Below are 165,850 nucleotides of genomic sequence, written 5' to 3' on the forward strand. Positions count from 1 at the left end.
GAGCGCTTGCCGGCATCGACTTCAGCCTTGTTGACCCATTCACGCAGGGTGTGCGGCGAGCAGCCGATCTTCGACGCCACCGACGATACCGCCGCCCAGCGCGAGGCGTGATCGCCTTCGTGATCCAAAACCATCCGCACCGCGCGGGCGCGAACCTCAGGTGAAAATTTGTTGGTCGTAGTGCTCATGATGGCTCCATCCTATTTGGGAGTTGGAGCCTCCGGCAAACCCGGCGCGGTTCACTTCGGCGCCGCCGCCACGCCCAAATCATGTGTTCATCATTCCCGCTCAACGCGACCTGCACGTTCTCTCCAGATGCTAATCGCGCCGTCGATCAATGGCGTTTCGCTTTTCCGCTGACCTCAATTTGAGGCAACCGAAAGCGGCTCCAGCGCAATGACAGATGCAAAGCCGACATCAAGAGCGATCGAAATGCGGGCGGCGCGCTTTGCTCGATACCGCGCCACACGCCGCCCTGCGCCGAAGGGGCTCCTCGGCGGGTGGGGTCCGGGATTGCTCACCGGAGCCTCGGACGACGATCCGGGCGGAATGAAAACTTACTCGCAAGCGGGCGGCGGTTCGGCTACGCAATATGCTGGGTGGTGCTGCTCTGCTTCCCGCTTATGGCGGCGATACAGGAGATCAGCGCGCGCAGCGGGCGAGTGACCGGGCAAGGCATCGCCGGCAATTTTCGCGCGCGCCGCTCGCCCCGGCTGCTGCGCGCGATGGTCGGGCTCCTGCTGGCCGCGAACATCATCAACCTTGGCCCTCAAGGGTCAACTCCCTGCAGGTCTTTGTCTCACAGTGATTGGCGCGGAGGGGACGCGCCTTCGCGCATTGGTTGGCGCAAGAATCGGAGCGGATTTCCGAACGCTTGGCGACGGTCGCGATACCGACGCTCGCGGAAGTCCGACGCGCGGCAGCAATCCATTGCCATGTGGGCTACAAGACCACGGGCCGCGCTTGCCTGAGCGGGGCGTTTCCGAGGGCGAAGAAAAAGTGATCAGCTTGACTTGGCGCTCCATCATCTACGATATGAATGACCGCAGCGACGCGAATATCCACCACTGTTTCCACGTAGGTAGGAAGGTCCGTATTGTGATTGCTCGACGTACATTGCTAGCGATCCTTACAAGTGCCTTGGCTCGGCTGCCAGCCCACTCAAAATCTGCTGCAGGAGTCAAGATTGGCGCCATTCGATGGGATGCGTGGTATACACAGAGCCCAAAGGATGGCATTCGCAATTTTGTTCAAAGAACGCTTAGCCCTGAGCAATGGCGCGACCGCGCGCCGTCCTGCACCATAGTAAACGAGCTGAAAGAAATATCATTTGACGAATGCGGGGTGCAGTCCCGCATCGACAGTGAAATTGTCAAAGCCCATGATGCAGGAATTGATTATTGGGCCTATTGCTGGTTCGGCGCTGACCATCCCATGCAGAACGCTTGGCGTTTACATCAAAGCAGTACGGTTAACCACCTTGTTAATTGGTGCTGCATCTTATCGTTTGGTCAATTCGTTCAGTATGAAGATGAAAGCTTACACGAAATGACCCGCCAGCTAAGGTTCCACAATTACCAATCTGTGTTAGGGGGGCGCCCACTTTTATTCATAATGCAAGACAAGACTGGCTTCGACGCAGTGGCAAATGGCATTCGCAATCTTAGGTTATTTTGTAATAATTCCGGATTGAGAGACCCATATGTCGTACTGCTAGTTGCGGCATCACGTCGCGGGATTCTCTCGGAGACTGGCGCCGACGCGATCGGCGCCTATGAGAGAGCGAGCCCGACCCCCGTAGCCGGAGACTACGAAGAACTAGCTAAAATCGCCGAAAGTTATTGGAGCGCGCTCGCCGGTACGGGGCAAGCAATCGTCCCGACAGCTATGACGGGATGGGACACGCGCCCGCGTCAGGAGACGCCCGTTCCTTGGACACCTAATCCCCGGTCTAGCTCCGGCGAAGCACATTATTTCCGGTCGGGAACTCCTGAACAGATCGCCGCGCATGTTCATAATATGTTAGAATGGATTCGGTTGAATTACAGTTCGTGTCCGGCGCAGACAGGATTGATTTATTCGTGGGACGAACATGACGAAGGCGGGTCCGTGCTCAATTCAACCCTCGGCGCCGGGGACAGCATACTAAATGCAATCGGTAAAGTTTTGAAGTGAGTTCTCAATGACGGTTGAATCCCAAGTTCGTTACGCTTCCGAGCGGTCAGTTAAGAACATTTCAATACGGCAGTTGCGACCGGCGTTTCAACGGCAAGCCTCGTCGTTTTCGGCGGCATGGTCGGGTGTGGCCGGAGGCATCGCGCCTCCTGGGTGGTGGGCTCCCGACCTTCTAATCCCTGGCGCCGCTTTGGAGTTGTTCTCAATAGAAGACGCATACTATGTGCCTTCGAGTGGGGCCGTCCTGACAGCCGGAGGCCAACTTTTTGCCTCGACCGCTCAACAGGCCATGTACATAGATCCCAAGCTAGAGAAGCTCGCGAATATTTGGTCGACCCGCTTTACGGCGCCGCGGATTGATGAAGGCGTTGTTACTATGCCGTTCGGAGCACTTCACAATTACGGACATTTCGTTCTTGACGCCATGACCTCCGTCGCGGCCATCGTTGAAGAGGGTGATTTCCGACAAGTTCCATTCGTAACAGCGCCTCTTAAGGGCTGGCATCGTCAGTACTTCGAACTGTTGAATGTCCAACCGCTAGAGCTCTCTGAGCCTATTTATTCGTTTGGCCGCATAACATTTTCTTCTGGAATGAATAATTCCTTACACAAGCCGAATTGTCACTTCCATACGCTTAGAGATGCAGTGTTCGAAAGGGTTCCCGCAACTACATCTGCCGGAGCAGGTCTGATTTACATCAGCAGGAAGGGTCACCACAGACCGCTGATCAATGAAGCCGAGTTGGAAGTAGCCCTTAAGGCGATCGGTTTTTCTATTATCCAGCCAGAAACGCTGCCCATCGCTGAGCAGATTAACATTTTTCGCTCTGCCAAGATCGTTGTCGCTCCTACGGGCGCAGCGATGGCTAATCTACTATTCTCCCGTAAAGAAACGGCTATTGAAATCCTCCCACGGGACATGACATTGAGTGATACGGGCCATAAATGGGTTGCCTTTCTAACGGCAATGGGCGAAGGAGACTGGCGGCCCTATTTCTGTGAAGACGTATCGGGAGTTGAACAGCCGGAAATTAATGGAGTAAAGCGCGCCGGTTTGAAGCCCTTCACATTATCTGTTGCAGATTTAATATCATTTATTGAAAACGTGTTAGACGAGCGAACTCACTCGCCCGTATTATGATAATGTCAAAATGTTCCATTGACCAGATGGCACAAACGTACGGTATTCATCTACATGTAATCCACACTCTACCAAAATTCCTTCGAGTTCCAAACATTGTTCTCCGTCGAACTCTGAGTATTCTTGCATCGTCATTTCGTCGCACAATTCATCATTTTCGGCCAAGGTGATGGATAGTCTTCCATCCCTGTCTTGAACCGTCGTTCTGATAGGCACGATTCTCGCCTCAAATTCCGTCTTCATGTAAGGCCTAAGATTTAAATTCTTGACGAGGGTCACATCTCCAGAGATACGGATCTTTGATCTGGACTTCGCCGCATTTAGATAAATTGCATGAACTTTCAGGACCCTACCAACGTCAAGCTGGATCTCAGCGCCTTTCGAAATGCGGATACCAGAAAACGTAATCAGACTATTCTTGTATTTGACGCATTCAAATTGGGGGAAGCGATCCGCCAAATTAACGACCGAAAAATCCCGATAGCAATACGTAATCGTTCTATTTAGGTTGACAGTGTCGTTTTCGAGCTGAAAGAAGCTACAGATAACTGACGCTAGGCCGTCAACCAGAGATGGGCCAATATGAGCTGGGTCAACAAATAGTGACGAAATCCGTTTCTCATCACCAGCAATTTCAGAAACGATTAGATCACGCACATCGATATAAAGGTATCTATTTGCGTTTATCACAGACATATAAATAGACATCACAGGATGGTCCAAATGGACCTGAACGGGTATGAGCACAAAAATTGGCTGGCAATTATTCATTCTGCATTTATGACCAATCCACTCGATCCATTGCGCCACTTGGCATAAGTCTGTACTGTTATTTTTTTGAACCGTTAGATCGACAACGCACGTGTCAATCAGACAGTAATCCGCGCCGTCAAAAAAACCGTCATCCATATAGTAGGGGCCAATGACTGAGGGGCTGGCTCCAACTAGAGCCGACCGCAGGAAACGCGCTGCCTTACGTTCTTTGATCTTGTTCAAAAATCCTGCGTGAAGGATGCTATTGGATTGGCCAAGCGCAACAAAAGACTTCATTTTGATGCTCCCAAAAAAGGAATGAGTTGTTGCAGAATAGCGTAACCGCCCGGCGAAAAGTGTACCATATCAGGAAGAAAGTTGCTGCAGGGCGAGGCGGGTAAGCAACCCATGGCCTCGTCAACGTTGAGCGGCGTGACGTTCTTCCGCCGCATCGCCATCTGTCGAAGCGATCGATTAAGTGCGAGTCTTTCGGCAATTCGAAATTGCAGCAGCGGGCCGCGCGGAGGGATCTCAATCAGAGTCGTGTGCGCCCTCGGCCAAGCGCCCTGAACCACATCAAGGATTGCGGCGACGCCAGCAACAACAGAGCAGTTTGGATCGGAGGGTCCGAAATTGTTAGTGCCGACCAGCAGCACGACGTTTTCCGGAGACACCGAAGAAAGGTTCATGTTGGCTAATCGCCAAAGCACATTTTGTGTTTTGTCGTTGCCGTCGCCTAAGTTCAATGCGTTGGGGGCATTAACCTGAGGCCACATTTGAACGAGAGAATCGCCGAGGAGCACCGTTTTCGTCGGCTGGGGAACTCCCATCAGTGCTTTCAATTGAAGGTGACGCTTAAGCGAGACTCCGGACTGAGGCGGAATTGGCGTGGTGGTCACGAGAACATCCGTAGGATCGCACGTCTCGGCAGCTGCATGAGTTGCAATGACCGAGAAGCAAATTGCGGCAAAAGTAATTCTCGTTACTTTCATGGATTTCCTTGTCGAGGGAACGAAGATTTGTCTTCATCACACGCTCCCGGGCATCAAGAGTTTATCTGGAAGAATCCGAGCGAAGAACTGACGCACCATCCATACTTCGTACTGTAGCTCATGGGTAAGATGGGGGTCTGGAGGCGTTGTGCCAAAATAATACTGCCTATTTAAATCTCTGTAAAAGTCAAAACCAAAAATAGTAACTGTTTTATTTAGTATCAGCGATATTAATAACATAGAAAGAAGTCCGGTGGTTGCGTACTGATAACCAAGATACTTAAGGCACTTGCGTGCGGCTGCTGGCATCAGGCAGATGTTTGAAGGAGGTTCACCGCAGAATTCTGGAAATACCGTCGATACTGTTCTCCCGGCGTCCAGAGCTAGTCCCGGAACGCTGCTGTTGTACTGAGACATTTTTTTCAAAAGACTGTCTTGGTTAATTGCGCCGTGCATGTATTGCTCAACGAATAGGACGAGCGAAGTATTTGACCCAACGTCATCGCTGTAGCCTTTTATCGCCGGCCAATTAATTCTGACAACCACATCGTGGCTGTCAATTGCTTTACCGAGACCACTGCCCTTGAGCACGGAGCCATTTCCCACGAGAGCGACTGAATTTGCTTCGTCAAATATTTTCAAAGTCTGTCTAAAGGTCGTCCTGTTCTGTTCGCGCCGCAGTTGATAGCTGTCGTCATACCCACCGGCAGGCTCGACATATTCAGAAGCATCGCTGAATGCTGCTCGTGCCGCAGTTTGCAAATCTCGACCCAGGTCAATTCTGGACGTTTCCGAATCGGCTGCGATCCTCAGAGCAAATTGCATCTTCTTGAAGGCTAATGAGTTAGAAAGCAACGGCGACGCGGTCAAATCCATTGCATCAGCAACGCGCCCTTGAAGCAAAGCCAAACGGATTGCGCGCGCTTGAGCATCTTCGGAAAATGGTGCTGCGCTTCGGTGACGCGAATTACAGTCCGACGCGATTTTAAAATTACCTTGCCGAAGGTAGTGCAGCGAAAGAAAACGCCAATAATCTGGACTAGAAACGTTAGCCGCAGCTAGTGACGAGCCTAGGGCATTAAAAGCGTCCACTTTAGTCGCGCGCAGGTGCAACAACTTATCGAAAACATCGACGTTTTCCTCGACAATCTCGCTAATGGTTCCCTTCAACGAATTGGCAGCGTCGCCCGCGTAAGGACTTGTCAATGCACCGACTCCAATTTCTTCAGAATGGTTCGCACCCGTCCCGCATCCTCCGGCGTGTCGACCGCAATTGAATCCGCTGACAGCGGCGCCATTCGCACATCGTAGCCGAGTTCGAGAAAGCGCAAGATTTCAATGTCCTCGATGACCTCAAGCGGCGTCTTCGCTGGCGCGCCAGCGAAGGCGCGCAAGGCGTCTGGGGGAAAGGCATAGATGCAAATTTGCCGCCACGCCCTGACGAATGCAAGGGTCTTGTTGGTGGGGACGGAGCCGCGCGACATATAGAGCAGGCGACCATCCGGACGCATCACGACCTTTGGAATCGTTGGACTGCGGAATTGGTCTTCGGACTCGATCGGCGCGACGCCGTTCAGCACCTCTCCGGGGTGGGCGGCGGCGACATCGAGCATCACGCCGATGTCGCCGGGATTGAACAAGGGTTCGTCGCCCTGGACGTTGATGTAAAGATCGGCCTCGACCGTCCGCGCGACTTCCGCTACCCGGTCGGTGCCGGTCAGGCAGTGCGGAGAGGTCATCAGCACATTTATGCCGAGCGCCTGACAGTGCGACAATACTCTGTCGTCGTCGGTGGCGACGTGGATCAACTCCTTGGGAAAGCCCAACGCGCAGCGCTCGAACGTTCGCTGGATCATGCTCTTGCCGCACAAATCGATCAGAGGTTTGCCGGGGAGGCGGCTAGATTGATAGCGCGCGGGGATGACGATGATGGAACGCAAAACGGGGCCCTTCACAGATCGGGGGAGTACACCGACGTCTGCGGCACATGGTAGCGCGACGGCGTGATCGCGACCAGTGGCCGCGCTTTGGCGGATTGGCCATAGACATCAAAAATGGCGTCCATTTCGTGGCTGCGTGGATCGTCGCCGAAATAACCATCGAAGCCGGCCAGGAGAATACGTCGTGCTCCGGCCGCAGTTGCGATGGCGAGTGCGTAAGCCGCGACGAGCGGCGCGGGCGCGACGGCATAATCAGACTCCGCCTCGAACGCGCCGGGTTCCACGGTCAAGCCGTAATCGAGCATTTTCACATCCGCGAAGCTCCCGCGAACGGAGGCGTCGAGACGCGCGACAGGCACGAAAACCGGAACCGGGCTTTCCCGGTAATGCGCTGCATCCATCAACAGTCGCACCGGATGGCAGGCAGCGCGCGCGGTCAGCAATTCGTCGGGAAGGACCTTGGTCAGGTTGAGACCGATAACGACAGGATTTGCTCGCCTCACAAAGGCAGCGACGCCATCTTTGTGGCGCTCGGCCTCAGGACTGCCTGAGACCAACAGAACATCCCGGCCCTGAGCCCAGTTCGTAATGTTGAAGCCGCCCCGGCTCTCGCCTGTGAAAAGGTTGCGCGAAGCGTCCAGGAAGGACCGCCGGTAACTGTCCCTGCCGTTCGTCCTGAGAAATTCAATTGCGCCAAGAATTTCTTCTTGTCCATAGCGAGGATCGCTCATCATTTCCTGAATATAAGTCGGATGAATGCCGTAGCTCCCCGACAGATAATAATAAGGGTTCGGCCCCCAGCCAAACTCACGTTGCATCGGGACAAAATGCTTGTTCAGGAGGTTGAGCAGCGGCGTGATATTATACTTGCCGATTCCGAGCCGGTTCATCTCGATCAGCATATATTCAGTGCGCACATTGCCGGGTCCGCGTCCCATGCCGAGCACGGTCGCGTCGATCCAGGTCGCGCCACAACGAATGGCTTCAACACTGTTCGCCAGGGCCCGGCCCATGTTGTCGTGCGTGTGGATGCCGATCGGGCCGCTCCAATGCGCCTTCAGACTCGCTATGATGTTGCTTACATCCGACGGATCGAGTCCGCCAAGACTGTCGGCGAAGTACAGGGCCTCGATCGGCAGGTCGCTGGCGACGCGTGACAGTTCAACGATTTCTTCGGGCGTACGCTCTCCAATCTGCATCAGATTGAGACCAATCAGGTAGCCAAGTTCGGCCAAGGCGTGAATCGCAGGCTCAAGCTTCACAATCTCCCGGAAATGTGCGGCAATGCGTACCAGTTGCACGGGCGAATCGGCGCGCTGTCGAAACAGTTTGTGAACGGCGGCGGCGGGCCCTTCGGGGTAATTTGTCAGGTCGGCGGCATTGACCATCACGGCGACGCCGAGGCGTTTCGGAATGTCGAAACTGCGGATGTAATCGTCCGTCGTGAAGGCGCAGGGTCCCATGAATTTGTCGCCGGCGAAGAACCGGAAGCCAAGCTCGACATAATCGACGCCGGTCTCTGCCATCACTGAAATGTAATTTTGCACGAGAGTCCGTTCAAATGCCCATTGGTTGTAGTAACCTCCGTCACGAAACGTGCAGTCGATAATCGTATGAATGGTCATTACCCTCTCCCGCGCAATGGAATTAGATCGCCGACATTTTCGATAACCTGAAAACCCTGCGCTTCGGCAAGTTCGAGCATTTTGGACTTCACGGTCGAAAACGGCGCCATGAACACGAAATCGCAGCCTGTCGCTTTGGCCGCTTCCATATCCGCGACGGCGTCGCCGACAAACAGGAACCCGCCCTCAGCCTCCCACCCGGCTTCAAGACAGGATTGCTTGACGCGCCCGATGTTCTCGATCTTTGAACCCGGTGAGCCGAAGATGGACTCAAAATAGGAGCTCAGGTCGCGTTGCTGAAAAACCGTACGCAACTCGGTCTCGTCACTGCCAGAGACAATGAAGAGCCTCGCCCTTTTGACCAGCGCGGACAAGGCTCCCCTCAGCCCCGGCGTTTCCTCGACCGACAGATATCCGGAAGCGCACATTTTGCCGAAATCGGCCAACAGACGATGCAGATCCGTTCCGATAGGCGGGCGGCCGAAGCATCCAGCCAGCACTTCGGCGAACAACCGGTGGCGGGGCGTGCCAAAGGCCTGCGATTGCCAGAGAGACGCGGCCGCGACCACGTCCGGAGCGAAGCCATGAATTTCGAGTGTCCGGCGAAATGCGTCGATCTTCAAATTATTGGAATCGAGCAATACGCCATCACAGTCGAAGATGATGATGTCGTAGTGCGGCTCGATTTCGCCACTTAGCTCATTCATCAGCTTGAATACCCTGCTCGGCATGGGCAGTGCTTCGAAATGTAGTTACATACAAGTCGCCCAACGCATTGACGCTGAACCGTTCGGAAGCGGCCAGCGCCCCCCGTATGAAAGTTTCGTAAGCGACCGCCGAAGAAAACATCTGCTGGATCGCTTCGACGAAAGCCTTGGCCAAGAGATCGCGATTGCCGAGGCGGTCAATGACAATGCCACCGGCTTCCGACTCCTTCTCCTGCACCATGCGCGGGATTTCCCCGATATCGGTGGCGGCGACCGGCAGTCCCGTCTGAAAACATTCGAGCAGAAACAGCGGGAAAGTCTCCCCCTCGAAGATCGAAGGAAACAAACCCATGTCAAAGCAGGGAAAATAGCGGATCGGACGGTCGATCTGGCCCAGGAAGGTGACGAACGGCGCCTCTTCATATTCCGCTTTGAGTTCGGCGGCGATTGGCCCGTCGCCAATCAGCACGAGATGGGTGGGACGATCCACGCATTTGCCGAGACCCTCCACGATTTCGATGGCGGTCCGCCATCCCTTGCTTTCAATGGCGCGAGAGCAGATGACGAAGACGAACGCGTCCTCCGCAATGGCATGCTGCGCGCGAAACGCTTTTCGGTCCACCCATTCCCCGTCGAAAGGCGCAACGGCGTTGAAGCTGTAAACCAACTTGACCGGATCGCGCAGGGCCTGCGGAAGGAAATTCAGATTTTTCTCCGACAGATACAGCCATTTGCTGACCGTACGGCCGAGGAACGCGAGGAAGTCCTCGCTCATCAAGTCCTGAACGGTTTCGAACCCCCCATGCAGCGACGCGAGGTAGGGAATTTTCAAATCGACATGGCGGCAGTACAGACGGAAGTCGAGGCTCACATTGTGCGAGTTGATCAACTGTATGCCGTGCGCCGAGATGAACCCGTTGAAATCGTCGCAAACGTCATCCCAATAGACGACGGGGATGTCGGCGCGGAGGCGGCGGCGCACGGAATTGCCGCGCTCGTCCGCTGGACGCTCAACGACCAGATAGGTGACATGTAACCCGCGGGCCTTGAGCGCATTGGCGAGATCGATGGGCAGAATTTCGCCTCCGCCGACCGTAAAGCCATTGGCGCCGATACAAACGCGCAGCGGCGACTTCGCCGCTTCGCGAGCACGCTCGAGAAATCCCTGACGCACGTCCTCGGCATCGCGCTCCGGAAGATATTGCGCGAGCATATCAGAATGCGCCGCAACCGCAGCGTCATCAATGGCGTAAAGCGACCGGAGATCATCGACGACCATCATATGTTCCGCAAGATGACGATCGGTAAAGAACGAACTGCGGGAAGCGCTGGACGGATTGACCCGGAAGAATGAGCGAGCGCGTCGTGAATAGGCGATGGCGCCGCCGCGCACGACGAGCGCGTAAAAATACCAATCGCCGGCGAAGCGATATTGCAGGAGACGCTCCTGTTCCTCTTCAGTCAGCGACGGCTTACGGAAAACGAGGCCGGAGGCATTAGGAATGACGTTGCGGATCGCGAAATCATGCGAAAACGCCTTGAACGCGGGGACCACGCAGGAGACGCCCCAGGAGAAATTCTCCATGGCGTCGAAATAGCCGTCGAGATCTTTGCGCGGCGCGCCGTCAGGATCAATGCAGGTTATGCGCCCGAAAGCCGCCATGACGTCGTCGCGCGCGAAGGCGGGCAGAATATTACTGAGGAAACGACGATCGGCGGAATCGTCGGTCTCCGCCACCCAGATCAAATCATATTTTGCAAGGGATAGACCCTTAAGCCATTGGCGGAAAACGCCTCCGGAGTTTTTCTCGTTAACCACGATCTGATGCGGAATCGGTGAACGTCCCAGTATCTTTCGGGCCACCTCGACCGAATCGTCGGAAGAGCAATCGTCGAGAAAAATGATTTCGTCGGGCTGAAGGGTCTGGTCGAGCACAGAACCTAAACGTTCGGGCAGAAACCTGGAGTGATTATAATTTGGGAAGATCACGCTGACGCGAGGGCGCGCGCCAAAACCGACCTCCTCCTGCGGCGCGCGTCGGGCGCGCGCGTTGACCGCCGAAACATAAGCCCGAGCCGTGGCGTTGAGGAAAGCCGCGCCGTAATGGACGTCGGGTTCGAGATAGGCGCTCTCCGCCCATTCATTCCAGGCGTTGATGGCGACGATCGGCGTCCCGTGAATCGGCGTATCGATGGCGCGGTTGACCAACTCCGTCAACCACTTTTCGTATTTCTTCGGAGCGATGCCTTCGAGCGTCAGTCCCCGATTTGGGCGACGACAATCATTGTCCCAACTGGGTACGATGGTTTTGATCAGCGGATAGTCTTCAGGTTCGTCTTCTTCCAGCGAAGCCTTGGCGAAATCATCGTAAGCAATAACGCGGCCCGCGAATTCTGCTGAATAGGCGTCGGGCGTCGGACGACCCGGCAAATGATTCGACAGTTTGTGCGGCGGGAATTCCAGGGCGCCGTCGAGCCCATGGATGCTCGGGTCCGTTTCGCCAAAGGTTTGCGCCATGAATAACAGCGGTTCGACGTCGAGGCGCGCTGTAAGCTTTTCCCGCCAGCGCTTGATGGTGACGGCGCTGTCGGGAACGTTCTTGGGGTTGTAGATCACCAGCAGCGGCCGATTATTCAGTCGAATATAACGATGATCGCGCAGGTGGCGCGCAAAATCGTCGATCAAGGCGTCTTCGTCTTCGGCCCTATAGTTCTGTCCAAGCAAAACTTGCGATTCGGACCCATCCCAGGTCCGTGTCCAGTTTTCGTTAGCCCAGATCAACATGAACGGCATATCTACGTCGGACTGAAGAAGAAGCTCCAACGGACGCTCAAGCACGCGTTTTCGATTGAACCAGTAATAGTAATAGGCAAAGCCGCTCACGCCTCCGGCCTTGGCCATTGCGACCTGTTTACGCAGATCCTCGACATTTTCTAGGTTATAAAAGCCGAGATCGCGCGGGATGCGGGGCTGGTAATGACCGGGAAAGCGCGGCACGCCTTTTGGCAATTGCCTCCATTCGGTGAATCCTTTGCCCCAGAATAAATCGTTCTCTTCGATCGCGTGGAATTGCGGCAGATAAAAAGCGATGAGCATGGGCTTCGGCTTGTCGCTCTCGCCTTCAGAAACGCCTGCCAGTATTGTATCGTCGAACTCTTCAAAAAGCGGCCCCTTCGTGGTGAAGCCGGCATGTTCGTCATAGAGCGCCGAGAATGATCCAGTCGATCGTTTGATAAGATCGTTAGGAGAAACCGGCGGTAGACTCTTTTCATTGATCAGGAGCCGTCCTAACGACGGGAGCGCTCTGAATTCCGGAGTTTCGGCGCCTGTCACCGCTTCGTCGAACTTAATATCGAAGCCATAAAGCCCGGTACCCTTGCCATGCTGGGCAAGGTCCGGTCGCGGTTGATCCGCAAGCGCGCGACCAATCACTTTGCCATCAAGTATAACCTCTACCTGAGCTGTCTGTTCGGGCGCCGAAGGAAACCACGCCCAGCCCACAGCCTCGCGTCGGGTCATGTGATCTACGTGCCCTTCAACGACCGGCAGAAGCGTCGGGGTGTCTGGTTGAGCCTCCTCGCCGGGCGACTCTTCCACTGGTCTGTCGTGACTCAACTGAACTTTATTGGTGTTGGCGATGACGACCGCGCCCTCGGGGCCGACCACTCGAAAAACGGGTGGCGTCTCGTCTTGAAGCGGGCTGGAAAAGCTCAGAACGAAACCATAACGGCCCGTGCCTTTGCCATGCTCCGCGAGATCTGGACGCGGTTGATCGGCAACGGTCTGGCCGATCACCTTGCCGCTTAGAATGGCTTCGACTTCGAGCGCCTGATCCGGCGCAGAAGGACGCCAGACCCAGCCGGAGGCAAGCCAGCATGTCACAACGTCAACGCTTCCTTCGATATCGAGGCTCAGCGTCGAGCGTGTTTCCGTTTCAACCTTTTGCGTCGGAGTTGCGATGACGGGCCCAGTCAGATCAGCAGCAGCCAGACGTACCGTCTCGGTGTTCCACGTCGCAAAGAACTCCGGAGCATCGCCGGAGGACAACGGCGGGTCAAATTTCAGCGTGAACCCGCTGTATCCCGCGCCGCGTCCGCTCTGCCGAATGTCGTCGCGATACTGATTCGCCACGGCCGTCGCCACTACGCGCTCGGCGACACGCGCCTCGACTTTCAGCGGAGCAGAGGCGTTTCGCGGTGACCAAGCCCATCCAGACGCGCCCCACTTTTCGACGCTGTCCACGTATCCTTCGACGTTTTCGGGCTTTCCATTATACAAAATTTTCGTTGTGGTCGAACTCACCGCGCGAATCGTCAATGCGACATCGGTAGGCAGCAATTTTTCGAATCGCAACGAGAATCCGCAATTCGCGCTGGCTGCGTGGAATTGCAGGTCGGGTCGCGGAGCGCGCGCAAGTCCCTCGCAAATTACGACACCGTTGAGAATAACCTCGATGCGGGCGGCTTCTGCTCCGATGTGGGCGCAACGCGCCCATCCCGACACCCCCCAAGGCGTAAGGAAATCAATGGCGCCCTCAATCTGGGGATCAGAGTTATCTTTGCGCGGATCGAATTCGATCGGCCCTGGCGGGACTTCCCATCCGCTGTTTTTTTCGACGACGCGCACAACGCATTGCTTGCTACTAAGTTGATCGACTCCGAAGGAGAGGGAAAATCCAGCTAAGCCGGTTTGACTTGCGCCTCCAATCAAGTCTTCGCGAAATAGTGAGGCGACCCCTTCCGAAACTTTCTGATTGTCAACGAGTAGCGCAATTTCGACAGGAACAGCCTGATCGTCACCAATAATCCAACCTTCAATTACGCCGTTTTCGATCTTTTCAACCCAACCGCGCATTCTCGCCATTCCCTTACCATTGCTTGTTTCGCACCCAATGGAACGCACCAGCAGAGTCAAAAATTATTTTCAACCGCTTCATATGACAACAGTTTGACGTAAACTCACTCAATTTCCAACGAAGTGACCTATTATCGCCTAATCCAAAAGAACGTCGCATTGAACTCACGTGTCGTCAAGCGCCGTATTCGTTCACAGCCGGTCGGTTGTTGTGCTCAATATTTCTCCAAACAACGTTAAAAGGCGTGAAGCGCCGCCCTTCGTCGAAGCCGGTCAGCTCAACTTAACGTCAAGCCTCTCGATTTTTCTCCCAATCTCTGGCTTCGCAAGCTTGGCGCCGCACAGATCCACTCGACCTTTCCGCCAACGCCGCCACCCCCGGCCTGGCCTCCGGCCCCTACAACTTCCGCCGCGTGCTCTCACAGCTGGCGTTTTTGTTGGCCGTGATCGGCGCAGTCGCAATCCAAATGAAGATCGCGATCAGGATCAGACCGTCGTTGCGTAAGCGACGTTATAGTCCTGACTCTGAAGGACGGCAATAAACGTTACATCTGCATACTGCCATGAATCGTTTTCGGCGTGTCTCGGGACCTTGATGTCGGGGACGTCCATCCGGAATGGAGAGCTGGCTCCGGACCCATCCCGCGTCCGCGCCGAGGCGCTGAACCGACCATCTCTGAAGTATGCCGTTGACCTTGTGAGCGCGGCCGGCGACGGATCTGCGTCCGCTGCGCCCTCCTTTCCCCTGAAGACGTGCAGGTCGCCGGCGTGGGGATCGCGATTCAGCGGCAAAATCGACAACGCGATCCGCGCGGCGGAAGCCTATGTCGAAAAACACTGCGATGTTTGTCCATCAAAACTTGTGCTGATCTATTCCTGAGATGAATGCGACAAAGGCGGCGGGGCGCTCATTTCGAGAGACTACCTTTCTGGCGCGCATCATCTCGGGTAAGCGCGATCGGCTGATCTAGGAGCAGATCGTCGGAAGCTCACTTTTTGTCCCGCTTTGGAAATGCCCCGCTCAGCCACGCGCGCCCAGTGGTCTTGTAGCTGGCGTGGCAATGCATGGCGACCGCGCGCCGCATTTCCGCCAGCGTCAATATCGCGGTTGAGGCGAGGCGGTCGTCGAGCTTGGCCGGTTCGCTGGACAGCCAGCGGGCGAGCGCGCGCGTCAGCAGGCCCGGTCCGGTCGTCAGCCAGACCAGATCGCGGTCGCCGCGCAAAATCCCCGCCACCGCTTCCTTCAGCGCCAGTTCGACGACGGGATGGCGCCGCGCCGCCCCCAGGACGTTGTTGCCAATCGAGCCGAGGTCCTCCTGATGCGCGAAAAATTCGGCATTCGGCGGAACATGCGCCGCGAGGCCGCCGCGAACCCGGTCGTCGGCGTCGATGAAGAAACCACCCTCGGCGAAAAGGCGGGCCAGCCGGAACAGATCGGCGCGCTGCGCCGGCTCGCCGGCGCTGCCGAAGGCGCGCGCGACGGACGGATCGCAGCGCTCGCGCAGATAGGCTAGCGCGGAGGCGTCGTCGAATCGTTCGAGCTTGAAGGCGGGATCGAATTTCCGCCAGGAGTCCATCAGGCGCGCCACGTCGGGCGGGGGGGCGCGGTCGTTCCAGAACTGAGTGATGAGCCTTGGAATGCGCGGCGCCGAAGCGAGCGGCTCGTCTCGCGGCTGGTCGAATTTTCCCGAACGCCGCAGCGCGATCATCAGCCCCATGGCCGGCGCGGTGGAATCCGGAAAGCTTCGGACCAAGTCAGCCAGAGGCGCGATCCGCTCCTGCGACGACAGATCCCGCAAAGCCATGAGATCGCCCGCGAGCGCGCGATCCATGACAAACTCCTCGTAGAACTGGCCGACGAGCGAGTGCAGCGGGTTCTTCTTGCGTTTGGCGCCCACGGATTGCGTCTCCGCGTTCGCCTTCAGGTCGGTCCACGCGCCCCCCAGGTCGAAGGTGATCAGCTTGAGCTTGGCGCGTTCGTAAGCCGCTTCTGTGTCGTTGGCGTCGATGTCCATTGCAGCGTCGAGGTCGGCGATCGCCGCCTCCAGCGCCCAGCGCGCCTTGTCGAATTGCGCGCGCAATTTTGCGACATGCCCCCGCTCCGCGATGGTGGCGGAGGGTGGCGGAGCAGCCAGCGACGCTTCGGCGGCGTCGAAATGGCCCAGGTCGATCGCCGCCGCCGTCAGCGAGCGCCAGGACCAGAATTCGAGAGGAAACCGCGAACGTGCGGCGATTAACAGTTCATAGCTTTCGTCCAGCAAGCCTTGCTGGTGCAGGATGTCGGCTTCGCGGGAGTCAATATGCGGATTGAGGCCACAGGATTCGCGCGCCGCTCTCAACATTTGCAGCGCGCCGTCGAAATCGCCTCTCTTGGCCAAAACTTGCGCCGCCGATAGATACGCCCAAACCGATCGAGGATGCGCGGCGCGCAAGTTCACATAGAGCGCAAGCGCCGCGTCGGCGTCACCCTTGTCGGCCAGCACGCCGGCTTTCTTGAGGAGCGCGCCTTCATGCCAGGGATCCATTTGCAGCGCTCTATCCAGCGCCGCTTCGGCGGCCTCCAGTTCACCGCGCGCGATGTCCTCGGCCGCGATTTCGACCTGAGCCTGCGCCTCTTCCGGCCTGATTTCTGCGGCGCGGAGGAAGGCGGCGCGGGCGCCCACGCGATCGTTGATCGCGCGCTTTAACGCCCCATCGGCGAGGTATCCCCGATAGCACGCGGGGTCGCGCTGCAACAAATGCACGATTATGTCTTTCGCGCCCGAGAAATCGCCCAGCAGGCGTTTCGAAGTGGCCAGATGGCACAAAGCGTCGGTCGGATCCGCCGCCGTTTCGGCAGCCTGCTCGAAATAGTCCATCGAGATCCGATGATCGCCTCGCGCCCGAGCCATATGACCGAGCATGGATCGGGCATGGACATAGACGGGCGAACGACAATCAATCGACTCCAAAGTCGCGACGGCCTCCTCCATGCGTCCAAGTTCGCGCAGCGCCGCGCCGTGTTCGAGTCGGTTCCATTCATGCCTTGGATCAATCGCGCAGGCTTTCTCGATCAGTTCCAGCGCCTCATCCAGATCGCCGGCCAGCCTCCGCACCACGGCGAGCCCTCCCAATGCGGAAACATTCGCCGCCTCGCGCGCCAAAATCTTGCGGTAGATTGTCTCCGCATCTTCAAGCCGCCTTGCCATGCGATATTGATGGGCGAGTTCGCAGCCGGCTTGGCTATAATTCGGGTCGAGGGCGGACGCTTGTTCAAGAAGACTTATGGCCAACGGCGTGTCGCGCATCCTGTCGCGGGCGAGCCGGCCTGCGGCAAGCGCCGCATCGCGGCGCTGCGCGAGCGCGATCCGTTCGTCGTTGAAGATCGCCCGATAGGCGGCCAGCGCCTCGGGATAAAGGCCGAGCAAGCAGTTTTCGGCGATGATCTCAAGCTTGAGAGCAAAATCTTCCGGCTTCTCCAGCAAGGCTGCTTCCCAGGCGACGATAGCTTCCTTGTTTCGCCCTCGGGAACGCAAAATCCGTGCTTTGGCGCAAAGAAGAGCATGCGTTTCCGGACATGCGTCCAACCCGACAGACAATGCGGCGATTGCTTCGTCGGTCTGGCCTAAATGATCGAGCGCTGAAGCTAACGCCGTAAAAGCCTCGGCGTTCGGCGTTTTGAGGCGTGAGGCGGCGCAGAATACCTCTGCCGCTTCGCCGTGTCTGTCGCGGCGCGCCAAAAGTCTGCCCAGCGCCATGAGGACATGAAAATGGCTGGGATCGAGTTTGAGAGCTTGGCGGAACTCGGTTTCGGCCGCTTCAAAGCGTCCGCAGTTTTGATGGAGATTGCCGAGTTCAAGCATCGGCCATGGGTGCGAGGGCCAAGCTTCCTTTGCTGCGGCAAACCGGTTAGCCGCTTCTTCGCAATCTTGGCGCAAGCGCGACGACACCGCCCCCAGTCCAACGAGTCCGTAGATGTCCCTAGGGTCAAGCGCGAGAAGCGCTCGATAGGCTTCTTCAGCGGCATCCGCGTCCCGTCGATCCAGAGCCTTGGCTGCCGCAGATCGTAGTTCAGCTATGGACCTCTCGGCCGAAACCGTCGCAGCGTCTTGAAAATCACTCAACGGCAATCCTCACTCTGTTACATACTCCGCGCCAACAAAGGTCATGCCGGCTTCTAACTCTCAATAGAGACAGGGGCAAACGCGCGGCCCCGCGCCTATCCCGGCGCCACGCGGTTAGGTTAATTCAATATTATAGCTGGCCCAGGGAAATCTGCACAATAACTGGCCTTCTAAGTGACCGCGGCGTTGATCGCTGCGCATTGGGAGGCGCCTCAAGGGGAGAAAAACTCTGAGCGAGCTTGGCCCGGAATATGCGCCGCAGTTTGGCGGATGTAGCTTAAGCTTTTGAGTTCAAATGAGAGTTGACCCGGCTACGCGGGAAGTCTCCATCAAGAACTGACCCATGTTTGAACTGGCCCTGTCCGTTTTCAGGGGGGCGGAGTGATCAACATGGATTTATTGAGCGTTATTCGACGCTGGGCTTTGCGGTGAGCGACGGAACAAGCCTCCATTCCAATCAGGCGCGGCGGCAGCTTGGCGAAATATTCGACAAGATCATGCCAGGCGAGGCGTCGACGCAATGCGGTCCGGCCTGAGTTCCGACGCCGTGACCTGGAAGACGGTGTTCACGAGATCGAGCCCCACAGTAACAACAGTCGACATGCAAGCCCTTGGCCGCTGGAAAACTCCACCGTACCCCGCACGACGGCAGGGGAAAGGGGGCGATGCCATCAAATTGGCCGCGCAGCGAAGCCGCTACATGACGCTTGAGACAATGGCGCCGTTGAGCGATGATCCGTTCGTCAGTCTGTCCGTCGCGGCCGCGCTGATCGCTATCCCGATGGAGTGGTTGTCAGGTTCGTCCATCAAAAGCCACTGCAAACCAGCGCCCAAAATGGGACCCGAATTGGGACAGAATCCTTCGCCGAATTTGATAATATAGCAAAAACAATACGTTGGTTGGCTATTATGGCGGAGGGAGCGGGATTCGAACCCGCGATACGGTTCCCCGTATACACACTTTCCAGGCGTGCGCCTTCAACCACTCGGCCACCCCTCCTGACGCCGCGCTGCGGAGTCGGCGCCTTTATAGCCGCATCGCGCGCCAGCGCAAGGGCGCGCCCGCGCATATTCCCGAAAAGTGGTCCTCCTTGTCGGATATGAATATGCGCAAGTCCCAGACCTAAAAACTTCGCGGTCAGGCCGAAGTGGTTTCGCCCAATGCTTCCGAAGGCTTCGGCGCGGCCTTCAACTGAACCTCTTCCGAAGTGGCGCTCACTTCCACCGCCATGCCGCAGTCCCGCGCCACCAGGCCGGTGAAATAAGGCTGGATGCCGTGGGCGTCGACGCCGCCGCTTTCCGAAACGCCTTGCAGCAGGCTCGCGACATGGTTCGCCAGCTTGAGATTCGGGCCCTTCACCGCGACCGAGAGTTTGAGGTCGTCGCCTTCGCCCTCGATCCTGACGTTCATCACCCCGCCGCGCGGGATGCAGGCGCTGGAGATCAGGCAGAGATTGAGCAGCAGCTTGACCTTGTTCTTGGCCACGAAGGCGCGGGGGCCGTCCCAGTTCAGCGTGGTGCGCTCGTCGGCGCCGAACAGGCCGCGCGCCACCTTTTCGGCGTCGCCCGTGTCGATCGAGGCGCCGGCCGAACCCGCCGCGCCAAAGGCCAGACGGCAAAATTGCAGGCGCGCCGACGCCGATTTGGCGCTCTTGCGAATCAGGTCCAGCGCGAATTCGCGCATGCCCTCGTCCTTGTCCTCCTCCAGAACCTCGAGTCCGTTGACGATGGCGCCGACGGGGCTGATCACGTCGTGGCAGACGCGCGAGCACAGCAGGGCGGCCAGGTCGAGCGGTTCAAGAGAAAGCGGCGTGGTCATGAGCTTTTCCATCTTTTGGCATTACGGCGGACTATGGCGGCAAATGGTTAGCGAGCGGTTATAACAGATCGTTAAGGAAACATTCACTTGCCGTTGTGATACTCTTACGTCATCGAGCGGGATGAGGCCTGAACATGCGACCTTTCCAGATTTCCCGGCGGGACGCCCTGCGCCGTTTTGTCGCTGGCGCCGGCTTGACGACGGCTTTGGCGGCTGGTCCGGCGTTTGCGCCCGCCGCCTTGGCTCAGGATCGCTCGGTCTATTCCGACAATGAACTGGTCGCGAGCGGACACCACTTCTTCGGCAGCCTGTCGCGCGGCCTCGCCGAGGCGATCCAGTCCGTGACCAAGCGCTGGGGGCAGCCCAACGCCTATATTCTGGGCCAGGAAGGCGGCGGCGCCTTTATCGGGGGGCTGCGCTACGGCGACGGCGCGATGTACACCCGCAACGCCGGCGACCGCCGCATCTACTGGCAGGGGCCGTCGCTCGGCTTCGACGCCGGCGCGGACGGCGACCGCACCATGATGCTGATCTATAATCTGCCCTCGGCGGATTCCATCTATCAGCGCTTCGGCGGCATTGACGGTTCGGCTTATCTGGTCGGCGGTTTTGGCGTCACGGCGTTGGGGGCCAATGGCGTGACGGTCGTGCCAATTCGCACCGGCGTCGGCGCCCGGCTCGGCATCAACCTCGGCTACCTGAAATTCACCCGCGATTCGACTTGGAATCCTTTCTGATCCTGTTCTAATTGACAGTGAGTCCATTCGGGCTCATGGCGCGTTCAAGCGTGGACCCCGGTTCGCGTGAAAAAGCGCTTCCAGACAAAACCGGAGTTCCGATCCGAGACAATCGGATGCGGACTTCGGATGACAGGACTTTTCCTTGATCGAGCAACTCGTCGCCTTCGCTTTGGGCTTCTCCATCTGCGGCCTGATCGGCCTCGCCTTTCTGCCGCTGGTTTCCGCCCGCGCGCGGCGATTGACCCTGACCAGCATCGAAGAGCGTCTGCCGATGACCTTCGATGAAATCGAGGCCGACCGCGACCTTTTGCGCGCCCGCTTCGCCGTGGAAAAGCGCGATCTCGAAATCGCCGTCGAACGGGAGCGCCAGTTGCGCGCCGCCGCCAGCGCCGAATTGGGCCGCCGCACCGCCGATATCGTTCAGGCCGGGGACAAGCTGCGCGCGGCCGAGGCGGAGATCAAGGCGCGCGACGAGCAGTTGGCGCAAGCGACGGCGCGGGTCGAGTCGTTCAAGGGCGAACTGGTCGAGATGCAGGGCCGGCTGGCGGGCCGCGAGCAGGATTTGCGCGAAAAGGCCAAGGAATACGATGCGCTGGCCGAGGCGCATCGCGCTGTCAACATCGAGATGGAGCGGCTGCGCTCACGCCTTCAGGAGGCGGAGGGGCGCAACCAGGCTTTCGAGGCCCGGCGCGAGCGCCTGATCGCCAAGATCGAAGCGGAACACAAGCGGGTCGAGGAGGTCGAAGCCGAAGCCAAGACTTTGCGCGAGCGCCTCGACCAGGACGGAGGAGTCGCGGTGGCCGATCTGCGCGCGGCCATCCTGGACATCGGCCGTCAGATCGCCGCGCACGATCAGGCGTGACGGGCGCGCGCTTGTTTCGCGCGCGCCAGATTTTTTTAGCGGCAGACGCGCACGCGGCGGCGGCCGACGAATTCGCCGTCCTCGTCATAGATCGGGCGGCGCTCCACCCAGCACTCCGGGGCTTCTTCGTAAACCGGGCCGCGATCGGCGTTGGCGGCGGCCGCGCCCAGCATGGCGCCGCCGAGAATGCCGGCGGCGATGCCCGCGCCGACGGCCGCGCCGTCATTGGCGGAAGCCGGGGCTGAAACGCCGGCGGCCAGCGCGACGGCGGCCAGAGCGGCGAGCGCGGCTCTCTTGATGGACAGTGTCATGTGTTCCTCCGTGGAAACTTGCTTCGATAGCGTCGAAAGACGCCCGTCTTTTTGACGGGCCAAGGCCGAAAACCGGAATGAGCCGAAAACCGGATTGAAGTTTAGTCTAGTCGCCGCCTATGAACCAGAGTTGAATGAACTGAGCGCAAAATACGGCGAAATTTGAGTCGAGACAATGCCTGTGACTTCTATTGGGTCTTCTGGAGACTTGTCCGCCGACCGCCGTTACGAATGGGGGCAGGGCGCGCTTGCCGCGGGCGACGCGGAAGGCGCGCGCGATCTGTTCGCCCAAGCGCTTGAGTGCGCGCCGAACTGGGCCGCGGCTTGGTTCGGGTTGGCGCAGGCGCTGGATCGGCTCGACCGGAGGGTTGAGGCGCGCGAGGCCTATGCGAAGACGCTGAACCTCGATCCCGGCGACGCGCATGGCGCGGCGCTCGGCCTGGCGCGGCTTGGCGGGCCGGCGCCCGCCGCCGCCCCGCGCGCCTATGTCAAAACCCTGTTCGATCAATATGCCGCGCGGTTCGACACGCATCTCGTGACGCAACTGGCCTATCGCGGCCCGGAGATCCTTTGCGGGGCCATCGCGCGCGCCGATGCTGACCGGCGATTCGCCCATGTCCTCGATCTCGGCTGCGGGGCGGGCCTGTTCGCGGCGGCGATTCGTCCCCATGCGGCCAAAATCTCCGGCGTGGACCTTTCGCCAGCCATGATCGAACAGGCCCGCGCCAAAGGTATATATGACCGGCTGGCGGCGGCGGACCTGACCGAATTTCTCGCCGCCGAGCCTTCTGAAAGCGCCGATCTCGCTGTCGCCGCCGATGTCTTCGTTTATATCGGCGATCTCGGCGACCTGTTCGCGCAGGTTGCGCGGACCTTGAGCCTCGGCGGACTGTTCGCCTTCACCGCGCAAAGCGGCCCGTCGCAAGGGTTTGGCGTGGGCGCGGACCTGCGCTTTCGCCACAGCGAAGCTTATCTGCGCGATCTCGCCTGCGCGCATGGGTTTGACGTCGCGGCGTTATTTGCCGTTTCGGCGCGCCGGGATCGCGGCATTGACGTACCCGGCTGGGCCGCGGTCCTGCGCAAAAACAGGGCGTGAACCCGCAAAAAGGCTGACTGGACCCGCGTCATGGCGCGCCCTATTGTCGCAGCGTAGTCCAGCAGCGAGTTTCGCTCATGAAAAAAGTTTACCCCGACGCCGCGACCGCCATGGCCGGTCTGGTCAAGGACGGCATGACGCTGATGGCCGGGGGCTTCGGCCTGTGCGGCATTCCCGAGGCGCTGATCGAGGCGGTGAAGACGTCCGGCGCGAAAAACCTCACCTTCATCTCCAACAATGCCGGCGTGGACGGCATTGGGCTGGGCGTCCTGCTGGAGACGAGGCAGGTCAAGAAGATGATCTCGTCCTATGTCGGCGAAAACAAACTGTTCGCGCAGCAATATCTCGGCGGCGAACTGGAGATCGAATTCAACCCGCAGGGGACTTTGGCCGAGCGCATTCGCGCCGGCGGCGCCGGCATTCCCGCCTTCTACACCAAGACCGGCTATGGCACGCTGGTCGCGGAGGGCAAGGAAACCCGCGTCTTCAACGGCGAGAATTATGTGATGGAGACCGGCCTCCTCGCCGATGTCGCGCTGGTCCATGCGTGGATGGGCGACCATGAGGGCAATCTGGTGTTCCGCAAAACGGCGCGCAATTTCAACCCGATGATGGCGACGGCGGGGAAAATCACCGTGGCGCAGGTCGAGCATCTCGTGCCCGCTGGCCAACTCAACCCCGACCAGATCCACACGCCCGGCATTTTCGTGAAGCGCATCGTCCACGTGCCCAACAGCGCCAAGCACATCGAGCAGCGCACCACAAGGAAACACACCAGCGCGCCCGCCGCGACCGGAGGAGAAATCTAATGGCCTGGACCCGCGACCAGATGGCGGCGCGCGCCGCCAAGGAACTCCGTGACGGATTTTACGTCAATCTCGGCATCGGCATTCCCACGCTCGTCTCGAACTTCATTCCCGCGGGTGTGCATGTGCAGTTGCAGAGCGAGAACGGCATGCTCGGCATGGGGCCGTTCCCCTATGAGGGCGAGGAAGACCCGGACCTGATCAACGCCGGCAAGCAGACCATCACGGAGCTGCCGACGACCAGCTATTTTTCGTCGTCCGATAGCTTCGCGATGATTCGCGGCGGCCATATCGACCTGTCGATCCTCGGCGCCATGCAGGTGGCGGAGACCGGGGATCTCGCCAACTGGATGATTCCGGGCAAGATGGTCAAGGGCATGGGCGGCGCGATGGACCTCGTCGCCGGCGTGAAAAAGGTCGTTGTGGTGATGGAGCATGTCGCCAAGGACGGCCCCAAATTCTTGCACAAATGCAGCCTGCCGCTGACCGGCTCGCATGTGGTCGATCTGCTCATCACCGACCTCGGCGTGTTCTCCATCGACAAGCATGGGTCGGGCGGCGTCAAGCTGATCGAACTGGCCGATGGCGTCACGGTCGAGGAGATCAGAGCGAAGACGGAAGCGGATTATTCGGTCGCACTCTAATTCCAAGCGCGTCAGGCCCGGGCTTGTCCCGGGCATCCACGTCGAGCCGTCGTCTCACTGCCGGCGCGTTCAGGCGCGCTCTCTCCAAAAGCGCGCTTGTCGGGCTGGCGTGGATGGCCGGGACGACGCCCGGCCATGACGGCTGAACCTTCCGGCGCTTTTCCATGCTCACCCGTCTCGCTGTATCAGGCTATCGTTCGTTGCGGTCGCTCACCGTGGAATTGTCGCGGCTGAACGTGGTCTGCGGCGCCAATGGCGTCGGCAAATCCAGTTTTTATCGCGCCATCCGCCTGCTCGCGGAAACCGCGCAGGGCGGCGCCATCCGGGCGTTGGCGCTGGAGGGCGGGCTGCAATCCACGCTCTGGGCGGGGCCGGAAAATTTCTCGCGCGAGGTGAAACGCGGTCTGCATCCTGTGCAGGGCTTGAGCGGGCGCAAGGCCCCGGTCGCCTTGAAACTCGGGTTTGCGTCCGATCTCTGGGGTTATGCTGTCGATCTCGGTCTGCCCTTGAAAAATGAGGTTTCGGCTTTCCTCGCCGACCCCGTCATCAAAGCCGAGTCGATGTGGACCGGGGCCATGCTGACGCCGCGCGGCGTTTTCGCGGAAAGGCGCGGCCCCTGCGTGCGCCTGCGCGACGACAAGGCCGCCTGGCGCCAGGCCCATACCGCTCTCGCCACATTCGACAGCATGCTCACCCATTGCGCCGATCCGATCGCCGCGCCCGACTTGCTGTTGCTGCGCGAGCACATGCGCAACTGGCGATTCTACGATCATTTCCGCACCGATCCGCAAGCGCCGGCGCGACGTCCGCAGGTGGGGACGCGCACGCCCATTCTGGCCTCCGACGGCGCCGATCTCGCCGCCGCCACGCAGACGATCATCGAGATCGGCGACAGCGAAGCCTTTGCGGCGGCGATCGAGGACGCCTTTCCCGGCGCGACGGTCGAAATCGACGCCAATGACGGGCTGTTTTCGCTGAAGATGCGCCAGCACGGCCTTCTCAGGCCCCTGTCAGCAACCGAGCTGTCCGATGGAACCCTGCGCTATCTGCTGCTGGTGGTCGCCTTGCTGACGCCGCGCCCGCCGCAACTGATGGTGCTGAACGAGCCGGAGACCAGCCTGCATCCCGACCTGTTGCGGCCTCTGGCCCGCCTGATCGCGCAAGCTTGCGAACACATGCAGATGATCGTGGTGACGCACGCGGCCGATCTGGCTTGTGAATTGTTGCGCCACGAACCCGGCGGCGCGATATCCCTGACCAAGAATTTCGGCGAAACCATTGTCGAGGATCGCGACTCGCCCGGCTGGCGCTGGCCTGAACGCTGAGAGGATCATCATGCGCCTTCATCCCGGCCTCGGCCTTCTGCTGTCATGCGCCTTGGCGCCGTCCCCGGTCGCGGCGGAGGCCGCATGGCCCAACACCGCCGCCAATCGCTGGCAGGCCGAGGCGCTGATTCAGGGGCTCAACGCCGAAATCCTCGCCGCGCGCAGCGCCACTTCGGTTCTGGAGCGCTGGTGCGGCGCCCATCATCTGGCGGCGGAGGCGAAAATCGTCGCGGAGCCGGTCGCCGACACGCCGCCGAGGCAGCCGACGCCCGAGCAGCGCGCGCGGCTTGGCGTCGGGCCGGACGAAAAGGTCAGATACCGCCATGTGCGGCTGCGCTGCGGCGACCATGTGTTGTCGGAAGCCGATAATTTCTATGTGCCGGCGCGGCTGACGTCGGAGATGAACAAGGCGCTGGAGACGACGGACACGCCGTTCGGCAAGGTGGTGAAGCCGCTGGAGCCCTACCGCCGCACCTTCGCCGCCATGAACCTTTGGTCGGCGGCGGCCGCGCCGAAAGAGGCGGCGACGCTGGCGATCCCGGCAAACCTGTTCGAGCACCGGGCGGTGCTCTACACGCGCGAAAATCTGCCGTTTTCCGAAGTGGACGAGATTTATCGGCGCGACCTGTTCGATTTTCCGCCCGAGCGTTAGAGCATGATCCCAAAAAGTGGACACCGGTTTTTTGGAAAAGATCATGCGCAAACAAAGAGCTTAGAGCGCGATGCGTTTCCGTGGAAACGCATCGCGCTCTAAACCGCCTCGCGCGACAGATTGTCGTATCCCCGCGCGCGATAGATCGCCATCGAGCCGATCCAGACCAGCGCGAACAGGCCGATCACGACAAAGCCGAGCGCGCCGAGATTGTCGTTGAGTTGGCCGATGAAACCCCAGCCCGCGCCTTCAAGCCCGAGTTTTTCCGCGATCAGTCCCAAAGCCTCGACGCCGCCGATGAACAGGGCCACCGCGACCGAGGCGGCGGTCAGGGTGAGATTGTACCAGAGTTTGCGCAGAGGCTTGACGAAGGCCCAGCCATAAGCGCCGACCATCAGGCTGGAATCGGCGGTGTCCACCAGCGTCATGCCGGCCGTGAACAGGGCAGGGAAGAGCATGGTCTCCGTGAAGGTGAGGCCATGCGTCGCCTGCGAGGCCGAGAGGGCGAGCACGCCGATTTCCGTGGCGGTGTCGAAGCCGAGGCCGAACAAAAAACCGAGCGGATACATTTTCCAGCTCGAATCGACCCAGGCGAAGGCCGGGCGGAACAGGCGCGCGAGAAAACCCCGGCCCGACAGCAGCAGATCGAGGCTTTGCTCGCAGACGGGAGCGCCGGCGCGGGCGGCGCGGAAGGCGCGCCAGACGCCTTTCAAAATGACCAGATTGGCCGCCGCGATCAGCAGCAGGAACGTGGCGGAGACCGAGGTTCCGATGGCGCCGCCGACGGTCTTGAAGGACTCGAAGGCCGAGGAGTCCAGCGCGTGCTGGGCGAAGCTCGCGGTCAGCGCCAGCGCCGCCGCCGCGACGATCACCACGGTCGAATGGCCGAGCGAGAAGTGCAGGCCGACGGCGTAGGGTTTCTGGCCCTGCTGCATCAGCTTGCGCACGACATTGTCGATGGCCGCGATGTGGTCGGCGTCCACGGCGTGGCGCAGGCCGAACATCCAGGCGAGCAAGGCGCTGGCGAGCAGGGACGGCCGGTCGGAAAAGGCGGCGAAGGCCAAGGACCACACGACGAGATTGACACCGCTCAGCCCCGCCAGAAGAAGCCCAGCCTCGCCCCGGAAAACCCGCGCGCTCCAGTTCCGCATGTCCGCCCCGTTGTGATGTTCTTATGAATTTATATTACCTGCTCAGCAAAAGCGGCGCCAGCGCGGCGTCACGGATAATCAGCGGGTTTGGCGGGGGCGAGGCGGGGGAGAGGCGCCAATTTACCTCTCGGCGGCGAACAAACGCTTTGCAGCGCGGGCATGGCTTTCGCGCGGCGCGACAAAATAGTCTATCAAAAACGTAGAATATTGCGCTATGAAGGCGATGCGTTCGCACACCACCGCAAACAAGGGGAAACCAATGGCGGTCAGTAGCAAAAATCCCGAAACCCTCGTTCTCCACGCCGGCTGGCGCGCCGATCCGACCACCGGCTCCGTGGCGCCGCCGATCTTCCAGACCACCAGCTACCAGTTCCGCGACACCGAACACGCCGCCAATCTGTTCGCGCTGAAGGAGCTGGGCAATATTTACACCCGCCTCGGCAATCCCACGACCGACATTCTGGAGCAGCGGCTGGCCGCGCTCGAAGGCGGCGCGGCGGCCCTGGTGGTGGCGTCGGGCCAGGCGGCCTCCGCCTTCTCCGTGCAGAACCTCGCCCGCGTCGGCGACAATGTGGTGTCCTCGACCGACCTTTACGGCGGCACCTGGAATCTCTTCGCCAACACGCTGAAGGACCAGGGCATCGAGGTGCGCTTCGTCGATCCGTCCGATCCCGAGAATTTTCGCCGCGCCACCGATTCGCGCACCCGCGCCTATTACGCGGAAACCCTGCCCAATCCCAAGCTGGCCGTGTTCCCCATCGCCGAAGTCGCGGCGATCGGCCGTGAATTTGGCGTTCCCCTGATCATGGACAACACCGCCGCGCCGATCCTGAGCCGGCCGTTCGACCATGGCGCGGCCATTGTGGTTTATTCCACGACAAAGTTCATCGGCGGCCATGGCGCGGCCATCGGCGGCGCCATCATCGACGGCGGCAATTTCGATTGGGAAAAGTTTCCCGAACGCCAGCCGGCGCTGAACACGCCCGACCCGTCCTATCATGGCGCGGTGTGGACGCAGGCCGTCAAGCCGATCGGCCCGGTGGCCTACATCATCAAGGCGCGCACGACTTTGTTGCGCGATCTCGGCGCCGCCGCCTCGCCGTTCAATTCCTTCATCACCTTGCAGGGGTTGGAAACGCTGCCGCTGCGCATGGAGCGCCATTGCCAGAACGCCACCGCCGTCGCCGCCTGGCTGACCAAGCGACCGGAAATCGTCAAGGTGATTCATCCCTCGGTTCAGACCGGCGAGGCCCGCGCCCGCGCCGACAAATATTTGCGCGGCGGCTATGGCGCGCTGGTCGGTTTTGAACTGGCGGGCGGCGCCACGGCTGGGCGCAGGGTCATCGACGCGCTGCAATTGTTCTATCACGTCGCCAATATCGGCGACGCCCGCAGCCTCGCCATCCATCCGGCTTCGACCACCCATTCGCAGCTGGACGAAGCGGCGCTGCTCTCCTCCGGCGCTTCGCCCGGCTATGTCCGGCTGTCGATCGGGCTTGAGCACATCGACGATATTCTGGCCGATCTGGCGCAGGCGCTGAAGGCGGTGGGCTGAGCGCGCGGACACATGAACGGACCGCCCTCGCCCTTCGAGACGCCTGCTGACGCAGGCTCCTCGGGGTGAGGGCTGCTTTTTGATTACATAGAGAAACCCCTCATGGCGCGGCGGCCCCGCAAGGGGCCGTCTCGGACCACGGCCATCGTGAGGGGACTGACGCCGCTACTGCGCGCTGACCTTATCCCCGTCCACAATCGAATCCGGCGGATTGATGATCACCTTGTCCTCCGGCGTCAGTCCGCCCGCGAGTTCCAGCGTGGCGCCGAGGTCGTTGACGATGCTGATCGGGCGCAGATGCGCCTTGCCGTCGGCGTCCACTATAACCACGCTCGGGCCTTCCGAGCGGAACAGCAGCGTGTTGGCCGGGATCGACAGCGGGCCCTTGGGCGGCAGCGGCAGCGCCACCTGCACATAGGCGCCCGGCGTCAGCACGCCATCGGGATTGGGCAGGGCCAGTTCGATCGTTTGCGAGCGCGTCGCGACATTGATCGCCCCGGCGATCCGCGTGACCTCGGCGGCGAAATCGCGGCCCGGCATTTCCGGCTGCGTCACGTTCACTTTGTCGCCGACCTTGATTCCCCCCGCATAGGCCTGCGGCGCGTCGATGAAGACGCGCAGCGGGTCCGGCCGCGCCATGGAAAACAACGAGGAGCCGGTGCTGCCCGCCGTGATGAGATTGCCGAGATCGACGTTGCGCGCGGTGATGACGCCGTCGAACGGCGCCAGCACATGCTTGAAATCCATGGTTTCCTGCAATTGCCGCAGATAGGCTTGCGCCGAATTCTGCAGCGCCACAGAGGTGTCGAAGGCGTTCTGCTTGGTGTCCAGATCCTGCTTGGCGACGGAATTCTGCGCGAACAGGGTTTTCCAGCGCTTTAACGCCACCTCGGCCAGCGCGACATTGGCCTTGGCCTGCTCCAGTTGCGCCTTGGCCTGCGCCACCTGCTGGTCCAGCTCCGGCGTGTCGAGTTCGGCGAGAACCTGCCCCTTCTTCACCTTCGCGCCGATATCGACGGCGAAAGCGCGGACATAGCCGCTGACGCGGGCGAAAATCGCGGTTTCGTTGTCGCCGCGCAGAGTCGCGGGCAGGGTGAGCGCATTGGCGCTCTTGCTCAGGGCCGGGCTGACGGTTTTCACGAAAATCTTCTGGCCCTGCGCCGATTGTTCCTCCAGAGCCGCCCGCGCGGCGCCGCGACCGAGCAGCACGCGCGCCCCGCCCAAGGCGAGGATCACGATGAAGACCAGCGCGAAAGCTTTGGCGGCGCGCACCGCGCCGTTGCGCCTGGGCAGATGCATCTGGCCGTCCGGGCTTTGCAGGCCCATGGATTGATGGTTCTTTTTCGTCACGGCGCGGTCCTGCGGCGGAAGGAATGGGCGCCGGCGAACACCAGCGGCACGAAAAGCAAGGTCGAAAATGTGGCGAAGATCAGGCCGCCGATCACGGCGCGGCCGAGCGGCGCGTTCTGCTCCGCGCCCTCGCCGAGACCCAGCGCCATCGGGATCATGCCGACGATCATGGCGAAAGCGGTCATGAGCACGGGCCGGATGCGGGTCGCGCCGGCTTCGAGCGCCGCCGACAGGGGGCTGAGGCCCTGCGACAGCCGCTGGCGGGCGAAGGAGACCAGCAGGATCGAGTTCGCCGTGGCGACGCCGGTGGTCATGATGGCGCCGGTCAGGGCGGGCACGGAAAGCGGTGTGCCCGTCAGGAACAGCATCCAGCCGATGCCGGCGATCGCGGCGGGCAGGGCGCTGACGATGATCAGCGGATCGAGCAGCGACTGGAAATTGACGACGATCAGCAGATAGACGAGGACCATTGCGACGAGCACGCCTATCCCCAAGCCCAGATAGGAGCTTTTCATGGTCGGGGCCTGGCCGCGCAGGGCGATGTCGTAGCCGCGCGGCAGTTTGCTCCTGGCGTCCGCCACGATTTTTTCCACTTCGGCGCTGACCCCGCCGAGGTCGCGGCCCTCGATGCTGACATAGATGTCGATGGCCGGGCGCAGGTTGTAGCGCGACATCAGCGCCACTTCGGCGCCGGGTCTTATGGTGGCGAGATTGCCCAGGAGTTGCGGCGTCGCGCCGCTTCCCGCCGAAATGGGCGTCGCCAGCAGGTCATCGACAGTGTTCATGCGATATTGCGGCGTCTGCGCTGTCACGTTGTAGGTGATGCCGTTGCGCGGATCGAGCCAGAAGGTCGGCGTGGTCTGGTTGCTGCCCGACAGCGAGATCAGGACGTTTTGCGCGACGCTGTTGGCGTTGAGATTGACCTGCTGGGCGCGGGTGCGGTCCATGTCGAGCCGCAGGCTCGGCGCGTCCAGCCGTTGCAGGATATGCACATCGACCGCGCCGGGGATTTTGCGGATCTCCTGCGCGATCTCCGACGCGCGCGAAAAACTTTGGCGCAGATCGGCGCCGAGAACCTGCACGTCGATCGCCGCCGGCTGGCCGAAATTGAGGATTTGCGAAACGATGTCGGCGGGCTGGAAGAAGAACTCCACGCCGGGGAATTTTTCCGGCAGGCTTTTGCGCAAGGTTCTCACGTAAACGCTCGACGGGCGATGCTCGCCTTTGAGCGCGATCATGATTTCGCCGTCGAGCGTGCCGATGGTGCCGGCATTGCTGTAGGACAGGTTGATGCCGGAATAGGGCAGGCCGATATTGTCGAGAATGGAATCGAGTTCCTCGGCGGGAATTTGCGTGCGGATGAAGCTGTCGACCTCGTCGGCGATCCGCGCCGTCTCCTCGATGCGCGTGCCGGTGGGGGCGCGCATGTGCAGGCGGATGCTCGGCGAGTCCACCGCCGGAAAAAAGTCCTGGCCGAGCGTGAGATAAAGCCCGAGCGACGCCGTCCAGAACAGCACGAAGCCGCCCCCGATCAGGAGGCGGCGGGTGAGCAAAACGCTGAGCAGCACGACGTAGAAGCCGCGAATCTTCTCGAACAGGGCTTCGAATTGCTTTTGAAAGCGGGCGAACACATTGCCGCGGCCAGTTTCAGCGGTGGGGAGGCGCAGCATCAGCAGGGCGAGCGTCGGCACCAGCGTGCGCGACAGCAGGTAGGAGGCGAGCATGGCGAACACCACGGCCTCGGCCAGCGGCACGAACAGGAATTTCGACACGCCCGCCAGGAAGAACATCGGCGTGAACACGATGCAGATGCACAGGGTCGAGACCAGCGCCGGCAAGGCGATTTCGCCCGCGCCTTCATAAATCGAGTCGTAGAGCCCGGTCCCCAGATGCATGTGGCGCTCGATGTTCTCGATGGTGACGGTGGCGTCATCCACGAGAATGCCGACCGCCAGCGCGAGGCCGCCGAGCGTCATGATGTTGATGGTTTCGCCGAGCGCGTCGAGGGCCAGCAGCGAGGACAGGATCGACAGCGGGATCGAGATGGCGATGATGATGGTGGCGCGCCAGTTGCCGAGGAACAGCAGGATCAGCGCGGCGGTGAGGCCGGCGGCGATCAGCGCCTCCTTGACCACGCCGGAAATGGCGGCGCGCACATAGACCGACTGGTCGAACAGGCTGCGGATCGTGATCTCCTGCGGCAGCAGTCTGGTCGCGCGCGCCAGCGTCGTCTTGAGATTGTCCACGATGCGCAAGGTCGAGGCCGAGCCGGTTTTCAGGACCGACTGCAACACGCCGCGCACGCCGTCGAGCCTGACGACATTGGTCTGCGGCGAGAAGCCGTCGCGCACATGGGCGACTTCGCGCAAATAGGTGACGGCGCCGTTGACCGTGCGCACCGGCAGGTTGTTCAAACCCTCGATCGCCGTCGGCGAGCCGTTCAGGCCGATGATGAATTCCGTCGGACCCATTTTCGCCGTGCCGGAGGGCAGGATCAGGTTTTGCGCGCTCACGGCGTTGACGATGTCGACGGGCGCCAAACCCTTGGCGAGCAGGGCGGCGTTGTCGAGATCGACCGAGATGATGCGCTGCTTGCCGCCGAAGGGCCAGGGACTGGCGACGCCGGGGATGGTGATGATCTGCGGGCGCAGGACGTTGGTGGCGTTGTCGAACACCGTCTGCTCCGGCAGGGTCGCGCTCGACAAGGCGAGTTGTGTCACCGGAATGGCCGAAGCCGAATAGGACAGGATCAGCGGCGGCTGCGTGCCGACCGGCAGGGTGCGCACCATCACCTGTTCGCTCGCCAGCGTCTGCGCGATGGCCGCCCCGATATTGGCGCCGGGCTGGAAGAAGATCTTTATGATGGAAATGCCGCTATAGGATTGCGACTCGACATGCTCGATGTCGTTCACGGTCGTCGTCAGGATGCGTTCGGCCGGGCCGGTGATTCGACTGCCCATCTCCTGCGCCGAGAAGCCGGTGTAGTTCCAGATCACGCTGATGACGGGGATGTTGATTTCCGGCAGGATGTCCGTCGCCATCGTCAGCAGCATGTAGGGCGTGGCAAGCAGGATCGTCAGCGCCATGACGATGAAGGTGTAGGGGCGCTGGAGCGCTATTCTGACGATCCACATAGGTGTCGCTGATCCCCGCGCGCCGGCCGGAACCCGGCTAGGCGCTTAATTCTGACTGGCTAGTCGATTTGGCCGAGGCGTTCAACCCCGCAGCATGAAACGCAGCACGGCTTCGGTCAGTTTGCCATAGGGCGGACGCAGCAGGATACGGCTGTCGAGGCGGCTTTGCAGCAAGACCGGTTTTGCATGGGAGAAAGCCCGGAAACCGGCCTCGCCGTGATAGGCGCCCATGCCGGAGGGGCCGACGCCGCCGAACGGCAGGTTTTCGGCGACGAAATGGCTCATGGTCTGGTTGACCGTGACCCCGCCGGCATGGGCGCCGGCGAGCAGGCGCCGCAGGTTCCGGTCTTCCGGGCCGAAATAATAGAGGGCGAGGGGCCGGGGGCGGGCGTTGACGAAATCGAGCGCGGAATCAAACGTCTGGTAGCCGAGCGCCGGCAGGATCGGCCCAAAGATCTCCTCCCGCATCACGCACAGGTCTTCCGAGGGATCGAGGATCAGCGTCGGCGCGAACTTGCGGCTGGACGGCGGCGGATTTTCGTTGGCCGGGTCGATGACGACGATTTCCGCCCCGCTCTGCCTGGCCTCTTCGACCATTCGCGTCAGACGCATGTAATGGGCGTCGCTAATGACTGACGTATAGTCAGCATTATCAAGAAGAGACGGGTAGAGTTTGTTGACCGTTTCGGTGAAAAGCTTGACAAAAATCGGTTTTATTTCGGCGGGCAGCAGCACGTAATCCGGGGCGATGCAGCTCTGGCCGGCGTTCAGCAGCTTGCCGACCGCGATGCATGCGGCGGCTTGGGCGAGATCGGCGCCGGGCGCGATCACGCAGGGCGACTTGCCGCCCAATTCCAGCGTCGCCGGGGTCAGAGTCTCCGCCGTCGCGGCCAGAACCTTGCGGCCGACCTCGGTCGAGCCGGTGAACAGCAGAGCGTCGAACGGCAGCGCGCAGAAGGCGGCGCCGACCTCCGGGCCGCCGAGGACGACCGCGACCTCTTCTTCAAGGAAAAGTCCGCCGAGCATTTCCTTGAGCGTTTCCGCCGTGCGCGGCGTGAGTTCGGAGGGCTTGAGCATCACCCGGTCGCCCGCCGCGAGCGCGGCGACCAGCGGCGTCAGCGCCAAATTTACCGGATAATTCCAGGGGCTGACCACGCCCACCACGCCGAGCGGCTGCGCCATGATGCGGGCGCGGCTCGGCGCGAGTTCGAGGCCGGGCCAGACTGTTCGCGCGCGCATCCAGCGGCGCAGATGGAAGCGGGCGTGGCGCGCGGCGGCGATGACCGGGAAAATGTCGGCCATCAGCGTTTCATGGCGCGACCTGTGGCCGAAATCGGCCGAAACGGCTTGCGCCAGTTCTTCCGCGCTCGCCTTCACGGCGTGGCCGAGCCGTTTCAGCGTCTCGCGCCTTTGCGCGAGGTTGGGCGGGCCGGCGCGAAAAGCCTCTCTTTGACGATGCAGGATCGCCGCGATCGATTGTTCGTTCATCGGCGCGCTCCTCCCCGGAAGCTAAACGAACAGTTTACACCTTTACGAAAATGGCGGCCAGCGCTTGAGCGCGGTTTTAACGCCTCGCGGGCGGATATCGGGTATCTGGCCCAACCCGGCCGTTTAAGGCGACCCGCGAGGCTCCATGTCAGCCAATTCTTCGTCCACCCGCAATCTGTTCGGCCAGAACGACGATTCGTCGGCGCCGGTCCTGCCGGCCTTTCAGGCCGGGACGGCCGACTGGAGCGCGCTGCTGTTCTCCGCCGCGAGCGCCGCGAGCGCGACGACGGCCGCAGGGACCGGCGCCACGACAGGCGTGAAAACCGTCGTCGGGGCGACCTCGACTCCGCCCGCCTGGGTCAACACGCTGGCCAACGCCGCCATCGCCACCGACATGAAGGCGGCCCTCGTCAATGGCGCCGTGACCGAGCCCGGCCTCGCCAAGCTGATGACCGATCTCACGACGAACCTCGGCTCCGGCAAGCTCACCGCCTCCCAGTTCGCCGATCTGAAAACCATCGCCGCCAATCTCAACACCGGCGTCTCGACTTCGGCTTATCTGAAATATGCGTTCAACGCCTTGGTCAATGGCAACGCCGCCAACGCCACCTGGACGGGCGGGAACGCCGCTTCAGTCGCGCTCGGCAATCTCGCCGCCGGCGCCACCGCCACGCAGGTTTCCGAACTCACCGGCAAATGGCTGCTCGGGACCGATCTGCCGAGCAGCAGCGTGGTGATGGGCTCGACCCGGTTCAGCGTCACCGAATCCACCGTCAACAAGCCGCTGTTCGCCACGGGCGGCGCCAGCATGAACGACATCAACCAGGGCTATCTCGGCGACTGCTATTTCCTGTCGAGCGCCGCCGAGGTGGTTTACCAGAACGCCAGCCTCGTTTCCTCCATGTTCACCGACAACGGCAATGGAACCTACGGCGTGCGTTTGTACGAGAACGGCGTCGCGCAATATGTGACCGTGAACAGCGCGCTCGCCAATGGCGGTTCGATCTTCAATCACGCCTCGGACCTGTGGGCGAGCCTGGCGGAAAAGGCTTTCGCGCAATTGCAGGCCGGCGGCGTCTACACCGGCAACAGCGTCAATTACGGCAATTCCTACAGCACGATCGGCAATGGCGGCAATCCGATCTACGGACTCGAAGCCCTGACCGGCGCCAAGGTCTTGCAGGAGTTCGGCGGCTCCAGCTCCGGCTGGGTCGGCTACAATCTCAACGCCAGCTTCTCCGTCACGAGCTATGTCGCCAACCAGTCCGGCTCGACCCTGCTGAACGAACTCATCGCCGACCTCAACGCCCATGACGACGTGATCCTGTGCTCCTACACCAACGCTTACGATTCCTTGGGCAAGCAGACGCTGGTCGCCGGCCACGCCATGTCGATCTATGGTTACGACACCAAGACGGGCCTGCTGGAAGTCCGCAATCCCTGGGGTTCCGCCAGCGGACAATACTGGAACACCACTTTTGAAGTGAGCCTCGCGACCTTGCAGGCGGCGGGCGACTGGATCATGACGGACAGCGCCGGCGGCGCGCTCGCGCCCATGCTGGTGAGCCAGACCGCGACCCAGAGTTTCGTGAAGGGCAAGGCGACCACCTTCTCGGTCGCGGGCGCTTTTGTCGATCCGGTCGGCCTCGCCCTGACCTATTCGGCGACCCAGGCCAATGGAACGGCGCTGCCGAGCTGGCTGTCGCTCAACGCCTCGACCGGCGTGTTTTCCGGCGCGGCGCCGACCACCGCCTCCGCCGTCAGCATCGTGGTGACGGCCAGGGACTCGGCCGGGCTTGCCGCCAGCGAAACCATCTCCGTCGCCATCGCCTCGCCCGCCGCGCCGAGGCTGGCGGCCCAGACCGCCAACCAGACGGTGACAATCGGCAAGGCCGTGAGCCTCGCCCTCTCCGCCAGCACCTTCATCGATCCGCAGGGCGAGGCGCTGACCTACAGCGCGACGCAGGGCAATGGTTCGGCGCTGCCGACATGGCTGTCGTTCAACGCGGCGTCGCGGCTGTTTTCCGGCACGGCGCCCAGCGCCGCCGGAACTTACGCGCTGAAGGTGACGGCGACCGACACGGGCGGCGCCGCCGCGTCCGAGACCTTCAATCTCACCATTTCCTCAAGCGCGGCCAGGGTCGCCGGGATGCTTGGCTCCGGGTCGGGCGGCTTCTTCAACCCGCAGCCGCACGCCGTCGATCCCGCCGCCGTGCTGCACATGCTCGCGCCGGCGGCCTGAGGACAAGCAAAAGCCCCGCTCTCCAGGGAGAACGGGGCTTTTTTCTGTTTCGGCCAGCGGATCAGCCGAACTTGAACAGAATTCCGTAGCCGCCGCGCGGATAGTTCCACGTGATTTCGCCGCTCTCCTCGCACAGAACGCGGCAGGTGCCGCATTCCAGGCAGCCGTCGGCCGCGAGCTCGACCTGGCCGGATTCGGCTTCGGTGTAGCAGCCCGCCGGACAGAGGTGCGTCATCGCCAGCAGGTTCTTCGACGGTTTTTCATGCGGCGCGATTTTGATGTGCGGCTGTCCCGCGTCGACCAGATAGCGGTTCTGGTAGAGTTTCTCTTCGACCTTCTGGAACTGCGCCTCAATGCCCATGTGAGACTCCTCCGATCTGGAATGACGCGCCTGTCGGGTTTGTCCCGTTGGCGCGTCCGTTATGGAAAGTTACGCAAGTTCTGCGCCATCGGCGCAGAACATTATCAGCGCCACGCCCGCGCGAAACGGACGGCGTCGCCGAGCAGCCCGAGGGCGCCGCGCGTCTTGCGGAAGCTCGAAAACGTGTTCTTTTCCTTTTCGATCTTCGGCGTGCCGTCGACGCGGACGAAATTCTCCATCGCCTTGGCGACGAGCTGCGGATAGGTCAGGAACAGGTTGGAGGCCTGCGTGTGCAGCAGGTCCGGCATGTCCTTGTACTTCTTCAGATCCTTGATCACGAAGCTGTCGTCGAGCAGCTTCTTGTACAGCGACAGGTTTTGCGCGGTGCAGGGGTCGCGGCGCGACTTGATCTGGAAGATCGCTTCGCCGGCGAGGCGGCCCGACGTCATGGCGAGGTTGGAGCCCTCGCGATGCACGGCGTTGTTGAGCTGGGCGGCGTCGCCGCAGATCACATAGCCTTCGCCGAACAGTTTGGGGATGGCGTTGTAGCCGCCCTCCGGGATCAGATGCGCGGCATATTCCTTGACTTCCGAGCCGGCGATCAACGGCGCCACCGACGGATGCTTCTTGAACAGGTCGAGCAGTTGCGCCGGCGAGGTCTGGTTCTCGGCGAAATCCGACACCAGGCAGCCCAGGCCGACCGAAATGCTCTCCTTGTTGGTGTAGATGAAGCCCATGCCGGCCATTCCCTTGGAAATGGTTCCGGCGGCCTCGATCACCACGCCTTCGTCGCCCTTGATGTTGAAGCGCTGCTCGATCACTTCGGCCGGCAGGAAGTGCATTTCCTTCACGGCGAGCGCGACCTGGGAAGCCTGCGGGCGCGGGCGCAGTTCGGCGCGCGTGCCGAGCAGGCCGTTGACGCCTTCCGCCAGCACCACGACATCGGCGTGGATCGGGCCGCCGGAGCGGTCGGTGCGCACGCCGATCACCTTGCCATAGCCGTCCCGGATCAGCTCCACCGCCGTGGTCTCGCACAGCAGGATCGCGCCTTTCGCCTGGCTCTCCTTGGCGAACCAGCGGTCGAACTGCGAGCGGATGATGGTGTAGCGGTTGCCCTTCTCTTCGTTGAAGTCGTCGTTGCGGTAGTGCATGCCCGTATGGGCGTTGTCGGACATCAGCCAGAAGCGCTGCTCGATCAGGCGGCGCTCCAGCGGGGCCTCGTTGCGGAATTCGGGGATGATCTTTTCCACCATATCCGCATAGAGAATGCCGCCCTGCACGTTTTTCGAGCCGGGATATTCGCCGCGCTCCAATTGCAGCACTTTCAGCCCGCGCGAGGCCATGGTGAAGGCGGCGGCGTTTCCGGCCATGCCGGCGCCGATCACGATCGCGTCAAATTTTTCCTCGATCATTTTCGTCTCCTTAGCCGGCCAACCGGTCCTTGGAATGGGGCGACAGGCGCTTGCGGAAGGCTTCCGTCAGCGCCGGCAGCAAGCGGATCGCGTCGGTGACGATGCCGAGATGGGCGAAGTCGAAGATTGGCGCGTTCTTGTCGGTGTTGATGGCCACGATCAGGTCGGCGCCCTCGACGCCAACGCGATGCTGGATCGCGCCGGAAATGCCGGCGGCGATGTAGATTTTCGGACGGATGGTCTTGCCGGTCTGGCCGATCTGGCGGTCGGAGCTGATCCAGCCCTTCTGCACCAGCGGGCGCGAGCAGCCATATTCCGCGCCGAGCACCGAGGCGAGGTTCTTCACCAGTTGGAAATTTTCCGGGCTTTGCAGGCCCATGCCGCCGGCCACCACCACATCGGCGAAGGCGAGGTTGGTCTTGTTGGAATCGCGGTCGGGGATGAACGACAGGATTTTCGTGATGATGTCGTCTTCGCGCAGGTCCACCGCGAAGGGCACGATGCGGCCTTCGCGGCCCTCCTGGCGCTCCGGCATGGCCATGGCGCGCGGACGCGCCGTGGCCATTTGCGGGCGAAAGTTCAGCGTGTAGATGGTGCAGAGCAGCGAGCCGCCGAAGGTCGGGCGCGTCGCGGCCAGCGACTTGTCGTCGTCCACGTTCAATTCGGTGCAATCGGCGGTGAGGCCGGTGAGCAGCGTGGTGGCGACGGAGCCGGCGAGATCGCGGCCGAGCGTGGTGGCGCCGAGCAGCAGGATTTCCGGCTTGTGCGCCTCGACGACCGCGGTCAGCGCCTTGGAATAAGGCTCGTTGCGATAATCGGCGAGCACCGGGTTCTCGATGGTGTAGCAGAGGTCGGCGCCATAGGCGAACGACTCCTTGCAGGCGTGCGCGACATCGGCGCCGGGCGCGCCCAGCACCACGCCGGCCAGCTCCACGCCGAGCTTGTCGGCGAGTTTGCGGCCTTCGCCCAACAGTTCGAACGAGACGGGATGGACCACGCCGCGCTCCATTTCGATGAACACCCAGACGTGCTTGTGGTTGCGGAATTTTTCCGGCAACTCCTTCTTCATCGTCGCGCGGCTGCCGCCGGCGGGCGCCGCTTTGGGCGCTGGTTTCGGATCGCTCATGGTCAGCTCCTAAATCTTTGGCGGCTTCAGAAGCCGGAGGCGAGTTTGACGAGGTCGTCCTCGATCTTCGGGGATTTGGCGAAAATGGCGTTGATCAGCGCTTCGGCGGAGTCGCCGGGCGTGGCGCCGACTTCCACCAGAGCGGCCTTTTCCGCGCGGGGCGTGGGGGCGAACACCTTCTTCACCACGGTCGGCGAGCCGCGCAGGCCGCACATGGTGACGTCCTCGATGCCGGCGTCCTTGGCGCTCCAGGTGATGATTTCGGCGCGGGCCGCGCGCAGGGCGTCGTCGATGCGGCCGCGCCGCACCACATTGGAGCCTTCCAGCATGGTGATCATGGCCGGCAGGCTGGTCTTCAGCACCTGCACACCGCCTTCGGAGCGGCGCTCCAGCGTGACCGTGCGGTTCTCACCATCGACCTCGTTGATCCCAGAGACATAGGTGATCTGTTCGAGGTTGAGGCGCTTGGCGACGCCGGGGCCGACCTGAGCGGTGTCGCCGTCGATGGTCTGCTTGCCGCAGAACACGATGTCGGGTTTGCTGAAGGTTTCGCCGATTTTCTTCAGCGCGGCGGACAGGGCGAAGGAGGTGGCGAGCGTGTCGGAGCCGGCGAAGAAGCGGTCGGTCAGCAGCACGGCGCGGTCGGCGCCGATGGTCAGCGCCTTGCGCAGCGAGTCCGAGGCCATGGGCGGGCCCATGGTCAGCACGGTGACTTCGCCGCCGACCTTGTCGCGCCAGCGCAGCGCTTCTTCCAGCGAGAACAGGTCGTAGGGGTTGATGATCGTCGGCACGCCCTGCCGCATGATCGTGTTGGTGACCGGATGGACGCGGATCTGCGCCGAGTCCGGGACCTGTTTGATACAGACGACAAAATGCATATTCGCCTCCGGCGGATCGGCCCGCTTTGTTGGGGACCAAGCTTCGCGCAATCGTTCGGGGGCCGCGTCGCAAGCTCCGTACCAGTCGGGGGAAATTTCTGAATGGGCTGGGAATCCGGGGAAAAGGCGGGGCCGGGCGCAACAGGCGCGCGAGAGAGGCAACCAAGCTGTCACACTTGCGACAGGCTTGTTGGATGAAAGCGTTGCGCGCGTCGGACGTGTCGCCCGCCGTCATGGCCGTTCTCGCCACGGCCATGATGCGCCCCTGGGGGGCTTTGCGATAGGCGCGCCGGCGCGGGCGATGGGCGTGCAGCGCAAGCGCGTCAATGAACTGTGCGACAGCTGGCGTCAGTTCGTCGTCTCGTCGCGCCGCTCGCGCGCGCGGCGCGCCACTTCCTCATCCGGGTCGTTGACCAGCCGGAGCGCCACCTCGCGCGGGGCGCGGTCGGCGACCACGAAGCGCAGCCGCAGGTCGGGATCTTCCACCAGCATGGCCAGGGCTTCCGGCGCGCAGCGTTCGGCGGCGGCGCGGCGCACCAAGGCGTCGTCGTCCTTCAACAGGACATAAAGCCGGTTGACCGGGACGCGCGCGGCGACCGCGCGGCGCACGTTGGGCGCGGGATCGTCGAGCATCATCGGCAGCAGCGCCGGATCGAGCCGGCGCGCCACCGCGAAGCGGACCTGATCGTCGTCGTCGCCCGCCATCGCGACGAGGTCGGCGCCTTCCAGCCGCAGCGCGCAGGCTTGCCGCACGGCGCTGCTCTTGTCGTTGCGCATGTCGCGCACGCGGGGCAGGGGGAGTTTCAGCGCCGCCACGGCGCGGACCTCGGCCTCCGGATCCTTCATCAGCCGGGTGAGTTGAAAGGGATTGGCGTATTTGGCCGCCAAGGCCCGCACCTCGAAATAGAGGTGGTCGAGATAGTCGCCGGCATATTCGGGATTGCTGGAGAAGAAACTGTCGATGCGCCGCGCGCGCTTGTCGCGCACGCAGATGCGCCCGAGCACGCAACGCCCGCCTTCCCGCAATTTCTGATGCAGGCAATCCTGACAAGAAAAGGTGCGGCCGGTCCAATCTTCGGCCGCTTCGTTTTCATCGGACAAAGTCATTCCACGCCTCATTTGCGTGAAAACTCAAGCAAGGCTTGCGCCAAAACGGGGAACGCGCCAATTCCCTCTCCCTGCTCGCGCGGGAAGAGGGAAAACGCACCGTTGCGTACAAATGGCGGACGCCGCGTACGTTCAGAACTTCTTGATGTCGATGTTCTGCTTGCGCAGGGCGTAGCCGATCTGGCGGGGGGTGAGGCCGAGCAGGCGGGCCGCCTTGGCCTGGACCCAGCCGGTCTTCTCCAGCGCCTCGATCAGCCGCTCGCGCTCGCTCTTGCCGGGGTGGACCACCGGGCAATGATCGGGCGAGGGGCAGTCGATCGGCAGGCCGCGCTCCAGCGCGTCCGCCGCATGTTCGGCGCAGGGCGAGAGGGCCGGCTCAAGCGGCGGCTCCGGAACATAGGCCTCCGGCGCCGGAGGACGCGGCGGCGCGGGCGCGTAAGGCTCGGGCGCCGCCTTGTAGGGCTCGGGCGTCGGTCTGGCGGTGATCGGCGGCATGCCCGGTTGCGGCGTCGGCTGGTTGTGCAGCCCGGTCAGCGCGTTATGCCCCTTCCACAGCGTCGCGGAGAGGCAACAGCCCTGGGCGCAGGCGAGATCGGCCTCGACGATTTCCGCTCCGCCCGCCAAGGTCGCGGTTCGCCGCACGCAATTTTCCAGCTCGCGCACATTGCCGGGGAAGGCGCAATGCGACAGCCGCTCCAGCGCGGGCGGCGCAAAGCTCTTGTCCAGGCCGTTTTCGCGGCTGAAGGCGTCCAAGAACCTTTTCGCCAGCAGTTTGATGTCGCCCGGACGCTCGCGCAGCGGCGGGATCAGCAGCGTGACCACATTGATGCGGTAATAAAGGTCGGCGCGGAAATCGCCGCGCGCCACCGCTTCTTCGAGATTGCGGTTGGTGGCGCAGACAATGCGCACATCGACTTTCAGCGTTTTGGCTCCGCCGACGCGCTCGAACTCGCCCTCCTGCAACACGCGTAAAAGTTTGGCCTGGAACGAGGCGGAGATTTCGCCGATCTCGTCCAGGAACAAGGTGCCGCCGTCGGCGAGTTCGAAACGTCCGGCGCGCTGGCTGACGGCGCCGGTGAACGAGCCTTTCTCATGACCGAACAGTTCCGATTCGATCACGCTTTCCGGCAGCGCCGCGCAATTGACCTTGACGAAGGCGCATTTCGCGCGGGGCGAGTTTTCATGCACGGCGCGGGCGAACAATTCCTTGCCGGCGCCGGTTTCGCCGCGCAGCAGCACGGTGGCGTTGGAGCGCGCTGCGATTTCGATCTTTTGCAGCAGGGTTTTTATCCCCGGGCTTTCGCCGATGATGAAATCGAATTTTCCGCGCGGCGCGTTCGCCGGTTTTGACGCCCCGCCGACCTCGACCAGCGCCTTTTCCAGCCGGTGCTGCTCCTTGATCAGACGATCGCGGTCGCGGGCGATCAGCGCGTGCATGCGCATGGCCTGACCGATCAGATTGGCCACCATGGTGAGCAGGCGCACGTCGTCTTCCAGGCGGAAGTCGAGCTTGTTGTTCCATTCGCGATCGACGGTGAGCGTGCCCTTGGCGACGCCGTCCACCTTGATCGGCACGCCGAGAAAACTCACCTTGGTCATCGGCGGCAGCAGATGGCGATAGGCCGTGCCGGTGAAATACTGGTGGGTGGACACGTCCTCGATCACCATCGGCACGCCGGTGGCGACAATGTGGTCGATCACCTTTTGCGGCAGCAGGGTTTTTGCGCCGCCGCCCTTGGCCGAGGCGTCGGACGAGGCGGTGATCTCCGGCTCGCCGTCCTCGTCCAATGCGAGAATGAAGCCGCGCCGCATCTGCATGAACGAGGCGAGGACGGCGATGACGGCGCCCAGCGTGCGATCGAGCGATTGCGCGCCGGTGAGGATTTTGGAGATTTCATAGACGCCGGCGAGAGCGACATCCTTGTAGGCAGGCTCGAAGACAACTTTTTCAGCTGAACCCATGGTTCGGCTCCCGATGACAGGCTGGAACGCGGTCGGTGAACCCCGGTTCACCGACCAGGCTCCAGCTCATTGGTGTTGCACATATTCTGTTCCGAAAACCGCGCACAATTTATCGGGAATATGCGCCAGGCCCATATCACCGTCTTCTGGTTGAAGGTTACGCCGGGCGCATGGACGGAAGGCGTCACATCCACGGCCTTGCAAGGTTTCCCGAAGGTTTCCCAGGGGCGTCTGACATGCGACAAAGATAGCCTCGGGCGCCGACGCTGGAAACGCCAAAAAACAGGCGCCACGCCCCGTCCACGCCTAAAATTGTCGCATAATGAACAAAGGCGCTCAACAGGACTGCCGAAAATCCTGACAATCCGCGACAAAGGTCACCGCCACATCTTTGGGCGGGGCGGAATATGGCGATGACGTGACAAGAATGTCGGCCCCGGCCTCGGCATAGGCGCGGGCATTGTCGCGTTTGACGCCGCCGGCGGCGGCCAGCAGCGGTCGGTTGGGCAGATCGCGCAGCGCCTCCGCCAAGCGCGAAATGTCCGCGAGAGAAAATTTCTCCGCCTGAATCAGATCGAAGCCGGCGCGGGCGGCGGCCAGCGCCTCGTCGAGATTTTTCGCCTCCAGCGCCAGTTTCTTCTCCGGCGCCCGCCGGCGCAGCCTTGTCGCGACCTCTACCAAGGTCACGCCGGGCAGGAAAGCGAGATGTTCGGGAAACACCAGTATGGTTTCCGACAGGCCGAGCCGATGCATCGCCGCGCCGCCGGCCTCCACCGCCGCAATGGCGAATTTCTTGGTCCCAGGCGTGTTCTTGCGCGTGCAGGCGACACAGATGTCGGGCGCCGCCGCGCGCGCCTCTTCGACAATGTCGCGCGCCGCGCTGGCGACGCCGGCCCAGATCTCGATCAGGGTCTGCGCCACCTTCCAGCCGCGCAACAAGGCCGGGGCGGGGCCTTGCGCGGACAGGATCTCCGCGCCCGCCGCGAGCGGGTCGCCGCTTCGGGCGGAAAGCGTCACCCGCGCGCCGGCGATTTCGAGGAGGCGCGCCGAGGCTTCGACCAATGCGGCCACCATCGGCCCCCTCGCGCGAAAATCCATGCGGCCGCTGGCGCCGGCCAGCCCGAGTTGATCGGTGGTGAGGTCGCCATGGGGGACATCGTCCGCCAGCAGGCGTTCAAGATCGGAGTCGAAGAAGGATACCATCACACTCGTCGGGGCTATTTGGGCGCGCGGCGTTTCGCCGCGCCCTTTATAGCCGTGAGCGCGGCTTTGGCGAGGATTTTCGCATGGGGGTCGAGGCCGCGCGCCGCCGTTTTTCCCTTGGCGATCTCCGCCAGAGGCGACCCTTCAGGCAGCGCCAGACCGTCGCGGACAAGGCCGACGAGCACGCCGTCCAGGCGCGCGCGCACCGAAAACTCGCCGATGCGCCCGAGCAGATCGCCGCTGGTCACGGTTGCGCCGATGTCCAGCGCCGTGTGCCAGACGCCGCGCCCCGGCGCGACCGCGAAGGCGGGATCGTCGGGGGCGTCGCCGCTCTCGCAGGGCTGCCTGACGTTGCAATGATTGAGCGCGGCGCAATAGGCCGGGGCGGCCTCGAAGGTGAGATCGCAGTTTTCGCCGACGATGAAATGCCCGCCCAGCCCGACGGACAGGCCGACATAGCGGCGGTAGTCGGGCGTGGCGGAAGTGGGTTTGAGCCGCGCGTCGATCAGCACCTGGATGCGGCGCAACGCCAAGAGATCGCTCAAGTGCAGCGGCGTCACCGCGACGCAGGCGGGTTCGGCGGCGATTTCGGCGAGATGAACGGCGTCCTCGGCGCGGCGCGCGCTGACCCCCTCCAGTTCGCAAGGGTCGTCGTAAAGGGCGTCGTCGAAGGCCATGCCCCGGCGCAGCACCGGAGGACAGGGCTCGTGGCTGAGGATGACGTGGTAGCCGGACTTGCGCAATTTCACGGCCAGCGCCGAGGCGATTTCATTGGTTCCCAGGATCACCGCCACATCGGCGTCATTGGCTGAAACAAAATATGGAAAGGAAGTCGCGTTCATGGCCGCCCCCTCAAAACCCCACCCGCAACGCTTTTGCTTCTTGTCCGGGTTGTCGTTGGCATGCATGGACCGCGCCATGCGCCAAAACCGTGTCCCGCCCGGATAATCGGCCAAATGCGTCGGGTTCGTCTCGCGAAATGTCGCAATTTTTCCGATCCGGCCGCTGGCGTGCGACTATCCTGTTTTCGACACCTTTTGCTGAAATACACATCTCGCCAAAACCAAAACGCGCTAAAGCAATGACAGTGAAGCCGCGACGGAGCGCGCGTGCATGAAGGAACCGGGTTGGGAAAACGCCGAGCTTGCGCGGCGCGCCGCTGAAGCTCAATGCCGTCAAGGTTTTGAAGCCTTTCCGGCCCATGTCGCCGTTCTCGACGAAAACGGCGCGATCATGCTGGTCAATCGCGCCTGGACCGCGTTCGCCGCCGCGAACGGGGCGGGCGTCCGCGGCCTGGCGGTCGGCGCCAATTATCTCGACGTCTGCCGCGTCGCGTCGCGCGACGACCGGACCGCCCGGGAGGCGCTGGAGGGCCTGGAGGCCGTGCTTGCCGGCGCGCGCCCGCGTTTCGAGATGGAATATCCCTGCGATTCCCCGACCGAGCGGCGCTGGTTCCTGATGAACGTCGATGCGCTCGACCCAAAGCTCCCTGTCGGGGCCATTGTGTCGCACCAGGATATTTCCGGGCGAAAACAGGCGGAGCTGGCGCTGGGCGCGAGCGAGCGGCGCTACCGCGCCGTTTTCGACGGCGCGGCCGTGGGCATGGCGGAAATCGCCGGCGACGGCCATTGGCTGCGCGCCAACGCGGCCATGCTGCGCATCGCCGGCCGCTCGGCCGAGGATTTGCTGTCGAAGACGATGCGCGACATCACCCATGAAGACGACATCGACGCCGACGCGGCCTATCTCGAAATCTTGCAGGCCGGCGGCGCTGATTGCCGCACGATGGAGAAGCGGTTGATTCGGCCCGACGGTTCGTTGGTGTGGACGGAAACGGCGCTCTCCCGCCTGAGCGGCGAAGACGGGTCGGCCGTCGGCTTCATCGCCGTGGTCAGCGACATTTCCGAGCGCAAGCGCGCGGAAGAGCGGCAGGCGACCCTGATGCGCGAACTGGCGCATCGCGGCAAGAACCTGCTGGCGGTGGTCCAGTCCGTCGCCCAGCGCAGCCTCGCCGACGACGGGCGCTCGCTGCCCGAGGCGCGCGCGGCGTTCCTGGGGCGGCTCCAGGCGCTGGCCGCCACCTATGGCGCCTTGACCGTCAGCACGAAATTCGGCCCCTCGACCTCCGCGCGCGCGGAAGGGGGGGTGCGCGTCACCTGGGAGATCAGGGAGACGGACGCGGGCGCCCGGCTCGTGTTCGACTGGCGCGAACGGGGCGGGCCTGTCTGCGCTCCGCCTGGCCGCACGGGGTTTGGCGCCACCATCCTGTCGCGGATCGCGGCGGCCGAATTCGACTGTTTGCCCGAATTGACCTATGCCCCCGAGGGGTTCCACTACCGCTTCGAGGCGGCCTGCGACCGCATCGGCATGGTCGCGCCGATTTCGCCGGTCCGGCGCGCGCTCAAGAGCGAGATCATCCGTTCGTTTTTCGATCAATGGGCGCGGTTGCGCGGCCCCCACGGGGAATTGCCGCAACTCGCCCATTTCGACTGGGGCAAGTTCGCCGCGACCGGCGCGCTGACCCTTGCCTCGATCTTGCCCGATGGCGAGCCGCGCTTCGCGGCCATCGGCCGCGTCGCGGCCTGCGAGCCGGAGGACGAGGATCTGGCCCGAGCCTGCCGCCTCTGCGCCGAGAGAGCCGAACCGCGCCACGATTTCTCGCGCGTTCAGCCCGGCGACGGCGATCCGCTCGGCGTCGAGCGGTTGCTGCTACCCTTCAGCGCGATTGGCGGCAAGACGACGCATGTCGTCGGCCTCTGCCTCGATGAGGCGCGCTGGCGGCTTTCGGGCCTCGCCAAAAGTGGCTGAGCCCCCGCCTCCGCGCCCGCAAGGTCAACGCATTCTCCTGGTCGAGGACGAGGCGCTGATCGCGCTTGACGCGGAGGACGCCCTGCTGGCGGCGGGTTTTGTGGTGGTCGGGCCGGCGCACCAGCTTGCAGGCGCGTTGAAATTGGCCGAAAGCGCCGAGTTCGACGCGGCCGTGCTCGACATCAGTCTCGCTGGCGTCATGGTCTGGCCGGTCGCGGATATCTTGCTGGCGCGTAAAATTCCGTTCGTGCTGCTGACCGGGTTCGGCCGGGGCCTCGATCTGCCTCCGGCGTGCCGGCGCGCGCCCCTGCTCGCCAAGCCGGTCAAGCCGGATGAACTGAAGGCGGCGGTGAAAATCCTGCTGGCGCGGTAGGCCTTTTTCGTTGTCAGGCTTTGTTGGTTTCCTGGACGGCGACGAAACCTTCGAAACGCGGCGGTCCCAGATACAGCCCCTGCGTCTTCGGCGCGCCGGCATGGGCGCGGCGGAACGCCTCGGATTTGGTCCAGGCCTCGAACGCTTGTTCGCTTTCCCAGATCGTGTGCGACACGAAGGTGGTCGCCTCGTTGTCGCTGGCGCCGCGCAACAGGTGGAAGACGACGAAGCCCGGCATGGCCGGCAGGTCGCTCTGGCGGTTGCGCCAGATGTCCTCGAAATCGGCCTCGCGGCCGAGCGCGACGCGGAAACGGTTCATGGCGATAAAGGTCATGGGGGTTTCTCCAGGCGCATTCAAACGATTAGCGGCGGGCCAGCGAACGCAGGAAGCCGCTCGCCTCATCGCTCAGATCCTGCTCGATGGCGGGGGCCATTTTCAGCAGCACGGCGGCGACGAACGGCTCGTCGTTGCGGGGCTCGGCCAGAACCTCGCGCAAGACCGGAACATTGTCCTCGATATGGGCGAGAAAGGCGACGCCTTTTTCCAGCGTTTCCTTCCAGCGGGCGCGGGTCCAGAGCGCGAGCGGATGGATGATTTCCTGGGCGAAATTGGAGCCGCGCGCCTTTTCGAGAAAGCGCAGGGCTGTCGCCCAGTTCTCCTTGGCGCGCAGCGGCGGCGGGGTCGGGACGGCGTCGAGCAGCTTTTGCGCGGCTTGGCCGACATGGTCTTCCAGGCTGACCGCCTCCGCGATCGGGCTGGTGAAACTCCAGAACGCGGGGGCGCCGGGAAAATCCTCGCCATATTTCGCGGCGAGGCCGTTTCGCGCCGTGGTGACGGCGGCGCGGTCGCTTTTCAGCGCGGCGGCCATGCAGAAGGCGAAAATGGCGTCGGTGGCGACGGCGCCGACGCCACCGCTCTTCAACTGCTGGGGGGTGAGAGCCGGGGTGACGCCGTCGGCGGGCGGCGTCGCTTCGCCCGCGCGCAGGGCCGAGATGAAGGCGGTGATTTCCAGCCAGGGCTCGAAATGGGCGAGAAAGACATTGGCGTCGGCGAACACCACGCCCATGTTGATCGCCTTCTTGCGCTTCACCAGTTCGGTTGTGTCGAGCATGTCGCTGTCCTCGGTTTGGCTTGAAGCGCGCGCGACCGCATTCGGGGCCTGTGCGGCAGGTCTCGTTCGCAGCCGTGCTTGAGCTGTGGCTGTCAGTCGCTGGTGATCATCACGCCGGGGCCTTCGTCTTCGAGATCGAGGCCGTCTTCTTCAAAAAGTTCGACGCCGGTGACGCAGACGTCGCCATCATCGACGACGATCTCAACGGTTTTGAGGCTCTTGCCCTGGCAGGGGCCGGAGAAACATTCGCCGCTGTCGAGATCGAATTGCGCGCCGTGGTGACGGCAGACCAGGAAATTGCCGGCCTCGTCCATGAAATCCTCGAGTCCGGCGTCGAGGCGCTTGCCCTGATGCGGGCAGGAATTTTCAAAACCGTAGAAATTCCGGCCTTTGCGCGTGATGACGATGAACCAGGGTTCGCCGACTTTGGCGCCATCCTTCTCGACCGCCTTTTGCAGGACGAAGCCCCGCGCGGAATGGTCTTCGATCTCGTGTGTGCTACAGATTGCGAAGAGTTCCATGTTTGCCCCCAGGGTCTAGCCCGTCGGTGTATCCCGCGCAGCAACCGGTTTGGCTGGCGCAAAAACATATAGCGGCCCCTCCCTTCTCCCCTTGCGGGAGAAGGGAGAAACCCCGAGATCGAGGCTCAGAGCATCCCGAGTTCCAGCTTGGCTTCGTCGGACATGTTGACCGGACTCCACGGCGGATCGAACACCAGTTGCATTTTCACGCCCTTGGCGCCCGGCGCCAGCAGCGCGGCTTTTTCAACCCGGCTGAGCAATTCGCCGGCGACCGGGCAACCCGGCGCGGTCAGCGTCATGTCGATCTCGATTCTCTCGGGATTGGCGACGTCGAGCCGGTAGATCAGGCCGAGATCATAGACATTGACGGGGATTTCCGGGTCGAACACGGTGCGTATGCCCGCGATGACATCGGCTTCGAGGTCGCCCGTCCATTCCGGCAGTTCGACCGGGTCGTCTCTGAAAACAGGCGCTTCGTTCATGCAAACAACTCCAGCACGCGGCGCAGGCCTTTTGCAAAAATCTCGACCTCTTCGTGCGTGTTGTAGAGCGCGAAGGAGGCGCGGGCGCTTGCGGTCAGCCCGAGCTTGGTCATCAGCGGCTGCGCGCAATGCGATCCCGCGCGCACCGCTATACCCGCGCGATCGAGAATGGTCGAGACATCCTGCGGATGCGCGCCCTCGACATCGAACGTCACCAGCGCGCCCTTGTTTGGCGCGCGGCCGAAGATGCGGATTTTGCCGATCTTGTCGATTTCCTCGGTGGCGTGGGCGAGCAGGGCGGCTTCATGCGCCGCCACCGCCTCGCGGTCGAGACCCATCATGAAATCGAGCGCGACGCCGAGGCCGATGGCTTCCACGATCGGCGGCGTGCCCGCCTCGAACCGATGCGGCGGCGCGGCATAGGTGATCTTGTCTTGAAAAACATCGGCGATCATTTCGCCGCCGCCCTGGTAGGGCTGCATTTGCGCCAGCAGGTCGTATTTGCCGTAGAGAAAGCCAATGCCGGTCGGGCCATAGAGCTTGTGGCCGGTGCAGACGTAGAAATCGACGCCCAGCGCTTGCACGTCCACGATTTCATGCACGGAGCCCTGACAGCCGTCGATCAGGACTTTCGCGCCGACCCCATGCGCCAGTTTCACGATCTCCGCCACCGGCGTCAGCGTGCCCAGCACATTGGACATGTGGGTGATCGCGACGATTTTGGTGCGTTCGGTGAGCAGAGCGGCGAAGGCTTCAAGATCGAACGAGCCGTCTTGCTTGATCGGCGCCCATTTCAGCACCGCGCCCTTGCGCTCGCGCAAAAAGTGCCAGGGCACGATGTTGGAATGGTGCTCCATTTCCGAGACGATGATTTCATCGCCTTCGCAGATTTCCGCGCCGAGGCCGGAGGCGACGAGGTTGATCGCCTCGGTGCCGCCCTTGGTGAAGACGATTTCGTCTGATTTGGCGGCGTTGACGAAGGCGCGGCAGGATTCTCGCGCCTGTTCGAACGCCATTGTGGCTTCGCCCGAGAGGAAATGCGCGCCGCGATGCACGTTGGAATAGATTTCCGTATAGCCGCGCATCAAGGCGTCGAGCACGATCTGCGGCTTTTGCGCCGAGGCGCCGTTGTCGAGATAGACCAACGGCTTGCCGTGGACGGTGCGCGACAGGATCGGGAACTGTTCGCGCAGCGCGCGGACATCGAAACGCGCGGTGTCTTTCAGGGCGAGATTACTCGACATGGGAGGCCTCGCCGGCATGGGTGGACAGCCAGTTGTGGACGCTGAGAGACACGGATTCGCGTAAAACCTCGTTGTCGATCTTGTCCAGCGCCTCGCCGAAGAAGGCTTCGATCAGCAGGGCGCGGGCCTGCGCTTCGGGAATGCCACGCGCGCGCAGGAAGAACAGCGCGTTGGCGTCGAGTTCGCCGGCGGTGGCGCCGTGGCTGCACTTCACGTCGTCGGCGAAGATTTCCAGTTCCGGCTTGGTGACGATTTCCGCCTTGTGCGACAGCAGCAAAGCGCGGCTGAGTTGGCGGGCGTCGGTTTTCTGCGCGGCTTGCGCGACCTTGACGCAGCCCTGATAGACGCCGCGCGCCGAACCGGCCAGCACCGCGCGAAACACCTGATTTGACGTTGCGTTGGGCGCGGCGTGCTCCATCACCGTGGTATTGTCGGCATGGCGGCTGTCGGCGACCATGGTGGCGCCGTCGAGTTCGGCGTGCGCCCCTTCGCCGGCGAGTTTTATCAGCGCCTCGTGGCGGGCGAAATGCGCGCCTTGCGTGAAGTAGAAGGCGTGATAAGTCGCTTGTTCCGCGATTTCGCCGAGGGTGACGGCGGCCTGACGCGCGCCGGCGGCCAAACTTTCCTGCCGGATATGGGTGAGTCTTGAGCCCTTGGCGAGGCTGAATTCGGTGACGATGGTGGCGAAGCTGGGCGCGCCGTCGTGGGTTTCGTAGATCGTCGCCTCCGCGCCTTCTTCAAGCTCGATCAACAGGCGCAGATGGCGGCCATCCGACGCGGCGCCGGTCCAGAGGAAGCGCAGGTGCAGCGGCAGGTCGAGTTTCTTGCCGGCCGGCACGCGCAGAGCAAGACCCTCTTCCAGCAGCGCCGTGTTGAGGTTGACGATGGGGTGGCCGGCCTGCGGATAGACCTTGCCGATGATGGACGCCAGCGGCGAATTCTTCTCGCCCAGCGCCGTGCGCAGATTGACCGCGCCGACCTTGCCGTAGCTCGAAGCCTTGTCGTCCAGCGCGCCATTGACGAAGGCGGCGAGCGCCGCCCCCGGCAATTCCGGCGCGCTGACCGGGGTCGCGTCCGCCACCCTGTCTTCACGCAGGGCGCGGGCGAGGTCGGAATAGCGCCAGGCTTCGATGCGGCGGCTCGGCAGCCCTTCGCGTCGGAAAAGTTCCTGGGCCTGGCCCTGCAATTCGCCGAGCCAGGGCGCGATGGCGCCGCGCCTTTGCTCCATCGTGGCGAGCAGGGTGTCGGAGAGCGATCCGGTCATGAAAACCCCTCAGAGCATTTTCCAGCGAAGTGGATGCCGGTTCGCGTGAAGAAAATGCGTTAAAACAAAAAGCTAGAGCCCAGATCCGACTCGATCGGATCGGGGTTCTAGGCCGCCTTGGCGATCACGGCGTCATAGCCGTTCTGTTCGAGTTGCACGGCGAGGCTCTTGTCGCCGGACATCACAATCTTGCCGCCGGCGAGAATGTGGATGACATCGGGCACGATATAGTCGAGCAGGCGCTGGTAATGGGTGATGACCAGGAACGAGCGGTCGGGCGAGCGCAGCTTGTTGACGCCCTCGGCGACCAGCTTCAGCGCGTCAATGTCGAGGCCGGAATCCATTTCGTCGAGGATCGCCAGTTTCGGCTTGAGCAGCGCCATTTGCAGCGTCTCGTTGCGCTTCTTCTCGCCGCCGGAAAAGCCGACATTGAGCGGGCGCTTGAGCATGTCCTCGGAAATGTTCAGCTCTTTCGCGGCGGCTCTGACCGCGCGTAAAAATTCGGCGGCGTTCAGTTCCTTTTCGCCGCGAATCTTGGCCTGCGAGTTCATCGCGGTTTTCAAGAAATTCATGGTGGAGACGCCGGGGATTTCCAGCGGGTACTGGAAGGCCAGGAAAATGCCGCGCGCCGCGCGCTCCTCCGGCGCCAGTCCGGTGACGTCCTCGCCGAAGAAGTCGATTTCGCCCTTGGTCACTTCATAGCCGGCGCGGCCCGCCAGCGTGTAGGAGGTGGTGCTTTTTCCGGCGCCGTTCGGCCCCATGATCGCATGCACTTCGCCCGGCGGCACCTTCAGGTTCAAGCCCTTGAGGATTTCCTTGCCGAAGACGTTGACATGTAAATCTTTGATTTCGAGCATTAACCGACGCTCCCTTCGAGGCTGAGTCCGACGAGTTTTTGCGCCTCGACGGCGAATTCCATGGGCAATTGTTGCAAGACTTCGCGGCAGAAACCGTTGACGATCAGCGACACCGCTTCCTCGGTCGGAATGCCGCGCGAAAGACAGTAGAACAGCTGATCATCCGAGATTTTCGAGGTGGTGGCCTCGTGCTCCAGGATCGCTTTGGGGTTTTTCGACTGGATGTAGGGCACCGTATGGGCGCCGCACTGGTCGCCGATCAGCAGCGAGTCGCATTGGGTGAAGTTGCGGGCGCCATCGGCGCGGGCGTTGATGCTGACAAGGCCGCGATAGGTGTTCTGCGCCTTGCCGGCGGAAATGCCCTTGGAAATGATGCGGCTCGACGTGTTCTTGCCGAGATGGATCATTTTGGTGCCGGTGTCGGCCTGCTGGTAATTGTTGGCGATGGCGATGGAATAGAATTCGCCCACCGAATTTTCGCCGCGCAGAATGCAGGACGGATATTTCCAGGTGATGGCCGAGCCGGTTTCGACCTGGGTCCACGACACTTTGGAGTTCTTCCCGCGGCAATCCGCGCGCTTGGTGACGAAATTGTAAATGCCGCCCTTGCCGTTCTCGTCGCCGGGGAACCAGTTTTGCACGGTCGAATATTTGATTTCGGCGTCGTCCAGCACCACCAGTTCGACCACCGCCGCGTGAAGCTGGTTTTCATCGCGTTGCGGGGCGGTACAGCCTTCGAGATAGGAGACGTAGGCGCCGGCGTCGGCGATGATCAGCGTGCGTTCGAATTGGCCGGAATTGGCGGCGTTGATGCGGAAATAGGTGGACAACTCCATCGGGCAGCGCACGCCCGGCGGGATATAGACGAACGAGCCTTCCGAAAACACCGCCGCATTGAGGGTGGCGTAGAAATTGTCGGTGTCCGGCACGACGGAGCCGAGATATTTCTTCACCAGTTCCGGGTGGGCGTGGACCGCTTCGGAGATCGGGCAGAAGATCACGCCGACCTTGGAAAGCTCCTCTTTGAAGGTGGTGACGACGGAGACCGAGTCGAACACGGCGTCCACGGCGACCCGGCGCTGCTCGACGCCGGCCAAAACTTCCTGTTCGTGCAGGGGAATGCCGAGCTTTTCGTAGATGCGCAGCATTTCGGGATCGACGTCTTCCAGCGTGTGCGGGCCGTCGGTCTTGCTCTTGGGCGCCGAATAGTAGAAGGCGTCCTGGAAGTCGATTTTGGGATAATGCAGCTTGGCCCAGGTCGGTTCCTCCATGGTCAACCAGCGCTTATAGGCCGACAGGCGGTAGTCGAGCATCCATTCCGGCTCGTTCTTCTTCGCCGAGATGAAACGAATGACGTCTTCGTTCAGGCCCTTGGGCGCGAATTCGGATTCGATGTCGGAGACGAAACCGTATTTATATTTTTGTTCGGTCAGTTCTTGCAGGGCAGCTGCTTCTTCGCTCATGTCCGAATCCCGACGGCGGTTTTAATTGATCTAGTCGTAGCCTAAAATGCAAGGGTGGCGCCAGCTTGTCTCAAGCCGCGAGTCCCTCGCACAGCGCCGCGATCACGGGCCAGCCGACTTCCCCTTGGGGATCGAGGGTTTTTAGCGTGCTGAGTATTTCTTGGGCAGACTCGACCTCCTCGCGGCGCAAGTGGATGAAGGACAGGGCTTTCAGCGTGTAAAGCGCGAATCGTCCCGCGCCGTCCGGGAAAGGGTTTTGCGGCGTCCACTGGCGCCAATCCTCCGGCCAGCCGGCCTGCGCCGCCGCCTTGCGCAGGCCGGTGCGCGCCATTTCCAGCGCGACGTCGAGATCGCCGTGGTAGGTGTGGATCTTATAGAGGCAGAAATAGCTTGCGAGTTCATCGGGTTCGGCTGCCAGCGCCTGCCGGAAGAAAGTTTCCGCGCGGGCGAAATCGCTGCGATAGGCGACGACGCCCTGTTGCAGCAGCGCGTCGATTTCCGGCTTCACCTTGCCGAAACTGACCTCTTCGCTTCCCGGAAAGTTCAACAGCATGGGCGGTCTCCGCGTGAAATTCATTTTTGGGTAGCAAGTCCGGGGCCGGGGTTCGCGTCGGGTTTCGGACATGGCGCCCTGTCGATGTTGCGACGCGGCGCCCTTTCTCCCTCTCCCCGCACAGCCCGTCGAAGGCGGGCGTCCTTCCGGACGCCCTTCGCGGGGAGAGGGGACGGCGCCGTCAAATCGCCGCTGGTCCTGCTTTTGCATTGCGAAAAACGAAGCGCGGCCTCCGCACTCCGCCGCGCGCCGAAAAAAGCCAAGAGGTCACTTCATGTCGGAAAAAACCAGCGATCGCATCAAGGGCATTGTCGAAGGCGCGGATATCGTCCTGTTCATGAAGGGCGCGCCGGCAGCGCCGCAATGCGGCTTCTCCGCCGCCGTGGTCAAAGTGCTGGACGGTTTCGGCGTGACATACGAGTCCGTCAACGTGCTCGCCGATCCCTTCATCCGCGAGGGCGTGAAGGAATTTTCCAACTGGCCGACCTTTCCGCAGCTTTACGTGAAGGGCGAGTTCGTCGGCGGCTGCGACATCGTGCGCGAAATGGCGGCGAGCGGCGAATTCGCCAAGCTCCTGGCTGACAGCGGCATCGGAGGCGTCAGCGCATGAATGTCCACGTCGCCTCGACGTTCGAGGACGTGCCGCAGCTCTACAAAAGGCATGTCTTCGCCTGCTACACTCAGCGCCCCGCCGGCCATCCGCGCGGCTCCTGCGGCCAACAGGGCGCCCAGCCGCTGTGGGACCGCCTGTCGCGCAAGCTCGAAGCCGAACGCCTCGGGGAGGTCGGTTTTACCGCCGCAGGTTGCCTTGGCTTTTGCAGCGCGGGACCGTTGATGGTCGTCTACCCCGAAGGCGTCTGGTATGCGCCGAAAACCCCGGAGGACATTGACGAGATCGTCGAAACTCACCTAAAGGGCGGTGAACTGGTCGAGCGGCTTGTCGTTGTGTTGAGCCGCTGATCAACCGCGGCGCGCCGTCGCGCGCGCCGCGCGCAGCATGTTCAGGATTGCGGCATTTCCCGCCATGTCCAGAGCCGAGAAACCGTCGGGCGTTTCGGCTGAAAGATCGGCGCCACGCTTCAGCAGGCGCTCCACGATCGCCGTGCGCGACGACGAGGCCGCAAACATCAGCGCGGTCGCGCCGTTCTGATTGACGTGATCGATGTCCACGCCCGCATCGATCAGCAGATCGAGCAGGGCGAGGTTTTCCCCGAAACAGGCGAGCCACAAGGCGTTGTTGCCGTCCGCGTTGAGCGCGGCAATGTCGGCGCCCGCCGCCAGAATCTTCCTGGCCATCTCCACATCGCCTTCTTGCGCGGCGCGCATCAGCGGCGTGGCCTTGTTTCCGTCGCGGGCCGACAGGCTGTCGAATTTTTCGGCGCGCAGCCAGTCTTCCAGCGCTTGATCCGTCATGCGAAGCGCTCCGGGCGAACTTTGTGCGGATAGGCCGGCTCGGTGGCGATGCGCGTATCGACATAGGGCAGGCCGACGGTGAAATGATACAGGCTTTGCAGGTCGCTGCCGGTCAGGCCGAACAAGGCGTGGGTCTCGTCGTCGAAATAGCAGCCGATGCCCGTGCCGCGCAGGCCGATGCGCTCGGCTTCGAGATAAAGGGTCTGGCCGATCAGCCCGGCCTCCCAGTGCAATTGCCGGTAGCGCCAGGGATTTTGCTCGACCAGCGGGCCGAATTCCGCCAGCATCGCCACGCCGAAAGTGGAGTCGCCGCCGATGGCCTGGTTGCAGAACAGCCGCCGCGCCAGGCCCCGCGTGTCGCCCTCCTTCAGCAGGAACAGCGGCAGAGCGTCGGGGGCGTCTAAAACTTTGCTCCAGGCGAAATCGGCGGAAAATTTTTGCCGCAGCAGCTTTTCGCCTTCGGCGCTGCGGGGCAGGGCGTAGAGCCCTTGCGGCAGGCCTTCGACGCGATGGACGAACAGCAACGGGTGAACGCGCGGCGCGAAGGTCCAGAGGTCGAACGGCTGATGGCGCGGCGCCAGCGCGTCGAGCGCCTCGAAAAACGCGTTCGGCGTCATGCGATGCTTGGGATTGAAGGCCTGCGCGCTGCGGCGTTGCAGGATCAGATCGGCGCTGATGTTTTCCGTCCTGCGCGGCGCGGGGGCGGTGAAATTTTCGGCGCCGGCGCCAAGGGTCGCTCGGGTCACGTCTTCGATCACCGGCCAGCGATACATCGGGCGGCGGTCCAGCACATTGGCCGCGCCGGCCCATACGCCAGTTTTCGCCGGGGGCGGCGAGGGCGCGCCATCGTCCGCGAAAATCTCCACCAGCGCGTCGGCGTCCTCGCGTTCGGCGGGGCCGAAATCTTCGGCGCGGTCGAGGCCGAGTCGATGCGCCAAAGCCGCGCTGTCGAGTCCTTCAACCAGCCGCGCGCGAAACCCGAGCGCCTGCGCGGCATAGCCGAGCGCGCCGAGCGCATGGCCGAGGTCGAGTTGGCAATAGCGGAAGGCGCGTTCGCCATATTTCCAGGCCTCGCGCCAGGCGATCGAGGACAGGCCGATCCACAGCCGCGCCGGGCCGTCGGCGGGCGCGTCGGCGCGGCGGTGTTCGAGAATGTGGTCGCGGCTGAGATAGTGATGCAGGCCGTCGGCGAGGCCGGGCAAATTCTCGCTTAAAACGTAGGCTTCGGTCGGGTGCAGGTTGCCGCTGGACGGGTTGCAGCGCAAGGCCCAGCGATCCGGGCCATAACTTTTCCAGGCCGACAGGCCGAAGGCCAGATGCAGCAACGCGCCGAGACCGGCGCGCGAAAAGGGGGCGGAACAGCAGGCTTGCGGCGCGAGATCGAGGTCGATCTTTTCGGCGCCCTCGAATTCTCGAAAGGGGTTGGGTTGCGCGTCCCAGTCGAGGGTGTCCGGGCTGGCGGCGAAGCCGCCAAACCCGTGCTTGGTGCGTTGGTGATAGGCGAAAGCCTTCACCGGGGCAGGTCGCTCGCGCCGGTCAGGAACAGGTCCACGGCGCGGGCGGCCTGACGGCCCTCGCGGATGGCCCAGACCACCAGCGACTGGCCCCGGCGCATGTCGCCGGCGGCGAACACCTTGTCCACGCTGGTGCGGTAGCCGGTGGTGTCGGCCTGAACATTGCCGCGCGGGTCGAGCGCCACGCCGAGTTGCTCCAGCAGGCCTTCCTTGACCGGGCTGACGAAACCCATCGCCAGCAGCACCAGATCGGCGCGCAGTTCGAACGCGCTGCCGGGGATTTCCTGGAATTTGGCGTCGACGCGGACGCATTTGAGCGCGGCCACGCCGTTGTCGCCGACAAATTCCTTGGTCAGCACGCCGAAATCGCGGTCGGCGCCCTCCATGTGGGAGGACGAGGTGCGCAGTTTGAGCGGCCAATAGGGCCAAGAGGTGAGCTTGTCCTCTTTTTCCGGCGGCTTGGGCATGATTTCGATCTGGGTCACCGACAGCGCGCCCTGGCGCACCGAGGTGCCGATGCAATCGGAGCCGGTGTCGCCGCCGCCGATCACCACGACATGCTTGCCGGAGGCCAGGATCGGATCGTTGGACAGCCGTTCGCGCGACACGCGGCGGTTCTGCTGCGGCAGGAATTCCATGGCGAAATGGACGCCGGCGAGGTCGCGACCGGGGATTGGCAGGTCGCGCGGCTTTTCCGAGCCGCCGCTGAGGATCACCGCGTCATGGCCATCCAGGATTTCCTTGGCGGCGACGGTGACGCCGACATGGGCGTCATAATGGAAGATGACGCCTTCGGCTTCCATCTGGGCGACGCGGCGGTCGATCAGGCCCTTTTCCAGCTTGAAATCGGGGATGCCATAGCGCATCAGGCCGCCCGCCTTGGCGGATTTCTCGTAGACATGGACCTCGTGGCCGGCGCGCGCGAGTTGCTGCGCGGCGGCGAGGCCGGCCGGGCCGGAGCCGATGATGGCGACTCGTCTGCCGGTCTTGGTTCCGGCCGGTTCCGGCCGGATAAAGCCGTTTTCCCAGGCGCGATCGACGATGGCGCATTCCACCGTCTTGATGGTGACGGGCGTGTCCTCGAGATTCAGCGTGCAGGCGGCCTCGCAGGGGGCGGGGCAGATGCGGCCGGTGAATTCCGGGAAATTGTTGGTGGAATGCAGGTTGCGCGACGCCTCTTCCCAGTCGCCGCGATAGACCAGATCGTTCCAGTCGGGGATCTGGTTGTTGACGGGGCAGCCGTTGTGACAGAACGGGATGCCGCAGTTCATGCAGCGCGAGGCCTGCTCGCGCGTGCGTTCCTCCGACAGCGGAATCACGAATTCCGAATAGTGGCGGATGCGGTCGGCGGCGGGCTTGTAGCCGCGGTCCTGCCGGTCGATTTCCAGAAAACCGGTAACCTTGCCCATCTTATTCTCCGGCGGCGGCGGTCGGCCGCTGTTCGTTCTGCGCATTCAGTTCGGCGAGCGCGCGGCGGTATTCCACCGGCATGACTTTTCTGAACTTCGGCAGGTTTTCGGCCCAATTGTCCAAAATTTCGCGGGCGCGGGTGGAGCCCGCGTAGCGCAGGTGATTGGTCACCAACTGGCGCAGGCGCTCGGCGTCGAAACGGGTCATGTCGCCCATCACGTCCACGCGGCCGTGTCCGGCGAGATCGCCGCCCTGGTGGTGGAGGCGCTGGTTGAGATCCTCTTCTTCCTGCACCGGCTCCAGATCGACCATCGACATGTTGCAGCGCGAGGCGAAGCTGCCGTCCGCGTCGAACACATAGGCGATGCCGCCGGACATGCCCGCCGCGAAATTGCGGCCGGTCTCGCCGAGAACCACCACCACGCCGCCGGTCATGTATTCGCAGCCGTGGTCGCCCACGCCCTCCACGACGGCGACCGCGCCGGAGTTGCGCACGGCGAAGCGTTCGCCGGCCACGCCGCGGAAATAGACCTCGCCGGAGATCGCGCCATAGAGCACGGTGTTGCCGACGATGATCGAATGCTCCGGGGTGATTTGTTTCGCGTCGCGCGAGGGATAGATCACGATGCGGCCGCCCGACAGGCCCTTGGCGACATAGTCGTTGGCCTCGCCTTCCAGTTCCAGCGTCACGCCATGGGCGAGCCAGGCGCCGAAGCTTTGCCCGGCCGTGCCGACCGCGCGGATGTGAATGGTGTCGTCGGGCAGGCCGGCATGGCCGTAAATGCGCGCGATCTCGCCCGACAGCATGGCGCCGAAGGTGCGATCGACGTTGCGGATGTGGGTTTCGATGCGCACCGGGGCGCCGCGTTCGAGCGCCGGGGCGGCGGATTCGATCAGGGCGCGGTCGGCGGCCTTTTCCAGGCCGTGATCCTGCTCGGTCGAATGATAGATGGTGTCGCCCGCGACGGCGGTCGGCTTGTGGAACAGGCGGGAGAAGTCGAGGCCGTTGGCTTTCCAGTGCTGGATCGCCTTGTCGCGGTCGAGCATCTGCAACTGGCCAACCATTTCATTGAAGCTGCGATAGCCGAGCTTGGCCATGTATTCGCGCACTTCCTCGGCGACGAAGAAGAAATAGTTGATGATATGCTCGGGCAGACCCTTGAAGCGCTTGCGCAGCACCGGGTCCTGCGTGGCCACGCCGACCGGGCAGGTGTTGAGGTGGCACTTGCGCATCATCAGGCAGCCCGCCGCGATCAGCGGCGCGGTGGCGAAGCCGAATTCGTCCGCGCCCAGGAGGGCGCCGATGATCACGTCGCGTCCCGTGCGCAAGCCGCCATCGACCTGAACGGCGATGCGCGAACGCAGACGGTTCAGCACCAGCGTCTGATGGGTTTCGGCCAGACCGATTTCCCAGGGGCTGCCGGTGTGCTTGATCGAGGTCAGCGGCGAAGCGCCGGTGCCGCCCTCGAAGCCGGAAATGGTGACATGATCGGCGCGTCCCTTCGACACGCCGGCCGCGACCGTGCCGACGCCCACTTCCGACACCAGTTTGACGGAAATGGCGGCGCGCGGATTGACGTTCTTCAGATCGTAGATCAGCTGCGCCAGATCTTCGATGGAATAGATGTCATGGTGCGGCGGCGGCGAGATCAGGCCGACGCCCTGGGTGGAATGGCGCACCTTGGCGACGACCGCATCGACCTTGTGGCCGGGCAGTTGCCCGCCTTCGCCGGGCTTGGCGCCCTGCGCCATCTTGATCTGGATCATGTCGGAATTGACGAGATATTCCGTCGTCACGCCGAACCGGCCCGAGGCCACCTGCTTGATGGCCGAGCGCATGGAATCGCCATTGGCCAGCGGCTTGAAGCGGTCGGCTTCCTCGCCGCCCTCGCCGGTGTTGGACTTGCCGCCGATGCGGTTCATGGCGATGGCGAGCGTGGTGTGCGCCTCGCGAGAAATCGAGCCGAACGACATGGCGCCGGTGGCGAAGCGCTTGACGATGTCGCTGGCGGGTTCGACTTCGCTGATGTCGATCGGCTTGCGGCCGTCTTCGGCGGCATCCTTGATGCGGAACAGGCCGCGAATCGTCAGCAGGTTTTCCGCCTGCTCGTTCAAGAGCTTGGCGAAGGCGCGGTACTTGTCCTGGCTGTTGCCGCGCACCGCGTGCTGGAGCAGCGCGATCGTATCCGGGGTCCAGTTATGCGCTTCGCCGCGGGTGCGGTAGGCGTATTCGCCGCCGACATCGAGCGCGCCGCGATAGACCGGGGCGTCGCCGAAGGCGGTGCGATGGCGCTCGACGGTCTCGCGGGCGATCGCCTCCAGCCCGACGCCGTAGATCGGCGTGGCCGTGCCGGTGAAATAATCCTCCACCAGCTTCTTCGACAGGCCGACCGCGTCGAAAATCTGCGCGCCGCAATAGGACTGGTAGGTCGAAATGCCCATCTTGGACATGACCTTGAGCAGGCCCTTGTCCACCGCCTTGATGTAGCGCTTGATCGCCTCGTAGCCGTCGACTTCCGCCGGGAATTCGTCGGCCATGTCGGCCAGCGTCTCGAAGGCGAGGTAAGGGTTGATCGCCTCGGCGCCATAGCCGGCGAGCAGAGCGAAATGATGGACTTCGCGGACTTCGCCGGTTTCGACCACCAGACCCACGGAGGTGCGCAGGCCCTTGCGGATGAGGTGATGATGCACGGCCGCCGTGGCCAGCAGCGCGGGAATCGGGATGCGGTCCGGGCCGACCATGCGGTCGGACAAAACGATGATGTTGTAGCCGCCGGTCACCGCCTGTTCGGCGCGGTCGCACAGGCGGTCGAGCATGGGCTTGAGGCCGTCGGCGCCCAGTTCGGCGTCATAGGTGATGTCGAGCGTCTTGGTGTCGAAGCTGTCCTCGACATGGCCGATCGAGCGGATCTTTTCGAGGTCCGCGTTGGTCAGGATCGGCTGGCGCACTTCCAGCCGCTTCTTCTCGGCCGTGCCCTTGTGGTCGAGAATGTTCGGGCGCGGGCCGATGAAGGAGACCAGGCTCATCACCAGCTCCTCGCGGATCGGGTCGATCGGCGGGTTGGTGACCTGGGCGAAATTCTGCTTGAAATAGGTATAGAGCAGCTTCGACTTTGACGAGAGCGGGGAGATCGGGGTGTCCGCGCCCATCGAGCCGATGGCTTCCTGGCCGGTGACGGCCATGGGCGCCATCAGGAAGCTGATGTCTTCCTGGGTGTAGCCGAAGGCCTGCTGGCGGTCGAGCAGCGGCACGTCGGTGCGCGAGGCGCCGGCTTCCACGGGCTTCAGATCTTCCAGCACGATTTGCGAATGGTTGAGCCATTGCTTGTAGGGATGATGCTTGGCCAGCGCGCTCTTGATCTCGTCGTCGGCGACGATGCGGCCCTGCTCCAGATCGACCAGCAACATGCGGCCGGGTTGCAGCCGCCATTTGGTGACGATCTTTTCTTCCGGAATCGGCAGCACGCCCATTTCCGACGCCATCACCACGAGACCGTCGTCGGTGACGAGATAGCGGGCGGGGCGCAGGCCGTTGCGGTCGAGCGTGGCGCCGATCTGGCGGCCGTCGGTGAAGGCCACCGCCGCGGGGCCGTCCCACGGCTCCATCAGCGCGGCGTGATATTCGTAGAAGGCGCGGCGGTCTTCATCCATCAGCGGGTTGCCGGCCCAGGCCTCCGGGATCAGCATCATCATGGCGTGGGCCAGCGAATAGCCGCCCTGCACCAGGAATTCCAACGCATTGTCGAAACAGGCGGTGTCGGACTGGCCCTCGTAGGAGATCGGCCACAGCTTCGAGATTTCGTCGCCGAACAGCGGCGAGGACACCGAGGCCTGACGCGCCGCCATCCAGTTCACATTGCCGCGCAGCGTGTTGATCTCGCCGTTATGGGCGACCATGCGATAGGGATGCGCCAACTGCCAGGACGGAAACGTGTTGGTCGAGAAACGCTGATGCACCAGCGCGATGGCGGTCTCGACGCGCTCGTCCTGAAGGTCGAGGAAATAGCCGCCGAGCGCGGTGGCGACCAGCAGACCCTTGTAGACGATGGTGCGCGAGGACAGCGACACCGGATACCAGCCTCTCGTCCGCTTGTCGGCGAGGGCGCGCACATCGTTGGAGACGATCTTGCGGATCAGGAACAGCTTGCGCTCGAACAGATCCTGTCCGCGCGCGTTTTCGCCCTTGGCGATGAACACCTGGCGGCAAGCGGGCTCGGTCGGGATGACGGATTCGCCGAGCACGGAGGGATCGACCGGCACGTCGCGCCAGCCCAGCAGTTTCTGGCCCTGGGCGGCGATGGCGCGCTCGAAAATGTCCTGGACGATCTTGCGGCCTTCGGGATCGCGCGGGAAGAACAGGCTGCCGACGGCATATTCGCCGGGTTCGGGCAGCGAGAAGCCGAGACGCTTGGCCTCCTCGACGAAGAAGCGATGGGGGATCTGCATCAACATGCCGCAGCCGTCGCCGGCCTTGGGGTCCGCGCCGACCGCGCCGCGATGGTCGAGATTGAGCAGGATTTGCAGGCCCATGCGCACGAACTCGTGCGACTTTTTGTTATGCATGTTGGCGACGAAGCCCACGCCGCAGGCGTCATGCTCGTTGCGGGGATCGTAAAGGCCCTGCGCCAAGGGGAGGCCATCGGCTTGCAGACCATTCACGGCAGACGTATCCATACCAGCATCCTTCTCGGCGTGAGCGGCGGCGGGGGTTTCCTTCGCGGCGATCTTCCCGTCATGCCGGGCGAAATCGCGCGAAAAATCAGAACCCTGCTGCTTGTTCATGCCCGTTCATCCCGCCCGTTGCCCAGACCAAACCTTTTTGCGTGGCGGGGCCTGTCCGCCTCCGCCCCATCGCGCGCTTCACGAGGTCGCGGCGCGCCGAATGGTCAGTAAGGCTGTCCTATTTGGCGGCGCGCGACATTGCCAGAATTGCATCCCCCGCACAAGCCGTCTTTATGCACGGTTCGCAAGATTTCAATGCGATGCGGCTTCCGCAAGGTCGCTGTGCGATCCGCGACACCAATATCGCGTGGAATTCCTTGAGGAGGAAGCAAAATTCCACGCGAAAGGCCGACGATATCAAAAATGGATCGTTGGGGTATCTCGTATGATTTCACGCCACGAACCGGACGCGCTTTCCACGCAAGGCTCGCGGCAGGATAAAGCTCTAAGCTGCCTGCCGGCATGAAACGATTTTGAGCCGTTGCGGCTCGCGCCTGCGAAAGGGAAAAGATGTCGCGCTTTGCGTATTCGCGGTTGGGATTGGCGGCGCTGGCCATCTTTCTGGCCGGGGCGCCGGCCGGCGCCGGCTCCTTAATGGATATGGATATCGATACCGGCCCTTATTTCAAGTTCTTCTTCAGCGCGCCGGACAAACCGCGGCCCGTGGTGGCGTTGCGCCCGCACCGCGTTGGCGCGATCCTGCGCCGCGAGGGGGCGCGCATGATCGGCAGGCCGCTCGTGCGCGGTTTTGAAATCGTGGCCTTCGGACGATTTCCCTCGGGCGAGGAGCGCAAGTTCACGCTGGACGCGGAAACCGGCGGAATCCTGACCGTGACGCTTTCGCGCCCGGCTCCGGAACGGCCGCGTCCGCGCGTCAATGGCGACGAACCGCCGGATATTCCGCTCGGGCGTCCGGTCCATCCGGCCGGCCCCCTGGATGCCGATCACCTCGGAACGCCGCCGCCTCCGTCGCCGCCGGAGGAGGTGCTTCCCCCGCCGCCGCCGAAACAGGTCGAGGAGCCGCCTCCGCCCCCGCCGATGATCGAGGAGGGGGAGATTGTCGAAGCGCCGCCGGAGCGCAGGCCGGATCCCAATGCCGCGCTCAGCCCGATCAAGCCGCTGAAGGGCGCGCCAAAGATCGAGAAGCTGCCACAGTGATGCGGAAAAGACTCGCTGATTCCGCCGTCATGGCCGGGCGTCGTCCCGGCCATCCACGCCGTTCAGCTTGCTTGCGCATTCGGCGCTTCGGCGACGGATCGGCGTGGATGCCCGCGACAAGCGCGGGCATGACGGATTGAACCGGGTCGCGAAAAGACGGGCGCCGCATTGCGCCCGTCAGGTTGTTCTTCCTATCGAGAATTACGCGGCGTTCTCCACCGCGCGCGGGCCAGCCTCCTTGGAGCGTGGCGCGCCCTGACCGATCGGGATTTGGCGCGGGCGCTGGGCCTCGGGAATCTCGCGGACGAGATCGACGTGGAGCAGGCCGTTTTCCAGCTTCGCCCCCGTGACCAGAACGTGGTCGGCGAGTTGGAAGCGGCGCTCGAAGGCGCGGGCGGCTATGCCCTGATAAAGCACTTCGCGTGTCTCGCCATCGGCTTGCGCATCCTTGGCGCCCTTGATGGTGAGCGTGTTCTCGCGTGATTCGATCGACAATTCGTCCTCGCCAAAGCCCGCGACCGCGAGGGTCAGACGGTAGGCGTTGTCGCCGGTGCGTTCGATGTTATAGGGCGGGTAGGCGGCGGGCGCCTCGGCGCCGGCGCTCTGGTCGAGCAGCGAAAACAGCCGATCGAAGCCGATGGTGGAGCGGTAGAGCGGAGAGAGATCGAAAGTGCGCATGTCATATCCTCCATTGAGCGACATGGTGAGCGATACATCCGGTCGGGCCGGCTGTTCGGCCGGACCGTCGCGCGTCCATTTTGGCCCGCGCAATATGGATTTGGGCGTGCGAAACGGCTTTTCAAGACGGCCGCGCGCGTTATGGTGAAAAAAAGAGACGCACTCATGGATCTGTTCGACTCGCCCGCCAACCCTTGCCCGCCCGGCTCCAATGTCGTGCGCCTGCGGGCGCGCGACGGCGCCCTTTTGCGCGCCGCCTACTGGCGGCCGGAGGCGAAAGCGCGCGGGACCGTCGTCATCTTGCAGGGGCGTTCGGAATTCATCGAGAAATATTACGAGATAATCGGCGAATTGCTGGAGCGCGGCTATTTCGTCGTCGCCTTCGACTGGCGCGGGCAGGGCCTGTCGCCGCGCCTGCTGGCCAATCCGGCCAAGGGGCATGTGCTCCATTCCGCCGACTACCGCCACGATCTCGACGCGCTGGTAGAGCAGGTGCTCGGTCCCGACGCGCCAAAACCCTGGTTCGCCCTGGCGCATTCCATGGGGGCGGCGGCGCTGTTCGATCACGCGGCGGCGCGGGGCGGCTCGCCGTTCGCGCGCGTGGTCGCCACCGCGCCCATGCTGGCGCTGCACGGCTTTCCCGGTTCGGACTACGCCCGCGCCCTGGCGGATATTTTCGTCTTCGCCGGCCTGTCGCGCATGTTCATCCCCGGCGGCGGCGCCACCATGCTGTGCGAGAAGCGGTTCGAGGGCAATATCCTCAGTTCGGATCGCCCGCGCTTCGAACGCACGGCCAGGATCGTCGCCGCCTGTCCGCGCTTGCGCCTCGGCGAGCCGACGGTGGGATGGGTTCACGCCGCCTATCAATTGATGGACCGCCTCGTCGAACCCGGCTTCGCCGAGCGCATCAATGTCCCGGTGCTGATGCTGGCGGCGGGCGACGAACGGCTGGTGTCCACGCCGGCGGTGGAAAATCTGGCGAAACGGCTGAAGAACGCCCTGTGCGTGGTGCTGCCCGGCGCGCGCCATGAAATCATGATGGAGCGCCCGGAAATCCGCGCGAAATTCTGGGCGGCGTTTGACACCTTCATTCCCGGCGAGCCATTGCTGCCGGCGGCGCATGCGTGACATCGCCGCCACGGGCGGCATGGAAGATATCGGCTGAATTGATGTCCATCATAAAAGTTTACGGCCGTATCCTGCGCCAGCTCGCGCCGGAAAAAAACCTCGCCATCCTCCTGGTGATCGCCAATCTGGCGCTGGCCGCCGCGCAATTCGTCGAACCCGTGCTGTTCGGGCGCATCATCGACGCCATGACCAGGCTGGACGCGCATGGCAAGCACGACACCTGGCTGACGTTACAACCGCTGATCGTCGCCTGGGTCGGGTTCGGCCTGTTTTCCATCGTCGCCGCCGTCACCGTCGCGCTGCATTCCGACCGTCTCTCGCATCGCCGCCGCCTCGCCGCGATGGCCGAATATTTCGACCATATTCTCGGATTGCCGCTGAGTTTTCACACCGCCACCCATTCCGGACGGCTGTTGAAAGTCATGCTGGACGCGGCCGGCGGCATGTTCGTGATCTGGCTGTCGTTTTTCCGCGAGAACTGCGCCGCGCTGGTCTCCCTGTTCGTGCTGCTGCCGACCACCTTGTTCCTCAACTGGCGGCTCGGTCTGATCCTCGTCATTCTCGTGGCCTTTTTCGGCGTCCTCACCACTTTCGTCATCCGCCGCACCCATGGACTTCAGGCCAATGTCGAGGTTTTCAACGCCCAACTGGCCGAGCGCGCCTCCGACGTGCTCGGCAATCTGCCGGTGATCCAGTCCTTCACCCGCATCGAGAACGAATCGCGCGGGTTGCAGGACATCATCCACCGCGTGCTGACCGCGCAATTGCCGGTGCTGTCGTGGTGGGCGCTGGCCACGGTCGCCACCCGCGCCGCCTCGACCCTGTCGCTGGTCGGCATCTTCCTGGTCGGCGTCTGGCTGCACCTGCACAAGCTGGCGACCATCGGCGAAATCGTCACCTTCATGAATTTCGCCACCATGCTGATCGCGCGGCTGGAAGGCGTGGTCGGCTTTTTCAACAATCTGCTGATGCAGGCGCCCAAGATCGGCGAATTCTTCGAGATCATGGAGACCTCGCCGGCCATAGCCGACAAGGCCGGCGCGCTCGACCCCGGCCGTCTGCGCGGCGAAGTCACTTTCGACCACGTCAGCTTCGGCTATGAGTCCCGGCGGATCGCGGTCGATGACGTGTCGTTCACGGTCAAGCCGGGCGAGACCGTCGCCCTGGTCGGCGCGACCGGGTCGGGCAAATCCACCACGCTCAGTCTGCTGCACCGCGCCATGGACCCCAATTCCGGCGCCGTCCGCATCGACGGCATCGACATCCGCGACATCAAGCTTTCGGCCTTGCGACGCAATATCGGCGTGGTGTTCCAGGAGCCGATGCTGTTTGCCCGCTCCATCGAGGAAAATCTGCGCGTCGGCAAGATCGACGCCACGGCGGAGGAGATCGGCCTTGCGCTGAAGCGGGCGCAGGCGAGCGACTTCGTCTCCCGGCAGGTGGACGGGGTGAAAACCATTGTCGGGGAGCGCGGCCGGTCGCTGTCGGGCGGCGAGCGCCAGCGCGTCTCCATCGCCCGCGCCCTGCTGAAAGACCCGCCGATCATGGTGTTCGACGAGGCGACCTCCGCGCTCGACGCCGCCACGGAAAAGCAGTTGCAGGCGGCGCTGGAAGCCGCCACCCACGGGCGCACCACTTTCGTGATCGCGCATCGCCTCGCCACCATTCGCGGCGCCAACCGCATCATGGTGTTCGAGCAGGGCAGGATCGTCGAGACCGGGACGTTCGACGAACTGGTGGCGCGCGACGGCCGTTTCGCGGCTTTGGCGCGGGCGCAATTCATGGCGGGGGAGCCGGCGCATTGAGCTAACCATCCCTTCACGATGCTGCGCGTAAATGGCCTATCGCAACGTCACGAGCAGCGCGCATGACCCGGGAAAAGCTTTTCGCACTTCTGGCCCTTGCCGTGCTGGCGCTGACGCTGGCGACGCCGATCCCGGCGATGGCGGACTATCTCAACCATCTCGCGCGCATGCGCCTGCTCGCCGCCGAGCGGGCCGGCGATGTTTCGCCCTATTACATGGCGGCCTGGAGCTTTTATCCCAATCTCGCCATGGACCTGATCGTTCCGCCGCTGTCGCGTTGGCTGGACGTCGAGACGGCGGCGCGACTGTTCGTGTTCGCCACGCAGGCGCTGACGATTTCGGGCGCGGTGGCGGTGGAGATCGCCGTCAAGAAGCGCTTCGACTATGCCGGCTTTATTGCCCTGCTGTTCGCCTATGCCTTCCCCTTCGCCTGGGGGTTTGTGAACTTCAGCTTCGGGCTTGGTCTCGCGCTGTGGGGAATCGCCTGCTGGATCGTTTTCCGCGAGACATTTTTCGCGCGCGCCATCGCCCACACGCTGTTCGTCGCCGCTTTGTTCGCCGCCCATCTGTTCGCGCTCGGCCTCTATGGGTTTACGCTGGGCGTTTATGAACTTTGGCGTTTCCACGAGCGGCGCGCGGCGAAAGATCTTGTCGGCGCCTTGGCCGTGCTGGCGGCGCCCGCGCTCGTCGCCGGCGCGGCGCTGCTGCTGTCGGGCGGCTCGGTGGGCCAGCAGGGCAATTCCTGGGATTTCGCCTTCAAGCCGCTGTGGCCGCTGGTCGCCGCCAACGGCTACAGCACGCCGCTTTCGACGCTCATTCTGGCGCTGCTGCTGCTGACCGCGCTGCGCCTGCGCCGCGCCAACGGCCTTGTCGCCGTGCAGGCCGGCGGCTGGCTGGCGGCGGGTTTCGCGCTGCTCTACGTCGCCACGCCGCAAATGCTGTTCGACACCGCTTATGTCGATGTCCGCGTGCTGGTCGCCGCCGCGCTGATCCTGCCCGGCTTCATTGGCTTGCGCTTTCCCGATCCGGTGTGGGAGCGCCGGGTCAATCTCGCCACGCTGGCGCTGATCTGCGTCAATCTGGCTTTTGTCGGCTGGCTCTGGACCTCCTATCGCGCCGATTACGCGGCGATGATCCAGTCCTTCGCCCAGATCGACAGGGGGACGAAAATTCTGGTGGCGCGGGCCAATGACGAATCCCCGTTCAGCGGCCAGACCATCGAGCCGATGATCCACGCGCCGACGCTGGCGGCGTCCTACGACAAGGCGCTGGTGTCCTCGGTGATGGCGCTGAAGGGCAAGCAGCCGCTGACCTCGCGGCCGGGTTATGAAAAGCTCAACGTTCAGGACGCCGGGAGCATCACCGTGGCGGATCTGGCCGTGATGGCCGATCAAGCGGTTGGATTGTTCGCCCATTGGCCTGATGATTTCGGCTATCTCTATGTGATCGGCGCGCCCGGCGAAAACCCGTTCCCCGCCCGGCTCGAACCTTTGCGCGTCGAGCGCCGCTTCACGCTCTACCGCATCCGCAAGCCCGGCCGCTGACGCAGCATTTCGTGCGTCTCTGTCGGCCAGACCCGATGAATCCACCGCGCCCCTTCTCCCGCAAGGGGAGAAGGAAGCGCCCCGGTCATTTGATCAACGCCATCGCTTGGCGGAAGCGCGGATGCTCGGCGGTTTCAAGCCATTCGAAGGCGACCATTTCGGTGGTGACGATCTCGGCGCCGTGGCGCGCCATGCGCCGGATCGCGGCTTCCTTGTCTTCCGGCTTGCGCGAGCCGATGGCGTCGCGCGCCACGAACACTTTTCGCGAGGCGGCGAGCAGGCCGAGCACGGTCTGCAAAACGCAGACATGCGCCTCGCAGCCGGTGACGATGACATGGGCGTCGGCGGGGATGCGTTCGACAAAACCGGCTTCGCGGCAGACGTCGAACGAGAATTTGGCGACCACATCGCCCTCGACCGGCAGCGCTTCGACGGTCGAGCCCAGGCGCGTCGGATTCTGCTCGGTGACGAGGTGGGGGACATTGAGCAGCCTGGCGATTTCGATGAGTTTTGCGGCGTTGCGGATCGCCGCCTCGCCGTCGTGGATCGCCGGCATCAGCCGCGCCTGGAAGTCGATGACGAGCAGCAGGGCGCGTTTCGGGTCTATGGTCAGCATGGATGTCCTCATCTCGCGTGCGAAGGCCGCCGCCCCCGCCGCACCGCTACTTCCGCCCCTCCGCTTCCGGCGCGGAGGTGATCCGCAGCAGCGTGATGCGGTTCTTCTGCTTGCGTAAAACCTCGAAGCGGAAGCCGTGGAACTGGAACTGCTGGCCCTGGTCGGGGATGGCCCGCGCCTCGTGAATCACTAGGCCGGCTATGGTGGTCGCCTCTTCGTCCGGCAATTCCCAGCCCAAGAAGCGGTTGATGTCGCGGATCGGCGCCGAGCCGTCGGCCAGCACCGAGCCGTCGGGCTGGCGGCGCACGCCGATCAGGGCGACGTCGTGCTCGTCGCGGATGTCGCCGACGATCTCCTCCAGAATGTCCTCAAGCGTCACCAGCCCCTGCACGTCGCCATATTCGTCCACCACCAGGGCGAAATGGGTTTTGCGCTTGCGGAACGCCTGCAACTGCTCCTCAAGCCCGGTGGTCTCCGGCACGAACCAGGGTTCGGTCACGATGGCGTCGAGCTTGACCTTGGCGATGTCGCAGCCGGATTCCGCGAGAACCCGCAGGAAATCGCGGGCGTGCAGCACGCCGACGAAATTGTCGGGATTGTCGCGCCACAGCGGAATGCGGGTATAGGGCGAGGACACCACTTCGTTGAGGATGTCCGCCGGCGGGGCGTCGGCGTCGATGGTCGCCATTTTGGTGCGGTGGACCATGACGTCGGACACGACCAGTTCCTTCAGGTCGAGCAGGCCGCCGAACATGTCGCGGTCGCTCTTGTCGACGCCGCCCTCCCTGTGCATCAGATCGACGGCGCTTTTCAGCTCCTCCTGCGCCGTCAGCAGATGGACGGCGGCGCCGGGCCGCAGCCCCGCGAGATAGAGCACGCCGCGCACGATTCCCTCGACGATGAACAGGATCGGGCCGAACAGCGCGACGAAAATGGCGACGACCCGCGCCACCGCCAGCGAGAAACTGTCGGGATAGTTGATCGCGACCGTTTTCGGCATGACCTCGGCGAAGATCAGCAGCAGCACGGTCATGGTCGCGGTGGCGTAGATCGCGCCCTCGGGGCCGGCCAGCGCCACCAGAACCGTGGTGAGAAAGGCCGAGGCGCCGATGTTGACCATCGTGTTGCCAAGCAGCATGGCCCCGATCAGACGGTCGCGGCCGGCGAGCAGCCGCAGCACGGTTTTCGCCCGCGCGTCGCCCTGTTTCTCCAGCGCGTGCATCCGCGCGCGCGAGGCCGCCGTCATCGCCGTTTCCGAGGCGGCGAACAGGGCCGACAGCAGGATGCAGGCCAGCAGGATCACGACGGCGACCCAGATGTTCACCGGCAGGGGTTCGCCCGAGCCATGCATGGGGACTCAGGCTCCGTTTCGCAATTCGTCTTCAAGAAACGAACGCACCTTCTCGACGTCCACATTCTTGGCGATAAAGCTTTGGCCGATGTCGCGCGCCAGAATGAAGGTAAGGGCGCCGCGCTTGACCTTTTTGTCTTGCGCCATGGCGTCCAGAATCTCCTTGGCGTCGACGCCCGTCGGCAAGACCTCGGGGATGCGCGTCGGCAGGCCGACGGCGCGCAGATGCGCCTCCACCCGCTCGGCGGCCTCGGGCGGGCAAAAACCCTCGCGCGCGGAAAAACGGAAGGCGCAGGCGACGCCCACGGCCACGCCCTCGCCATGGACGAGGCGGGACGAATCATAGCCGACGATTTTTTCCAGCGCGTGGCCAAAGGTGTGGCCGAGATTGAGCAAGGCGCGGTCGCCCTGCTCGGTCTCGTCGCGCGCCACGACGGCCGCCTTGGCCTCGCAGGAGACGGCGATGGCGTGCTCAAGCTCCGGGCCGCGTCCGAACACCGCCGGCCAGTGCTTTTCCAGCCAGTCGAAGAAATCCGGCCGGTCGATCAGGCCATATTTGACCATTTCGGCATAGCCGGCGGCGAATTCGCGCGGCGGCAGGGTGGCGAGACTGCCGGTGTCGGCCAGCACCAGCGCCGGCTGGTGGAAGGCGCCGACCAGATTCTTGCCCTGCGCGGTGTTGACGCCGGTCTTGCCGCCGACCGAGGAATCGACCTGCGACAGCACAGTGGTGGGAATCTGCACGAAATTCATGCCGCGCCGCAGGCTGGCGGCGGCAAAGCCGGTGAGATCGCCGATGACGCCGCCGCCGAGCGCGACCAGCAGGTCGCCGCGCTCCATGCGCGCCTCCAGCGCCGCCTCGCACAATTGTTGGAAATGCGCGAAGGTCTTGGTCGATTCGCCGGCGGGCAGGATGAGGCGGTCGTGGCGAATTCCGGCCTGTTCCAGACTCGCTTCGAGCGGCGCCAGCCAGAGCGCGCCGACATGGGCGTCGGTGACGATGAACACGCTTGCGCCCGGCGCGAGTTGCGCGATGCGGGCGCCGGCGGTGGCGATCAGGTCCGGGCCGATCAGAATGTCATAGGAGCGGTCGCCGAGCGCGACCGCGACCCGCGCCGCCGGAGGAGGGAGGACAAGCGTGTTCATTTCGGCTGAAAAATCTCCTTGCCTGGCCAGATGCGCGTCGAGCGCCTGGATGATTTCCTCGACAATGGTCTCGTGGGCGACATCGCGCGAATGCGCGGCGATATCGGCTTCGGCGTAGATGGGATAGCGCTGCTCGATCAGGTTGCGCATCACCCCTTCGGGGTCGGCGTTCTGGAGCAGCGGCCGGGTCGGCCGTTTGCGCACCCGCCGCATCAGCACGGCGAATTCGGCGTGCAGCCAGATCGAAACGGCGCGCTCCCGGATCAGGTCGCGCGTGCGCGCATCGATGAAGGCGCCCCCGCCGGTGGCGATGACGCGCTCGCCCTCGCCGATCAGCCGCGCCAGCACGCGCCGCTCGCCCTCGCGGAAATAGGGCTCGCCATGCGAGGCGAAGATTTCGGCTATGGTCAGCCGGTGCGCCGTCTCGATCTCGTGGTCGGAATCGACGAAGGCGAGGCCAAGCCGTTGCGCCAGCCGTTTCCCGATCGAGGTCTTGCCCGATCCCATCATGCCGACGAGCACAATGGGTCGTCCGGCGAGCGCGCCGACGATGTTTTCCGCGTGCGAATCCCGCGCCGACGGCGGGGCGTCCGGCGTCGGGGCGATGACTTGATCCGACATAGTCGTTATGTACTATCATGCCGCGTCGCCGAAAATAAGCGGCGGCGGCGTGAAATCTTGAAGACAAGAATGTTGAAGGTCTTCCGACATGCCCAGTTTGTTGCGCCTGGTTTTTCTCATCGGTCTGTTGTGCGGACTGGTTTTCGTCGCCACGGCGGCGCTGGTGGCCTTTGTCGAGCCGCAACCGCGCGAGATGAGCCAGACGATCAAGCCCGACCTGCTCAACAAATGAGCGTGAAACCGGGCGGGACGGCGGGCGCGCCGCCCCTGCTGTCGGATTTCCTCGACCTGCTCGCCGCCGAGCGCGGCGCCGCGAAAAACACGCTCGAAGCCTATCGGGCCGATATCACCGATTATCTGGCGCATCTGACCGCCCGCGCGCGCGGGCCGCTCGACGCCGATATCGAGGACATCCGCGACCATCTCGCCGCTCTGGCGCAGGCGAAGCTGAAGCCTTCGTCCACCGCGCGCAAACTCTCGGCCATCCGACAGTTCCACCGCTTTCTCGCGGCCGAGGACCATCGCGCCGACGATCCCGCCGCTTTGCTCGAAGGACCGCGCCAGGGCCGGCGCCTGCCAAAAATCCTCACCGTCGCCCAGGTGGACCGGCTGCTGGGCGTGATCCGCGAGGGCCTCGACGACCCCGACCGTCCCAAGGGCGACCTTTTGCGCGCGCGCCGCGCGGCCTGTCTGATGGAAGTGCTGTACGCCTCGGGCCTGCGCGTGTCGGAACTGGTGTCGCTGCCGTTTTCCGCCGCGAAACTGGCGGAAAAATCCTCGTCGGAGGGCGGCGGCTTCCTCACCATCAAGGGCAAGGGCGGACGCGAGCGTCTGGCGCCGCTGACGCCGGCGGCGCGCGAGGCCATCCTGTCCTATCGCGACCTCCTGCTGGAGCTGCAACCCGGCGCCGCGAAACAGAAATGGCTGTTCCCGTCCGAGGGCGAAAGCGGCCACCTGACCCGGCAGGTGTTCGCCAGGGAGTTGAAAATGCTGGCGAGCGCGGCCGGTCTGCCGTCGGACAAGGTCAGTCCCCACGTCTTGCGCCATGCTTTCGCCAGCCACCTGCTGCAAAACGGCGCCGATTTACGTATCGTCCAGGAGTTGCTCGGTCATGCGGATATAGCGACGACGCAGATTTACACGCATGTACTGGACGAAAGACTGAAAGCGATGGTCCGCGATCTTCACCCCCTCAATGACGAGGCGGATGAGGGCGATTAATCCGCAAATCGAGCGAATGATAACAATCTCTTTATTAATCCCTCATAGGTTGTGTTTTACTCGAATGCAACTCAAGCAGATCCGCGCTCGGGGGAGCCTCAATGAATATTTTCGGTTTCGGCAATGATTCGCTTTATCGGGCGGCGTTTGAGGCGCTCGATCACTCGCGGGCGGTGATCCAGTTCAGCCCCGACGGATCGATCATCACGGCCAACAAACATTTCCTCGATGTCATGGGCTATCGCCTTGAGGAAATCGTCGGCCAGAAACATGCGTTTTTCGTCGATCCGCGCGAGCGCGACAGCGCCGAATATCGCGCCTTCTGGGACGAATTGCGCGCGGGCAAGGTCCAGCGCGCCGATTTCAAGCGCATCGGCAAATCCGGCGCGCCCTTGTGGATTCAGGCGACCTATAACCCTTTGCTGGACAGGAACGGCAAAGTGTTCCGGGTGATCGAATTCGCCGCCGACGTGACCAAGGAAAAGCTGGAAGCCGCCTTCGCCAAGGACCAGATCGCGGCGATCAACCGCTCGCAGGCGGTGATCGAATTCGAGATCGATGGCCGCATCGTCAACGCCAACGCGAATTTCCTGGCCGCGACCGGGCATAGACTGGATGAACTTGTCGGCCAGCATCATTCCATATTGATCGATCCCGCCGAGCGCGCCACCGACGCCTATCGCGCCTTCTGGGCGCGGCTCGGTCGCGGCGAATTTTTCTCCGGCCAGTTCCGCCGCATCGGCAAGGGCGGCCGGGAAGTCTGGATTCAGGGCTCCTACAATCCGATCCTTGACCTTGAAGGCAAGCCGGTCAGGGTGGTGAAATTCTGCACCAACATTACCGAACAGGTTCTGGCCCAAAAGCGGCGCGAGGACATTTTCCGGCAGGTGGAAAGCCAGATCGGCGGCATGACCGAATCGGTCTCCTCGGTCTCGCATGAAGCGGTCGAGGCCGCCGCCGCCTCCAACCAGGCCTCCGGCAATGTGCAGGCGGTCGCCGCCGGCGCCGAGGAGCTGTCCGCCTCGTTCCAGGAAATCGCCCGCCAGGTGGAGCACGCGGGGGAAATCGCGCAAAAGGCGGTCGCGGAAGCCGCCGCCGCTGTCGGTCTGGTGGAGGGCCTGTCCAGCGATGCGCAAAAGATCGGCGAAATCGTCGCCCTGATCAATGAAATCGCCGCGCAAACCAATCTGCTGGCGCTCAACGCCACCATCGAGGCGGCGCGCGCGGGCGAGGCCGGGCGCGGCTTCGCCGTGGTCGCCACCGAGGTCAAGATGCTGGCCACCCGCACCGCCAGGGCCACCGAGGAAATCGGCGCGCAAGTGTCCTCGGTGCGCCACTCGACCGCCAGCGTCTCCCGCGCGATCGAAAGCATTGGCGAGGTCATCGCCACCATCGACAAGATCACCGCCGCCATTTCCGGCTCGGTTCAGGCGCAAAGCGAAGTCACCACGGATATTTCCGAGAACATGCAGGTGGCCTCCAAGGGCGTTGACGCCATCACCAGCTCGATGAACGCCATCGCCGAAGCCACGGTGAAGATCGACACGGCGGCGAAATCGGTGCGCGAAATCTCAAGTCAAGCCGCCTGAGCGCGGGCAAGCCCGCAGCAACCCACGAATGTTACTGAACTTGCAAGTCAGATCCTCGATTGTGAAACAGAGAAAGACATGAACATCTGGCGCGACCTGAAAATAGGGAAGAAGCTTATCGTGGTGCTGGCCGCGCTCGTTCTCGTCAGCGCCGGCATTGGCGGCGTCGCCCTGACGCAGATGGCGGCGGTTAACGCCAAGGCGGCTGACATCCGCGACAATTGGCTGCCCTCGGTCGCCCAGATCGGCAAGCTGCGGCTCTCCCTCGCCCGCATCTCCCGCGCGCAGGCGAATGTGTTGCTGGTGTTGGGCGCGAAGCACGAGTCCGAAGCCGCGCTGGCCGGGTTCGAGAAGGCCGTGGCCGATGTCGAACAGGCCTATGCCGCCTACAAGCCCTTGATCACCCCCAATAGCGAGGACGGGGTTCTGATGGGCCAGTTCGACCGGCTTTGGTCGGAATTCCGTCAGCATGCGCGGGCCACGATCGCACAGGCCAAGGCGGGCGATGTCGATGGCGCGATTGACGATTACGGCGCCGGCACGGATCAGCTGCGTTTGAAAATTCAGGATGTGCTTGGCAAGGATGTGGAGTTCAACGAAGCCTCCGGCAAGAAATCCGCCGACGAAGGCGCGGCGGTTTACGATTCCGCCAAACTGATCCTGCTCGGCGCGCTTGCGCTCGCCGCCGCGCTTGGCGCTCTGTCCGGCTTTGCCTTGACCTCCGGCGTGTCCGGCCCGCTGGGCCGCGCCTCGGCAGCGGTCGAACGGCTGGCGCACGGCGATCTCAATGTCGAAATCAGCCACGACGGTCGCGCCGATGAAGTGGGCGGGCTGATGAAGGCTCTTGTGGTGTTCAAGGCCAATATGCTGCAAAGCCGCCAGCTTGAGGCCGATGCGGCGAAAGCCCAGGGCCGCGTCGAGGGCGAACGCCGCGCCCAGGCGTTGAAAATGGCCGAGGATTTCGACCGCAACGTCAACGCCATCGTCTCCGAAGTCGCCAGGGCCGCCGCCGAATTCCAGGGCGCGTCGCGAATCCTGAGCGATTCCGCCGTCGAAACCGCCAGCCAGGCCAGGACGGTCGCGGAAGCGTCCGAAAGCTCCTCCGCCAATATCGGTTCGGTGGCCTCCGCGACCGAGCAGCTCACCTATTCGGTGCAGGAGATCAACGGCCAGGTCAACCAGTCCAGGCAAATCGCCAGCGAGTCCGCCGCCCAGGCCGAAAAGACCGACGCGCAGATGCGTGAACTCGCCGCCGCCGCCGACAAGATCGGCGGCATCGTCAGCCTGATCTCGGACATAGCCGGACAGACCAACATGCTCGCGCTCAACGCCACCATAGAGGCGGCGCGCGCGGGCGAGGCCGGACGCGGCTTCGCGGTCGTGGCGCAGGAGGTGAAATCCCTGGCCGAGCAGACCAGCCGCGCCACCGCCGATATCGCCGCCCAGATCGGCGACATCCAGACCACGACACAGCGCGCGGCGCAGAACATTTCGGCCATCGTGCGCACGACGGAAGAAACCAACCGCGTCGCCCAGACCATCGCCGCCGCCGTTGGCCAGCAGGGCGAGGCGACCTCCGAAATCGCCCGCAATGTCCAGCAGGCGTCGAAGGGCGCGCAGGCGGTGACCGACAATATCGGCGGCGTGCTGTCGGCCGCGCAACATTCCTCCGCCGCCTCGACGCAAATGCTCGCCTCGGCGCAAACGCTGTCGCAGCAGGCGGATCGCCTGCGCAAGGAAGTGGATTCGTTCCTGGCGACGGTGCGCGCCGCCTGACAGGCGGTCGGCGTTCGCGCTCTGCCCGCTGGATTGCCCTTACGATAAGGCGAAAAAATGAAATTCTGGCGTGACCTGAGCATTGGCAGGAAGATTGTCGGGGCGCTCGCCGCCCTGACCCTGATCGTCGCCGCACTCGGCGGCGTCGCCTGGACGCAGATGGCGGACATCAACACAAAGGCGGCCGATGTCCGCGACAACTGGCTGCCCTCGGTTGGGCAGATCGGGACGTTGCGCCACACGCTGTCGCGGCTCGCCCGTGCGCAGTCCGAGGCCATGCTGGCGCTGAATTTCAACAAGGATCCGGAAACCGCGCTGACCAAGTTCGACAAGACGATCGAAGAGGTCGAGAAGGCCCATGCCGCTTACAAGCCGCTCATAACCCGCAACAGCGAGGACGAAGTCCTGATGGGCGAGTTCGCGAAGCTCTGGCCCGAGTTCTCAGGCCATTCGCGCGCCATCATGCAACGCGCGCGCTCCGGCGACATCGAAGGCGCCTACGAGGATTACAGAGGTTCCGCGTCGGCGCAACGCGCCCGCTTGCAGGAAATCCTGGAGAAGGACAGCGCCTTCAACCGCAACGAAGGCAAGAAGGCCGCGGATGCGGGCGAGGCCGTTTACAGGTCCGCGCGTTTCATCTTGCTCGGCGCCCTGCTGCTCGCCGCCCTCATCGCCGCCGCCGCCGCGCTGGCGATCGTCGGAAGCGTGGTGCGGCCGCTCGGTCGCGCCTCCGAAGCGGTGGAACGGCTCGCCAGGGGTGATGTCGACGTCGATATCGTCGATGACGGCCGCGCCGACGAGGTGGGCGGCCTGATGCGCGCCCTCGCCGTGTTCAAGTCCAACATGGCGCAGACCCGCCAACTCGAAGCCGAGGCCGCCGGAAACCAGGCGCGCGCCGGGGAAGAACGCCGCGCCCATGCGCAGAAAATGGCCGAGGATTTCGACCGCAACGTCAACGCCATCGTCGCCGAGGTCGCCAAGGCCGCCAGCGAATTCCAGGGCACGGCGCGAATCCTGAGCGATGCCGCCGTCGAAACCGCCAGACAGGCCAGGACCGTTTCGGAAGCCTCCGAAAGCTCCGCCGCCAGTATCGGCTCGGTGGCCTCCGCGACGGAGGAACTCACCTATTCGGTCCAGGAGATCAATGGCCAGGTCGGCCACTCCAGGCAGATGGCCGGCGAGTCCGCCGCCCAGGCCGAAAAGACCGACGGGCAGATGCGCGAACTCAGCCTCGCCGCCGACAAGATCGGCGGCATCGTCAATCTGATCTCGGACATAGCCGGACAGACCAATATGCTCGCGCTCAACGCCACCATAGAGGCGGCGCGGGCCGGCGAGGCGGGACGCGGCTTCGCGGTCGTGGCGCAGGAGGTGAAATCCCTGGCCGAGCAGACCAGCCGCGCCACCGCCGATATCGCCGCCCAGATCGGCGACATCCAGACCACGGCGCAGCGGGCGGCGCAGAACATTTCCGGCATTGCGCGCACGACGGAGGAAAGCAACCGGGTCGCCACGACCATCGCCGCCGCCGTGTCCCAGCAGGGCGAGGCGACTTCGGAAATCGCCCGCAATGTCCAGCAGGCGTCGAAGGGCGCGCAGGCGGTCGCCGAAAATATCGGCGGCGTGCTCTCGGCCGCGCAAAATTCCTCGGCCGCATCGACGCAAATGCTCGCCTCGGCGCAGACGCTGGAGCAACAATCGGACCGCCTGCGCCGCGAGGTGGATTGTTTCCTCGCGGGCGTGCGCGCGGCTTAGAGCATTTTCAAGCGAAGCGGACGCGGGTTCTGAACGAGACTCCGCGCAATAGCAAAACTACCCGCGCTTGCGCTCCAGCAGGAACATGGCCTGCTCGCCGAGCAGGTTCCAGACAAACCAGGGCGCTTCGTAGCGCATTTGCGCGCCCTCCTTGTCGAGCGCCATGGAATCGACGATGCGCGCCTCGACCAGTTCGGCCAGGGCGATGAAATCGCGGATCGAGCAGAAGTGGATGTTGGGCGTTTCGTACCAGGCGTAAGTCAGGTTCGAGGTCACGGGCATGCGACCGCGCGCGGCGATTTGCCAGCGGATGCGCCAATGGCCGAAGTTCGGAAAGGAGACGATGGCGCGCTTGCCGATCCGCAGCATCTGCTCCAGCACATATTTCGGGTTGCGCGTCGCCTGCAACGTCTGCGACAGGATGACATAATCGAAACCGCCGGTCGGATAATCGGCGAGATCGACGTCGGCGTCGCCCTGCACCACCGAAAGCCCCTTGGCGACGCAATCGTTCACGCCCTTTTGCGAAATCTCCATTCCGCGCGCGTCAACCCGCTTGGTCTCGCTCAGCAGGCGCAAGAGTTCGCCGTCGCCGCAGCCGACGTCGAGCACGCGGGCGCCGTCGGTCACCATGCCGGCGACCAGCAGCAGGTCGATGCGGGTGGCGGGCTTGGCGTTCATGAGCCAAGCCCCCGCGCGCGCGCCGCGCCGGCGAGGAAGCCGCGCGTGGTCGCGACGAAATCGGGCTCGTCGAGAAGGAAAGAGTCGTGGCCCTTGTCGGTCTCGATTTCAACGAAGGACACCGAGGCCGCGACGGCGTTGAGCGCGTGGACGATCACGCGCGATTCCGCCGTGGTGTAGAGCCAGTCGGAGTTGAAGGAGACCACGCAGAACCGCGTCGGCGAATGTTTGAAGGCGCGCGCCAGCGAGCCGCCGTAGTCCTGCGCGAGGTCGAAATAGTCGCAGGCGCGGGTGACATAGAGATAGGAGTTGGCGTCGAAGCGATCGACGAAGGTCGATCCTTGGTAACGAAGGTAATTCTCGACCTGGAAATCCGCGTCGAAGGAAAAGGTCTTTTCCGCGCGATCCTGCAACTTGCGGCCGAACTTGCGCTGCAACGCCTCTTCCGAGAGATAGGTGACATGGGCCGCCATGCGCGCCACCGCCAGCCCCTTGGCCGGGCGCACGCCTTCCTCGATGTAACGCCCGGCCCGCCAGTTCGGATCGGCCATCACCGCCTGCCGGCCGACTTCATGAAAGGCGATGTTCTGCGCCGAATGGCGCGCGGCGCTGGCGATGATCATGGCGGAAAACACCTTTTCCGGGAACAGGGCCGCCCATTGCAGCGCCTGCATCCCGCCCATCGAGCCGCCGGCGACGCAAAACAGGGTCTCGATCCCCAGGCGCTCCACCAGCATGGCCTGCGCGCGGGCCATGTCGGCGATCGTCACCACCGGCAGGGTGAGCCCATAGGCCTTGCCGGTCGCGGGATTGAGCGAGGCCGGTCCGGTCGTGCCCATGCAGCCGCCAAGCACGTTGGAGCAGATGATGAAATATTTTTCGGTGTCGAACGGTTTGCCGGGGCCGACCAGGGCGCACCACCAGCCCGGCTTTCCCGTGACAGGGTGCGCGTTGGCCACATGCTGGTCGCCGGTCAGCGCGTGGCACAGCAAAATGGCGTTGGACTTGTCCGCGTTGAGCTGCCCATAGGTCTGGTAGGCGATGCTGAACGGGGCGAGCATCACTCCGGCCGACATGGCGAGCGGTTGGGATGAGTCGAAATGCGCGATTCGGCTGTGGGGGGCGTCCGCCTCGGCATTGCAGGGAAAGTGAAGGGTCTCGGTCAAGTTGGCCTGATGTCCTCGTTCGTTTTTCCGAACAAACCGTTTTTTATATAGGATATTGACGTGACGGCGGTCAAGCCGGGCGTCGCGGGCATTTGCCAGAATGGTTTAGCCCCCTATACAGGGAGCCGCGCGCAAGAAAGATAGAGACGCCCCTGCCATGAGCGAGACCAAAGCCCTCGAAGGCCTGTCGGATCTTCGGTCGGAAATCGACCGGATCGACACCGAGATGCATGCGCTGCTGATGCAGCGCGGAGAAATCATCGACCGGCTCATAGCGGTGAAAGCCCGGCAGGGCGGCGGCTCGGCGTTCCGGCCGGGACGCGAGGCCGACATGATGCGGGAGATCGCTTCGCGCCACCACGGCCGCTTGCCGCTCGACACGGTGGAGAGCATCTGGCGCGTGATCATCTCCACCTTTACCTACGTTCAGTCGAATTATTCTGTTCACGCCGATCTGTCCGGCGGTGATTCGGCGATGCGCGATTCCGCCCGGTTCCATTTCGGCTTCACCGTGCCCTTGGTCGGCCATGCGACGCCTGGCGAGGCGATCGCGGCGGTGGCGGGTTCGGGAGGGCCGGACGCCGGCGGCGATCTCGGCATGATCCGCGCCGGTTTTCATGCCGAGGACGCCCGATGGTGGGAGCGCCTCGCCGCCGCCGACGCGCCAAAAATCATCGCGCGGCTTCCCTTCGTCGAACGGCCGGGCCACCCGGCGGGAACGCCGGTCTTCATCATTTCCAATCCGCTGGCGGAAGCGGCGGCCACCGATGTCGCGCTGTTTTCCGCGCAAGGCGGCGGCGCCGCGCCCGACGTGAGCGGTTGGGCCGCGCAGGGGTGTGACACGCTCGGCCAGAGCGAGGGCGAGGGTTTTTCCCTGTTGCTGTCGGCCCCCGGCGACTGGGACGCCGACCGCCTCAAGCAACTGCCGGGCGGCGCGGCCCTCGACCGGATCGCCTGGATCGGCAGCCATGCCGAGCGATTCGCGCTTCCCGCTTAAGACTCGCCCTTCAATAAAGCGGCGTGAGCACGCCGACGTGCAACGGCCCGAGATAGGCGCCGCCCTGCGCAAGACGCAGGGTCAGCGCGATGCTGTCATCGCCCGGCTTGTCCCGATCCCGCGCCGACGGTTTTCCGCCCAACAAGGCACCGAGCAGCGCATTGGCCGCGCCCGGCGCCATGGGCAGGCCGAGCCGGGCGGCGAGCGGTCCGGCGCCGCGGGCGTCGATGTTGAGCGTTCCCGCCAGCCTGTGCGCGTCATCGAGCGCCAGCACGCCGTCGAATCGCGCGGTGAGCGCGCCCCAGCGCCATTCGGCCTTGTCGATGCGGGCCGCGCCTTGCGCCCGCCGCCAGTCCTCCAGCGCCTGCCGCCAGTCGTTGCGCGGCGCGAGCAGCGGAAACAGGTCGCCGGAGACGGTGAGCGCGTTGGGGCCGGGATCGCGCAGCAGGCTTTGCAACAGCGGCGCCGTCAGCCCGGTGACATCGGCTTCGACGCGCAGCGAGGCAACGCCGTCGCGGGAGGAGGGGCGCGCGACAAAATTCAGCGTCTGCGCGTTGAAGGCGAGGCCGGCGTCGATCACCTCGGGCCGCCAGTCGAGCGCGCGCGCGTTCACCGCCACCTCGGTGAGACCGCCAAAGCCCCAGGCGAAATCGAACGTCGCGCCGTCGTGACGCAATTTGGCGAAGCCGCCCCCCGCATTGCGCAAGGCCACCGGGCTGGAAAAGCTCAAGACGACGTGATTGGGCGACCACAGGCTGGCCACGCCCTTGACCTCGTCGGCGGTGAAAACGAGATCGCCGCCGCCCAGCTTGAGCGGCGCCTTCATCTGGCTACAGGTCAATTTCAGGCGGAACGGAAAGCCGCCGATCTCGCTGCCGCCGCAGAAATCGGCGAAAGCGACGCCGTTGAAGGCGGGCTGGTGCAGATAATCGCCGAGTTTTTGCGCCGCGACCAGCCAGGACAGGCTCAAGCCCAGCGCCAGGGCGGTGACGACGCCGAGCACGATACGCGACAAAGAGCTGGAGGAAACGGCGGCCATGATACCCTCGCGACGAGAACGCTTCCTTGTGCCAAGTTTCGGGGCGGAAGTCTGCCTTTTTGTCAGAGCGCGAAAATCGGCGCCGGCCGCAGGTCGTCCGCGACCGCGCCGCGCGCCTCCGGCGTGTCCGCCAGCAGATGGACATGGAGCGCCGTCGCGCCGCTGCGCCGCGCCCGCTCGGCCCAAACAGCGAAATCCTCGCCTTCCGGCCGAAACACGAAGGCGATCTCGGCCGCGCCGAAACTTTGACGCACGGCGGCGATCACGGCCCGGTCCGGGTCGAACGCCGGTTCGTCGGAGATGGTGTGGACCGAGCAGATGTAGCGTCGGCCGGAACGACCGCGCCAGGACTGGAACAGGTTTTCGAGGCTCGTGGCGCGCAAGGCGGCGAGCGGGCGGCTACAGGCGGTGAGTGGGGCGGCGGCGGTCATTTTGTTCTCATGAGCGTTACGTCACGAGAACAAAAAAGAACAAAATAGGAATAAAGTCAAGCCGCGTTTGGGCTGGCTTCGTTCCGCGCCAGATTGACCGCCAGAGCCGGATTCTCGGCGATCGCCTCCGCGATCAGGCGGTTGCTCGCCTCTTCGATCACCTGCTGCACTTGGGCCAGGAACGCGGATGTCGACAGGCCCGGGGGGATGGCGGGCAGGAATTCGACGATGATGGTTCCGGACGGGCGCATGAAGCTGCGGCGCGGCCAAAACAGGCCGGAATTGAGGGCGACTGGCACGCAGGGCGCGTTTTCGGCCGCATAAAGGTGGGCGACCCCGGCCTTGTAGTGCGGCGGCGCGCCGGCGGGGCGTCGCGTGCCCTCCGGGAAAATGAAGATCGCCCGCCCCTCGGCGATGGCCGCGCGCGCCTCCGTGACCAGTTGTTTCAAGGCGGCGGAGCGGCTGTTGCGGTTGATGGCGATCTGGTCGGCGCGCACCAGATATTGCCCGAACAGCGGGATGAACGTCAGTTCGCGCTTCAGGATATAGGTGAAGTCGCGCAATTGCGTGCAGAGCGCGAAGGTTTCCCAGGCGGACTGGTGCTTGGCGGCGATGATGCAGCCTTCGGTCAGAAGATTTTCCTTGCCGCGAAACTCGACCCGGGTTCCGCAAATCTTCTCCATCAGCCAGATCGACGACCAGCCCCAGTAATGCGCCAGTCGGATGATCGTGAGCCGGCCGAACAACATTGTCGGCAGGCCCAGGATCAACAGGGCCGTGAGGTTGGCGTAAAACAGGACGTTGAAGGCGAGGGAGCGAAGAAAAAGCATGGGTTCTGTTTTGCGGCGCCGGCGCGCGATTGCAAGCGTTTTTGTCAATGCAACTGGCGAAGGCTGCGATGCACGATGATCCGCGACGTCAGGCCCGTCAGCCCGGCCACGCCCAGCGACAGCGCGGCGATCGCCGCCAGCCCGCCCCAGCCCAGCGTGAAGGCGCCGAACATCGCTTCCGCCTGTTCGCCGCCGGCGCTGGTGGTCCAATGCCGCGACAGGGCGCCCAGAGCGAAAAACAGGACGGCCGCCGCGCCGCCCCCGATCGCGCCGCCGCGCAGGCCCAGCCGCAGGAAATGGCGCTGGAATTCTCCGGCGATGAACGAATCGGCCGCGCCGACGTAATGCAGCGCCTGGATGATGTCCTTGGCCCCGGCCATGGCGCCGCGCGTGGCGAAGCCGACCGCCAGCCCCATGGCGGTGAGGACGAGCGCGAACACGCCGAGCGCCGAGGCGACGACCACATCGGCCATGGTGGAAAGCCGCTGCATCCAGGCGCCGTGATTGTCGAGATTGGCGTTGGGCAAAGCGGCGTCGAGCGCGGTCCGCAGGCCGATCTCGTCGAGTTTCTTCGAGTCGTCGCGCTTGACCGAGATCAGGCGCGGCACGGGCAATTGGCTCAGGTCGAGGCCGGCGCCGAGCCAGGGCGCGAGCAAGTCCTCCGACTGCGCCTTGCTCAGCGCCCGCGCCTCGCGCAGCGCGGGGAAATTCGCGATGATTTCAACGACCTTGCGCGAATCGGCGTCGAGGTCGCGGCCGGGGCGCGGCATGATCTGGATGGTCATTTCCGCGCCGACCTGGCCGCGCCAATCGTGCGAGGCCTGCGTCAGCAGCAGGGCGAAGCTGGCGGTCAGGGCGGCCAGGAAGGTCATGATGGCGATGACCACCGACAAGGCCGCGCCGGCCACGGAGGCGGCGGGCACCAGCGGCGTGTCGGTGAAACTCTCCTGGGTTTCCTCGTCGTTTCGGGGCCGGCGCGCCAGAAAATTGACCATGGCCGCCTCAATCGTAAATGTGCAGACGGCCGTCGCCGAGCACGAGTCGCCGCGCCCCGTCGAACTGGTCCATCAGGTTGAGATCGTGCGTGGCGATCACCACGGACGTGCCGGACTTGTGCAATTCCTGGAACAGCCGCAGCAGCCGCCGCGCCATCACGGGATCGACATTGCCGGTCGGCTCGTCGGCGAGCAGCAGTTCCGGCCGCATGATCAGGGCGCGGGCGATGGCCGCGCGCTGCTTCTCGCCGCCGGAAAGCACCTGCGGATGGGCGTGCAGGCGCTGGCCGAGACCCACCCACTCCAGCAATTCCAGCACTTCCGCGCGATAGGACGGCTCCTCCTTGCCCAGGACGCGCAAGGGCAAGGCCACGTTCTGGTAAGTGGTGAGATGGTCGAGCAGGCGAAAATCCTGGAACACCACGCCGACCTTGCGCCGCAGCGCCATCAGCGCGCTCTTGTCGAGCGTCGCGGAATCCTCGCCGAACAAGGTGATGAGGCCGCGCGTTGGCCGCAGCGCCAGCAGGATCAGCCGCAACAGCGTGGTCTTGCCCGCGCCCGACGGTCCGGTGAGGAACTGAAAGGATTGCGGCGCAATGACAAAACTGAGGTCGCGCAGGATTTCCGCGCCCATGCCGTAGCGAAGACCGACATTTTCGAATCGGACCAAACCCGCCCTCCCAAAGCCGATCGTATTGAACCCGTTTCGCGCGCGCGAAACGCGCGAAACGAATCACCTTGTTAACTTGCCATTAACCATAGCGTAACAGGAATGGCGGACGAGGATTCTCCCCAAAATTTTGACGAGACGGACCATGACCTTTGCAAAGCTGACGCCCATGGCCGATTACGACCGCGCGCGCGCGCCGGCGCGCCCGTCCCGTCCGGCGCCCGCCGCCGCGTCCGCGACCGGGAAAATGCGCGGTCCCGGCGCGCTCGCTCTGTGCGCCGGCCTCACGGCGGCCTGGATGGGCCTCGTCGGCGGCCGCGCCCAGATCGTGAAGATCGTTCCGGGCGCCGCGCCCGTCTATGCCGCGCTCGGCCTGAAGGTCAACCTGCGCCAGATGGACGTGCTTGGCGTCACCGCCAGGCTGGTGGAAGAGGACGGGCGAAAAATCCTGCTGGTCGAAGGCCAGATCAAGAACATCGACGCGAATCCGCGCACGCCGCCGCGCATGCGCCTGGCGGTCGAGGACGGCCAAGGCCGCGAAATCTATTTCTGGACGGCCGCCCCGCCGAAATCGCGCCTCAGTCCCGGCGAGAACGCTTACTTTCGCGCCCGTCTGGCCGCGCCGCCGGACGAGGGGGCGGAGGTGCGGGTGCGCTTCGCGCCCGAGGCGAGCGCGACATGAGCCTGGACATTCTGTTCAGCGAGGCCGAGATCGGCGCCCGGGTCGAGGCCATGGCCTATGAAATCGCCGAGGCCCTGCCCGCGCGGATGCTGGCGGTTCCCATCATGACGGGCGCCTTCATCTTCGCCGCCGACCTTTTGCGCGCGCTTTATCGCGCCGGCGTGGAGCCGGAGGTCGATTTCTTTCAGGTCGCCTCCTATGGCGAGGGGACGGTCTCCTCGGGAAATGTCCAACTTTTGCGCGAAATCCGGGCCGATGTGACCGGGCGCGACGTGTTGTTGATCGACGACATTCTGGAATCCGGGCGCACCCTGACCTATGCCCGGAAGGCGTTGATGGATCGCGGCGCCCGCCGGGTGTTGATCGCCGTGGCGCTGGAGAAGCCGCACAAGCTCGTGGTCGATATCGCCGCCGATTTCGTCGGCTTCCAAAGCCCGGATCGGTTCGTGATCGGCTATGGCATGGATTACGCAGGGAAATATCGGGAATTGCCGTTCATTGGGGCGCTGGATCAGGCGTGAAGGCCGCGTCGGCGGATCGACCCATTGCGCGCCAGGCCCCAGGGGAGTTTCGCCAGGGCAATCGGGTGAATAACGAAGAGGCGCGGACGGTCGTGTTCCCTTCTCCCCAAAGCCCGTCGCAAGACGCCCGTCCTATCGGACGGGCTATGGGGGTCGGATGAGGGGGGGGTCAAACACAAGAACAAAGGCGTTTTTCCGTGACTAGCGGTCCCCTCATCCGTCTCGCCGCCTGACGGCGGCGATCCACCTTCTCCCGCAAGGGGAGAAGGAGTCCCCGCCTAACCGCTATATGCGTTCACCCGATTGCCCTGCGAGTTTCGCCCCGTTCCGCGCCGGCCGGCAAAAGCTGCGGCGCTCAGGCGGGTTCGCGGGCCAGGCGCTCAAAAATCGCCACCGCCTCGGCTTCGGTCGCGCGATCGATCGCGCCGGCGTTCACCTCCGCCTGAGTCCACATCCACGATCGCGCCGGGTCGTCGCGCATCGCCCAGCCCGGAAACAGTCTTTCGGTGACAGTGCGCCGGCTCAGCAGCTTGATGTCGAGGTGGCGACGATCCCACCCGATTCGCTGATACGCCGCCTCGACCAATTCTTGCGGTCCTTCGAGCAGTTGCAGATACAAATCGCCGCGGCAGATCAGCGCCCCGGTAATGCCGTCGCGCTCGTTGCAGCGTCGCGAAACTGCAAGGATCGCGGCGAGCGCGCCTTCGTCGAAGCCGAATGGACGTGAGGCGTAGATCAATTGGATCATCGGCATATGCCTGTTCCCTTGGCGGTCTGTTCCGCGCCCGGATTGCTGGAGACGAGACCGCCGTATGCCATGCGCTTGAGGTTGGTGTCGAGCGATTCGGCGCCGCGTTTCAACCGGCGCATCGTCGCGGCGGCGCCCTGCCATGACGGCGCGCCGATCGAGGACGAGGGCGGCGCCTTGGCTTGTCTGGAGGCGCGGCTAAAACCCTATTGCGACCGCTGGATTTCGGTTTGGCGTGATCTTGGCGTGGTTCAGTTCAAGCTTAATCTCGACGCGCGCGATCAAATGCGCGTGAAACCATTGCCTGTCCTTGCGGAATTCAAAAAATTCAATACGATGCGAACCGCTATCCGCCGTCGCGCCGCTTTTCCAGCCTTTTTCCCGTTAAGCGAGCGCCGGTTCGTGGGAAGAAATTGCCTTAAGACAGGACTCTCGCGTCCAGATCCGATTGAATTGGATCTGGTCTCTCGGCGTCTGGGAAATTGATGCTCCTCGTGGATTAGGAAACGCCCATGTCGACAGCGAAGGTCACGGGCCAACTCTGGTATGTCGATGGTTTCCTCGTTGGCCAACCGCACCGAATGCGACGGGCGATCCCGCCGATGAAATCGGTCGCATCAATTCCGACGGCTCCGCCCAGACGGTTCTGGTGGAATCGCCTGTCGGCTTCTCGGCGCTGAGCTATCCGGATTATACCGCCGTCGCGGCCGGCGCCGCCGCCTTGCAGAACGGGGCGGGGGTGACGCTGCTCGATCCGGGCAGCACGTCCACCGACGCCAGCAACGGCTATTACATCGGCGCCACCATCCAGATCACCGGCGGGATTTTCGCCACCGGCGACACCAGCGCCAGCGACGACCATCTCAGCGCCGGCAGCCTCGCCGGAACCAATATCGCCGCCAGCTACGCCAGCGGCGCGGAAACGCTGACGCTGTCGGGCTATGACACCGTCGCCCATTACAACGCCATCCTGAAACAGGTGCAATTCAGCGTCACCGGGGTCAACCCGACCAATTACGGCGCCAACGCCACGCGCACGGTGACCTGGACGCTGCTCGACGGCCAGAGCGACATTGCCGCCGGCGCCGGCAACAGCGCGACCACCACGGTGGCGATTGCGGCGGTGGATGTCGCGCCGGTGATCGGCGGCGCCGGAAACGCCGTCGATTACCCCTATTATGGCCCGGCGGTGACGCTGGACCCCAATCTGACGCTCGGCGATGTCGACAGCGCCAATCTGGTCGGCGCGATCGTGACCATCGGCGCTGGCCTGCGCGCCGGCGACATGCTGAATTTCACCGCCCAGAACGGCATTTCCGGCGCCTACGCCAATGGCGTGCTGACGCTGAGCGGAACCGCCAGCGTCGCCGATTATCAGGCCGCGCTGCGCGCGATCACTTATTCTTCCAGCGCCGCCGATCCCTGGGCGGCCGGGACGGACACCAGTCGCGCTGTCAGTTGGCAAGTCAGTGACGGGACGCTGTCGAGCGCGCTGGCGACCTCCGCCCTGGACATCATCCCGTGCTATTGCGAGGGAACCCGCATCCGCACCGCGCGCGGCGAGGTCGCGGTCGAGGCTTTGCGCGCGGGCGATCTCGCCGTCACCGCTTCGGGCGCGGCGCGGCCGGTGGTGTGGATCGGTTCGCGCCGGCTCCATGCCGCCAGACATCGCGCGCCTGAAAACGTCTGGCCGGTGCGCATTGCGGCCGGGGCTTTCGCCGAAAATCGGCCGCGCCGCGATCTCTGGGTCAGTCCCGGTCACAATATCGCGGTCGAGGGCGTGCTGGTCCCGGCGATTCTGCTCGCCAATGGCGCGACCGTCGCTCAGGTCGAGACCGAGTCCATCAGCTATTATCACGTCGAGATCGACGCCCATGACATTGTGCTCGCCGAAGGCCTGCCGGCCGAAAGCTATCTGGACTGCGGCAATCGCGACGCCTTCGCCAATGGCGGCGGCGCGCTGGAGCTGCATCCCGATTTCGGGCCGAAGGATTGGCGCGACACCTGCCTGCCGATCCACAAGGACGGTCCCGCCGTCGAGGCGGCCAAGGCGAAATTGCTGGCGCGCGCCGAAGCGCTTGGCCACAGCATGACCAGCGATCCCGAGCCGCGACTGCTCGCCGACGGCCGCGTCATTGGTCCGGCGCGCAGCGACGGGCGGCGGTATGTTTTCGCCATTCCTCGCGGCGCGCGGCGTCTGGTGCTGGCGTCGCGGCGATGGCGGCCCGGCCATATGTCGCCCGCCAGCGCCGATGATCGGCTGCTGGGGATGCTGGTCACGCGGCTGGAATGCGATGGCGTCGCGCAGCCCCTGGCCGCCATGGGCGAGGGCTGGCGCGCGCTGGAAAGCGCGGATTGGCGCTGGACCGGGGGCATGGCGGTTCTGCCGCCGGCGCTCCGCGAAATCGTGGTCGAAACCGACGGGGCGCCGCTTTATTGGCGCGAGGACGCCGCGACCGAACTGTTCGGCTTCGGCGGATTCCACGACGTCCGTCTGTAGCCCCCGAGTCTGGCGCAATCCGGGCAAGTCGCGACGGAAGCCATGAAATCTCCCGCCGCCTCGCCGCCGCTGGAAAACCCCTCATCGCCGCCTCGCGCGGGACCGCCGGAAACGTGGGCTTCTAGTTCCAACTGATGAAGCCGGCGGCTGGCCGATTTGATCCTGGTCAAGCGTTGGAAAAGGCGGCGCCGCTTATCTTGCGTCAATGCGGGTGACTTCACCGAAATAACCATTGCGACGGAAACACGCGCGGAAACAACCGCGCCCTGGCGGAAACAGACAAGGGTTTGGCCATGACGGAGACGTCCGAGACGACCGACAGCATTCTTGCGCCAATCATCGCGCATTATGGCGGCGATCCCGGCAACCTCCTTCAGATCCTGCGCGACGCGCAGGAGGCGCTCGACTGGCTCTCGCCGGAAACGCAAGGCGCCGTGGCCAGGCGACTGGACATTCCCGTGACCCGTGTCGCGGCGGTGGTGCGGTTCTACACCCATCTCTACGACACGCCGCGCGGCAAATATCGCGTGCTGTTTTCCCATAACATCACCGACCGCATGGCCGGGTCGCCGGCGCTGATGGCGCACATGCTGAAGCGGTTGAAGCTGAAGCGCGGCGTGGTGTCCGACGACGGGCTCGTCAGCGTCGGCAAGACCTCCTGCACCGGCATGTGCGACCAGGGGCCGGCGCTGCTGGTCAACAATCGCGCCATCACCCGGCTGACGCCGCGCCGCATCGACGAAATCTGCGACCTGATCCGCGCCCGCGCGCCCCTGGCCAACTGGCCGGCGCATTATTTCCGCGTCGAGGACAATATCGAGCGCGCCGACATGCTGCTCGGCTCGGCCTATGCGCCGGGCGAGGCGCTTCGCGCGGCGATCGCCTGCGGGCCGACCGGCATGATGGCGGAAATGAGGAAGTCGAACCTGCGCGGACGCGGCGGAGCCGGCTTCACCACGGCGGTGAAGTGGGAAGCCTGCCGCGACGCCAAGGGGGACGAGCGCTATATCGTCTGCAACGCCGACGAGGGCGAGCCCGGCACGTTCAAGGACCGCGTGCTGATGCAAAGTTTTTCCGAACGCGTGTTCGAAGGCATGGCCATCGCCGGTTATGTGACGGGCGCGCGAAAAGGGTTTGTCTATCTGCGCGGCGAATACAGCTATTTGCGCGCGCCGCTCGAAGCCAAGCTGAGCGAGATGCGGCGCAACCGGCTGCTGGGCATGAGCATTTGCGGCGTGCCCGGCTTCGATTTCGACATCGTCATTCACATGGGCGCCGGCGCCTATGTCTGCGGCGAGGAAACCGCGCTGATCGAATCGCTTGAGGGCAAGCCCGGCCTGCCGCGCATCAGACCGCCTTTCCCCGTCATCTGCGGCTACAACAACCAGCCGACCGTGGTGAACAATGTCGAGACCCTGTGCAAGGTCACGGAAGTCGCCATTCACGGCGGCCTCGCCTATGCCGGCACCGGCACGCGGCAATCGGCGGGAACGAAAATCATTTCGGTGTCGGGCGATGTGGAGCGGCCCGGCCTTTACGAATATCCGTTCGGCGTGCGCGTGTCGCAGGTGCTCGACGACGCCGGCGCCTATGACGCCGTCGCCGTGCAGATTTCCGGCGCGGCGGGCCAGTGCCTGACGCCGCAGGAATTCGGCCGGCGCATCGCCTTCGAGGACGTGCCGACCTCCGGTTCCTTCATGGTGTTCGGCAACACCCGCGACCTGTTCGAGGCCGCGTTGAACTATTCGCATTTCTTCGAGCACGAATCCTGCGGCTTCTGCACCCCGTGCCGCGTCGGCACGGCGCTGGTGGCGCGCATCATGGAAAAAATCCACAGCGGCCATGGCGCCCGCTACGAGTTCAACGAACTGACCCGCCTGCACCAGTTGATCAGCACGTCGAGCCATTGCGGCCTCGGCGCGACCGCGACCAACGCGCTTCAGGACATCATGACCAAATTCCCCACCGTGTTCGACCGCCGTCTGATCAAGCGCGACTTCGAGCCCGGCTTCGATCTCGACGCGGCGCTCGCCCGGGCGCGCGAGGTCTCCAACCGTGACGACGCCAACGCCCATCTGGCTGAAGGGGTTGATGCATGACCGACATTCCCAACAGCTTCAATCTGGACGGCGAGCCCATTCCCTTCGAGCCGGGCCAGACCATATTGCAGGCGGCGCTCAATTCCGGCCATTTCATCCCGCATCTGTGCGCCCACCCCGAATTCAAGCCGCACGGCTCCTGCAAGCTTTGCATCGTGGTGGTCAACGACCGCACGGGCGCGTCCTGCACGATGAAGGCGCTGCCCGGCCTCGAAGTGCAGAGCGATACGCCCGATCTCAACCATCGCCGCCGCACGCTGTTGCAAATGCTGTTCGTGGAGGGCAACCATTTCTGTCCCGGCTGCGAGAAGAGCGGCAATTGCCAGTTGCAGGCGCTCGCCTACGACCTGGAAATGTTCAATGACCATTTCACCCATTTCTTCCAGCCGCGCGAGGTGGACGCGTCGCATCCGGACTTCTTCCTCGACCGCAACCGCTGCATCATGTGCGAGCTTTGCGTGCGCGCCAGCCGCGACCTCGACGGCAAAACGGTGTTCGGTCTCGCCGGGCGCGGCCGGGATTTGCATCTGGTGGTGAATTCGGCCAGCGGCAAGCTCGGCGACAGCGCCTTCGCCAAGACCGACCGCGCGGCGCGGGTCTGCCCGGTGGGCGCGATCCTGCCCAAGGAGGTGGGATTCGCCAAGCCGATCGGCGAACGCAAGTACGATGAGACCCCGATCAGCCAGCTTGCGTTCACCTGCGATTGGGAGGGTTGAGATGAACGTCCGCCCGCCCATGAAGAAGCTGAAGGTCGCCACGACTTCGCTCAGCGGCTGCTTCGGCTGCCACATGTCGCTGCTCGACATCGACGAACGCCTGCTGGAGCTCGCCAAGCTGGTGGAGTTCGACCGCTCGCCGATCACCGACATCAAGACCTGCGGCCCCTGCGACATCGCGCTGATCGAGGGCGCGGTGTGCAATTCCGAAAACGTGCATGTGCTCAGGGAATTGCGGCGCAACTGCAAGATGCTGGTCGCGGTCGGCGCCTGCGCCATCACCGGCGGCCTGCCGGCGCAGCGCAACCAACGCGACGTCGGCGAGATTCTCCAACGCTGCTATGTGGACATGCCCGGCGCGCAGGGCCGCGTGCCCGACGACCCGGAATTGCCGCTGCTGCTCGACAAGGTCTATCCGATCAACGAGATCGTCCGCGTGGATTATTTCATTCCGGGCTGCCCGCCCTCGGGCGACGCCTTGTGGAAATATCTCACCGATCTGATCGGCGGGCGCATGCCCCGCCTCGACTATCAATCGTTCCGTTTCGACTGAGGCTGACATGTCCGTTCTGGAAACCGCCGAGAATCCCGAAACGCTGCGCCGCATCGCCATCGATCCCGTGACCCGCGTCGAGGGCCACGGCAAGGTCACTCTGCTGCTCGACGCCGACAACAAGATCCATCAGGTCCGGCTGCATATCGTCGAGTTTCGCGGCTTTGAGATCTTCATCGAGGGGCGGCCCTATTGGGAGGTTCCGGTCGCGGTGCAGCGTCTGTGCGGCATTTGCCCGGTCAGCCATCAACTCGCCGCCGTCAAGGCGATGGATCGGATCGCCGGTTATGACGCGATCACGCCCACGGCCGAAAAACTGCGCCGCCTCATGCACTACGGCCAGATGGTGCAATCGCACGCGGTGCATTTCTTCCATCTGGCTTCGCCCGACCTGCTGCTGGGCTTCGATTCCGAGCCGACCCGCCGCAACATTGTCGGCGTCGCCATGGACTATCCGGAGATCGCCAAACAGGGCGTGCTGCTGCGCAAGTTCGGCCAGGAGGTGATCTGTCATACCGCCGGCAAGCGCATCCATGGCACCGGCGCCATTCCCGGCGGCGTCAACAAGGGGCTGACGGTCGCCGAACGCGATGACTTGCGCCGCGACATTCCGCAAATGATCGAATGGGCGCGCGGCGCGGTGAAGATGCTGGAAAAACTGCATCTCACCAATCCCAACTTTTATAACCGCTTCGGCGAATTTCCGTCGAACATGATGGGATTCGTCAACGCAAGCGGCGAGATGGACCTCTATCACGGCGGCCTGCGCGCCAAGGACGCAGAGGGCGGGACGATTTTCGATCATGTCGATTACGCGTCCTACGGCGACGTGCTGCAAGAGGAAGTGAAGTCCTGGTCCTACATGAAATTCCCGCATATCAAGGCTTTGGGCGCCGACAAGGGCTGGTACAAGGTTGGCCCGCTCGCCCGCGTGCAGATCTGCGACCGCATCCCCAGCGCATTGGCCGAACTGGAGCGCCAGAATCTGATCGCGCTTGGCGGCGGCAAGCCGGTCCATGGCACCTTGTTGTTCCACTGGGCGCGCATGATCGAGGCGCTGCACGCCGTCGAAGTGATCGGCGCGCTGCTCGACGATCCCGACATCATCGGGACCGACCTGATGGGCGACAAGGGCGAGCGCCGCGAGGAGGCGGTCGGCGTGATCGAGGCGCCGCGCGGGACGTTGTTCCATCATTATCGCGTCGGCGAGGACGATCTCGTCAAATATTGCAACCTCATCGTCTCCACCACCAACAACAACCAGGCGATGAACGAAGCCATCCGCACGGTGGCGACGCAATATCTGACGGGACGCGAGGTCACCGAAGGGCTGCTGAACCACATTGAGGTGGCGATACGCGCCTACGATCCGTGCCTGTCCTGCGCCACGCACGCCATCGGCCAGATGCCGCTGGAGGTGGAGTTGCTGGATGCTCAGGGCGAGCTGGTCAGCCGGGCCAGGAAGAACGTGGGGTGACTGCCTTCTCCCCTTGCGGGAGAAGGTGGCTCGGCGGCGACAGCCGCCGAGACGGATGAGGGGGGCCGTGCTGCGCAACCGAGGGTGAAGCGGCGGAAGCAACCCCTCATCCGGCGCTTCGCGCCACCTTCTCCCGCAAGGGGAGAAGGGAGCGCCGTCAAGGACAAACAATGCGTCTGGTCGTTTTCGCTTGGGGCAATGAATCGCGCGGCGACGACGGGATCGGGCCGCTGCTGTTGCGCGCGCTCGAAAACGCCGGCTGGGATGAGGCCGAACTGATCGAGGATTTCCAGCTCCAGATCGAACATGCCTTGGACCTGAGGGGCGCCGACCTCGCGCTGTTCCTCGACGCCGGACGGGACACGCCCGCGCCTTTTTTCTTCAGGGAAATTTTTCCGCGCGGCGGGATGACTCACACCAGCCATGCGCTGGCGCCCGAATCCGTGCTCGACGTCTTCAGGCAGATCGAACAGGCCGCGCCGCCGCCGAGCTTTTTGCTCTGCGTGCGCGGGACGAGTTTTGGACTCGGCGAAGGCCTGTCGCCGCAGGGCGCCGCGCGGCTGGACCAGGCCCGCGCTTTTCTGGGGCGGCTTGGGGAAGCCCGGCGGCCCGACGCCTGGCGCGACGCGGCCCGCGCCTTGTAATCGGGGTATCGGGAGGCGGAGCGAAACGGGCTGGCGGTCAGGGCTGGCTTGGCTGCCGATGCGGCTTGTCCACTTGCCATTGCAGGTGGGCGCGGATCGTCGGCCATTCCGACTCGATGATGCTGTAGACGCAGGTGTCGCGCAAAGTGCCGTTGCGCGCGCGCTGGTGGTTGCGCAGGATGCCGTCGAGCTTGGCGCCGAGCCGTTCTATCGCCGCGCGGCTTTGGAAGTTCAGCGCGTGGGTGCGCAATTCCACCGCGATGCAGTTCAAACTCTCGAAGGCGTGGGTCAGCAGCAGCAGCTTGGCCTGCGTGTTGAGTCCCGTGCGCTGGGCGCTTTGCGCCAGCCAGGTCGAGCCGATCTCGACGCGCCAGTGTTTGCGGTCGATCGCCATGAAGCTGGTCATGCCGACCGGGCTTTTGCTGGCGTCGAAGATGGTGAAGGGCAGCATGGTCTTGTCGGCCAGCAGGCCGAGGCGCCGGTCAATATCGAACGCCATCTTTTCGGGTTCGGGCGCGGTCGTGTACCAGTGGCGCCAGATCTCGCCGTCGCGCACCGCTTCAACGAGCGCGTCGCAATGGCTTTGCGACAAAGGCTCCAACCGGACGGCGCGGCCCGAAAGTGTGACCGGCTCGACCGGCATCAACGTCGTCATTGCGCTTTCCCGCTCAGCTTCAGCCCGCCCAGTCCAACCCATATTCGGCGGCGGCGCAAGCGAAGGCGCGCAGGAAGGCGGCAAGAAAAGAGCGTCCCACCACGAAGCGCCAATGGTTTTCGTCATGCCGCCACAGGGTCAGGTTGATGTGCGCGGCGGTGGTGGTGGCGGCGTCGCCCAGCGCGAATTTTTCAAGATCGAGCGGGACGAGTTTCGCCAGTACGGCGGGGAGCGCCGGCCCGGACGCCTCCAGCACGACGAGGCCGCCGCCCTGCGCAAACACGGAGGCCTCTGGCGCGAAAGTCTTGTCGAGCCGGGTGAACAGGCCGCTCTCCTGCGACAGGACGAGCCAGCGGCCCGGCCCGGTTCCGATGAAGGCGACATTGTCGCCGGCGCTGCGGCGCGGGCCGTCGCACAGCGTGGCGCCAAGGGCTTTTGCCTTGGCGATCACCGTTTCGCGGTCGCGGCCGGCGACCAGCGCGCAGGCGTCGGCCGGGAGGCGGCACAAGGCGACGCGCTCGAAGGTTTCCGCGCCATGGAGGCCGGGCGGCAGCGGCTTGCCGAGCGGCAGGACGGCGAGGACATCAGCCATTTGAACGCTCTCCCTTGGAGTCGTAGAAGGCGGGCGCAAGGATTTCGACTAAAATGTCGGTTCCGCGCAAGCCATCCCAGGCGCGCAAAATTTCGCCGATGCGCGCGGCGCCGCCCTTGACGAAGCCGAGCGCGATTGCGTGGCCGAGGGTGGGCGAGATGGTGGCGCTGGTGAGATAGCCGAGATCGTTTTCGGTGGTCGCCGCCGCGCCCTTGGCCAGCACATGCGCGCCGGCGCGTAAAACCTCTTTCGGGTTGACCGGCTTGAAGCCGACGAAGCCCATGCGGTCCGGGTCGGTGAGCGCTGGGCGGCGGGCCATCACCGCGCCGATGTAATCTTTTTTCGTCGAGGCCATGCGGCCGAAGCCGAGGTCGGCGGCCGTGGTCTGGCCGTTGAGTTCGGGGCCGGAGACATGGCCCTTTTCGATGCGCATCACCGCGAGCGCTTCGAGGCCGTAGAAAGTGGCGTCCCATTCGGCGCCGGTCTCCAGAATTTTCCGCGCGAGTTGTTCCCCTTGATCGGCGGGGACGGCGATTTCAAAACCGAGTTCGCCCGAGAAGGAGAGGCGGAATATGCGCGCCTGCACGCCGCCGAGAACGGTGGTTTCGAGCGCGCCCATATAGGGCAGGTTCTCGGCGCTGACCGCGCTGGCGTCATCGACGATTTGCGCGATCAGGCCGCGCGAACGCGGGCCGGCGACGGCGATTTGCGCCCACTGCTCGCTGACCGAGGCCATGCGCACGTCGAGGTCCGGCCACAGGTTTTGCAGGCAAAAGTCGAGGTGCTGGCTGACCTTGGCGGCGTTGGCGGTGGTGGTGGTCATGATCCAGCGGTCTTGGCCGAGGCGCGCGGTCGTGCCGTCATCCATGACGAAACCGTCCTCGCGCAGCATCACGCCATAGCGCGCCTTGCCGATTGGCAGGGTCGAGAAGGTGTTGATGTAGATGCGGTCGAGCAGCTTTCCCACGTCGGGGCCTTGCAACTCAATCTTGCCGAAGGTCGAGACGTCGATCACGCCGACGGATTCGCGCACCGCGCGCACCTCGCGATCGACGCTTTGTTTCCAGTTGGTCTCGCCCTTGCGCGGGAAATAGGCGGCGCGCAGCCAGGGGCCGGCTTCCACGAAGACCGCGCCCAGTTCCTCCGCCAGCGCGTGGGTCGGCGTCAGGCGCGCCGGGCGGAAATCCTTGGCCCGATGATGACCGGCGAAGGCGCCCAGCGCCACCGGCGACCAGGGCGGGCGGAACATGGTGGTTCCTGTTTCCGCGATGGTTTTGCCGCTCTGCTTGGCCATCAGCGCGAGGCCGGGCACGTTGGACAGTTTTCCTTGGTCGGTCGCCATGCCCAAAGTGGTGTAGCGCTTTAAATGTTCGACCGAGACGAAGCCTTCCTTATGGGCGAGGACGACGTCCTTGGCGCAGACGTCGTTCTGGAAATCGACGAAGGCCATGCCCTTGGAGTTTTCCACATGCCAGAACGCTTTGAGCGCACGAGGGGCGTCTTCGGCTTTAGGGGTGTCCGGGGCTGTGGCTTTAAAGCCGGCTTCTGTCGCCGCCTGCGCGCCTTGGGCCGCGCCCTGCGCCAGGCAGTCGGACAGGCTGTAGGCGCCGGTTGCGGCGCCGGCCACGCTCAGGCCCGGCGGGCATTCGCCCGGCACGAATGCCGCGATGGCTTCGTTCCAGACCGGCTTGCCGCCATGGTGGCAGGTGAGGGCGATGTTGGGCGAGAAGCCGCTGGACATGGCGAGGCCATCGACCTGCAAAATCTCGGTCTTGCCGGCGGCGCGAAGCTCGATGCTGTCCAGGCATTTGCCCTTGGTGGCGAAAACCTCGCCGCCGAGAATGACGCGCAGGCCTCTGTCTTGCGCGGCTTGCGCCAGCGTGGGCGACACGGTGTCGCGGGTGTCGATCAGGGCGGCCACTTCGGCGCCGGCGTCGAGGGCGTCGAAGGCGGTGGTCCAGGCCGCGTCATTGTTGGCGAACACCGCCATTTTTTTCGCCGGCGCGACCGCGAAGCGGTTGATGTAGGTTTGCGCGGGCGCGGCCAGCATCACGCCGGGGCGGTTGTTGCCGCCGAACACGATGGGTCGATCCAGCGCGCCCGCCGCCAGCACCGCGCGCTTCGCCGTGATGCGCCAGAGGATTTGGCGCGGCTGGAATTTTTCCGGCGTGCGCAGATGGTCGCCGACGCGCTCCACCGCCGCATAGCAATCGTCGTAGATCGCGGCGACCGAGGTGCGGCGCATCAACCGGACATTGGGCAGGGCGCGCAATTCGGCGAGGGTTTTGTCCACGAATTCGGTTGGGGCGGCGTCGTTGATGGTTGTGCGCTCGCTGAGCAAGCGGCCGCCGAAGGCAAAATCCTCTTCCGCCAGGATCACGCGCGCGCCGGAGCGGCCCGCCGCCAGAGCGGCGCTCAAACCGGCGGGGCCGGAGCCGATCACCAGCACGTCGCAGAAGGCGTTGGCTTTTTCGTAAATGTCGGGGTCGGCTTCCTGCGCCGCGCGACCGAGGCCGGCGGCGCGGCGGATCGCCGGCTCGTAGAGTTTTTCCCAGGCGGCTTTGGGCCACATGAAGGTCTTGTAGTAAAAAGCCGCGCCGAAGAAGGGGGAGAGCAGGCCGTTGACTGCTAAAACGTCGAAATCGAGCGAGGGCCAGCGGTTCTGGCTGCGGGCTTCCAGGCCGTCGTAAAGTTCGGCGGTGGTGGCGCGGGTGTTGGGTTCGCGGCGGGCGCCCGAACGCAATTCGACCAGGGCGTTCGGCTCTTCGGCGCCGCCGCCGACAATGCCGCGCGGGCGGTGATATTTGAACGAGCGGCCCACCAGTTTGACGTCATTGGCGAGCAGGGCCGAGGCCAGAGTGTCGCCTTGAAAACCTTCAAAAAATTTGCTGTCGAAGGTGAAGCGCAGTTTTTGCGTCCGGTCGATCAGACCGTTCTTTTCCAGCCGGCTCATGCGCGCCTCCCCTCGGCGGCGAAGCGCGTCGCCGTTATCGCGTGGGTCAGCGTGTCGCGCTCGACTTCGACCCAGCGGCGGCAGCCGGCGCTGTGATACCAAAGCTCGCGAAACGCGCCGGCGGGATTGTCGCGCAGATAGACGTAATCGTGGAATTGCTCCGCCGCGTCGGGGGCGGCGGCATCGGGGCGGACCGGGGTCGCGTCGCCGCGATAGGAAAATTCCTCGGCGTCGCGGGCGCCGCAATAGGGGCAGGGGATCAGCATCAGTGCAAGTTCGGCTGGGCGCCGACTCCCTTTTCGTCGATGACGTGGCCGGTGCGGAAGCGGTCGAGCCGCATGGCCTTGGTGAGCGGGTGCGGCTCGTCGCGGGCGATGGTGTGGGCGAAGCACCAGCCCGAGGCCGGGGTGGCCTTGAAACCGCCATAGCTCCAGCCGGCGTTGAGATAGAGGTTTGGCAGCGGGCCGATGTCGATGATCGGACTGCCGTCCATGCTCATGTCGCACAGGCCCGCCCATTGCCGCAGCAGGCGCAGGCGGCCGAGCAGCGGCATCAGCGCCACGCCGCCTTCGAGCACGTCCTCGATCACCGGCAAATTGCCGCGCTGGGCGTAGGAATTGTAGCCGTCGAGGTCGCCGCCGAAGACGAGGCCGCCCTTGTCGGATTGCGAGATGTAGAAATGGCCGGCGCCGAAGGTGAAGACGCCGGGGATCAGCGGTTTTATGGCCTCGGAGACGAAGGCTTGCATCACCAGGCTTTCGATGGGCAGGCGCAGGCCGAGCTTGCTGGCGAGGCGCGACGAGGAGCCGGCGACGGCCAGCGCGATTTTTTTCGCTTTGATGGTTCCGCGCGGGGTTTCGACGCCGGTGACGGCGCCGTCGGGGCCTCGGGTAAAACCGGTGACTTCGCGGTTTTGCAGAATGTCCACGCCCAGCTTGTCGGCGGCGCGGGCAAAACCCCAGACGACGCCATCGTGGCGGGCGGTGCCGGCGCGGGCCTGCAACAGGCCGCCCTTGATGGGGAAACGGGCGTTGTCGTAATCGAGGAAGGGCAGCAGGGTTCTGACCTGGGCGGCGTCCAACAATTCGGAATCGGCGCCGGCGAGGCGCATGGCGTTGCCGCGCCGGACATAGACGTCGCGTTGCGCGTCGGAATGGATCAGGTTGACGATGCCGCGCTGGCTCGCCATCACATTGTAGTTCAACTCCTGCTCCAGACCTTCCCAGAGTTTGACCGAGTGTTCGTAGAACGGCTCGTTGCCGGGCAGCAGGTAGTTGGAGCGGAAAATGGTGGTGTTGCGGCCGGCGTTGCCCGAGCCGATCCAGCCTTTTTCCAGCACCGCGACGTTTGTTATGCCGTGGTTCTTGGCGAGGTAATAGGCGGTGGCGAGACCGTGGCCGCCGCCGCCGATGACGAGGACGTCATATTCGGGTTTCGGCTCGGGGTCGCGCCAGGCCCGTTCCGCAAAACGGTTTTTCGTCAGTCCGTTGACGATGACGTTGAACAGCGAATACCGCATGGAAAAGACTCGTTGCGGCGCGCTCGCCGCTTGTCGTCACTATGGGGCGGCGGCGGCTTTGCCTTCATGCCTGTTTGCGACTAATGCTTGCTTGTTTGCGACATTTTGGGGGCGGACTTGCATCGCATCGGGTTCCTGCTGCTGCCGGATTTTCCGCTGATGTCCTATGCCTCGGCGGTCGAGCCGTTGCGCGCCGCCAATGTGCTGGCGGGCGAGACGCTTTATTGCTGGTCGCATCTCAGCTTGGACGGCGCGCCCGTGCGCGCCTCCGTCGGTTTGGAGATCGTTCCCGACCTGACTTGGGAGACGGCGCGGGCGCTGGATTCGCTGTTCGTCTGCGCCGGCGGCAATCCCGCCGCCTTCGACCACAAGCCGACGTTTTCGCGGCTGCGCGCGCTGGCGGCTGCGGGCGTCGAGATCGGCGGCATGTCCGGCGGCGCTTTTGTTCTGGCGCGCGCGGGCCTGTTGCGGCGGCGGCGCTGCACCATCCATTGGGAGCATATTCCGGCGCTGCTGGAAGAGTTTCCCGACCTGCAGCTGGAGCGCACGCTCTATGTGTTCGACGGCGGCTCCTCCACCGGCTTGGCCACCTGCGCCGGCGGTTTGGCCGCCTTCGACATGATGGCCGATCTGATCGGGCGGCGCCATGGCGCGCAGCTCGCCGCAGGTGTGAGCGAATGGTATTTGCGCACGCATTCGCGCTCGGGCGAGGAGGCGCAGCGGCTGTCCTTGCGCGAGCGCACCCGCGTCGCCAATGACAAGGTTTTGAAGGCGCTTGCCCTGATGGAGGAGCGGATCGAGCATCCGTTGGCGCGGAAAACGCTGGCGGAGGCGGCGGGCGTTTCGGTGCGCCAGTTGGAGCGGCTGTTCGCCGCCCATCTCGGGCGATCGCTCGCCAGCCATTATCTTGGCCTGCGTCTCGATCGCGCGCGAAAACTGTTGCGGCAGACCAGTCTGTCGGTGGTGGAGGTCGCGCTGGCCTGCGGTTTCGCCGCCAGCGGGCATTTTTCCCGCGTGTACAAGGCGCGCTTTGGCTGCGCGCCGACCGTCGAACGGCGCAATCAATGATTGCGCGTCGCCGTTTATGTTTCCTATAACGAAATAATTATTCAGACGAGGCGGTTATGAAGGCGAACAAGGACCAGAACCCGCATTCGACTTCGGGCGCGAAGGAAAATCGGCTCGAAGTCGCCATCGGCCGGCAGGTCCACGAATATCGCGTCAAGCTGGGCATGACCGTGGCGGATCTGGCGCGCCAGACCGGCCTTTCGGCGGGCATGCTTTCAAAGATCGAGAATGGCGGCACCTCGCCGTCGCTGGCGACCTTGCAGGCCATGTCCAAGGCGCTGAACGTTCCGGTGACCGCGTTTTTCCGCAAATTCGAGGAGCAGCGCGACGCCACCTATGTAAAGGCGGGGCACGGGCTGGCGATCGAGCGGCGCGGGACGCGCGCGGGCCACCAGTATCACCTGCTCGGCCATTCCATCGGCAAATCGCTGGTGGTCGAGCCTTATCTGGTGACGCTGACCGAGACCGCCGACGTGTTCCCGATCTTCCAGCACGCCGGCCAGGAGTTCGTCTATATCGTCGAGGGCGAGGTCACTTATCGCCACGGCGACAAGCTTTATCCGATGACGGCCGGCGACAGCCTGTTCTTCGACGCCGACGCGCCGCATGGGCCGGAAGAGCTGAAGAAACTGCCGATCCGGCTTTTGTCGGTGATCGTCTATTCGCGGACGGGGGAGAACTAGAGCGCGATGCGTTTACACGGAAACGCATCGCGCTCTGGAGTCATTGTTTTTGCATGATCGTTCCCGAAAACCGATGGCCGCTTTTCGGAAATCCCGCTTAGGCCGTGGCGCGCATCGGCATGTGACGGGCGGGCGCGATTTTCTCGGTCGGAAGCTCCACATCGATCTCCAATGTGGACACGGAGCCATGCTGGCCCATGGTGATCTTCAAGGCGTCCGGCGCGATGTCGATATGCTTGGCGACGGTCGCCAGGATTTCGTCGCGCAGGATGGCGATGAGATTTTTGGGTCCCAGCGTCATGCGCTCGTGGGCGAGCAGAATCTGCAAACGCTCTCGCGCGACCGGAGCCGTGGCGGCGCGCGATTTGAACATGTCGAAGAAGCTCATGCCGCCCTCCGGCCGAGGATGCGGGTGAGCAGGGATTTTTTCTCGCCGGGAATCAGCATGGGCACGGATTCGCCCATCAAGCGGCGCGCGGCGTCCTCATAGGCGCGGCCGGCCTGGCTGGTCGATCCGTTGATGGTGATGGGCGCGCCGAGGTTCGAGGCGCGCAGGATGTCCTCGCTTTCCGGGATGATCCCCATCAAGGGAATGGAAAGGATGTCCAGCACGTCGGCGACGCTGAGCATCTCGCCGCGGCTGGCGCGGGCGGCGTCGAAGCGGGTCAGCAGCAACTGCTTTTCCATGCGCTGGCCTTGTTCGGCGCGCAGCGTGCGGGAATCGAGCAGGCCGATGATGCGATCGGAATCGCGCACCGACGAGACTTCCGGGTTGGTGACCACGATCGCCTCGTCGGCGAAGCGCATCGCCAGCAGGGCGCCGCGTTCGATGCCGGCGGGGCTGTCGCACAGGACGTAGTCGAACAGGCCGCGCAATTCCTCGATGACGCGCGCCACGCCTTCTTCCGTCAGGGCGTCCTTGTCGCGGGTCTGCGAGGCCGCGAGCAGGCTCAGCGTCTCCACGCGCTTGTCGCGAATCAGCGCTTGCGTCAGCTTGGCGTCGCCGTTGGCGACATTGATGAGATCGTAAACCACGCGCCGCTCGGCGCCCATGACGAGATCGAGATTGCGCAGGCCGACGTCAAAATCGACGACGCAGACGCGCTTGCCGGTCCTGGCCAGCGCCGCCCCGATGGCAGCCGTCGAGGTCGTTTTTCCTACGCCGCCTTTTCCCGACGTCACCACAACGACTTTGCTCATCGCACTCCCCTTCTCAGTTCAAAATTCTAATTTCGAGGTCGCTCTCGACCAGGCGGACCTCGATGCTCTTGCCCTCGGTCCTCGGATCCCTGTCTTCGGCGGTCAGATAGGCGCCGCCGACGCAAAGCAGTTCCGCGCGCGCTTCCGTGCAGAAAATGCGCGCGTTCTCTATGCCGGAGACGCCGGCGAAGACGCGGCCTTGAATCGCGCCATAGACATGCACCGATCCGCCCGCGACGACTTCGGCGCCGGAGGCGACGCGGCCGATGATGGTGATGTCGCCGGCCAGATTGCAGATCGACTGGCCCGAGCGCACGGGCGCGTCGATGATCAGGGTCTGGCTGCATCCCGTATTGCGCGGCTCCAGCCTGGGAGCCTCGCGTTCGGCGGGGGCCGGCGCGTTTTCGGCGGCGGCGTCCATGGTTTCGGGCTCCGCTGGCTCGGGCTTGCCGGATATGCCTCCCGACACATTCGGGGGCAGATGCGGACCGACCAAGGTCTTGTTGGCGTTTTCCACGCCCATGACGCGGATGTGACGGCGCGCCAATGCGGTCAACGCATCGCGATAGTCTCTTAACGGTATGTCGAGCTGGGCCAGATCCAGAATGATCGGCTTGTTGGCGAAAAAGCTCGGGGACCGGGTGAGCCAGCCGTCCAGCATTTCGAACCAATCGGCCAGGGGTTCCGCCGGTTGCAGAACGAACGCGATCAGCGAATGCGTCCGGAGATTCAGCGTGGCGGAGCTGCGCACGTGGGCGTTCATCGAAGCATCCTGTTGACGTTCTATTAACCATGGTAGGGAATGGTTTACAAAAAGTTAACGCCGGGGGAGCCGTCGGCGCTTCCCTGTGGGAAAGTTGGCCTTGGGCCGCGTTGATCGCTCTTGCGCCCGCAAGAATTCGCCCGCCGCGAGGCTGCTCCTCGGGACGGGCTGATCGAACGCGTATAGGGGTCGTTTGCTTTTCAGGCGGCGTTGTTGATCAACTTCTGGTGGACGGCGCGCAATTCCGTGATCGCCTGGTCGATGTCCGCGCGGCGTCCCTCGAGATGGCGCAGTTGCGACAGAACCATCTTGTCGTCCATGGCGAAATCCCCGGCCTTGCCTCCACGTTCCTGTTCGGCTTCCAGTAAATCCGTGATTTCGGTCAAGGTGAAGCCGAGATGCTTGCCCTTGAGAATCATTTGCAGGCGCACTTTCTGCGCGTCGTCGTAGAAACGTGCGCCGCCACGTCGGATCGGCTTAAGCAGGCCGCGCTGTTCATAGAAGCGCAGGGCGCGAAGGGTGACGCCGTAGAGGCGCGCGACCTCGCCAATTGTGAGCGTTTCCTGGCTGTTGGCGTCGGCCGCGGCCTCGAAACCGGGGCTATGGAGCAGTGGGCTGGCGTTTATTGACGTTGTTCTCATGGCTGCCTTGATCCTTGTGCTGAAGGCCTAAAACTTGGCAAGTCCCCTATTGTCGGCCGATTTGTTCAGTCGTTTTTTTTTCTTGACGCATCCTAGTCTGGGTAATTTACCAAAACAGACTCGGAAAATACTCAGACCTTGCTCCGCCCTGAGTCCAGAACCCGTGAGCGCGCGGCAATTTCTGGCGGCTCGTCGAGTTTAACAGTTAACCCATTGATTATGTGAGGGATTATGGTTCAGGCGCGAAAGTCTAAATGCAATGAAATCAAATAGTTGGGTAACGAGAGCCCCTCAAGTCCGACAGCCTGCCAGGGGCGCGATCTTCTAGCCGCAACGGCGGCGGAGACGCCATCTCATGGGAAAGACGTTTTTATTGCTGCGAAACCGCATGGGGTCTGGACGCCGATCGGCGTCGTCAGATTTTGATTCAGGCCATGTGACGAAATGACTGATTCGCTTTTGGCGCGCGCGCAACACGGTGAGCCTCAATCTACGCCCTCTGCCCGCTTGCGGGGAGAGGGGACAGGTCGAGCCACGGCGACGAAGTGAAACAAGTGAAACGGACCACAACGGCATTCTGGTGGAGGTCTTCGCGAAACCAGATCTTGAACGGAATCGGTTATTTCGCCGCGTCGCCTTATTCGGAGCCGAAGGGGTCGCGCCGCCGCGCCGATCGGCGCTCGCGCGGAAATCTCCACCCTGGGTTGTGGTTTGCTGGGCTGAAACCGGGAAAAAGCGGGTGATTCCCGCGAATATCGTACGAATTGTTGCAAAAAACGTTCGATTTTCGCTCACGCAATCGGACGGTTGTGTACGACATCGGCTGTCCGTCGCGGCGGGCGGCGTTTGGGTTCGGCGCCGAATTGTGTTTCAAGAACCGGCGCTTAGGGGGCGCTCCGTGCGTCCATGGGTTTCACATGGAACATAAAGCGAACAAAATATAGCGTCTCTCGCATTTTCACTTTTGGCCGCGCCATCATCGCCGCCGCCCTCGCGCCTGAAATTCAGGCCGCGGCGGCGCGCGCGTCCACCACCACGGCCGTGATATTGTCGTCGCCGCCGGCGCTGAGCGCCGCGTCGCGCAAATCCTTCGCCGCCTGAAGCGGCGAGGCCGCTTCGGCGAGGATCGCGGCCATCCTTTTCGCTGTCAGCGCGCCGTGCAGTCCGTCGGTGCACAGCAGCAGACGGTCGCCGGGGGCGAGGTCGAGCGCGAGATGATCGACGCTCACGCGCGCGTCAAACCCGATGGCGCGGCGCAGGCGCAGGATGGGCTCGCCGTAATCGACCACATGATCCAGCGTAAGTTGCTCCAGACGGCCGCAGGCGAGCCGGTAGGCGCGGCTGTCGCCGACATGCAGCACATGGGCGCTTCCTTCCGCGATCAGCAGGGCGGTGAACGTGGTCGCCATATGGGCGAGTTGGGGGTCGCGCCGGCCGATGGAGGCGATCCAGTCGTTGGCGGCTTCGAGGGAGCGGCTGGCGGCGCTCAGCGGCGACAGGTTCTGGCTCGCGCCGAAATAACCGTCGATGAAGGCGCGCACCGCCGTTTCCGCCGCCTCGCGCCCGCCGAGATGGCCGCCGAGCCCGTCGGCGACCACCGCCACGAAGCCGCGCGCGCCGCCGAGGGGATCGCGGCAGCAGGCCGCGAAATCCTGATTGTCGGGGCGGCGTCCCCGCGCGGTGACAATGCCATAGGTCAGGCGCGGCGGCGCGAGCGGCGGTTCGAGCGTCGACACTTCAGCGCCTCCACAGGAGAAACAGGCAGAGCAGCGCCAGCGCGCCGGCCAGCGCCCGCCACAGCATCAGGGCGTTCAGCGGGCGTTTTGGCGGGCTGCGCCAGTCCTCATGCGCCAGGCCGTGTTCCAGCGCGTCGCGCAAGGCGGCGGCGTCGGCGAAACGGGCGTTCGGATCGGCGTTGATGGCCTGGGCGATGATTTTTCCCAGCCATTCCGGCAGGTCGGGCCGCGCCCGCGCCAAGGGGAAAGCCTCGCGGCGGCCGAACGGAAAGGCGCCGCCGCTGAACATGCGATAGAGCGTCACGCCGAGCGCGAACACTTCGCTGCGCGGGCCGGCGGCGGCGCCCCGGAACAGCTCCGGCGCCATGTAGCGGGTGGTGCCGCCGAGTTCGTCGCGGACATTTTCGAGGCCCGGCAGCGCCGCGAGGCCGAGATCGAGCAGTTTGATCGCGCCGGAGGTGAGCAAAAAGATGTTCTCCGGCTTGATGTCGCGATGCACCACCTGTCGGCGCGCCAGATCCTCCACGGCGTCGCACAGGCTGGCCGCGATCCCCGCGCCCTCGGCCAGCGACACCGGCGGCGCTTGCTTCAGCCGCGCGTCAAGAGTCTGGCCGTGATAATAGGGCATGACGAGATAGAGGCAGGAGCGCCGCGCCCTCGGCAGGTCGAGATAATCAGCCATGTAGCGGCCGCGTGTGCGGGCGCCGATCCAGGCCTCGCGTAAAAATCCGGCATGGAACACCTTGTCTTGCGCCATGGCCGGCAGCGGCAGTTTGAGCGCCACGTCGCGGTTCTCGACGGTGTCGCGCGCGCGCTTGAGCAGGGTGTACTGGCCGCGATAGATGGTGCGGCCGATGACGAAACCGTCGAGCGTGTCGCCTTCCTGGGGCGGCGGACGGATCGGCAGGTCGGCAAAATCCGCTGCGAGATCGTCGAGTTGCGGCGCGGCGACGTCCCTGATGTCCACGACCACGGCGGCGCCGCCGGATTTCGCGAGGTTTTCCGCCAGGGTTTGGGGCGGGGAGTCGAGGTTTCCTTCGCGCAGGGCGGCGCCGAGCAGGATGATGCGATCTCCCGGCCTGGCGTCGATTTCGACGACATCGGCCTGCGCCTCGCGGTCGAGGCCGAGCGCGCGGGTCAGGACCATCGCGCCGGAGGGCAGCGGGCGCAGATGATCCGTGGTCAGGGGCTGGACGCGGCCGTCGCGCAGGAGGTAGGCGCGGGTCTCGCCCAGATGCACGATCAGGAGTTTTTTCGACGCCGGACAGGCCAGGGCGCAGAGCGAGGCCGCCATGCCCAGCCGTTGCGGGTCGGCGCGCGATTGTCGGAACAACCAGGAATTGGCGCTCGACAGCGCGCGCGCGGCGGCGACGGCGGGGGAAAGCGTGGCGAGGCCGCCGAAAAACCCTTCCGCGAACAGGCGGGCGGCGACCTGCGCCGCCTCGTCGGGCGCGCCGCCGGCGGAATCGCCGCGCGTGACCAGGGCGAGCAGCCCGCGACGCGGGGCGGAAAAGTCCTCGCCGCGATAGAGGGCGCGGAATTCCTGCGCCTCGGGGCCGGCGGCTTCGCCCGCATCGAGGGTCCATCCGGCGGCGGTGACGGGCGCGCTGGTGTTCATGGTGTTCTTTCTTGTTTCGCACGCAAAAAATGGGGGCGAAGGATCCCTTCGCCCCCAAAATTCCGGCTCAGGCTTCGCCGGCGACCTCCATGTCGTGCTCGATGCCGAGCAGGGTCTGCGGCGCCCGGAATTTCAGCACGAAGAACCATGCCACGCCGACGGCGAGATAGGCGAGGAAGATATAGGGCAGCAGGTTCAGCGGATAGGCCGGGATCGGGTAAAGGCTGCCGACAATGGCGCCGATCATCAGCACGACGCCGAGGCCGCCGAAGATGTAATCCGCCTTCCTGGCCTCGCCGAGCCTGGCGAGATAGAGCGGCGCGCAGATCGAGCACAGCAGATAGACCACGATGAAGCCGAAGGAGGCCAAGGTGCCGTACCAGCCGAACACGTCGGTTTCCGCTCCCGCCGCGCTGAAGGCGCAGCAGACAACGAAGTTGATCACGGCGCCCAGCGCCAGCGCCACATGCGGCGTCTTGTGCTCGGCGTGGACCATGCCCATGGACTGGTGCACGAACTGGTAGCGGCCGAGCGAGAACAGCAGGCGACCGAAGGCGTTGAGCGAGGCCAAGGCGCAGGCGAAGGCGCTGATGCTCGCGCCGAAATAGACGAAGGCGGTGATCAGCGGGCTATGTCCGCTCAGGATGTCGGCGAGCGGCGAGGTGCTGCTGCCGAGCTTGGTGATGTCGTCGTTGAAGCCCATGGTGACGACATAGGTGGTGAAGACGAAGAACAGGCCCGAGGCGATCGCCGTCCAGTTGATGGCGCGCGGGATGGTGACTTCGGGATTGCGCGTCTCCTTGGCGAGCGTCGCGGCGCTTTCGAAGCCGACGAAGGCGAAGATGCCGAACACGATGGCCTGCGGCACGGCGCTCGGAGCCAGTCCCTCCATGGTGATCTGCTTCATGTCGAGCGCGAAGCCGTGGTTGACGAGCACCATCACGCAGACGCCGACGATGATGATGACCGAGATCGATTCGAGGGTCAGGCCGATGCGCGAGGAGATGCGGATGTCGCGCGCGGACAAGTACCAGATCAGGAGCGAAACCAGCGAATAGAACCCGATGTTGGTCGGCGCCCAGACGATACCGAGATTCGTCAGCATGGTCTTGACGAAGATCGAAACAGAGACCGTCAGCGCCATGGCGGTCATCAGATAGGCGAACAGCATCGACCAGCCCGACAGCATGCCCCAGGACGGTCCGAGCGTGCGCGACACATAAAGGAAGAACGAACCGGCGGCGGGGATTTTGCGCGACAGTTTGCCGACATTGACGCCGACCACGAGCATGGCGATGGTCGCCAGCAGATAAACGAACCACGAACCGGTTCCGGCGGTGCCGGCGACCACGGCGATGGAGAGGGCTGGCGTCAGTGTCGGCGAGACATTGGCGACCGATTGGCCCAGCGTCTCCAAGAACGACAGACTATCTTTTCTCAATTCGGACATTTGGAACTCCGGGCCATGGACCGACCCCAGCGGCGGTCGACCGATGTTTCACTGCATGCACGAATTATTACTGGCAATTGTTATGCCAGTGATCGGCCTTTCGGCGACTCTCTGATTCCTAACGATTGTTTTCGCTTGCTTTCTGGAGATCGAAAGCCACACTGGTCGCAAAATAGGCATTTTGCGACATAATCAGCTAATCCCAAAGAGTTTGCGGATTTTTTATTCGTCAATATATTTTCACTAAACGAAACCCGCGGCGTCGCCGCCGCAGGTTTCAGGTTCTTGAATCCGATGGGAAAAGCGTCAGGCGATCTTCTTGCGGCCGGCCATCACAATGCCGACCGCCGCTTGGGCGCGCAGCGAGAGCGTGCGCAAGTCCTCGGGTTCGAGATTGTGCACATTGGTTTTGCCGCAACAGCGCGCCATCATCGAACATTCCGATGTCGCCGCCTTGAGATAGGCGGCGAGACGCGGGCCCGCTTCTGGCGCTTCGACCCCAGTAAAGTCCACGCCCTCCGGCTTGATGGCGCCGCCGGCCGCGAGGCCCGCCGCGACATCGACCAATCCGGCGCTGGCGCCAAGCGCCAGCATTTTGGCGAGGTCGGACCCGGAGCGCAGACCGCCGAACCAGATCAGCGGAAACGCCTCCTCTGCGCGGGCCGCGCGCATCTGTTCCACCGCGCGCGGCAGAATCGAAAGATCGGGCGCGCCGGCGAGATCGGCCCAGGCGGCGCCGAGAGCGCCAGAGCCGTCCAGCACCACCAGATCCGCTCTTTGCTCGAGCGCGCAGGCTATGCCCTTCTCCAGAGTCGCGGCGGTGACGATCAGGCCGCGCAATTGGCCGGGACGCGTTCTTGGCAGGACCGTCGTTTCACCGACATCCAGCAGTATGGCGGCTGCCGCGGGATCGGCGGCGACCGGATCGCTCACGATCTGTAACCATGGGGCGGATAGACCTGGCAAGGGGCGCCGCCCGACATAGGCGGTTCCGGTCTCCGCAACCGTCTTGGCGACGGCTGCGGCGACCGCCTCGGGCGCATCCTCGAAACCGGCGATCAACAGCGGCTGGGCGAGTTTCATCCCGGCGAGATCGGTTGCGCTCTTGCAGGCTTCGCGATAGGGATCGATCACAAGGCGCGTCAGATTGGCCGGCAGGAACACCAGTTCGTCGAAGGTCGCCGGTCCCGCTGGTTTGAGATCGGGGCGTTTCTCCAGCCGCGTGCGGGTTATGGCGGCGATTTCAGTCGGGCCGGCCTCGGGCCGCGCCAAAGCGAAGATGCTCTCGCGGGTCTTGACCGTGTAATCCGAAGACCCCGTTTCGGTGTCGCAGCGATAGCAGCGCGCGGCCTGTTCATGCGCGGTTCTTGCATCGTAATCGGCTTCCGCGTCGCCGAAGGGATCGCGCTTGTCGAGGCCGAGGAAGGGCGGCTCCTTGGGCGCCAGCTTTTCCCACAAAATGTCCTGCGCGACCGGCGCGTTGCGGGTGCGGTAGGGCGTGCGATAGGGCGCGGGATGGGCGATTCCCTCAAGCGCGGCCAGCACGTAATAGGCGGCCTTATGCCCCTGGAACATGGCCTGAACCAGCGTGGACGAACCGAAGGCGGCGTCGCCGGCGGCGAACACTTTTGGCAGCCTCGTCCCCATGTCGGCGGAGCGCGTAAAGATCTTGTCGCCGTCCATCAGGCCGTGGCGCGCCAGTTCGAGGCTCACCGCCTTCTGGCCGACGGCGGCGATGACGAGGCCGCACGCCAGATCGAAATCGGATCCCTCGACCAAAGAGAAGGCCCGGCGGCCGTCGGCGCCGGGCGCGCCCAGCGCCGTCTTGCGGCACTTGAGCGCGACGCCGCCTTTGTTCTCCTCGATTGAAACCGGGGCGACATTGTACAAAAATTCGACGCCTTCGGCTTTGGCCGCATGAAGCTCATAGGCGCGGGCGGGGATTTCTTCCGGGCCGCGCCGATAGGCGACGATCACTTTTTCTACGCCGGGCAGGCGCAGCGCCGTGCGGCAGGCGTCCATGGCGACGTCGCCGCCGCCGATGACCACGACCCGCTTCGGTAGGATCGGCCGTTCGCCGCCATTGACGCGGTTGAGGAAGGTGACGCCGTCGATCACATGCGCGCCGTCGTCGCCGGGAACGCCGAGTCTTTTGCCGGCGGAGGCGCCGATGGCGAGCAGCACGGCGTCATGGCTCTGGCTGAGATCGTCCAGCTTGACGTTGTCGCCGAGCGGGCTGTTCAGATGCAGAGCAATGCCGGGGCAACGTGAAAAGATGCGGTCGATGTCGTCCTGCACCACTTTTTGCGGCAGGCGGAAATCGGGGATGCCCCACAGCGCCATGCCGCCGGGGCGGGACTGCGCCTCGTATAGATCGACATGATAGCCCGCCAGCGCAATGTCCTGCGCGGCGGTGAGGCCCGCCGGCCCAGCGCCGATGATGGCGACCTTTTTCGCCTTGTCCGGCTGAACCGGCGGCAGGCGATAGTCATGTCCGAGCGCATCGAGCACATGGCGCTTCAGCGCGCGAATGGCGACGGGGCCGTCGGCGCCGGCGCGGCGGCAGGCCGGCTCGCAGGGCGCGTCGCACACCCGGCCGCAGACGCCGGACAGCGGATTGGTGGCGGTGATCGCCTCCAGCGCTTCCGACGTCTTGCCCTCCCAGATCAGGCCGACATAGGAGGCGACGTCGGTGCCGATCGGGCAGGCCACCTGGCAGGGCGGCGGCTGGTAATGCGGCAGGCCGCTTTCGTCCTGCGAAAGATCGACGGAAAAGGGCTTGCAGGACATGTCAGGCGACCTCGGTCAGGACGTGTTCGACGGGGTGATAGTCGGGGTCGTAGGGCAGCCCGGTGATGGCGGCGGCCTCCGGCGTCAGCGCGACCAGATCGGCGCGCGAGAGTTGGCGGAAATCGCTGTGGCCGAGCGCCTTCGTCAGTGTGGCGATCTGCCAGCGCACCGCTTCGAGATAGCGGGCGATGGCTTTGGCCTGCACGTCGATCTTGTAGCGCTCCTCATGCTCGGGGTCCTGCGTGGCGATGCCCACCACGCAATTGCCGACATGGCATTGCATGCAGGAAATGCAGCCGCCCGCGATCAGCGCCGCCGTGCCCATGGCTACCGCGCTCGCGCCAAGCGCCAGCGCCTTGACCGCGTCAACCCCGTCCTTGACGCCGCCCATCAGCACGATGGGCATGTCGTCGCCGGCGTCGATCTCTCTGAGACCTTCGAGCGCCTCCTGGATTGCGGCGAGCGTGGGTATGCCCATGTTTTCCAGCACCTCCGTGGAGGCGGCGCCGGTCGAGCCCTGCATGCCGTCGAGTTGAACGAAATCGAACCCGTCCTTGTAGGCGATTTTTATGTCGTCGCGAACGCGGCCCGCGCCCATCTTGATCGAGATCGGTTTTGCATAGCCGGTGGCCTCGCGGAACTCCTCGACCTTGATGACCAGATCGTCCGCGCCCATGATGTCGGGATGGCGCGAGGGCGAGCGCAGGTCTATGCCCTCGGGGATTCCGCGCACCGCCGCAAGCTCCTTGGTCACCTTCTTCGCCATCAACTGGCCGCCAAGTCCGGGCTTGGCGCCCTGCGAGATATAAATCTCCAACCCGTCGGCCTTGAGCATGTCATGGATATTCCAGCCGAGCCGACCCGACAGGCACTGGTAGATCAACTGACCGGCCTCGGCGCGCTGCTCCGGCAACATGCCGCCCTCGCCGGTATTTTCCACCACGCCCGCCAGTTTTGACGCGCGCGCCAAAGCGATCTTGGTGGACTTGGACAAGGCGCCATAGCTCATCGGCGCGATCAAGACCGGCATGGACAGTTCCAGCGGCTTGGCGCCGTTGCGGTCGCCGAGCGTGGTTTTCAGATTGACCGTCGCCAGCGCGTCGGAAGCGGCATGTATCCGCTCCGGATCGATCTTTAACGCGATGTCGTTGAAATGCGGCGCCGCCTTGGCGGCGCCATAGCCCCGAATGCGATAACGCCCGATCAGAGCCTTCGCATGAATGTCTTCGGCGACTTTTGCGTTCCAGTACGTTCCTTCCTCCGCGACCGTATAGGACAGCGGTCGAGACACCGGCTCGTTGACGCCGTAGCGCAGCTTTGAGCCGGCGTTGACGATTTTCTGTAAGCCGCCTTCAAAGGCGATGCCGTATTTCGCCAGGAAGGCGTAAATGTCGGCGTACTCTTCCGGCGTTATTTCGGCGAGTTTGGCGTCGGCGCCGAGGCTTTGCACGCGCCCGCCGACATAAATGGCGCCGCCGCTCATGTCCTCGCCGACGCGCTCGCCGGAATCGCCGAGCAGGATGATGCGGCCGCCATACATCATGTATCCCGCGAGGAAGCTGGCGTTGCCGCAGCACAAAAGCGTGCCCGCCTTCATCACCTGTCCCGCGCGCGAGCCTATGTTGCCCTTGACCACGACCTCGCCGCCGCGCAAAGCAACCCCCGCGATGGCGCTGGCGTTGCCGCCGACCACGACTGAGCCGTCATAAAGGCTGTCGCCGACGCCCCAGCCGACATTGGAGTCGATCTCGAACCGCGCGCCATGCGACAGGCCCGCGCAGAAATAGCCGGCCGAACCGCGTATCGTCACTTTGACCGGCGCGACCAGACCGACGCCGAGATGGTGGCGCGCGTCGGGATTGACGAGTTCGATGTCCTCGCCTTGAGCGGCTGCCGCGCGCATCGCCGTGTTGGCGTCGCGCACCGAGATTTGAGCGAGATCTAGTGTGACCATGTGCGGAACGTCCCCGGCGCGGGCTCAGTGGTGGAAAGCGGGCGGCCCGGGAAGAGTCGATTGAGCGAGACTTCTTCCGAAGCGATTGCGACGAGATCGTCGTTCTCGAACATCACCATCGGCTTGGCGGCGAGCCGGTCCTTGGCGAAGCCGATGCCGTCCTTGGTCGAGACCAGGAAGGAGAACACGCCGTCGAGGTCGTCCACCGACTGCTCCAGCGCCTGTTCCAGCGTTTCGCCTTGCGCCAGTTTCTCGGCGAGATAGACCGCGATCAATTCGCTGTCATTGTCGGTGCGGAATTCGAAACCGCGCGCCTCCAGGCGGCGGCGCATCTTCCAGTAATTGGTGATCTGGCCGTTATGGACGATGGCGACGTCGGAAAAGCCGGTGGCCCAGAACGGATGCGCGGCTTCCGGCTTCACCTCGGATTCCGTAGCGAGCCGCACATGGCCGACGCCATGCGACCCGGCGATGGAGCGGATGCCATAGACGCCATCGAGATCATGCGCGGTGCCGACATCCTTGATGATGTCGAGCGACGAGCCGATCGACACCAGCTTGGCGGCGTGCTCCATCGCATAGGCGAAGGGACGGATTTCGCCTGAATATTCGACCTCGACCACAAAGCTCGCGCCTTCGCGCTTCTCGCTCAGAAGCGCCGCGCCTTGCTGCGCCAGCGCCGTTTTCACGCGCGCGACCGTGGCTTCGGAATCGTCATCGACGATGAAGCGCAGCCGTAAGCCTTTAAATGTGTTTTCGTACAGGGCGAATCCGGTGGAATCTAAACCCCGGTGCTGGCAACCGTCGAGCATATCGACCAGCGCCCGCCCGAGATTTGCGTTCGTCTCCGCGTTCTTGAAGAAAATACCGGCGATGCCGCACATGCTTCCGCCTCCTTGAGTGTTGACCCAGACTAAGGGGAGGGCGGGGGCTGTGTCAACATAAGATGAAACAATTTTTCCTGAGAGGAATTTTTGTGCTGGAACAGGGGCGTATAACGACGAAAAATCGCCTATCCCTTGACCATGTCTGCGCAAAGATTGGGCGAAACACCGTAAAAATGCGCAAAAATGCAACAAATATCATGTTGTTCAACTTTGTTTCTTGACAGTTTAGCCGCGGCGCGCTTTCCCTATCATCGCCAGGCTCGGTTGCCGCTTGCGCCAGCGTCATGAGGACAGAAAATGACCGCGGATCTTTCGAAAATCGCCGCCGAACGCGGCATAAAATATTTCCTGATCTCCTATGTCGATCTGTTCGGCTTTCTACGCGCGAAATTGGCGCCGGCCTCGGCCATAGCCGGGATGCAGAAGAATGGCGCCGGTTTTGCCGGCTTCGCCTCTCATCTCGACCACACCCCCGCCCATTCCGACACGCTCGCCGTTCCCGATCCCGCCAGCCTCATCCAGTTGCCCTGGAAGCCAGAGGTCGGCTGGGTCGCCGCCGACCTCTACTGCGACGGCGTCGAGGTCCACGACGCGCCGCGCGCCGTGCTGAAGAAGCAGATCGCCAAGGCCAAGGCGTTGGGCTACCAGCTCAAGACTGGCGTCGAATGTGAATTCTTCCTGCTGACCAAGGACGGCAAGAGCATAGCTGATCCGGCCGATCTCTACCCCAAACCCTGCTACGACCAGCAGGCTTTGATGCGGCAATACGACCTGATCACCGGCATTTGCGACGCCATGCAGACGCTGGGCTGGAAGCCCTATCAGAACGACCACGAGGACGCCAACGGCCAGTTCGAGATGAACTGGGAATATGACGACGTTCTACTCACCGCCGACCGCCACACATTCTTCAAATATATGGTCAAAACCTTCGCGGAAGAAGCGGGCTATCGCGCGACCTTCATGCCAAAACCGTTCAACGGTCTCACCGGTTCGGGCTGCCACATCCATGCTTCGCTGTGGAAGGGCGGGGTCAACGTGTTCGAGGACCCTAAAGGCGAACTCGGCCTGTCGCCGCTCGCTTACAATTTCCTCGGCGGCGTCATCCATTCGGCGGCGCAACTGTGCGCCCTGTTCAACCCCACTGTGAACAGTTTCAAGCGCATCAACGCGCCGCGTACGGTCTCGGGCGCCTCATGGTCGCCCAACACCATCACCTATGGCGGCAACAACCGCACCCACATGGTGCGTATCCCCGAGCCCAACCGCTTCGAATTCCGCATTCTCGACGGCGCGACAAATCCCTATCTCGGCCCCGCCGCCATTTTGATGGCCGGGCTCGACGGCATCGAGAACAAGCGCGATCCCGGCAAGCGCCTGGACATCGACATGTATGCCGAGGGCTACAAGATCGAGGGCGCGCCGAAACTGCCGCTCAACCTGCTCGACGCTCTGCGCATGTTCAACAAATCGGAGGTGGCGCGCGCCGGTTTCGGTGATCGCTTCGTTGACTCCTACGTGAAGCTGAAAATGGAATCGTGGAACGATTTCATGAGTCACGCCACCGAATGGGAACGGCTGCACACGCTCGACTGCTGACGCCCTCCTCTTTCAAGACATAAGCACTGCCTGCTGGAGTTCCGCATGGACCCCCAAACCAAAAACTATGTCCTGACGATCTGCTGTCAGGACGCCATCGGCATTGTCGCGGCGGTCGCCGGCTTCCTGTCCGGCCGCAACCTGTTCATCTCGGAATCCTCGCATTACGGCGACCCGGAACACCATCGCTTCTTCATGCGCACGGTGTTTCGCGGTCCCGCCGACCCTGGCGAACTCACCGAACTGAAGGACGCCTTCGCCACGACCGTGGAAAAATTCGGCATGAACTGGCGCATCGACGACGCGTCGAAAAAGCCGCGACTCCTGATCCTCGTGTCGAAATTCGATCATTGTCTGAACGACCTGCTCTACCGCTATCGCGTTGGCGCGCTGCCGGTGGAGATTCCTGCCGTGGTGTCAAACCATCCCGACTTGCAACGGGTGGTGGAATGGCATGGCATCCCCTATTTCCACCTGCCGGTCACCAAGGACACCAAGGCCGCGCAGGAGGCGAAAATCCTCGAAATGGTCGACAGCCTCAACATCGACCTCGTCGTGCTCGCGCGCTATATGCAGGTGCTGTCGCCGGAGATGTGCAAGGCGCTGGCGTGGAAGGCGATTAACATCCACCATTCCTTCCTGCCGAGTTTCAAGGGCGCCAAGCCCTACCACCAGGCGCACGCAAGGGGCGTCAAGATCATCGGCGCGACGGCCCATTACGTGACAAGCGACCTCGACGAGGGGCCTATCATCGAGCAGGTCGTGGAACGCATCGATCACACGCAGACGGCGGAAGATTTCATCGCCATTGGCCGCGACATCGAGAATATCGTGCTGTCGCGCGCGGTGAAATTCCACGTCGAACGGCGCATCATTCCCAACGGCTCAAAGACGGTGGTGTTCCGGCAGTGAGGAGAATCGTCGAGGCGAACTGTTCGACGAAAAAGCCGCGCCGGTTCAGGCCGCGCGGCGCTCCGAACAAGGACCGCCGAAGAATTCGAGATAGCGCGCGTCCATCTCGGCCACGGGCATGACGACGAAGACGTCGGTGGTGTTGAACTTGCGATCCGCGACCGCGCCATCGCCAAACTTGGCGCCGACTCGCAAATAGCCCTTGATCAGCGGCGGCAAGCCGGCCAGCGCTTTGCGCGGGTCGAAAGCCGACGCTTCCAGCATGTTCATGGGGACATGCAGTTCGCGCCGCGCGCGAACGCTCCATTCCCCGGCGGCGGCGGCGTGATGGCTGAGGAAGCTCAGCGCGACGGCGTGCGCCAGCGGATTTGAGCCTTCCAGGCTGGCGCAGCCGATCAGCGCATCGATGTTATAGGCGCGGATGTAAGCGAGTATGCCTTTCCAGAGCAGTTCAATCGTTTTTTTGCCGCGATAGGCGGCAAGCACGCAGGAGCGGCCGAGTTCCAGGAATCGCTTGCCCGGATGGCGCGCCAGCAGCGGCGCGATGTCATATTCGGTCGAGGAATAAAAGCCGCGTTTCTTGATCGCGACATCGCTGCGCAGCAGGCGATAGGCGCCGACCACGGTCGGCTTGATCTTGCCGCCGCGAGTCTTTCCCTCGTGGTCGATGACGATGAGATGGTCACAGAAGGCGTCGAACTTGTCGGCGTCGCGGCGCGTCAAGGCCGCCTTCGGATCGGGAATCGCCCCGCCTTCCCCGAAGAAGACCTTGAATCTCAGGCGTTGCGCCTTGCGCACTTCCTTGCGCGTCGCGGCCAGGCGCACTTCGAGCGCGCCGACACGGCCCAGAGTTCCCGACAGAGTGTCCGGAACGGCGCGGGGCTTGCGAAAAGCCTTTATAGGAAACGCGCCCGCAATGATCTTGCGGCCGATTTCGGGCGCCAGCTCCCACATCTTGATCTCCGCCCAAATGTATTATTTACCTGACCAAGAGATCACAATGCGACGACGATTTTGTGACGATTTGGGTCCCTTCCCGTTGAAGTTGTTTGGCGTGCGGCAGTCGAGATCCCCACGCGCAAATAGCCGGGCGCCCCGTCGGTCAAACAGTGCTGTTACAAGCGCTATCCCCGCAAGGTGGCGAGGAAGCGCGCGGGTTCGTGATCGCAGAGCGCCACCGCAGTCAATCGTCCCGTCGCATGCGCTCCGGTATCGACGCCAATGCGTCCAGGCGCGACGACCGGCCCCTTGACGCAGGGCACATGGCCATGCACGACCGTCACTGACAGCCTGTGCGCCTTGCGCAGAAACGGTTCGCGGATGGTCATCATCGCCTTTTCGCTTTGCCGGTCGAGCGGCCGATCGGGATCGACGCCGGCGTGAACGAAAAAATAGCGGCCGGACGCATAGGAAAAGGGCAGGTTTTCGAGAAAGCTGAGATGCGCGGACGGCACGGCCCGCCTTGCGCGGGACAGCGACGCCTCTTTCTTGCGCAGGCCGTAGGAGGCGAGCGTCTCGGCGCCGCCCTTGCGCATGAATTGCGCGAAGGCGGATTCGCTCTTTCCCGCGAGGGCGTCGAGGAACAGTTGATCGTGATTGCCGCGCAGCGTGATCCATCGGTCGCCCGCGCGCCGGGGGCCTTCGATCAGACGCTCGATGACCTGCCGGCTTGACGGCCCCCGATTCACGAGATCGCCGAGAAAAACGACGCTGGCGGGACGCGCCAGGCCATCGGCGTCCGCCTCTATTTTTTGCAAGAGGCGGTCGAGTTCGGAGCGCATGCCATGAATGTCGCCGACGCCGTAGTGGACGTAGTCCGCGACGGGCGACTCCGGACATGCGACCGGCGCGGCGCCAAGGGCCTCGACGCGAGTCGGCGCCGGCCAAATCCACGCCCTTTGCAGGCGCTCCGCCACCCAACTCAAGCGCATCCGCCCAAACCTCCGATCCGCATCGTCCCGCCTTGGGTCAAGACATAAAACTGATTCGCGATTGGTCTGTCACGATCCCAGCCAAAATGGTGTGGAATTCAAGCAAATTGTTGCGTCAGCGTCACAAATCCTGTTGCGCAGCGGCAGGCGCAGACAACCTTTTCGTAACGTCATCTCCGCAACATCATCAAGAGGCATAATGTCCCAAAAGGCGACAGTTCAATGACAGGGGCGGTTGCGCAAATTTCGTCCGATCAGGCCACGGACCTTCCTGTCAAGGTTTTGAAGGCCTGCAAGGGCCGCGGCGCCGCCAAGTCCGCGCATGCTCGGGCGGATAAAAGCCTTGAAACGGCTTCGCGAAGATATGCCCGGCAAGCCGCTCCGCGGCGTCCGTTGTGCGGTCGGCTCGGCCTGATGCGCTTATCGCTCGCCCTTCAACGCCAGGGCGTCGACGGTCTTGCCAACGATTTCAGCGTCTTCGTCGTGACAGCACACAGCGTCGAAGGGCGCGGCGGCGGCGAGCGCCTCAATGGGTCCGCGCCAGCAGATGGCGCCTTTTTCGATACAGGTCACCCATCCCCTGGATGCATGGGGACTCGGTTCAATCGCGATCCGGCGCGTGTATCTGGCCGTGTGTTCCGTGGGTTGCGTCATGAGGTCAGCATAACCCGTGAACATGACCATTGTTTGCAGGCTCAGCCCAAGTCAGGGATGGGTCGTCGCCGACGCGCCGCCCTGACATGAAACCTTCGTCCTCGGGCGCCACTATCGACGCGGAATAGCCCAATGTCGTGCGGCGGATGCGTTCATCGTTCGCAAGATACGGCGTCGCCGCGCTTTGGCTCGGCTTCGCCCTGTATAGTCTCCTGTTCGGTTCGCAGCGTGCGTGGGCCGGCGACGAGGCCCTGACCGTCGCGGTTTATGATGCGCCCCCCTATGGCGGCGTCGAACATGGCGGGGCGTTCAATGGCGCGAGCGTCGACCTCTGGCGGCGAATCGCGGAATCGTGCGGATTTCGCTACCGCTTCGTCGCCGTTCGGAAGATGGACGCCATTCTGAGCGGCCTGCGCGAGCGGCGCTTCGACGTCGCCATCGGGGCCATCACCATCACGCCGGACCGCGCGGAGCAGGTCGATTTCAGCTATCCCGCCCATCGCTCGGGCGTCGCCGTGGCGACGCGGCGTCCCACCGGCGTCTTGAGCGCGCTCACCTCCTATTGCGCCGTCGCTTTCGACCTCGGCTCCATGCTGGTCCTCGCCGCCGGGATCATGGTGCTGGTCGGCGTGCTGATGTGGTTTATCGAGCGACCGCGCCAGGTTGCGGCGGCCGGCGAGGGCTCCTCCGTGGGTTCGTTGCCGGACGGGGTGTATTGGGCCGTCGTCACCATGACCACGGTCGGCTACGGCGACAAGACGCCCAAAACCCGGGCGGGCCGGGCCGTGGCGATCTTCTGGATGCTCGGCAGCGTCGCGCTGATTTCGATTTTGTCGTCTAGCCTGATTTCCCGGCTGACAGCCGTGCAAATCGAGGACGGCGCGAGTTTCAGGCGCGCCGATCTCGACGGCAAGCGCCTCGCCGCCGCGGCCTTGTCCTCGGGGGCCGAATATCTGGAAACACAGGGGCTGGCCTACGGCAGGCGCGACAGCCTGCAACAGGCCCTGGAAGCGCTCGACAAGGACGAGGTCGACGTGGTGGTCAACAGCGTCGGCGCGCTCCGTCACGCCGTCTCGGCCCGCTTCAGCGCAACCCTGACGGTGCAGCGCGATCTGCTCGCGCCCGCCTACATGGCGTTCGCTTTCCCCGCCAACAGCGCGTTGAAGAAACCCATCGACCGCGCGTTGATACGCGTCACGGCGACACCGGAATGGCGCTCCGTCGAAGAAAGCTATTTCATACGTTGATGATCGTCGATCCGGGGCTTGGCTTCCAGCCCCTTCTGGACGCGCCAACGCAGAACGCCAGCGTTCTTCGAGAGGAACGCCAAGCCCATGAGCGCATGATGGGGATAATCCTTCGGCGCGCTTGCAAGCGTAAAAATAAGCTAAAATCTAGATGCAGGACCTGTGGGCGTTAAACGGACGGGCATGCTGCATTGAAGGTCGGGCGCGCCGCCCTCTGGGCGTGCAAGATCTTGTTGTTCTGGTCGCGATGCCGGTAAGCCGCGCCAATTGGATTCCTTGGCTTCCGGCGCGGTTATGATCTATGCGGAATAGCACGGGGCCGGCGGAGACCCGCCTTCGCGATGTCGATCGCGCGCGGGCAGGCCATGCGAAGCAGCAAGCCTTATTTGTAAAGCGCCGTCAAAGCGTTGTGCAACTGGATCGCCAGCGGCGAGGCGGCGTCGGCGGTGGTGACGATCTCGACATAGGCGCCGCTGTTGGCTTCGGTCGCCGCCGTCAGCGCACGGTCGAATTCGGCGCAGGTCTCCGCCCGGGCGACGAACCAGTCGTCGCAGCCGAAAGCTGCGGGCAGGGCGCTGTAACGCCAAGGCGCAATGTCATTGTAGGGACTCGCCGGATCCTTGCACAACAGCCGCTCGATCAGATAGCCCTTGTTGTTGATGACGAAGATCACGGGTTTGGCGCCGTAGCGCGCGAACGCGCCGATCTCCTGAACCGTCATCTGGTGCGAACCGTCGCCGGTGATGAGCACGGTGCGCCGCTGTGGCGCGGCCAGCGCCGCGCCCAGCGCGGCCGGGGTGGCCCAGCCGATCGAGCCCCAAAGGGTCTGGTTGTAGAAATTGGCGCCGGCCGGCAGTTTGGCGAAGCCAAGCCCCATCGAAACCGTGCCGGTTTCGGCGACAAGAATGTCGCCTTCGCGTAAAAAGCCGGCGAGTCGGGGAAACAGCGCCTTCGCGTCGATCGGCGCGTCGCCGCCGCCTTCGGTTTCGCCCAGCGAGCGCGCGGCGAGGCGCGGCCAGTCGCGCCGGGGCAGGCGGGCGGTCAGGGCTGCGAGCAGGTCGCCCATTTCGACATTGTAAAAGGTTTTCGCGCCGACGCGCACCCTATGCCGGCCGATCCAGATTGTCTTGTTGGGATCGAGGTTGGCGGTGAAGGCGCCGGTGTTGAAATCGGTCATCAGCGCGCCCACCGCGAGGATGACGTCCGCGCTTTCGACGAATTCGCGCACCTCCGGCTGCATCAGCGCGCCGTCATACATGCCGGCATAGGCCGGATGGGTCTCGTCCAGCACGGACTTGTCCATGAACATGGTGGCGAACGGCAGGCCCGTCGCGTCGATCAACTCGCGCATGGCCCGCTGGAAGCCGCCGCGCGCCACCAGCAGCCCCGGCAGCACGCAGGCCGCGCGCGATGCGTCCAAAGCGTCGGCAATGGCGTCGGTCGCGCTGGCGAGGGCGTCCGCATCGCTCTGCGGCGGCAGGATCGGCCGCGATTCCCCGGCGACCGGCCGGTTGGCGAGATCGGCGGGAAAGGCCATGTAAACCGGACGCAGATGATAGAGCGCCTCGGCGATCAGCCGCTCGGTCTCATAGGCGACGTTTTCCGGCGTCATCACCGCCGAGGCGCAGACGACCGGCTCGGACATGCGGCGGAACAGGTCGTAATCGCCGGTGCCGAGCGTGTGATGCATCAGCGCGCGCGATTCCTGGATGGCGATGTTGGGCGCGCCGACGAGATGGAACACCGGCAGCTGCTCGGCATAGGCGCCCGCCACCCCATTGAGCGCGGAGAGTTCGCCGACGCCGTAGGTGGTGCAAAGCGCGCCCACGCCGCGCAGGCGGGCGTAGCCTTCGGCGGCATAGGCGGCGTTCAACTCGTTGGCGCAGCCGATCCAGGCCAGATCCGGGTCGGCGCAGATCGCGTCATTGACCGGAAAGGCGTAATCGCCGGGAACGCCGAACACATGCGCGACGCCGATGTCGCGCAGGCGCTGCAGCACATGCTGGATCACGGTGACGCCCATGCCGATCTCCCCTTCCAAGTCTAACATGGGTGGGGAGCTTCGGCTGGACAAGATCAATCGGCGCGACGCCCATTCGCCAGGGTGACGTCGGCGCCATGCTGGCGGGTGCGGTCGATCACAGAGACGAGGCCGCGCACGTCGCCCAGTTCGATGGACTTGCCGGCATAGCCCTTCAGTTCCCTGGCGCTGGCGGCTTCGGCGAAGAGAAGCGCGGCGCCGCCAAGCCGCGACAAGAGACAGGGTATTGCGCATGAAAAGGGGCTTCGATCAGGGTGCGGACGCCCTCCCTGCCCGCGATTCGTCGGCAGTCTCTTGATTATGTTGCGACACGCGCGCAAATTTTTCCGTCTCTGTATGACTGATCGAATGATGCGCTGTGACATCACGGTTGTCGTTGCGCCATCGGACAATCGATGTTCGATCCGCGCCGGGATTGTCGCGCGCTCCGGTCCATTTTCTCCCGAAAGACTGGCACGGAAGATGCTCAATCGGTAAACGTTTTACCGCGAGGAGTTCATGAACCAGGCAGGCGCTCACGGACAATCGAACCTTCCGCCCGCCGACGGCGCTGGCGCGAGCTTCGGCGGTTTCGTCTTTTCCGATCCGGCGCAGGGGCCGGGCCTGTTCGCGCTCACCCGCCGCATCGGCGACCGGCTTTATCCGGTTTTGTTTGGCGAAAGCGACGATGGCGCGGCGACGCTCGCCGCGCTGCGGGCGCGGGATCCGGCGCTGGCGCGTGGGCTGGCCGACGGCGCTTTCTTCATGAAGCGCGACAATGCGCGCATGCGCCGCCACATTCTGCGCGATCTCGTCGGCAAATATAATCCGCCGCTCAATGTCGCCGACCGCACCGCCCGCGCCGCCCCGGCCATCGCCGCCCTGGTCCCCGACCGCGCCGAAGCCGAATTTCCCGCCGAAACCGCCGCCGAAACCGTCGAGGTGAGCGAGGACGATCTCGATCGTCTGGTGCGCGTCTTCTATGGCAAGGCGCGGGAGGACGCCGTGATCGGCCCGATCTTCAACAGCCATGTCAGCGACTGGGAGCATCACTTCGCGCTGGTGCGGGATTTCTGGTCGCGCGCCATGCTCGGCACGTCCCGCTACAAAGGCGCGCCCTTCGCGCCGCATCTCGGCATGAATTTGAGGCCGGAGCATTTCGACCGCTGGGTTGCGCTGTTCCGCGACACGGCCCAGGCGGTGCTGAAACCTGTTGCGGCCCGCGCCGCCATTCGCCGGGTCGAACATATGAGCGCGGCGTTCCAGGCGGGCCTGTTTCCGCTGGATTTTTCCAAGCAGGATCCCGCTTCATGAGCCAGCCTCAAGACAATAGCGCGGAAGCCTTCTTCATCGCCTTGCGAAAAGCGTTCAACGACACCATCGGCGCCGGCAAATCCCTTCGGGGAACCTGCGATCCCGGCCTCATCGACGCCCTGACCGCCCAGGCCATTGACCTGTTCGAGCGCAACGCCGAAATCCAGGCCGAGGACCAGCCTGCGCCAGCCTGCTGTCGCGGCTGCGCCACCTGCTGCGCCCTTCAGGTCTCCGCCACCGCGCCGGAAATTTTTGCCGCCGCGCGCTTCCTGCGCCTGACCGCGCCCGCCTTCGCCGCGCATGGCGTCGACTTCGCATCGCGCGTCGTCGCCTTCAATGCGCAGGTCAAAGGCTTGGACCAGAAGGCCCGCTTCGCCTCCGGGCGGTTGTGTCCGTTCATCATCGGCGGCGCCTGCGCGATCTATTCCGTGCGGACCCTTGCCTGTCGTGGCCATGTCGCCTTCGATCGCGCTGCCTGCGAGGCCGCGGCGCGGGGCGAGGACGCAGAGGCGCCGATTTCGGGCGCGCACAAGACGGTGCGCGCGCTGGTTCAGGGCGCGTTGCAGGCGGCCCTGCGCGACAGCGGACTCGACTGGGGCGCAAGCGAGTTCTTGGCCGGCCTCGACCGTGCGCTGAACGACGACGAAACCGAGGCGCGCTGGTTGCGCGGCGAGACCGTGTTTGAGGATTTGCGGATTGACGCCGGGGAGGACGCATTCCGCAACGTCTTGCAGGGCGACGCCGGGCGCGGCTGATCATTGAAATGATTAACCGCGAAAGATGAATTGCGATGCGAACTCTGCAATCTTAGGTTGTTTTTTAGGAGAGGGATCGCAAGATCGGTTCGGGTTCGACCGGATGAGTCGGCGACGCCAGCACGATCGAGGACAGACATGAGAATTTCAGCCCGCAACTCCATTGCCGGAAAAGTGATCGGCATCCGCCACAGCGCCAACACCGCTCATGTCGATATTTCCATCGTCGGCACCATTCTGACCGCCGAGGTCACCAATGAAACGGTCGAGGAACTCGATCTGAAAATCGGCGACAAGGTTTACGCCGTGGTGAAGCCCAACGACATCATGCTCGGCATCGATTGAAACGGCGTGGCGAGCCGCCGGGCCCGGCGGCGGCTCTCCGCGTCCTTCAATGCAATTCGAATTCCGGGCGCAGTGCGACCAGCGTGTCGGCGGTTGTCCGGCTGGCCTCGGTCAGCAGGTGCGAAGGGGACAGGCCCATGTGCCCGGTTGCGGCGGCGTCGAGGTAAGCGGCGATCGCCTCAGCGGACGCGCGTTCGTCCATCAGCATGACGTAAACACGGCCGGCATAGGCGTCGTATTCGTCCCACGCCTCGGGGTCGTCGCTGACTCCGATCGGGTCCCATTCGCGCATCAGAACGTCGCGGACGCGCGCCCGGTTCGCGCGCAACTGATATTTATTATGACCATTCGCCATTTTACGCCGCCGGAGTGACGATCTCGTCGGGATCGCGCGCCGCCGCGATCCGGGAATATTCGGCCTTCACCAGATCCGCGCCATATTTGCGCTCCAGCCGTCGCACGATGAAATGGCCTTTCGCCAGCGACTGAAAATGCTCGATGAAGGCTAAGTTCACCGCGGCCCCGCCAAGCGCGCCTAGCACGGGCGTCGCCTGCGCCAAAAATTTCTGACTGACCACCACGCCGAAACGCGAGGCGACCTGAGTCGTGAAGCGCAGCAGCGCCGGCGCGGTCTCGTCGATCAGGCCGCGGCTGGCGACATAGCGCGCGGCTTCCGTGACGCTGCGCGCCATCAGGCCGCGCAAGGCGAAATAGGTGGATTCGGAAAATTCGGTTTCCAGTCCGCGCCCGTCCAATGCGAACACCTGCAAACAGGCCAGCGCGGTTTCCGGTTGCCCGATGTCCTCGCCCTCGGCGCGGGCGATGTCGGCGATGGAGCGCAGCATCAGCCCGGTGCTGACCGGCAGTTCGATTGGGAGGCTGGCGATTCCGAGCGCGCCGCCCGCCGCGCCGGAGGCCGCGACCATGACTCTGTGGATCCGGGCGCTGTTGCGGATCGGCGCGCTGCTCAGGCTGGCCAGCGCCGCATGCAGCGCGACGCGCATAGCGGCGGCGGCGGCCTTGTTGACCACTTGGGCGGCGCGGACCGGGACCAGTTGTGCGGCGAAACTGACCTGCCGCCCCAGCATCGCCGCGAGTCGCACCATCAGGCTGGTGTGTTCCAGCCGTCGCACCGCCTCCATCAGCGCGGCATGGTCGCCGGCGGACATCACGCCGGATCGGCGCCCTTGGGGCGGCTCGACGGCTTCGCTGGTGTCCACGCTCATGCGACGGCCTCCCGGACCTGTAAGAGATGAAGGGTCCGCGCAGCAGGGCGACCGCGCGGACCTGTTGCAAAGATGGTTTCCCGTGCGCCGGAATCAAGATTCATGCGGTTTTCTGACGCAATGAGGCCCGGAATTAACTCTGTCAGGGTCTTCCAAGTAAAAAAACAAGCTTTCCGGGCGTTAACCGAAAGTCATTACGTATTGAAAACCATTCAGTTATCATACGGAAAATAATAGATAAAACTGCGTTTCAGACGATTTTAACCTTCCGAATCAGGGTTTGTTAGACTTAATCCGGTGCCAGCAAAAAATGAACGCCTTTGCATAAAATGCGAGAATTCCACTTCAATCGCCTCCAATAGAGCCCGGTCATACTCGCCTCATCAAAGGGGTATGACATGCGTATCGCAGCTTTCACGACGATCGGTCTGGTTCTGGCGCTGGCGGCGGCGCCGTTCATGGCGTCGGACGTCGGCGCGAATGCCAGCGTCGCCAATGGCGTGGACGTGGCCTACGCCTCGGTCGGCGGCGATACCTCAATCCCCTATGGCTGGGTGGAGTTCTGCCAGCGCTATCGCGGCGAATGCGAAGCCTCCGGCAAGGTCGCGGACGTCAACCTGACCGAGGCCTCGATGCGCGAAGTCCATCAGGTCAACACCTTCGTCAATCATGCGGTCGAAGCGGTTTCGGACATGGAGCATTGGGGCGTGGTGGATCGCTGGGATCTGCCGATGGACGGCAAGGGCGACTGCGAAGATTATGCGCTGATGAAGCGCAAGCTCCTGATCGAGCGTGGTTATCCCCGTTCGGCGCTGCTGGTCACCGTGGTGCGCGACGAGCAGAACGAAGGCCACGCCATCCTCACGGTCAAGACCAATGGCGGCGAATTCGTCCTCGACAATCTCACCGACGAGGTGAAGCCGGTGAGCCGCATCGCCTATCGCTTCGTGAAGCGCCAGAGCCAGCAGGACCCCAACGTGTGGGTCGCGCTCGGCCCGGTCTCCGCTCAAAAATTCGCGGCGCGCTGAAAAAACGTCTCTCCTGAAAAGCCCCGCGACAGCGGGGTTTTTTGTTTTCGGCGGCGGCGCGAGCGTTTATGACGGCGCCATGCGTGTCAACCTGTTCGATTTCGACCTGCCGGAAGAAAGAATCGCCCTGCGGCCGGCGCAACCGCGCGAATCCGCGCGCCTGCTGGTGATTGGCGACGCCTTGCGCGATCTGCGCGTCGGCGACCTGCCATCGCTGCTGCGGCCCGGCGACGTGCTGGTGGTCAATGACGCCAAGGTGATTCCCGCGCAACTGTTTGGAACGCGCGCGCGCGGCGAGGTTTTCGCCCGCATCGAGGCGACCCTGCACAAGAAAGTGGACGCCGCCCATTGGCGCGCCTTCGTCCGGCCGGCGAAGAAGCTGAAGATCGGCGAAACCATCGTCTTCGGCGGCGTGGGCGGCGAACTCCGCGCCCAAGTCGAAGAGAAGAACGAGGGCGAGGTCCTGCTCGGCTTCGATCTCTCCGGCCCCGCGCTCGACACCGTGCTCATGGCCATCGGCCACATGCCGCTGCCGCCCTATATCGCGGCGCGCCGCCCCGAGGACGCCCAGGACGCGCGCGACTACCAGACGGTTTTCGCGGAAAAATTGGGCGCGGTGGCGGCGCCCACGGCCGGCCTGCATTTCACGCCAAACCTTCTGGAGGCCGCCCGCGCCGCCGGCGTCCGCGTGGAAAAGGTGACGCTGCTGGTCGGCGCCGGCACGTTTCTTCCGGTCAAGGCCGAGGACACCGAGGACCACGTCATGCACGCCGAATGGGGCGAGATCGACGCCGGGACGGCTGAACGGCTCAACGCGGCGCGGGCGGCGGGCGGCCGCGTCGTGGCCGTGGGCACCACCTCCCTGCGCATTCTCGAAAGCGCGGCGGATGAAACGGGGATCAGGCCGTTTGTCGGCGAAACCTCGATCTTCATCACGCCGGGCTATTGTTTCAACGCGGCGGACGCGCTGATGACCAATTTCCACCTGCCGCGCTCGACCCTGTTCATGCTGGTCAGCGCCTTCGCCGGGCTGGAGCGGATGCAGGCGGCCTATGCCCACGCGATCGAAGCCGGCTATCGCTTCTATTCCTATGGCGACGCCTGCCTGCTATTGCGAAAATGAGGTCGCTTTCGCCGTTTAGGCTTTCACCCCTTGGCCTTTCGCCCCAGCTTCATTAGTTTGCCTCAAACTTGAAATCACGGGCGACGGGGCCATGGCCGACAAAAAAACCTTCTACATCACCACCGCCATCCCCTATGCCAATGGCGCGCCGCACATTGGTCACGCCTATGAGCGCATCGCCACCGACGCTTTCGCGCGCTTCCAGCGCCTCGACGGCAAGGACGTGCTGTTCGTCACCGGCATGGACGAACACGGATTGAAAATGCAGCAGACGGCGGCGCGCGAGGGGTTGACGCCGCTGCAACTCGCCGACCGCACCGCCGCGCAGTTCGAGGCCATGGGCGAAAAGCTCAACGCCAAGGCCGACGACATCGTCCGCACCACGCAGCCCCGTCACAAGGAGACGGTGCGCGAGGTCTGGCGGCGCATGGCGGCCAAGGGCGACATTTATCTGTCGAAATACAGCGGCTGGTATTCGGTGCGCGACGAAGCCTATTACGACGAGGGCGAACTCACGCAAAACGCGGAAGGCAAGAAGTTCGCGCCCACGGGCACGCCGGTGGAATGGGTGGAGGAGGAGAGCTATTTCTTCAAGCTCTCGGCCTATGCGGAAAAACTCTTGGCCTATTACGAGGCGCATCCGGATTTCGTCACGCCGGAAAAATACCTCAACGAAATCGTCGCCTTCGTGAAACGCGGGCTAAAGGATCTGTCGATCAGCCGCACCACCTTCGATTGGGGCATAAAAGTTCCCGACGACGACCGGCACGTGATGTATGTCTGGGTGGACGCGCTGACCAATTATTTCACCGCCACCGACTTTCTCCAGGGCGGTCCGAGGGCGAAATTCTGGCCTGCCGACGCCCATGTGATCGGCAAGGACATCACCAGGTTCCACGCCATTTTCTGGCCGGCGTTCCTGATGTCGGCCGATCTGCCGCTGCCGAAACAGATCGTCGTCCACGGTTTTCTGTTCAACCGCGGCGAGAAAATGTCGAAATCGGTCGGCAATGTCATCGATCCCAATGCGCTGGCGGACCATTACGGCGTGGACGCTCTGCGCTATTTCTTCCTGCGCGAGGTCCCGTTCGGCCAGGACGGCAATTATTCGCACGAGGCCATTGTCCAGCGCATCAACGCGGACTTGGCCAATGATCTCGGCAATCTCGCCCAGCGCTCGCTGTCGATGATCGCCAAGAATTGCGGCGGCAAGGTTCCGGCGCCCGGCCCGCGCGACGAGGCGGATTCCACCCTGCTGGCGCGCGCCTATGCCTCGGTGGATTTCGCGCGCAACGCCATGCGCGATTACCTGCCGCATCAGGCTTTGGCGGAAATCTGGGGCGTGGTCGGCGACGCCAACCGCTATTTCGCGGCGCAGGAGCCGTGGAAACTCGGCAAGACCGATCCGGCCCGCCGCGACGCCGTGCTTTATGTCACCGCCGAAATTTTACGCGTGGTAGCGTTGCTGTGTCAGGCCTTCATCCCCGAAGCGGCGGGCAAGTTCCTGGACCTGCTGGGCGTAGCGGTGGACCAACGCACGCTGGCTCATGCCACGCCGGACCACGCCCTGGTCGCGGGCCAAAACCTGCCGGCGCCGGCGCCGATCTTCCCGCGTTATGTCGAGGCTGAAGAGGCGAAATGAGACTGATCGACACCCATTGCCATCTCGATTTCGACGAACTGACCCGCGACCGCGCTGGCGTTCTGGCCCGCGCCAAACAAGCGGGGGTGGCGCGCATGATCACCATCTGCACGGAAATCGAAAAATTCCCGCGCATCGCTGCGATCGCGGAGAGCGCGGACAATATCTTCTGCTCGGTCGGCACCCATCCCAACCATGCGCAGGACGAGCGTGAATTCCTGGCCCAGGAGATCGCGGACCTCGCCCAGCATCCCAAATGCGTGGCGATCGGCGAGGCCGGCCTCGACTACCATTACAATCGCGCGGAAAAGGATCTGGCGCATCGGGTGTTGCGCGCCCATATCGAAGCGGCCCGCCTCGCAAACCTGCCGCTGGTGATCCACAGCCGCGACAGCGATGCCGACATGGCCGAAATCCTCGAACAGGAATATGCCAAAAGCCCGTTCAAGGCGCTCTTGCATTGCTTCTCCTCCAGCCGCGAGTTGGCGGAGCGGGCGCTGGCGCTGGGGCTGTTCATTTCCTTTTCCGGCGTGGTCACCTTCAAGAGCGCGGCGGAATTGCGCGAGACGGCGGCGCTGATCCCGCTCGACCGCATGCTGATCGAAACCGACGCGCCCTTCCTCGCGCCCGTGCCGCATCGCGGCAAGACCAATGAGCCGGCCTATGTCGCGGACACGCTGCGCGTGCTGGCCGAGGTCAAGGGGATCGCGCCCGAGGCGCTGGCGGACATCACCACCGCCAATGCGCTGAAAATTTTCGACAAGATGCCGGCGCTCGCCGCATGACCCTGGAAATCGCCATACTCGGCTGCGGCTCCTCGGCGGGCGTGCCGCGCGTCGGCCAGGGCTGGGGCGCGTGCGATGCCAACAATCCGAAAAACCGCCGCCGGCGCTGCGCCATTCTGGTGGACAAGCCCGGCCCGAATGGGCCGACGCGCCTGCTGGTGGACGCCGGGCCGGACATACGCGAGCAATTGATCGCGGCGGGCGTGGACCGGATCGACGCCCTGCTGCTGACCCATGCTCACGCCGATCACATTCACGGCCTTGACGACGTGCGGCCGCTGACCATGCAGATGCGCCGCCTGATTGACTGTTATTTCGACGCGCCGACCTGGGAAACGATCGGCGTGCGCTTCGATTATCTGTTCAGGACGCCGCCCGGCAGCGCCTACCCGCCGCTGCTCATTCCCCATCTTCTCACCGATGGCGCGGCTGTCGCGCCGGAGGGGCCGGCGGGTCCGCTGGCGGCGCTGCCGTTCCGACTCAACCACGGCGACATCGACGCGCTCGGCTTCCGCTTCGAAAACGTCGCCTATACGCCGGACGTCAAGGTCATCCCCGACGAAAGCGCGGAATTCCTCGAAAACCTCGACCTCTGGATCATCGACACCCTGCGCTACCGCCCGCATCCCACCCATTTCAGCCTGGTCGAGGCGCTGGAGATGATCGAGAAATTTCAGCCAAAGCGGGCGGTGCTGACCAACCTGCACACCGATATGGACTACGAGACTCTTCGCGCGCAATTGCCAGATCATGTCGAGCCGGCCTTCGACGGCATGCGACTCGCGGTGTAGCGCAGCGTCACTTGCGCCGCCGGCTTTTCAGCGCCGCCGGCCGCTTGGCCTTCTTCAAGGCCAGCGCGCGCCCCTTCTGCCCCTTGCCGTCGCTCAGCATCTCGAACCGCAGCGCGCCGGCGAAGGGCGCGGCCTCGACCAGCTTTACCTCCACCGCATCGCCCAGCTGAAAAGTCTCGCCCGTCCGCGCCCCGACCAAAGCGTGCTGCGCCTCCTCGAACCGATAAAAATCGGCGCCCAAGGTCGCCGCCGGCACAAACCCGTCCGCTCCGGTGTCCTCCAGCTTCACGAACAGCCCGGCGCGCGTCACCCCGGCGATGCGGCCATTAAAGGTCGCGCCGATCTGCTCGGCCAAGAACGTCGCGATCAGGCGTTCGGTGGTTTCGCGCTCCGCCGCCATGGCGCGGCGTTCGCTGGCGGAAATTTTGGCCGCGATCTCCGCCAGATGCTCGCGACCCATGTCCGGCAGCCCGCCCGGCCCGAGATCGAGCGCCCGCACCAGCGCCCGATGCACGATCAGATCGGCATAACGCCGGATCGGCGAGGTGAAATGGGCGTAGCGGCGCAGATGCAGGCCGAAGTGCCCGTAATTCTCCGCGACATATTCGGCCTGGGCCTGGGTGCGCAGCACGATCTCGTTGACGACATTCTCATGCTCGCCGCCGCGCACTTTTCGCAAAATGTCGTTGAACTGCTGGGGTTTCAAAACCTGCCCCTTCGCCAGCTTGATACCGATGGTGGCGAGAAACTCCGCCAGCGCATTGAGCTTTTCCACCGAAGGCTCGTCATGCGCCCGATAGATCAGATGCGATTTCTGCTCCTCCAGCGTCTCGGCGGCGGAGACATTGGCGAGGATCATGAATTCCTCGATCAATTTATGCGCGTCCAACCGGGGCGGCACAAAGATCCGGTCCACCGTCCCGTCCGGCTTGAGCAAAATCTTGCGCTCCGGCAGGTCGAGATCGAGCGGCGACCTTTTTTCGCGCGACACTTTCGCCGCCGCATAGGCCCGCCACAAAGGCTTCAGCGCCACTTCCAGCAGCGGACGGGTGGCGTCATCGGGCCGCCCGTCAATGGCGTCCTGCGCCTGCTGGTAGGACAGCTTCGCCGCCGAGCGCATCATCACCCGATGAAACTCATGGTCGAGCTTGTGGCCGTCCGTGCCGATCCGCATCCGGCAGGCGAGCGCCGGCCGGTCCTCGCCCTCGCGCAAGCTGCACAAATCGTTGGAAATCCGCTCCGGCAACATCGGCACGACGCGGTCGGGGAAATAGACGGAATTGCCGCGATCCAGCGCCTCGCGGTCGAGCGCCGCGCCCGGCCGCACATAAAAACTGACATCGGCGATGGCGACAGTGACAATAAACCCGTCGGGATTGTCTGGCGCCTCATCCGGCTCGGCGAACACCGCGTCGTCATGGTCCTTGGCGTCGGGCGGGTCGATGGTGATGAGCGGCAGCGTCCGCCAGTCCTCTCGGGTAAAACCCTCGGCCGCCATGCGCGCCGGCTTGGCGGCCTCGGCGGCCTCAAGCGTTTCCGGCCGAAACAGGTCGGGAATGCCATGGGTGTTGATGGCGATCAGGCTGATGGCCTTTTCGCTGTTCATCGAGCCGAGCCGCTCGCGCACGCGGGCCTGCGGCAGGCCGAGCCGCCCGTTCGACAGCGTTTCCACCGACACGAGATCGCCGTCTTGCGCCTCGCCCCGGTCGGCCTCGCTCACGACCATTTCCTTGTCGCGCGTCTTCTTGTCCACGGCGACGATGCGCCCGCCGCGCGTGCGCAAATCCTCGCGGAACACGCCGAGCACCCGCTTTTGCGCCCGCGACAGCAGTTTGATCACGCGGCCGGAATAAGCGGGACCGCCGGTCTCTTGCAAAGGCGAAACCCGCAGCAGCGCGCGGTCGCCGACGCCCGGCGTCGGCACATGGTCGCGGGTGTTGGCGGCGCGGCGGGGCAGAGTCACAACAATGCGCGGCGCCGGGCCGAGGGCTTCCTCCCATTCGGCGGGCGTGGCCAAAAGTTCGCCGTCGCGGTCGCGCGAGAGAATGTCGCACAGCACCACTTGCGGCAACGCGCCCGCCTTGTGCAGGCCGGCGCGCGATTTTTGCACGGCGCCCTCGATCTCCAGCTCCTTCAGCAGCGCTTTCAGGCGAATCTTGGCGTCGCCACGAATCCCGAAGGCGCGGGCGATCTCGCGCTTCTCGATCTTTTGCGGCGCGCCGCCGCCGTCCGCGCCCTGTTGGGCCGCGCGGGCGATGAAGGCGAGAATGTCCTCCTTGGTGGGAAAGGGGACTTGGCGACTTGCGGAGTGAGCGGGTTGTTTTGGCACGCCGCCAGCATAGGCGTTCGCCGGGCGCGCGTCACGGACGCAAAAGTGAAAAGGGCCAGGCGGGTGAAAATTCGCCGCTGCGTCAGGGCCGGACCGACGTACCCGTTATGTTCCATGTGAAACGTCTGATACGCAAGTCTTTGACATCATGGTGGAACCCAAGGCGACCTCTGTCGTTATTTCCAAGAAACACGCAAAGGTTGTGTTAGGGTACGCTGTGAAAAAAGTCCGGATATAGTCGGGAATCCAACAGAAAACATGCCAGATTTTATCGGAAAACACATGATTTTCCCAGAATCTCGCAAAGCAACACAACCGAAACGCGCACACGCGATGATACGGCGCCAAAAAGAACCGTCTGGCCAAAGCTCAAGCGCGCCAGAAGGGGAGGATAAGGCTCGCACGACATCGCTAACGCGGTCGAAAGCCGTCATTATCCGGCGCGGAAGTCACCAAATAACTGATTCGTTGGAGGAAAAATGAAAGCCATCGCCCTTGCTGTTCTTGCGTCGGCGACGCTCGCCACGCCCGCCCTCGCTGATTATCGCGGATCCGCCCAAGCCCAGGAGGCCTGCACGCCCGACGTGTTCCGCCTCTGCGGCGATTTCATCCCGGACGCCGGCCAGATCGCCGCCTGCCTCGCCCGACAGAAGACCAATCTCAGCCCGGCCTGCCAGATGGTTTTTGGCGGATCGCGCCGTCACGCTCCGGGATTGGCCCGCCGGTGACGCGACCCGCTTTCTCCCCGACAGGGGAGAAAGCTCGCGCATGATCCCAGGAAGTGGGCGCCGGAATGGCTGGCGTCCCCGCTATTGCTCATGATGTTCGCGGCGAACAGCGCGGAAACGACGATCCCGCCTCCAAACAATGCGATCCAGGTTCTCCGCATCCACGCCTCCCAGCCCTTCGCGGTCCCGCGGGCCTTGACCTCGGGCGTCCCTGTCGGTCGCCTGACGCGCGAAGGGCTGCGGACTCATCCAATTGCGTCGCTCGCGCGTTAAAGGCAGAATGCGAAAGGCGGTGAGCGATGCGTGTACTGGCTTTGGGACTGATACTGGCCTGCGGGAGTGGCGCGGCGCTTGCCGCGATGAAGCCCGGCGAATCCGCGCCGGATTTCGCGATTCCGGCGGCGGTCGGCGGCAAGACTTTCACCTTCACCCTGTCGGAGGCGCTGAAAAACGGCCCGGTGGTGCTGTATTTCTATCCGAAGAGCTTTACCTCGACCTGCACGGTCGAGGCGCATGATTTCGCCGAAAACGCCGGAAATTTCGCCCAAGCCGGGGCGAGTCTGATCGGCGTCTCCGCCGACACGCTGGACACGCAGAAGGAATTTTCAGCGAAAGAGTGTCGCGAGACGTTCCCGGTCGGCGCCGATCCCGACGGCAAGGTGATCCGCGCCTACAAGGCGCAATTTTCCACGCTGCTCGACACGGCGATGTCCAGCCGCATTTCCTACGTGATCGCGCCGGACGGAAAAATCCTGCTGGCCTATGAGGGTGCGTCCGCAGAACCGCACATCGAGAAGACTCTCGCCGCCGTCCGCGCCTGGCGCGCCGCCCACCCGCGCTGAACGTCGTCGCTCTCCTTCTCCACATAGCTCGTCGCAACACCGCCGCCTTCCTTCTCCCCTTGCGGGAGAAGGTGGCTCGCGCTGAAAGCGCGAGACGGATGAGGGGGCGCCCCCGCCGCGCCCGGTCAGGCCTCCGGAAAGGATTCCGCGGTAATGCCGCAGCTTTCCAGCCATTTGCGGACGTGAACGATGTCTTCCCTGGTCAGGGTGTGATTATGGTGGTGCAGCGTGGCTTTCTGCCCGTGCAGGGTGATCTCGACCTTGTTGCCATGCTTCTGCTCGACCACCGCGCCCAGCCCCACGAGCGCCTGTTCGGCGTCCTTGAAATCGATGTTGCCGGCGATCGGATGCGCGAAGAAGGCGTGCAGGATCTTTCGGGAATGTTGATGCACTTGGCCCTCCATCTCACGCTTGCGCAACAGCTCCACCCTAACCCGGTGCGCAAGAATGTCCATGACACAAGTCAACGCCGCCGCCGTCAGTTCGCGCTTCGCGCCGGCTTGGATATTGTTGAATCCGAGACTTTCGGTTGGGGAGCGACCGCCGGAGAGCCTACGCCTTCTTCAGAAAGCACGTCTTCAGCACCAGGCCCTTCACCTTGTCGGTGCGGCCTTCGATCTCTTCGGGGTCGTCGGTGAGGTGGATGCCGCGGATCACCGTGCCGCGCTTGAGCACGGTGGAGGAGCCCTTCACCTTGAGATCCTTGATGACGGAGACATTGTCGCCTTCGTTCAGGATCGCGCCATTGGAATCGCGTGTTTCTGACATGCCTGCCTCCCTTTCCAAGCCGGATTAGGGCGGCGCGTCGAGAAAAGCCAGCGCGAAATCCGCTCTCACCCCGCCGGCGCGAAACGACGGATGACCTCCTCGCGTTTCACCGGCGCTTCGCGCAGCCATTGCGCTTCCAGCCGCCCCGTCCTGGGATCGCGGCTCCAGCGGCAGGCGAGGATCAGGGTGCGTTCAGGCGCGGCTTTGAGGTCCATGGCGATTTCCTCCCAACATTACAACTTTAACGCGAATATCTTCATTCCCGGTTGAGGCGCGTACTTAAGTTTCTGTTGAGAAGCAAATTTTCGGAGGGCGGTCACGCGGCTTCCCGCATCGGCAATAAGCCGCTAAACAGGGCCATGCTCTACGCTTGGTTGATCGCGCCCTTCGCCGATTACGAATTCATGCGCCGCGCCCTGGTCGGCGCCTGCGCCTTGGCGGTTGCGGGGGCGCCGCTCGGCGTGTTCCTGCTGCTGCGGCGCATGGCTCTGTCAGGCGACGCGCTCGCCCACGCCATCCTGCCCGGCGCCGCGCTCGGCTATCTCGTCGCCGGCCTGTCGCTGCCGGCCATGACGATTGGCGGCGTGCTGGCGGGGTTCACGGTGGCGCTCGGCTCCGGCGCCATCGCCCGCGCCACCGTTTTACGCGAAGATGCGTCGCTGGCCGCCTTCTACCTGCTGTCTCTGGCGCTGGGCGTCACCCTGGTTTCGGTGCGCGGCTCCAATGTCGATCTTTTGCACGTCCTGTTCGGCAGCGTGCTGGCGCTCGACAACGCCACGCTGATCCTGCTGGCGAGCATAGCCAGCGTCACCCTGATCGGGCTGGCCGCGATCTACCGCCCGCTGGTGCTGGAAACCCTCGACCCCGGTTATCTCGCCTCGGTCAGCCGCTCCGGCGCGCTGATTCAGAGCGCCTTTCTCATGCTGGTGGCGCTCAATCTGGTCGGGGGCTTTCACGCCTTGGGCACGCTTTTGTCGGTGGGCATGATGATGCTGCCGGCGATTTCCGCGCGGTTGTGGACGCAGAACATGACCGGCATGATCGCGCTGGCCGCGCTGTTCGGCCTGATCGGCGCCTATGCCGGCCTGCTCGCCTCCTATTTCCTGGGACTGCCGTCCGGGCCGCTGATCATCCTCGCCTGCGGCGCGCTCTATGTGTTTTCGCTGTTGGCCGGGCCTGCGGGCGGGATGTTGCGCAAGTTCACGCCGCGCGTCCATCTGGAGGGGTGAGCGCGGCGCGACCTATCCCGATCTCAGGCGCGACCGCTGAGCACGGCGAAGCGCCATGCCTTGTAGCTGCAATCCACATCGGCAAATCCCGCCTGTTCGAGCCATTTGATCTGGTCGTTTACGCAGGCGCACCGGTCGAAGGCCATGCGTTCCCGGGCCTTGTCGATTTCAGACTCGGGCGCGCCGAGCCTTCGGACCTGTTCGAGCCATACCCGCTCATAAAGCGCGTCCGTGGACGGAGTCGGCCCTGACACCTGTTCGGCGTTGACGAAGAGGCCGCCAGGTTTCAATGCGGCGTGGATACGGCGATAAAGCTGTCGTTTTTCGTCGTCCGAAAGGTGGTGGATCGCCAGCGATGATATGACCGCGTCCCAGGGGCCGCCGAGGTTGGCGTGCGCCATATCGCCGACTCGATAGTCCACGCGATCGTTTCCCGCGAAACGGGTCCGCGCTTGTTCGAGCATGGCGGCCGAAGCATCGAGGAGGCAAAGTCTGCCGACGTTGCATTGCGCCAGCGCCATCGCGGAAAACAGTCCCGTGCCTGCGCCGATGTCGAGGACGTCGAACGCGCGGGGTGTTCGCCATTCCCCAATGATTTTCAGCGCCGAGCCGTAGAAATCGTCGAAACAGGGGATCAAGCGACGACGCAGGTCGTCGTAACCGGCCGCATCCCTGCTGAACAGGACGGATGCGGGCGCTGCCGTGACTGTCATTGTCCTTGTCCTTTCATCCAGGCCTCTCGCCACACCTCGACTCGGACTGCTGGCACGCCGAGCACAGCCCCCGAATCTCAATCGACACCGCCTCCGCCGCGAACCCGTTTTTCCGCGCCGCCTGTCCCAAAAAACTCTCCAGCGCCGCGCCGGAAAACTCGCGCGTCACCCCGCAGGCGCGGCAAATCATGAAGCCGGCGCACAAAGCATGGCCCTGCGCCCGGCAGGCGACATAGGCGTTTTGCGACTCCAACCGATGCGCCAGCCCCCCGTCCATCAGCTTTTGCAGCGCGCGATAGACGGTTGGCGGCGCCAGGGGTTTCTCGGAGTGTTTTTCCCCGCTGAGCGCGTCGATCACCTCATAGGCCGACAGCGGCTTTTGCGCGGCGACCAGCAGATTGAGGATCCGAGTCTGGACGGCGTTGAGGCGCGGCGCGGGCAAGGGGCTGGACATTGGCTCCAATCTGATATGTTATAACATACGCAAGCGCATCGCCGCACAAACCAAACTAGGACGCCTTCATGCGTATGAAAAGCCTGCTCGCCGCGGTTCTCCTGTTGCTGCCGCTGTCGGCCCGAGCCGGAGTTCCCGAAAAACTTCGGGTGGTCGCCAGTTTCTCCATTCTCGCCGATTTTTTGCGCGAAGTCGGTGGCGATAAGGTGGAAATAAAGATGCTGGTCGGCGCCAATGGCGACGCCCATGTGTTCCAGCCCAGCCCCACCGACGCGCAGTCGCTGAAAAAAGCCAGGCTGATCGTCGTGAACGGACTCGGCCTCGAAGGCTGGATGACCCGGCTGATCGCCGCTTCCGGCGCGACCGCGCCCGTGGTGGTGGCGACCAAGGGCGTCATCGCCCGCGAAGGCGAGGAAGACGGCAAGAAGGGCGTCGACCCCCACGCCTGGCAAAGCATCGCCAACGCCAAAATCTATGTCGCCAACATCCGCGAGGGTCTGGCCGCCGTCGATCCAGCCGATTCCGACTATTTCAAAACCCGCGCGGACAAATTCCTGGCGCGGCTCGATGCGACTGAACGACAAGTCCGCGCCGGCATAGCGGAAATCCCGGAAAACAACCGCCGCATCGTCACCACCCACGACGCCTTCGGCTATTTCGGCGCCGCCTATGGTTTTCAGTTCATCGCGCCGATCGGCCTGTCGTCGGACGCCGAACCTTCCGCGCGCGACATCGCAAAACTGATCGCCCAGATCAGGCGGGAGCGCGTCCCGGCGGTCTTCCTCGAAAACATTTCCGATCCGCGCCTGATGACGCGCATTTCCCAGGAAAGCGGCGCGAAAATCGGCGGCTCGCTGTTTTCGGACGCGCTGTCATCGGGTGAAGGCCCGGCCCCCACTTACATCGACATGATGACTCACAATATAGAGGAGTTGAAAAGGGCGTTGATCCCTCACAGCTAACCGGAGTCCAAATGTCGCAAGAAAAAATCCCCGTCACCGTCCTCACCGGCTATCTCGGCGCGGGCAAGACCACGCTGCTGAACCGCATCCTCACCGAAGATCACGGCAAGAAATTCGCCGTGATCGTCAATGAATTCGGCGAGATCGGCATCGACAACGAACTCATCGTGGACGCCGACGAGGAAGTGTTCGAAATGAACAACGGCTGCATCTGCTGCACCGTGCGCGGCGACCTCATCCGCATCATCGAGGGGCTGATGCGGCGCAAGGGCAAGTTCGACGCCATCCTGGTCGAAACCACCGGCCTCGCCGATCCCGCGCCGGTGGCGCAAACCTTTTTCGTCGACGCCGACGTGCAAAAGGAGACGCGGCTCGACGCCATCGTTACCGTCGCCGACGCCAAATTCCTGTCCGACCGGCTCAAGGACGCGCCGGAAGCCAAGAACCAGATCGTGTTCGCCGACGTCATCCTGCTCAACAAGACCGATCTGGTCAGCCGCGCCGAACTGGAAGAGGTCGAGGCGCGCATTCGCGGCCTGAATCCCTACGCCAAGCTATACCACACCAAGAAATGCGACATCGCGCTCGACAAGGTGCTGGACCGCCACGCCTTCGAACTCGACCGCATCCTCGACCTCGACCCGGACTTTTTGACGGTCGAAGAGCACGATCACGGCCACCACGATCACGATCACGGCCATGACCACCACCACCACGACCACGATTGCGCGCCGGACTGCGATCACGAGGACCATCATCACGCGCCAAAAGTCCTGCACGACGACGAAGTCAAGTCGGTCGCCATCGAGATCGCCGGCCCGGTGGATCCCGACCTGTTCCTGCCCTGGATCAACGAAGTGGTTCAGCGCGACGGCCCGGACATCCTGCGCTCGAAAGGCATCCTCGCCTTCCCCAACGAGCCCCGGCGCTATGTCTTCCAGGGCGTCCACATGATCCTCGACGGCGACCTCCAGCGCGAATGGAAGCCGGACGAAAAGCCCAACAGCCGCATCGTCTTCATCGGCCGCAAGCTGAAGGAGAAGGAGCTGCGCGAAGGTTTTAGAGCCTGCGCGGCCTTCCAGACCGCGTGACAGATTTGCCTGCCTCTCCCCGCAAGCGGGGAGAGGATTTAGCCGCTTTTTTAAGCAGGCGATGGGCCGGCTAGATAATGAGCATAAAAATCAAGCCCATACCGGCGCGATCCCGCCTGCGCGCCTGACATAGGTCAAGGACGCCACCTCTGGCTTGCTCTTGACTGCGCGCCCTGAGGAAACCAGAGGGCCCGTCATGTCCGCGCAAGTCAAATACACGCTCGACGAAACCCAGATCCCCAAGGACTGGTACAATATCGTCGCCGACCTGCCGTCGCCGCCGCCGACGGTCCTGCATCCCGGAACCAAGCAGCCTGTCGGCCCCTCCGACCTTGAGCCTTTGTTCCCGATGGAGCTGATCCTCCAGGAGGTCGCCACCGAGCGCGCGATCGAAATTCCCGAACCCGTGCGCGACATTTTCAGGCTGTGGCGGCCCTCGCCGCTGATCCGCGCGCGCCGGCTCGAAAAGCTGCTGGATACGCCGGCGAAAATTTACTTCAAATATGAGGGCGTCTCGCCCGCCGGTTCGCACAAGCCCAATTCCGCCGTGCCGCAGGCCTGGTTCAACAAGCAGGCGGGCACGAAAAAGCTCACGACCGAGACCGGCGCGGGCCAATGGGGCTCCTCGCTGGCTTTCGCCGGTTCGCTGTTCGACATCGACGTCACCGTCTATCAGGTGCGCTGCTCCTACGACCAGAAACCCTATCGCCGCGCGCTGATGGAAACCTATGGCGCGAGATGCGTTTCCTCGCCCTCGACCGAGACGGAATCGGGTCGCGCCGCGCTCAAGGAAAACCCCGATACGCCGGGGTCGCTGGGCATCGCCATTTCGGAAGCCGTCGAGGTCGCGGCCAAGAACCCCGACGTCAAATATGCGCTGGGCTCGGTGCTGAACCACGTCATGCTGCACCAGACCATCATCGGCCAGGAGGCGATCAAGCAGTTCGAACTGGCCGGCGACGACCCGGACGTGATCATCGCCTGCGCCGGCGGCGGCTCGAATTTCGCCGGCCTCGCCTTTCCGTTCCTTGGCCTGCAATTGCGCGGCGGCCGCAAGCGCCGGGTGATCGCGGTCGAACCGGCGGCCTGCCCCTCGCTCTCGCGCGGCAAATACGCCTATGATTACGGCGACACCGCGCATCTGACGCCGCTGATGAAGATGCACACGCTCGGCTCGACCTTCATCCCGCCGGGCTTTCACTCCGGCGGCTTGCGCTACCACGGCATGGGTCCGCTGGTGTCGCATGTCTACGAACTCGGCCTGATCGAGGCGCGCGCCTGCGAGCAGATCGCCTGCTTTGAAGCGGGTGTGCAATTTGCGCGCGCGGAAGGCATCGTTCCCGCGCCGGAATCCACCCATGCCGTGCGCTGCGCCATCGACGAGGCGCTGCGCTGCAAGGCGGAAGGCAAGGCGGAGACCATTTGCTTCAACCTGTCGGGCCACGGCCATTTCGACATGGGCGCCTATATCAACTACTTCGCGGGAAAACTGGTCGACGTCCATTACGACGCGGGCGAACTCGCCATGGCGCTCTCCCTGCTGCCGGCGGTGGCGGCGGAATAGGCGTTTCCTGCGGGCCTTTCGGCACTAAGTAAACATTCGTTGGCTCGCCAACGAATGTTTACTTAGATTTCTTTGTTTTCGCACGATCTTTTCCAAAAACCGGCGCCCACTTTTTGGGATCATGCTCTGGCAACTCCCAGCGAGCGGGACGACCCTCCCGCTCGCTGTTTTGTGCTTTTCGCCGGCGCGGCGAAAACCCGTTTCATCAAGAAGCGCCAGGCCGGCTGAGCCAGCCCTTCACGGCCGAATGTCGAACCGCGCGGAAAACTCCTGCACGGGCGGCTGGTTTTTTTCCCACCCGCGCGCGCAGCGCAGGCTGAGGACGGTCGCGCCCGAAACCTCCGCGCGGTAACGGAAGATCGCGGCGCCGGGCGCGCCGGGCAGGGGTTTGGGATAATCCGAGTCGCGGCCCAGTTTCTTCAAGCCGGGCGCGCCGTCGGCCTGCTCCGACCAGACAAAGCCGGTGGAAGCGGTTTCGCCCAGCCGCACCTCGACCTCGTCGCCAACGCGCAGCGCAAAACTCTTGCCCGCATCGGCCTCGGTCAGCCGCAACGGCTCCGCCCGCGCCGGCCCGCCAACCAGCAAGGGCGAGGCCAGCGCCAGGGCGGCGAGGGTTTTGGAGAAATTCAGAGAGATCATGGGCGAGCCTCGGCCGATTTGCGCGCCGCACGGTCTCACGGGGCCGGGCGAAACACAACATCAGCGGTCATCGCCTTTGCGCCCGCGCCCGCCTCATGCTATGGGGCCGCTCAATCCCCGGCATTGCCGCGCCCAGCGCCCGTTGAGGAGCCTCCAAAGGAGCTATCATGAGCCATTCCAACAGCTTTTTCAGCGCCTCTCTGGCCGAGTCCGATCCCGAAGTCTTCAAGGCCGTCGAACTCGAACTCGGCCGCCAGCGCAAGGAAATCGAGCTGATCGCCTCGGAAAACATTGTTTCGCGGGCGGTGCTTGAGGCGCAGGGCACGGTGCTCACCAACAAATATGCCGAAGGCTATCCGGGCAAGCGCTATTACGGCGGCTGCCAGTTCGTGGACATCGCCGAAAACCTCGCCATCGACCGCGCCAAAAAACTGTTCGGCTGCGGCTTCGCCAATGTGCAGCCCAATTCCGGCTCGCAGGCCAACCAGTCGGTGTTCCTCGCCCTGCTGCAACCCGGCGACACATTCATGGGCCTCGATCTCGCCGCGGGCGGCCATCTCACCCATGGCGCGCCGGTCAACATGTCCGGCAAATGGTTCAAGCCGGTGTCCTATGGCGTCAACAAGGAAACCGGCCGCATCGACATGGCCGAAGTGGAAAAGCTGGCGAAAGAGCACAAGCCGAAGCTGATCATCGCCGGCGGCTCGGCCTATGCCCGCCATTGGGATTTCGCCAAATTCCGCGAGATCGCCGACTCAATCGGCGCTTACCTGTTCGTGGACATGGCGCATTTCGCCGGTCTGGTGGCCGGCGGCGCGCATCCCTCGCCCTTCCCCCACGCCCATGTCGTCACCTCCACCACGCATAAAACCTTGCGCGGCCCGCGCGGCGGCCTCGTCCTGACCGACGACGAGGACATCGCCAAGAAAATCAATTCGGCGATTTTCCCGGGCTTGCAGGGCGGCCCGCTGATGCATGTCATCGCCGGCAAGGCGGTGGCCTTCGGCGAGGCGCTGCGCCCGGACTTCAAGGCTTACGCGCATCATGTGGTGGAAAACGCCAAGGCGCTGGCCGACACGCTGTTGAAGGGCGGCCTCGACCTCGTCACCGGCGGCACCGACAACCATCTGATGCTGGTGGACCTGCGGCCCAAGAAGCTGACCGGCAAGGCGGCGGAAATCGCCCTGGGCCGCGCGGAAATCACCTGTAACAAGAACGGCGTGCCGTTCGACCCGGAAAAGCCCTGGATCACCTCGGGCATTCGCCTCGGCGCCCCCGCCGCGACGTCGCGCGGTTTCGGCGTGGAGGAATTCCGCCAGATCGGCGCGCTGATCATCGAAGTGCTCGACGGTCTGGCGAGCCATGGCGAAGCCGGCAATGCAGCCGTCGAGGCGAGCGTGAAGGCCAAGGTCGAGGCGCTGACCAACCGCTTCCCGATCTATTAAGAAAGCAAAAGCAGCCCTCACCCTGAGGAGGCCCCGTCAGGGGCCGTCTCGAGGGCCGCGTCTCGAAGGGTGGGGGCGGCCCACGGCTCTATCCGCCCGCTTTGGCCCGCGACGCCAAGCGTTGCAACGCGGCATAGTCGCGGGCGATCAGGGCTTCCTTCTTCGCGCGCGACCATCCCTTGATGCGGCGCTCGGTCGCGACGGCCTCGTCAACGCGCTCGAAGGACTCCGTATAAACGAGAATGAGCGGACGGCGGCGGAACGTGTAGCATTTTGGGTCGAGGCCCAGTTCATGTTCACTGAGCCGCTCGATGGGATCGCGCCGCGTGATCCCCGTGTAAAACGAGCCATCGGCGCAAAGCAGAATATAGATGTGGGCGTGAGCCATCGGCGGCGGAAAGATGCGTGGACCGCCCCCGTGCTTCGAGACGGCCCTTTCAGGGCCTCCTCAGCATGAGGGCTAATTTTGATATTGCAGCTGTTCCGCCTGCAAAAATGCGCCAACTGAAACAATTCAGAACCATTCAGCCGCCCTCACCCTGAGGAGGCCCCGTCAGGGGCCGTCTCGAGGGTGGGGGCGGCCCACGTATTTTTCCGCTTGGCGTTTTCAGCCCCTTTGCGCGACCATACGACGCACCCCCTGAGTCGCGCCATGTCCCTAGCCGAAGCGCCCCGCGAAAAATTCGCCGACCTGTTCACGCCCAAACTCATCACGGTCTGGCGCGAGGGCTATACGCTGGCGCAATTCCGCGCCGATGTCTTCGCCGGCCTCACCGTCGCCATTGTCGCGCTGCCGTTGTCCACGGCCATCGCCATCGCCTCGGGCGCGACGCCGCAGGCGGGCCTGTTCGCTTCGGCGATCGGCGGCTTTTTCGTCTCGGCGCTGGGCGGCAGCCGCTTCCAGATCGGCGGCCCGGCGGGCGCCTTCATCGTTCTGGTCGCCTCGACCATCGAAAAATTCGGCTATTCCGGCTTTGTCGCGGCCACGCTGATGGCCGGCGCGTTCCTGCTCGCCATCGGCTATCTGCGGCTCGGAACCTACATCAAATACATTCCCCATTCGGTGGCGGTCGGCTTCACCGCCGCCATCGGCCTGATCATCTTCACCAGCCAGTTGCATGAACTGTTCGGGTTGCGGCTCGACCACGAACCCGCCGCCTTCCTGCCCAAGGTCGAATCCCTGTGGGCCGCGCGCGAAACATTGAATCCGCAGGCGCTGGCGCTCGCCGTCGCCTGCCTCGGCCTCATCGTCAGCCTGCGCGCCTTCGCGCCGCGCTTTCCCGGCCTGCTCGCGGCGGTGGCGTTCGCTTTGGCGGCGACCTGGGCGCTCGATCTGCACATCGCCACCATAGGCTCGCGCTTCGGCGAACTGCCGCGCGGCCTGCCGGCGCCGGCGCTGCCCCATCTCGCGCTGGCGGACTGGTGGCGATTGGCGCCGGCCGCGCTCGCCATAGCCGTGCTCGGCGGCATCGAATCGCTGCTGTCCGCCGTGGTCGCCGACGGCATGACCGGGCGGCGCCACCGCTCCAATTGCGAACTGGCGGCGCAGGGCTGGGCCAATATCGCCTCGGCTTTGTTTGGCGGCCTGTGCGTGACCGGCGCCATCGCCCGCACGGCGACCAACATCCGCGCCGGCGCCCACGGTCCCGTCGCCGGCATTTTGCACGCGATCATGCTGATGGCCTTCCTGATGCTGGCCGCGCCGCTGGCCGCGCATATCCCGCTGGCGGCGCTGGCGGCGATCCTGACGCTGGTGTCGTGGAACATGATCGAGCGCGACCAGATCGCCGCCATTTTAAGGTCGGATCGCGGCGAGGCGGTGATCCTGCTGGTCACCGCCGGCTTGACGGTTTTCGAGGACGTCACCATCGGCATCGCCGCCGGCGTGACGCTGGGCGCCCTGATCTTCATGCACAAGATGGCGCAGGTGGTGGCGGTGGAGACCGGCGAAACCCTGTTCGAGGAGGACAGCGCCGACGCCAGCGAAGGCGAGGCGGCGAGCGCCGACCCGGATTTCCTGGTCTATCGAATCGCCGGCCCGTTCTTCTTCGGCGCGGTCAATTCGGTGGCGGCGGCGCTCGACCACATCGGCCGGCGCCCGAAAATCTTCGTGCTCGACCTGTCGAAGGTTCCCCTGGCCGACGGCGCCGCCGCCCACGCCCTGCACGGCTTCATCACCCGCGAGCAAAAGCACGGCGTGCGCGTGATCCTGTCGGGCGCCTCGCGCGGCGTGCATCGCACTTTGGTGGCCCATGGCGTCAACAGCCGCCTGGTGCATTTCAGCGCCGATGTCGCCGACGCCCGCGCCTATTGCGACAACCACGAGATCGACAAGGCTATAGCAGAAACCTGAGCGCCTCCGCGCAATCGGCCTCCAGCTTCAGCGCCAGCAGCCCATCCGCCCGCGTCCGGCCCAAATTGACCGCCGCGCAGGGCTTTCCCAACCGCGCCGCCTCATCCACAAAGCGAAAGCCGGAATAAACCATCAGCGATGACCCGACCACCAGCACGGCGTCCGCCTCTCGCACGGCGGCGTAGGCCGCCTCGACCCGCTCGCGCGGGACGCTTTCGCCGAAAAACACCACATCGGGTTTGAGCACGCCGCCGCAGGCGGGGCAGGGCGGAACCACGAACCGCGAGAAATCAACATCCTCCAGATCGGCGTCGCCATCGGGCGCATGACCCGCCTCCAGCGCCGCGAAATCCGGGTTGAGCCGAACCAACTCGGCCTGAAATTTTTCGCGCGAAAGAATCGCCCCGCAGCCCATGCAGCGCAAGCCGTCGATCCGTCCATGCAGATCGACGACGTTTTGGCTGCCCGCCGCCTGATGCAAGCCATCGACATTCTGCGTCACCAGCAGCGGTATCCTTCCCCGCGCCTCAAGCGCGGCCAGGGCCCGATGCGCGTCATTGGGCTCGGCGGCGGAAATCTTGCTAAAACCCAACAAGCTGCGGGCAAAATAGCGCTTTCGCGCCGCCTCCGAGCCCATAAAGGCGGCAAAAGTCATGGGTTGCCGGCGCTTCCACGCGCCAAGACCGTCGCGATAATCGGGAATGCCCGATGCGGTGCTGCACCCGGCGCCGGTCAGCACGAACAGTCTTTCATGGCCGAGAATAAAATCGCGCAGGGCGGACAGCATGGGCGCACTCTACATGTTGTGGTCGTTCTTGTCTTGTACCCTTAAAAATGCACAATGCCGCCGCTTGGAAAACGCGCAAGCGATTCGCGGGGCAGGCTTTTCTGGAGGCGACATGCGCTGTCCCTATTGCGGCAGTCTCGACACGCAAGTGAAGGATTCGCGCCCGACCGACGATTCCAGCGCGATCCGCCGCCGTCGCGTCTGCCCGGATTGCGCCGGTCGCTTCACCACTTTTGAGCGCGTGCAACTGCGTGAACTCACGGTCGTCAAGAAATCCGGCCGCCGCGCCCCGTTCGATCGCGAGAAGCTGGCGCGCTCCATCCAGATCGCCCTGCGCAAGCGCCCCGTGGAGGCCGAACGGGTGGACCGCATGATCAACGGTCTGGTGCGCCAGCTCGAAAGCCAGGGCGAGGCCGAAGTCCCCTCCGAAACCATCGGCGAACTGGTGATGCAGGGCCTGAAAAACCTCGACGAAGTCGCCTATGTCCGTTTCGCCTCGGTCTATCGCAATTTCCGCGAGGCGCGCGATTTCGGACCGCTGCTCGACGAAATCGCCGACGAATCCAAGAAAGCTGAGCCGTCATGACTGTCTCGCCGCAAGACTTGCGCTATTTCCGCGCCGCGCTCGCCCTGGGCGCGCGCGAACTCGGCGCGACCGCGGAAAACCCCGCCGTGGGCGCGCTGGTGGTGAAGGACGGCGTGGTGTTGGGGCGCGGCTGGACGCAGGCCGGCGGGCGCCCGCACGCCGAGCCGCTGGCGCTGGCGCAGGCCGGCGAAGCCGCGCGCGGCGCCACGCTCTATGTCACGCTGGAGCCCTGCGCCCATCACGGCAAAACCCCGCCCTGCGCCGACGCCATCATCGCCTCCGGCGTCGCGCGCGTCGTCGGCGGCCTCACCGACCCCGACCCCCGCACGGCGGGTCAGGGTTTTGCTCGCCTGCGCGCCGCCGGGATCGACGTCGAAACCGATGTGCTTCCCGACGAAGGCCGCCGCGCCCATCGCGGCCACATCCTGCGCGTGACGGAAAACCGCCCGATGGTGACGCTGAAAATCGCGCGCACGCCGGACGGGTTCGCCGCCGGCGCCGAGCACGACCGCCGCCTCGCCATCACCGGCCTCGCCGCCAATCTGCGCACCCATGTGCTGCGCTCGCTGCATGACGCCATCATGGTAGGCATGGGCACGGTTCTCGGCGACGACCCGCTGATGACCGTGCGCCTGCCCGGCGTGACCCGCCAGCCGCTGCGGGTGGTGCTCGACACGCGCTGCGACCTGCCGCCGCGCTCCCGCATCGCCGCCGGCGCGGGCGAGGTCAAGACCCTCGTCCTGTGCGGGCCGGGCGCCGATCCCTCGCGTCGCGAGGCGCTGGAAAAAATCGGCATCGAAACCGCCGGCTGCGCGGTGAGCGAGGGCCGCATCGACCTGCGCGCCGCCCTGGAGTTTTTGGCGCGGCGCGGGCTGACACGCGTCTTTTCCGAGGGCGGACCGCAGGTCGGCGCCAATCTGATCGGGCAGGGGCTGGCCGACGAGGTCGTGCTGTTCACCGGAGAACGTCCGCTCGGCCGGACCGGGGTCGAGGCCCTGTCGGAGCCGGCGCGACAAAAGCTCGACGATCCCGCCTGTTACGAGCTGGTGGCCCAGGGCTTGCTGGGCGCCGACAGTTACACGCATTATGAGAGAATCTGAATGTTCACGGGTCTGATCACCGATGTTGGAACGATCGTTGGCGTGGAAGCGCGCGGCGGACTGAAGCGCCTGCGGGTCGCGTCGCATTATCCGGCTGATACCCTCGTCCTCGGCGCCTCCGTCGCCCATAACGGCGTCTGCATGACGCTGGTCGGCTTCGGCCCGCACGAGGCCGCAAGCTGGCATGAGGTGGACGCCGCCGCCGAAACCCTGGCCGTCACCACGGCGGGCGCATGGACGCCCGGCGACCGCATCAATCTGGAGCGGGCGCTGCGCATCGGCGACGAACTGGGCGGCCATATGGTGTCGGGCCATGTCGATGGCGTGGCCACCATCGTGTCGCGAAAAGATTTCGACGGCATGGCGCATTTCGAGATCGAGGCGCCCAAGGCTCTGGCGAAATTCATTGCCGAAAAAGGCTCGGTTGCGCTCGACGGAACCTCCCTCACCGTGAACAAGGTTGCGGGAACGCGCTTCACCATCCTGCTGATCCCGCACACGCTGGACAACACCAATTTCGGCGCGCGCCAAGCCGGCGACCGCATCAACATCGAGGTGGACACCATGGCCCGCTACGCCGCGCGGCTGGTGGAGGCGGCGGGGGAATAAGGCTCCATTCCCGCGAAATGCGCGCCCTCTCCCCGGTTACGGGGAGAGGGCGGGGGTGAGGGGCCGGGGCATTGGTTTGGATGCGTCGTAAAAGCGCTGGCTTGAACGAATGCGCCCGACGTCGCCACCTTCGCGCTTCTTCCCCCTGACCCTCATCCTAACCCTGTCCCCGCGAGCGCGGGGCCAAGGACGAGCACATGGTCGCCTTTCGCTCAGCCCCGGGGCGGCCGCCCGCCGGGGGTGAGCTTGTCGATCAGCGTCGGCAGCGCCTGCGCCAGCAATTGCGACATCTGCTCGGGGCTGACGCCCGCCTGCCGCGCGATATCCGCGATCTTGCCCTGTCCCAGCGCATTGTTGATCTGGTCGGGCGAAATCTGGGCATTGGCGCCATTGCCGACCCAACTGTTCACCGTGTCGGAATGGCCGGCGCCGCGGAACTGGTTGAGCAGCGCGTCCAGCCCGCCGGAAACGGCGGTGCCGGCCGCCGCGCCCGCCAGAAGGCCGCCAAGCTGACTGTTGGCCAGACCGCTCAGCATGCCGCCAAGTCCGCCGCCGCTCAGAAAACCGCCGCCCTGCTGACCGCCCTGCGCCTGTCCGCCGCCCAGCGCGCCGCCGAGGAAACCGCCTCCCTGCTGCGGTTCGACCGGCGCCGAGGGGACCGGCGCCTCTTCCTTCTTGCCGCCGAACAAATGGCCCAGCAGCAGGGCGCCGGCTGCGATCATCAGCGGCTTGATGTAATTATTGTCCGGCACGGCTTCTTTCACGGCGTTTTCCAATTCGCTCATTTTTCCCTCCGAAAGGGTCAGCCGCCGACGCGACGACGCCACATATTTTGTCCCGCCGCCGGCGCCGCGCAAGTGACGATCGCCTCTTTTCTCGCCGGTCAATCGGTTTATCTATAAAGAAGGTTCCGCAACGTCGCGGGGCGAGGGAGGCGCAACCATGGGCATTCTCAGCTGGATCATCCTCGGCGCGGTCGCCGGCTTTATCGCCAGCAAGCTGGTCAACAGCGTCGGTCAGGGTTTCCTATTGAACATAGCGCTCGGCATCGTTGGCGCCGTGGTCGGCGGCTCCATCTCCAACGCCTTGGGCATGGGCGGCGTCAGCGGCGTCAATCTCTGGTCGCTTCTCGTCTCTGTCGGCGGCGCGGTGCTGGCGCTGGTGCTTTACCGTCGGTTCACCGGCTCCAGTCGGCTCTGAAAGCCTAAATGCGTTAAACGGTTGCGCGCCAGCGCGGCGCGGCCTATGCACTCGGACCCGAAACAAATCAGGAAGGTCCGATGGCGGAGCCGAGCCGCGCCCCGGAGACGGTGGAATCCGTTGACGGCGCGCATTTCTTGATCATTGAGGCGCGCTTCTACGACGCCATCGGCGCGCTCCAGCTCGAAGGCGCGACCAGGGCGCTCGCCGCCGCCAGCGCCCGCTTTAGCGTTTTCCGCGCGCCCGGCGCGCTGGAAATCCCCGCCGCCGCCGCGATTCTGCTCGACGCGGCGGAAAAATCCGGCGCGCCTTACGCCGGCGTGATCGCTCTGGGCTGCGTCATTCGCGGCGAGACCTATCATTTCGAGATCGTCGCCGGCGAAAGCGCCCGCGCGCTGATGGATCTGTCGGTCGCCCGCAAAATCCCGCTCGGCAATGGCATCCTCACCACCGAGACCGAGGCGCAGGCGATCGAACGCGCCGATCCGGCAAGACTCGACAAGGGCGGCGACGCCGCCCGCGCCGCGCTCGCCATGTTCCGCCTCAAACGGGAGGCTTAACCAATGGCCGCCGAAAACCGCTCCGCCGCCCGCCTCGCCGCTTGCCAGGCGCTCTACCAGATGGAAGTCGCCGGCAAGGGTCTTAATGAAATCCTGGCCGAATTCGAGGCGTACTGGATCGGCGCCGAAGTCGAGGGCGACCAGTACAAGCCGGCGGAAATCGCCTTCTTCCGCTCGATCGTCTCGGGCGTGCTGGACAACCAGGTCGCCATTGATCGCGCGGTGGACAAGATCCTGAGCGACGGCTGGCCGCTGCGCCGCATCGAAGCGCTGATGCGCGCCATTTTGCGCGCGGGGGCGTTCGAACTGCTCAAGCGCGGCGACGTGCCGGCGCGGGTGGTCATCAAGGAATATGTCGATGTCGCCGGCGCCTTCTTCGAACGCGAGGAAGCCGGCATGATCAACGCCGTGCTGGACGCGCTGGCGCGCAAAGCAAGAGCGGACGAGTTCACGGCTCAAGGCCCGAAACGCGCCTGAAGCGCGCGCCCCCTCCCCGTGAACGGGGAGAGGGCGCATAGCGAGGCTTCATGAACGAATCCGACCTCATCGCCCGCTATTTCGCCCCTCTCGCCGGGCCGGAAGGCCTCGGCCTGACTGATGACGCCGCCGTCCTGACGCCGCCGCCGGGCTGCGACCTCGTGGTCACCGCCGACGCCATGGTCGCGGGAACGCATTTCTTCGCCGAGGATCCCCCGGACGCCATCGCCGCCAAGGCGCTCGGCGTCAATCTCTCCGATCTCGCCGCCAAGGCGGCTGAGCCGCTCGGCTATCTGCTGTCCCTGGCGCTGCCGCCGGACTGGACCGAAGCTTTTCTGGCCGAATTCTCGCGGGGCCTGGGCGAAGCCGGCCGCGCCGCCGGCATCGGCCTGCTCGGCGGCGACACGGTGGCGACCTCCGGGCCGCTGACGCTGTCGATCACGGCGCTGGGCGCGGTTCCCGAGGGAAAAATGATCCGCCGCTCCGGCGCGCGGCCGGGCGACCTGCTCTATGTCTCCGGGACCATCGGCGACGCCGCGCTCGGCCTCGCCCTGCGCCGCGCCGAAATTTTGCGCGGGGCGCCTCCGCCCTGGGCGGGCGCACACGCCGCCGAATTGATCGACCGCTATCTGCGGCCCCGTCCGCGCCTCGCGCTCACCCCCGCCCTGAGGGCCGGCGCCAGCGCGGCCATGGATGTGTCGGACGGGTTGATTGGCGATATCCGCGCGATGATGCGGGCGAGCGGCGCCGCCGCCGAAGTCGATCTGGAATTGATCCCGTTCTCCGCGCCGGCGCGCGCGGCGCTGGCCGCCGATCCCTCATTGCTCGACGTAACCCTGACCGGCGGCGACGATTACGAGATCGTCTGCGCCATTCCCCCCGACAGCGCGGAAAAATTCGAGGTTTTGGCCAGCGCGGCCCAAGTCGCGGTGACGCGCATTGGGGTCGTCGCGGCGCGGGAGAGTTTTCGCGAGCGCGACGGGACCGCCCGCCACTTCGCGCGCGACCGCTTCAGCCACGTTTGAACGACGCGCCGCTGCGTCCAAACGCCGCACGGCCAATGGATGCAACAACTGGTTTTGAGACTGAAACCCTTCCGCGAACGTCAATTCAGACCCTTGTTGCGAAAACTTTGATCTCTGTCAAACCGGGCCAACTTTATGACGATAAACCTTCTCCGTGGCCCGGATTGCTCCACTCGCGCCTTTGTGGAACATTCGGCTCACGAACCGTTAGCACAATTCGGAATCCGTTTCGCAGGGAACGGAGCGATCCGGCTTTTCAATAAGGGCGGTCGAAGCGAGAGGTAGGGAGTATGACAATCTGGCTGGTTATAGCGTGTGGCCTGATGTCGGTCGTCTATGGCGGCGTCACCATCAAGCAGTTGATGGCGGCTGACGCCGGTTCGGCGCGCATGCAAGAGATTTCCGGCGCGGTCGCTGAAGGCGCGCAGGCCTATCTCAAGCGCCAATACATCACGATCGGCATCGTCGGCGTCGTCATCGCCATCGCTCTTTTCTTCCTGCTCGGCCCGAAAACGACCGTGGGCTTCCTGATCGGCGCGTTCCTTTCCGGCGCGGCCGGCTTCATCGGCATGAACGTGTCGGTTCGCGCCAATGTGCGCACGGCGCAGGCCGCGACCGTATCGCTGGCGGGCGGCCTCGACATCGCCTTCAAGGCGGGCGCGATCACCGGCATGCTGGTGGCGGGACTCGCCCTGCTCGGCGTCGCCGTCTATTTCTACATTCTCACCGGCCCGCTGGGTCTGGCCTATGGCGACCGTGAAACCATCGACTCGCTGGTGGCGCTCGGCTTCGGCGCCTCGCTGATCTCGATCTTCGCGCGTCTCGGCGGCGGCATCTTCACCAAGGGCGCCGACGTCGGCGCCGACCTTGTCGGCAAGGTGGAAGCCGGCATTCCCGAGGACGATCCACGCAACCCCGCCACCATCGCCGACAACGTCGGCGACAATGTCGGCGACTGCGCGGGCATGGCGGCCGATCTGTTCGAAACCTATGCGGTGACGGTGGTCGCCACCATGGTGCTCGGCGCGATCTTCTTCGCCGGCACGGACACGCTCAAAGCCTCGATGCTCTATCCGCTGGCGATCTGCGGAACCTGCATCATCACCTCGATCGTCGGCACCTATTTCGTCAAGCTCGGCTCCAACAATTCGATCATGGGCGCGCTTTACAAGGGCCTGATCGCCACGGGCGTTCTGTCCGTCATCGGTCTGGCCGGCGCGACCGCCTTCGTCACCGGCTTCGGTTCGATCGGCGTGGTGGCGGGCCAGGAGATCTATGGCTCGGCCCTGTTCTATTGTGGTCTGGTCGGCCTCGCGGTGACCGGCGCCATCGTCTACATCACCGAGTACTACACCGGCACGGGCAAGCGCCCGGTGGTGTCCATCGCCCAGGCGTCGGTCACCGGCCACGGCACCAACGTGATCCAGGGCCTCGCGGTCTCGCTGGAATCGACGGCGCTGCCGGCCCTGGTGATTGTGTTCGGCATCATCTCCACCTACCAGCTCGCCGGCCTCTACGGCACGGCGATCGCGGTCACCACCATGCTCGGCCTCGCCGGCATGATCGTGGCGCTCGACGCCTTCGGCCCTGTCACCGACAATGCCGGCGGCATCGCGGAAATGGCGGGTTTGCCCAAGGAAGTGCGCCAAAGCACCGACGCGCTCGACGCGGTCGGCAACACCACCAAGGCCGTGACCAAGGGCTACGCCATCGGTTCGGCGGGCCTGGGCGCGCTCGTCCTGTTCGCCGCCTACACCAACGACCTCAATTCCTTCGCCGACCAGGGCCTGCCCTATTTCAAGGGCCTGGGCCATGTCTCCTTCGATCTGTCCAACCCCTATGTGGTGGCGGGCCTGATCTTCGGCGGCTTGATTCCCTACCTGTTCGGCGGCATCGCCATGACGGCGGTGGGTCGCGCGGCCGGTTCGGTGGTCGAGGAAGTGCGCCGGCAGTTCAAGGAAAAGCCCGGCATCATGGACGGCACGGAGCGTCCCGATTACGGTCGCGCCGTGGACATGCTGACCAAGGCGGCGATCAAGGAAATGATCATTCCGTCGCTGCTGCCGGTGCTGTCGCCGCTGGTGGTCTACTTCGGCGTGCTGGCGATCTCCGGCTCCAAGGCGTCCGCCTTCGCCGCGCTTGGCGCCTCGCTGCTCGGCGTGATCGTCAACGGCCTGTTCGTCGCGATCTCCATGACCTCTGGCGGCGGCGCCTGGGACAACGCCAAGAAGAGCTTTGAAGACGGTTTCGTCGACAAGGACGGCGTGCGCCACCTGAAGGGTTCGGAAGCCCACAAGGCCTCCGTCACCGGCGACACCGTCGGCGACCCTTACAAGGACACCGCCGGCCCGGCGGTGAACCCCGCGATCAAGATCACCAACATCGTCGCGCTGCTGCTGCTCGCCATTCTGGCGCACGGGGCGTAAGCGAGCGGAGATTACAAAAGGAAAGGCCGGACTGCATGTCCGGCCTTTTTTTCGTGGCGAGCAAGGCGCGCCTTCGAAGCTGCGCGCAGTTAAATGTCCGGATTTGTCAAGCCGAGGCGCCTCAGCGGCGAATCCTTCGCCCCAAAGCCCGTCGTGAGACGGGCGTCTTGCGACGCCCTTTGGCGCGAGACGGATGGGGGGGACGCCCGATGACGCGAAACAATGTTCCTTTGCTTCGGCGTGGTCACGCGCTGGCGATGCGCCTTGTCCCGACCGAATTTGCGGGCGCAGGATTTTCCTCTCCTGCGGTCCTGGGACACGAAATTTTGTGGGATCGGGAGGCGGTCGAGAACACGATTCTGGCGCGCTGCGGGATGCCGTGGTGAGCGTCCGCCGCAGGAGAGGCCCCTCGTCCGTCTCGCGCTACGCGCGAGCCACCTTCTCCCGGAAGGGGAGAAGGACGCCACGGAAACATTGAGTTTCGATGATCGAGCCGAAGCGTTGGCCGCGGATGAGGGGTTTGCCCCTCAGAACATCTTGTACTTCAGCCCGGAAATCTGCTTGAGCATGCCCTGCAACAAGCGGTTCTCGCCGCCGGTCGAAACGGTCTGGCGCGAGGTCATGTCGATGACGCGGCCGTCTTCCAGCCCGTAATTGGCGATGCGGGTCAGGCGCTTGCTCTTGTCGAAATAGACGGCGAAGACGCGCTGATCGGTCACCTGCTGCGGCATCGACGGCAGCGGCTGCTCGACCTTCTGGCTGATATAGTACCAAGCCTCGCCACCGACCGTCGAGGTCGTCGTCGGGGTGCCCAGCACGCCCAGAACCTGTTCCGCCGGCGCGCCGATCTTGACCTGCGACAGGGCCTGCTCGTCGAACACATAGCCGCGATGAATCGTGCCCTGGTCCAGGGTCGAACAGCCGGACAGGCCGCCAAGCGCCAACAGGGCCGAAACCGTCAGCAGCCGCGCCGCGCGGCCCATATTCCGACCGGACGCTCCATTGGCGATCGAACTCATTGCCTCATTCTCCGGAAAAACACCGATTAGCTCTTGCGCTCAAGCGAGCACACGCCTAACCCCCACACGGGGCAAAAGCAAGGCGTAGCCACCCGCCTTTTTGAGGAAAGAGCCGGATGATCCTCGGACTGTTTCGCAAGAAACCCTTCAGGGACGAGGCGGCGGCGCTGGCCGGCGCCGTCACGGCGCAATCGCGCCTGCCTGCGTTTTTCCTGGCCCCCTATGGCGCGCCGGACACATTTGAGGGCCGGTTCGAGGTCATGGTGCTCAACGGCGGTCTGGCGCTGCGCCGGTTGGCCGCAGCCGAGGCCCCCGGTCCGGAGCTGGCGCAGGCGCTGTCCGACGCGCTGTTTTCGCTGTTCGACGACGCCTTGCGCGAAAAAGGCATATCCGACACCGGCGTGCCCAAGAGGATGAAAAAGCTCGCGGGCGCCTTTTCGGGGCGTGGAATCGCCTATACAAGCGCGGCGCAAGAGAGCGAGGCGGCGCTGGCCGCGGCGCTGGCGCGCAACGTCCTGGCCGGGCAGGGCGACGCAACCGCCTTCGCCGAATATTTTCGCCGCGCCGAGGCCCAACTCGCCGGCGCCCCCCTCGAAACCTTCCTGCGCGGCGAGGCGCCGTTTCCCGCGCCGTGAGTTGAGCCAGCCAGCCAATAATTGGAGCCGCCATGGACGCCTACGCGCCGCCCTTTTCCCGCACGGTCGCCGTCGACAGCGTCGGCGACGGCGGGCTGAACGTAAAATTCGCCGCTACGCCTGAGGAATGCGCCGAACTCGCCCGCCTCGACGATCTCGTGGCCCTGCGCGACTTCTCGGTCGAGGCGCAACTGACCCGGCGCGGCCGCGACGGCCTGGTCGCCAGGGGGCGGGTCAAGGCCATCGTCACCCAGACCTGCGTGGTCACGCTGGAGGCGTTCGATTCGACGATCGACGAGCCGATCGAGGTCACATTCGCCCCGGAGGCCGAGGCGCAAGCCGCCTACGAGCGCGCCATGGCGGAACTGGAAGCCGCGCAGGACAAGGCGCGGCTGCTGGCAGAACAGCCCGATCCGCCAGACCCGATCGTGGACGGCAAGATCGACCTTGGGGCGCTCGCCTGTGAATTTCTCGCTCTTGGCCTCGATCCGCATCCCCGCAAGCCGGGCGTCGCGTTCGAGGGTTCGGGCGAGGACGAGGACGAAATCCCTTCGCCCTTCGCCGCGCTGGGGAAATTGAAGAAGGACTGAGGGCCGCCCGCCGCGTCGGGGACTTTTGCGCCTGCGGCGTTGGAGACTTGGCGCCTGCGGCGTTGGGGACTTTGGGCCTGCGGCGTTGGGGACTTGGCGCCCGCCGCTTTGGGGCTTGCCAACAGCGCGGCAAAAGCTATTGTCGCGCGCTTCCAGCGGCCTTGCGCCGCTGTTTTGGAATGCGCGGCGGAACAACCCGTCGCGGGCGAAAAGGATTGGGACTTCACGAAGATGGTTGAGCCTGTGCGGATCGCGCTCGACGCCATGGGCGGCGATTTCGGACCTTCGGTCGTGATACCGGGGGCGGCGCAGTTTCTCGAACGCAAGCCGGACACCGCCTTCATCATCTACGGCGACGGCGAGAAGATCGCGGAATGCATGAGCGCCTTCCCGAAACTGCGGGCGGCGAGCAAGGTGATTCACGCCAAGGTTTCGGTGGGCATGGCCGACAAGCCCAGCCAGGCCCTTCGCGCGGGACGCCGCGTCTCGTCGATGTGGATGGCGATCGACGCGGTCAAGACCGGCGCGGCCCATTGCGCGGTTTCGGCCGGCAATACCGGCGCGCTGATGGCGATGTCGAAAGTGTGCCTGCACACCATGGCGCAGATCCAGCGGCCCGCGCTGGCGGCGATCTGGCCGACCCTGCGCGGCCGCTCCATCGTGCTCGACGTCGGCGCCACCATTGGCGCGGACGCGCAGCATTACGTCGATCTGTCCATGATGGGCGCGGCGATGGCGCGCGCCCTGTTCGATCTGGAGCGGCCCACCGTCGGCCTGCTCAATGTCGGCGTCGAGGAGGTCAAGGGCATCGAGGAGGTCAAGACCGCCTCGCGCCTGCTGCAGCAGATCGATTCGCCGCTGTTCAGCTATCACGGTTTTGTCGAGGGCGACGACATCGGCCGGGGAACCTCCGATGTGGTGGTCACCGAGGGCTTTACCGGCAATATCGCGCTGAAGACGGCGGAAGGCACGGCCCGGCAGATCACCGCCTATCTGCGCCAGAGCCTGACCCGCAGTTGGATCAACAAGATCGGCTTCTTCATCGCGCGGGGCGCCTTTCGCGAACTGAAAATGCGGCTGACGCCGCGCGAGACCAGCGGCGCCGTGCTGCTCGGTCTCGACGGCGTGGTGATCAAGGGGCATGGCGGCATCGACGCCAATGGCTTTTCCGGCGCGATCGAGATCGCGCATGGCATGGTGCGGCGCGGTCTGCTGGAGAAAATCCGGGACATGATGGCGCTGGCCGAGGAACAGGTGAACGCCAAAGCGGCGCGGCAAGGGGCGCTGCAAGGGGCGCTCGATGCGTCCGCGCGCGCCGCGCCGGCGCTGGCCGAACGACCGCTAGAAACAGGACAATAACGTGAGCGGAGAGACAAAGCGCCTGCGCGCGGTGGTGAAGGGCGTGGGTTCGGCTTTGCCGAAACGCTGCGTCACCAACAAGGAACTGGAAAAGACGGTCGACACCAACGACGCGTGGATCGTCCAGCGCACCGGCATCATGCAGCGCTATATCGCGGGCGAGGGCGAAACCACCTCCACGCTCGGCATCGCCGCCGCGCGCGCCGCGCTCGACAACGCCGGCCTGGCGCCTGACGACATCGACCTCATCGTCTGCGCCACCTCCACGCCGGACTACACTTTTCCTTCAACCGCCACCATGATCCAGGCGGGGCTGGGAATTACGCGCGGCGTCGCCTTTGACCTGCAAGCGGTCTGCGCCGGCTTTGTCTTCGCCATGTCCACGGCGGAAAAGTTTTTGATCTCCGGTTCGCACAAGCGGGCCTTGGTGATCGGCGCGGAAACTTTTTCGCGCATCCTCGACTGGGAGGACCGCACCACCTGCGTGCTGTTCGGCGACGGCGCCGGCGCGCTGGTGCTGGAAGCGCAAGAGGAAGAGGGCGAGCGCCCGTCCGGCGTGCTGGCGACGTGCCTGCGCTCCGACGGCCGCCATCGCGCCAAGCTTTACGTGGACGGCGGCCCCTCCACGACCCGGACGGTCGGCTATCTGCGCATGGAGGGCAAGGAAGTGTTCCGCTTCGCGGTGGGCCAGGTCACGGATGTGATGGCCGACACTTTCGCCAGCGCCAATATCACGGCCGCCGATCTCGACTGGTTCGTGCCGCATCAGGCCAACCGGCGAATCATCGACGCCTCCGCACAAAAGTTCGGCATTCCCCCGGAAAAGGTGGTGACCACGGTGCAGGATCACGGCAACACGTCGGCGGCGTCGATTCCGCTGGCGCTTTCGGTGGCCTGCGAGGACGGGCGCATCAAGCCGGGCGATCTGGTGATGATTGAGGCGATCGGCGGCGGGTTTACTTGGGGCGCGGCGGTGATTCGCTGGTAAAAACGGGGTTTGACCACGCAAGAGCGTTGATAAACCGGGATATTACGGTTTTTGCGGAGGCGAAGTCGCCTTGACATCGCGTGCGACCGGCCTAGACTTGCACGCGGTCGCAACCGGTTATTTTTTTGTTTCTACGTTGGGTTGCGGCTTTCTTGTCTGCTCGGTTCGCTCACCGATGGCGAGCATGAACCGGGTCTTTGCTGGTCATTCCTTTAAGAGGTGAGGCGATGTCCTCAAATAGTGTTTCAGTCGACTCGTCCCCGAACGCTTCGTCCAATCAAGTTCGGTCCGCGCTGCGGCCCGAGGAAAAGCGCACCGTGACGCGTTCGGATCTCGCGGAGGCGCTGTTTCGGCGAATCGGCCTGTCGCGCATGGAATCGGCTCAACTCGTTGAAATGGTGATCTCCGAAATCAGCGACGCGATCGCTCGGGGCGAGAACGTCAAGCTGTCGAGTTTCGGCACCTTTCTGCAACGCGACAAGCGCGAGCGCGTCGGCCGCAATCCCAAGACGGGCGTCGAGGCGCGCATCACGCCCCGCCGCGTGCTGGTGTTTCGGGCCTCGCACATCATGCGCGCGCGGATGAACGGCGCCGAGGACTGATCCCCGGCGCTCTTGCCACCGTATCTGGAGCGCGGCCCATTGCGGTCGCGTCTTTTTTTTTCGATGAGTGAATTTCTCTGGACAGCTTGTTGAATCGGTTGAAAATCCGCCCTTGACCCTGGTCCTGTTCGCCTCAGAAGACCGGACTTGACTTTCGGGAACATGCCCGGGGCGGAGACGCAGATGGAAAAGACGACAGAGGCCTTCCGCACCATTGGCGAAGTGGCCGACGAACTGGATCTTCCCCAGCATGTGCTGCGGTTCTGGGAAACGAAGTTCATCCAGATTCGCCCGGTGAAGCGCGCCGGAGGGCGACGCTATTACCGGCAGGATGACGTTGCGCTGGTGGCGGCGATTCGCGTGCTGCTCTACAGCGAAGGCTATACGATCAAGGGCGTGCAGCGCATCCTGAAGGAGCAGGGCGCGCGGGCGGTGATCGCGGCCTCCAACGCGCCGCGCGCCGCCGCGCCGCCGGGCGCGCCGATTCGGATCGAGCCGGAG

152 protein-coding genes, 1 tRNA gene and 1 pseudogene are annotated in these 165,850 nt (G+C 63.9%); 70 read left to right on the forward strand and 84 right to left on the reverse strand.

Annotated elements, in window-relative coordinates:
- Positions 1-188 (reverse strand): transposase (locus CCR94_RS08730; protein ID WP_146089918.1); only part of this gene is annotated, 188 nt, incomplete at its 3' end.
- Positions 189-602: 414 nt separating this feature from the next.
- On the opposite strand from CCR94_RS08730, the gene CCR94_RS26605 reads away from it, so the two are divergent.
- The 3 genes from CCR94_RS26605 to CCR94_RS08740 are packed head-to-tail and all read left to right on the forward strand — an operon-like array spanning position 603 to position 3,316.
- A complete protein-coding gene (locus tag CCR94_RS26605) occupies positions 603-971 on the forward strand; it encodes a hypothetical protein (RefSeq protein ID WP_425332324.1) in 369 nt (122 codons plus the stop codon).
- A complete protein-coding gene (locus CCR94_RS24480) occupies positions 964-2,175 on the forward strand; it encodes a hypothetical protein (protein ID WP_146089919.1) in 1,212 nt (403 codons plus the stop codon). The genes CCR94_RS26605 and CCR94_RS24480 overlap by 8 nt, the downstream gene beginning before the upstream one ends.
- Before the next feature lie 7 nt (positions 2,176-2,182).
- On the forward strand, positions 2,183-3,316 hold the full coding sequence (locus CCR94_RS08740; protein ID WP_104507489.1) for a glycosyltransferase family 61 protein: 1,134 nt from the start codon (positions 2,183-2,185) through the stop codon (positions 3,314-3,316).
- On the opposite strand, the gene CCR94_RS08745 is transcribed toward CCR94_RS08740, so the two are convergent.
- The 11 genes and pseudogenes from CCR94_RS08745 to chpT form a co-directional block, all read right to left on the reverse strand.
- The gene (locus CCR94_RS08745; protein ID WP_104507490.1) at positions 3,311-4,366 is read right to left on the reverse strand and encodes a hypothetical protein; all 1,056 of its coding nucleotides are present in this window, start codon (positions 4,364-4,366) and stop codon (positions 3,311-3,313) included. The genes CCR94_RS08740 and CCR94_RS08745 overlap by 6 nt on opposite strands.
- The gene (locus CCR94_RS24485) at positions 4,363-5,061 is read right to left on the reverse strand and encodes a GDSL-type esterase/lipase family protein (protein WP_146089920.1); all 699 of its coding nucleotides are present in this window, start codon (positions 5,059-5,061) and stop codon (positions 4,363-4,365) included. The genes CCR94_RS08745 and CCR94_RS24485 overlap by 4 nt, the downstream gene beginning before the upstream one ends.
- A 36-nt stretch (positions 5,062-5,097) precedes the next feature.
- Positions 5,098-6,267 (reverse strand): glycosyltransferase family 29 protein, encoded by a 1,170-nt coding sequence (locus CCR94_RS08750; RefSeq protein WP_146089921.1) that lies wholly within the window; start codon positions 6,265-6,267, stop codon positions 5,098-5,100.
- The gene (locus tag CCR94_RS08755; RefSeq protein ID WP_104507623.1) at positions 6,264-7,001 is read right to left on the reverse strand and encodes a 3-deoxy-manno-octulosonate cytidylyltransferase; all 738 of its coding nucleotides are present in this window, start codon (positions 6,999-7,001) and stop codon (positions 6,264-6,266) included. Before CCR94_RS08755 ends, CCR94_RS08750 begins: the two co-directional genes overlap by 4 nt.
- 11 nt (positions 7,002-7,012) lie before the next feature.
- Positions 7,013-8,626, reverse strand: coding sequence for an aldolase catalytic domain-containing protein (locus CCR94_RS08760; protein WP_206605803.1), 1,614 nt, complete (start codon positions 8,624-8,626; stop codon positions 7,013-7,015).
- The gene (locus tag CCR94_RS08765) at positions 8,626-9,357 is read right to left on the reverse strand and encodes an HAD family hydrolase (RefSeq protein WP_104507492.1); all 732 of its coding nucleotides are present in this window, start codon (positions 9,355-9,357) and stop codon (positions 8,626-8,628) included. Before CCR94_RS08765 ends, CCR94_RS08760 begins: the two co-directional genes overlap by 1 nt.
- Positions 9,326-14,188, reverse strand: coding sequence for a glycoside hydrolase family 99-like domain-containing protein (locus CCR94_RS08770; RefSeq protein WP_158254687.1), 4,863 nt, complete (start codon positions 14,186-14,188; stop codon positions 9,326-9,328). Before CCR94_RS08770 ends, CCR94_RS08765 begins: the two co-directional genes overlap by 32 nt.
- Positions 14,189-15,177: 989 nt before the next feature.
- A complete protein-coding gene (locus tag CCR94_RS08780; RefSeq protein ID WP_244594002.1) occupies positions 15,178-17,652 on the reverse strand; it encodes a tetratricopeptide repeat protein in 2,475 nt (824 codons plus the stop codon).
- 3 nt (positions 17,653-17,655) lie between these two features.
- Positions 17,656-18,030: pseudogene (locus tag CCR94_RS26610) on the reverse strand (tetratricopeptide repeat protein); the annotation flags it as partial.
- A 1,171-nt stretch (positions 18,031-19,201) separates the two neighbouring features.
- A tRNA-Ser gene (locus tag CCR94_RS08790) sits at positions 19,202-19,291 on the reverse strand.
- 138 nt (positions 19,292-19,429) lie between these two features.
- A complete protein-coding gene (gene chpT / locus CCR94_RS08795) occupies positions 19,430-20,110 on the reverse strand; it encodes a histidine phosphotransferase ChpT (RefSeq protein ID WP_104507497.1) in 681 nt (226 codons plus the stop codon).
- 134 nt (positions 20,111-20,244) lie between these two features.
- Here chpT and CCR94_RS08800 point away from each other — a divergent pair, with 134 nt between their 5' ends.
- Both CCR94_RS08800 and CCR94_RS08805 read left to right on the forward strand, forming a co-directional pair.
- The gene (locus CCR94_RS08800) at positions 20,245-20,847 is read left to right on the forward strand and encodes a DUF1134 domain-containing protein (RefSeq protein WP_104507498.1); all 603 of its coding nucleotides are present in this window, start codon (positions 20,245-20,247) and stop codon (positions 20,845-20,847) included.
- A gap of 145 nt (positions 20,848-20,992) precedes the next feature.
- A complete protein-coding gene (locus CCR94_RS08805; RefSeq protein ID WP_104507499.1) occupies positions 20,993-21,712 on the forward strand; it encodes a hypothetical protein in 720 nt (239 codons plus the stop codon).
- 35 nt (positions 21,713-21,747) lie between these two features.
- On the opposite strand, the gene CCR94_RS08810 is transcribed toward CCR94_RS08805, so the two are convergent.
- Entirely contained in the window at positions 21,748-22,023 is a 276-nt protein-coding gene (locus CCR94_RS08810) for a hypothetical protein (protein WP_104507500.1), read from the reverse strand.
- Between the two features lie 208 nt (positions 22,024-22,231).
- On the opposite strand from CCR94_RS08810, the gene CCR94_RS08815 reads away from it, so the two are divergent.
- The 5 genes from CCR94_RS08815 (at position 22,232) to CCR94_RS08835 (ending at position 26,546) form a co-directional block, all read left to right on the forward strand.
- Entirely contained in the window at positions 22,232-23,119 is an 888-nt protein-coding gene (locus tag CCR94_RS08815) for a class I SAM-dependent DNA methyltransferase (protein WP_244594003.1), read from the forward strand.
- Between the two features lie 77 nt (positions 23,120-23,196).
- Positions 23,197-23,928, forward strand: a complete 732-nt coding sequence (locus CCR94_RS08820; RefSeq protein ID WP_104507502.1) for a CoA transferase subunit A — start codon at positions 23,197-23,199, stop codon at positions 23,926-23,928.
- A complete protein-coding gene (locus tag CCR94_RS08825; protein WP_104507503.1) occupies positions 23,928-24,569 on the forward strand; it encodes a CoA transferase subunit B in 642 nt (213 codons plus the stop codon). Before CCR94_RS08820 ends, CCR94_RS08825 begins: the two co-directional genes overlap by 1 nt.
- Before the next feature lie 164 nt (positions 24,570-24,733).
- On the forward strand, positions 24,734-25,894 hold the full coding sequence (locus CCR94_RS08830) for an AAA family ATPase (RefSeq protein ID WP_104507504.1): 1,161 nt from the start codon (positions 24,734-24,736) through the stop codon (positions 25,892-25,894).
- Positions 25,895-25,904: 10 nt separating this feature from the next.
- Positions 25,905-26,546 carry a hypothetical protein gene (locus CCR94_RS08835; protein WP_104507505.1) on the forward strand — a complete coding sequence of 214 codons (642 nt, stop codon included), beginning with the start codon at positions 25,905-25,907 and terminating at the stop codon, positions 26,544-26,546.
- A gap of 98 nt (positions 26,547-26,644) precedes the next feature.
- Here CCR94_RS08835 and CCR94_RS08840 read toward each other — a convergent pair whose 3' ends face one another.
- Entirely contained in the window at positions 26,645-27,697 is a 1,053-nt protein-coding gene (locus tag CCR94_RS08840) for a HoxN/HupN/NixA family nickel/cobalt transporter (protein ID WP_104507506.1), read from the reverse strand.
- Between the two features lie 259 nt (positions 27,698-27,956).
- Between CCR94_RS08840 and CCR94_RS08845 the strand changes: the two genes are divergently transcribed.
- Positions 27,957-29,252 (forward strand): O-acetylhomoserine aminocarboxypropyltransferase/cysteine synthase family protein, encoded by a 1,296-nt coding sequence (locus tag CCR94_RS08845; RefSeq protein ID WP_104507625.1) that lies wholly within the window; start codon positions 27,957-27,959, stop codon positions 29,250-29,252.
- A gap of 165 nt (positions 29,253-29,417) precedes the next feature.
- Here CCR94_RS08845 and CCR94_RS08850 read toward each other — a convergent pair whose 3' ends face one another.
- The 3 genes from CCR94_RS08850 to CCR94_RS08860 all read right to left on the reverse strand — a co-directional run bounded on the left by CCR94_RS08850 (position 29,418) and on the right by CCR94_RS08860 (position 35,224).
- Positions 29,418-30,602, reverse strand: a complete 1,185-nt coding sequence (locus CCR94_RS08850; protein ID WP_146089924.1) for an efflux RND transporter periplasmic adaptor subunit — start codon at positions 30,600-30,602, stop codon at positions 29,418-29,420.
- Positions 30,599-33,736, reverse strand: a complete 3,138-nt coding sequence (locus tag CCR94_RS08855) for an efflux RND transporter permease subunit (protein WP_104507508.1) — start codon at positions 33,734-33,736, stop codon at positions 30,599-30,601. The genes CCR94_RS08850 and CCR94_RS08855 overlap by 4 nt, the downstream gene beginning before the upstream one ends.
- An 81-nt stretch (positions 33,737-33,817) precedes the next feature.
- On the reverse strand, positions 33,818-35,224 hold the full coding sequence (locus CCR94_RS08860) for a coniferyl aldehyde dehydrogenase (protein ID WP_104507509.1): 1,407 nt from the start codon (positions 35,222-35,224) through the stop codon (positions 33,818-33,820).
- Between the two features lie 145 nt (positions 35,225-35,369).
- On the opposite strand from CCR94_RS08860, the gene CCR94_RS08865 reads away from it, so the two are divergent.
- Positions 35,370-37,466 carry a putative Ig domain-containing protein gene (locus tag CCR94_RS08865; protein ID WP_104507510.1) on the forward strand — a complete coding sequence of 699 codons (2,097 nt, stop codon included), beginning with the start codon at positions 35,370-35,372 and terminating at the stop codon, positions 37,464-37,466.
- Between the two features lie 61 nt (positions 37,467-37,527).
- Here the strand turns inward: CCR94_RS08865 and CCR94_RS08870 are convergent, their stop codons facing one another.
- From CCR94_RS08870 to CCR94_RS08905, 8 genes are all read right to left on the reverse strand, one after another.
- On the reverse strand, positions 37,528-37,827 hold the full coding sequence (locus CCR94_RS08870; protein ID WP_104507511.1) for a ferredoxin family protein: 300 nt from the start codon (positions 37,825-37,827) through the stop codon (positions 37,528-37,530).
- A 104-nt stretch (positions 37,828-37,931) separates the two neighbouring features.
- Positions 37,932-39,239 (reverse strand): FAD-binding protein, encoded by a 1,308-nt coding sequence (locus tag CCR94_RS08875; protein WP_104507512.1) that lies wholly within the window; start codon positions 39,237-39,239, stop codon positions 37,932-37,934.
- Positions 39,240-39,249: 10 nt separating this feature from the next.
- Positions 39,250-40,365, reverse strand: a complete 1,116-nt coding sequence (locus CCR94_RS08880) for an electron transfer flavoprotein subunit alpha/FixB family protein (RefSeq protein ID WP_104507513.1) — start codon at positions 40,363-40,365, stop codon at positions 39,250-39,252.
- A gap of 26 nt (positions 40,366-40,391) precedes the next feature.
- On the reverse strand, positions 40,392-41,243 hold the full coding sequence (locus CCR94_RS08885; protein WP_104507514.1) for an electron transfer flavoprotein subunit beta/FixA family protein: 852 nt from the start codon (positions 41,241-41,243) through the stop codon (positions 40,392-40,394).
- Positions 41,244-41,591: 348 nt separating this feature from the next.
- The gene (locus tag CCR94_RS08890; RefSeq protein ID WP_104507515.1) at positions 41,592-42,350 is read right to left on the reverse strand and encodes a 4Fe4S-binding leucine-rich repeat protein; all 759 of its coding nucleotides are present in this window, start codon (positions 42,348-42,350) and stop codon (positions 41,592-41,594) included.
- A 132-nt stretch (positions 42,351-42,482) separates the two neighbouring features.
- Positions 42,483-44,312, reverse strand: a complete 1,830-nt coding sequence (nifA, locus tag CCR94_RS08895; protein ID WP_104507516.1) for a nif-specific transcriptional activator NifA — start codon at positions 44,310-44,312, stop codon at positions 42,483-42,485.
- 336 nt (positions 44,313-44,648) lie between these two features.
- Positions 44,649-45,515, reverse strand: a complete 867-nt coding sequence (gene modD / locus CCR94_RS08900; protein ID WP_104507517.1) for a ModD protein — start codon at positions 45,513-45,515, stop codon at positions 44,649-44,651.
- 14 nt (positions 45,516-45,529) lie between these two features.
- A complete protein-coding gene (locus CCR94_RS08905) occupies positions 45,530-46,357 on the reverse strand; it encodes a xanthine dehydrogenase (protein ID WP_146089925.1) in 828 nt (275 codons plus the stop codon).
- Between the two features lie 271 nt (positions 46,358-46,628).
- Between CCR94_RS08905 and CCR94_RS08910 the strand changes: the two genes are divergently transcribed.
- Together CCR94_RS08910 and CCR94_RS08915 are read left to right on the forward strand one after the other, a co-directional pair.
- On the forward strand, positions 46,629-48,323 hold the full coding sequence (locus CCR94_RS08910) for a PAS domain S-box protein (protein WP_104507519.1): 1,695 nt from the start codon (positions 46,629-46,631) through the stop codon (positions 48,321-48,323).
- Positions 48,316-48,696 (forward strand): response regulator, encoded by a 381-nt coding sequence (locus CCR94_RS08915; protein ID WP_104507626.1) that lies wholly within the window; start codon positions 48,316-48,318, stop codon positions 48,694-48,696. The genes CCR94_RS08910 and CCR94_RS08915 overlap by 8 nt, the downstream gene beginning before the upstream one ends.
- Before the next feature lie 13 nt (positions 48,697-48,709).
- On the opposite strand, the gene hmuQ is transcribed toward CCR94_RS08915, so the two are convergent.
- The 9 genes from hmuQ to CCR94_RS08960 form a co-directional block, all read right to left on the reverse strand.
- A complete protein-coding gene (hmuQ, locus tag CCR94_RS08920) occupies positions 48,710-49,030 on the reverse strand; it encodes a heme-degrading protein HmuQ (protein ID WP_170068941.1) in 321 nt (106 codons plus the stop codon).
- Positions 49,031-49,058: 28 nt separating this feature from the next.
- Positions 49,059-49,808 (reverse strand): hypothetical protein, encoded by a 750-nt coding sequence (locus CCR94_RS08925; RefSeq protein WP_104507520.1) that lies wholly within the window; start codon positions 49,806-49,808, stop codon positions 49,059-49,061.
- A gap of 92 nt (positions 49,809-49,900) precedes the next feature.
- Positions 49,901-50,329 (reverse strand): Rieske (2Fe-2S) protein, encoded by a 429-nt coding sequence (locus tag CCR94_RS08930; RefSeq protein ID WP_104507521.1) that lies wholly within the window; start codon positions 50,327-50,329, stop codon positions 49,901-49,903.
- A 125-nt stretch (positions 50,330-50,454) separates the two neighbouring features.
- Positions 50,455-50,811, reverse strand: a complete 357-nt coding sequence (locus CCR94_RS08935) for an iron-sulfur cluster assembly protein (RefSeq protein ID WP_104507522.1) — start codon at positions 50,809-50,811, stop codon at positions 50,455-50,457.
- Positions 50,808-52,055, reverse strand: a complete 1,248-nt coding sequence (locus CCR94_RS08940; RefSeq protein WP_104507523.1) for a SufS family cysteine desulfurase — start codon at positions 52,053-52,055, stop codon at positions 50,808-50,810. The genes CCR94_RS08935 and CCR94_RS08940 overlap by 4 nt, the downstream gene beginning before the upstream one ends.
- Complete coding sequence (gene sufD / locus CCR94_RS08945) at positions 52,045-53,319, reverse strand: Fe-S cluster assembly protein SufD (protein ID WP_104507524.1); 1,275 nt, start codon at positions 53,317-53,319, stop codon at positions 52,045-52,047. Before sufD ends, CCR94_RS08940 begins: the two co-directional genes overlap by 11 nt.
- A gap of 107 nt (positions 53,320-53,426) precedes the next feature.
- Complete coding sequence (gene sufC, locus CCR94_RS08950) at positions 53,427-54,176, reverse strand: Fe-S cluster assembly ATPase SufC (RefSeq protein WP_104507525.1); 750 nt, start codon at positions 54,174-54,176, stop codon at positions 53,427-53,429.
- Entirely contained in the window at positions 54,176-55,639 is a 1,464-nt protein-coding gene (gene sufB / locus CCR94_RS08955; RefSeq protein ID WP_104507526.1) for a Fe-S cluster assembly protein SufB, read from the reverse strand. Before sufB ends, sufC begins: the two co-directional genes overlap by 1 nt.
- 70 nt (positions 55,640-55,709) lie before the next feature.
- The gene (locus tag CCR94_RS08960; RefSeq protein ID WP_104507527.1) at positions 55,710-56,192 is read right to left on the reverse strand and encodes a hypothetical protein; all 483 of its coding nucleotides are present in this window, start codon (positions 56,190-56,192) and stop codon (positions 55,710-55,712) included.
- A gap of 274 nt (positions 56,193-56,466) precedes the next feature.
- Here CCR94_RS08960 and grxD point away from each other — a divergent pair, with 274 nt between their 5' ends.
- Positions 56,467-56,802 carry a Grx4 family monothiol glutaredoxin gene (gene grxD / locus CCR94_RS08965; RefSeq protein ID WP_104507528.1) on the forward strand — a complete coding sequence of 112 codons (336 nt, stop codon included), beginning with the start codon at positions 56,467-56,469 and terminating at the stop codon, positions 56,800-56,802.
- Complete coding sequence (locus tag CCR94_RS08970; RefSeq protein ID WP_104507529.1) at positions 56,799-57,152, forward strand: (2Fe-2S) ferredoxin domain-containing protein; 354 nt, start codon at positions 56,799-56,801, stop codon at positions 57,150-57,152. The genes grxD and CCR94_RS08970 overlap by 4 nt, the downstream gene beginning before the upstream one ends.
- On the opposite strand, the gene CCR94_RS08975 is transcribed toward CCR94_RS08970, so the two are convergent.
- The 5 genes from CCR94_RS08975 to CCR94_RS24495 all read right to left on the reverse strand — a co-directional run bounded on the left by CCR94_RS08975 (position 57,153) and on the right by CCR94_RS24495 (position 65,808).
- Positions 57,153-57,605 (reverse strand): ankyrin repeat domain-containing protein, encoded by a 453-nt coding sequence (locus CCR94_RS08975; protein ID WP_104507530.1) that lies wholly within the window; start codon positions 57,603-57,605, stop codon positions 57,153-57,155.
- Positions 57,602-59,119: a nitroreductase family protein gene (locus CCR94_RS08980; RefSeq protein WP_104507531.1), complete on the reverse strand. Its 1,518-nt coding sequence runs from the start codon at positions 59,117-59,119 to the stop codon at positions 57,602-57,604. Before CCR94_RS08980 ends, CCR94_RS08975 begins: the two co-directional genes overlap by 4 nt.
- Positions 59,116-60,528, reverse strand: coding sequence for a glutamate synthase subunit beta (locus CCR94_RS08985; protein WP_104507532.1), 1,413 nt, complete (start codon positions 60,526-60,528; stop codon positions 59,116-59,118). Before CCR94_RS08985 ends, CCR94_RS08980 begins: the two co-directional genes overlap by 4 nt.
- Position 60,529: 1 nt before the next feature.
- Entirely contained in the window at positions 60,530-65,203 is a 4,674-nt protein-coding gene (gene gltB, locus CCR94_RS08990) for a glutamate synthase large subunit (protein WP_104507628.1), read from the reverse strand.
- A gap of 212 nt (positions 65,204-65,415) precedes the next feature.
- Positions 65,416-65,808, reverse strand: a complete 393-nt coding sequence (locus CCR94_RS24495) for a hypothetical protein (RefSeq protein ID WP_146089926.1) — start codon at positions 65,806-65,808, stop codon at positions 65,416-65,418.
- A 37-nt stretch (positions 65,809-65,845) separates the two neighbouring features.
- Between CCR94_RS24495 and CCR94_RS08995 the strand changes: the two genes are divergently transcribed.
- Entirely contained in the window at positions 65,846-66,409 is a 564-nt protein-coding gene (locus CCR94_RS08995; RefSeq protein WP_146089927.1) for a hypothetical protein, read from the forward strand.
- A 201-nt stretch (positions 66,410-66,610) separates the two neighbouring features.
- Here CCR94_RS08995 and CCR94_RS09000 read toward each other — a convergent pair whose 3' ends face one another.
- Positions 66,611-67,087 (reverse strand): Hsp20 family protein, encoded by a 477-nt coding sequence (locus CCR94_RS09000; protein WP_104507629.1) that lies wholly within the window; start codon positions 67,085-67,087, stop codon positions 66,611-66,613.
- Between the two features lie 165 nt (positions 67,088-67,252).
- Between CCR94_RS09000 and CCR94_RS09005 the strand changes: the two genes are divergently transcribed.
- From CCR94_RS09005 to CCR94_RS09015, 3 genes are all read left to right on the forward strand, one after another.
- Positions 67,253-68,215 carry an alpha/beta fold hydrolase gene (locus tag CCR94_RS09005; protein WP_104507534.1) on the forward strand — a complete coding sequence of 321 codons (963 nt, stop codon included), beginning with the start codon at positions 67,253-67,255 and terminating at the stop codon, positions 68,213-68,215.
- A gap of 41 nt (positions 68,216-68,256) precedes the next feature.
- On the forward strand, positions 68,257-70,020 hold the full coding sequence (locus tag CCR94_RS09010; RefSeq protein WP_104507535.1) for a glucan ABC transporter ATP-binding protein/ permease: 1,764 nt from the start codon (positions 68,257-68,259) through the stop codon (positions 70,018-70,020).
- Between the two features lie 62 nt (positions 70,021-70,082).
- Positions 70,083-71,564: a hypothetical protein gene (locus CCR94_RS09015; RefSeq protein WP_104507536.1), complete on the forward strand. Its 1,482-nt coding sequence runs from the start codon at positions 70,083-70,085 to the stop codon at positions 71,562-71,564.
- A gap of 85 nt (positions 71,565-71,649) precedes the next feature.
- On the opposite strand, the gene CCR94_RS09020 is transcribed toward CCR94_RS09015, so the two are convergent.
- From CCR94_RS09020 to aroB, 3 genes are read right to left on the reverse strand one after another with little or no spacing between them, the layout of a single operon-like run.
- Positions 71,650-72,180, reverse strand: a complete 531-nt coding sequence (locus CCR94_RS09020; RefSeq protein ID WP_104507537.1) for an isochorismatase family protein — start codon at positions 72,178-72,180, stop codon at positions 71,650-71,652.
- 46 nt (positions 72,181-72,226) lie between these two features.
- Positions 72,227-73,531, reverse strand: coding sequence for an HlyC/CorC family transporter (locus CCR94_RS09025; RefSeq protein ID WP_104507538.1), 1,305 nt, complete (start codon positions 73,529-73,531; stop codon positions 72,227-72,229).
- Positions 73,532-73,537: 6 nt separating this feature from the next.
- Entirely contained in the window at positions 73,538-75,298 is a 1,761-nt protein-coding gene (aroB, locus tag CCR94_RS09030; protein WP_104507539.1) for a 3-dehydroquinate synthase, read from the reverse strand.
- An 88-nt stretch (positions 75,299-75,386) separates the two neighbouring features.
- Between aroB and CCR94_RS09035 the strand changes: the two genes are divergently transcribed.
- From CCR94_RS09035 to CCR94_RS09055, 5 genes are all read left to right on the forward strand, one after another.
- Positions 75,387-75,530: a histidine kinase gene (locus tag CCR94_RS09035; protein WP_104507540.1), complete on the forward strand. Its 144-nt coding sequence runs from the start codon at positions 75,387-75,389 to the stop codon at positions 75,528-75,530.
- On the forward strand, positions 75,527-76,519 hold the full coding sequence (locus CCR94_RS09040) for a site-specific tyrosine recombinase XerD (protein WP_104507541.1): 993 nt from the start codon (positions 75,527-75,529) through the stop codon (positions 76,517-76,519). Before CCR94_RS09035 ends, CCR94_RS09040 begins: the two co-directional genes overlap by 4 nt.
- A 101-nt stretch (positions 76,520-76,620) precedes the next feature.
- Positions 76,621-78,108: a methyl-accepting chemotaxis protein gene (locus tag CCR94_RS09045; protein WP_104507542.1), complete on the forward strand. Its 1,488-nt coding sequence runs from the start codon at positions 76,621-76,623 to the stop codon at positions 78,106-78,108.
- 78 nt (positions 78,109-78,186) lie between these two features.
- Positions 78,187-79,884 carry a methyl-accepting chemotaxis protein gene (locus CCR94_RS09050; RefSeq protein WP_104507543.1) on the forward strand — a complete coding sequence of 566 codons (1,698 nt, stop codon included), beginning with the start codon at positions 78,187-78,189 and terminating at the stop codon, positions 79,882-79,884.
- A 57-nt stretch (positions 79,885-79,941) separates the two neighbouring features.
- On the forward strand, positions 79,942-81,639 hold the full coding sequence (locus CCR94_RS09055; protein WP_104507544.1) for a methyl-accepting chemotaxis protein: 1,698 nt from the start codon (positions 79,942-79,944) through the stop codon (positions 81,637-81,639).
- 57 nt (positions 81,640-81,696) lie between these two features.
- Here CCR94_RS09055 and metW read toward each other — a convergent pair whose 3' ends face one another.
- Both metW and metX read right to left on the reverse strand, forming a co-directional pair.
- Positions 81,697-82,320 (reverse strand): methionine biosynthesis protein MetW, encoded by a 624-nt coding sequence (gene metW / locus CCR94_RS09060; RefSeq protein WP_104507545.1) that lies wholly within the window; start codon positions 82,318-82,320, stop codon positions 81,697-81,699.
- Positions 82,317-83,396, reverse strand: a complete 1,080-nt coding sequence (gene metX / locus CCR94_RS09065) for a homoserine O-acetyltransferase MetX (protein WP_104507630.1) — start codon at positions 83,394-83,396, stop codon at positions 82,317-82,319. The genes metW and metX overlap by 4 nt, the downstream gene beginning before the upstream one ends.
- A gap of 247 nt (positions 83,397-83,643) precedes the next feature.
- Here metX and CCR94_RS09070 point away from each other — a divergent pair, with 247 nt between their 5' ends.
- The gene (locus CCR94_RS09070) at positions 83,644-84,483 is read left to right on the forward strand and encodes a chorismate mutase (RefSeq protein WP_104507546.1); all 840 of its coding nucleotides are present in this window, start codon (positions 83,644-83,646) and stop codon (positions 84,481-84,483) included.
- Between the two features lie 10 nt (positions 84,484-84,493).
- On the opposite strand, the gene CCR94_RS09075 is transcribed toward CCR94_RS09070, so the two are convergent.
- From CCR94_RS09075 to ftsE, 5 genes are all read right to left on the reverse strand, one after another.
- On the reverse strand, positions 84,494-85,522 hold the full coding sequence (locus CCR94_RS09075; protein WP_104507547.1) for a DUF2125 domain-containing protein: 1,029 nt from the start codon (positions 85,520-85,522) through the stop codon (positions 84,494-84,496).
- Between the two features lie 62 nt (positions 85,523-85,584).
- On the reverse strand, positions 85,585-85,953 hold the full coding sequence (locus tag CCR94_RS09080; protein WP_104507548.1) for a hypothetical protein: 369 nt from the start codon (positions 85,951-85,953) through the stop codon (positions 85,585-85,587).
- Positions 85,954-86,009: 56 nt separating this feature from the next.
- Entirely contained in the window at positions 86,010-86,783 is a 774-nt protein-coding gene (locus tag CCR94_RS09085) for a lysophospholipid acyltransferase family protein (RefSeq protein ID WP_104507549.1), read from the reverse strand.
- A 44-nt stretch (positions 86,784-86,827) separates the two neighbouring features.
- Positions 86,828-87,778 carry a cell division protein FtsX gene (locus CCR94_RS24500; protein ID WP_146089928.1) on the reverse strand — a complete coding sequence of 317 codons (951 nt, stop codon included), beginning with the start codon at positions 87,776-87,778 and terminating at the stop codon, positions 86,828-86,830.
- Between the two features lie 7 nt (positions 87,779-87,785).
- Positions 87,786-88,448, reverse strand: coding sequence for a cell division ATP-binding protein FtsE (ftsE, locus tag CCR94_RS09100; RefSeq protein ID WP_104507552.1), 663 nt, complete (start codon positions 88,446-88,448; stop codon positions 87,786-87,788).
- A 145-nt stretch (positions 88,449-88,593) separates the two neighbouring features.
- On the opposite strand from ftsE, the gene CCR94_RS09105 reads away from it, so the two are divergent.
- Both CCR94_RS09105 and hpt read left to right on the forward strand, forming a co-directional pair.
- A complete protein-coding gene (locus CCR94_RS09105) occupies positions 88,594-89,130 on the forward strand; it encodes a DUF3426 domain-containing protein (RefSeq protein WP_104507553.1) in 537 nt (178 codons plus the stop codon).
- Positions 89,127-89,651, forward strand: a complete 525-nt coding sequence (gene hpt, locus CCR94_RS09110) for a hypoxanthine phosphoribosyltransferase (RefSeq protein ID WP_104507554.1) — start codon at positions 89,127-89,129, stop codon at positions 89,649-89,651. The genes CCR94_RS09105 and hpt overlap by 4 nt, the downstream gene beginning before the upstream one ends.
- Positions 89,652-90,006: 355 nt before the next feature.
- On the opposite strand, the gene CCR94_RS09115 is transcribed toward hpt, so the two are convergent.
- Positions 90,007-90,405 (reverse strand): BLUF domain-containing protein, encoded by a 399-nt coding sequence (locus CCR94_RS09115; protein WP_104507555.1) that lies wholly within the window; start codon positions 90,403-90,405, stop codon positions 90,007-90,009.
- A gap of 171 nt (positions 90,406-90,576) precedes the next feature.
- Between CCR94_RS09115 and CCR94_RS09120 the strand changes: the two genes are divergently transcribed.
- From CCR94_RS09120 to CCR94_RS09150, 7 genes are all read left to right on the forward strand, one after another.
- Complete coding sequence (locus tag CCR94_RS09120) at positions 90,577-90,885, forward strand: hypothetical protein (RefSeq protein WP_146089929.1); 309 nt, start codon at positions 90,577-90,579, stop codon at positions 90,883-90,885.
- Positions 90,886-91,048: 163 nt separating this feature from the next.
- Positions 91,049-92,899 (forward strand): Hint domain-containing protein, encoded by a 1,851-nt coding sequence (locus tag CCR94_RS09125; RefSeq protein WP_104507557.1) that lies wholly within the window; start codon positions 91,049-91,051, stop codon positions 92,897-92,899.
- A 293-nt stretch (positions 92,900-93,192) separates the two neighbouring features.
- Positions 93,193-94,998, forward strand: coding sequence for an NAD(P)H-dependent oxidoreductase subunit E (locus CCR94_RS09130; RefSeq protein ID WP_104507558.1), 1,806 nt, complete (start codon positions 93,193-93,195; stop codon positions 94,996-94,998).
- The gene (locus CCR94_RS09135) at positions 94,995-95,714 is read left to right on the forward strand and encodes a 2Fe-2S iron-sulfur cluster-binding protein (protein ID WP_184421588.1); all 720 of its coding nucleotides are present in this window, start codon (positions 94,995-94,997) and stop codon (positions 95,712-95,714) included. Before CCR94_RS09130 ends, CCR94_RS09135 begins: the two co-directional genes overlap by 4 nt.
- A gap of 1 nt (position 95,715) precedes the next feature.
- Positions 95,716-96,267, forward strand: a complete 552-nt coding sequence (locus CCR94_RS09140; RefSeq protein ID WP_104507559.1) for an NADH-quinone oxidoreductase subunit B family protein — start codon at positions 95,716-95,718, stop codon at positions 96,265-96,267.
- Positions 96,268-96,274: 7 nt separating this feature from the next.
- Entirely contained in the window at positions 96,275-97,744 is a 1,470-nt protein-coding gene (locus CCR94_RS09145; protein WP_104507560.1) for a Ni/Fe hydrogenase subunit alpha, read from the forward strand.
- A 170-nt stretch (positions 97,745-97,914) separates the two neighbouring features.
- Entirely contained in the window at positions 97,915-98,388 is a 474-nt protein-coding gene (locus tag CCR94_RS09150; RefSeq protein ID WP_104507561.1) for a hydrogenase maturation protease, read from the forward strand.
- A gap of 37 nt (positions 98,389-98,425) precedes the next feature.
- On the opposite strand, the gene CCR94_RS09155 is transcribed toward CCR94_RS09150, so the two are convergent.
- From CCR94_RS09155 to CCR94_RS09175, 5 genes are read right to left on the reverse strand one after another with little or no spacing between them, the layout of a single operon-like run.
- A complete protein-coding gene (locus CCR94_RS09155) occupies positions 98,426-99,031 on the reverse strand; it encodes a GNAT family N-acetyltransferase (protein ID WP_104507632.1) in 606 nt (201 codons plus the stop codon).
- A 31-nt stretch (positions 99,032-99,062) separates the two neighbouring features.
- On the reverse strand, positions 99,063-99,635 hold the full coding sequence (locus tag CCR94_RS09160; RefSeq protein WP_104507562.1) for a sarcosine oxidase subunit gamma: 573 nt from the start codon (positions 99,633-99,635) through the stop codon (positions 99,063-99,065).
- Complete coding sequence (locus CCR94_RS09165; RefSeq protein WP_104507563.1) at positions 99,628-102,588, reverse strand: sarcosine oxidase subunit alpha family protein; 2,961 nt, start codon at positions 102,586-102,588, stop codon at positions 99,628-99,630. Before CCR94_RS09165 ends, CCR94_RS09160 begins: the two co-directional genes overlap by 8 nt.
- Positions 102,585-102,854, reverse strand: coding sequence for a sarcosine oxidase subunit delta (locus tag CCR94_RS09170; protein ID WP_104507564.1), 270 nt, complete (start codon positions 102,852-102,854; stop codon positions 102,585-102,587). Before CCR94_RS09170 ends, CCR94_RS09165 begins: the two co-directional genes overlap by 4 nt.
- On the reverse strand, positions 102,854-104,107 hold the full coding sequence (locus CCR94_RS09175; protein WP_104507565.1) for a sarcosine oxidase subunit beta family protein: 1,254 nt from the start codon (positions 104,105-104,107) through the stop codon (positions 102,854-102,856). Before CCR94_RS09175 ends, CCR94_RS09170 begins: the two co-directional genes overlap by 1 nt.
- A 117-nt stretch (positions 104,108-104,224) precedes the next feature.
- Between CCR94_RS09175 and CCR94_RS09180 the strand changes: the two genes are divergently transcribed.
- Complete coding sequence (locus CCR94_RS09180; protein WP_244594004.1) at positions 104,225-105,175, forward strand: GlxA family transcriptional regulator; 951 nt, start codon at positions 104,225-104,227, stop codon at positions 105,173-105,175.
- A 56-nt stretch (positions 105,176-105,231) separates the two neighbouring features.
- Positions 105,232-105,858 (forward strand): helix-turn-helix domain-containing protein, encoded by a 627-nt coding sequence (locus CCR94_RS09185; protein WP_104507566.1) that lies wholly within the window; start codon positions 105,232-105,234, stop codon positions 105,856-105,858.
- A gap of 97 nt (positions 105,859-105,955) precedes the next feature.
- Here CCR94_RS09185 and minE read toward each other — a convergent pair whose 3' ends face one another.
- From minE to CCR94_RS09235, 10 genes are all read right to left on the reverse strand, one after another.
- On the reverse strand, positions 105,956-106,246 hold the full coding sequence (gene minE, locus CCR94_RS09190; RefSeq protein WP_104507567.1) for a cell division topological specificity factor MinE: 291 nt from the start codon (positions 106,244-106,246) through the stop codon (positions 105,956-105,958).
- Positions 106,243-107,058, reverse strand: a complete 816-nt coding sequence (minD, locus tag CCR94_RS09195) for a septum site-determining protein MinD (RefSeq protein WP_104507568.1) — start codon at positions 107,056-107,058, stop codon at positions 106,243-106,245. Before minD ends, minE begins: the two co-directional genes overlap by 4 nt.
- A 13-nt stretch (positions 107,059-107,071) precedes the next feature.
- A complete protein-coding gene (gene minC, locus CCR94_RS09200; RefSeq protein WP_104507569.1) occupies positions 107,072-107,821 on the reverse strand; it encodes a septum site-determining protein MinC in 750 nt (249 codons plus the stop codon).
- A gap of 200 nt (positions 107,822-108,021) precedes the next feature.
- Positions 108,022-108,462: a MerR family transcriptional regulator gene (locus tag CCR94_RS09205; RefSeq protein WP_104507570.1), complete on the reverse strand. Its 441-nt coding sequence runs from the start codon at positions 108,460-108,462 to the stop codon at positions 108,022-108,024.
- 1,004 nt (positions 108,463-109,466) lie between these two features.
- Positions 109,467-110,198, reverse strand: coding sequence for a PP2C family protein-serine/threonine phosphatase (locus CCR94_RS09210; RefSeq protein ID WP_104507571.1), 732 nt, complete (start codon positions 110,196-110,198; stop codon positions 109,467-109,469).
- 1 nt (position 110,199) lies between these two features.
- Positions 110,200-111,816, reverse strand: coding sequence for a bifunctional protein-serine/threonine kinase/phosphatase (locus tag CCR94_RS09215; RefSeq protein WP_104507572.1), 1,617 nt, complete (start codon positions 111,814-111,816; stop codon positions 110,200-110,202).
- Positions 111,817-111,883: 67 nt separating this feature from the next.
- On the reverse strand, positions 111,884-113,266 hold the full coding sequence (locus CCR94_RS09220) for an APC family permease (RefSeq protein ID WP_104507573.1): 1,383 nt from the start codon (positions 113,264-113,266) through the stop codon (positions 111,884-111,886).
- Between the two features lie 306 nt (positions 113,267-113,572).
- The gene (locus tag CCR94_RS09225; RefSeq protein ID WP_104507574.1) at positions 113,573-116,056 is read right to left on the reverse strand and encodes an FAD-dependent oxidoreductase; all 2,484 of its coding nucleotides are present in this window, start codon (positions 116,054-116,056) and stop codon (positions 113,573-113,575) included.
- Position 116,057: 1 nt separating this feature from the next.
- Positions 116,058-118,010, reverse strand: coding sequence for a glutamate synthase-related protein (locus tag CCR94_RS09230; protein WP_104507575.1), 1,953 nt, complete (start codon positions 118,008-118,010; stop codon positions 116,058-116,060).
- Entirely contained in the window at positions 117,998-118,894 is an 897-nt protein-coding gene (locus tag CCR94_RS09235; RefSeq protein WP_104507576.1) for a class II glutamine amidotransferase, read from the reverse strand. The genes CCR94_RS09230 and CCR94_RS09235 overlap by 13 nt, the downstream gene beginning before the upstream one ends.
- A gap of 300 nt (positions 118,895-119,194) precedes the next feature.
- Here CCR94_RS09235 and glnT point away from each other — a divergent pair, with 300 nt between their 5' ends.
- Positions 119,195-120,496, forward strand: a complete 1,302-nt coding sequence (gene glnT, locus CCR94_RS09240) for a type III glutamate--ammonia ligase (protein WP_104507577.1) — start codon at positions 119,195-119,197, stop codon at positions 120,494-120,496.
- Between the two features lie 45 nt (positions 120,497-120,541).
- The gene (gene purU, locus CCR94_RS09245; RefSeq protein WP_104507578.1) at positions 120,542-121,408 is read left to right on the forward strand and encodes a formyltetrahydrofolate deformylase; all 867 of its coding nucleotides are present in this window, start codon (positions 120,542-120,544) and stop codon (positions 121,406-121,408) included.
- A 45-nt stretch (positions 121,409-121,453) separates the two neighbouring features.
- Here the strand turns inward: purU and olsB are convergent, their stop codons facing one another.
- The 3 genes from olsB to CCR94_RS25015 form a co-directional block, all read right to left on the reverse strand.
- On the reverse strand, positions 121,454-122,362 hold the full coding sequence (olsB, locus tag CCR94_RS09250) for a l-ornithine N(alpha)-acyltransferase (RefSeq protein ID WP_104507579.1): 909 nt from the start codon (positions 122,360-122,362) through the stop codon (positions 121,454-121,456).
- A gap of 170 nt (positions 122,363-122,532) precedes the next feature.
- Complete coding sequence (locus tag CCR94_RS09255; RefSeq protein ID WP_104507580.1) at positions 122,533-123,339, reverse strand: metallophosphoesterase family protein; 807 nt, start codon at positions 123,337-123,339, stop codon at positions 122,533-122,535.
- A gap of 420 nt (positions 123,340-123,759) precedes the next feature.
- On the reverse strand, positions 123,760-123,912 hold the full coding sequence (locus CCR94_RS25015; RefSeq protein WP_158254688.1) for a hypothetical protein: 153 nt from the start codon (positions 123,910-123,912) through the stop codon (positions 123,760-123,762).
- A gap of 227 nt (positions 123,913-124,139) precedes the next feature.
- Here CCR94_RS25015 and CCR94_RS09265 point away from each other — a divergent pair, with 227 nt between their 5' ends.
- Positions 124,140-125,240 carry a transporter substrate-binding domain-containing protein gene (locus CCR94_RS09265; RefSeq protein WP_104507582.1) on the forward strand — a complete coding sequence of 367 codons (1,101 nt, stop codon included), beginning with the start codon at positions 124,140-124,142 and terminating at the stop codon, positions 125,238-125,240.
- A 382-nt stretch (positions 125,241-125,622) separates the two neighbouring features.
- Here the strand turns inward: CCR94_RS09265 and CCR94_RS09270 are convergent, their stop codons facing one another.
- Positions 125,623-127,290 carry an alpha-keto acid decarboxylase family protein gene (locus tag CCR94_RS09270; RefSeq protein ID WP_244594005.1) on the reverse strand — a complete coding sequence of 556 codons (1,668 nt, stop codon included), beginning with the start codon at positions 127,288-127,290 and terminating at the stop codon, positions 125,623-125,625.
- Positions 127,291-127,316: 26 nt separating this feature from the next.
- Complete coding sequence (locus tag CCR94_RS09275) at positions 127,317-127,496, reverse strand: hypothetical protein (RefSeq protein ID WP_104507584.1); 180 nt, start codon at positions 127,494-127,496, stop codon at positions 127,317-127,319.
- 283 nt (positions 127,497-127,779) lie between these two features.
- Here CCR94_RS09275 and CCR94_RS25660 point away from each other — a divergent pair, with 283 nt between their 5' ends.
- The 3 genes from CCR94_RS25660 to CCR94_RS09295 all read left to right on the forward strand — a co-directional run bounded on the left by CCR94_RS25660 (position 127,780) and on the right by CCR94_RS09295 (position 129,674).
- Positions 127,780-128,574, forward strand: coding sequence for a group III truncated hemoglobin (locus CCR94_RS25660; RefSeq protein ID WP_206605804.1), 795 nt, complete (start codon positions 127,780-127,782; stop codon positions 128,572-128,574).
- Complete coding sequence (locus CCR94_RS09290) at positions 128,571-129,329, forward strand: YkgJ family cysteine cluster protein (protein ID WP_104507587.1); 759 nt, start codon at positions 128,571-128,573, stop codon at positions 129,327-129,329. The genes CCR94_RS25660 and CCR94_RS09290 overlap by 4 nt, the downstream gene beginning before the upstream one ends.
- A 138-nt stretch (positions 129,330-129,467) precedes the next feature.
- On the forward strand, positions 129,468-129,674 hold the full coding sequence (locus tag CCR94_RS09295; protein ID WP_104507588.1) for a TOBE-like domain-containing protein: 207 nt from the start codon (positions 129,468-129,470) through the stop codon (positions 129,672-129,674).
- Positions 129,675-129,720: 46 nt separating this feature from the next.
- On the opposite strand, the gene CCR94_RS09300 is transcribed toward CCR94_RS09295, so the two are convergent.
- Positions 129,721-130,029, reverse strand: a complete 309-nt coding sequence (locus CCR94_RS09300; protein WP_244594006.1) for a hypothetical protein — start codon at positions 130,027-130,029, stop codon at positions 129,721-129,723.
- A gap of 1 nt (position 130,030) precedes the next feature.
- Positions 130,031-130,900, reverse strand: a complete 870-nt coding sequence (locus CCR94_RS09305; RefSeq protein WP_104507589.1) for an EcsC family protein — start codon at positions 130,898-130,900, stop codon at positions 130,031-130,033.
- Between the two features lie 398 nt (positions 130,901-131,298).
- On the opposite strand from CCR94_RS09305, the gene CCR94_RS09310 reads away from it, so the two are divergent.
- The 5 genes from CCR94_RS09310 (at position 131,299) to CCR94_RS09330 (ending at position 136,269) form a co-directional block, all read left to right on the forward strand.
- The gene (locus CCR94_RS09310; protein WP_244594007.1) at positions 131,299-131,928 is read left to right on the forward strand and encodes a transglutaminase-like cysteine peptidase; all 630 of its coding nucleotides are present in this window, start codon (positions 131,299-131,301) and stop codon (positions 131,926-131,928) included.
- 79 nt (positions 131,929-132,007) lie between these two features.
- Positions 132,008-133,051: a tRNA preQ1(34) S-adenosylmethionine ribosyltransferase-isomerase QueA gene (queA, locus tag CCR94_RS09315; protein ID WP_104507590.1), complete on the forward strand. Its 1,044-nt coding sequence runs from the start codon at positions 132,008-132,010 to the stop codon at positions 133,049-133,051.
- Positions 133,052-133,142: 91 nt separating this feature from the next.
- Positions 133,143-134,693: a methionine--tRNA ligase gene (gene metG, locus CCR94_RS09320; RefSeq protein WP_104507591.1), complete on the forward strand. Its 1,551-nt coding sequence runs from the start codon at positions 133,143-133,145 to the stop codon at positions 134,691-134,693.
- On the forward strand, positions 134,690-135,478 hold the full coding sequence (locus CCR94_RS09325) for a TatD family hydrolase (protein WP_104507592.1): 789 nt from the start codon (positions 134,690-134,692) through the stop codon (positions 135,476-135,478). The genes metG and CCR94_RS09325 overlap by 4 nt, the downstream gene beginning before the upstream one ends.
- Positions 135,475-136,269, forward strand: coding sequence for an MBL fold metallo-hydrolase (locus CCR94_RS09330; protein ID WP_104507593.1), 795 nt, complete (start codon positions 135,475-135,477; stop codon positions 136,267-136,269). Before CCR94_RS09325 ends, CCR94_RS09330 begins: the two co-directional genes overlap by 4 nt.
- Positions 136,270-136,276: 7 nt before the next feature.
- Here CCR94_RS09330 and rnr read toward each other — a convergent pair whose 3' ends face one another.
- Positions 136,277-138,598: a ribonuclease R gene (gene rnr, locus CCR94_RS09335; RefSeq protein ID WP_104507594.1), complete on the reverse strand. Its 2,322-nt coding sequence runs from the start codon at positions 138,596-138,598 to the stop codon at positions 136,277-136,279.
- Between the two features lie 479 nt (positions 138,599-139,077).
- On the opposite strand from rnr, the gene CCR94_RS09340 reads away from it, so the two are divergent.
- Together CCR94_RS09340 and CCR94_RS09350 are read left to right on the forward strand one after the other, a co-directional pair.
- Entirely contained in the window at positions 139,078-139,326 is a 249-nt protein-coding gene (locus CCR94_RS09340) for a cysteine rich repeat-containing protein (protein WP_104507595.1), read from the forward strand.
- 299 nt (positions 139,327-139,625) lie between these two features.
- Positions 139,626-140,168: a peroxiredoxin gene (locus CCR94_RS09350; RefSeq protein ID WP_104507597.1), complete on the forward strand. Its 543-nt coding sequence runs from the start codon at positions 139,626-139,628 to the stop codon at positions 140,166-140,168.
- A gap of 125 nt (positions 140,169-140,293) precedes the next feature.
- Here the strand turns inward: CCR94_RS09350 and CCR94_RS09355 are convergent, their stop codons facing one another.
- The 3 genes from CCR94_RS09355 to CCR94_RS25020 form a co-directional block, all read right to left on the reverse strand.
- The gene (locus CCR94_RS09355) at positions 140,294-140,560 is read right to left on the reverse strand and encodes a hypothetical protein (protein ID WP_146089930.1); all 267 of its coding nucleotides are present in this window, start codon (positions 140,558-140,560) and stop codon (positions 140,294-140,296) included.
- A gap of 160 nt (positions 140,561-140,720) precedes the next feature.
- Positions 140,721-140,936, reverse strand: a complete 216-nt coding sequence (locus tag CCR94_RS09360; protein WP_104507599.1) for an alkylphosphonate utilization protein — start codon at positions 140,934-140,936, stop codon at positions 140,721-140,723.
- A 65-nt stretch (positions 140,937-141,001) separates the two neighbouring features.
- Positions 141,002-141,151 carry a hypothetical protein gene (locus tag CCR94_RS25020; RefSeq protein WP_158254689.1) on the reverse strand — a complete coding sequence of 50 codons (150 nt, stop codon included), beginning with the start codon at positions 141,149-141,151 and terminating at the stop codon, positions 141,002-141,004.
- Between the two features lie 144 nt (positions 141,152-141,295).
- Here CCR94_RS25020 and CCR94_RS09365 point away from each other — a divergent pair, with 144 nt between their 5' ends.
- Positions 141,296-142,165 carry a metal ABC transporter permease gene (locus tag CCR94_RS09365; RefSeq protein WP_104507600.1) on the forward strand — a complete coding sequence of 290 codons (870 nt, stop codon included), beginning with the start codon at positions 141,296-141,298 and terminating at the stop codon, positions 142,163-142,165.
- Positions 142,166-142,188: 23 nt separating this feature from the next.
- Here CCR94_RS09365 and CCR94_RS09370 read toward each other — a convergent pair whose 3' ends face one another.
- On the reverse strand, positions 142,189-142,878 hold the full coding sequence (locus CCR94_RS09370) for a class I SAM-dependent methyltransferase (protein ID WP_104507601.1): 690 nt from the start codon (positions 142,876-142,878) through the stop codon (positions 142,189-142,191).
- 13 nt (positions 142,879-142,891) lie between these two features.
- Positions 142,892-143,332 (reverse strand): Fur family transcriptional regulator, encoded by a 441-nt coding sequence (locus CCR94_RS09375; protein WP_104507602.1) that lies wholly within the window; start codon positions 143,330-143,332, stop codon positions 142,892-142,894.
- A 68-nt stretch (positions 143,333-143,400) separates the two neighbouring features.
- Here CCR94_RS09375 and CCR94_RS09380 point away from each other — a divergent pair, with 68 nt between their 5' ends.
- From CCR94_RS09380 to CCR94_RS09390, 3 genes are all read left to right on the forward strand, one after another.
- Positions 143,401-144,294, forward strand: coding sequence for a metal ABC transporter substrate-binding protein (locus tag CCR94_RS09380; RefSeq protein ID WP_104507603.1), 894 nt, complete (start codon positions 143,401-143,403; stop codon positions 144,292-144,294).
- Between the two features lie 11 nt (positions 144,295-144,305).
- The gene (locus CCR94_RS09385; RefSeq protein WP_104507604.1) at positions 144,306-145,385 is read left to right on the forward strand and encodes a CobW family GTP-binding protein; all 1,080 of its coding nucleotides are present in this window, start codon (positions 144,306-144,308) and stop codon (positions 145,383-145,385) included.
- Between the two features lie 196 nt (positions 145,386-145,581).
- On the forward strand, positions 145,582-146,949 hold the full coding sequence (locus CCR94_RS09390; protein ID WP_104507605.1) for a TrpB-like pyridoxal phosphate-dependent enzyme: 1,368 nt from the start codon (positions 145,582-145,584) through the stop codon (positions 146,947-146,949).
- Between the two features lie 237 nt (positions 146,950-147,186).
- On the opposite strand, the gene CCR94_RS09395 is transcribed toward CCR94_RS09390, so the two are convergent.
- Entirely contained in the window at positions 147,187-147,588 is a 402-nt protein-coding gene (locus CCR94_RS09395; protein ID WP_104507606.1) for a protease inhibitor I42 family protein, read from the reverse strand.
- A 167-nt stretch (positions 147,589-147,755) separates the two neighbouring features.
- Between CCR94_RS09395 and glyA the strand changes: the two genes are divergently transcribed.
- Positions 147,756-149,033: a serine hydroxymethyltransferase gene (gene glyA / locus CCR94_RS09400; protein WP_104507607.1), complete on the forward strand. Its 1,278-nt coding sequence runs from the start codon at positions 147,756-147,758 to the stop codon at positions 149,031-149,033.
- An 88-nt stretch (positions 149,034-149,121) separates the two neighbouring features.
- Here the strand turns inward: glyA and CCR94_RS09405 are convergent, their stop codons facing one another.
- Positions 149,122-149,421: a GIY-YIG nuclease family protein gene (locus CCR94_RS09405; protein WP_104507608.1), complete on the reverse strand. Its 300-nt coding sequence runs from the start codon at positions 149,419-149,421 to the stop codon at positions 149,122-149,124.
- 264 nt (positions 149,422-149,685) lie between these two features.
- Here CCR94_RS09405 and CCR94_RS09410 point away from each other — a divergent pair, with 264 nt between their 5' ends.
- Entirely contained in the window at positions 149,686-151,386 is a 1,701-nt protein-coding gene (locus tag CCR94_RS09410) for a SulP family inorganic anion transporter (RefSeq protein WP_104507609.1), read from the forward strand.
- Here the strand turns inward: CCR94_RS09410 and CCR94_RS09415 are convergent.
- The gene (locus CCR94_RS09415) at positions 151,370-152,173 is read right to left on the reverse strand and encodes an NAD-dependent protein deacetylase (protein ID WP_104507610.1); all 804 of its coding nucleotides are present in this window, start codon (positions 152,171-152,173) and stop codon (positions 151,370-151,372) included. The genes CCR94_RS09410 and CCR94_RS09415 overlap by 17 nt on opposite strands.
- Positions 152,174-152,285: 112 nt before the next feature.
- On the opposite strand from CCR94_RS09415, the gene nrdR reads away from it, so the two are divergent.
- From nrdR to CCR94_RS09430, 3 genes are read left to right on the forward strand one after another with little or no spacing between them, the layout of a single operon-like run.
- Positions 152,286-152,759, forward strand: a complete 474-nt coding sequence (gene nrdR / locus CCR94_RS09420) for a transcriptional regulator NrdR (protein WP_104507636.1) — start codon at positions 152,286-152,288, stop codon at positions 152,757-152,759.
- On the forward strand, positions 152,756-153,859 hold the full coding sequence (gene ribD, locus CCR94_RS09425; RefSeq protein ID WP_104507611.1) for a bifunctional diaminohydroxyphosphoribosylaminopyrimidine deaminase/5-amino-6-(5-phosphoribosylamino)uracil reductase RibD: 1,104 nt from the start codon (positions 152,756-152,758) through the stop codon (positions 153,857-153,859). Before nrdR ends, ribD begins: the two co-directional genes overlap by 4 nt.
- Positions 153,860-154,468 carry a riboflavin synthase gene (locus tag CCR94_RS09430; protein ID WP_104507612.1) on the forward strand — a complete coding sequence of 203 codons (609 nt, stop codon included), beginning with the start codon at positions 153,860-153,862 and terminating at the stop codon, positions 154,466-154,468.
- A gap of 212 nt (positions 154,469-154,680) precedes the next feature.
- Here CCR94_RS09430 and CCR94_RS09435 read toward each other — a convergent pair whose 3' ends face one another.
- Positions 154,681-155,253, reverse strand: a complete 573-nt coding sequence (locus tag CCR94_RS09435) for a YidB family protein (protein ID WP_146089931.1) — start codon at positions 155,251-155,253, stop codon at positions 154,681-154,683.
- A 157-nt stretch (positions 155,254-155,410) separates the two neighbouring features.
- Here CCR94_RS09435 and CCR94_RS09440 point away from each other — a divergent pair, with 157 nt between their 5' ends.
- The 5 genes from CCR94_RS09440 (at position 155,411) to CCR94_RS09460 (ending at position 160,156) form a co-directional block, all read left to right on the forward strand.
- A complete protein-coding gene (locus tag CCR94_RS09440; RefSeq protein WP_104507614.1) occupies positions 155,411-155,668 on the forward strand; it encodes a GlsB/YeaQ/YmgE family stress response membrane protein in 258 nt (85 codons plus the stop codon).
- Between the two features lie 80 nt (positions 155,669-155,748).
- Complete coding sequence (ribH, locus tag CCR94_RS09445; RefSeq protein ID WP_104507615.1) at positions 155,749-156,228, forward strand: 6,7-dimethyl-8-ribityllumazine synthase; 480 nt, start codon at positions 155,749-155,751, stop codon at positions 156,226-156,228.
- Between the two features lie 3 nt (positions 156,229-156,231).
- The gene (gene nusB / locus CCR94_RS09450; RefSeq protein WP_104507616.1) at positions 156,232-156,705 is read left to right on the forward strand and encodes a transcription antitermination factor NusB; all 474 of its coding nucleotides are present in this window, start codon (positions 156,232-156,234) and stop codon (positions 156,703-156,705) included.
- A gap of 50 nt (positions 156,706-156,755) precedes the next feature.
- Positions 156,756-157,730, forward strand: a complete 975-nt coding sequence (gene thiL, locus CCR94_RS09455) for a thiamine-phosphate kinase (protein ID WP_104507617.1) — start codon at positions 156,756-156,758, stop codon at positions 157,728-157,730.
- Positions 157,731-158,020: 290 nt separating this feature from the next.
- A complete protein-coding gene (locus CCR94_RS09460; RefSeq protein ID WP_104507618.1) occupies positions 158,021-160,156 on the forward strand; it encodes a sodium-translocating pyrophosphatase in 2,136 nt (711 codons plus the stop codon).
- A 527-nt stretch (positions 160,157-160,683) separates the two neighbouring features.
- Here the strand turns inward: CCR94_RS09460 and CCR94_RS09465 are convergent.
- Positions 160,684-161,175, reverse strand: coding sequence for an outer membrane protein assembly factor BamE (locus CCR94_RS09465; RefSeq protein WP_244594008.1), 492 nt, complete (start codon positions 161,173-161,175; stop codon positions 160,684-160,686).
- Positions 161,176-161,291: 116 nt separating this feature from the next.
- On the opposite strand from CCR94_RS09465, the gene CCR94_RS09470 reads away from it, so the two are divergent.
- From CCR94_RS09470 to CCR94_RS09495, 6 genes are all read left to right on the forward strand, one after another.
- Positions 161,292-161,810: a ubiquinol-cytochrome C chaperone family protein gene (locus CCR94_RS09470; RefSeq protein WP_104507619.1), complete on the forward strand. Its 519-nt coding sequence runs from the start codon at positions 161,292-161,294 to the stop codon at positions 161,808-161,810.
- Between the two features lie 32 nt (positions 161,811-161,842).
- Positions 161,843-162,400, forward strand: a complete 558-nt coding sequence (locus CCR94_RS09475; RefSeq protein WP_104507620.1) for a YceD family protein — start codon at positions 161,843-161,845, stop codon at positions 162,398-162,400.
- Positions 162,401-162,631: 231 nt separating this feature from the next.
- The gene (plsX, locus tag CCR94_RS09480; RefSeq protein WP_104507638.1) at positions 162,632-163,759 is read left to right on the forward strand and encodes a phosphate acyltransferase PlsX; all 1,128 of its coding nucleotides are present in this window, start codon (positions 162,632-162,634) and stop codon (positions 163,757-163,759) included.
- Between the two features lies 1 nt (position 163,760).
- On the forward strand, positions 163,761-164,747 hold the full coding sequence (locus tag CCR94_RS09485) for a beta-ketoacyl-ACP synthase III (RefSeq protein ID WP_104507621.1): 987 nt from the start codon (positions 163,761-163,763) through the stop codon (positions 164,745-164,747).
- 227 nt (positions 164,748-164,974) lie between these two features.
- On the forward strand, positions 164,975-165,349 hold the full coding sequence (locus CCR94_RS09490; RefSeq protein WP_104507622.1) for an integration host factor subunit alpha: 375 nt from the start codon (positions 164,975-164,977) through the stop codon (positions 165,347-165,349).
- A gap of 183 nt (positions 165,350-165,532) precedes the next feature.
- Positions 165,533-165,850: MerR family transcriptional regulator (locus CCR94_RS09495; protein ID WP_146089932.1), on the forward strand; the 318-nt coding region annotated here is incomplete at its 3' end.

It is taken from the genome of Rhodoblastus sphagnicola (assembly GCF_002937075.1).
GTDB lineage: Bacteria > Pseudomonadota > Alphaproteobacteria > Rhizobiales > Beijerinckiaceae > Rhodoblastus > Rhodoblastus sphagnicola.

What these genes read in the sequence shown, in the direction of transcription:
- CCR94_RS08770 (WP_158254687.1), bottom strand. Translation starts at nt 14,188, where the DNA reads ATGCGCGGTTGGGTTGAAAAGATCGAAAACGGCGTAATTGAAGGTTGG.
- nusB (WP_104507616.1), top strand. Translation starts at nt 156,232, where the DNA reads ATGGCCGCCGAAAACCGCTCCGCCGCCCGCCTCGCCGCTTGCCAGGCG.
- ribD (WP_104507611.1), top strand. Translation starts at nt 152,756, where the DNA reads ATGACTGTCTCGCCGCAAGACTTGCGCTATTTCCGCGCCGCGCTCGCC.
- CCR94_RS09015 (WP_104507536.1), top strand. Translation starts at nt 70,083, where the DNA reads ATGACCCGGGAAAAGCTTTTCGCACTTCTGGCCCTTGCCGTGCTGGCG.
- CCR94_RS09305 (WP_104507589.1), bottom strand. Translation starts at nt 130,900, where the DNA reads ATGAGCGTGGACACCAGCGAAGCCGTCGAGCCGCCCCAAGGGCGCCGA.
- CCR94_RS09375 (WP_104507602.1), bottom strand. Translation starts at nt 143,332, where the DNA reads ATGTCCAGCCCCTTGCCCGCGCCGCGCCTCAACGCCGTCCAGACTCGG.
- sufC (WP_104507525.1), bottom strand. Translation starts at nt 54,176, where the DNA reads ATGCTCGAAATCAAAGATTTACATGTCAACGTCTTCGGCAAGGAAATC.
- nrdR (WP_104507636.1), top strand. Translation starts at nt 152,286, where the DNA reads ATGCGCTGTCCCTATTGCGGCAGTCTCGACACGCAAGTGAAGGATTCG.
- CCR94_RS09300 (WP_244594006.1), bottom strand. Translation starts at nt 130,029, where the DNA reads ATGGCGAATGGTCATAATAAATATCAGTTGCGCGCGAACCGGGCGCGC.
- thiL (WP_104507617.1), top strand. Translation starts at nt 156,756, where the DNA reads ATGAACGAATCCGACCTCATCGCCCGCTATTTCGCCCCTCTCGCCGGG.
- CCR94_RS08890 (WP_104507515.1), bottom strand. Translation starts at nt 42,350, where the DNA reads ATGACTTTGTCCGATGAAAACGAAGCGGCCGAAGATTGGACCGGCCGC.
- CCR94_RS09385 (WP_104507604.1), top strand. Translation starts at nt 144,306, where the DNA reads ATGTCGCAAGAAAAAATCCCCGTCACCGTCCTCACCGGCTATCTCGGC.
- CCR94_RS24485 (WP_146089920.1), bottom strand. Translation starts at nt 5,061, where the DNA reads ATGAAAGTAACGAGAATTACTTTTGCCGCAATTTGCTTCTCGGTCATT.
- CCR94_RS08995 (WP_146089927.1), top strand. Translation starts at nt 65,846, where the DNA reads ATGGATATGGATATCGATACCGGCCCTTATTTCAAGTTCTTCTTCAGC.
- CCR94_RS09150 (WP_104507561.1), top strand. Translation starts at nt 97,915, where the DNA reads ATGCGTCTGGTCGTTTTCGCTTGGGGCAATGAATCGCGCGGCGACGAC.
- CCR94_RS08860 (WP_104507509.1), bottom strand. Translation starts at nt 35,224, where the DNA reads ATGAACGAACAATCGATCGCGGCGATCCTGCATCGTCAAAGAGAGGCT.
- CCR94_RS09035 (WP_104507540.1), top strand. Translation starts at nt 75,387, where the DNA reads ATGCCCAGTTTGTTGCGCCTGGTTTTTCTCATCGGTCTGTTGTGCGGA.
- minC (WP_104507569.1), bottom strand. Translation starts at nt 107,821, where the DNA reads ATGAACGCCCACGTGCGCAGCTCCGCCACGCTGAATCTCCGGACGCAT.
- sufD (WP_104507524.1), bottom strand. Translation starts at nt 53,319, where the DNA reads ATGACCGGATCGCTCTCCGACACCCTGCTCGCCACGATGGAGCAAAGG.
- CCR94_RS09350 (WP_104507597.1), top strand. Translation starts at nt 139,626, where the DNA reads ATGCGTGTACTGGCTTTGGGACTGATACTGGCCTGCGGGAGTGGCGCG.
- CCR94_RS09025 (WP_104507538.1), bottom strand. Translation starts at nt 73,531, where the DNA reads ATGCATGGCTCGGGCGAACCCCTGCCGGTGAACATCTGGGTCGCCGTC.
- CCR94_RS09230 (WP_104507575.1), bottom strand. Translation starts at nt 118,010, where the DNA reads ATGGTCACACTAGATCTCGCTCAAATCTCGGTGCGCGACGCCAACACG.
- CCR94_RS08855 (WP_104507508.1), bottom strand. Translation starts at nt 33,736, where the DNA reads ATGTGGATCGTCAGAATAGCGCTCCAGCGCCCCTACACCTTCATCGTC.
- nifA (WP_104507516.1), bottom strand. Translation starts at nt 44,312, where the DNA reads ATGGGTTCAGCTGAAAAAGTTGTCTTCGAGCCTGCCTACAAGGATGTC.
- CCR94_RS09265 (WP_104507582.1), top strand. Translation starts at nt 124,140, where the DNA reads ATGCGTTCATCGTTCGCAAGATACGGCGTCGCCGCGCTTTGGCTCGGC.
- CCR94_RS09440 (WP_104507614.1), top strand. Translation starts at nt 155,411, where the DNA reads ATGGGCATTCTCAGCTGGATCATCCTCGGCGCGGTCGCCGGCTTTATC.
- glnT (WP_104507577.1), top strand. Translation starts at nt 119,195, where the DNA reads ATGACCGCGGATCTTTCGAAAATCGCCGCCGAACGCGGCATAAAATAT.
- CCR94_RS09215 (WP_104507572.1), bottom strand. Translation starts at nt 111,816, where the DNA reads ATGAACACCAGCGCGCCCGTCACCGCCGCCGGATGGACCCTCGATGCG.
- hmuQ (WP_170068941.1), bottom strand. Translation starts at nt 49,030, where the DNA reads ATGACCTTTATCGCCATGAACCGTTTCCGCGTCGCGCTCGGCCGCGAG.
- CCR94_RS09405 (WP_104507608.1), bottom strand. Translation starts at nt 149,421, where the DNA reads ATGGCTCACGCCCACATCTATATTCTGCTTTGCGCCGATGGCTCGTTT.
- CCR94_RS08740 (WP_104507489.1), top strand. Translation starts at nt 2,183, where the DNA reads ATGACGGTTGAATCCCAAGTTCGTTACGCTTCCGAGCGGTCAGTTAAG.
- CCR94_RS08835 (WP_104507505.1), top strand. Translation starts at nt 25,905, where the DNA reads ATGCGCCTTCATCCCGGCCTCGGCCTTCTGCTGTCATGCGCCTTGGCG.
- CCR94_RS09360 (WP_104507599.1), bottom strand. Translation starts at nt 140,936, where the DNA reads ATGTCAGAAACACGCGATTCCAATGGCGCGATCCTGAACGAAGGCGAC.
- CCR94_RS09295 (WP_104507588.1), top strand. Translation starts at nt 129,468, where the DNA reads ATGAGAATTTCAGCCCGCAACTCCATTGCCGGAAAAGTGATCGGCATC.
- CCR94_RS08905 (WP_146089925.1), bottom strand. Translation starts at nt 46,357, where the DNA reads ATGAACGCGACTTCCTTTCCATATTTTGTTTCAGCCAATGACGCCGAT.
- CCR94_RS09055 (WP_104507544.1), top strand. Translation starts at nt 79,942, where the DNA reads ATGAAATTCTGGCGTGACCTGAGCATTGGCAGGAAGATTGTCGGGGCG.
- CCR94_RS09290 (WP_104507587.1), top strand. Translation starts at nt 128,571, where the DNA reads ATGAGCCAGCCTCAAGACAATAGCGCGGAAGCCTTCTTCATCGCCTTG.
- CCR94_RS08760 (WP_206605803.1), bottom strand. Translation starts at nt 8,626, where the DNA reads ATGACCATTCATACGATTATCGACTGCACGTTTCGTGACGGAGGTTAC.
- CCR94_RS08765 (WP_104507492.1), bottom strand. Translation starts at nt 9,357, where the DNA reads ATGCCGAGCAGGGTATTCAAGCTGATGAATGAGCTAAGTGGCGAAATC.
- CCR94_RS09155 (WP_104507632.1), bottom strand. Translation starts at nt 99,031, where the DNA reads ATGCCGGTCGAGCCGGTCACACTTTCGGGCCGCGCCGTCCGGTTGGAG.
- CCR94_RS09140 (WP_104507559.1), top strand. Translation starts at nt 95,716, where the DNA reads ATGAACGTCCGCCCGCCCATGAAGAAGCTGAAGGTCGCCACGACTTCG.
- CCR94_RS09430 (WP_104507612.1), top strand. Translation starts at nt 153,860, where the DNA reads ATGTTCACGGGTCTGATCACCGATGTTGGAACGATCGTTGGCGTGGAA.
- CCR94_RS08930 (WP_104507521.1), bottom strand. Translation starts at nt 50,329, where the DNA reads ATGGAACTCTTCGCAATCTGTAGCACACACGAGATCGAAGACCATTCC.
- CCR94_RS09105 (WP_104507553.1), top strand. Translation starts at nt 88,594, where the DNA reads ATGACCTTTGCAAAGCTGACGCCCATGGCCGATTACGACCGCGCGCGC.
- CCR94_RS09415 (WP_104507610.1), bottom strand. Translation starts at nt 152,173, where the DNA reads ATGCTGTCCGCCCTGCGCGATTTTATTCTCGGCCATGAAAGACTGTTC.
- CCR94_RS09380 (WP_104507603.1), top strand. Translation starts at nt 143,401, where the DNA reads ATGCGTATGAAAAGCCTGCTCGCCGCGGTTCTCCTGTTGCTGCCGCTG.
- hpt (WP_104507554.1), top strand. Translation starts at nt 89,127, where the DNA reads ATGAGCCTGGACATTCTGTTCAGCGAGGCCGAGATCGGCGCCCGGGTC.
- CCR94_RS08925 (WP_104507520.1), bottom strand. Translation starts at nt 49,808, where the DNA reads ATGCTCGACACAACCGAACTGGTGAAGCGCAAGAAGGCGATCAACATG.
- CCR94_RS08880 (WP_104507513.1), bottom strand. Translation starts at nt 40,365, where the DNA reads ATGAGCGATCCGAAACCAGCGCCCAAAGCGGCGCCCGCCGGCGGCAGC.
- CCR94_RS09490 (WP_104507622.1), top strand. Translation starts at nt 164,975, where the DNA reads ATGTCCTCAAATAGTGTTTCAGTCGACTCGTCCCCGAACGCTTCGTCC.
- olsB (WP_104507579.1), bottom strand. Translation starts at nt 122,362, where the DNA reads ATGTGGGAGCTGGCGCCCGAAATCGGCCGCAAGATCATTGCGGGCGCG.
- CCR94_RS09325 (WP_104507592.1), top strand. Translation starts at nt 134,690, where the DNA reads ATGAGACTGATCGACACCCATTGCCATCTCGATTTCGACGAACTGACC.
- CCR94_RS09235 (WP_104507576.1), bottom strand. Translation starts at nt 118,894, where the DNA reads ATGTGCGGCATCGCCGGTATTTTCTTCAAGAACGCGGAGACGAACGCA.
- CCR94_RS09145 (WP_104507560.1), top strand. Translation starts at nt 96,275, where the DNA reads ATGTCCGTTCTGGAAACCGCCGAGAATCCCGAAACGCTGCGCCGCATC.
- glyA (WP_104507607.1), top strand. Translation starts at nt 147,756, where the DNA reads ATGAGCCATTCCAACAGCTTTTTCAGCGCCTCTCTGGCCGAGTCCGAT.
- CCR94_RS09225 (WP_104507574.1), bottom strand. Translation starts at nt 116,056, where the DNA reads ATGTCCTGCAAGCCCTTTTCCGTCGATCTTTCGCAGGACGAAAGCGGC.
- CCR94_RS09040 (WP_104507541.1), top strand. Translation starts at nt 75,527, where the DNA reads ATGAGCGTGAAACCGGGCGGGACGGCGGGCGCGCCGCCCCTGCTGTCG.
- CCR94_RS09460 (WP_104507618.1), top strand. Translation starts at nt 158,021, where the DNA reads ATGACAATCTGGCTGGTTATAGCGTGTGGCCTGATGTCGGTCGTCTAT.
- aroB (WP_104507539.1), bottom strand. Translation starts at nt 75,298, where the DNA reads ATGTCGGATCAAGTCATCGCCCCGACGCCGGACGCCCCGCCGTCGGCG.
- CCR94_RS08820 (WP_104507502.1), top strand. Translation starts at nt 23,197, where the DNA reads ATGAAAAAAGTTTACCCCGACGCCGCGACCGCCATGGCCGGTCTGGTC.
- CCR94_RS09390 (WP_104507605.1), top strand. Translation starts at nt 145,582, where the DNA reads ATGTCCGCGCAAGTCAAATACACGCTCGACGAAACCCAGATCCCCAAG.
- CCR94_RS09085 (WP_104507549.1), bottom strand. Translation starts at nt 86,783, where the DNA reads ATGCTTTTTCTTCGCTCCCTCGCCTTCAACGTCCTGTTTTACGCCAAC.
- CCR94_RS08865 (WP_104507510.1), top strand. Translation starts at nt 35,370, where the DNA reads ATGTCAGCCAATTCTTCGTCCACCCGCAATCTGTTCGGCCAGAACGAC.
- plsX (WP_104507638.1), top strand. Translation starts at nt 162,632, where the DNA reads ATGGTTGAGCCTGTGCGGATCGCGCTCGACGCCATGGGCGGCGATTTC.
- CCR94_RS09470 (WP_104507619.1), top strand. Translation starts at nt 161,292, where the DNA reads ATGATCCTCGGACTGTTTCGCAAGAAACCCTTCAGGGACGAGGCGGCG.
- minE (WP_104507567.1), bottom strand. Translation starts at nt 106,246, where the DNA reads ATGAGCTTCTTCGACATGTTCAAATCGCGCGCCGCCACGGCTCCGGTC.
- CCR94_RS08970 (WP_104507529.1), top strand. Translation starts at nt 56,799, where the DNA reads ATGAATGTCCACGTCGCCTCGACGTTCGAGGACGTGCCGCAGCTCTAC.
- CCR94_RS09170 (WP_104507564.1), bottom strand. Translation starts at nt 102,854, where the DNA reads ATGCTGATCCCCTGCCCCTATTGCGGCGCCCGCGACGCCGAGGAATTT.
- CCR94_RS08940 (WP_104507523.1), bottom strand. Translation starts at nt 52,055, where the DNA reads ATGTCGAGTAATCTCGCCCTGAAAGACACCGCGCGTTTCGATGTCCGC.
- CCR94_RS09340 (WP_104507595.1), top strand. Translation starts at nt 139,078, where the DNA reads ATGAAAGCCATCGCCCTTGCTGTTCTTGCGTCGGCGACGCTCGCCACG.
- queA (WP_104507590.1), top strand. Translation starts at nt 132,008, where the DNA reads ATGCGTGTCAACCTGTTCGATTTCGACCTGCCGGAAGAAAGAATCGCC.
- ribH (WP_104507615.1), top strand. Translation starts at nt 155,749, where the DNA reads ATGGCGGAGCCGAGCCGCGCCCCGGAGACGGTGGAATCCGTTGACGGC.
- CCR94_RS09410 (WP_104507609.1), top strand. Translation starts at nt 149,686, where the DNA reads ATGTCCCTAGCCGAAGCGCCCCGCGAAAAATTCGCCGACCTGTTCACG.
- sufB (WP_104507526.1), bottom strand. Translation starts at nt 55,639, where the DNA reads ATGAGCGAAGAAGCAGCTGCCCTGCAAGAACTGACCGAACAAAAATAT.
- CCR94_RS09070 (WP_104507546.1), top strand. Translation starts at nt 83,644, where the DNA reads ATGAGCGAGACCAAAGCCCTCGAAGGCCTGTCGGATCTTCGGTCGGAA.
- CCR94_RS08885 (WP_104507514.1), bottom strand. Translation starts at nt 41,243, where the DNA reads ATGCATTTTGTCGTCTGTATCAAACAGGTCCCGGACTCGGCGCAGATC.
- CCR94_RS09205 (WP_104507570.1), bottom strand. Translation starts at nt 108,462, where the DNA reads ATGAGAACAACGTCAATAAACGCCAGCCCACTGCTCCATAGCCCCGGT.
- CCR94_RS09010 (WP_104507535.1), top strand. Translation starts at nt 68,257, where the DNA reads ATGTCCATCATAAAAGTTTACGGCCGTATCCTGCGCCAGCTCGCGCCG.
- CCR94_RS25020 (WP_158254689.1), bottom strand. Translation starts at nt 141,151, where the DNA reads ATGGACCTCAAAGCCGCGCCTGAACGCACCCTGATCCTCGCCTGCCGC.
- minD (WP_104507568.1), bottom strand. Translation starts at nt 107,058, where the DNA reads ATGAGCAAAGTCGTTGTGGTGACGTCGGGAAAAGGCGGCGTAGGAAAA.
- CCR94_RS08825 (WP_104507503.1), top strand. Translation starts at nt 23,928, where the DNA reads ATGGCCTGGACCCGCGACCAGATGGCGGCGCGCGCCGCCAAGGAACTC.
- CCR94_RS08870 (WP_104507511.1), bottom strand. Translation starts at nt 37,827, where the DNA reads ATGGGCATTGAGGCGCAGTTCCAGAAGGTCGAAGAGAAACTCTACCAG.
- CCR94_RS09255 (WP_104507580.1), bottom strand. Translation starts at nt 123,339, where the DNA reads ATGCGCTTGAGTTGGGTGGCGGAGCGCCTGCAAAGGGCGTGGATTTGG.
- gltB (WP_104507628.1), bottom strand. Translation starts at nt 65,203, where the DNA reads ATGGATACGTCTGCCGTGAATGGTCTGCAAGCCGATGGCCTCCCCTTG.
- CCR94_RS09135 (WP_184421588.1), top strand. Translation starts at nt 94,995, where the DNA reads ATGACCGACATTCCCAACAGCTTCAATCTGGACGGCGAGCCCATTCCC.
- CCR94_RS09270 (WP_244594005.1), bottom strand. Translation starts at nt 127,290, where the DNA reads ATGTTAGACTTGGAAGGGGAGATCGGCATGGGCGTCACCGTGATCCAG.
- CCR94_RS08810 (WP_104507500.1), bottom strand. Translation starts at nt 22,023, where the DNA reads ATGACACTGTCCATCAAGAGAGCCGCGCTCGCCGCTCTGGCCGCCGTC.
- metX (WP_104507630.1), bottom strand. Translation starts at nt 83,396, where the DNA reads ATGTCGGCCGGAGTGATGCTCGCCCCGTTCAGCATCGCCTACCAGACC.
- chpT (WP_104507497.1), bottom strand. Translation starts at nt 20,110, where the DNA reads ATGACCACGCCGCTTTCTCTTGAACCGCTCGACCTGGCCGCCCTGCTG.
- purU (WP_104507578.1), top strand. Translation starts at nt 120,542, where the DNA reads ATGGACCCCCAAACCAAAAACTATGTCCTGACGATCTGCTGTCAGGAC.
- CCR94_RS09185 (WP_104507566.1), top strand. Translation starts at nt 105,232, where the DNA reads ATGAAGGCGAACAAGGACCAGAACCCGCATTCGACTTCGGGCGCGAAG.
- CCR94_RS09175 (WP_104507565.1), bottom strand. Translation starts at nt 104,107, where the DNA reads ATGCGGTATTCGCTGTTCAACGTCATCGTCAACGGACTGACGAAAAAC.
- CCR94_RS09475 (WP_104507620.1), top strand. Translation starts at nt 161,843, where the DNA reads ATGGACGCCTACGCGCCGCCCTTTTCCCGCACGGTCGCCGTCGACAGC.
- CCR94_RS08875 (WP_104507512.1), bottom strand. Translation starts at nt 39,239, where the DNA reads ATGATCGAGGAAAAATTTGACGCGATCGTGATCGGCGCCGGCATGGCC.
- metG (WP_104507591.1), top strand. Translation starts at nt 133,143, where the DNA reads ATGGCCGACAAAAAAACCTTCTACATCACCACCGCCATCCCCTATGCC.
- CCR94_RS09435 (WP_146089931.1), bottom strand. Translation starts at nt 155,253, where the DNA reads ATGAGCGAATTGGAAAACGCCGTGAAAGAAGCCGTGCCGGACAATAAT.
- metW (WP_104507545.1), bottom strand. Translation starts at nt 82,320, where the DNA reads ATGAACGCCAAGCCCGCCACCCGCATCGACCTGCTGCTGGTCGCCGGC.
- CCR94_RS09465 (WP_244594008.1), bottom strand. Translation starts at nt 161,175, where the DNA reads ATGAGTTCGATCGCCAATGGAGCGTCCGGTCGGAATATGGGCCGCGCG.
- CCR94_RS09365 (WP_104507600.1), top strand. Translation starts at nt 141,296, where the DNA reads ATGCTCTACGCTTGGTTGATCGCGCCCTTCGCCGATTACGAATTCATG.
- CCR94_RS09080 (WP_104507548.1), bottom strand. Translation starts at nt 85,953, where the DNA reads ATGACCGCCGCCGCCCCACTCACCGCCTGTAGCCGCCCGCTCGCCGCC.
- CCR94_RS08745 (WP_104507490.1), bottom strand. Translation starts at nt 4,366, where the DNA reads ATGAAGTCTTTTGTTGCGCTTGGCCAATCCAATAGCATCCTTCACGCA.
- CCR94_RS08845 (WP_104507625.1), top strand. Translation starts at nt 27,957, where the DNA reads ATGGCGGTCAGTAGCAAAAATCCCGAAACCCTCGTTCTCCACGCCGGC.
- CCR94_RS08800 (WP_104507498.1), top strand. Translation starts at nt 20,245, where the DNA reads ATGCGACCTTTCCAGATTTCCCGGCGGGACGCCCTGCGCCGTTTTGTC.
- CCR94_RS08960 (WP_104507527.1), bottom strand. Translation starts at nt 56,192, where the DNA reads ATGCTGTTGAACTTTCCGGGAAGCGAAGAGGTCAGTTTCGGCAAGGTG.
- CCR94_RS24495 (WP_146089926.1), bottom strand. Translation starts at nt 65,808, where the DNA reads ATGGCCAGCGCCGCCAATCCCAACCGCGAATACGCAAAGCGCGACATC.
- CCR94_RS09045 (WP_104507542.1), top strand. Translation starts at nt 76,621, where the DNA reads ATGAATATTTTCGGTTTCGGCAATGATTCGCTTTATCGGGCGGCGTTT.
- CCR94_RS08975 (WP_104507530.1), bottom strand. Translation starts at nt 57,605, where the DNA reads ATGACGGATCAAGCGCTGGAAGACTGGCTGCGCGCCGAAAAATTCGAC.
- CCR94_RS09395 (WP_104507606.1), bottom strand. Translation starts at nt 147,588, where the DNA reads ATGATCTCTCTGAATTTCTCCAAAACCCTCGCCGCCCTGGCGCTGGCC.
- CCR94_RS08910 (WP_104507519.1), top strand. Translation starts at nt 46,629, where the DNA reads ATGAAGGAACCGGGTTGGGAAAACGCCGAGCTTGCGCGGCGCGCCGCT.
- CCR94_RS08935 (WP_104507522.1), bottom strand. Translation starts at nt 50,811, where the DNA reads ATGAACGAAGCGCCTGTTTTCAGAGACGACCCGGTCGAACTGCCGGAA.
- CCR94_RS09220 (WP_104507573.1), bottom strand. Translation starts at nt 113,266, where the DNA reads ATGTCCGAATTGAGAAAAGATAGTCTGTCGTTCTTGGAGACGCTGGGC.
- CCR94_RS09005 (WP_104507534.1), top strand. Translation starts at nt 67,253, where the DNA reads ATGGATCTGTTCGACTCGCCCGCCAACCCTTGCCCGCCCGGCTCCAAT.
- CCR94_RS09330 (WP_104507593.1), top strand. Translation starts at nt 135,475, where the DNA reads ATGACCCTGGAAATCGCCATACTCGGCTGCGGCTCCTCGGCGGGCGTG.
- CCR94_RS25660 (WP_206605804.1), top strand. Translation starts at nt 127,780, where the DNA reads ATGAACCAGGCAGGCGCTCACGGACAATCGAACCTTCCGCCCGCCGAC.
- CCR94_RS09050 (WP_104507543.1), top strand. Translation starts at nt 78,187, where the DNA reads ATGAACATCTGGCGCGACCTGAAAATAGGGAAGAAGCTTATCGTGGTG.
- CCR94_RS09165 (WP_104507563.1), bottom strand. Translation starts at nt 102,588, where the DNA reads ATGAGCCGGCTGGAAAAGAACGGTCTGATCGACCGGACGCAAAAACTG.
- CCR94_RS09130 (WP_104507558.1), top strand. Translation starts at nt 93,193, where the DNA reads ATGACGGAGACGTCCGAGACGACCGACAGCATTCTTGCGCCAATCATC.
- CCR94_RS09075 (WP_104507547.1), bottom strand. Translation starts at nt 85,522, where the DNA reads ATGGCCGCCGTTTCCTCCAGCTCTTTGTCGCGTATCGTGCTCGGCGTC.
- CCR94_RS08985 (WP_104507532.1), bottom strand. Translation starts at nt 60,528, where the DNA reads ATGGGCAAGGTTACCGGTTTTCTGGAAATCGACCGGCAGGACCGCGGC.
- modD (WP_104507517.1), bottom strand. Translation starts at nt 45,515, where the DNA reads ATGGTATCCTTCTTCGACTCCGATCTTGAACGCCTGCTGGCGGACGAT.
- CCR94_RS09000 (WP_104507629.1), bottom strand. Translation starts at nt 67,087, where the DNA reads ATGCGCACTTTCGATCTCTCTCCGCTCTACCGCTCCACCATCGGCTTC.
- CCR94_RS08830 (WP_104507504.1), top strand. Translation starts at nt 24,734, where the DNA reads ATGCTCACCCGTCTCGCTGTATCAGGCTATCGTTCGTTGCGGTCGCTC.
- grxD (WP_104507528.1), top strand. Translation starts at nt 56,467, where the DNA reads ATGTCGGAAAAAACCAGCGATCGCATCAAGGGCATTGTCGAAGGCGCG.
- CCR94_RS09020 (WP_104507537.1), bottom strand. Translation starts at nt 72,180, where the DNA reads ATGCTGACCATAGACCCGAAACGCGCCCTGCTGCTCGTCATCGACTTC.
- CCR94_RS08840 (WP_104507506.1), bottom strand. Translation starts at nt 27,697, where the DNA reads ATGCGGAACTGGAGCGCGCGGGTTTTCCGGGGCGAGGCTGGGCTTCTT.
- CCR94_RS09115 (WP_104507555.1), bottom strand. Translation starts at nt 90,405, where the DNA reads ATGCCGATGATCCAATTGATCTACGCCTCACGTCCATTCGGCTTCGAC.
- CCR94_RS09370 (WP_104507601.1), bottom strand. Translation starts at nt 142,878, where the DNA reads ATGACAGTCACGGCAGCGCCCGCATCCGTCCTGTTCAGCAGGGATGCG.
- CCR94_RS09310 (WP_244594007.1), top strand. Translation starts at nt 131,299, where the DNA reads ATGCGTATCGCAGCTTTCACGACGATCGGTCTGGTTCTGGCGCTGGCG.
- CCR94_RS24500 (WP_146089928.1), bottom strand. Translation starts at nt 87,778, where the DNA reads ATGGTCAATTTTCTGGCGCGCCGGCCCCGAAACGACGAGGAAACCCAG.
- CCR94_RS09160 (WP_104507562.1), bottom strand. Translation starts at nt 99,635, where the DNA reads ATGGCTGATGTCCTCGCCGTCCTGCCGCTCGGCAAGCCGCTGCCGCCC.